Genomic DNA, 227,938 nt, shown 5'->3' with positions numbered 1-227,938 from the left:
TGGCCGCGACGACCTGACCTGCGGCGTTGAAGAGCGGCACTGCAATTGAGCACAGGCCCAATTCGAGTTCCTGGTCGATGACGGCAAAGCCTTGCGCGGCCACTACGGCCAACTCGGTGGTTATGGTTGCCTTGTCGGCCTTGGTGCGCGCGGTATAGGCCACAATCTCTGAGCGATCGAGAATCGCCTGGGCCTCATCCGGCGGCAGGGCGGCGAGCAGGGTACGGCCCATCGAGGTGCAATAGGCAGGCAGGCGCGCGCCGGCGCCCAGATTGATCGACATGACCCTACGGGTCGAGGCCCGGGCGACGTAAAGAATGTCGGTGCCTTCGAGCACCGCCGCCGAGGTGCTTTCGCCGGTGGCGCGCGAGAGGTCTTCCAGGAAGGGTTGGATCAATCGCGGCAGGGGCGTGGCTGCGAGGTAGGAATGTCCCAGATTGAGCACGCGTGGCGTTAACTGAAAAAACTTGCCGTCATAGGTGGCGTAGCCCAGATGCACGAGCGTCAGCAGGCATCGGCGCGCGGTGGCGCGTTCGAGGCCGGTGCGTTGCGACACGTCGGTGATCGACATACGGTCGTGGTCTTCATCGAAACATTCGATGACCGAGAGGCCGCGAATGAGACCGTGTATGATGTCGCCGTCCCGCATGGGCGCTTTCCGGATATTGTTCGGTTGGCGCACAAGCTACTCAAATCCACCTGGCCGGGGAAGTGGGCGGATCACGCCGCGACGCCGTTTCCCGGCCCGGTATAAACAGGGTTTGACAGTGGCCACGACCCTGATATGACGCGGCAGGGGGCCTATAGCTCAATGGTTAGAGCCGACCGCTCATAACGGTCTGGTTCCAGGTTCGAGTCCTGGTGGGCCCACCATTCTCCGCTTTTCTTGCCTGGTGCAGATATTGCCGATCTTGTCGGCGGTTGCGTGTGCGCCTGAAGGCCTGCGCGGGAGGCGGGGCTAAAGGGTGCGGGGCAGGGAGCCGCGCATGATCGTTGGCATTTCCAGCAGGTGTGGCTGTGTTGTCTCGGCGGCGCCGAGCAGCAATTCCACCGCGCGGCGTCCCATTTGCTCATGCGGGAGGCCGATGGTGGTCAGGCCCGGGCGCAGATAGGAGGCGATCTCGTCATTGTCGAAAGACACAAGCGCGACATCTTCAGGAATTCTGAGGCCAGCTTCGGCCAAGGCCTGATAGGCACCGAAGGCCAAGCGATCGTTCAGGCACAAAAGCGCGCGGGGGCGCTGCGATTTGATCTGTTTTCGCGTTAGTTCATAGCCGAAATTCGGCTCCCAGTTCCAGCAGCTCAGTTCGGCCAGGAAAGCCAGTCCGGCATCGGCCATGGCATCCCTGATGCCCTCGAAGCGGCGGGATATGGTTTCCGAGCGGAACAGGCCTTCCTCCTGTTTGGCATTGTGGCCAAGCAGGACAATGCCCTCGGCAATGTCCGCGTCTTGCAGCAATTGCACCGCCATGCGGCCGCCTTGATATTCGTCCGGCAGCACCGATACGGGGAACCGGGCGCTGGTCCCGTTGAGCATGACGACGGGAACGGTGATGGAAATGTCCGGCACGAACACCTCGCGGGCGCGCATTGCGGCAAAGATCAGGCCATCGACCTGCCGGTCAATGGCGGCCTCCACGGCCTGGATTTCCCGCGCCGGCTCGCCCCCCGTCTCAAGCAGGAGCATGACGTGCTTGGCATCCTCGGCGGCGGCGAGGGCGCCTCTGATCAGGCCGCTGGCAAAGCGGGTGGTGGCCACATAATCGGAGATGAAGGCGATGGAACGCGATTTGTCCGTACGCAGCGCCCTGGCTGCCACATTGGGCCTGTAGCCCAGGCTGGCAGCGGCATCGTGAACCTTCTTGTGAGCTTCGGGGGAGAGGCGTGTATCGGGTCTACCGGTCAGGATCATTGACGCCGCCGTCGTCGACAAGCCTGCCAGGCGGGCGACATCGGCCAATGTTACGCGCTTCTTTCCCAAGGGCCTCAAGTCCTCCCACGACCGCCGGGTCGTTGATGGACTGGATATCCATGCGACTCCCGCTTGACAAGATTGGTCGATCATAGCATGTGCTAAATGGTTTTAGCAAAGCAGCAATTGCTGCGCGTTTCATGAAGACCTCGGAAAGGGGCTTGAGGAGTGGCATTCCATCTGCCGGATCATTGGGTGTGGGACTTCTGGTTCGCCGACGATGGCGAACAGCACCACATGTTCTATCTTCACGCGCCCAAATCGCTTGGCGACCCCAATCTGCGTCACCGCAATGCGCGTATTGGCCATGCCACTTCGCGCGATATGCGGAATTGGACCGACCATGGCCAGATTTTCGATGCCGGTACACCGGGGAGCTTTGATGGTTCCGCGACCTGGACCGGCAGTGTGGTGCACGGCCCGGATGGGCTTTGGCGCATGTTCTATACCGGCTCGCGCTTTCTCTCCCCCGACAGTTTCGCAAATATTGAAACCGTCGGCATGGCTACCTCAGAGGATCTGTTCACCTGGAAAAAGCATCCCGTGCCGGTCTGCGTGGCCGATGGGGACCTTTATGAAACGCTGGGGACGTCGTCCTGGCCGGAAGAGGCCTGGCGCGATCCATGGGTATTCTGGCGCCAGGCGGACCAACTCTGGCATATGTTGATTACGGCGCGCGCCAAGGACGGCGCTGAGCCGGATCGTGGCGTGATGGCTCATGCCACTTCGCCTGATCTTGCGAATTGGACCGTGCAGCCTGCCCTCAGCGCGCCGGGATGCGGTTTTGCCCATCTCGAAGTGTTCCAGATCGTGCAGGTCGAGGGGCAGAACCACATAGTTTTCTGCTGCGACGGGGCAAAGCTTTGTGGCGATCGGGCAGGGGGCATTGGCGGGGTTTGGAGCCAGCCAATTGGCGATATGCCTAGCATCGTCGATTTCCGCGCGGCGCGCCTGCTGGTTGATGAGAAACTCTATGCCGGGCGCATTGCCATGGATCGCCAAGGCAAGCCTTGGCTTCTGGCGTTCAACAATGTCAGCGCTGACGGCGATTTTATCGGTGGCATCTGCGATCCGCTGGCCATTTCGACCAGTTCTGATGGCTATTTGCAGGTGGATCCGTCATGACCATCCATGTGCACGGCTCGGTTGAGCCAGCGTTTGAATCGGTGGCCGGAGCCTTTGCCAAGGCCTTCGATGGGCGGCCGACCATGGGCGGCGCCCTACATGTGATGATAGGCGGGCAAAGCGTCGTCGATCTCTGGGCGGGTATTGCCGATGAGAGAACGGGACGGACCTGGACGCAGGATACGCCGTCTGTCATTTTTTCCTGCACCAAGGGTTTGATGTCGATCCTGGTCGCCCGTCTGGTTGAGCAGGGGCGGCTGGATTACGCGGCGCCCGTGGCACGTTACTGGCCCGAATTTGCCGTTGCAGGTAAAGGTGATGTCACGGTCGGTCAGACCCTTGCGCATCAGGCTGGACTTTCGGCTCCGCGTGAGACGCTGACGGAAAGCGATATCGTCGATTGGGGCCGCGTCGTCGCCATTCTGGCCGCGCAGGAACCGCTTTGGCCGCCCGGTAAGGGCTATGCCTATCACGCATTGACCCATGGCTGGCTTACCGGGGAACTGGTGCGCAGGGTTACCGGCATGTCCGCCGGCACCTATTTCCGCGAGGTCATAACAGAGCCGCTCAAGGCCGATGCATGGATCGGACTGCCCGATGAACTTGCCGACCGGCCGGCGCATTTGCAGGTCAGCGCACCTTTGAGCGCCTTGTGGGCCGACGAAGCCAGCAAGCCGGCGCCGAACTGGCCCTGTCGGGCCATGACGCTGGGCGATGCTCTGCCAGCCGATCTGGTCACGGATGATGGTGGTTTTAACCGACAGCGTATCCGCGCCGCAGAAATTCCGGGGGCTGGTGGCATTGCTACGGCCAAGGCCCTTGCCACCATCTGGTCGGCCACGGTGGTCGAGACCAATGGTGTGCGCCTTGTCGACGATGCGGTAATCGCCCAGGCCACCCAAACGCAGAGCGAGGGTGTGTCGGTGTTTGGCGGCGACCCACCCTATTCCCGCTGGGGCTACGGTTTCCAGCTTGACTCCGAAGCGCGGCGCTATCTTGGCGAGAGTTGTTTCGGACATGATGGCGCCGGGGGGCAGGTTGGCTTTGCCGACCCCCAGCGCCAGATCGGTTTCGGCTTTGTCACCAATTGGATGATGGGGCCGGAAGACCAGCGCGCGACCGGGATCATCTCGGCCTTGCGTGAGGTCGTTTCTTCGCCGCGCTGAGCATAAAGGGCATATTGACACCGCTTTGTGCACATGCGCTAAATCCATTTAGCAGACGGAAACATCCACTGCAGACTTTACCCTGGAGGAGGTAGTCGTGAGAAATTCATCCCGCCACGCACTTCGTATCGCCGCCCTGAGCCTGAGCGTTGCCGCGACGGCCGGCGTGGCTGTGGCCGCACCGAGCTGCGGCACTGACCCTGTCGTCCTCAATTCCTATTTCGAGACTGGCTTTCCGCTGCCGTCTCGTCTGGCGGAAGAGTTCACCAAGCAGTTCCCCAATGTCACGTTTGACATCAAGGAAGACCAGTTCGCCAATATGATGGAGAACTCGCCGCGCATACTGTCCGAGGCCAATGCGCCTGACCTGATCCGCCTGCCTTCATTGACTGACCTCGTCGCAAATGAGTTGCTGCTGAACCTCGACGGCTATTTTGCCGATTTCGGCTGGGATGCTTTCCCGGCCGGCCAATTGGTGCAGTTGCGTGTGGAAGAGGGTGGTCGCCCGCGCGGCACCGGCTCTCTCTACGCCATGGGCCTCAATTATTCGATGACCGGCGTGTTCTATAATAAGGAACTGGCTGCCCAGCTTGGCATGACCGAGCCGCCCAAGACCCTGGCAGAACTCGACACATTGATGGCGGCTGCAAAGGAAGCTGGTATCCAGCCGATTATGCAGTGGAACAAGGGTACGGCTGGTCTCGCCTTCCCGCTGCAGAACCTGATGGGTGCCTATGGCGCACCCGAGCCGATCAATGACTGGATCTTCCAGAAGGACGGCGCCACCATCAATACGCCGGACAATCTCGAAGCTGCGCAGCATCTCGATGCCTGGATCAAGGCCGGATACTTCCCGTCCGATGCTAACGCGATCGAATATTTCCAGATGATGAGCCGGTTCATTGGTGGCGAAGGCCTGTTCATGTTCAATGGCGATTGGGAGTCGGGCAATCTCGATGCCAATGCCGCCGGCAAATTCGGCTTCTTCATCATGCCCAGCGCTGAAGAGGGCGGGCGACATGCCACCATGTCGGCGCCGCTGACCTTTGGTATTGCCGCCAATGCAGAGCATCCCGACTGCGCCGCCTTCTTCCTTGACTGGGTTGCCACCAATGAAGAGGCACGCAAGATCAACGTTGCTGTTGGCGGCTCGAACCCGGGTGGTCCGACTGATCTGCCCATGCCGGCCGTCGAGCCTGGTTCGGTGACCGAGCAGTCGCTTGCTGCCGGCCAAACCCTGGCTGAGGACAATGGCGCCATGGACTTTATCGCCAATGCGACCGGCGCTATTTTTGCCGCTGGCTGGACGCCCGAGCTGCAGAAAATGGTTGGTGGTCAGCAGACGCCAGAAGGCCTTCTCGAGGCCGTCCAAGAGGAATACGAGACCCAGCTGTCCCGTTAAGAAGCTTCTTGAACGCCCCATGCGAACCGGAATGAATCATGACTGAAGAAACGACGTCCGTTCCGGACGCCACTGGGTCAATTAAGCGGCTCCCTCCATCCAGAGGGAGCCGCAAAACACGGCGTGCGGCCTGGCTTTTCGTGGCGCCCGCCTTTGTCGCTTATGCCGCCTTCGTGCTCGTGCCGCTGGGCATGAGCATCTATTATTCGTTGCTGCGCTGGGACGGCATCGGCAAGGCACGCTTTCATGGCCTGACCAATTATCTGACGGTGCTGACGGACAATGATCTCTTGCAGATCATCGGCAATGCCTTCCAGCTCGTTCTCTATTTCACGCTGATCCCGGTATTGCTTGGACTGGCTGTCGCGGCGGCCATTCGCAGCCATATGGATGGGCGTTTCGGCACCATCACGCGCACCGTCCTGTTTCTCCCCCAGGTCATTCCCTTGGTCGCTGCCGGTATCGCCTGGAGCTGGATGTTTGCCTCGACCGGGCTGGTCAATCAGACCCTCAAGGCCATTGGCCTGTCGGACTGGGCGCGTGGCTGGCTGGGCGACTTCGTCTGGGCGCTGCCCGCCGTCGGCATTATCGGCGCCTGGGTCTTGCTGGGTCTGTGCACCATGCTGCTGGTCACCGGCATCACCAAGATCGACCCGAGCCTTTACGAGGCCGCACGTCTCGATGGTGCGCGGCCCTGGCACGAGTTCCGCTACATCACGCTGCCTGGTCTGCGGCAGGAAATCGGTGTGTGCATTACTGTCACTGTGATCGCGGCGCTTGCCAGTTTCGACATTGTCTACATCTCCACCCAGGGAGGGCCGGGCATCACCACGACCGTGCCGGGCCTTGAGATCTATCGCCTGGCATTCGCTCACCGCCAGGTTGGTCTGGCCTCGGCGCTGGCCATCGTGCTCATGGTGCTGGTTCTGATCACCATCGCTCCCGTTCAATGGTTCACGCGGGACAAGAAATGAAGACCACCGCACCAAACACGCTGCTCGCCCGTGGGCTGATCATCGTCCTGATGATCGTGACGCTGCTACCATTCCTGTCAATGCTTTCGGCTGCATTGGCACCGCAAGGCAGCTATCCCAACGGTTTGCAATGGCCGACCGATCCGCAATGGGGCAATTTCGTCCGCGCCTTTGAAGTGGCCAGGATGGATCAATTGCTGCTTTCGAGCACGCTGATCGTTCTGGGCGTGGTGCCGGTCTCGGTGTTGATTGCAACCATGGCCGGTTATGGTCTCGCCAAGCTCACAAGCAACAAATACAAATGGTTGTACCTCATCTTTGTGTTCGGTCTGACCCTGCCATTCGAGGCTGTGATTACCCCGCTTTACTATGAAGTGCGGGCGCTGGGTCTGCTCAATACGCGCTTTGCAATTATCCTGCCGCTGATCGGGCTCTATATGCCCTTTTCGGTCTATTGGATGCGCGCGCATTTCCTCAATGTGCCGCACGACCTGACCGAGGCCGCCCAGCTAGACGGTGCAACCCGCTGGAAGGAATTCTGGCTCGTTCAGGTGCCGCTGGCCCGTCCGGCGATCATGTCGCTGACCATCCTGCTCTTCCTCTGGACCTGGAACCAGTTCCTGTTGCCAGTGGTCTTGGTGCAGGACCCGATGCAGCGGACCATGGCCGGTGCTCTCGGCGCCTTCCAGGGACAGTGGGGCACCGATATTCCCCTGCTTTGTGCCGGCTCGCTTCTCATTCTCGCGCCGACCGTGGCGTTGTTCCTCGTCTTCCAGCGCCAATTTGTGGCCGCCCTGATGCAGGGCGCGGTCAAAGGCTAAAAGGAGTTTCGCAAATGGCAGGGCTCACCCTCCGTTCCGTCCACAAGGCCTATGGCGATGTGCCCGTCATCAAGGGTGTGGATCTCGACATCGAGCACGGCCAATTCGTGGTCTTTGTCGGCCCTTCGGGCTGTGGCAAGTCGACATTGCTGCGCATGATTGCTGGTCTTGAAGACATTACCGGCGGCGAAATCCGCATCGGCGACCGAGTGGTCAACGATGTTGAACCGCGTGACCGTGGCGTTGCCATGGTGTTCCAGTCCTACGCGCTCTATCCGCACATGTCTGTCTACGACAATGTTGGCTTTGGCCTCAAACTGGCCGGCACCCCCAAGGACGTTCGCGACGCGAAAATTTGGGCCGCGGCCAGGGTTCTGCAGATGGAACATTTGCTCGATCGCCGTCCGGCTCAGCTTTCGGGTGGTCAACGCCAGCGTGTGGCGATTGGCCGGGCCATTGTGCGGGAGCCGGATGTGTTCCTGTTCGACGAACCTTTGTCCAATCTCGACGCGGCCTTGCGTGGCGACATGCGCATGGAGCTGGCGCGGCTGCATACCGATCTTGGCGCCACGATGATCTATGTGACGCATGATCAGGTCGAGGCCATGACGCTGGCCGACAAGATCGTCGTGCTCGATGGCGGCGTCGTGCAGCAGGTCGGCTCGCCGCTGGAACTCTATAACAGTCCAGCCAATCTGTTTGTCGCCGGTTTCATCGGGTCGCCGAAGATGAATATTGTCGAGGCGACGGTGGCAGCCAGGACCGGCGGCGGCCTAGCTCTGCGATCAGAGCTGGCCGACACTCCGCTCGATTTTCCGTCGATGCCGGGTCTGGAAGCGGGCATGAAGCTTCGGGTTGGCCTGCGGCCCCACGCACTGGTCCTCGACCCGAACGGACCAATTGGCGGTGAGGTGCAACTGGTCGAGCGGCTCGGCAATGAAACCCTGGTCAGGGTTGGCCTGCCATCGGGGCAGGAACTGACCGCCGCGCTGGCCGGGCAGGAGCAAATCGAACCCAGACAGACGATCTCGCTGGGCTTCGATCCGCGACACCTGCTGCTCTTCGGGGAAGACGGGCATCGGCTTGGCGCCTGAGAGGGCCGGTCCGGCGGAGCGGCCGGAACCCCGTAAGCGGCGAAGGAGCCGCTGAATTGCCGGTATGCTAGGCGGGTAGCCAATGGCCGGAGGCGGTTCTGGCCAGGCGTGGAGAGGCAAGGGGCGCAACGATCCTGTCACCCCAATGGTCCAGCTTGTCCTGCCAGAACGTGCCTTGAAGCATGGCCGCAGCTACGGCTACCGGTGCCACCCCGATCCGGTCCAGCAGGGCCATAACGGCGGCCATAGATGTGCCGGAACTGATGACGTCATCGATCACGGCTACCCGTTTGCCTTCGAGCAATGGCAGCAAGCGGGGATCGAGAAAGATCGTTTTCACCTGTTCGGGGCTGGTGATCGAGGACATAGGGGTCGACAGGTCATCGCGGTACCAGAATTTCCGCGACGTACCGAGCGCTACCATGCGGCTATGGTCCAGCCTGCGCGCTACATTATTGGCCAGCGGCAGGCCAAGGGTCGGCACGCCAATGATGATGTCCGGTTCGAACGGTCCGAGCAGGCCTGCCATGGCGGCGGCAATGGCGTCCTCTACGACGAAACTGGCCTGATTTATGATCAGCGAGGCCACCGCGCTCTTGCCGTCGCCGGGTAGAATGCGGATGGGGAGCAGGATTTGCCTGCCGTCGGGCAGGGTGGCCGGATAGCTGTCGAGCCAACCCTGGATATTGCTGACATGGGTGCCCGGGGCATCCACGCTTTGCCAGAACTGGTGAGGTTCGAGTGGCATTGACCGGCTTTCCTTGCTTGGCAGTCCCAAATGGTGGATGCTGCAGCTTTGTTGAATATCAAGAGCTTAGCAAGCGATGAACCGCGGAGACAATGATCCGTTCGAACTTGAGGCGATGGTCGCGTTGCGCCGCGATCTGCATGCCCATCCAGAACTTGGCTTTGAGGAAGTTCGCACGAGCGGCATTGTGGCCAAATGGCTCGAGGACGCTGGCATCGAAGTGCATCGCGGCATTGGCAAGACCGGAGTCGTCGGCACCTTGCGGGCAGGCGAGGGAAAACGCTCAATCGCCCTGCGGGCCGATATGGATGCACTGGCCATGCCGGAGCTGGGTGCTGTTGCCTATAAATCGCAGATCGAGAACACCATGCATGCCTGTGGTCATGACGGCCACACGGTGATGCTGCTGGCGGCGGCGCGGCACCTGGCGCGGACTCGACGATTTTCGGGCACGGTCCATTTCGTTTTCCAACCGGCCGAGGAAGGTCGGGGCGGGGCAAAGGCCATGCTGGATGACGGGTTCCTTGAGCGCTTTCCGATCGATGCGGTTTATGGCCTGCACAATATGCCGGGCCTGGCGCCCGATGAGATGGCCGTGGTTCCTGGACCGCAACTGGCGTCATCCGACAGCTGGGAGGTGACTTTCACCGGCATCGGGACACATGGCGCCAAGCCGCATCTGGGGCGAGACGCGATGACCGCGGCGGCGCATTTCCTCACCATGGTTCACACCATCGTGGCGCGGAAGGTCGATCCGCTACAGCCCGCAGTGGTCAGTGCCTGCGCCATTACCGGCGGCGATTTTCGCGCGCTCAATGTCATCCCCGATGCCGTTCGCATCGGTGGCACGGCGCGAGCCTATTCGGCCCAGGTGCGCGACCAGCTTGAAGCGGCTATCGGCGAACTCGCGCGGGGCGTTGCGAACACGTTTGGTATCGCTTCCGATTATGCATTTCAGCGCCGCATCGCACCGGTCATCAATGACGACAGCGCCACCAGGGCCGCGCTGGCCGCTGCACAGCTCGCGTCGGGGCGGCCGGTGGTGACGACCTTCCCGCCCTCGACCGCCGGGGACGATTTTTCCGAGTTCGGCAGCCGCGTGCCTGGATGCTATGTGTGGCTGGGCAATGGCCCGGCGGTGGACGGCGCACTGCACCACAATTCCCGCTACGATTTCAACGATGATGCCATCGCCACCGGTGCCCGCTATTGGACGGCGCTGGTGGAGGGGGAATTGCGTTAGCGGAAACCGCCGGCGAGCAGGGCCAAGGCTGCCGGAACGTCGACAGTCATGGCGACCAATATCGGCGAACCGCTGTCGCGGCGTGTCAGGGCACCGGCGTCCCCGTCATCACCAAGATTGACCGACAGGTGAAAGAGCTCGATGCCGAAAAGCTCGGGCGCCAACGCGAGCAGCATGACACACGGGTCATGCAGTGGCCGGCTCTGCTCGCCGTCGACCAGATAGGCCGCCAGCAGGTCCGCTGCCGCGTCTCCCGCGGCGGTTCCGCGTAGAGCCTCACCATAGCTGCGGTTTGCCCGCACGCGCCGCGTGACATCGAGCGGCACAATGGTTGTCTTGATACCAGCCCGCAGCGCGACTGCGGTTGCCTCCGGGTCAGAGGCGAAATTGAACTCGGAGACCGGCCCGGCATTGCCCGGTTCCTCAATTGCCCCGCCCATGATGATGAGATGGCCGATGCGGCCCGCCGCCTGGGGATGGTCGTTAATGAGGCGGGCGATATTGGTGAGCGGACCGAGCGCCAGAACATCGATCGTACTGCTGGGGGCGGCCAGCAATGTCTGCGCCATCCAGCCGACGGCGTCGTCACCCGCTTGCACCAGCGGCGCTGGCAGCGCCACACCCCGTAGACCGTCGTCGCCATGGATGACAATGGCGTCGATATTGTCGCGCATAAGGGCGGTGGCGGCGCCGGCGATGACGGGAATATCGCTACGCCCCATCACCGCCAGCAGACCGCCGGCGTTCCTGGTGGTCCGGTCCAGGCCGATATTGCCGGCCACTGTGGTCAGGCCCAGAACCTCGAACTTGCCGGACGCCAGCGCGAAGAGGATGGCCATTGCGTCATCGAGCCCCGGATCGGTATCGATAATAACCCGTCTATTCATGGAGCGGAGCCAGCATCATTTGGGGGACCTTTACAAGCCCTTTTGCGGTCATGCCGGTCGGTTCGAACAGACAATCCAGGCCGCCTGAGGCTGGCTGGCGGCCCAAGGGGCGATTTGGAGAACTATCATGGCGCCTGGCTGTCTATTCGCGCCATCTCGGCCTTGAACTGGCGGGCGATCTGGTTGGCGTCGGCAACGGTCTTGCGGGCGTCGAGCGTGGTGACCTGACGGTCCCGCATCAGCCAGCGACCGGCCACCATGGAGTGGGTCACATCGCTGGGCATGGCTGCAAATACCAGCATGGAATAGGGATCATAGATCGGGTGGAGGCGGGGTGCGTCCAGGTTGATGCGGATGATGTCCGCCTGCTTGCCTACTTCGAGCGAACCGGTCACCAGATCGCGGTTCAGTACGCGCGCGCCCTCAATGGTGCCCATGCGGACGACCTCGGTGGCAGGCAGTGGCTTGCGTGAACCGGCCAGCAGTTTTGCAAACATCGAAACGGGGGCGAACTGGCTGAAAAGGTCCAGCGTATTGCCACTCATAGCGCCATCGCTGCCGATGCCGACAGGCAGGCCGGCATGGCGCAGTTTTTCGACCGGTGCGACGCCGCGACCGGCTTTGCCGTTGGAGCGTGGATTGGTCGCGACGCAGACCTGCGCCTCGGCCATCATGGCGATGTCTGCGTCGTCCAATTGCAGACAATGGGCGCAAATCAAGCCAGGTTTGAGCAGGCCGGCATCACGTGTCACGGCAATCGTGGATTTGCCGTAATTGTCTCGAGCCCAGGCCACTTCCAGGGCGCTCTCAGCCAGATGCATCTGTACCGGCACGTCGGGGTGGTCGGCCAACCAGTGCGCGACGCGCTCCATGGTCTTCAGGCCGGTCGAGTAGGGGGCGTGAGGCGCAATCGAGGGGGCAACCAGGGGATTGTCGCGAAAGGTATCGAACAGCTCTTCCACCAGGGCAAAACCCTCGTCGAAATCCCCGTGGTCGGGTGGATCGAAATCGGCGAGCGTCTGGCCGACAATGGCGCGCAGACCGGCCATGTCGCAGACGCGGGCTACTTCGGTTTCGAAATAGTACATGTCGGCAATTGTGGTAACGCCGCCCTGTATAAGCTCCAGTGCCGAGAGGGCGGAGCCGATCCGCACCATTTCGGGGGTGACGAATTTGCGTTCGAGCGGCAGGATATATCTATAGAGCCGGTCATCGATATCCTCGGCAAGGCCGCGGAACACCGACATGCCCATGTGGCAATGCGTATTGACCATGCCGGGCATGACGACGTCGCCACCACAATCGACCACCTCGGCGTCCGGCACGTCTGGGGGTGCGCCGGCACCCAGGGCGGTGATGGTTGTACCGTCTATCTGCACCCAACCGCGATTGTGCTCGGTCAGGGCGTCATCGATGGTCAGCACCCAGGCATTGGTGAGGAGAATCGTCATTCTGGCGCCAGGATGGTGCATTGTTCGGGCACGGGCACCAGTTTGGCCACTGCGCCGGCCTCGAGCGGGCGGGTCAGCGGACCATTGGCAATCAGCGTGCCCGCCGGAGTTTGGGCCTGATATTGATAGGCCCGGCCAAGATAGGTGCGCAGACCAAGCGTCGCTGGAATGCCGTCCGTCTGCGTATTTTCGGTGACGACGAGACCATCGGCCCGACAGGCCAGGATGAAGCTGTCGGGGATTTCGCCGAACTGTTCTATCGGCAGGGTGAGGCGCACGCCGCCAGCGGCTTCGGCCGTGACCTTGGCGCCGCTGCGGTCGACAACGGTCATGGCGATGAGATTTTCGAAGCCGACGAAGCGCGCCACGAATGCATTGGCGGGACGCTGATACAGACGCTCCGGGGTATCGAGCTGCATGATGCGGCCCTGATGCATGATGGCGACGCGATCGGAAATGGAAAAGGCTTCTTCCTGATCGTGCGTGACATAGACCGAGGTCGTGCCATTGGCACGCTGCAGTTGGCGGATTTCGACGCGCATATCGATGCGCAGCTTCGCGTCGAGATTGCTGAGCGGTTCATCAAACATCAGCAGCGGTGGCTCGATGACCAGGGCGCGCGCCAACGCGACGCGCTGCTTCTGCCCGCCGGACAGGGCCCCCGGCAAACGATTGGCAAGATGCACGAGGCCAACGCGTTCCAGCATGGCCTGCACGCGCTTTGCTCTGGCATCACCCGCAATGCCGCGCTGTTTGAGGCCGAAGCCGACATTGTCGGCCACCGACAGGTGCGGGAAAAGTGCATAGTTCTGGAAAACCAGGCCGATATCGCGCTGATGCGGCGGCAGGCGGGTCAGATCGCGGCCGCCAAGTGTGATCGTGCCCGCCGTGGGCTGCAGAAAACCGGCGACAAGGCGGAGCGTGGTGGTCTTGCCGCAGCCCGAGGCGCCGAGCAGCGAGACGAGCTCGCCTTCTGCAACGGCGAGCGACAGATTTTCCAGCACCTGAGTGGCGCCATAATGGGCGGAAACGGCATTGAGGGTGAGAGGCAGGGTCATGGGATCATTTGGCCAGGAAGGTCAGGCCGAGCGTACGCTCGACAATGGCCATAACGGCCACGGTAAGGATCATCAGCAGCACCGAAACCGAGGCGACGGTGGGGTCGAAGAATTGTTCCATATGGGCGAGCAACTGGATCGGCAGGGTGGATAGGCCCGGGCCGGTCAGGAAGATCGAGATGGAGACGTCATTGATCGAGGTGATGAAGGCGAGGATGAAGGCGGCGATGACGCCGGAACGCACATTGGGCAGGAGGATGGTGAAAAAGGTCTTGAGCGGCGGCGAGCCGAGACTGATCGCGGCTTCTTCGACGGAGAAATCAAACGACGCCAGCGAGGCGCCGATCACCCGGATCACATAGGGCAGTACCAGCAGCGCGTGGCCGAATAGCAGGGCGACATAGATCGGGCCATTGAGCTGTACGGCCAGATTCTTGAGCAGCGAGAAGCCCAGCACCAATTCGGGCACGAGCACCGGCAGCACGAAGAGCGTCGAGAGCCAGCCCGGCAATTGCACGCGATAGCGGTTGAGCGCGTAGGCGGCAGGTATGCCGATGATCAACGCCATGATTGTGGAAAGCAGCGCGACCTGCAGGCTGGTCAGGATGGTGTGGCGGAACGCTTCGATCTGGAAGATGTTTTCGAACCAGCGCAGCGACAGGCCCTGCGGCGGGAAGGTCAGATAGGTGGTGTCACTGAGCGCGGCGCCGAGCACGATGATCAGCGGCCCGACAAGGAAGATGAAGACCAGCGCCGTGCCGGCAATGAGCAGGGGATGGATATTGCGGGTCATCACACGGTCATCGGGTTGAGGCGGCGCGCCATGGCATTCATCAGCGCCACGATGGCAATGGTGATCACGACCATGACGGCGGCAATGGTGGAAGCGGCGACCCAGTCGAAGGTCACCATGGCCTGCTGGTACATCAGCGTGCCCATCATCATGACCTGTTCGCCGCCGAGCAGTTGCGGGGTGGCATAGGAGGTAAAGCTGCCGGTAAAGACCAGCACCGCACCGACGATGAGGCCGGGCACCGCCAGGGGCAGGGTGACCTGCATGAATGTCGCCCTGGGCGTGGCGCCCAGCGACGAGGATGCCTGGATCAGGTCGTCGGGGATCGATTCGAGAACGCCGACCAGCGTCAGGATCATCAGCGGCACGAAGAGATAGACCATGGCGACGATGACCGCACCCTGGGTGTAGAGCATGCTGAGCGGCTCGCCGATCAAGCCCAGATTGAGCAGCGTCGTGTTGAGAATACCGTTCTTGCCCAGAATGATCAGCCAGGCAAAGGAACGCACCACGACACCGGTGAGCAGGGGGAAGACGGCGGCGATGATCAAGGTGGATTTGAGCCAGCCGGGGGCCCGAGAAATCACATAGGCGGTGAGAAAACCGATGACCAACGCGATGGCGGTGGTGACCAGCGACACCTGAATGGTGCGGAGTAATACCGTCCGGCGGAAGCTGCTGCCGAAGAAGGACAGATAGGTGGCGAAGGGGCCAGATGGCGTGGTGAAGGTGGTCCAGATCGTCGCCAGGACCGGCAGCACCAGAAAGACGACGACCAATAGTGTCGCAGGAGCAGCCAGAGGCCAGCCGGCAAAGCGTTTCATGTGTCAGGCTTTCATTGCACGAGCCTGCCCTACCGCTGCGGATATGGCATCAATCGCGAGGACGCCATGGACCCTGGGGCAGAGACACGCCTGGTCAAGGCAAGGCGCCGGGGTTGGACCCGGCGCCCAGCATATTACATACCGAAGATTTCGTTCCAGCGGTCGACCCAGCCACCCTTGGCGGCATTCATCTTGGCGTAGTCGATGCGCTGCAGGCCGGCGATCAGATCGGCACCATAGGTCCAGAGCGCAGCCTGTTCCGGCGTGAGGTCCACTGCCGTATTGACCGGGGCATCGACACCCTGTTCGGCCAGTTGCTGCTGGATGTCCTTGGACAGAATGAAGTTGATGAACTCATAGGCCAGGTCCGGCTCGGCGGCGCCGGTCGGGATATTGACCGTGTTGAGCGTGGCGATCGAGCCTTCGGCGAGATCAGCCCATTTGACGGAGGGAACGGCTGCCTGTATCTGACCAAGGGTGAAGTCCTGCGCCACGGCGACCGAGACTTCGCCGGTGGAGAACAGATTGATCATTTCCGAGCCGGTATTGTAGTTCTTGACCACGTTCGGCTTCAATTCGCCAATGGCGGCGAAAGCCGCATCTTCATCGGCGAAGGCGTCGACGCCCGCATGGTCGCCGGCCTTCATGACCACCATCGGACCGGCCGTTGTGGTGATGCCCGGCAGCGACAGCGATGCGGCCAGGTCTTCGCGCCAAAGGTCGTTCCAGGAGGTGATCGGGGGCGTTACCTTGGTCTCGTCATAGACGATGCCGACGCGGCCAATTGTGTAGGCCGGGCCATAACCGCCTTGGGGGTCCTTGGCCAGATCGTAGATGCCGTCAAGGTTCGGGATTCGGGCCGGATCGATCTTCTGGAACAGGCCTGCTTCAATGCCCTGCTGGCTGAAGCTGTCGGAGAAATAGGCGACATCGACGCCGGCGCCGTTGCGAATCTGGAGCTTGTTGAGGCGCTCTCCGTTATTGCCGGTTTCAAAAACAATCTCGCAGCCGCATTGTTCGCGGAATGGCGCGAGCACAATGGATTCGAGCTTTTCACCGTTGAAGCCCCACCACGAAATGGTGAGAGTCTTGCCCTGTGCCGTGGCAGGGGCGGCAGACATCAGGGCGGTGGCCGAAATCGCCAGCGTGGTGACCAGAATCTTGTTCATTGACGGGGGTTTCCTTGTTGCGTCGCGAGGGGGCGCCGACGACCAATTTGCATGGCGTGTGCCATTGGAGCCTATTTTTGTGGCGTGGTGTCCGCAAGCCCATTCTTTAGGCTCGTGGGTGTCGTGCAATGGTTTATCAACCACCTGCGGTCGGCGGGCGGGAAACCGGGTAAGCCGCAACCTTGTGCAAGGGTCGGGATGGAGGTTCCAGCCCTCGTCAGGTCTGCTGGTCGGCATTGCCTCGGCGATAAGGGCGCTGTATCTAGATCGCACGGTCTGCAGTTTACCGAGGCGTCGCCGTCCCGACCAGGGAAGCTAAACCTGCACTGACAATTCTCTTGGACTCGCACTTTCTCTCGTGCCCGTCGCAAGCCGGCGACCAGTGACACCGCTTTTTTGCGGCGTGGGGCACGCTCGAGGAAGAGCTATGTCAAAATCCATTCAATCCCTGGTCATTCCTGATCTCTCCGCTTTTGCCAAAGCGCTGCGCCTGCAGATCGCCAAGGCCGACGCCAATCCCAGTCATGTCGAGATGCTCAACATGCTGGCGCGGTCGGCGGGTTTTCGCAATTACCAGCATTTCAAGTCGGTGAGCGATGATGCCCCGCCCGTCGAACCGGTGGATATGACCCTGGTGGAGAGGGTCAGCCGCCATTTCGACGCCGATGGCATTTTGCTGCGCTGGCCATCTAAGAACAGCCTGCAACCGCTCTGCCTTTGGGCGCTCTGGGCGCGCATGGAACCGGGGCGCGACTATACCGACCGCGACAACACCGAACTGCTCAATGGCTGGGCCAGTTTTGGCGATCACGCGCTCTTGCGACGAGCCCTGGTGGATATGGGCTATGTGGCCCGCACGCCCGATGGCCGAACCTATCGGCGGATCGAGCAGAAGCCGCCCGCCGAGCTATCGGCGCTGCTCAAGCGCATCACACGCCAGCCGGCCTGAACGCAACGTCGCGGAGAATGGCCAATGACACTGTCGATTGCGACGGCGCGCGGCCTGTGCGGAAGCCGGCAATACCATCCGAGGGTGCTCAGACCTTTTTGAAAATCCGCTGCATGGCGACCTTAGAGATCAGGTTGCCCAATTCGGTCGCATTGTTCCGCTGGATGCTGGCAAAGCTACCGGCAAATGCAGCCTGTTTGGCGCCCATCGCGGCCGCTTCCGCTCGGCGGCTGCGCTGGTGCTGGATGCGGTCGTAAGGCGATAGCTGATACATGTTGAAGCGGGTAATCTTGCCGCCAATAGCCATGACACTACTCTGGATGATGCCCAGGGCAGGCTAGGCCAAGGAGAGCTTACGCCAGGTTAAGGGCCACGCTCGGCTTGTCTGAGAATTTTGGCTCAGGCGGTCTTGGAAATCCGCTGCATCGCGATCTTGGAGAAGAGATTGCCCATCTCGACCGCGTTGGTGGCCTGAATATTGGCGAAGCTATTGGCGGTACTGGCTTGTTTCTGGGCGATTTCCGCGGCCTGGGCACGGCGCTCGCGTTGATACTGCATCCGCTCGTAGGCCGAGAGCTGATGCATGTTGTATCGGGTGATCTTGGTGCTGCCATAGGCCATGCGGGAAGCTTGGCCGATTATGGTTAATCAGGCGTTAAAGGTTAGCGGCGGGTTAATGCCGACTAGTGCTGCATGACGACCAGGCCGGCGGCTCCGGCCATCATCGCTCCGGCCGTCTTGTTGAGGCGGCCGAGAGCCTTTTCGCTGCGGAACATATCGCGGGCGGCGGATGCCAGCCAGGCATAACCGCAGCCGATGAGCAGCAAGACGACGATCACAATGGCAGTCAGCTCGATAAAGGCGACCGGGTTCATTTCGCCCAGCGGCACGACCGTTGGCAGGATGGCGAGATAGAAAACGATGGTCTTGGGGTTGCCCATGGTCAGCGAGAAGCCAGCGAGGAAAGTCTTCCAGCGCCCCTCATTCTTGGGCTTCATCTGCTCCGAGCCGGGACGGGCCGTCCAGAATCTATAGGCGATATAGAGCAGGTAAGCGGCGCCGGCCCAGCGAATGATCGTGAAGATCGGTCCGAACCAGGTGGCGATGGCCGCCAGCCCGAAAACGGCAAAGAAAAAATAGACCAGATCGCCGGCGAGAATGCCCAACACCATGGGGAAAGCGCCTCTGAAGCCGCCGCCCAGGGCGCGCGCGACAACAGCCGCCACGCCGGGCCCCGGCACCAGGACCGCAATGGCGTAGGCGAGGGTGAAGGCGAGGAGCGTGAAGAGGTCCATGGAGCGATATCCGGCAATCGAGCGCGCGGACACTACGCCTGCTGACGCCAATTTGCCAGCCTGCACTTGACCGGCGCGGCTGCGGCATTATTTTGCTCTTATCGCAACCCGACCGGACGGTTCCCATGGATCGCATCCTCACAGCAATGCCGACCTGCCTTGCCCCTGAGGATTTTTCGATTCATGCCTTCCGTGACGCTTTCGCATCTAACTTATGCCGGCCCTGACGGCCGGACGCTTTTTTCCAATCTCGATCTGAGTTTCGGCACAGGCCGCACTGGGCTTGTGGGCCGCAATGGCGTTGGCAAGACCACGCTTTTGCGACTGATCACCGGTGAGCTGCTGCCATCTTCGGGCAGCGTGACCGTCGCTGGTCGCATCGGTGTGCTGCGCCAATCGGTGCAGCCGGGGCCGGACGAGACCATAGCGGACCTGTTCGGCGCGCGGGCTGGTCTGGACCTGCTCGAGCGCGCCATGGCCGGCGAGGCCGACAATGACGAGCTGGCAAATGCCGATTGGACATTGGACAACAGGCTCAACGAGGCGTTGGCGACGCTGGCGCTCGATATCGGTCCGGCAACGCTCTTATCGACTCTTTCGGGCGGGCAGCGGACGCGGGCGGCCTTGGCAGCGCTGGTGTTTGACGCGCCCGACCTGATCCTGCTCGATGAGCCGACAAATAATCTCGACACAGATGGGCGCGCAGCGGTGACGCTGATGCTGAGACAATGGCGCGGCGCGGCCATTGTGATCAGTCATGATCGGGATTTGCTCGACAGCATGGATGTCATTGTTGAGCTGACGGGCCTGGGGGCCAGCAGCTATGGTGGCAATTGGACCCATTACCGGGAACGCAAGGCGCTGGAGCTGGTCAATGCCCAGCGCGATCTTGCCGTGGCCGACCGGCAGGTGCGCGACGCGGCACGCGCGGCACAGGAGGCCCGCGAGAAGCAAGACCGGCGCGATGCCGACGGGCGACGGAAGGCGGCCAAGGGCGACACGCCCAAAATCATGCTGGGCGGGATGAAGCGGCGCGCCGAGGCGACAGCGGGCGGATTGGACCGCCTGGCCGAAAAGCAGGCCGACGCCGCCCAATTGCAGGCGGCCGAAGCGCGCTCGAAGATCGAGGTGCTGACGCCCTTTGCGGTGAAACTGGCACCAAGCGGACTACCGGCGGGCAAGGTGGTCCTCCGGGCCAGCGGCCTGACCGGCGGTTATGACGCCGAGCGTCCGATCATCCGGGATGCGCATCTGGAGATTATCGGGCCCGAGCGCGTCGCCATTTCAGGGCCGAATGGTGCGGGCAAGACGACTCTGCTCAAGCTGCTGACCGGGTCGCTGACGCCGATGAATGGCCAGGTGCAGATGGGTGGTCCAATCGCCCTTCTCGACCAGCAGGTGGCACTGCTCGACCGGCATGAAAGCATTCTGGACAATTTCCGTCGCCTCAACCCGGGCGGTTCGATCAATGATTGCCGCTCGATTCTGGCGGCGTTCAAATTTCGCAATGATGCGGCGCTGCAGGTGGTCGGAACGCTCAGCGGCGGGGAAATGCTGCGGGCAGCGCTGGCCTGCGTGCTGGGCGGCAAGACGCCACCCATGCTGGTGGTGCTGGACGAGCCGACCAATCATCTCGACATCGAGGCGATCGAAGTCGTCGAGGCTGGGCTCCGTGCCTATGATGGCGCCCTGCTGGTCATCAGCCACGACCGGGCCTTTCTGGACAATATCGAGGTCACCCGGGAGGTGCGGCTGGGCGGTTGATCCCCTTCTTCCTGATGGAGTGAGGAACGGGCGCTGCCGGAGCTTTTATGGCAGGCGCGCCAGCCGCTCATTGAGAAGAGTGTAAAATCCTTCGGCATTGCCGGTGCGCAACCAGGTGGCGTTGTAGCTGCGGCCGGTGACGTGCCAGTAATCCACCACGGTCATGCCCATGGTCAGTTCGCTGGCGGTCTCGATGGTGACATTGCAGTGGCGGCCCTCGAACAGGTCGGGCTGGAGCAGATAGGCGATGACTGTGGGGTCGTGCAGCGGTGCACCGTCCCAACCGTATTTTTCCAGGTCGAAGGTCTCGGAAAAGCTCAGCATGGCATGCACGGCTTCCCCTGTTCGGTTGCCCAGCGCCTTTATCGCGTCGAGCCGCGCCGGCGTCGACTGGATCATGTGGGTCACATCGAGCGACAGGATCGTGATCGGGGCGCCGCAGCGCATCACCACATCGGCCGCTTCGGGATCGACATAGATATTGAATTCGGCCGCCGGGGTGATGTTGCCCACCTCGAAATAGGCCCCGCCCATCATGACGATTTCCTGGATGCGCTCGGCGATGGCCGGCTGCTTGACCAGGGCCATGGCGATATTGGTCAGGGGGCCGAGCGTGCACAGGGTGATGGTCTTGGGCTCGGCATTCATCAGGGTTTCGATGATGAAGTCGACGCCATGCTGATCCTGCAGGGCAATGGTCGGTTCGGGCAGGTCGGGACCGTTGAGGCCGGTATCGCCATGCACATGTTCAGCCGTCACCAGATGCCGGCGCATGGGGCGCGCGCAGCCGGCATAGACAGGCACGTCGGTGCGGCCGGACAGCTCGACCACCTTGCGGGCATTGCTGGCATTGTGGTGCAGGCCGACATTGCCGGCCACCGCAACGATCCCCAGAACCTCGAAATCTTCAGGGGAGGCCAGGGCCATCAGAATGGCGACGGCATCGTCCTGGCCGGGGTCGGTATCGATGATGATCTTGCGGGACATGGCAAATCCAAGAGACTCAAAATTGTGTTGCGGCCGAACCTTATCCAAGCCCCCTGGCGCGGTCGATGGATTAGCGGCAGCAGGCGGAACGAAAGTTGTGGCCTGCGCGTTTTTCTCAGCCCCACCACGGAAATCCAAATGCGTCACCCCTTGTCCGGTCACACCGCCCAGCTAGACGAAAGCCAGTTCGAGCGTGTGCTGAACAATGCGGCTCGTCTCGCGATGGTCGGGGTGGGCCTTGCAGTGCTGCTCGCCTTGTTGCAGGTCGGCCAGGTGTTTCTGGCGCCGGTCACGCTGGCCATCGTGGTCGGGCTGATGTTCGGGCCGGTGGCGGACCGGGTCGAAAGCGCGGGCGTGCCGCCTGCCCTGTCGGCTGCCGTGGTCGTACTGCTGCTGCTCGCCGTCATTTTCGGCTTCGCCATGCTGTTTGCGGTTCCGCTGAGCGAATGGGTGGCCCGGGCGCCATTGATCTGGGAGAAGCTGCAGGCGCAATTGGCGAGCCTGAAAGAACCGCTCCAGTCCATCGGCGATTTTCAGGAGCAAATCGGTACGGCACTGGGCTCGGGCGGTGCCATGTCCGTGCAGGTGGAAGACGGTAGCGCGGTCACCGGTGTGGCCATGCTGGCCCCAGCCATTCTGGCGCAGATCGCCATTTTCCTGGCCAGCCTCTACTTCTTCGTTGCCACGCGCGACCATATCCGTACCTCGGTTCTCTCCATGTGCGTTACCCGGCGCATGCGCTGGCGCACGGCGCATGTGTTTCGCGATGTGGAATATAAGGTCAGCCGGTTCCTGCTGTCGGTGACCGTGATCAATCTGTGCGTAGGGACGGCGGTGTCCCTGGCCATGTGGGCCATTGGCATGCCCTCGCCGCTCCTGTGGGGGGCGATGGCCGCCGTCCTGAACTACATTCCCTATGTGGGGCAGGCGATCATGGTGACCGTGCTGCTCGCGGTGGGACTGGGTACGCAGACCGAATTATTCCAGATCCTGCTGCCGGTGGCCTGCTATGCGGGCATCAATTTCGTCGAAGGTCAGATTTTCACGCCGCATTTCATCGGGCGCACGCTGACGATCAATCCCTTCATCATCTTTCTTTCCATCACGTTCTGGATCTGGACCTGGGGCCCGGTGGGCGGTTTGGTGGCTGTTCCCACCTTGTTGATTGCCCAGTCGGTAATTGCCCATATCCTGCCGAGCAGGCCGGTTGCACCGCGCCGCCCGGTGCGCAGAACGGCGCATATGACGGCTCGGGAGGAACTGCTGGCAAATGCTGCCCAGGCCATCCGCGAGAAGCGGCGGGATGAAGAAGGGGAGGCGCGCAAACAGGGGCGCGAGGAACCACCGCAGGGCACCGGGCCAACCGGGGTGGAACCGACTGCCGGTTGAGGCCGCACCGTTCCGAACAGCTTGACGGGGAGGCGCGGCCCCATCAGTCTTTAGGCCGATTGGTTCGGAGACTGTGCGATGGCTGGTGACGTTGTAACACATGCAGCCGAGGCCGCGCAGCACGGACTGGATCTGGTGCCGGTCGTTGCCTTGCTGGCGGCGGGGACCGTTGCGGTTCCACTCTTCAAGCGCATCGGCCTGGGATCCGTTCTAGGCTATCTGGCTGCCGGGCTGCTGCTCGGTCCCTCAGGCATCGGGCTGATCTCGGACCCGGCTTCGGTGCTGCACGCGGCCGAACTAGGCGTGGTGCTGTTCTTGTTCATCATCGGGCTGGAGATGGAGCCGAACCGGCTCTGGTCGCTGCGCAAGCAGATTTTCGGCCTGGGGGTCATTCAGGTTGCCGTCAGCGGCGCCCTGTTGACGGGCGCTGGCATAGTGCTGGGCTTTGCGCCGGTGGTCGCCTTTGTTTTCGGCATGGGCTTCGTGCTGACCTCGACGGCCATTGTCATGCAGATCCTGGGTGAGCGGGGCGAGTTGGCGACGCCGGGCGGCCAGAAGATGGTGTCCGTGCTGTTGCTCGAAGACCTGGCCATTGTGCCGCTGCTGGCCGTCGTGGCCCTCCTGGCCCCCTCCGCCGACGATGTAAGCATGCTGGCGCGGGTGATTTCCTTCGGGGTGGCGGTAGGCGCCATCTTGCTGCTGATCTTCCTGGGGCAGCGGATCATGAACCCGTTCTTTGCACTTTTGGCCCAGGCCAAGGTGCGCGAGGTGATGACTGCCGCGGCCCTGCTCGTGGTACTGGGAGCTGCGCTATTGTTCCAGGTGAGCGGCCTGTCCATGGCGATGGGGGCGTTCCTGGCCGGCGTGCTGCTCTCCACCTCCACTTTCAAGCACCAGCTCGAGGCGGATGTGGAGCCATTCAGGGGGCTGTTGCTGGGATTATTCTTCCTGGCGGTGGGCATGTCGCTCGATCTGGGCGTAGTGGCCGAGAATCTGGGGATCATCGCGGTCAGCGTCGTGGCCTATATGCTGATCAAGGCCGTTGCCATCTACGTCATTGCGCGGCTCATGCGGTCAGATCACGGCGAGGCGCTGGAGCGTGCCGTGTTGATGGGGCAGGGCGGCGAATTTGCCTTCGTGCTCTATACGACGGCGGCCAGCAGCGGGCTGATCGACGCGCCCACCAATGCCATCTTTACCGCCACCGTCATCATCTCCATGGTCATCACGCCTTTTGCCATTATCGGCATGCGCTACCTGATGCCCAAGGTCGCCCAATCCATGGATGGCGTCGAGGAGGCGGATGGGCTGAGCGGCAAGGTGTTGATCATCGGCTTTGGCCGTTTCGGCCAGATCGTCAGCCAGCCGCTCCTGGCGCTCCGGCACACGGTTTCAATCATCGATAATGATACCGACATGATCCGGGCCGCCGCGCAGATCGGCTTCAAGGTCTATTATGGCGACGGGACGCGGCTGGACATTCTGCGCGCTGCCGGTGCCGCCACCGCGGACCTGATCCTTGTGTGTACCGACCAGAAGGAGCAGACGACGCGGATTGCCGAACTGCTGCGCGACGAGTTCCCACTGGCGCGGGTAATGGCGCGGGCCTTCGACCGGCCGCATGGTATCGCGCTGGTGCGGGCCGGCGTGGAATATCAGATCCGCGAGACTTTCGAGTCGGCGATCACCTTTGGCGGCGAAGCCGTGCGGATGCTGGGCGCGACCGACGAAGAAGCCGATGAGGTGGTGGAGGGCGTGCGCAGCCGCGACCGGCAGCGGTTTGAACTGCAACTGGGGGGTGAAGACTGGCGTAACCTGACCCAGCTTTTGATCAGCAATGCCCGCGATCAAGCGCGTGAGGGTGGCGTGTCCGTGGCCGAAGACGAGGCGGAGGCTGCCGCCAACAAGTCCTCGCAGCAAATTCAGGGCAGTCCGTAGCATGCGAACGCGGGGGCTTTCCCCTGCACAAAATTAGTGCAAGACTGCATCTATTCTGAGGGGAACATCGTCATGAACTCTGGATTGCGAGATGCCGCAAAAGCCGATCGTTTACGATGCGCCCACGCCCGAACCCCGCGCAATTACGGTTGAGGCCCTTCAGGCCGAAATCCTTGAAAAGCTGATCTATTCCGTCGGCAAGGACCCCATTGTCGCCCGGCCGCATGATTGGCTGCGTGCCACCATCCTGGCCGTGCGTGACCGGATCATGGACCGGTGGATGGAGAGCTCGCGCGAGACCTGGCGAACCTCCAATAAGCGCGTCTACTATCTCAGCCTGGAATTCCTGATCGGCCGGCTCATGCGTGACGCGATGAGCAATGTGGGGCTGATGGAGCCCGTTGCCGAGGCGCTGAAAAACCTCGATGTCGACCTGGGCGACCTGATCAATCTCGAGCCCGATGCGGCGCTGGGCAATGGCGGTTTGGGCCGTCTGGCGGCGTGCTTTCTCGAATCCATGTCCTCGGTGAAAATCCCGGCCTATGGCTATGGCATCCGCTACGTGCATGGGCTTTTCCGGCAGGAAATGAGCGAGGGATGGCAGGTCGAATTGCCCGAGGAATGGCTTGCCCATGGCAATCCCTGGGAATTCGAGCGTCGCGAAAGCGCCTATGAGGTCGGCTTTGGTGGTCATGTCGAGCCGGTCACCGATCCCGACGGGACCGAGCGGCAGGAATGGCGGCCCAATGAGCATCTGCTGGCGGTGGCGTATGACACCCCGATCGTTGGCTGGCGCGGGGCGCGGGTGAACACGCTTCGGCTTTGGAGCGCGCAGCCGATCGACCCCATCCTTCTCGACAAGTTCAATTCGGGCGATCATATCGGCGCGCTGGAGGAGAGTGCCAGGGCCGAGGCGATCACGCGGGTGCTCTATCCCGCAGACTCCACTGCGGCCGGGCAGGAATTGCGGCTGCGGCAGGAATTTTTCTTCTCTTCGGCGTCGCTGCAGGACATCGTCCGGCGCCATTTGCAGCAATATGGCGATCTGGGCTCGCTGGCCGACAAGGTGGCCATCCAGCTCAACGATACCCATCCTGCCATTTCCGTGGCCGAGCTCATGCGCATCCTGGTCGATGAGAACGGGATCAAATGGGCCAAGGCCTGGCAGATTGCCAAGGGCACGTTCGGTTACACCAACCATACGCTGCTGCCCGAGGCGCTGGAAAGCTGGCCGGTGGCGCTGCTGGAGCGGCTGCTGCCGCGGCATATGCAGATCGTCTATCAGATCAACGCCGATATTCTGACCGAGGCCCGGGCCAAGAAGGGGTTCAGCGACCAGCAGATCGCGGCTGTGTCGCTGATCGATGAACATGGCGGGCGGCGCGTGCGAATGGGCCAATTGGCCTTTGTCGGTTCCCATTCGATCAATGGTGTTTCGGCGCTGCATACCGAATTGATGAAGCAGACCGTGTTTGCCGATCTGCACAAGCTCTATCCCGAGCGCATCAACAACAAGACCAATGGCATCACCCCGCGCCGATGGCTGATGCAGTGCAATCCGGGGCTGACAAAACTGGTGTCGGAACGCATCGGTCCCGACTTTCTCGACGATGTGGAAAAGCTGCACGGCCTCTTGCCGCATGCCGAGGATCCCGGCTTCCAGAAGCAGTTCACCGAGGTCAAGCTCAAGAACAAGAAGAAGCTGGCCAAGCTGATCAAGGACCGACTGAACATTACCGTCTCGCCAGACGCAATGTTCGATGTGCAGATCAAGCGCATTCATGAATATAAGCGGCAATTGCTCAATATTATTCATGCCGTAGCGCTCTATGACGAGATCCGGGCGCATCCCGAAAAGGAATGGGTTCCGCGCGTCAAGATTTTCGCCGGCAAGGCCGCGCCGAGCTACTGGAATGCCAAGCTGATCATCAAGCTGATCAATGATGTGGCGCGGGTCATCAACAATGATCCGGCGGTGCGGGGCCTGCTCAAGGTGGTCTTCCTGCCCAATTACAATGTCAGCCTGGCCGAGGTGATCGTGCCGGCGGCCGACCTCTCCGAGCAGATTTCGACGGCCGGCATGGAGGCATCGGGCACCGGCAATATGAAGTTCATGGCCAATGGCGCCATTACCATTGGCACTATGGATGGCGCCAATGTCGAGATGCACAAGGAAGTGGGTGCCGACAATATCGTCATCTTCGGTCTGACGGCCGAGCAGGTCGAGGACAAGCGGGCCCGTTCAGAAGTACCGCGCGCGGCCATCGACGCTTCGCCGCGGCTACGCGAGGCCCTCGATTCGATTGCCTCTGGCGTGTTTTCGCCGGACGATCCGCATCGCTATCGCGATCTGATCGGGGGCCTTTACGATCATGACTGGTTCATGGTGGCGCGGGACTTCGATGCCTATGTCGCCGCGCAGGGCAAGGTGGATGCCATCTGGCGCGACAAGAAGAAGTGGGCCGCCATGGCCATCCGCAACACGGCCAGCGTAGGCTTTTTCTCGTCGGACAGGACGATCCGGCAATATGCACAGGAGATATGGGACGTTCCGACCGCCTAGCGTGGTCAGGGATGAGGTTGACCGGCAGATGCCCAAGCGGCTTTGCTGGCCAGGTGGACGATATGGCGCAAAGAAGGTCCCGGCAGGCATGACCGGGCCGGGGCCGTAGAGGTTAGGCCAGCCGGCCTTTGACGGTTGGCGCGTGGGGGAGTGTGGTTTTGAGCGTGAGCAAGGAAAACTGGCAGGCAGATGCGTGGGAGGTAGAGGCCATCGTGGCCGGTCGCCACAGCAATGCCTTTGCCTTTCTGGGTCTGCATGAGGTCGCCGGACACTGGGTGCTCAGGGCCTTTGTGCCGCATGCCGAAACGCTCAATGCCTTTACGCTCGATGGAACGCCGCTGGGACACATGATCCCGCGCCATGCCGCCGGGTTTTTCGAAGCCAGGGTCGAGATCGCAGAGCGCCAGCCCATTCGCTATGAGGCCAAAAACGCTGGCGGCTCCTGGTCGGTATTCGACCCCTATTCCTTCGGGCCGGTGCTCGGTCCCATGGACGATTATTACATCGGCGAAGGCAGCCATTTGCGGCTGTTCGACAAGCTGGGCGCCCATGAAATGGAGTTCGAGGGCATTCACGGCACCCATTTCGCCGTCTGGGCCCCCAATGCGCAGCGCGTCTCGGTTGTTGGCCCCTGGAACGAATGGGATGGGCGCCGCCACCCCATGCGCAATCGCAACGGTATCTGGGAAGTGTTCATCCCGGTGCTGGGAACGGGCACGATCTACAAATACGAGATTGTGGGGCCGAACGGGCAGGTGCTGCCTTTAAAGGCCGATCCGTTTGCCCGCCAGGCCGAGTTGCGGCCGCGTACGGCTTCGGTCGTGCCCGATCCGACGCCCTTCGCCTGGACCGATCAGCAATATATGGAGGAACGCGCCAGCCGGGATTGGCGGCGCACGCCGATGTCGATCTACGAGGTGCATCTGGGATCATGGCGGCGCCGTCCCGATGGCAGCTTCATGAGCTATGATCAGCTCGCCGAACAGCTCGTGCCTTACGCCGCCGATATGGGCTATACCCATCTCGAATTCCTGCCGATTTCCGAGCATCCTTTCGATCCAAGCTGGGGGTATCAGCCCACCGGCCTGTACGCGCCGACCGCGCGCTTCGGCGACCCGGCCGGCTTTGCGCGGCTGGTCAATGCGGCGCATGAGGCCGGGCTTGGCGTGATCCTGGATTGGGTGCCAGCGCATTTCCCCACCGATGAGCATGGTCTTAGCCATTTCGACGGCACGGCGCTTTATGAGCATGAGGACCCGCGCCAGGGCTTCCATCCGGACTGGAACACGGCGATCTACAATTTCGGGCGCAAGGAGGTTTCGGCCTTCCTAACCAATAACGCCCTTTATTGGTTCGATCAGTTCCATATCGATGGGCTGCGGGTCGATGCCGTCGCTTCGATGCTCTATCTCGACTATTCGCGCCAGCCGGGCGAATGGGTGCCCAATCAGCATGGCGGTAACCAGAACCTGGAGGCCGTCGCCTTCCTGCAGCGGGTGAATGCCGAGGTCTATCGGCAGTTTCCCGGCGCTTTCATGATCGCCGAGGAATCGACCGCCTGGCCGGGCGTTAGCGCACCGACCTATGCCGGCGGGCTCGGGTTCGGCTTCAAGTGGAATATGGGCTTCATGAACGACACGCTGCGCTTCATGAGCCGGGCGCCGGTACATCGCCGTTTCCACCACAATGATATGACTTTCGGGCTCATGTACGCCTTTTCCGAGAATTTCGTTTTGCCGCTCAGCCATGATGAAGTGGTGCATGGCAAGGGGGCGCTGCTCGCGAAAATGCCGGGCGATGACTGGCAGCAATTTGCCAATCTCAGGGCCTATCTGGCCTTCATGTGGGGACATCCGGGCAAGAAACTGTTGTTCATGGGGCAGGAATTCGCGCAGCGCGAGGAGTGGAGCGAAAGCAAGTCGCTCGACTGGTGGCTGCTCGATTCCCCGCCCCATGAGGGGATGCGCCGGCTGGTGGCCGATCTCAACGCGGCCTATCGCAGCCTGCCGGCTCTCTATGAGCGGGACTGCGAGCCGGATGGCTTTGAATGGATAATCGGCAACGATCAGGCCAATTCGGTCCTGGCCTGGATCCGCAAGGCGCCCGGCGCCGATCCGGTTCTGGTCATCTCCAATTTTACCCCCGTGCCACGCAGCGGCTACAAGGTGCCGCTGCCGCATGCCGGGCGCTGGGTGGAACGGGTCAATACCGATGCCGGTTGGTATTCGGGTGGGAATACCGGCAATCAGGGGGGCGTCGTGGCCAAGGCTGTCGAGGGGCAGCATTGGCCGGCGGAGGCAGAGCTGTTCCTGCCGCCTTTGGCGACCCTGTTTCTGAAATACGAGCCGGCGTGACGCGGCTCGGGTGACAAAAGACCCGGCAGAAGCCGGGCATATGCGGAGGGACATTTAATGGCTGATTATCGAGTACCATCGCCACTGGCGCGCGAGGCCATGGCCTATGTGCTGGCGGGCGGACGCGGCACCCGGCTAATGGAGTTGACCGACCGGCGCGCCAAGCCGGCAGTCTATTTCGGCGGCAAGGCACGCATTATCGACTTTGCGCTGTCCAATGCCATCAACTCGGGCATTCGCCGCATTTCGGTGGCCACGCAGTATCAGGCGCATAGCCTTATCCGCCACTTGTCGCGTGGCTGGAACTTCCTCCGGCAGGAGCGTAACGAGAGTTTCGACGTGCTGCCCGCGTCCCAGCGCGTGGCCGAGGATATGTGGTATGCCGGCACGGCCGATGCGGTCTACCAGAACATGGACATCATCGAGGATTACGGCGCGCGCTATATCGTGATCCTGGCGGGCGACCACATCTACAAGATGGACTATGAAATCATGCTCCGTCAGCACGTCGACACGGGCGCGGACGTCACCATCGGATGTCTGGAAGTGCCGCGCATGGAAGCCACGGGCTTTGGTGTGATGCATGTGGACGGGCGCGACCGGGTGGTCGATTTTGTCGAAAAGCCCAAGGACCCGCCGGGCATTCCGGATAAGCCCGACATGGCGCTGGCCTCGATGGGCATTTACGTGTTCGAGACCAGGTTCCTGATGGAGCAGCTCAAGCGCGATGCGGCGACCGAGGGCTCCAATCGCGATTTCGGCAAGGACATCATTCCCTATATCGTCAAGAACGGCACCGCTTGGGCACATCGGTTCAACCGCTCCTGCGTGCGCTCGAGCAACGAGAAAGTGTCCTATTGGCGGGATGTGGGGACGGTCGATGCCTATTGGAAGGCCAATATCGACCTCACCGATATCAATCCCCAGCTCGATCTTTATGACCGGGACTGGCCGATCTGGACCTATGCCGAGATCACCCCGCCGGCCAAATTCGTGCATGATTTTGACGGGCGGCGCGGTTCGGCGGTTAATTCTCTGGTCTCGGGCGACTGCATCATTTCTGGCGGCCATCTGCAGCGGACGCTGCTCTCGACCGGTAGCCGGGTCCATTCCTATTCCATGCTCGATGAAGCGGTGGTCTTGCCCTATTGCGATATCGGGCGGAACGCGCGCCTCAAGAAAGTGGTGATCGACCGCGGCGTCAACATTCCCGAAGGCCTTGTGGTCGGCGAAGACCCCGAATTTGACGCCAAATGGTTCCGCCGCACCGACGAGGGTGTGACCCTGATCACCCAATCCATGGTCAACAAATATCTGGCGGACAGATGATCGAAGTTCTCTCGGTCACTTCCGAAATCTACCCGCTGATCAAGACGGGGGGACTGGCCGATGTGGCCGGTGCCCTGCCGGGGGCGCTGGGCGAGTCCGGCGTCACCATGCGCACTCTGGTGCCGGGCTATCCGGCAGTTATCGGCAAGATGAGCAGCGGTCGCGAGGTGGCGGTCTTGGACGATCTGTTCGGCACCACCGGCCGGTTGATTGCGGGCCGGGTCGAAGGGCTTGACCTTGTCGTGCTCGATGCACCCTTGCTCTATGACCGCCCGGGCAATCCCTATATGGGCCCCGAGGGCTGGGATTGGCCGGACAATTGGAAGCGCTATGCGGCGTTGAGCTGGGTGGCATCCGAACTGGGCCTGGGCCTGGTGGACGGTTATAGGCCGCAGGTGATCCATGCCCATGATTGGCAGGCGGGCCTGGTGCCGGCCTATGTCAAATATGGGCCCTCCTCGACCCTCAAGACGGTGATGACCGTCCACAACATGGCGTTCCAGGGCACGTTCGGCGCGGAAATCTTTCCGCAACTCCGCTTGCCGGCGCATGCCTTTTCGGTCGACGGCGTCGAATATTATGGTGGTGTGGGCTATCTCAAGGCGGGTGTGGAATGCGCTGATGTGGTGACCACCGTGTCTCCAACCTATGCCGCCGAAATCCGTACCCCGGCCTTTGGCATGGGGCTCGAAGGCCTGCTCAACAATCGCTCCGATACAGTTCATGGCATCCTCAACGGCATTGATATGGATGCCTGGAATCCGGCGACCGATCCGGCGCTGGTGCAGAACTACACTGCCAGCACGATGCAGGGGCGCCTGGTCAACAAGCGCGCTGTGCAGGAGGCGTTCGGGCTCGACGCGCTGGATGGGCCGCTCTTTGCCGTGGTCAGCCGACTGACCTGGCAGAAAGGTATAGATCTGCTGGCTGCCAATATTGGCCTGATCGTGGACTCCGGGGCGCAATTGGCCGTGCTCGGATCGGGCGATGCGGAGCTGGAGAATGCTGTGCGCAGCGCCTCCATGGCTCATCCGGGCAAGGTCGGGCTGGTCACGGGCTATAATGAAAAGCTCAGCCATCTGGTGCAGGGCGGGGCCGATGTGATGATGGTCCCCTCGCGCTTTGAGCCCTGTGGCCTGACCCAGCTCTATGCTTTGCGCTATGGCTGCGTGCCGCTGGTCAGCCGGGTCGGCGGGCTCAACGATACGGTTATTGACGCCAATGTGGCGGCCATCCAGGCGGAGGTGGCGACTGGCGTGCAGTTTGCGCCGCCCAGCGAAGCGGCGCTCGCCGATGCGATCCGGCGTCTGCTGGCGCTCTATGCCGATGAAAAATCATGGAAGAAGATGCAGAGGCGGGGGATGAAATCGGATGTGAGTTGGGAAACCAGCGCCGCCCGCTATGCCCAGCTCTATGCCTCGTTGATCGGATATTCGACAGATGACAGTCAAGACGATTGAAACCACGCCCTATGACGACCAGAAGCCCGGCACGTCCGGCCTGAGAAAACGGGTGCCGGTTTTCAGCCAGCCCAATTATGTCGAGAACTTCATCCAGTCGATCTTCGATAGCCTGGAAGGCTTTGCGGGCAAGACCCTGGTCATCGGGGGCGACGGGCGCTTTTACAATGACGTCGCCATCCAAAAGGCCATCCGCATCGCGGCGGCCAATGGTTTTGGCAAGGTGCTGGTGGGCAAGGGCGGTCTTTTGTCCACCCCGGCCGCCAGCAACATCATCCGTCATTACAGTGCCTTTGGCGGGTTGGTGTTGTCTGCCAGCCACAATCCCGGCGGGCCGGAAGGCGATTTCGGCATCAAATACAATGTGGGTAATGGCGGGCCGGCGCCGGAAAAAATCACCGATGCGGTCTTTGCCCGTACCAAGGTCATTAATAGCTATAAGACGCTCGACACGCCCGATATTGATCTCAATACGCTGGGCACCCAGCAGGTGGGCGGCATGGTGGTCGAGGTCATCGATCCGGTGGCCGATTATGCGGCGCTGATGCAGACGCTGTTCGATTTTGATGCCATTCGCGCCCTGTTCCTGGGCGGTTTCCGCATGACGTTCGATGCCATGCATGCCGTCACCGGGCCTTATGCCCACGCCATTCTTGAAGGCATGCTGGGGGCGCCCAAGGGCACTGTGGTCAATGGCACGCCGTCTCCCTCGTTCAACAACGGGCATCCCGATCCGAACCTTGTCTACTGCAAGGACATGCATGATCTGCTGATGACGCCTGATGGCCCGGATTTCGGCGCCGCCTCGGATGGCGATGGCGACCGCAATCTCATTATTGGCAAGAATCGGTTCGTCACACCCTCGGACTCGCTGGCGCTGCTGGCGGCCAATGCGCATCTGGCGCCGGGCTACAAGGCCGGCATTGCGGGCATTGCCCGCTCCATGCCAACCAGCGCGGCGGCCGATCGGGTAGCGGAAAAGCTGGGTATCGAAATGCATGAGACGCCGACCGGCTGGAAGTTCTTCGGCAATCTGCTCGATGCGGGTCGCGTCACCATTTGCGGCGAGGAAAGTGCAGGTACGGGTTCGAACCATGTGCGCGAAAAGGACGGGCTCTGGGCCGTGCTGCTCTGGCTCAATATTCTGGCCGTGCGCAAGCAGGGTGTAGACGAGATTGTGCGCGAGCATTGGCGGACCTATGGCCGCAACTATTATACCCGACACGACTACGAAGAGGTCGATGCGGGCATCGCCAACAAGCTGGTCGAGGACTTGCGGGCGCAATTGCCAAGCCTCGTCGGCAAGGTCTTCGCCGACGACCTGCAAGTCGCCTATGCTGATGACTTCACCTATCACGACCCCGTGGATGGTTCGACCAGCGCCAAGCAGGGCATTCGGATCGGTTTTACCGATGGCTCGCGAATTGTTCTCAGGCTCTCCGGAACCGGCACGGTGGGCGCCACGTTGCGGCTCTACCTTGAACGGTTTGAGGCCGCCGATGGACGCCATGATCTCGATACCCAGCTCGCCCTCGAGCCCCTTATCGGGATCGCCGACGCCTTGGCCGGCATCAAATCCAGAACCGGGCGAGACGCGCCCAGCGTCATTACCTAGGGTCGCCTTGTCCACTCAACCGCAATTGGTGCCCCATGCCGGGCGCACGGATCATCTTGGCGCCACCATCACGGCGGATGGCGTCAATTTTGCCGTCTATTCGGAGAGCGCCTCGGCGATCTGGGTCTGTCTGTTCGATGAACAGGATAGGCAGATCGAGCGGTTCGAACTCGATGTGCATGAGAATAGTATCCATGCGGGCCTCATCGCCAATATCGGAGCAGGGGCCCGCTACGGGCTCAGGGCCGACGGACCCTATGATCCCGACCAGGGCTATTTCTTCGATCCGCACAAACTACTCGTTGATCCCTATGCGCGGCATCTCGACCGGGTGTTCGTGCGCTCGCCGCGCCTGCGGTTGGCGCGAGAGGATGCGGTGGATACCGCAGAGCTCGTGCCCAAAGCCATTGTACATGGCAGCGAGAATGATGCGGCGCAGCCGCGCAAGAAGGCGCCTGGCCTCTACTACGAACTTAATGTGCGTGGCTTCACCATGCGCCATCCCGGCGTTCAGGGTCCGCTGCGCGGCACTGTGGCGGCGCTAACGACACGACGGGTGATCGACTATTTCAGGCATCTGGGCGTCGATACCGTCCAGCTCATGCCGACGGCGGCCTGGATCGACGAGGGGCATTTGCCGGCTTTGGGCCTGACCAATGCCTGGGGCTATAATCCGGTCGCCTATTTCGCCGTCGATCCGCGTCTGGCCCCACGCGGTCCGCAGGAATTGCGGGTGATGACAGACGCCTATCGCAAGGCCGGCATCTCGGTGATCCTGGACGTGGTCTATAATCACACTGGAGAAGGCGACAGCCAGGGACCGATCCTCTCGATGATGGGACTCGATCCGCAGACCTATTATCGCTGGGTTGAGGTGGATGGCAAAAAGCATCTCGTCAACGATACCGGCACGGGCAATACGCTGCGCTGCGATCATCCGGCCGTGCAGCGGCTGGTGATCGAGAGCTTGCGCTATTACGTGGAAGAGCTGGGCGTCTCCGGCTTTCGCTTCGATCTGGCCACCGTGTTGGGCCGCGACCCCGGGTTCAATCCCCAGGCAGAAATGCTCAACAAGATCAAGGCCGATCCGGTGCTGAGCAAATGCATTTTGGTTGCCGAACCCTGGGATCCCGGTCCGGGCGGTTATGGTCTGGGCAAATTCGGCAAGGAATTTGCCGAGCATAACGACACCTATCGCGACGAGGTGCGGGCCTTCTGGAAAGGCGAGAACGGCAAGATCGGCGCCCTGGCCGGCAAGATTTCCGGTTCAGCCGAGATCTTCGATATCGAGGGCCGCAAGCCCAGCGCCGGCGTCAATATGCTGGCGGTGCATGACGGGTTCACCCTCCGGGATCTCGTCAGCTATTACGACAAGCACAACGAGGCGAATGGCGAGGACAATCGCGACGGGCACAACCACAATTCCTCCTGGAACTGCGGCGTTGAAGGGGAAACCGACGACGAAACTATCAATGCGGTGCGCAAACGCGATGTGCGGGCTTTGCTGGCCACCTTGTTCATGTCGCGCGGCATTCCGCTGATCCAGCAGGGCGACGAGACGTATCGCACCCAGCAGGGCAACAATAACGCCTATGCCCAGGACAATGAGATCACCTGGGTCGACTGGGAGGCCGCAGACGGTTCGCTGGTCGATTTCGTGGCCGCCGCGAGCGCGTTCCGCAAGGCCCATCCTGCGGTCAGCCACGATCACTGGTTGACGGGTCTGGAGCGTAATGGCGTGCGTGACGTGGTCTGGCGCCATCCGGAAGGCCGCGAGATGACCGAGGGCGACTGGAACGCGGGCGGCGCCTCCGTGCTGGGCATGCAGCTTCGGCACAAGGACGACGAGGTGCTGGTCTGGTTCAATCGGCGAATAGAGCCGGTCGTGGCGCGACTGCCAGAGGGCGAGTGGGCGGTTGGCCTGCAATCGGACGATAGTGCCGAAGTGCAATTCACCGAGGGAACGGCGACCCTGCCGCCGCGGTCGGTGGTGGCATTGGTGCGGCCCAAGGTAGGCTAGGAGCCTCCAAATTCCTGACGCAATTCGGCGATGGCAAGGTCGAGATAGTCGACGATCGGCTTTGTACCGCCTTCGCTGCGCCAGGCGTCGAGGGATAGACGCGTAAGGCCGATGGCCATTTGTGCGGCGAGCCGCAGGGACATGTCGCTTTCTTCGGGCCAGCGCTGGCGCAGGGCCTCGAGCAGCAGATGTTCGTCGCGGATATAGTTGGCCTGTTTGCGCGCCTGCACGGCTTCGATCGACATCATTAGCTTGTCTATCGTTATCAGTTCTTCCAGCGGATAGGACGCCGCGATCCGCCGCATGGCCGCTTGCAGGGTTTCGGTCGGCGTGCCGCATGTAGGCTCCGCTGCGAGGGCCTCTATCAATTGCTCGCCGAGGCCGGCCTGCTGGGACAGCAGGATATCGTCCTTGGACTTGAAATAGTGAAAAAAGGTCCGCCGAGAAATGCCGGCGGCCGCCGCAATGGCGTCGAGTGTCGTCGCCTCGTAACCCTGCTTGGCAAACAGGCTCATTGCGCTCTGGGTGATGCGCTTGAGGGTCTGTCGCCGATTTTCTTCCCGAGTTCCCATTTTTCTCCCGAGTGTGCTGGCGCTGTCGTACCGCGGAAATCACCTCCTTGCAATTATGCACTGAGTGCAATATATAATTCTGCACTCAGTGCATAATTATAGGGATGCGACAGATGAAAAGGTGGACGGCAGCGGACATTCCTCCGCAGAATGGGCGTGTGGCAGTGGTCACAGGGACAGGTGGTCTGGGGCTGGAGGATGCGTTGGCCCTGGGGCGGGCCGGAGCGGATGTGATCATTGCAGGTCGCAACCCCCGCAAGGGCGCGGAGGCCGTGGCGAAAGTCCGCAGCGAGGTACCTGGCGTAAAAGTGCAATTCGGCGAAATCGACCTAGCGAACCTCAAATCGGTCGCGAATTTTGTCGAGCGGCTCAAGCAGCAGCGGAGCCATATCGACCTTCTGATCAACAATGCCGGGGTGATGGTGCCGCCGCAGCGCAAGCAAACCGTAGATGGTTTCGAGTTGCAGTTGGGGACCAACTATCTTGGGCACTTCGCTCTGACGATGGGGTTGATGCCGCTTCTGCGCGAGGGCAGGGAGTCGCGCGTGGTGACCCTCTCCAGTGTTGCGGTTCGCAACGGTCATATCAATTTTGCCGACCTGCAATACATGTCCAAATATGTGCCGATGGACGCCTATAGCCAGTCCAAACTGGCCTGTCTGATGTTTGCGTTTGAGTTGCAGCGCAGGAGCTTGGCGGGCAATTGGGGAGTCACCAGCATTGCCGCCCACCCCGGCATTTCCCGCACGGATTTGCTTCACAACGCCCCCGGGCGAATGAGCCTGCAGGGGTTGGTTCGTACCTATCTGTGGTTCCTGTTCCAGCCGGCGGCACAGGGCGCCCTGCCGACGCTTTATGCGGCGACGGCACCGGGTGCCGAAGGCGGCGGATACTACGGCCCCAATGGGCTGTCTGAAACCCGAGGCTATCCCAAACCAGCATCCATTCCTCCCCAGGCGCTCGATGCCGCGGCATCGGCACGGCTGTGGGCGCTGTCGGAGGAAATGACCAGTCTGCGCGTGGCTGAGGATGCCTGACGGCGAAGTTTACTCCGCCGCCTCGGCCACGAATCCCCCGTGCCTCTCGATAAAACCGATGATCTGGTCCAGACTTTCGCGGCGCAGCAGGTCGGTGAAGACATAGGGTCGGCCTTCGCGCACCTTTTGCGTGTCGCTCTCCATCACCTCCAGGCTGGCCCCGACATGGGGTGCTAGATCGGTGTGGGTAATGACCAGCAAGTCCGAGCGGGAAATGGCAGGTCCGCCCTTGCGCGGCACTTTCTCGCCCTGGGCGACCGAGATCACATAAATGGTCAGGTCCGCCAGGTCGGGCGAGAAGGTCGCCGCCAGGTTGTCGCCGCCGCTTTCGATCAGGACGATGTCGAGATCGGGAAATTTGCGGTTGAGATCGTCTATGGCCGCCAGGTTGAGCGAAGCGTCCTCGCGAATGGCGGTGTGCGGGCAGCCGCCGGTTTCGACACCCACAATGCGGTCTTCGGAGATCGCCTGAGCGCGAGCGAGGATCAGCGCATCCTCCTGGGTATAGATGTCATTGGTGACCACGGCCATGGAATAGCGCTCGCGCATGGCCTTGAGCAGCATTTCGCACAGGGTCGTCTTGCCCGAGCCGACGGGTCCGCCAATGCCAATGCGCAGGGGTCCATTAAGGCTCTTGGACATGAACATACTCCTTGGTGTCAGGTGAGGCGCAGATAGATCAGGATCAGAAAGCCGATGCCCAGAAACAGGCAAAGCGGCGAATAGACCCGGCGGTCATTGAGCCGGAAATTGGGCTCGGGGGTCAAGGCCGCCCACCAGGGTGTGTAGCCGATAATGCCCCGGGCCAGGAAAACGGCGGCAAACAACAAACCGGCAAGGTTGAGCTGCCAGCCGCCACTATCGTGATCGGCCAGCGCCAAGGCGAAGCAGCCGGCGGTGAACGTTGCCACGGCCACCGCCAGGGATGCCAGCCTGGGCGGCATGCGTTCGATATCCTTGAAGCCGACAACGGTCTGAGCCAGCAGTTTTTCGTCCCGAATGGGCCAGGTGCGGCCAAAAGCCCACATCAGATGGGCAATGGAGACGGCAAACAGGCCAATGAACATGAAGGAGGCAAAGAGCATGTTCATGAGCGGAAAATCCTCGTTATCTGGGTTTCGTGCCGCATCTGGGCAATATCTGCGCCATAGGCCAGGCTGCCAATGTCGTCCAGTGCGGCATGAAGGCACAGATCGGCTTGTTGCGCGATGGCCGGTTCGAGCGCCGCCATAACGGCCAGGCCATCACTCTGGCCGATGGGCACCAGCCGCACGGCAACCGACACCTGATTATGAACCGCCGAGGTGAGGAAGGCGACGAGCGTATCACGCCGCTCTATGCCATGGGCGCCCGCGATCGCACCCACGGCAATGGGGTAGGGGCAGGGATCGGGCAACGAAAGCAGTCCCTCTGTCGGCCAGGCGGCGCTGGCCAGCGCAAAGGCATTGCCGGTTATCGTGGTCTCGGCATGCCGCTCGGGCGCCGCGCTCAGTGCCAGGCAGAGGTCGGCCAGATCGGACAGAGCTGCCGCTTCTGCGTGCCTCGCATGGGCATGGGCGAGCAGAATGGCATCGGTCTTTAGGCCGCCATGGTGCAGTAGGCCGGAGATCCAATCCTGCGCTGTTGCGCGGTCGGTGACCTTGCCCTGGTCAATGGCGGTTTCCAGGCCCGCAGACCAGGCAAACGCCCCGACCGGAAAGGCCGGCGACATCCAGGTCAGCAGTCTTTGCAGGTCCGTGCTCACTTGCGATTCAAGAGCGCATGGGTGCCATCGCCATGGGAATGGCTGTGATAGGCGCCATGCTCGGCAAAGAAGGGTTCGGTAATATTGCTGACCGTCGCGCCCAGGCCCTCCAGCATGGTTTTGAGAACATGGTCGCGCTTGATCAGGATGCGCCCCTGCTCGAGCTGGGCCGGGGTATGGCGATTGCCGATATGCCAGGCGAGGCGCAGCAAGTGTCCGGTGTCTTTGGCGCGAATTTCGTAGAGCGGTTCCTGTGCGGCAGTCACGCCGATCAGTTCGCCATTGTCCAGTTCCAGTGCGCCATTGTGGTCCAGCGTCACGGTGCTGGGAAAATCGACCATGACCTCGGTGCCGGCCGCACCAACCAGGAGCTTGCGGCGCAGGCGTCGCTCGTCATGGGCGAGGGTGACTGTGTCGATTATGGGGGACTTGCCGTGATTGGCAGGCAAATGAGCAATGGCGCGACGCATGGGCAATTAGCTGACCGTGTTGAAGTAGCGGATGATGATAAAGACCTGATAGGCGATGTGAATGCCGACAATGCCCAAATGCAGCCGGCGGTCGGCGCTGCGCCAGGCCAGAACGCAGAGAAGAAGACCGATCGGCACTTGGCCGAAATAGCTCCAGTCGAACTGGCTCCAGTGGTTCTGCCCCTTGATCAGCGTATCGATCGTATCGAGCAGAAACGTTGCGGCAAGCAGGCCGAAGAACCAGTGGCGCCGCTTGATGAAGAAATCCTCAAAGCCGGTATATTCCGAAATGCTGTCGGGCGAGAGCATAGCGGCCATCAGGAACAGCGTTATGGCATAGCCGATGATGAAGACGACCAGGCCAAAATGCCAGACTTCGATCTGATGCAGGGCGAATTCCCACCACCAGAACAGCACCAGTTCGAGCAGCATCGAGCCCATCCAGAGCAGGTGCAGCAGGGAGCGCCTACCGCGCTGTGGATGCTGGATTATGCCGGCCACGGTCATCAGAATACGCGTGATAGCCAGGCCGATAACCGTGCCCATGACGATGCGCACATGCGGAAACAGCTCGGCAACGGGCGAAGGGTCCATGGCAATCAGGGCGTATTGCTGACTTCGGTGCAGGTGGCGAGCGGTTCGGCATCCTCGTCCTGCATCAGGTCGCGCAGCGTCGCCTCGCCTTGGTGGCTCCACCATTCATAGGGGCCTGAAACATAGCGAGCGCCGGAAGCCGAGAGGGTTGTGGCAAAGACCAGATTTTGCCCCTCGACGGGCACGATGGCGAGAAAGTTTGGCGCGGCGTTGATATACTGCACGCTCAGCGCCCGATCGTTGTCGCAGAGGTAGTTGACGACGGTGCGCTCGATATTGCCTTGGCTTTCCAGCGTCAGGGTGAGGGATGCCGATGTCTGCGGCGTCGTCGGAACCGTTGCAACGGTGGCGACATCGTCCTGGGCCAAGCCCGGGGCGACCAGGATGGAGGTCAGAAAGGCAGCGAGCGGCAATCGCGCAGTCATGGCATAGTCTCCGGCGGAATGGTTTGGGTTAGTCTGCCCACACCACCCCAGCTTCGTGTCGATTGCGCGACCGCGCAAGGTGCTCAGAACAGGAAATATCTCTGCGCCATGGGCAGTACGGTGGCTGGCTCGCAGGTGAGCAATTCCCCGTCGGCCCGCACCTCATAGGTTTCGGGGTGCACGTCGATCTGTGGCGTGGCTGTGTTGAGCTTCATGGCTGCCTTGCCGATGCCGCCACGGGTGTTCGAGACGGGCAGAAGCTGCTTGTCGACGTCCAGGCGGTTGCGGAGGCCGGCGTCATGGGCCGCCTGGGAAATGAAGACCACCGATGAACGGCTCACCAGCTTGCCATAGCCGGCGAACATGGGTCGGTAATGCATGGGCTGGGGTGTCGGGATTGACGCGTTGGGGTCGCCCATGGGCGCCGCCGCGATGGAGCCGCCAAGCAGCACCATTTCCGGCTTCACGCCGAAAAAGGCGGGATTCCACAGCACGAGATCGGCGCGCTTACCCACTTCCACCGAGCCGATATGCTGGCTCATGCCATGGGCGATGGCGGGATTGATCGTGTATTTGGCGACATAGCGGCGGACACGGAAATTGTCGTTGTCGCCGGTTTCTTCGGCCAACCGACCACGCTGGCGCTTCATCTTGTCGGCTGTCTGCCAGGTTCGGATCAGCACTTCGCCGACGCGGCCCATGGCCTGGCTGTCAGATGAAATCACCGAAAGCGCGCCCATATCGTGCAGGATATCCTCCGCGGCGATGGTTTCCTTGCGGATACGGCTCTCGGCGAAGGCTACGTCCTCGGGAATAGACTGGTCGAGATGGTGGCAGACCATGAGCATGTCGAGATGCTCGGCAATGGTATTGACCGTATAGGGCCGAGTCGGATTGGTCGAAGACGGGATGACATTGGGCAGACCCGCCACCTTTAAAATATCCGGGGCGTGACCACCGCCGGCGCCTTCGGTGTGGAAGGCGTGGATGGTGCGGCCCTTGAAGGCCCCCACCGTGTCCTCGACAAAGCCGCTCTCATTGAGCGTGTCGGTGTGGATCATCACCTGCACGTCATAGTCGTCCGCGACCGAGAGGCAATTGTCGATGGCGGCCGGCGTGGTGCCCCAGTCCTCATGCAATTTGAGGGCGGATGCGCCAGCCAGGATCATTTCTTCGAGTGGAGCGGCCAGGGCCGCATTGCCTTTGCCGGCGAGGGCCAGGTTCATGGGAAAAGCGTCGAAGCTTTCGATCATGCGCTCGATATGCCAGGCGCCGGTGCAGGTGGTCGCCAAAGTGCCATGAGCGGGACCGGTGCCGCCGCCGAGCATGGTGGTGACGCCGCTCATCAACGCCTCTTCGATCTGCTGGGGGCAGATGAAATGGATATGTGCATCCATACCGCCGGCGGTGAGGATCTTGCCCTCGCCGGCAATGGCTTCGGTCGAGGGCCCGATAATGATGTCGATGCCCGGCTGGGTGTCAGGATTGCCGGCCTTGCCGATGCCCGCGATCAGACCGTTCTTGAGGCCGATATCGGCTTTATAGATGCCGGTATGATCGACGATCAGTGCATTGGTGATGACGGTGTCGACCGCGCCTTCGGCCCGGCTGCGCTGGGACTGCCCCATGCCGTCGCGAATGACCTTTCCACCACCGAATTTGACCTCTTCGCCATAGATGGTGAAATCCTTCTCCACCTCGATGAAGAGTTCGGTATCGGCGAGGCGGACGCGGTCACCCGTGGTCGGGCCGTACATATCGGCGTAGGTGGCGCGTGAAATCCGTGCTGGCATGTCGTGTCCCGTTCAAAAGGCCCGGAACAAAGGTTTCCCGGGCGTGACTTTGGCCTGTCGCAGCCGGGCTTGCAAGAGGCCCGGCGCGCATTGGTTTTGCCATTGCGCGCCGGTCAGGATCAGTGCCTGGGGCGGTTCTGGCGGTAGATGGTCGCGGCCCGGTCGATCAACTGGTCGAGCAGTTCTTCGCCTGCCGCGATGTCGGCGTCGTTGCGCTGGGTGAAGGCGACCAGCGAAACACTCAAAAGCTGGATGGCGTAAGCAAGCTTGGTTCGTCCATCCTTGTGATATTCGTTGCCGCGCTTTTGGAAAGACTGCAGCAATTCATCGTAGATAGCGGGTGTGAGGCCCTGCTTGAGAGCCATCCAGCTCGGTCGTTTCAGCGCATCGGCGAGGTCCGCAGCCAAACCTCCGACAAGCGCCATGGCCTCGGGGTCGTTGATGCCATCCTGGCGCAAATCGGCAACGACGGAGATGAAACGCTGCTTGAACTGGGCTTGCCTGCTGGGCTCGGTGGTCATGGCACGGTCCTGAACTGGAGGTCGTGCCCTTTAACCAGCTTTCACCTGCAAGCGCCATGGCCGGGCCGCACAAAATGACACCCGATCCTGATCCTCAGAGATCCCCCATGATCTGTTGCCGGAAACCGAAAATGCGCCGTGCTCCCGATATCGGCACCAGCCGCACCTCGCGCGACTGCCCCGGCTCGAAGCGCACGGCTGTCCCCGCGGCAATGTCGAGCCGCATGCCGCGCGCCTTGTCACGATCGAAGCGCAGACCGGCATTGGTTTCAAAGAAATGATAGTGCGAGCCGACCTGGATCGGGCGGTCGCCGGTATTGGCGACCTCCAGCGTGATCTGTTCGGCACCGGCATTGAGTTCGATATCGCCCTTGGCGGGGATGACTTCTCCGGGGATCATGCCTGCCTCCTCAGCCGCCAATAGCGAGCCACAGACCGCCGAGCGCAGTAGCGCCGCCGGCTATGCGGGAAAGGGTCTTGCCGCCGGTGCGGGCCAGCAGCAGGCCAATGGCGATGCCCAGAGCGTGGAGCGTTGCAGTGGAGAGAATGAAGCCGATGGCAAATTCCCAGGCGCCGGCGCCGCCCAGTTCGCCGCCATGGGCGTGCCCATGGAAGAAGGCAAAAAAGCCGACCATGGCCGCGACCGCCGTAGTGGGAACCGGCAGGGCCAGCGCAATGGCTATGCCGATAAAGATGACAGAGGCCAGGATCACCGGCTCAACAAAGGGCAGGGGCATGCCGGTTATCGCGGCGGCAAAGCCCAGCGCCATGGTGCCGACAAAGGCGGCGGGGACCAGCCAGAGTGCGCGGCCGCCCTGCATCGCGGCCCAGAGACCGACTGCCACCATGGCCAGGATATGATCGAGCCCGAACAGAGGGTGGCTGAAGCCGGCCGCGATTGAGCCATGCGCTCCCGGATCGAGATGGGCAAAGGCGGGGAGCGTCGCGGCAAGCGAAATGGCCAGGGTGGCGAGACTGCGTTTGAGCATGGATTGCCTCATTATCGGATCGGCTGATGGACGGTGACGAGCTTGGTGCCGTCGGGGAAGGTGGCCTCGACCTGCACGTCGTGGATCATCTCGGCCACGCCTTGCATGACCTGGTCGCGGGAAATGACATGGGCCCCGGCCTCCATGAGGTCGGAGACGGCGCGGCCATCGCGCGCGCCTTCGACGACGAAATCGGTGATCAGGGCGATGGCCTCGGGGTGGTTGAGCCTGACCCCGCGCTCGAGGCGCCGGCGCGCAACAATGGCGGCCATCGAAATCAGCAGTTTGTCTTTTTCGCGGGGCGTGAGATTCATCGTCCGATCCTAGAGATGCCAAAGGCGGGGCAGGCTGCCCGCGCCGGTGAGTTCGAGCAAGACTGGTACGATCATGCGCCGCAAGGCAAGGCCCGTCGGCGCCATGGCACGTATGACCAGGCGGGATTGGTTGGCGCTGGCGGCAATGGCCTGACCAACGGGCAGCTGGGCACGAATGCGCCCGCAAATGGCCTCGGCCCGGTCAGGCGTCGCCGCAACATGCAGAATTGTAGCAAAGGCCCGGTTGCCGGCCAGAAGCGAGAGGCTCCGCCGTTCCTCGGTTGTCGCAAGGAGCTGCGTCGCCTCGGCGTGTATGAGCTTGCCCTCGCGCCTGATGCGCCAATTGTCGCGCAACAGGGCGTCGGCGGCATCCTCGCCCATGGCGTCGCGACCCAGAAGCACTGCCTCGACGGCGGTCAGCGTGGCGCCCTCTGCGAGATCAACCTCGAGGCGGCGGTCGAGCTTGCTGGCCGCAAATAAGATGGTTTCCTGCGGCAGCCAATCCAGATGCGCGCCAGCGCCTACGCGAAGCGCGGTTTCAACCCTGCCAAAATCGCCAGTGGACCGATAGCTGCGCTCGCAGGCCTGGGTGGTCAGCACCATATGCCCGCCTGGCGCCAGTTCAGCACCCCATTGCAGGTGGTCGCCGCCGGTAATGCCGCCCGCTGTATTGATGAGCACAGCTTCCAAGCTCGTCGAATGGGTATTGGGCAGGCGGATTTTGCCGCAGCCCTCCTGGAACAGGTTGGCGAGGCGGGTGCGCTCGCCGTCCTGTTTGGTGGCCAGGCGCCCAATGCCGCGCGCGCGCTGGAGCGGAGGCAAGATCACATTTTCAGCTTTGGCCAAATTCACTGCAACGATCCCGCCATCGTCTCGTTGTGGGGGTGTACGAACACCCTTTCAGAGATAATTTTCAAGAGGTTATACCAAATGACCATTAAATCCACGCTTTCCGTTATCGCCCTGGCCGCTGGTCTGGTTGCCGGTCCGGCTTTGGCCCAGGGCATGATGATCGGTACGCAGACTGTGGCGGAGACCGATGTGGCGGCCGTGAAGGCCCGCTGCGCTGACCTCAAGCTTGCCGATGAGACGGCGTCGCTTTCGAGCAGTCCCGACAACGACACCGATGACGAAACCACTGCCGATGATTCGGTTGCGGGCGATGCGGACATGGAGGAGGTGCCAGCCACCGATTCCGAGACCGCCACGTCGGTGGATCTGGGCATCATTACCCTTGCTGAATGCGAGGCCGATGGCTGGTTCGACATGTAACGGATCACATCCTTATCCAAGACGCCCGGCCCAGGACGGGCGTTTTTTTAGACCATGAGGTGCCGCTTGACCTCGGGGAGGTCGAGGTCGCTGGCGGGGCCTGCATGCATGATCTCGCCGCGGTCCATGACATAGATGTCGTCGGCAATTTCGCGACAGAAATCGAGAAACTGTTCGACCAGCAAAATGGTCATGTCCTTTTCGTCGCGCAGGAATTGCAGCGCCCGGCCGATATCCTTGATGATCGAGGGCTGAATGCCTTCGGTCGGCTCGTCGAGTACCAGCACTTTGGGCCGGGTGACCAGGGCGCGGCCGATGGCCAATTGCTGCTGCTGGCCTCCCGAGAGGTCGCCCCCCCGGCGCCCCAGCATGGATTTTAGCACCGGGAACAGCTCGAAAATGTAGTCGGGGATATTGCGCTCCGAGCGTGCCAGCCCGGCATAGCCGGTTTCCAGGTTCTCCTTGACCGTCAGCAGCGGAAAGATTTCGCGGCCCTGCGGCACATAGCCAATGCCCATGCGAGCCCGCTTATAGGGCGGGGTGCGCTTCAACACCTCGTCACCAAAGGTAATGTCGCCCGCCGAGATATGATTGATGCCCGTGATCGCCCGAAGGGTCGAGGATTTGCCCACGCCATTGCGGCCGAGAACAGCGGTGATGCGGCCAGGCTGGCAGGTGATGGAAACGCCCTTGAGCGCCTGGGCGGCGCCATAGTGCAGGTCGATGGTATTGATCGAAAGAGCGGTGGTCATCTCTATCTCCCCAGATAACGTTCGATCACCACCGGATTGGCGCTGACCTGGTCGAGCGAGCCTTCTGCCAGCACCGAGCCTTCCGCCAGGCAAACGACGCGGGAGCCCAGATCGCGGACAAAGCTCATATCGTGCTCGACGACGACCACCGAGCGGGTCTGAGAAATCTCGCGCAGCAGTTTGGCTGTTTCCTCGGTCTCGCTGTCGGTCATGCCCGCCACCGGCTCATCGACCAGCAGGAGCTTGGGGTCTTGCGCCAAGAGCATGCCGATTTCGAGCCATTGTTTCTGGCCATGGCTGAGATTGGCGGCCAATTCGTCCTTGCGGGCAATCAGGCGCACGGTTTCAAGGATTTCGGTGATCCGGTCCCGGTCGCTGTCGCTGGCTGTATAAAAAAGCGTCGAAAAAATGCCGCGTGGCTTTTTCAGCGCCATTTCGAGATTGTCCCAAACGGTGTGGCTCTCGAATACCGTCGGCTTCTGGAACTTGCGGCCGATCCCGAGATTGGCGATGGCAGCCTCGTCGAGCTTGGTGAGGTCGGTGCGCCCATCGAACAGAACCTGACCTGCATCGGGCCTCGTCTTGCCGGTGATGATATCCATCATCGTGGTCTTGCCCGCGCCATTGGGGCCGATAATGGCCAGCATTTCGGCGGGCCTGACGATGATGGCGAGATTGTTGATGGCCTTGAAGCCGTCGAAGGCAACCGAGACGCCGTCGAGATAGAGCATGGTGTCGGTATGAGCGCTCATGGCTTTACTCCGCGGGCTTCGGTTGAGCTTCGTGGCCGAAGCTAGCGGGGTCCTCGCCGCGCTCGATATCGGCCGATTGCTCGGGCGTCGGGGCTTCAGGCTGCTCGCCTGCCGAGGCCTTGCGCCGTGCTCCGAAGATCTGGTGCCACAGCCCGACTATGCCCTTGGGCAGGAAGAGCGTGGTGAAGACGAAGAGCGCGCCCAGCGCGAAGAGCCAGAGCTCGGGCAGGGTGGTGGTGAACCAGGACTTACCCAGATTGACCACGATGGCGCCGATGATCGGCCCGATCAGCGTGCCGCGCCCACCCACGGCAGTCCAGATGACCACCTCGATGGAGTTGCCCGGCTCGAATTCGGACGGGTTGATGATGCCGACCTGCGGCACATAGAGCGCCCCGGCAATACCGGCCATGATTGCCGATACGGTGAAGGCAAAGAGCTTCACATATTCAACGCGATAGCCGAGGAACCTGGTGCGGCTTTCCGCGTCGCGGACGGCCACCATGACCTTGCCGAGCTTGGAATTGACGATCATCGAACAAACCAGCACCGAGAGTGCCAGGGCAATGGCGGTCGCCGCAAAGAGGGTGGCGCGCGTCGATTGGGCCTGCACGGGAGCGCCCAGAATGTCTTTGAAGTCGGTCAGGCCGTTATTGCCGCCAAAACCCATATCGTTACGGAAGAAAGCCAGCAGCAGGGCAAAGGTCATCGCCTGGGTGATGATAGAGAGATAGACCCCGGTCACGCGGCTCCTGAAGGCGAAGAAGCCGAAGATGAAGGCCAATAGGCCCGGCACGAAGATCACCATGGCCATGGCGAACCAGAAATTGTCAAAGCCAAGCCAGTACCAAGGCAATTCCTTCCAATTGAGGAAAACCATGAAGTCGGGCAGGACCGGATTGCCATAGACACCACGGGTGCCGATCTGGCGCATCAGATACATGCCCATGGCATAGCCGCCGAGCGCGAAGAATGCCCCATGGCCGAGCGAGAGAATGCCGCAATAACCCCAGACCAGGTCGAGCGCCAAAGCAAGGATCGCATAGGCCAGATATTTGCCCATCAGCGAGACCAGATAGGTCGGCACGTGGCCGAACTGGCCCGGCGGGATCAGCAGATTGGCCATGGGCACGGCGATAGCCACGGCCAGGAAGACGCCGATGACCCAGATGGCCTTTTTGTCGAGTGCGCGGAACAGGGCTTGGGTCAGCATGGGCAAGCACTCCGGTGGTGCGTGTTCCCTTCTCCCCTGAGGGGAGAAGATGGCGCGAAGCGCCGGATGAGGGGGTCACTTGTGCGACCCCACGATGGGCCTTCACCCCTCACCCTGCCCCCCGTCCCTGAGGGGCGAGGGGACGACGGGGCCGCTGCCTTCGCGTTCAAGTCCGTCTTCATTGTTCCACCGCCCTTCCCTTGAGGGCGAAGAGCCCACGTGGACGGCGCTGGATGAAGAGAATAATCAGAACAAGGATCAGGATTTTGCCCAGCACCGCGCCGGCATAGGGCTCAAGGAATTTGTTGGCGACGCCCAGAGTCAATGCCCCGACCAGCGTGCCCCAGAGATTGCCCACGCCGCCGAAGACCACGACCATGAAGCTGTCGATGATGTAGTTCTGCCCCAGGTTCGGGGAGATATTGTCGATCTGAGTGAGAGCCACGCCGGCGAGCCCCGCAATGCCCGAGCCAAGGCCGAAGGTCATGGCATCCACAAAGGGGGTGCGGATGCCCATTGCCGAGGCCATACGGCGGTTTTGCGTTACGGCCCGCATCTGCAGGCCCAGTGGCGTGCGATTGAGGATCAGCAGCAGCATGAAGAAGACGATCAGCGCGAAGATGACGATCCAGAAGCGGCCATAGGTGATTGAAAGCCCGAAGAATTCGGTCGAGCCGGACATCCAGGTTGGCGCAATCACCATCTGATTGGTTGGGCCGAATATGGACCGCACGGTTTGCTGCAGGATGAGCGACAGGCCCCAGGTGGCGAGCAGGGTTTCAAGCGGCCGACCATAGAGCCAGCGGATAATGCCGCGTTCAATGCCTACCCCTATGGCGCCAGTGACAAAGAATGCGCAGGGCAGGGCGATGAGCAGAGAATAATCGAGCAGGAAAGGGAAGTTCTGCCGGATCACGAGCTGCACCAGAAAGGTGGTGTAGGCGCCCAGCATGACCATTTCGCCATGCGCCATATTAATCACGCCCATGACGCCGAAGGTGATGGCCAGGCCAATGGCGGCCAGCAGCAGCACTGAGCCCAGCGAAAGGCCGAACCAGACATTTTGCAGGGCGCCCCAAATGGCGCGCTCCTGTTCGAGACCCGCGATAGCCGACTGGATCGTCGGCGCCAATTCCTCGGGTGCGCCATCCAGCGCGGAGTTGAGGATGGTTAGGGCGTTGCGACCGGCGCCCGAGGCGACCAGTGGCACGGCGGCCTGGCGATTTTCGACGCTTTGTTCGTCGTCGCCCAGAATGGTTACGGCGCGCGCCGCTTGCATGACCTTGAGAACATTGGCATCGGTTTCGGCGGCAATGGCTTCGTCGAGCAGCGGGATATTGGCCGGATCGGGATTAGCCAGAAAGCCCTGCGCGGCCGTGAGGCGACGAGCGGGGTTGTCGCTCATCAGCGTCATTCCAGCGAGGGCAGCGGCAATGTCGCGCCGCAGGCCGTTATTGACGCGAATTTTCGAGAGATCGGCATCGGCGCCCAGTTCCACCGGCTCGCCCGAAACCGGGTGGATATAGCTCGAGCCACGCTCGATCAGGACGGCGCCAGTGGTTTCTTCGAGATAGAGATTGCCGGCACCAAGCGCGGTCAGGACCGGCACGACACTATCGCTGCCGGTCGAGGCGAGGTCGGCAACGATCTGTTGGAGTTCCTTGAGGCTCGCCTCGCCCATGGCTTCGATACTGGCGGGAATATCAACGGGTGTGTCCTGGGCCTGGGTCGCGCTTGTGGACAGCAGCAGGAACGGCAGGGCCAAAAGCACCAGGCGGAGAGCGCGGAGGGTCAGCATCGCAGGGCAAGTCCTTGTCGTTCGGGAAAGTCGCGCTGGCAGGGGCGGTGTCGCCCCTGCCCGGGGCGGGCAAACTGCCTTACATTGCCGAGCCGCAGCTCATGGTCTCGGTATTGTAGTTGCCGCAGTTGATCGGGGCGGTCCAATCGGCCTCGAGCATCTTGCTCTCGGGCAGGTAGTCGGACCATGCATCGCCGGGAACCAAATCTTCAGTTTCCCAGACCACGAAGAACTGGCCGTCGTCCTGGATTTCACCAATCAGCACCGGCTTGGTGATGTGGTGGTTGGGGAGCATCTTGGCGACGCCACCGGTCAGGTTCGGGGTTTCCAGGCCAACAATGGCGTCGATGACGGCGTCGGCATCGGTGGTGCCAGCGGCCTCGACGGCCTTCACCCAGAGGTTGAAGCCGATCATGTGGGCTTCCATCGGGTCATTGGTGACGCGGTCTTCCGAACCGATGAAGGCCTGCCAATCAGCGATGAAGGCTTCGTTCTCAGGGGTGTCGACCGACATGAAGTAGTTCCAGGCGGCCAGGTGCCCGACCAGCGGGGTGGTGTCGAAGCCGGAGAGTTCTTCTTCACCCACCGAGAAGGCCACGACAGGAATATCCTCGGCCATCACGCCCTGGTTGCCCAGTTCGCGGTAGAAGGGAACGTTGGCGTCGCCATTGATGGTCGAAACCACGGCGGTCTTCTTGCCGGCCGAGCCGAAGGCCTTGATGTCGGAAACGATGGTCTGCCAATCGGAGTGACCGAAGGGCGTGTAATTGATCATGATGTCTTCGGCGGCCACACCCTTGTCGAGCAGATATTGCTCGAGGATCTTGTTGGTGGTCTGGGGATAGACATAGTCGGTGCCGGCCAGCACCCAGCGCTCAACGCCTTCCTCATTCATGAGGTAATCGACGGCCGGAATGGCCTGCTGGTTGGGGGAGGCGCCGGTATAGAACACATTGCGCTGGGATTCTTCACCCTCGTACTGGACGGGGTAGAAGAGCAGCGAGTTCAGCTCCTCAAAGACCGGCAGAACCGACTTGCGGCAGACCGAGGTCCAGCAACCGAAGACGGCGTCGACTTCATCGACTTCAATCAGCTGACGGGCCAGTTCGGCGGCCAGCGGCCAGTCCGAGGCGATATCGACCACGACGGGTTCGAGCATCTTGCCCATCACCCCGCCCTTGGCGTTCTGCTGCTCGATCAGGAACAGCATGGTGTCCTTGAGCGTGGTTTCGGAAATCGCCATCGTGCCCGAAAGCGAATGGAGGATACCCACCTTGATGGTGTCGTCCTGTGCCATGGCCGGCGCGGCGGTCAGCGAAACGCTGCCAGCGAGAGCGGCGGCGAGCAAAGCGCTCTTGGCGCTGAAGTTCTTCATGTTTGTCCCTCTAGACCTGTTTGAGTCCCTCAAGACACCGGGAGGCGTCCTATGGGCACACTGGGACAGCTTTTAACGTTCGCCCTATACGTCGATTGACGTAACCGCTTGCCGCAATGATTCCGAAGCCAGACGGAAGGCCCTGAAAAACCGCGTGATTTTTGCCCATTCCATGCTATTGAAGGCTTGGCGATTTTTTGGGCAGCGCGGCGAATTGGTTAAGGCTTGAGCGGCATGGCACGGCAGCGGATCATTCCCGTCAGGCGCGAATATAATCGCTGGGTGGCCAACCAGACGCTGGAAGACTACGCGCTTCGCTTCACCGCCAAATCGGCCAGGCGCTTCTCCAACGACCGCATTTCGCAGACGGCGATCGGTGCCATTTCCTTCCTGGCGCTTGAGGCCATAGGCGGGGCGATTACGCTGAGCTATGGCACCTCCAATGCGCTGATCGCCATTCTGGTGGCCTCCATTGCCATTCTGCTCGTTGGCGTGCCGATCTCGCGCTATGCCACCCGGCATGGCGTCGATGTCGACCTCCTCACCCGCGGCGCCAGTTTTGGTTATATCGGCTCGACGATCACCTCGCTGATCTATGCCAGCTTCACTTTCATCCTCTTCGCCATCGAAGCCTCGATCATGTCGAGTGCGCTTGAGCTGGCCTTCGGCATTCCACTCTGGATTGGGCACATCATTTCGGCGCTGGTGGTCATTCCGCTGGTGACCCACGGCATTCGCATGATTTCCTCGTTCCAGATGTTGACCCAGCCGATCTGGATCGTGCTCAACATTCTGCCCTTCTTCTTCATCGCCTTTATGGATTGGGAGAAGTTCGATCTCTGGCGCGCCTTCGCCGGGCTCGGGCAGCCCGAAGGTGCGGCAGGTTCCATCGCGCCGTTTGAAATCGCTAAATTCGGCGCGGCATCAGCCGTTATCCTGGCGTTGATGACCCAGATCGGCGAGCAAGTCGACTTCCTGCGCTTTTTGCCTGCCGAAGGCGCGTCCAAATGGCGGCACAAGCTGGGCATTTTCCTGGCTGGAGCTGGCTGGGTCGTGGTGGGGGCGCCCAAGCTGATCGCGGGGTCGTTCCTGGCCTTTCTTGCCCTTTCGGCCGGCGTATCGCCCGAGCATGCGTCCGAGCCCGGCTATATGTATGCCGTCGCCTTTGGCTATATGATCCCCAATGAATTCGTGGCGCTGATGCTCATGGCCGTCTTCGTGGTGGTCAGTCAGCTCAAGATCAATGTCATGAATGCCTATGCCGGGTCGCTCGCTTGGTCGAACTTCTTCTCCCGCCTGACCCATAGCCATCCCGGCCGTGTCGTCTGGCTGCTGTTCAATGTGGGCATTGCGCTTTTGCTCATGGAATTGGGCATCTATCGGCTGCTGGAAGAGACCCTGGGCATTTTCTCAATCATTGCCATGGCCTGGCTTTGCTCGATTTCGGCCGATCTGTTCATCAACAAACCCCTGGGCCTGGCCCCCCCGGGCATCGAGTTCAAGCGCGCGCATCTTTACGATATCAATCCGGTCGGGGTCGGCTCGATGCTGCTCTCAGTGGTCATCGCCCTGACCGCCCATTTCGGTGCCTTTGGCGAAATGGCCTCGGCGCTGTCGCCCTATATCGCGCTGGTCGTCTGCCTCATTGCCTCTCCTGCCATCGCCTGGGCGACCAAGGGCAAATATTACCTGGCGCGGAAGCCTCGCAAACAGTGGCAGGAGAAGGAGACGCTGACCTGCTCGATCTGCGAGCATCCCTTCGAGCCCGAAGACATGGCCTGGTGCCCGGCCTACGCGGCGCCGATCTGTTCACTGTGCTGTTCGCTCGACGCGCGCTGCCACGACATGTGCAAGCCGCATGCGCATTTCCGGGCGCAGACCCATGCGGTGGCGGCCAGCGTTCTGCCCGAATGGGCCATCGAAAAACTGCAGTCGCGCCTTGGGCGTTTCGGGCTCTCCATGGCCTCGGCGCTGGCCATATTGGGTGGCATGCTCGGTCTCATCTACTATTTCGCCAGCCGCTCGGCGCCACATACCGCCGACGTGGTGGGCGGCACCCTGCTTGTCGTTTTCTTCGTGCTGGCGGTGGCCGCCGGGGTCATGACCTGGTTCCTGGTCCTGGCTCATGACAGCCGGCTCGTCGCAGAAGAGGAAAGCTCGCGGCAGAACACCCTGCTTCTAAAGGAAATCGACGCCCACTCGAAAACCGACGCCGAATTGCAGCGCGCCAAGGAGAAAGCCGAGGCAGCCAACCAGGCCAAGAGCCGTTATGTCGTCGGCCTCAGCCATGAATTGCGCACGCCGCTCAATGCGGTGATGGGCTATGCTCAAATCCTCGAACGCGATGCGCAATTGCCGGAGACCCGGCGCGGATCGGCCCAGGTCATCCGGCGCAGTGCTGAGCATCTGTCCGGGCTGATCGATGGGCTTCTCGATATTTCCAAGATCGAGGCGGGGCGGCTGCAGGTCTATTCGAGCGAGGTCAACATCCAGGATTTCCTCGACCAGATCGTGGATATGTTCCGCCTGCAGGCCGAAGCCAAGGGGCTCGAATTCCGCCACCATCGTTCCGGTGCCCTGCCGGTCTATGTGCGCACCGACGAAAAGCGGCTGCGGCAAATTCTGGTCAATCTGCTATCCAATGCCATCAAGTTCACCAGTGCCGGCCATGTCAGCTTCGCTGTCAGCTATCGCATGCAGGTGGCGAGCTTTACCGTCGAGGATAGCGGCAGCGGCATTGCTCCGGTCGATCTCGATCACGTCTTCGAGCCCTTCGTGCGTGGCGAGGCGGAGCGCAACCGTTTTACCCCCGGACTGGGTCTGGGGCTGACCATAACCAAACTACTGACCGAAACGCTGGGCGGGGAAATTACCGTGTCCAGCGAGGTCGGCGTTGGTACGCGTTTTCAGGCGCGGCTCATGCTGACCAAGGTCGAGCGCCCGAGCCGGCGTCTGGCTCCTGTGCAGGATATTGTCGGCTATCAGGGGCCGCGCCGCACCATCATGGTGGTCGATGACAATGCGGATCACCGGCAAATGATGCGCGAAATGCTCGAGCCGCTCGGTTTTGACATAGTGGCGGCGGTCGATGGGCCGTCCTGTCTCCAGGCCGTCGAGGCGACCATACCCGACCTCTTCTTCATCGATATTCGCATGCCCGGGATGAGCGGCTGGGATCTGGTGGAGCGGTTGCGCGCTGGCGGCATTGGGGCGCCCATCGTCATGCTGTCCGCCAATATCGGGGATGGCGCCAATCCGACCAGCGCCGATGCCGGGCATAGCGATACATTGGCCAAGCCGTTCGACCTCAACCAGCTTGTCGACAAATTGGGGCGACATCTGGGGCTGGAATGGGTGCATCCGGCCCCGAATGTGCCTAGTGGGGCGCCGAAAAAGATACAGTCGCCGGGTGCCGAGCACTTGCGCGATCTGGCCGCGCTCGGGCAAATCGGTCATGTCAGGGGGATCGATGCCAAGCTGAGCGAGTTGGCCGCCAATCCGGACAACCTGCCCCTCGTGGAAACCCTCAGGCGCCATATGCAGGATTTCGACTTCGACGGCTTTGCCGAAACGCTGGAGCGGGTGGGTCATGAGCCGGATTGAACAGGAACAGGATATCGTCCTTCTGGTCGACGACTCGCCGGAATCGCTCGGCTTTTTGACCACGGCGCTGGAGCAGGCGGGCGTTACCGTGCTGGTGGCGCGCAGCGGCGAGGCGGCGCTCAAGATCGTCGAACGCGTCACGCCCGATGTGGTGCTGATGGACGCGGTCATGCCGGGCCTGGATGGTTTTGAGACCTGCCAGCGCATGAAGGCGCTGCCGCCGCTGGTGCATGTGCCGATCATCTTCATGACCGGTCTTACCGAGACCGAACACGTGGTCCATGCGCTGGAAAGCGGCGGGGTCGATTATCTCAGCAAGCCGATCAATGTGGACGAGTTGCGCGCCCGCATCCGCGTGCATCTGGCCAATGCGCGCCGCGCCCAGAGCGCCCGCATCGCCCTTGATGCTGCCGGCCGGCATCTGGTGGCCTTTGGCGCCGATGGCGCGGTGCTCTGGTCTACGCCGCAGGCGAACCGGCTGCTGGAGCGCTCGGGTATTGGCGCGGCGACGCAGTCGGTCATGTCGCAGAACTTCATGCAATGGCGCGTCGCGGAGGGCGAGCAATTGGCCCCTGGCGGTGGTTTTGAGCTGCAGACAGGCGCCGCCTCCGGCTTGCAGTTTGCCTATCTCGGCGTGGTGGGCGGCGATGAGTATCTGTTCCGTATCGCTCGGGCGCAGGAGGAGGGGCAGGAAGATGCGTTGCGCCAGCAATTCGGCCTTACCCAAAGAGAGAGCGAAGTGCTGCTTTGGATCGGGCGAGGCAAGTCGAACAAGGATATCGGCGATATTCTGGGCCTCAGCCCACGCACGGTGAACAAGCATCTCGAGCAGGTCTATACCAAACTCGGGGTCGAGAACCGCGCTTCGGCAGCAATCAAGGCCATTCAGGCGCTGCAGGCGTCGTTCGACCTCTAAATCGTTTCCCGCTGGACCAGCGCGGTTCTTCGGCCTCTCGAAATTGGCCAGGACGCCGCGAACCCGGCTCGTGGTAACCTGCCCTGGCCGTCATTGCACCCGCAGGCGATCACAATTCCGCCCCGTCCAAAAATGGCGGGAACTCCCCGCCAATTGCATCGTTGAGTGGGCGAACCGGACGTGTCGAGTGTCTGGAATGCCTATGGCGGTGTGCCAACAGAGCCTCCGCTGTTTGATCGGCGGCCGGCCGCAAAGGTTGACGCTCCTTTGCAGGTCGCCCCGAAGGGGCGCGAAGCTTCGGCTTCGCGCCCTGTTTTGTGCGCAAAAAGAGACGCTGGGCGATCATCCTACATATAGGGCCCCGGCAGATTCTTTGCGGTGCGAAAAAGCAGCCGTGATCCTACAGTATTTGTTTACTAAGTCCGCACCGTTTCGTGCGTGCGAGTGGGGATAACGCGCGCGGTGCTTGTCATTTTGTCCCGCTGGATCACATGTTCGGCCCGTCGCTGATCCAGCATGGAGGCCGCACGTGCCGCAATTGCCAGACTCCACCGACCGGAAGTTGCTGCGCGAGTTGCAGCGCGATTCCCACCGTAGCGTGCAGGTGCTGGGAGATACTGTGGGCCTGTCCCCATCGGCCTGCCACCGGCGTATCAAGGCGCTCGAGGAAGCGGGCTATGTTCGCGGTTACCATGCAGATCTCGATGCGGCGAGCCTCGGCTTTACGATGCAGTTTTTCATCGAGGTTGGGCTGACCAGCCAGAGCGAGGCGGCGCTCGATGCCTTCGAGGCCGCCGTGCAGGACATTCCAGAAGTTCTCGAATGCCATCTGATGGCCGGGCAGTCTGATTACATCCTGCGAGTGGTCTGCCGGGACCATGAAGATTTCGAGCACCTGCATCGCCGCCTTAGCGCCCGACTGCCGGGCGTGGCCCGCATCCACTCCAATATGAGCATCAGGCTCGTCAAGGCGCGTTCCGGTTTGCCCATTTGACGGGATATAGAGATAGCGACCTGCCTTATTTTTGTGCAGGTGCGAGAACTGATGCCTTAATGATCGAAAATTGCTTGCATGCCCGAAAAAGCTGCGCTTGATTTCTCCCGATAACAAATTGGGACGTCAAAATCATGCTTTCTCGCCGCCATTTCACCGCCGCGCTGGCCCTGGCAACGGGCATGTCGGTCGCTGGACTTGCACTGCCGGCCCTGGCCCAGACCGATGTCAAACTGACACTGGACTGGCGTTTCGAGGGCCCCGCGGCCGGTTTCCTTCTAGCGCAGGACAAGGGCTATTTTGCCGAGGAGGGGCTCAATGTCACCATCGATACCGGCAATGGTTCGGTCGAGGCGATCCCGCGCGTGGCCACCGGTGCTTACCAGCTTGGCTTTGGCGACATCAATTCGTTGATCAAGTTCCTCGACGAAGACCCGGCCCAGCCGGTCAAGGCCATCATGATGGTTTATGACAAGCCGGTTTTCTCAGTCATCGGCCGCAAGTCGCTCGGCATTACCGACGACCCCAAATCGCTCGAGGGCAAGAAGCTCGGTGCGCCGCCGCCGGACGGGGCCTTTGCGCAATGGGCGGCCTTCAAGGAAGTTGCGGGGATCGACGATAGCGCCATTACCCTTGAATCCATTGGCTTTCCGGTGCGCGAACCCATGCTGGCTTCGGGCGATGTCGATGGCGTGTTCGGTTTCGCCTTTTCGGTAATACTCAACCTCAAGGCCAATGGCGTGCCCGACGACGACATCGTGCCGATCCTGTTCGCCGATCACGGTCTTAATCTTTATGGCAATGCGGTTCTGGTCAACGAGGCCTTTGCCGAAGAAAATCCCGAGGCCGTCAAGGGTTTCCTGCGTGCGCTGGCCAAGGGCTTTGCCGACGCGGTGGCCGATCCTGCTGCCGGGGCTGCGGCTGTGCTCGCCCGCAATGAAACGCTCAATATCGACACTGAGACGGAGCGTCTGACCATGGCCAATGAGATGAACATCAAGACCCCCTATGTGATCGAGAACGGCTTTGGCGGCATCGATGAGGCGCGGCTGGCTGCGTCCATAGAGACGCTCAAGATTTCCATGGGCCTCAAGGGCAATGTGACCGCCCCCGACGTGTTCGATGCGCAATACCTGCCGCCGGCAGAAGAGCGCATGCTGCCCTGACACGGGCAGCGTTTCTTCCTGGGCGATAAGGGACGCCCGGGTTCATCCGCCCCGAGCCATTCTTCCGAGGGAACGGGAATGGTTTCGGGGCGGGTCCTTTTCGGCGCTGACGGGAGCGGTCCATGGCCTCGCCTCTGGTATCCATCGAAAATGTCGACATGCGCTATGGCGGGCCCGATGGCACGCTGGCGGTGAGCGGTCTTAATCTCAAGATCGACCGCGGGGAATTCGTCGCGGTGGTGGGTCCGTCAGGCTGTGGCAAGTCCACGTTGATGAAGCTGACCACCGGGCTGCATATTCCGCAATCGGGCACCGTTATCGTTGCCAATAGCCAGGTGACCAAGCCGGTCTCTATCGTAGGCATGGCCTTCCAGAACCCGACCATGCTGCCTTGGCGGACGACGCTGGACAATATTCTCCTGCCGCTCGAAATCGTCGAGAAGCACCGCCATCGTCTGCGGGCCCATAAGGCCGAATATGTGGCCAAGGCGGAAAAACTGCTTGAGACCGTGGGCCTCAAAGGGTTTGGCGAGAAATTTCCCTGGCAATTGTCGGGCGGCATGCAGCAGCGCGCCAATCTCTGCCGCGCGCTCATCCACGAGCCCGAATTACTGATGCTGGACGAACCCTTCGGCGCGCTCGACGCCTTTACCCGCGAGGAGCTCTGGTGCGTCATTCGCGACCTGCATGCGAGCCAGGACGTCACCATCGTGCTGGTCACCCATGACCTCAGAGAAAGCGTGTTCCTGGCAGACAAGGTCGTGGTGATGAGTGCCCGGCCGGGCCGGGTCATTTCGGAACATGTCGTGCCCTTTGCCCGCCCTCGCCAGCTCGACCTGCTCTATGAGCCGGACTTCAACGACATGGTGCAGAAGCTGCACGGGGAAATTGCCACTGCGAGGGCCGCCGCATGAGTGCGAGTGAAACGGCAGCCCCTGTCGCTGCGCCCCCCAAAGCCAAGATGAAGGTGAATTGGGTCAGGCTTTCGCCAGTGCTCTACACCGTCGGACTCTTCGTTTTGTGGGAGCTGGGCGCTCGCATTTCCGGGCTGCCCCACACGATTTTGCCCACACCCACGCGCGTGTTCGAGGCGATATTCCAATATTGGTCGCCCATCTGGAAGAACTCGCTGCAAACGCTCTACACCACCGTGCTTGGCTTCATCATCGCCATCGTCGCGGGGCTCGGCATTGGTCTGTTCATCGGCTGGTCCAAGACCATCTATGCCGGGCTCTATCCGATCATGGTGGGGTTCAACGCCATTCCCAAGGTGGCGCTGGTGCCTATCCTCGTCATCTGGTTCGGCATCGGCACGGTGCCGGCGGTGCTGACGGCCTTCCTGATCTCGTTCTTTCCCATCGTGGTCAATGTGGCCACGGGCCTTGCCACCATTGAGCCGGAAACTGAGGACGTGCTGCGCGCGCTTGGCGCCAAGAAGCTCGACATCATGCTCAAGGTCGGCATTCCGCGCTCCATGCCCTATTTCTTCGGGTCGCTGAAAGTGGCGATTACCCTCGCCTTTGTTGGCTCCGTGGTCAGCGAGACCGTGGCTTCCAATTCAGGGCTCGGAAACATGATGGCTTCGGCACAATCGAACTTTAACGTGCCGCTGGTTTTTGCCGGCCTGCTCATGCTCGCGGTGGAAGGCATCGCCATGTACGCGCTCATGGCCTGGGTGGAAAAACGCATGACCGGCTGGGCGCATCGCTCGACCATGGCAAACTAGCCTGTCAATTCTCCTTGCTCCCGGAGCCGATAGCGGCAATCTAGGCCTGAGGAGATTTGCTTTGACCGACATCAGCCAGATTGTGGGCGGCGGCCCCAAAAAGGTCCTTTACACTCTTGCCACCATCAATCGCATCGGCGTGGGCAAGGCCGCCAAGGCATTGACCGGCAAGAACACCTGCAAGGCCTGCGCCTATGGCATGGGCGGTCAGCAGGGCGGCATGACCAATGAGCTGGGTGAATTTCCCTCGGTCTGCAACAAAAGCGTACAGGCGCAATCCACCGATATTCAGCCGGCCATTCCCCATGCGGTCTTCGAGCATACGATCGACGATCTGGCTGAACTGACCGGCAAGGAAATGGAGTCGCTGGGGCGCCTGGGCACGCCGCTGTTCCGCCCCGCCGGCGGCGCCCGGTTCGAACCTTTATCCTGGGACGATGCGCTCGATCACGCGGCGCGACGGCTGGCCGCAGCCAATCCGCAGCGCAGTTTCTTTTATTCCTCAGGCCGCTCGTCCAACGAGGCTGGCTTCCTGTTTCAGCTCCTGGCGCGCGCCTATGGCACCAACAATGTCAACAATTGCTCCTATTATTGCCATCAGGCCACCAGCGAAGGGCTGGCCACGACCATCGGCAAGGGCACCGCGACCATTGAACTGGAGGATCTGACCGGGGCCGACCTGATCTTCGTCATCGGCGCCAACCCCTCGTCCAACCATCCCCGTTTCATTCATATGCTGAAGAATTGCCGGGAGCGGGGCGGACAGGTGATCGTCATCAATCCGGCGCGGGAACCGGGATTGGTCAAGTTCGCAGTGCCGAAATCGCCCAGCTCAATGCTCAAGGGCGGCAGCGAGATCGCTTCGGATTATCTGCAGCCGCGTATTGGTTCCGATATCGCCCTCTTCAAAGGGCTCTGCAAGGCGGTGCTCGAGCAGGGCGCCGCCGACATGGCTTTCATCGAGCGCCACGGGGCCGGCTTCGACGCCTTCCGAGCGGATATTGATGCTCTGACCTGGGAGGAGATCACAACCACCTGCGGCCTCACCCGCGCGGAGATCGATCGCGTCGCGGCGGCCTATGGCCGCTCGGAAAATGTCGTCTTCGCCTGGGGCATGGGCATGACGCACCATGTCCACGGCGTTGCCAATGTCGAGGCCATTGCCAATCTGGCGCTGTTGCGGGGCATGATCGGCAAGCGCTTTGCCGGCCTCTTGCCGCTGCGCGGTCATTCCAATGTGCAGGGCATCGGCACGATCGGGGTCAAGCCGGTGCTGGCGCGGGACGTGCTTGAGCGCATGGAAGAGGCTTTCGGGGTGACGTTCCCGGAAGAAAAGGGGCTCGATACCATGGCCTGCATGCAGCACGCGGCGGAAGGGGAGATCGACGCGGCCGTGATCATGGGCGGTAATCTCTGGGCGGCGACGCCCGATACCGCCTTTTCTTCCCGCGCCATGGCGCAAATCGGCTTCAAGCTCTTTCTGACTACTACGCTCAATCAGGGCCATGTGCGGGGATTGGGCGACGGCGAAATGCTGATTTTACCGGTGACGGCACGCGATGAGGAATGGGAGCCGACCACGCAGGAATCCATGTTCAATTTCGTGCGCCTGTCCGATGGCGGCATTCGCCGTATCGAGACAGTTCGCCCCGAAAGCTGGATATTGGGCGAACTGGGTAAGCGGATATTGCCCCATTCACCCATCGACTTTGCCGCCTTTTCCGGTCATGCGCGGCTGCGTGATGCCATCGCGGCCATTGTCCCTGGTATGGAGGAGTTGGCCGATATCGATGTGGCCAAACGCGAATTTCACATTCGCAACCGGGTATTGCACGCACCCCAATTCGGCACGGTGGATGGGAAGGCCCATTTCGCAGTGACACCGATCCCCGCCGCGCCGGACAGGCTCATGCTGGCCACGGTCCGCAGCGAGGGGCAGTTCAATTCCATCATCTATGAGGAGACCGACAGCTATCGTGGCGGGGCCGGGCGTCGGGCAATATTCCTCAATCCCCAGGACATGGCCGAGCGCGGCCTGACCGAAGGCCAGAAGGTAATGGTGACCTCGCAGAGCGGGCACATGGAAGGATTGGCCACCGGGTTCGACCTGCCGCGCGGCTCCGTTTTGGCCTATTATCCGGAGGCCAATGTGCTTACCGGCCAGGCGGTCGACCCGCGCAGCAAGACCCCGGCCTTTAAATCCGTGCCCGTGGAGGTTGCGGCCCGATGAGCGATACGTTCGATCATTTCCCCGAACTGACGCTGCATTTTCTGGCTGGCATAACCCAGAACAATGAAAAGGCCTGGTTTGACGCCAATCGCGATCTCTACGAGGCCGGTTATGTCGAAGCGGGCAAGGCCTTCGTCGCGCAGATGGCGCCAAGGCTGGCTGCCATTTCGCCAGAGGTCCACGCTGAGCCCCGCGTCAACGGTTCAATCATGCGGGTCAATCGCGATGTGCGCTTCTCCAAGGACAAGCGGCCCTACAAGACGCATCTCGATTTCTGGTTCTGGCATGGCGACAAGAAGGGTTGGAATACGCCCGGCTTCTATCTCCGCATCACGCCCGATCAGGTCTTTTTGGGTACCGGCATGCATGGTTTCGACAAGGAGACGCTGGATAGTTTCCGCCATGCGGTAGTGTTGCCGCGCTCCGGCAAGGCCCTGCAGGCCGCCATTGCGTCCGTGCAGGCCGCGGGTGATTACGCCATAGGGGAAAAGACCCGCAAAAAGCCGCCACGCGGCTTCGAGGTCGGTCCCGACCGTGCTGAATTCCTGCTTTTCGAGGGCCTGACCGCAACGATCACTCTGCCGGGCACCGCGGCCTATACCCCCGGCTTTGTCGATCTCTGCGCCAGGCATTTCGCGGCCACCTGGCCGGTTGGACAATGGCTGCTCACTGAACTTTAGCGCCGCTCGCCATTGCAGCGCAGCCAGCAATAGCCATGGGGGGAAAGCGATATCTCGCTATCGCCCCTGAGCGGGCCCGACGGGGATTCCGTCAACATCGGCATGAGCTCGTCTATCCCTTCCTCTGCCAGGTGGAAGACCTTGGGTTTGCTGGAGAAATTGTGGGCGGTAATAATCCTGGCGCCGCGCCAGCTGCTGGAGAGAACCAGCACTTCGTCATCGCCGATATCGATGATGTGTACACCGCCCCAGCCGATTTCCGGCGCCGAGCGGCGGGCCGAGACCATGTCGGCAATGGCATGGAAGAAGGAATTGCGGTGTTGCGTTTCCATGGCCGCATTGACCTTGTGATATCCGAATTCGCCGCTATCGACCACCGGGCGCACCAGGTGCTTTTTGGGCGCGGTGGAAAAACCGCCATTGGGATGGGGTGACCATTGCATGGGCGTGCGCACCGCCTCGCGTTCATGCAGGGACAGGTCTTCGCCCATGCCGATTTCGTCGCCGTACCAGATGACCGGCGTTCCCGGCAGGGCCAGCAGCAGCGAGAACGCCATTTTCAGCCGCGCCGGATCGCCATCCAGCATGGGCGCCAGGCGGCGGCGCAGCCCGCGCTCATAGATCTGCATGTCCGGCTCCGGACCGAAGCGCGCAAAACATTCTTGGCGCTCCTGCTCGGTCAGGCCACCCAGATTGAGCTCGTCGTGATTGCGCAGGAACACGGCCCACTGGCCCATGCCGCCCGGTTCCGGCCTTACCGCGAGAGCGTGCCGCAAAGGCGCGGCCGTTTCGCGCGCCAGCGAGAGGAACAATTGTTCATTGCCGGAGAAGTCGAAGACCATGGTCATGCGGTCGCCGGCGGCAAAATAGCTCGGCGCCTCCTCGTAGTTGATATTGGCCTCCGCGAGCAGGATCGCCTCGGCCTTGCGCCAGGAGAGGAAGTCGTGAATTTCGGTCAGCAGCGCGTGCGGGTCGGCCACCGGCTTGTCGGTCAGCACCCCACGTGGCTCGATGAGGAACGGCACCGCATCGACCCGGAAACCCGAGACGCCCAGGGCCAGCCAGAACCCCATGATCTTGAGGATTTCCTGCCGTACGGCCGGGTTGGTCGTATTGAGATCGGGCTGGAATTTGTAGAAGCGGTGCATATACCAGGCCTTGGCGGTCTGGTCATAGGTCCATGTTGCCTTCTGGACACCGGGAAAGACGATGCCGTCGGTGATGCTGTCGGGCTTTTCGTCCCGCCAGACATACCAGTCGCGATAGGGCGAGGCCCGATCCGCCCGCGCCGATTGAAACCAGTGGTGCTGGTCCGATGTGTGGTTGACCACCAGATCCACGATCACCCGCATGCCCCGGTCTTCGGCTGCCTGGATGAACTCCACAAAATCGCCCAGCGTGCCGAGCGCCGGATCGATGCCGTAATAGTCGGAAATATCATAGCCATTGTCGCGGCGCGGCGAGGGATAGAAGGGGTTGAGCCAGATGCAGGTGACGCCCAGGCGCTCGAGATGGTCGAGCCGGTCGGCCAGGCCGATGAAATCGCCCGTGCCATCGCCATTGGAGTCCATGAAGCTTTTGACATCAACGCAATAGACGATTGCGTTCTTGTACCAGAGATTGGCCATGGGATTGTCCTGACGCTTTGTCAGCAAAACCGTCCGGGCGGAGAAACGTTCCCTGGGGCGCGTCCCCGCGGTGATTGCGTCGTCCCCATGCATGCCCTACATAGGCGCCAATCTTCGAACACTCCCTATGAGGTCCCGACGCATGGCGCGCCAGTTCATCTATCACATGCACGGAATGAGTAAGGCCTATGCCGGCGGCAAGAAGGTGCTGGATAATATCCATCTCTCCTTCTACCCCGATGCCAAGATCGGCATTCTCGGGCCCAATGGCTCGGGCAAGTCGACGCTGCTCAAGATCATGGCCGGCATTGATACCGAATTTACCGGCGAGGCCTGGGCCGCCGAGGGCGCCCGGATCGGCTATCTGGCCCAGGAGCCGCAGCTTGATCCGGCGCTCAATGTGCTGGGCAATGTCATGATGGGCGTCAAGGAAAAGAAGGACATCGTCGACCGCTATAACGAGTTGATGATGAACTATTCCGACGAGACCGCCGATGAGGCGACCAAGCTCCAGGACATTATCGACGCGCAGAACCTGTGGGACCTGGAATCGCAGGTCGAGGTGGCCATGGAAGCCCTTGGCTGCCCGCCGGGCGATGCCGATGTCACCAACCTCTCGGGTGGTGAAAAGCGCCGTGTGGCGCTTTGCGCGCTGCTGCTTTCCAAACCTGACCTCTTGCTGCTCGACGAACCGACCAACCATCTCGATGCCGAGACCACGGCCTGGCTCGAACGGCACCTGCGCGAATTTGAAGGCGCGGTGCTGATCATCACCCACGACCGCTACTTCCTCGACAATGTCACGGGCTGGATTCTCGAACTCGATCGCGGCCGCGGCGTGCCCTATGAGGGCAATTATTCCGCTTACCTCGATGCCAAGGCCAAGCGCTTCGCCCAGGAAAAGAGCGAAGACGCGGCCCGCGCTAAAGTGTTGGAGCGTGAAAAAGAATGGATGGGCCAGTCCCCGCAGGCGCGGCAGGCCAAGTCCAAGGCGCGTATCAAGGCCTATGACGAGCTGGTCAAGCTCAACGAGGCCCGCACCCAGTCCCATACCGCCCAGATCATCATTCCGCCCGGCGAACGCCTGGGTCAGAATGTCATTACCGTCGAAAACCTCTCGAAATCCTTCGGCGACCGACTTCTCATTGACGATCTCAGCTTCAAGCTGCCGCCGGGCGGCATTGTCGGCATTATCGGCCCCAATGGCGCGGGCAAGACCACCCTGTTCAAGATGCTGACCGGCCAGGAAAAGCCCGATAGCGGCTCCATCACCGTCGCCGAAAATGTGCATCTGGGCTATGTCGACCAGAGTCGCGACGCCCTCAATCCCAATAAGACCGTCTGGGAGGAAATCTCCGAGGGCGACGACGTGCTGATGCTGGGCAAGCGGGAGATGAACTCGCGCGCCTACACCTCGGCCTTCAACTTCAAGGGCGGCGACCAGCAGCAGAAAGTGGGCAATCTCTCGGGCGGGCAGCGCAACCGCGTGCACCTGGCCAAAATGCTCAAATCCGGCGCCAATGTCCTGCTCCTCGACGAACCGACCAACGATCTGGACACCGAAACCCTGGCCGCCCTCGAAGAAGCGCTGGAGGAATTCGCCGGCTGCGCCGTGATCATCAGCCACGACCGCATGTTCCTCGACCGCCTGGCCACGCACATGCTGGCCTTCGAGGGCGATAGCCATGTCGAATGGTTCGAAGGCAATTTCCAGGACTATGAGGCGGACAAAGTCCGCAGGCTTGGTGCCGACGCGGTCAATCCGAAGCGGGCAACGTATAAGCCGCTGACGCGGTAGACCGGCGCCGAGGCCGCTGGAAGAACCGGACTGGGCGCGCCGAGCCAAGCGAGAGCGGCTCTGCGCGCATCAGTGTTCTTTGGCCCCGACGGCATGCGGCCCAGGGTCCGTAGGCCTCGGATCGCCTCCCGGTACAACTCGCATAAGCTTGCGCTCCGGCTTTTACCAAACCTCCACCGACTTGCGAAAAGCATTGGGTTTGTTGGGCTTTCTGCAATAGACTGCGGTGGACGGAGCCTTGCTCCGAAAAGTTCGGTTCTTGGGGGACTGTATGAAGAAACTCGCGACGGGGGCGGCGCTGCTGGCTGGCCTTGCCCTCGCCCTTCCGGCCATGGCTGCGCCGGGGCAATGTTCGATCACGGGTCTGGACCCGTTTGACTGCGACGTGACTGTCGATGGTGGTGGTATCACCTTTGTCCTGCCGAGCGGAGAAACCTTCGTGTTTGCGCATGAGGCCGATGGCGAAGGTCTGGCCTATCTCATTCCGGCTGACGCACAGCCGGGCCGCTATCCCGAGGAACTGGGCCATTTCGCCCCAGTCGAGGGCGAGGCCGGCTGCTGGCTGGGTGAAAAGGACGGCACTAAGTTCTGCGCGGCGCTGGTGCAATGAGCGCGGACCCCTTCACCTTTGAGATTGGCGGCGCGACGCTGAGCGGTCTCGAACAGGGGGAGGGGCTGCCCGTTATTTTCCTGCATGCCGGTGTCTGCGACAAACGCATGTGGGGCGCGCAGATGTCCGCCGTCGCCGATGCGGGCTGGCATGCCATCGCCTATGACCGGCGTGGCTATGGCGAAACCACGAGCCCGGACGAGCCGTTCAGCCATCTCGACGACCTCGAGGCTCTGCTCGACGAGATGGAGATTCACGCCGCCATATTTGTCGGTTGTTCCATGGGTGGCGGCCTGGCTGTCGATTTTGCGCTCACCCATCCTGGAAGGGTGATGGGTCTGGTGCTGATCGGCACTTCGATCACCGGCGCGCCCTGGAGCGCTACGGCGGAAGAACGGGCCATTGAAATGGCCGAGGAAGACGCCTGGGAGCGCGGCGAGATCGAACTGCTCAATCGCGTGCAGGCGCATGAATGGCTCGATGGTCCGCGCGGCCGGAGCGGGCGTGTCGGCGGGGCGACGCGCGAATTGTTTTTCGATATGAATGCCCTGGCGCTCAACAAGCCGGCCCTGACGCAGGAAGAGGCTCTGCCCGATGCCTGGACCCGGGTCGAAGATGTGGCGGCGCCAACCCTGCTGATCGTGGGGGATGAGGATTTTACCGCCCTGATCGACCGCCATGACACGCTTTCCGAGACCATGCCCAATGCTTTTGCGGTGGTGCTGGAGGGCGCGGCCCATATTCCCAGCATCGAGAAGCCTGAGCTCGTCAATTCGTTGCTCCTGCAGTTTCTCGACGCTTTTGCGGGCGCGGAAAGCGACGAAGATTCAGACCAATAGCGGCGCGATGTGAGGCGTCGCGCCGCTCGGTTCAGTTCTGGATTCAACAGGTTCAGACTTTGATTCCGGCTCTTCGCAGATTGATTCAACCGGCTTTGGGATTGAGTCTGGGTTCTGTCATAAGCCTTTGAAATTGAACGGGTTCTGATTTCGCGTCAGGTCAGACGGCGATAATCCCGTCCAGATGCCGGTCCAGTTGCGAGGTGGGGACATTGGTGAGGTCCTTGTCGAGCTCTGCCACCACCGTTTTCTTCACGTGGTCGGACAGCACCTTGCGTAGATTGCCCAGGGCAATCGGAGCGGCGGCGATGACCAGGCGGTCATAGACGCCGGACTTGGCCTTGCCCTCCATCACACTGGCGACCGAGCGGACGAATTCGGCCTCCCGGTGCTGGGCGGGGTCGGTCTTGGGCTCCATGGCGCTGCGGCCATGCCCTACCGAAGAATGGCTGCGGCCGGGACGGTCGGCATTGATGTCCTGGGTCTGGAGCGGCGGAATGGACCAGTCGAGGCCTTTGACTGTGGTGAGACCCTTGCCGGGACCAGCATGTTCCACCACGCGGGCCTGGGTGCCGTCGACGATCAGAATCCAGGTCACTGTCTTTTTCATATGCGACTCCTCGTATTTGGACGGGTCCGAAGCGCATGAGCAGGGCCGGCGCTTCTCAAGGCCAAACGTCCCACACCGATAAAGGTTGGGACGAAGCCATCACCTTTGCAAGGGTTGACGATCACAAACTCTGATTGGCGCGGCGGTAATCGGGCTGGTACATGGATACGCACCCGCGTCCTGGTGCGGAGCCCCCAGCATGACCCTTCCCGAACAAGCCCCCGAACTGGCCGCCGAGAGCGTGACGACGCGCGGGGCCGATGCTGGCGAGACGCGAAAAGGCGTCGTCGCGGCGCTGTCCGCCTATCTGTTCTGGGGCTTCCTGCCGATCCTGTTCCATCTGCTCGATCAGGCCGGTTCGGTGCTGATCGTGGCCGAGCGCACGCTCTGGTCGCTGGTTCTGCTGACCCTGTTCATCGCCTTCACCGGCGGTTTTAGCGAAATCCGGTCGGTGCTGGCCGATTTCCGCCGCATGCGGGTGATCGCCATGTCAGCCCTGCTGCTGGTGTGCAATTGGCTGCTCTATGTCTGGGCGGTGGAAACGGGCCAGGTGCTTGAGGCCAGTTTCGGCTATTTCATCAATCCGCTGGTCAATGTGGCCATCGGCATGGTGCTTCTAGGCGAACGGCAGAACCGCATGCAGTCCGTGGCGATTGCCATTGCGGCGGTGGCCATTCTCATCCAGGCGGCCGGCATTGGCCGCGTGCCGCTCATCGCGCTGGGCCTGGCCTTTTCTTTCGGGTTTTACGGCTTCATTCGCAAAACCGCGCAGACAGGCCCGGCTACCGGCCTGTTTGCCGAAACGCTGGTGGCCGCGCCACTGGCCATGGGCTATGTCATCTTCGACATTGTGCACAATGGCGTGGGCGTTCATGCCGATCCCACCCTTATGCTCCTGCTGATCGCCACCGGACCGGCGACGGCTGTGCCGCTCCTGCTCTTTGCCTACGGTGTTCGGCGGCTACGCCTGACCACGATCGGCATGTTCCAATATCTCGCGCCGTCCATTCAGTTCCTCCTGGCCATTATGCTGTTTGGCGAAGAACTCAATCCGATGCGCTTGTTGAGCTTTGCGCTGATCTGGTTGTCGCTGGCGGTATTTTCCTGGGACAGTTTCAGCCAACGGCGCCGCATGGCCGTTTAACCAGCCGAGGCCGGCCGCGTTTTGCGTATAACCTCGGCGATCTGTGTGAACGTGTCGGCAAAGGGGGTCGCCTCGCGCCAGACCAGCCGCAATTGCCGTCCGGCCGCCGGATCGTCGAGTGGGTGCACGGCAATGCGGGGGTCGCTCGCCTCCTTGCGCAGCGCGATTTGTGGGAGCAGCGTCACGCCCTGCCCATTGGCGACAAATTCGACAATGGTGGACAGGGATGTGGCCGCAAAGGTCTTGGTTCCTCGCTCCGTATCGAGCCGGCAGGCCGATATGGTCTGGTCGCGGAAGCAATGCCCTTCGTCCAGCAGCAGAATGCGGTCCTGGGGCAGGGCCGCAAGCGAGACCGGCTCGCTTGTTCTTTCGCCGCTGGGCGTTGCCAGCACGAAATTGTCGTCGAAAAGCGACATGTCCACCAGGCGCGGGCCGGGGCCATCCGGTTCGGTCGCGATCAGGGCGATGTCGAGGCTGCCCTCGCGCAGTCCGTCGAGCAGGGCGTCGGTCCGGCTTTCGCTGACGGCGAATTTAAGGTCGGGCAGCTCGCGGGTCAGTGCGGGGAAAATCTCGGGCAGAAGATAGGGTGCGACGGTCGGTATCAGGCCAAAGCGCAGGGCGCGTGCGGGCTTGCCTGCCCGGCCAGTGGCGAAGGCGTCCAGCGCCTCGGCGCTTTTGATCGTATCACGGGCCATGGTGACGAATTCGCGCCCGAAAGGGGTGAGCCGCACTCCGGCTTTGAGCCGGTCAAAAAGAGGCGTGCCGCATAGGCTCTCCAGGCTCAGGATTTGCTGGGAAAGAGCTGGTTGGGTGACCGACGATGCTTCTGCGGCGCGGCCGAAATGCCCGGTTTCCGCCACGGCAACGGCATAGCGCATCTGTTTCAGGGTGATCGTCACAATTAGTTTTTCCTATCGAATTAGGAAGAATTATCGATTGGTCTAATCGATGTCACCCCCCTATAACGCGGGCATATCTATTCAGGAGGCCCCACCATGACCGACCCCAATCCCAAGTCCGAAGCCGGCAAATGCCCATTCCCGCATGGGGGCGCGGGCCGTGGCCCGAAGAATCGCGACTGGTGGCCAGAGGCGCTGGATGTGCAGGTGCTGCACGCCAATTCGAACCTGTCGGACCCAATGGGTCCTGATTTCGACTATGCCGAGGCCTTCAAGGCGCTCGATCTGGACGCGGTCAAGGCGGACCTCCGCGCCCTGATGACGGATAGCCAGGACTGGTGGCCGGCCGATTTCGGTCACTATGGCGGCCTTTTCATCCGTATGGCCTGGCACAGCGCCGGCACCTATCGCATCACCGATGGCCGCGGTGGCGCCGGCATGGGGCAGCAGCGTTTCGCCCCGCTCAATTCCTGGCCGGACAATGCCAATCTGGACAAGGCCCGGCGTCTACTCTGGCCGATCAAGCAGAAATACGGCAATGCCATTTCCTGGGCGGATCTGATGATCCTGACCGGCAATGTGGCCCTTGAATCTATGGGTTTTAAAACCTTCGGCTTTGCCGGTGGCCGCGCCGATGTGTGGGAGCCTGAAGAGCTCTATTGGGGCCCCGAAGGCACCTGGCTTGGCGACTCGCGCTATTCGGGCGAACGCCAGCTCGAAGAGCCACTGGCCGCCGTGCAGATGGGTCTCATTTACGTCAATCCCGAAGGCCCGAACGGCAATCCCGATCCGGTTCTGGCAGCCCGCGATATCCGCGAGACCTTTGCCCGCATGGCCATGAATGACGAGGAGACCGTGGCGCTGATCGCGGGTGGCCACACCTTCGGCAAGACCCATGGCGCCGGCGACCCGTCCCTTATCGGCCCCGATCCTGAAGGTGGCGCGGTCGAAGACCAGGGCCTGGGCTGGAAGAGCACGTTCCAAAGCGGCTTGGGAAAGGATTCCATCACCTCGGGCCTTGAGGTCACATGGACGCAGACCCCGGTACGCTGGAGCAATTTCTTCTTTGAGAACCTGTTCAAATATGAATGGGAGCTGACCACCAGCCCCGCCGGCGCCAAGCAGTGGGTGGCCAAGACGGACGACGAGGTCATTCCCGATGCCTTCGACCCCTCGAAAAAGCATCGTCCGACCATGCTCACCACCGATTTGTCGCTGCGGTTCGATCCCGTCTACGAAAAGATTTCGCGCCGGTTCCTTGAAAATCCGGACCAGTTCGCCGATGCCTTTGCCCGCGCCTGGTTCAAGCTGACCCACCGCGATATGGGCCCCAAGGTCCGTTATCTCGGCAAGGAAGTTCCCGCCGAAGACCTGATCTGGCAGGACGTCATTCCGGCTGTCGATCACGAGTTGGTCGATGCCGCCGACATTGCCGCCCTCAAGGCCAAGGTGCTGGCGTCCGGCCTCTCGGTCTCCGAGCTGGTCTCAACCGCCTGGGCTTCCGCCTCGACCTTCCGCAAGTCGGACAAGCGTGGCGGCGCCAATGGCGCGCGCATCCGCTTTGCCCCGCAGAAGGATTGGGAAGTCAACCAGCCGGCCCAGTTGGCCAATGTGTTGTCGAAGCTGGAGACCATCCGCGACGAATTCAATGCCTCGGCCGAGCGTGGCAAGAAGATATCGCTGGCCGACCTCATCGTGCTGGCCGGTTCGGCGGCGCTCGAAAGGGCCGCCCATGCGGGTGGTCACGCCATCACTGTGCCCTTCACGCCGGGCCGCATGGACGCTTCCGAAGCGCAGACCGATGCGGCTTCCTTCGCGGCTTTGGAACCGCGCGCCGATGCGTTCCGCAACTATTATAGCGCGCGCACCTTCATGCAGCCCGAAGAAGCCATGGTGGATCGTGCTCAATTGCTGGGCCTGACCGGGCCGGAACTGACTGTTCTGCTCGGTGGTCTGCGCGTGCTCAGGGCCGGGGTCAACGACCACGGGGTGTTCACCGACCGGCCCGAAACGCTCAGCAACGACTTCTTCCTCAACCTGCTGACCATGGACACCGTCTGGGCGCCCAAGGCCGACGAAGAGGGCGTTTATGAAGGACGCGACCGCAAGAGTGGTGCCCTCAAATGGACCGGCACCCGCGTCGACCTGATCTTCGGTTCGCATTCGCAGCTGCGGGCTTTTGCCGAGGTCTATGGCCAGTCGGACTCGGCGGCCAAGTTCGCCCGGGACTTTGTGGCCGCCTGGACCAAGGTGATGAACGCGGATCGCTTCGATTTGCTCTGATCGCACCGCCGATACGACAATGAAAAGGGCACCCATGGGGTGCCCTTTTCATTGTCCATTGCCTCCCTCCACTCAAGGGGAGGGGGACAAAACCGCATTAAACTCAACGTGAACGAACTAGGGGCAGCGGTCATAGACCACCGGGTCGATGCCCATGCCATAGCCCTCAGCGTTATAGAGCAATTGGTCGGTTTCCGATGCATATTCGAAATTGTCGACATTGCCCTCTTCGGCCCAGTGAATGGCGCCGTTGCCGGCCGGGCTATCGGCTTCGAAATAGTCGATAGCCATGGCCTCGCCCGCGCCCATGGCCAGGCTATCGGCGGTGATGTGGATGACGTTGTCCTCCTGGTCACATTGACCCTCGACAGCCCAGGTGCCCACCAGCTCTTCGGGCATGTCGTTTGCCAGGGCGGGGGTGATTGCGAGGGTGGAAATGGCCAGAACAGTTACAAATGCGCGCATGTGAAAATCCTCCGAACAATTGGGTGATGATCCTACTGCGGGCCAATATTGACAAGACCGGTCCCGCCGATGGGCTCCAGGACTCCGCCGGAGCTGCCATGGATAAAATTTGAATCAAATCCCGCCATGAGCCTTCAGTCCACGCAAGCATGTGGAAGGCCAGTCTGGCCTGAACTGAGCGGCAGAAGCCGGGAGAAAACGACCATGTCAGAACTCGATGAAGGCCATAGGGCGTTCGCGAATTTCCGCGTGCTGAACGGTGAGGATAACCAGGCAGAACGCGAGCAGTTGTTCCGCACCACGGCGCAGCTCTTCAGCTATGTGTCCGATCGCTGTGACGACGATCAGGTCGCCCAATATGATGAAGTTCTGTGCCAACTCGCCGAACTGGTCGAGGTCGAGGCGCGCGTGCATGTCGCCAAACTGCTCGCGCCGCTCGAGCGGGCGCCCGGAACCGTGGTTGTCAAACTGGCCAATGACGTTATCGAGGTTGCCCGTCCGCTCCTCGAATTCTCCAATGTGCTCAGCGACGACGATCTGATCGACATCATTACCCGCCAGACCGAGGACCATCGCGTCGCCATTGCCAGCCGGGCAAATGTGACCGAGCGGGTTGGCGATGCCCTGGTCGATCATGGCCAGACTGCATCGGTGGTGCGCCTGGTACGCAATCCCAAGGCGGACTTCGATCGCGCGACTTTGGAAAAGCTGGTGCACCGCGCGACGCAGGATGCCGAGATCGCCGCAGATCTGCGCGGCCGCACCGATATCGACTGGAAATCGCTGCGCGGTGAAATCGACCAGGTCGCGGGCAAGGTTCTGCAGACCCTGGGGAATCTGGATCGCCAGGTCGACCCCGTGGCCGCCGGCAAGATCAATACCGTGGTCTATAACCGCATCCGCAACCGCGCCGGGTTTAACGCGCAGGAGTGGAAGGTTGCCTATAATCAGGTCAAGGGCCTTGCCGACCGCAAGCAGCTCGATGACCGGGCGCTGGCCCGATTTGCCCGCTTCGGCTATGGCCACCACGCCGCCGCCGCCATGGCGGTGATGCTGCATGTTGCGCCCGAAATCGTGGTGAAATGGCTGGCCGGCCAGGATTATGTCGCCGTTATCGTGGCGCTGCGCGCGTCGGGCATGGCGCCGGACCTGTTCGAAGCCATTGTGGCGACGCTGCCCTGGCGCGACCTGCCGACCGAAGCGGACAAGAAGATGGTCCTCTCCCGCTTCGAGGCGCTGGAGGGCGAAGATGCCAAGCACATTTTCGAGCTGTGGCGGGCCCATTCCTTCCGCAAGCGCGCCATGAGCGAAGATCGCCAGACGGCTTAGGCGGCCAGCAGGCTTCAGCTTGCGTGCAATTCGCGTTTCAATGGAGCCGCTACATTGCGCTCCCTTGACAAGCGCGTGGGCTCACGGCCACTAGCAAGCCATGACGTCCACCCGCTCCATGCTTGTTCTTGACAATGTGTCGCGCCGTTTCGGCTCTGTTGCCGCCCTTGATGGGGTGTCGCTCGAGATCGGTGCCGGGCAGATCGCGTGTCTCGTGGGCCATTCGGGTTGCGGCAAGTCTACCCTGTTGCGCACTGTGGCGGGGATCGAGACCATCGATGGCGGGAAGATCCTGATCGATGGCATTACCGTTTCGGGCGACGATGCCTTTGTCGAGCCCGAGCATCGCCGCGTCGGCTTCATGTTTCAGGATTATGCGCTGTTTCCGCATCTGAGTGTGCGCCAGAACATCGCTTTCGGCTTGTCGAAACTGCCCCGATCCGACCGCGCCCGGCGCGTTGCCGATATTATCGAGCGCATTGGCATCGGCGCCCTGGCCGACCGCTTTCCGCATATGCTCTCGGGCGGCGAGCAGCAGCGCGTGGCGCTGGCCCGTGCCCTGGCGCCGCAACCGCGCCTATTGCTCATGGACGAACCCTTTTCCAATCTGGATCGCGGTTTGCGTGACAAGGTGCGCCACGAAACGCTGGCCATTGTGCGCGATCTGGCTATGACGGCGGTCGTGGTGACCCACGATCCCGAAGAGGCCTTGGCGATTGGCGATATGGTCGCCCTAATGCAGTCGGGGCGGCTGGTCGAGGCGGGAACCGGCGAGCGCATCTATGATGCGCCATGGACGGCCTATGCCGCCTCCTTCTTCTCGCAGGTCAATGTGATCCCGGCGCGCTTCTCGCCCGATGGGTTGGAAACGCCATTGGGACGTTTCCCTTCGCCCGATTTCCGCGGCGGCGCGCCGCGCGTCCTGGTGCGGCCGCAATCCATTTCCATTGCCGGGCAAGGGATTGCAGCAGAGGTATTGGACCGGGCGATTCTGGGTGAGATTGAGCAGATCGAGCTCAAGGTGAGCGGTCTTTCCGCGCCGCTCATCATGCGGGGCACGGCCCGCCATGATGTCGCACCCGGCCAAAGCGTCCATCTCAGCATAAATGCCTCTCAGGTCATGATATTCCCCGAAAAGGGCGAATAGGCGCGCTGCTTTCTCGAATTATCGCGCTCGGCCAACAGTTTAGAACGAATCCAAGCTTTGCCGATTTAAATTGACTTGCGTTGTCCACTATGGCTTTTGCGCCGGTGTCGGGCGCGGCCCGGCCTCCCGCGCCCCGCGACCAAATCTGCAAGGAAAAGTTCATGCGAAGCACGTTCAAGACAATTTGCCTCACTAGCCTTCTCGCCTTGGGCGCAGCCATGCCGGCGCTGGCCAATGAGGTCAATATCTACACCACCCGGGAGCCGGGCCTCATCCAGCCCATTCTGGACGCCTTCACCAGCGAGACCGGCATTGCGGTCAATACCGTGTTTCTCGAAAGCGGGCTGATCGAACGCGTCAAGGCCGAGGGCGATAGCTCCCCGGCCGATATTCTGATGACCGTGGATTTCGGCGCGCTGGTGGACCTGGTCGATGCCGGCGTGACCCAGCCGGTTCAGTCGGACGTGCTCGAAGCGGCCGTGCCCGAGGCGCTGCGCGACGCTGATGGCAACTGGTTTGCGCTGTCGGGCCGCGCCCGCGTGGTCTATGCCGCCAAGGAGCTCGATCTCGACAGCATCACCTATGAGCAGCTCGACGATGAAGAATGGCGCGGCAAGCTCTGCATCCGCTCGGGGCAGCACCCCTATAACACCGCCATGTTCGCCGCCTATATGGCCAAATATGGCGAGGACGCCACCAAGTCCTGGCTCGAAGGCATCAAGGCCAACCAGGCCCGCGCTGCTGCCGGTGGTGACCGTGATGGCGCCCGCGATATCGCGGCCGGCGTCTGCGACATTGCCGTGGCCAATTCCTATTATTACGGCCTGATGGCCAGCGGCGCCGGTGGCGATGAACAGAAGGCCTGGTCCGATGCCGTCAAGGTGATCCTGCCGACCTTTGAAGGTGGCGGCACTCTGGTCAATGTCAGCGGCGCAGCCGTTGCGGCGCATGCGCCCAATCGCGACGAAGCGGTGCAACTGCTCGAATATCTGGTCTCCGATGAAGCCCAGAAGCTCTATGCCGATGCCAATTTCGAGTATCCGGTGTCGCCCACCGCCGAGGTCAATCCGATCATTGCCGAGTTCGGCAAGCTGAACCCGGACAGCCTTTCGCTCTCGGACATTCTGCCCTTCCGGGCGCGTGCCAGCGAGCTGGTGGACGAGGTCAATTTCGACACTTTCGGTAATTGATGACCAGGTCGAACCCATGCGGTCCGCGTTCTGAACCATGACAGAACGCGCCGCAGAGCGCCCCCGGTGGCGCGCGACTCATGCGTTGAGCCCTTGGGCCGTCGTGACTTTGGTCACGGCGGCTCTGGCGCTTGTGCCCATTGCGGCCATTGCGACCACAGCCATGGCCGATACCGGATCGCTGTGGAACCATGTGGTGCGCTACGTCCTGCCGCAATCGACGTGGAACACGCTTGTCCTCCTGGCCGGCAGTGGCCTCATCGCCACCATGGTGGGAACGGGTGCGGCCTGGATTGTCTCGGCCTATGATTTCCGCGGGCGCGGCGTTCTGGAATGGGCGCTGCTGCTGCCTTTGGCCGTGCCGACCTACATCATGGCCTATGCCTATCTCGATATTCTCAACCCGCTGGGGCCGGTGCAGGGGGCGCTGCGCTGGGTTCTGGGCTATTCGAGCCCGCGACAGTTCCGCTTGCCTGATATGCGCACGATGTGGGGCGCCATCGTGGTCTTTGGCTTTGTGCTTTATCCTTACGTCTATCTCTCGACCCGGGCCATGTTCCTGACCCAGGCGGCCAATGTCACCGAAGCGGCGCGCACGCTTGGCGTGTCGCGCTCGGGCATCTTCTGGCGCGTCGCCCTGCCGCTGGCGCGCCCGGCCATTGCCGTGGGCGTTTCCCTGGCGCTGATGGAAGTGCTCAACGATGTCGGCGCCTCCCAGTTTTTGGGGGTCCGGACGCTGACCGCATCGGTCTATACCACCTGGATTGTTCGCACCGACCTACCCGGCGCCACCCAGATTGCCCTGGGCATGCTGGCCATCGTCCTTGCCCTGCTGGTGCTGGAGCGTTGGGCCCGCCGCCGCCAGCGCTTTGCCTCAACGGCGCAGAATGCGCGGCAGATGCAGCGCGAAAAACTCCGCGGCCTGCCAGCCTTGATCGCATTCTTGCTTGGCGCCGCACCGGTGCTGATCGGGTTTGCGGGGCCTGCCCTTTATCTCATGGTGGCGGCGATCCGGCGCTTCGAATTTGCCGGGCTTTCGCAGGCTCTGATCCGGGCCACGCTGAACACGGTCAGCGTTTCGGCGCTGGCGACGCTGGTCGTGCTCTCGCTCGGCTTTGCCGTGGCCTATGCGGCGCGCCTGCATGCCGGCCAATGGTCCGCCAGTGCCATGCGGGTCGCTTCTCTGGGCTATGCGGTGCCGGGCACGGTCCTCGCCATCGGCATTCTCATTCCCGTCGCGGCGCTCGATCGCACCCTGGGCGGTCTCTGGCATGCCTGGACGGGTCTGTCCGCCGGGCTGTTGCTGCTCGGCTCCGGCGCGGCGCTCATCTATGCCTACGCCGCGCGCTTCATCGCCATTTCCGCCGGCGGCATCGATGCCGGCCTCAGCCGCATCCCGCCGGCCTATGACAACGCGGCGCGCACATTGGGGCAGGGCGCCAGCGGCACCTTCTGGCGCGTCCACCTGCCGCTCTCACGTCCCGCGCTCACGGCGGCCGGCCTGCTGGTCTTTGTCGATTGCATGAAGGAATTGCCGGCAACCCTCCTCCTGCGCCCCCTCAATTTCGAGAGCCTGGCGACCCTGCTCTATGGCGAAGCCGCCCGCGGCACCTATGAAGACGCAGCGCTGGCAGCCCTGCTCATCGTGGCCATTGGCATTTTGCCGGTTATCCTGCTGGCGCGAACGGCCCGGGCTATCCGGTAGGGGGCGGAGCTGGGTGGGCCGATGCGGTGGTAGGGATGGGGTGGGAGCGGGCGGCTATTGGCAGATTTGCGCGTTAAGCAGACAATGCCTTGTCAATCTTTGGGGGACGCCGGCCTGTGACACTGGTAATTCTGGCGCTTCTGACTATTCCCATCCAGATGTTCGGGTATGCCACCACTTGTACGCAAGGCGATAGCGGCAGTGCTTTGGCGAGTTCCGTCATCTCGGGCCTGCTCTTGTTCGCTATGGCAGCTCTTTTGCTAAGCAAAGGGGCGTCAAATGAACGGGCCGCCATTTCGCTAATAGTCACAGCTATTTTGCTGATCGGAACCCTTGCATTCACCTATGCTATCTGGCTCGGGACGATAGTATACGGCACACCGTGTGGTGCGAACTTCGAGTTCTATGCACTCGAAGCGCCAAACCGGGCCCTTGTCCTTTTGAGCTATCTGATGCTTCCTATATTAAACGTTGCACTCTGCTTGCGGCTGACCGGCAAGCAGCTCTTCGTTCAGAAACCGTCCACCTGACGGCCGGTTTTGGCAATCGCAACACGCTCGCTCGTTGGCCGATTTGGGGTCTAACCCGCCGTCCCGATTTGCCTCTTTGTCGGCATCCCCCACCGGCCGTCACCCTCGGCCTTGAGCCGAGGGCTCTGTACTTTGGGATTTCGGCAGGGGCCCCATATTGCGACACACCCTGAATGGCACGATCCCGGGGACGATATCGTCGAGTGAAGAACCCTCGGCTCAAGGCCGAGGGTGACGCGCGGTGGATGGGGAGATAGCAGGTTTTGGTCATCTCATTGTATCGCCTCAGCGGCAAAATTGGGGATCGATAGCTGCCATCTGGGTCTACGGACAGCACCCCCACCCTTGGTCCCTCCCCACAAGGGGGACGGGAGACGATGAGTACAAGCGCTGCGGCCCTGCGCTTCCCTCCCCTTGTGGGCTTCGAACCGGCCGGAGGCAATTTCGCTCCGGTGGAGCGAAATTAGGTGACTTCGCAGACGGTCCGCAAAGCGGATGTGCGGCTCCAGTGGAGCCGCATAAGTCAAGAAGGCTAAGAGAGCCAGGCTCGAATGGCTGGAGGCGAGATAGGACTTAGCATCAGCTAAGTCCGTTAAATCGAGCAGGGTGGGGGTGTCGGACTATCAACGCATTGAGACGACAGAATATTCACAAGTAATCCCCGCCCCCAAAAACCTGCCCCATACTCCCCTCATTCCTCTCGCGACAGGGCGGCCTGCAGCGACCAGCTTCGTGCTGTGCCGCAGGCAAAATCTCCCCGGTGGGGAGATTTTAAGCAAGAAGGCCATGAGCGCTGCGCGCGAATGGCAAGCGTTCCCGAGACGGCTTTCGTTTCAGTTTTTTTGTTTCAGGGACGGCAGCCGTCTCGGGACTCCGCTCTTTTCCTATAACCGCGAAGCCAAATGGCCGGGCGGCGCATCACCATGGCCGAAAATTGATGCTGGACCTCGTCGTCGAACTAGATATAAAGATATCTTTATATCTTGAGGACGCGATGAGCGGATTGGGCAAACTGGTCGGGGTATTAAAGGCGGCGGGCGAAAGCACACGGTTGCGCCTGCTCGCGCTTCTGGCCGATGGCGATCATTCGGTCAAGGATCTCACCGAAATTCTCGACCAGAGCCAGCCGCGCGTGTCCCGGCATCTCAAATTGCTGGCCGATGCAGGCCTGGTGCAGCGCCATGCCGAAGGGGCCTGGGCCTATTACCGGCTGGCGCCCGAAGGGCAGGGTGCAGAGCTTGCCCGCTGGCTGACTGCGCGCGTCGATCCCAATGCGCCTGAGCGTAAGCGCGATAAGGCACGGCAGGCCGAGGCGCGGGCCGAACAACAGGCCGTGGCCGCCGATTATTTCGCCAAGGTCGCGGAAAGCTGGGACCTGCTTAAGACCCTCCATGTTCCCGAAGCGGCGGTCGAGGCCGCGGTACTGGCCGAGCTGGGCGGACGCAAGGTCGATCTCCTGGTCGATCTGGGCACGGGCACGGGCCGCATGCTCGAAGTTCTGGCGCCGGCCTATAAGCAGGGCATTGGCCTTGATTCCAGCCGGGAAATGCTGGCCGTGGCCCGCTCGCGCCTGGTCGCCTCGGGCCTCAGCCATGCGCAGGTTCGCTTGGGCGATATCGGCGCGCTCGATCCATCCATCGGCCCGGCCGATGTGGTCGTCATTCATCAGGTGCTGCACTATTTCGACGATCCGGGCCGAATGCTGGCGCAGGCCAGGCGCCTGCTCAAACCGGGCGGGGAAATCCTCATCGTGGATTTCGCCCCGCATGACCTCGAATTCCTGCGCACCGATCATGCCCATAGGCGACTGGGTCTGTCGCGGGAGCAGATGAATGACTGGGCGGCGCTTGCCGGGCTCGACGTGCTTGCGGCGCGTGAATTTCCCAGTGACAGTAAGGATCGCGGGCTGACTGTGTGCCTTTGGCACCTCGGCGACCGCAGCAAAGTGGACTAGAAAGATGATTGACGACAATCTGCGCGCCAGCCGCAAGACGGCAGCCCAGCGCCCGGACCTGCAGCTCTCCTTCGAATTCTTCCCGCCCAAGACCGATGCGATGGAAGAGCGCTTCTGGGACAGCATTACCAAGCTGGCCCCTCTCAGCCCGCGCTTCGTCTCCGTCACCTATGGTGCTGGCGGTTCGACGCGCGAGCGCACCTTGCGCATGGTGCGCCGCATCACCGGCGATAAAGGTGTGCCGGCGGCGGCGCATCTGACCTGTGTCGGGGCGACGCGAGACGAGGTGGACGAGGTGGTGCGCGGCTATGCCGAGGCCGGTGTCTCCAAGATCGTGGCCTTGCGCGGCGATCCGCCGGAAGGGGTGGGGCAACCCTTCACCCCGCACCCTGAAGGTTATCAGAATGCCGCCGATCTCGTCGCCGGCATTCGCCGCATTGGCGACTTCGATATTTCGGTCGCGGCCTATCCCGAAAAGCATCCGCAAAGCGTGGATTGGGATGCCGATATCGACAATCTCAAGCGCAAGATCGATGCCGGTGCCGACCGCGCCATCACCCAGATGTTCTTCTCCAATGCCGATTATCTGCGCTATCTCGAACGCGCGCGAAAGGCCGGCATTACCGCGCCGATCGTGCCCGGCATTCAGCCGATCCATTCGTTCAAGCAGATTTCCGGCTTTGCCGCGCGCTGTGGCGCCTCGATCCCCGATTGGCTGGCTGAGCGGTTCGATGGGCTGGACGAGGATCCGGAAACCCATGCGCTGATGGCGGCCGCGGTGGCCGCAGAACAGGTGACCGAATTGCTCGACGAAGGAGTGACAGAGTTCCACTTCTATACGCTCAACCGGTCCAATCTGGTCCTGGCGCTGGCGCGGCTGCTTGGGCGCCGGCCCTAGGTCCCGACCCGTTCAGCTTGCGTTCAGGCGACTCGGTTCAAATTCGCGGCAAAGTGGCCTTCATATTGTGGCCATGAAAAGCGGGCATGTCCGCGCGCTCGGGCGGAGCATATTGGAAGTCTTTTTCTATGCAGATTGATCGCCGCATTACCAATGGCCTGGCCTGGGCCGGCGCCCTGTTGGTCGTCGCCATTCCGGCTGCCGATGGAACCTTGCGTCAGTTCAGCGGGCCGCGCGCGCCGACGATTGCCGTTCTCGATGAGCAGGCATTGCCGGCGGCAAGCATGCCAACACCGGCGACCGAGCGTCCGCAGTCGGTCGCGATTGCCGAAGCCGATGCGCGGCCGGCAGAAGCCGCCGTCGCCCCGATCGCCGAGGCGAAACCAGCGCTCGCGCCGGCACCCGATCCGGTGACCACGGCAGCGGTTAACGCGCGGGTTTTGGGAAACGATGCCGTCGATAGTTTCCTGCAATCGGGCCGGGAGCTACCCAGCTATATCAGCGATCGCGGTTCGACCGAACCTGCCGAAATCGCGAGCCCTGAACAGACCGAACCCGTGGCGGCGTCCGCGCCTGAACCAGCGGCGGACAGTGTTGCGACCGTATCGCGGACACGCTTCGTCACCTTCCCGACACCGGTGTCGGAGCGGCCTGTTTCGGTGCCGCGCAGCGTTGTAGCCGCATCCGCACCACTGATTGTCGAAACGCCCGATATCGTTGTTACCGCCCAGGACCTGGAAGACTGGGAGAGCGGGCCGCTCTCCGAATTCCTGGCCCGCCGGCAGTCGGGCGGGGCACCGGCGGATATGGGGGATTACGATCCGGATGGTTTCTTTCTCGACCAAGGCCCAAATTCTCGGGCACGGGTCACGCGCTTTCCGCGTACTTACGGCTATGACGCCTATTCGTTTGAGTGAGCGGCAAGGCGGCCATGCCCTGAGGGACATGGACCCGGGCGGCGATAGGCGGTAAGCGTGTTGGCCCAACGGGAAGGGAAGCCCGGAAAAATGCTCTGTTGCGTGCGCAAGGCCGAAGACAATCGTGATGTGTGGCAGAAATTTTCTGCCTTTCTGGGCTCGTTCACCCAAAGAACCGGCATTGCCGGGCATGTCGCCAATATTCTCGATCCGGATACTTGGCTGCCCGGCGGGCGCGACGCGGCCTTCACGCTGGCCTTGATTGCCCTGTCAGCCAAAATGGCTGTGGCCGATGGCGCAGTGACGGCCTCCGAGGTGCGTGCCTTCAACGCGACGGTGGAGATCGCCAAGGGCAGTGAGCCGCAGGTAGAGCGGTTGTTCAATCTCGCCAAGCAGGACGTGGCGGGTTACGACACCTATGCCCGCAAGGTCGCCCGCTTTTTCGCGGACGCGCCTGATACGCTCGAGCATGTGCTCGATAGTCTGTTTTTTATCGCTACGGCTGATGGGCTCGTCCATGAGGCTGAGCTGGATTACCTCCGCGATGTCAGCACGATATTCGGGTTCGACGAGGCGCGTTTCGAGCAGATCGCGTCCCAGCATGTGATGCTGGAGGAGGGCGTCGATCCCTATAGAGTGCTGGGCCTGACCAGCGAGGCGCCGCCGGAGGAGGTCAGGCGCGTCTATCGGCTGTTGGTGGCCGAACATCATCCCGACCGACTGATCGCCAAGGGCGTGCCCGAAGAGCTGATCGATGTGGCTACGGCGCGCATGTCGGCAATCAATCTGGCCTATCAGGCTATAACCCGGCCCAGGCCGCAGCCGTTGCTGACTTGACGGCGTCGCGCCAAAACCGCACATAGGCCCCGCCAGTTGACCGGGTGACCGCTGGCGGACGGGTAACTGTCCGCTGGAGGAAAGTCCGGGCTCCATCGAAACACGGTGACGGCTAAAAGCCGCCGGGGGCGACCCCAGGGAAAGTGCCACAGAAAGCAAACCGCCCCGGCGTGCCGGGGTAAGGATGAAAGGGTGCGGTAAGAGCGCACCGGGCGTCTGGCGACAGAGGCCGCACGGTAAACCCCACCGGGAGCAAGACCAAATAGGGATGACGCGGGGCAACCCAGCCTGTTTCGAGGCCATGTCGTCCGGGTTGGTTGCACGAGCGCGCTGGCAACAGCGGCCTCAGATGAATGGTCACCACGTCGCGGCAACGCGGCCTTACAGAACCCGGCTTACAGGTCAACTGGCATTGCTTCTCAGGTCGGCTTTCTGTTTGATGACAGTAGTTTAATGCACCGGAAAGCAATGGTTATCCGCCGGCAATGCTGCCGCAATGTGGGCAATGGCAGGTTCCTTGGTGTCTTCAAACACAAGGAGCCCCAACATGAAAAATATCCTCTCTGCCATCCTCGCGCTGACCATTGTTGCCGGAGCCGCGGCCCCTGCTCTCGCCTGGACGGGCGACACTTGCCCCTTCAAAGACAAGTCGCTGTGCGTCACCGAGTCGCTGTCGTCGGTGAACTATGGCGATGACGATTGAGCGGCAACTGATCCGCGACGGATCGCCAGCGCGACCCTGCCCCGGAGCCTGGCTTCGGGGCAGGGTCGTTTTGTACCCTTGATCATGACGGTTCGGGTCGCTACATCGTGCGGCTTTCCTCCGCCGTTCTTGAACTGGCGGGCACACGCCTATGGAGAGTTGAAGTAAGCGCGATGCCCATCGATACCCCTTACTACCTGATCGACGAGACCGCGCTTGACCGGAACCTGGCCAAGGTGGACCGCCTGCGGGCGTTGTCGGGGGCCAAATGCGTGATGGCGCTCAAGGCCTTCGCCACCTGGTCCACCTTCGAGCAGATTGCACCGCATATGGACGGATCGACATCTTCGTCGCTCAATGAGGTGCGGCTGGGCCGCGAGAAGTTCGGCGGGGAAACGCATGCCTATTCGGTTGCCTGGGCCGATCATGAGATCGATGAGGCCATTACCCATGCGGACAAGGTGATCTTCAATTCGCTCAACCAGCTCGACCGCTTCGGCGACAAGGCGCGGCATTTGCCGGTTGGGTTGCGGGTCAATCCGGGTGTCAGCCACTCACATTTCGACATTGCCGATCCGGCGCGCAAATTCAGCCGGTTGGGCGAGTGGAATCTCGAGCGGGTCGAGCAGGCGATGGATCGCGTCAGCGGCTTCATGATCCACTGCAATTGCGAAAACGATTCCTTCGACTCCTTTGCAGCGCTGCTCGATGCCTTCGAAGCCAAGCTCGGGAGTTTTTTTGAGCGGATCGACTGGGTCAGCTTTGGCGGCGGCATTCACTTTACCGGCGAGAATTATGCCCTCGATGCGCTGGCGGCGCGGTTGAAGGCCTTTGCCGAAAAGTACAGCCTGCAGGTCTATCTCGAGCCCGGCGACGCCATCGTGACCGGTACCACCACGCTCGAGGTTTCGGTGCTCGACATTGTCGAAAACGAAATGTCCGTAGCGATCGTGGATAGCGCGGTTGAGGCGCATATGCTGGACCTGCTGGTCTATCGCGAAAGTGCATCGGTGGCGCCCAACGAGGGGCCATATCATTACCAGATCGCCGGCAAGTCCTGCCTTGCGGGCGATGTTTTCGGCACCTTCGATTTCCCCTGGAAGCTGGCTGTGGGCGACCGGATTTCCCTTCTGAATGCAGGGGGATACACCATGGTGAAGAAAAACTGGTTCAACGGCGTGGCAATGCCCGCTATAGCCATCCGCAGAAAAAACGGCGCAGTCGACCTTGTGAAAAGTTTCGATTATGCCGACTATGTCGCCAGCCTGTCATAATGACGGGCTGATCCGTTACCCCTCGAAAAAGGTGTTTCGTGCCAATTGAAAAAGAACCTGTTGATCATCGGCGCCGGAGGTGTCGCGCAAGTCGCTGCCTATAAGGCAGCAATGCACAATGATGTGCTCGGAGACATCCACATTGCCTCCCGCACGGTTTCGAAATGCGAGGCGCTGGTCGCCGGCATTCTCGAGAGAAAGGCGCTCAAGCGCCCGGGTATTCTGGCCGCCCACCAGCTCGACGCCATGGATGTCGAAGCTACAAAGGCCCTGATCCGGCAGACCAAGAGCCAGATCGTTCTCAATGCAGGATCGGCTTTCCTCAATATGAGCGTGCTCAGCGCCTGTATCGACATGGGCGTGGCCTATATCGACACGGCCATTCACGAGGACCCGAAAAAGATCTGCGAGACGCCGCCCTGGTACGGCAATTACGAGTGGAAGCGCCGCGAGGAATGCGAGCGCAAGGGCGTGACCGCCATTCTGGGCGCCGGGTTCGACCCCGGTGTGGTCAATGCCTATGCCGCGCTGGCCGCCAATGCCTATTTCGACCGGATCGACAGCATCGACATTATCGACGTCAATGCCGGCAGCCATGGGCGCTATTTCGCCACCAATTTCGATCCCGAGATCAATTTCCGCGAATTTACCGGCACGGTCTGGAGCTGGCAGCAAAGCCAGTGGACAGCCAACAAGATGTTCGAGGTCAAGCGCACGGACGATCTGCCGGTGGTGGGCGAACACACGACCTATCTCACCGGCCACGATGAAATCCATTCGCTCTCGGCCAATCTCGGCGTGCCCGATATCCGCTTCTGGATGGGCTTTGGCGAGCATTACATCAATGTCTTTACGGTGCTGAACAAGCTGGGGCTTCTGTCCGAGCAGCCGGTGACGACAGCCGAAGGGCTTGAAGTGGTGCCGCTTAAAGTGGTCAAGGCGGTTTTGCCCGATCCGATGTCGCTGGCGCCGGATTATTCGGGCAAGACCTTTATCGGCGACCTGATCAAGGGCGAGCGCAACGGGGTCGAGACCGAATTGCTGGTCTATAATATTTCGGACCATGAAGAGGCCTTTGCCGAGACCAATAGCCAGGCGATTTCCTATACGGCCGGCGTGCCCGCCATTGCCGCGGCCATGCTGATCGCCAAGGGCGATTGGGATTGCCACCGTATGGCCAATATCGAGGAATTGCCGCCCGTGCCGTTCCTGGACCTTTTGGGCAAGATTGGCTTGCCGACCCGCGTGCGGGACGAAAGGGGCGACAGGGCATTCGACGCCGCTGAATTCGGGGAAACCCGACAGGCGCGGCCCAAGGCCCGCGAGGCGTAAGATTGAGGCGGCCGGGTTTTCCCGGCCGTTTTGTTTTCTGCATGAGTTCAAAGAGCGTTCCGCGATGCTGAGCGCATGCCGAAGGTCCGAACGACGCTGGCGTCTCCGGGTTTGCACGGTGAAAAGCGGCTTTCGCCTCGGTTAAATTAAAGAAGAGGCGAAAGCCGCTTCCCACGAACAGGATTTCGGACGCATGCATCGAGCGGCCCCCTTGCGGGTTGCTCATCCCATCCACGACCGGCGCAGACCTTTGGCCCGGATGCCGAAACATCCATCGCCGCCTGTCGCCGCTCGCTTCAGTTGAGCGACCGGTGGTCAGCATACACGCCTCCGCCCGATCGACACCGTGCGGCCTGCCTCCTCACCCGGCACTTCGTCGGTACCGCGTGTTGTCGGTGAGGACGGGGGGATTATGGCGGAGGACGGAGGGGCGGGGATTACTTTGTGAATTGCCTGTCGTCTCAAAGCGTTGAGAGGCCGACACCCCCACCCTGCTCGATTCAACGGACTTAGCTGAAGCTAAGTCCTATCTCGCCTCCCTCCCCCTTGTGGGGGGGGGGACCAAGGGGGGGGGGGTGGGGCGGCAGGAGCCGACCCCATGGGGGACATTCTGGCCATCGGAGGAGTTTGCTGGAACTTGCCGCTGCAACAGGTCTCTCCCCACCCACCGCGCGTCACGCTCGGCCTTGAGCCGAGGGTTCTTCACTTGACGATGTCGCCCGGGACCAAGTCTTTGGGGATTGTGTCGTTCCATAACGGCCCGGTAACAATCCCAAAGTACAGAGCCCTCGGCTCAAGGCCGAGGGTGACGGTCGGTGGGGCATGCCGACAAAGAGGCAAATCGGGACGGCAGGTTTCGACCCCATTTCTGCCGTTCACAGGATAATTTTCGCCCGCAAAGCAGCCGCTCTTCGCCATATGGCCGCACTCGTTCTCATCCTTTCGTTGATCTGGTTTTACCAAGGGCAACTTCTCTGCGGGCAACCTTGAGCGAGGAAGCAAACCCCGCATCCGCATCGTGCAACAGCCGCTGCGTTGCTGCCGCGTGGAGCCGAACTGCCTCGTCGTCACGCCCCTTGGCGGCCGTCAGCATCGGCTCGATGATGTCACATCCCAAGCCAACAAGGGCGCGACTCAAACTGAGCTGAGTGTCTCGGTCTCCGCGTCCGAGGCTCAACGCCAGTTTCTCCGCCAGCCAGTGGCGCTGGTCCTCAGGAACAATCGCAACGGCTGCATACCATGCGGTGCGAACGACTCCCTGATCCTCGTCATCAAGCCGCGCAGCAACTGCCTTCCATGCCGAGGCATCCCGAAACTTGGACAGCGTGTGCAGGGCCTGACTGCGAGCCTGCGCCTCTTCGCGCGAAAGCTCGCCAATCAGTCTAGGCACGACCGCAGCTGCAGGCAGGCGGATCAGGGCCCAGGTCAGCATTTCACGCACCTGAAAGTCAGGCTCGACAGCGCAGCGGTTCAGCAGGGCGTCGAGATCGAGTAGCGAGGGCTTTATGCCTGCCAGAAGGACAGCATTGAGCCGGGCCGAAGGATCCGGATGGGCAAAGGCTTGGTCGAGTGTGCTCATATCACCATGGTCGGGGAATGAAGGGGGCAATGCAGATCCAGCGGTGCGTTCGACCGCTTGGCTCGACCGCATTTGACGTCGATCTAGGCCAGCAGGAATGCGTCCACCGCGGCAGTTTGCTCAGGCATGAAGTGCAGGCCCTCCGGCAGGTAACGCATGGTGAGGTTCCGCACGTTTCGTTCGAGGCGCATTCGGGTTTCGGCCGCATCTATGAAGACGTCCTTGCCGCCCAGCAACGCCATGACCGGCATAGGCAGCGCCTGCAATTCCGCGTCACTTGGCGTTGGTAGCCTTTCGGTGCGGGGATTGAAGTGCGCGAAGATGGTGTCGCTCATCACCCCAAGCGGGCTGGTGGCGAAGGCGGGATCGAGGAGTGCCTTGCCGCCGATGCGCGCCTGCATCTTGCGCCGACCCCATGCGCCGAGGAGAAGCAGCGGGAGCGCCCAGAGCAGAATATTCCGATTACGTCCAATGCCGCCGGGGCTGATCAGGACAAGCTTGCCGACACGATCAGGTCGCCGGATTGCGTAGTCCATGGCGACCCATCCACCAAGGGACAGTCCGATCACCGCCGCCTGTTGCAGGCCCAAGCCATCCAGAACATCATCAAGCCATTCTTGATAAGCGCCGGACCCGAGGGGCGGCCGGGAAGGGGCGCTCAGGCCAGGTTCTCCGATCAAATCGATCGCGTGCACGCGGAAGTGCTGGCTCCAGGTCCCGATGTCACCAACCCAGCTAGCCGAGTTCGTCGCCGAGCCGTGCAGCAGGATCAGCGGCGGCCCTTTGTCGGGCCCGCTCGTCAGAATGAATGTTTCGCCTTGGCGCGTTGATATGGATGTCTCGCGGCTTTGAACCGGCCAGGCATCAAGAACTGCCCGATAGTGTCGCAGGACAAAAGCCCGGCCCTCATCGGTCTTGTAGATCATGTCAGCCCTCCAGACATGCGCTGACAAGCTTAAGCAGCGTTGCCGCGTCGTCCGGCGAGCCGACTATGATGACCTTGGCGCTGTCCCGCGCGGCATCATGCGCGATATCGACGGACAGCGAGGTGGTTGCCGTATCCTTGCCGTGTGCTGCACCGAGCAGAACCGCAGTCAGCCGCTGCAGCGTCAAGCTATCCACGTTCTGGACGTCAACGATGCTCGTGACCCTGGCCTGGCCGTCACCTGGCGCGCTGGCGCCGGCAAACGCATTCAGGTCGGACCGAAGGAGACGGTACTGCTTTCCCAGCTTGGTGGCCCGAAGTCGCCCCTCGCGGATGTAGCGCAGTACCGTCTTGGGATGCATTTGCAGGATGGCGGCGGCGGCCTCAACCGTCAAAAAGTCGCTCGACACAAACGTCCTCTTTTATTCCCCATAAGTCCCTATAGATCATATTTTGGGAATTATAGGGAGTCAATCCGATTCTCTCTGCAAAAAAAAGTGCCGCCGTCCAGCGAAGGCGAAGAACTTTGGAGAGGTACCAAAAGAGTCTGTATTTCGCAGGCACTTTCCGAAAGCCGGCCGTCTCCTTCCCACCCCAAAAACGCCAATGAAACACGAGGCCCTCAGGGCGCACCCCCCGGGGGGCGACGCGGCGGGCCATGGCAGTTGGAAGCCTATCCGAGCACGGATGCCAGAACTGGCGGCAGCAGTGTGATGGTCGCGGTCAGCGGGTCGGGAAAACCGAGGAGGAATAGAGACGCCACGCATAAAACGGCCCAGGCGAGCCAAAACGGACGGCCACGCCCTGTCATGTAGCCGGCGAGGGAGATCGCGAGGTTTATGGCAAGGCAGATATATGCGGTGACAAGGTTGTGTGCCCCAAAAGCGGACAGAAAATTCGGTGCGGCGACCGCGAGAATGAGCGCCGTGATCAGCACGGAGCGATCCAAAGCTTTGATTTTCCGAACTGCCCCGGCCATTCAATTACCAAACTAGAAATTCTGTACTCAGAGCCAGTTTGCAGCCCTTGATCGGTCAAGGTCAATGCAATGCTGGTTCCTGATCAGAACGTCATACGCCTCTTCGGTGTCCCTTATGCTCGACACTATGTAAGAAATAATTGACATTATGTCTTGTTTCGCATACCTTATGTCCAGATAACGAGACACGGAACGAGAAATGACGTCGAAGGAAATGATGGCCTGGGTGCAATTGCTGGGCGTGGTGGTGATTGGTGGCTGGCTGGGCTGGGACGCGGTGAATGGGGGTGCGGCGGGCACGATTGCCGAGATTGCGCAGAAGCTGCTTTGGGCCGTTGGGGCGATGATCGGGTTCAATATTATTGGCGCAATCCTCGGGACCATTCTGGTGTCGATTGCCCAGCGCGAGGAACTCAAGGATGAACCGGCCGATGAGCGGGACCATGCGGTGGCCGCCAGGAGCCTGCGCAATAGCGGGATTGCCACCTCGATTGTGGCGGCGCTGGCGCTGATCCCGCTGGCTTTTGGGGCCGATGCCAATTGGGCCGTTTATGCGCTGTTCGTGGCGCCGGTGATCGGCGGGACAATCAATGCGGCGTCCGAACTCTATTATTACCGGACGATGTGACCGCCATGGGCAAGGGACAGGCCAATGTCAGCAATTCTATCCGCACCTTGCGCTTTCATGCCGGGGAAATGACCCAGGCGGCGCTGGCCGAGCAGGTCGGGGTGACCCGGCAGACGATCGTGGCCATTGAGCAGGGGCGCTATTCGCCCTCGCTGGAAGTGGCGTTCCGGATTGCCCATGTGTTCCGCGTGCCGCTGGACCAGGTGTTCCAATGGGCGCCGCCGGAACCGGACGCCTGATCTGAACTGAACTGAACGACGCTTTTGAAACGCGCGACGCGCGGGCCGTGGCCCAGCGTGATCGATGAAACATGGAGAATGGAAAGATGAAAGTTGCTGCGCAAAATCGCTATGGCGGGCCCGAGGTGATTGAAATCGTCGAGCGGGCAAAGCCGGTCCCGGGGCCGGGGGAGGTGCTGGTGGAAGTGCATGCGAGCACCGTGACGCTGGCCGATTGTGCCTTCCGCAAGGCCGACCCATTTATCGTGCGGCTGTTCGGCGGATTGTTCCGGCCCAAGCTCGACGTGCTGGGTGATGATATTGCCGGCGTCGTGGTGGCGGTGGGGCCGGGCGTAACCCGCTTTGCGGTGGGCGACCGGGTGCATGGTTGCACGGGCGCGAGCCTGGGTGCCATGGCCGAATATGTTTGCCTCAAGGAAACTGCTCCCCTGGTCAAGGTGCCCGATGGGGTCGCGCTTATTCCACTGGGCGGGCTGAGCTATGCCTATCTCACGGCCATGCCGTTTATCCGCGACGAGGGGCAGGTGAAGCCGGGCGACCATGTGCTGATCAATGGCGCGGCCAGCAGCGTTGGTGCCATGGCGGTGCAATTGGCCAAGCATTTCGGGGCCGAGGTAACGGCGGTGGCGTCGGGGCGGCATCGCGCGCTTATGGAAAAGCTGGGCGCGGACCATTTCATCGACCGGCAGGCGAACGATTTTACCGATGCGCGGGAGGCCTATGACGTGGTGTTCGACGCCGTGGGCAAATCCAGTTTCGCGGCCAGTGCGCCGGCGTTGAAGCCGGGTGGGATTTATCTGACGACGGTGCCGAGCTGGGGTATTTTCGGGCTGATGCTGACGGGCGGTAAGCGCGGTGGAAAGCGCGGCAAGCTGGCAACGACCGGTCTGCGGGGCGAGGCCGACAAGCTCAAGGACTTGCATATTCTGAACACGCTGCTGGAGCAGGGTGTGGTGCGGGCGGTGACGGACCGGATTTTTCCGCTCAATCAGATTGTGGAGGCGCATCGCTATGTGGAGCGCGAAACCAAGGCCGGGGATGTGGTGGTGACCATGCCGGTGGCGCAGGCGCCATTGATGCTGAGCGCGCGCGAATGGGAAACAGAATCTTAAGCGTCACTATGCAAGATCGGCGCTCAGTTTAAGTAACCGGTTCCAGCCGGCCGGAGTGGAGTGTTAGCGGATATGGGCAAGTCTTTGCTGCCCGAAACCGATGAGCCGGGCGGTCCGCATGTGCCCGTGCTGCTTGCCGAAGTGCTGGCGGCCCTGGAACCGGTGGCGGGCCGTCGCATTGTCGATGGCACGTTCGGCGCCGGCGGCTATTCGCGTGCGCTGCTGGAGGCGGGGGCCGAGGTGATCGGCATTGACCGCGATCCATCGGTTGCGCCTCATGTCGCCGCGCTCGAGGCGGATTTTCCGGACCGTTTTCGCTTTGTGGCGGGCACATTTTCCGAGCTCGACATGCTGGCGGCCGATTTCGGGCGCGTGGATGCGGTGGTGCTCGATATCGGCGTTTCCTCCATGCAGCTCGACCAGGCCGAGCGCGGCTTTTCGTTCATGCGTGAGGGGCCGCTCGATATGCGCATGAGCCGGGAGGGGACGAGCGCGGCAGATCTGGTCAATGAGCTGGATGCCGAACCGCTGGCCAATCTGCTCTATGCCTTTGGCGAGGAGCGGAAATCGCGCCGGATTGCGCAGTTTATCGTGGCGGCTCGGCAGGAGGCGCCGATTACCACGACGCTGGAGCTGGCGCGGATCATTGAAAAGGCCATCGGGCGCAAGCCGGGGGACACGCATCCGGCAACGCGGTCTTTCCAGGCGCTGCGCATTGCGGTTAATGGCGAATTCGACCAATTGGTCGAGGGACTGTTTGCCGCCGAAAGGCTGCTGCCCGCGGGCGGGCAGCTGGCGGTTGTGAGCTTCCATTCGCTGGAAGACCGGATCGTTAAACGCTTCTTCGATCCGGACAAGGGTGGGCCGGCCACATCGCGGCATCTGCCGCAGGTGGAATTGGCGCCGCGGCGCTGGCATCCGGTTTCCAAGGCGGTCAAATCGGGCAAGGCGGAACTGGCCCGCAATCCGCGCGCGCGCTCGGCTGTGCTGCGCAGCGGTGTGCGGACGGCTGAGCCGGCGCGGGCGGTCGATCTTTCCGGCCTCAGCGTGCCGCAGATCCGGGGGGCGGCATGATCCGGAACCTCAATATTTTCCTGATCTTTGTGTCGGTGGCGATGCTGGCCGGCGTCTATGCGCTGAAATTCTCCATCGAGGGCACGGCGTCGGAGCGGACGGCGCTGGCGGCGCGGATCGAGGATCAGGAGGGGCAATTGTCTCTGCTCAAGGCCGATTGGGCGGTGCTGAACCAGCCGGGCCATATAGATCCTATCGTCAAGCGGCATCAGGCCGAACTGGCTATCGGGCCGGTGCAGCAGGAGCAGTTCGGCTCGTTCACGGCGCTGCCGATGCGCCCGGCCAAACCCGATACGGCGGCCATGGACGCGCTGTTTGCCGCGATTTCCGAGGGGATCGACCCTATCGATGCCATTCTGGAAATGGAGGGCATTGAATAATGGCCGTCGTGACCGAAGACTTCGCTCCGACCATTGCCCTTGAGGGCGCGCGCAAGCAGCGCGGGAACCTGACGCAGGCCCGTATCCGCTGGATGGTGCTGGCCGTGGTGCTCGGGTTGGGCCTGGTCGGCGGGCGGCTTGTGCAATTGGGCATGACCGAGACCGATCAGACCATTGAGGGGCAGACGCGCGACGCCATCACCGCGACGCGCCCACCGATCCTGGATCGCAATGGGCTGGAAATGGCCGTCGATATCCGCGTGCCTTCGCTCTATGCGGAGCCGCGCCGGATCATCGATGTTGAAGAGGCCGTGCGCAAGCTGCGTACAGTGCTGCCCGATATTGAAGAGGACTGGCTGCGCAACCGGCTGACCGGCGATCAGGGCTTTGTCTGGGTTAAGCGCGAATTGACCCCGGCCATTGAGGAAGCGGTGATGCGGCTGGGCATTCCGGGCATCGACTTCATCACCGAATCCAAGCGCTTCTATCCGGCGATGAACGAAGCCGCGCATATCCTTGGGTCCACCAATGTGGACAATCAGGGCATTGCCGGGATCGAGCGGCATATGGACAGCGAGTCCGTTGCCCTATTGCAGGAGCTGGGATTGGCGCGCGGCAATGCGCTGACGCCGGTTGAGCTCAGCGTCGATATGCGGGTGCAGCATGTGCTGCACGAGCAATTGATGGATGCCATGACGCGCTATCAGGCCGTCGCGGCGGCCGGCGTGATGATGGATATTTACACCGGCGAGATCGTTGCGCTGGCCTCGGTGCCGGATTTCAATCCCAATGAGCCGGCCACGGCGCTGGTCAAGGACACGTTCAACCGCATCACATCGGGTATTTTCGAGCCGGGCTCGATTTTCAAGACGGTGACCATGGCCGGTGCGCTCGACAGCGGCGCGGTGCGGATTACCGACCAGTTCGACGCGCGCTATGGCATTCGCTTCGGCCGCTATACGATCGACGATTTCCATGGCAAGCACCGCATTCTGGCGCTGCCCGAAGTGTATAAGTACTCGTCCAATATCGGCACGATCCGGATCATGCAGGCCATGGGCAAGGAGAATTACCGTGCCTTTTTGAGCCGCATGAAGTTCGACAAGCGCGTCGAGTTCGAATTGCCCGAAATGCGCGTGCCCACCGTGCCGGACAGTTTTTCGGAGGTGGCCGCGGCGACGGCCTCGTTCGGCCACGGGCTGTCGGTGTCGCCATTGCATATGGTCACGGCCTATGCGGCCTTCGTGAATGGCGGCAATTATATCGCCCCCACGCTCTACAAGCGCGACATTGCCGACGCCGAGCCGCTTTATGAGCGCGTGTTGCAGCCCCAGACCAGCGCCTATATCCGCTATCTTATGCGCCTCAATGCCATTTCGACCGGCGGGTCGGGCTCGCAGATGAACAAGGCGGCGCAGGGCTATCGGGTGGGCGGCAAGACCGGCACGGCCGAAAAGGTGGTCGATGGCCGGTACTCGTCCAACAAGGTCACGAACTTTTTTGCTTCGGCCTTTCCGCTCGATAATCCGCGCTATGCCATGGTGGTCATGGTGGACGAGCCCAAGGCGGAAAACGCCCAATCGGGCACGACGGCGGGCTGGAATGCCGGCACGCTGACAGGCCGTGTCATTCAACGGGTGGCTCCCATGCTCGGAATCGCCCCCGACTTCAGCGAAATGGTCGACCAGCAGATTGTGCCCGCGGAAGTCAGACAACTCTATCCAGAAGGATTCTGATCGGTGTCTCTTAGCGTAACCCAGTTGCTCGAAGGTTCCGGCGCCCGTCCCAAGAAGGGGTTGGGAGCTGTTTTCGGGTTGAATTCGGACAGCCGCCGGATCGAGCCGGGCGATATTTTCTTCGCGCTACCCGGGGCCAAAGTGCATGGCAATCAATTCGTGGCCGATGCGGTCGGGCGCGGCGCCCTGGCGGTTGTGACCGATACCGCGCCGCCGGGCGATCCGGGTGTGCCTGTGATCATCGTCAAGGATGTGCGCGCCGCCTATGCCCGCGCGGCAAGCCGCGTGTTCGAGCCGCAGCCGGAAATCCTGGTGGCGGTGACGGGCACCAATGGCAAGACCTCGGTCGCCTCGTTTGTGCGCCAGATCTGGGACCATGCCGGTGTGCCCGGGGCCAGCATCGGCACACTAGGCATCGAGACATCCAAGCGCCGTATCGAAGGCGCGCTGACGACGCCGGATTCGCGCACGCTGCACCAGGCCATGCGGGCGCTCAAGGCGCAGGGCATCGATCACGTAGCGCTGGAAGCCTCTAGCCATGGGCTGGACCAGCACCGGCTCGACGGCATCCATTTCGAGGCGGTGGCCTTCACCAATCTCAGCCGTGATCACCTCGACTATCACAAGGATATGGACGAATACCGCAATGCCAAATTGCGGCTGTTCACGGACCTCCTGGTCGATGGCGGCGCGGCCATTGTCAATGTCGACGATCCCGAGCATGAGCAGTTCATGTTCGCGGCCCTGTCGGCCAGCGCCACGCTGCTGACGGTCGGACGCGAAGGCGCCTATATCGAAATCCTCTCGATCAAGCCGGAAGGCTATGGGCAGCGCGTGGAAGTGCGCCATATCGGGGAGAAGGTCAGCTTTCATCTCAAGATCCCGGGCGAGTTCCAGGTGTCCAATGCGCTGATCGCAGCGGCCCTGGCCATGTCGGCCGGTGTGGACAAGGCGGACGCCTTTGCGGCGCTGCCCGAACTGGTAGGCGCACGCGGGCGGCTCGAACTGGTGGCCGAACACAATGGCGCGGCCATCTTTGTTGATTATTCGCACAAGCCGGAAGCCCTGCGCGTGGCGCTTCAAACCCTCAGGCCCTATGCCAAGAACAAGCTATCGGTGGTGTTCGGCTGCGGTGGCGACCGGGACAAGGGCAAGCGCCCTCAAATGGGCGAAATTGCCAGCGAGCTTGCCGATGTGGTGATTGTCACCGACGACAATCCACGCACCGAGGACCCGGCCGCGATCCGCGCCGAGGTGCTCGCGGGTGCCAAGGGGGCAACCGAAATTGCTGACCGCAAGGACGCTATCGAGAAGGCCGTTAAGTCGCTCAAGCCGGGCGACGTGCTGCTGGTGGCGGGCAAGGGGCATGAGACCTATCAGATCATCGGCACCACCAAGACGCATTTTTCGGACCATGAAGTGGTCGAGGCTGCGGTCAAAGGGTAGAGCTCTGGCGAGCGTTGGGATGTCAATGGATTGCGCCCCCTCCCCCCTGAGGGGAGGGTCGGGGAGGGGGTGGTTTTGTGGTCCACCGATGGACCCCCACCCTCGTTCCCTCCCCTCAAGGGGGAGGGAGGTGCTGGAACCGATACTTCCTGGATCGACTGAAAACTCTGACCGAAGGCTGTCTTGATGAGCCCGCCTCTCTTCACCCTCCACGCCATCCTCGCGGCCACCGGTGGTCATGCGTCGGGCGTCTCAGCCACCGAGATCAATTCAATTTCCATCGACAGCCGCGAGCTGGGGCCGGAGGCGCTGTTCGTCGCCATTAAGGGCGACCGGTTCGATGGGCATGATTTCGTCGATACGGCGCTGGCCAATGGGGCCGTAGCTGCGCTGGTGAGCCGAGGGGAAGGCGATGGGCGCATCGTCGTGCCCAACGCCCTGGGCGGATTGCGCGACCTGGCGCGCGCCGCGCGGGAGCGGAGCCGGGGTTTTATCGTCGGCGTTACCGGCAGCGTGGGCAAGACCACGACCAAGGAAGCCCTGCGCGTGGTCTTCGAGGCGGCAGGGGAGACCCATGCCTCGATCAAGAGCTTCAACAACCATTGGGGCGTGCCGCTGATGCTGGCGCGAATGCCCGAAACGGCGCAGTTCGGCGTTTTCGAGATGGGCATGAATGCCCCCGACGAAATCCGGCCGTTGAGCCAATTGGTGCGCCCGCATGTGGCGGTGATCACGAGCATTGCTGCCGCGCATCTGGAAAGGCTGGGGAGCCTGGACAATATCGCGCGGGCCAAGGCCGAAATTTTCGAGGGGTTGGAGCCGGGCGGTACGGCGGTGCTCAATGCCGATCATCCGCAGATCAATCTCCTGCTCGAACTGGCAGCGGCGGCCGGGGTCGGCAGGGTCGTAACCTATGGCTTTGCGCGCGGCGTCGACTGGCAGATCACCGAAGAGGAAACCGCCGCGGAGCGAAGCGCGGCTGTGATCGTGCGGGGCGAGGAGCGCTATGCGCTGGCCCTGGACGTGCCGGGGCGGCACATGCTGTCCAATGCCACGGCGGCGCTGGTGGTCGCGCATCTGGCGGGTATCGAGCCGGAGACCGCGCTTAGAGCGCTTCGTGGCTTCGGCGCCCAGCCGGGCCGGGGCGAGCGCGTCATTCTCGGCCCGGATGACAGGCCGCTGCTGCTGATCGATGAAAGCTATAATGCCAATACCGCCTCTATGGGGGCAGCGCTGGATGTATTGGCGTCGATTGTGGCACCCGGGGGACGCAAGGTGATCGTTCTGGGCGATATGCTGGAACTGGGCGAGGCTGCCCAGACCATGCATGCCGGGCTGGCCGACGCGGTCAGAAACAGCGGCGCCGAACGGGTGCATCTGGTCGGCAGGGCCATGGCGGCACTTGCCGCGACATTGCCGCCAGACTTGCTGACCAGCCACCATAACGCCATTGGAGAAGCGCTCGAGGTGATCGTGGGCGATCTTGCTTATGGCGATGCAGTTATGATCAAAGGGTCCAATGGCGTGGGCCTGTCGCGCCTCGTCTCCGAAATCAAAGCGCGTTTTGCGCAGAGCTGACACACCCGAAAGCGTAGCAGACAAGAATGCTCTATTTCCTTGGCCAATTGGGTGAGCAGCTCGCCGCCTTCAATGTGTTCCGGTACATCACGTTTCGCACCGCCGGCGCGGTGGTGACGGCGCTATTCTTCGTGTTCCTGTTCGGGCCGGGCATGATCGCGCTGTTGCGCGTCAAGCAGGGCCGGGGGCAGCCGATCCGCGAGGACGGGCCGGCCGGGCACCTGCTGACCAAGAAGGGCACGCCCACCATGGGCGGGTTGATGATCCTTTCGGGTGCGGTGATCTCGACGCTGCTCTGGTCGAACCTGACCAATGGCTATGTCTGGGTGGTGCTGTTCGTCACGGTCGGCTTTGGCGCCATTGGCTTTTACGACGACTATCTCAAGGTCAAGCGCATGAGCCATGCCGGTTTCGGCTCGAAACAAAGGTTGATCCTGGAAGCGCTGATCGGCGGCATTGCGGCCTTCTTCATCTCGCAACTGGCCTCGGGCTCCTATGGCACCTCGCTGCTATTCCCCTTCGTCAAGGATCTGGCGGTCAATCTGGGCTATTTCTACATTCTGTTCGGCGGCTTTGTAGTCGTGGCGGCGGGCAATTCGGTGAACCTGACCGACGGGCTCGATGGTCTGGCTATCGTGCCGGTGATGGTAGCGGCGGCCTGTTTCGGGCTGATCGCTTATCTCGTGGGTTCGCAGAACTATGCCGACTATCTGCTGCTCAATGCCGTCCCCGGTACGGCGGAACTCTCCGTGGTCTGTGGGGCGCTGATCGGGGCCGGGCTTGGCTTTTTGTGGTTCAACGCGCCGCCGGCGCAGATTTTCATGGGCGATACCGGCTCGTTGGCCCTGGGCGGCGCCCTGGGCACCATTGCCGTGGCGACCAAGCATGAAATCGTGCTGGCCATTATCGGCGGGCTCTTTGTGCTCGAGACCGTGTCGGTGATCGTGCAGGTGACCTCGTTCCGGCTGACGGGTAAGCGGGTCTTCCGCATGGCGCCGATCCACCACCATTTCGAGCATCTGGGCTGGACCGAAAGCCAGGTGGTGATCCGGTTCTGGATCATTTCCTTCGTTTTGGCGCTGATCGGTCTGTCGAGCCTGAAATTGCGTTAGGGCATTTCACCGTTTCGTTGAAACGTCGAAATTGCTCTAAGCGCTTGTTTGTTGCGTTTCCGAACCGCAAAACCGTGACCACTTTTGCTGGAAACGCTTTGTGGCAAGGGTGGCCGTGCCGGGAGTGAGTTGCTAGGCTGATGGCACCACCATAATGCCAGCCGCGCCGGGGACGTTATCGCCTGCCCATGATCGCCCTTTTTCGCTCCATTGTGCTGCTTGCCTTGTTGGCGCTCTACGGCCCCATTGCGGCGCAGGAGCTGGAGGCGGGGCCGGACGGGGACGAGCGGCTGGCGGTCGGGCTCTATCTCAGCCCGCCTTTCGTCATGGAACAGGATGGCGCCTATACCGGCATGGCCATCGATCTGTGGACGCTTTTGGCCGACGAGCTTGGCCTTGCCTATAATTACGAGGTTTTCCCGACGCTGTCGGCGCTGGTGACCGCCACCGAGACGTCCGCCGTCGATGTCGCAGTCACTAATCTCACGATCACCCGGGACCGGGCCGAGCGGATCGAGTTTACCCATCCCTGGTTCGATGCGGGGCTGCGGGTGATGGTGCATGACGATGCCGGCGCAAGCTTCTGGAGCATCGTGCAGGGCCTGGCCACATCAGGCCATTTGCGCGCCTATGCCTGGATTGGCGGGGTGATCCTTTTGGCGACGCTGCTGCTGACCCTGTTCGACCGGCGCTTCGACAAGAATTTCCCCAAGGGCTGGCGCGATGGGGTGGCGGAGAGTTTTTATACGGTGATGTCGGTGGCGACCTCGGGGCGCTCACCGTCGCGCAAGAACCTGTTCGGCTGGCTGGGACGCATCTGGCAGGCGCTGTGGCTTGTCTGCGGCGTGGCTGTGCTGGCCTATGTGACCTCCTCGGTGACGAGCGTGATGACGACGCTGGCACTGACCACCGAGATCGATGGTGTTTCGGACCTGCCGGGCAAGGCCGTGGGCGCGTTCGAGGGGAGCGTAGCCGAGACCTATTTGCAGAATGCGGGAATGCGGCCGCGCCGCTACGCCGATGTCGAAGGCGCCGTTGCTGCGCTGACCGCGGGGCGGATCGACGCCATCGTTGCCGATGCACCGGTGCTGGAATATTACGCCCATAGCCATCCCGAACAGGCCATCAGCGTGGTCGGCGCCATTTTCGAGCCGGATAAATATGGCTTCGGCCTGCCCAGCGGCAGCCCATTGGCGCGTCCGCTCACCATTGCCCTGATCGGCGCCCACGAGGCCGGCCGGATCGACGAGATTTATGGGCGCTATTTTGCCGAGTAGCTGTTTGCGGGCGGGATTCGCAAAACGCAAAGGCTTTGGCAAATCGGTAACCAAGTGATTGATACACTCGATACAGTTTGTATCGCGTATCCGGTCCTTCCCCATGATGTTTTCCCGCGCCGAAAAAACGCCTCTTGCCGAGTGGTGGTGGTCGATTGACCGCGAATTGCTGGGGGCGCTCATCATGCTGCTGGTCTGCGGCGTGGTGCTCAGTTTCGGCGCCAGTCCGGCCGTGGCCGAGCGCATCGGGCTCGATGAATGGCATTTCGTGATCCGCCACGCCATGTTCAGCGTGGTGGCGGTGCCGGTGATGCTGGCGACCTCGCTTCTGAGCCATCGCCAGGCGCGTTTTGTGGCCCTGGGCACGCTGATCGTGATGACGCTGCTGCTCTGGGCGACGCTGCATTTCGGCACCGAGGTCAAGGGCGCGCGGCGCTGGATTTCGCTGGGCGGGCAGACCATCCAGCCGACCGAATTCGTCAAGCCGGCCTTTGCCGTGATCGGCGCCTGGCTGTTCTCCGAATTCATGATCCATCGCAATGTGCCGGGCCGGGCCATTGCCACGCTGATCATGCTCAGCCTGGTTGGGGCGCTCTTGCTGCAGCCGGATCTGGGGCAGACGGCGCTGGTCATGGCGACCTGGGCGGTGCTGTTGTTTTTCTCAGGCATTTCCTGGTGGATCATTATCGGGATGGGCGGTGCGGCCGGCGGTCTCCTGATCGGCGCCTATGCGTTCTTTCCGCACTTTGCCCGGCGTATCGACAGTTTCGTCAATCCCGAGGATGGCAATACCTATCAGGTCGACAGGGCGCTGCAGTCCCTGATGGAGGGTGGTTGGTTCGGGCGGGGGCCGGGCGAGTCCCTGGCCAATAGGCTGATCCCGGATGCGCATGCCGACTTTGTCTTTTCGGCTGCCGCCGGTGAATTCGGCATTGTGTTCTGCATGGGGCTGGTGGCGCTGATCGGGTTCATTGCCATTCGCGCCATGCTGGCCGCGCAGCGTCAAACGAGCCTCTTCGCCCGGCTGGGCGCATCGACGCTGGCGGCGCAGTTCGCCATGCAGTCGGGTATCAATCTGGCGGTGAATCTCAATCTCATCCCGGCAAAGGGCATGACGCTGCCTTTCGTGTCCTATGGCGGCACCTCGATGATCGCGGTGGCGTTCGGCATGGGACTGATGCTGGCCCTGACGCGCACTAAGCCTGAGGAGCGCATGGTCACCGGCCTTCCCAGCTACCGCAGCGCCGTGGTAGCCCCCGCCGAATGAAAACCTTTGTTCTGATTGCGGGCGGTACAGGCGGACACCTGTTTCCGGCCATGGCCCTGGCGCAGGAATTGATCCGGCGCGGGTATAATGTCGAGTTGATGACCGATCATCGGGTGGAAAGCTACGGCGCCGATTTTCCGGCCCGGCAGATCCATATTGTTCCGGCGGCGACCCCGTCCGGGGCCAATCCGATCAAGCTGTTCGGCGCGGGTCTGACCATCATCCGGGGTATTGGCACGGCCTGGAATGCCTTGCGCAAAGTGCGGCCCGATGCGGTGATCGGGTTTGGCGGCTATCCGACCTTTCCGCCGTTCATCGCGGCGAACCTTCTGGGCATTCCGGGCGTCCTGCATGAACAGAACGCCGTGATGGGCCGGGCCAATCGGGCGTTGGCGCGCTTTGCCGATGTGCTGGCCATGAGCTTTCCGGTGACGCGCTTTGCGGACCAGCAAAAGCTCGAAAAGATTGTGACCGGCAATCCGGTGCGTGACAGGGTGCGGCCACTGGTAGGCAAGCCCTATCCCGCCTTGACCAAGAATGGCAGCATTCGTCTTGTTGTCACCGGCGGTAGTCAGGGCGCACGGGCGCTGTCCGACATTGTGCCGGCTGCCATTGCTCTACTGCCGGACGCCTTGCGGCATCGGCTGCAGATTTTGCAGCAGGCACGGGCCGAAGACATTGAGCGCGTGGCCGAGAGCTATCGGCAGTCGCGCACCAGCGTGGAGTTGGCCAGTTTTATTTCGGACCTGCCCGAGCGGATCGCCGATGCGCATCTGGTGATCGGGCGGGCAGGGGCCTCGACGGTCACCGAGCTCTGCGTTATCGGCCGTCCGGCCATTCTTATTCCGCTGCCGGGTTCGCTGGACTCGGACCAGAAGTACAATGCGCTTTTCATGGAAGAGGGTGGCGGTGGCTGGGTGGCCGAGCAGGCCACGCTTTCACCGCAATCGCTTGCCACTCGGCTTGAGGAATTACTGACCGATCCCGACAGGCTCAGCCGCGCCGCCGCAGCGGCCGCCGCATTGGGCCAGCCGCGTGCGGTCGAAAAGCTGGCTGATATCGCCGAAAGGCTGGCCGGCAAACACATTCAGGTCGAAGGGAGACCCACATCATGAAGATGCCCCGTAATATCGGGCCGGTCCATTTCATCGGCATTGGCGGCATCGGCATGAGCGGCATTGCCGAAATCCTGCATAATCAGGGCTATGTGGTGCAGGGTTCCGATGCGGCGCTCAATCCCAATGTGCAGCGCTTGCGCGACATGGGCATTAAAGTCGAGATCGGCCAAAGCGGCGACAATCTGGGCAAGGCTGAAGTTGTCGTGGTGTCCTCGGCGATCAAAAAGGACAATCCGGAGCTGATGGCGGCACGCGCCCGCGCGCTGCCGGTGGTGCGCCGGGCCGAAATGCTGGCCGAAATCATGCGCTTCAAGACCGCCATTGCCATTGGCGGCACGCATGGCAAGACCACGACGACAACATTGGTGGCCACACTGCTCGATGCGGGCAATCTTGATCCGACGGTGATCAATGGCGGCATCATCAATGCCTATGGCACCAATGCGCGGCTGGGCGGCGGCGAATGGATGGTGGTCGAGGCCGACGAAAGCGACGGCACTTTCGTCAAGCTGCCGGCCGATGTGGCCGTGGTGACCAATATCGATGCCGAGCATCTGGATCACTATGGCAGCTTCGAGGGTGTGAAAAAGGCCTTCCATCAATTTGTGGAGAATGTGCCCTTTTACGGCTTTGCCGTGATGTGCCTGGATCATCCCGAAGTGCAGGCGCTGGTGGGTGAAATCCGCGACCGGCGGGTTATCACCTATGGCCGCAATCCGCAGGCCGATGTGCGACTGATCGATCTCGAAAACCGCGACGGGGTGCAGCATTTCTCGGTCGAAATCCGGGATCGCATCCGCCAGACGCAATTGCGCATTGACGGGCTGGAACTGCCCATGCCGGGTATTCACAATGCGCTCAACGCCACGGCGGCCATCGCCGTTGCCGATCAATTGCATGTCCCAGCGGAAGCGATCCGCAAGGGCCTGCGCGAGTTTACCGGGGTCAAGCGCCGTTTCACCAAGACGGGTGAAGTGGGCGGGGTGACGGTGATCGACGATTACGGCCACCACCCTGTCGAGATTTCCGCGGTGCTCAAGGCGGCGCGGCAATCGGCGCGGCGCGACGTGGTCGCGGTGGTGCAGCCGCATCGCTATTCGCGCGTCCATGATCTGTTCGACGATTTCGCGGCCTGCTTCAACGATGCCGACACGGTCATCGTGGCGCCGATCTATGCGGCCGGCGAGCAACCGCTGCCGGGCGTGACGCATGAAGAGCTGGTCAATCGCATCCGGGCGCGCGGCCATCGCGATGCGCGGGTGATCGATCGGCCCGAAGCGCTGGCGCCGCTTTTGGCCTCGCGGGTCGAGGAGGGCGACTATGTCGTCTGTCTTGGCGCGGGCAATATTACGCAATGGGCCGCGGCTCTTCCGGGTGAACTGGAAGCGCTGATCGGGACGGACAGCAAATGAGCAAACACGTCGCCGTGCTGATGGGGGGCTGGTCCAATGAGCGTCCCGTTTCGCTGAGCTCGGGCAAGGAGTGCGCCGCAGCGCTAAGGCGCGCGGGCTACATGGTCACCGAAGTCGATGTCGGAAGGGACCTGGCTGATGTGCTCAAGGCGCTCAAGCCCGATGTGGCCTTCAATGCCCTGCATGGCCCGGCGGGCGAAAGCGGGATGATCCAGGGGCTGCTGGAGCTGCTGCAAATTCCCTATACGCATTCGGGTATTCTTGCTTCCGCACTGGCCATGGACAAGCACCAGGCCAAGATCATGCTCAAGGCCGCCGGTATTCCGGTGACCGATCACCTGATCGTGTCTCGCGGCGAGGCGGGGCGAGACCATGTGATGGCGCCGCCCTATGTGATCAAGCCGATATCCGACGGATCGAGCTTTGGCGTCTTTATTGTCAAGGCGGACCAGAGCCATCCGCCACAGGAAATCCTCCGCGAGGACTGGAATTCGGGCGAGGAGGTCATGGTGGAGCGCTATATTCCCGGGCGCGAACTGACCTGCGCGGTGATGGGGGACGTGGCGCTGGGCGTGACCGAGATCGTGACCGATCTCGCCTTCTACAATTATGAAGCCAAATATGCCGAAGGCGGGTCGCGCCACATCATTCCGGCGCAGGTGAAACCTAAAATTTACGACAAAGTGCAAGAACTGAGCCTTAAGGCCCATGCGGCATTCGGCTGTCGCGGCGTGACACGGACCGATTTCCGGTACAACGACGCGGCGGGCGAAGATGGCGAGCTTGTCTGTCTGGAAATCAACACCCAGCCTGGCATGACGCCGACGTCGCTGGCGCCTGAACAGGCTGCCTATGCCGGGCATTCCTTTGAAGAACTGGTCTCCTGGATGGTGGAGGACGCGAGTTGCAACAGGTAAAGAGCGAGGCCTTTCTCGCCGGGGCGCGGCTGGTGGACCCCCGCGCGCTGCCTGTTCCGATCCGCTCGCCGCGCCGTAAGCTTGCCAACCGTCTTAATCGTGCTCTGGTGCTGCATGGCGGCCTGATCCGTCGCTGCGCCATGATCGCGCTTGTCGCCGCTGCGGGTTTTGCGGTCTACCAGGTGCGCGAGCCCATCGGGCAAATGGCCAATATGCTGGGCGGCGTTGCGCAGGGCAATTTCGCCCAGGCGGGCCTCGCCATTGGTGAAATCTCCATTACCGGACAGACCCTGACCAGCGAGCAGGCCATTTTCGATGCACTGGGTATCCAGCCGCATACCTCGACCCTGGGCTTTGACGTGGAGGCTGCGCGGCTGCGCGTGGCCGATTTGCCGGCTGTAGAGGCGGTGACTGTGCGCAAGACCTATCCGGGCGATGTGGATGTGGTCATTACCGAAAAGGTGCCGGTGGCGCGCTGGGCGGTCGACGGCATCACCTTCCTGATCGATGGCAAGGGCGAGCAGATTGCCGAAACGACCGGGGCCTATGCCGAATTGCCGCTGGTGATTGGCGACGGTGCGGCCGATGACGCGCTGGTGATGATCCGGGCACTCAACAGCTTTCCCATGCTGCAGGACGGATTGGTTGCGCTGTCGCGCATTGCCGACCGGCGCTGGGATTTGATTTTCGACACCGGGCTCAGGGTGCAATTGCCCGAGCAGGGCGTGGCGCAGGCCTTGGCGCGCCTGGTGTCCTATCAGAACGACTATCAGCTTCTCGACCGCGATGTTTCCGTGATCGACCTCAGGGTCGATAGCGTTGTCGCCGTGCGCCCCAACAAGACCGACGAAGACACCGACAAATCATGATGAGCGATGCGATGACCTCCCGGCTGCGGCCGGTTCAGCCGGGCAAGGCGACATTGGTGGCGGTGCTGGATATCGGCTCGACCAAGATCTGTTGCGTCATCGCCCGGTTGGTGCCGCGCGCCGAGGGCAGGGCGCTCAAGGGCCGCACGCACCAGGCCGAGGTCATCGGCTTCGGCTATGGTCCGGCGGCGGGGGTCAAGAGCGGCGTCGTTACCGATATCGACAAGGCTGAACAGGCTATCCGCAATGTGGTGGGCATGGCCGAACGCGCCGCGGGCCTGACGCTGGAAAGCGTGCTGGTCAATGTCACGGCTGGACGTCTGGGCTCCGAGACCTTTTCGGCCGCCGTTTCGCTCGATGGCCAGGAAGTCGAGAAGGCCGACATTTTCCGCGTGCTCAAGGCGGTCAATTCGCGCTCGGTACGGCCGGAGCGCTCGATCATTCATGCGTTACCGATCGGTTACGCATTGGACGGGCAGAAGGGCATTCGCGATCCCAAGGGCATGGTTGGCGAAAAGCTGGGTGTAGACGTTGCGGTGGTGAGCGCGGAGACGCTGGCCATGCGCAATCTCGAACTGGTGCTACATCGCTGTCACTTGCAGATCGAGGCGCTGGTGGCGACACCCTATGCGTCCGGCCTTGCCACGCTGGTGGATGACGAGGCGCAACTGGGCGTGGCCTGCGTGGATTTCGGCGGCGCGACGACAACGGTCTCGGTCTTTAATGACGGGCATATGGTTTATGCCGATGCCATTGCCATTGGCGGGCACCATTTGACCCTGGATATTGCCCGGCAGCTTTCGGTGAGCGTGGCCGATGCCGAACGGCTCAAGACCCTGCATGGCTCGGTGTTGCCGGGGCAGGCGGATGAGCGCGAGATGATCGCCATCCAGCCGGTCGGTGCATCGCATGACGAAGCGCCGGGGCAGATTCCGCGCGCCGTTTTGACCCGCATCATGCGGCCACGCATTGAGGAAATCCTGACCGCCATTCGTGACCGCATGCAGGCCACCGGCATGATGGACGTCTGCGGACGCCGTTTCGTGCTGACCGGCGGCGCCAGCGAAATGACCGGCCTGCCAGAAGTGGCGCGACGCATTCTGGCGCGCAATGTGCGCAATGGCCGGCCCATGGGTATTTCGGGCCTGCCCGAAATCGCCAAGGGCGCGGCTTTTGCGACCATGGCCGGCATGCTGGTCTATCCGCAGGTTTGTGCGCAGGAATATGTGGAGCCGCGCGGATCGCGGAAGCTCACCGGCACCGACGGCTATATCGCCCGCGTCGGGAACTGGCTGCGAAGCAGTTTTTAGGCGCGATGCGCCCTTTACACCAGCTCGCCCTCGGATCAGGTCCGGGGGCGTCGTCGTGGATGGGGGCGCGGCTTAGCCGGCATAAGCCTTCTCGATGGCTGCAATATCGATCTTCTTCATCTGCAGCATGGCCTGCATGGCGCGATTGGCCCCTTCGCGGTCCGGGCCGGTCAAGGCCTTGGTCAGTTGGCGGGGCACGACCTGCCAGGAGAGGCCGAAGCGGTCCTTGCACCAGGCGCACATGCTTTCCTCGCCGCCATTGCTGGTCAGGCGATCCCAGAAATAGTCGGTCTCTTCCTGGCCGTCCGTCTCTATGACGAAGCTGACCGATTCATTGAAGGTGAAGCGGGGGCCGCCGTTGAGCAGCAGGAATTTCTGGCTTTCCAGTTCGAGAACGGCGGTGAAGGCCGGCTTGTCCGGGGCGTGGCGCACGAGGTCATGGACCTTGGCGCTTTTAAAGGTCGATGTGTAAAATTCGATAGCCTGGTCGATCCGGTCGTCGAACCAGAGGCAGGGCATGATGCTGGTCATTGGTGTCTCCATCACTTTAAAATAACCAAAAAGCTATATGCGTGAATGGTTATGCAAAGGCGTGCGGCTTGTCAATGCCCGATCTGCGGCGGTCTGGCGTGGTTAATCGGACGTGAACGCGTAACCGGGGCGTGTCGCAATTTGCGCAAAAGTTAACCGGACCGACTCACTTGTTAGGGCGGAGTTAACGAATGGGTGGGTAAATCTTAACGAACCACGCCACTATGGGGCCACTTATGACCATCAATCTGACTATCCCGGACATTCAGGAACTCAAGCCCCGCATCACCGTATTCGGTGCGGGCGGCGCCGGCGGCAATGCCGTGAACAATATGATCGAATCCGGTCTGGATGGTGTCGACTTTGTCGTTGCCAATACCGATGCGCAGGCGCTGGCCCTCAGCAAGGCGCAAAGGATCATCCAGCTTGGCGTCGGCGTGACCGAAGGGCTGGGTGCCGGTTCGCATCCGGAAGTGGGTCGTGCGGCGGCCGAAGAGAGCTGGGATGAGATCAATGATCACCTTTCCGGTTCGCATATGGTGTTCATCACGGCCGGCATGGGTGGCGGCACGGGAACCGGCGCGGCGCCGGTGATTGCCCGCGCAGCTCGCGAGCAGGGCATTCTGACGGTTGGCGTGGTCACCAAGCCGTTCAATTTCGAAGGCAATCGACGTGCTCGTCTGGCGGAAGACGGCATTGATGAGCTGCATCGCCATGTCGATACGCTCATTGTCATTCCGAACCAGAACCTGTTCCGGGTGGCCAATGAAAAGACCACCTTTGCCGACGCGTTTGCGATGGCCGACCAGGTGCTGTTCTCTGGCGTGGCCTGTATTACCGACCTGATGGTCAAGGAAGGCCTGATCAATCTCGACTTCGCCGACGTGCGCGCCGTGATGCGCGGCATGGGCAAGGCGATGATGGGTACGGGCGAGGCCTCGGGCGAAGATCGTGCTCGCCATGCAGCCGAAGCCGCCATTGCCAATCCGCTGCTGGACGATGTGTCCATGCAGGGCGCGCGTGGCCTCCTGATCTCCATCACCGGTGGTCCGGACCTGACCCTTTATGAAGTCGACGAAGCGGCCAGCCGCATCCGTGAAGAAGTGGATACCGACGCCAATATCATTCTTGGCGCGACTTACGATCCGAACCTGAACGGCACGATCCGTGTGTCGGTGGTTGCCACCGGCACCGATGCGACCATGGTCCAGGCCATGGAGCCGGCCAAGCCGCATGCTTCGCGCACGCCGCTTTCGGTCAAGCGCCATGTGCCGGCAGAGCGTTCGGTCGTGCCGCAGGCCATCGAACCGGCGGCTGAGGCTGAGGCCGAGGAAATCGGCCATCAGGTGGAGGCGGCCGTTGCCGAGGCCTTTGCCGCGCACCAGCCCCAGAGCACCTACGCGGAAGAAGACGACGGCATCGTGGTTGAGCCCTATGTGCCCGAAGCGGAGTCCGTGGCTGAAGCCGAAGAGGCGCCGGTCATGCAGGAACAGCCCATCCCGAGCGTCTATGTGCCGTCCCATGCCGCACGCCCGGAAGGGCAGCGTCGCATGCCGCGCACCGAAGAGCTTCCCGCTGTTGCACGCCGGTCACAGGACATGCAGGATCGTCATGATGCCGAGCCGCGCAATGCACGAGCTCTGTTCAAGCGTCTTGCATCCAATGTTGGTCTGAATCTGGGTCAGCAGCCCGCCGAAGTTCACGCCGAACCGCAGGCCTCGATAGCCGACGACGCGGCAGCCCGCAGCGCTATTGAGGCTGGCGTCGCAAGGACTTCCCGCGTGGCCCCGGCAAGCGAAGGCGCCCGTGGCCAGCTCGACAATCAAGGGCGTCCAGCGGCCGCTCCGGCAGCCAAGGATCACCTGGAAATTCCGGCCTTCCTGCGCAAACACGGTTGATCCTTCGGTGATCTTTGCCCAAAAGCATTCTCGGTGCGGCTTCCGCACCGAGTTTTTTTTGTCTAACAGTCTCATTTGAGCGTGAACGTCCCGGCGGGAGCAATTTCAGGCATGAACAAACTTTCCCAGCGCCAGCGCACGCTTGCCGGCGAAATCAGCTTTGCCGGATATGGTGTGCATGGTGCGCAGCCGGTGACGCTGACCATGGGGCCGGGCGCCCCCGATACGGGCTATATGATCCGGCGCGATCTCGGGAATGACAGCTTTACCAAGCCCGTTCCGGTGCATCATTCGCGCGTCACGCGCACCACGCTTTGCACCACGCTCGACCTGGGCGACAGCATTAGCGTCGCCACGGTGGAACATGTGGTTTCGGCGTTGAGCGGTATGGGCGTGGACAATGCGCTGATTACGCTCGACGGCCCGGAATGCCCGATTATGGACGGCTCTGCGCATCCCTTTGCCGAGGCCATTCTTCAGGTAGGGCTGGAAGTCCAGCCGGCGCAGAAGAAATTCCTCAAGATCGTGCGCGCCGTGACCGTGCGCAATAATGACGCCTTTGCCGCGCTCGAACCCTATAATGGCCGGGCGCTGGACCTTGAGATCGACTTTGATTCCAAGGTCATCGGGCGGCAGCGCATGATTTTCGACTGGACGCCGCGCCGCTATTTCGAAGACGTTTCGCAGGCGCGTACATTCGGCTTTGTGCGCGATGCCAAGATTCTGCGCCAGGCCGGTTATGCGCTGGGGTCGAGCCTGGATAATTCCATCACCGTGCATGAGGACCGCATCCTCAATCCGGGCGGGCTGCGCTACGAAGACGAGTTCGTGCGCCACAAGCTGCTCGATGCCATTGGCGACCTGTCGCTGGGCGGCCTGGCCATCTGGGGCAAGTTCCGCTCCTATAAGGGCGGGCATGCGCTCAATGCCCATGTTCTGGCCTCGCTCTTTTCCAGCGAGGCCAATTATGAAATAGTCAATGCCGAAGACCTGCCGCTGGAATTCGAAAGTTTCGAAGACCAGCCTGAGGGTCTCGAGGTTCATCATTACTTGCGGTCCGTACGCTGACAGGGGCCTTTGGTTCCACAGCCGCGCCACAGTTTTGATCCAATTGCCAACTAGGCCCGCAGACCTTCTGCGGTATGATTTTTGAACGGGGCCGTTCGTGAAGCGTGACGTTGTGAGCCAGTATTCCCGCCGGGCTATCCGGCTTGCTGCCATGGGCCTGGTGGCCGCCGTGCTGGCCGGTTGCAGCATGTTCGGGCCTCCCAAGGTCAAGGAAGAGCCGATTGTGCCGGCCGCGTCCCTGTATCAGGGCGCGCTGGACGATATGGACCGCCAGTATTACCAGACCGCCATCACCAAGCTTGAAAAGCTCGAGCGTCAGCATCCGCGCGATCCGCTGACGGAAAAGGGCAAGCTGATGCAGGTCTATGCCAATTACCGCATCGGCCAGTTCGACGAGGCCATTCTGGCCGCCGACCGCTATCTGGCGCTTTATCCTTCGAGCACGGAAGTGCCCTATGTGCTCTGGCTCAAGGGTACCGCCTATTTCGCGCAGATCAAGGACATCACCCGCGATCAGCAGCTCTCGCGCGACGCCATCGACACCTATAACCTGTTGATCAACAATTACCCCAAATCCGAGCACGCTATCGATGCGCGCGAGAAGCTGCTGGTGGCCTATGACCAGCTGGCTGGCAAGGAAATGTCGGTGGGGCGCTATTATCAGGGCAATGGCCAATATGCGGCCGCCATCAACCGCTTCCGCGAGGTGGTGGAGCGCTGGCAGACCTCGACCCATATCGAGGAAGCTCTTTACCGCCTGACCGAGACCTATCTGCTGCTTGGCCTGACATCGGAAGCCATGTCTGCTGCGGCGGTGCTGGGCCACAATTACCCGGCCAGCGACTGGTACAAGCGCGCCTTTGAATTGCTCGGCAAGCAGGGCCTGGCGCCCCAGCTCAATTCCGGCAGCTGGCTGGCGGCGCACCAGGCCTAGTTCCCGCTTAGAATCGATGTTGCTATTTTGTTCCGGGACGCTATCATGCGTCCCGGTTTGTTTTTGGGCCGACTTTGCTGTGGATGGGCGCCGGGAGGACGCATGTTCGGGGCGCGGCGGTGATAAAAGCGGATCATGGGTGGTGTAGCCACGGGAAGACACGCGCATGCTCAACGCGCTCTCAGTCCGAAATATTGTCCTTATCGATCAACTCGATCTGGCCCTGGATGCCGGGATGACGGTGCTGACCGGTGAAACCGGCGCGGGCAAGTCGATCCTGCTCGACGCATTGACGCTTGCCCTTGGGGGCAGGGGCGACGCGTCGCTGGTGCGCCAGGGGCAGGAAAGCGGCCAGGTGGTGGCCGTGGTGGAACTTGCTGCCGATCACCCCGCACGGGCGCTGCTGCGCGACAATGCCATTCCCGACGATGAAGATGTCATTCTGCGGCGCGTGCAATTTGCCGATGGGCGGACGCGGGCCTTCATCAATGATCAGCCGGTGTCGGCGTCGCTCTTGCAGAAGGTCGGCAGCCAGGTGGTTGAAATCCACGGGCAGCACGATGATCGGGCGCTGGTGGATGTGGCCACCCATCGGGCGGCGCTCGACGCCTTCGGCGAATTGGGTGCTGAGGTCAATGCGGTGCGCGATTGCTGGGCGGCTTTGGTCGAGGCGCAGCAGGCCGTGGCGGAGCAGCGGGCGCTGGTGGCCGAGGCGCTGGCGGCTGAGGATTATGCGCGCCACACGGTGGAGGAGCTGAGCAAGCTCAAGCCCGTGGCTGGTGAAGAGGGTGAACTGGCCGAGCGGCGCCAGCAATTGCAGCAGGCCGAAAAGGCCGCGTCGGACGTGGTCGAGATCGACGAGATTCTCAACGGACCCAATGCGCCGACCCCGGCGCTGGCGTCGCTCATGCGGCGGTTGATGCGCAAGGTAGACGGCGGCGCCACGCTGTTCCAGCCCATTGTGGATGCGCTCGACGCGTCTCTGGTCACACTCGACCGCACCGGTGATGCGCTTGAGGAGCTCAAGCGCGAGATGGCCTTTGACCCCGGTGAATTGGAAGATGTCGAGGAGCGGCTTTTTGCCTTGCGGGCGGCGGCGCGCAAGCACCAGACCGATTGCGACGGGCTCGCCGCGGTCCTCGCCAAATATGAGGGCGATCTCGAAACGCTCCAGAGCGGAGAAAGCCGGCTCAAACTGCTGGAGGCGGAGGAAGCCACGGCGCGGGCGCGCTATCGTGAAGCAGCCGATATTCTGAGCGCGGGGCGGAAAAAGGCGGCGCAGGCGTTGAGCGCGGCTGTCGAGGCCGAACTGCCCGATCTCAAGCTTGGCGCCGCCAAATTCATCGTCGACCACCAGGCCGACAGGGAACGCGTGGCGGCCACTGGCTATGACCAGATCGCCTTTCATGTGCAGACCAATCCAGGCACAGCGGCCGGGCCTTTGCTCAAGGTCGCGTCGGGCGGTGAATTGAGCCGTTTCCTGCTTGCGCTCAAGGTGGTGCTGGCCGATCGTGGATCGGCGCCGGTGCTGATTTTCGACGAAATCGACACCGGTGTGGGTGGCGCGGTGGCCGATGCTATCGGCCGGCGGCTGGCGCGCTTGGCCAGGACCGTGCAGGTGCTGACGGTCACGCATGCCCCGCAGGTCGCGGCCGGGGCCAACCGGCATTTGCTGATTGAAAAGCAGATGGTGGATGAGGGCGCCTTTGTGCGCACCCATGTCCGGCCGCTCGACAAGGATGCGCGGCAGGAGGAGGTGGCGCGCATGCTGGCCGGCGCGGAAATCACCAAGGAAGCGCGCGCTGCTGCCAAGAAATTGCTAGGGGCCGTGGGATAACAACCTTCACTGCAACCGGCCTCTGTGGCAGGTTTCCCTTCTCCCCTTGTGGGAGAAGGTGGCGCGCAGCGCCGGATGAAGGGTGGGCTCCGCGCTAACCCCCGGTCCGGCAAAACCCCTCACCCGCCCTTCGGGCACCCTCTCCCATAAGGGGAGAGGGGTGATCCGGTGGATTTAAGAATCGTCGAGTATTCCATGTCCGATCTTTCTCTCAAAGATGTCGCCGATCTGAGTGAAGACGAGGCCCGCGCGGAGCTCGAGCGGCTTGCCGCTGCCATTGCCGCTGCCGACATCGCCTATCATCAGCAGGACAGGCCCGAAATATCGGACGCCGACTATGACGCGCTGAAGCGCCGCAATGACGCCATCGAACTGGCCTTTCCAGAACTGGTGCGGGTCGATAGCCCGTCGGGGCGGGTCGGTGCGGCGCCGGCGGAGGGTTTTGCCAAGGTGCGCCATGGCGTGCCTATGTTGAGCCTCGCCAATGCCTTTTCCGAAGAGGATGTCAGCGAGTTCGTGGCGCGGGCCAGGAAGTTCTTCATGGCTGACATCCTGCGCGATCCCGATTTTGAACTGGCCTTTACCGCCGAGCCGAAGATTGACGGGCTCTCTGCATCGCTCCGCTATGAGAACGGCGTTTTCGTGCGGGGCGCCACGCGCGGCGATGGCACCGAGGGCGAGGACATTACGGAAAACCTCAAGACCATCGGGGACATTCCGCACAAGCTCGCCGGCTCGGGCTGGCCGGCGGTGATCGAAATCCGCGGTGAGGTCTATATGAGCCATGCGGAGTTCAAGCGGCTCAAGGAGCATTCGGCCAAGTTCGGCGGCCAGGACTATGTCAATCCGCGCAATACGGCGGCAGGGTCCTTGCGGCAGAAAGATCCCAAGATCACTGCCAGCCGCAACCTCAATTTCTTCGCCTATGCCTGGGGCATTGCCGAGGACGCGCAGGGCAATGCCCAGCCGCCGGCGGAGACACAGACCGCGGTGGTGCAGAAGTTCAAGGAATGGGGCTTTGTCACCAATCCGCTGATGATCAAGACGACATCGGCGGAGGTGTTGATCGAACAATATCGCAAGATCGAAGAGCAGCGCGCGACGCTGGGCTACGATATCGATGGCGTCGTCTATAAACTAGACCGGCTGGATTTGCAGCAGCGCTGGGGCTTTGTCGCCAGGGCGCCGCGCTGGGCCATCGCCCATAAGTTCCCCGCAGAGCAGGCGACGACCATACTGACCGGCATCGACATTCAGGTGGGGCGTACCGGGGCATTGACGCCGGTGGCGCGGCTGCAGCCGGTGACCGTGGGCGGCGTGGTGGTGGAGAATGCCACGCTGCATAATGAGGACTATATCAAGGGTATCGGCAATAGTGGCGAGCCGATCCGCAATGGCATCGACCTGCGGGTGGGCGATACGGTGATCGTGCAGCGGGCCGGCGACGTTATTCCGCAGATCGTGGATGTGCTGCTCGACAAGCGGCCTGCCGATGCCGAGCCCTTCGTGTTTCCCCATATCTGCCCGGCCTGCGGCTCGGAGGCAGTGCGGGAGCTCAATGAAAAGACCGGCAAGCTGGATTCGGTGCGGCGCTGTACGGGCGAGATGATCTGCCCGGCCCAGGCCGTTGAGAACCTCAAGCATTTCGTATCGCGCGATGCGCTCGATATCGATGGCTTGGGCGACAAGCAGGTGGCGCAATTCTATGCCGAGGGGCGCATTGCCCGACCGGCCGACATCTTTACGCTCAAGGCGCGGGACGAGCGCGCCATGAAGAAGCTCAAGGATGCGGATGGCTTTGGGCCGGTCTCGGTCAAGAAACTGTTCGATGCCATCGATGCGCGGCGCGAACCGGAGCTGGACAGGTTCATCTTCGCGCTTGGCATCCGCCATGTTGGGGAAACCACGGCGGCCTTGTTGGCCAAGGAATTCGGCACGATAGAAAAGTTCCGGGAAAAGGCGGTCGAGGCCGCCCATCACGAGGACGGCCATTCCGTGTTTCCCGAGATCGGCGGTATTGGCGAGACTGTACAGGCCTCGATCATGGCGTTTTTCGCCAATGAGCGGAACGTGCAGGCGTTGGACGACCTGTTGGCCGAGGTCAGGCCACAGCCCTATGTGGTGACGATTTCGGCCGACAGCGTAGTGGCGGGAAAGACGGTGGTGTTCACCGGGTCCTTGGAAAAGATGACCCGTTCGGAAGCCAAGGCCATGGCCGAACGGCTGGGGGCCAAGGTGGCCGGCTCTGTTTCGGGTGCTACCGATATTGTGGTTGCCGGCCCCGGCGCGGGTTCGAAGCTGAAAAAAGCCGAGGAACTGGGCGTCGAGGTGATCAGCGAAGACGAGTGGTTCGAGCGCGTCGGCAAATAGGCGGAAAAGGGAGGCTCTATTGCGTAGACTGGTTGCAGCGGCATTGGCCGCGACGATGGTGCCGGGCGCAGGTCTGGCCAGTCCGGCCGGTTCGCGGCTGCCCGATCTGCTCTATACGGGCGAGGCCGTCGAAAGCCGCTCCTATTACGACGAGCAATGCGCCATGTTTCATATGGATGCCTGCTTCGGTTTGGGACTGATCGATCTGGTGGGGGCCGTTGAAGAGCTCTCGCAGGCGCTTTATCGCCATGGTGCGGTTGCGCCGCGTGTGCCGGCGGCGGCCATGCTGCTGGGCATCGAGAGCGGCATCAGCGCAGGACCGGCCAATCCCGATCCGGAGCCGCTGAACTATCAGCAATTGCGCGATATTCTCGATAGCTTCGTGACGAAAATGGATGCGGCGCACGCCAATTTCGAAACGGCTGCCATGGGGGGTGACTTCGTCATCGCCATCGATCCTCTGCGGGTGCGCATGGATATTGACGGGGATGGCCAAGCGGCGGTCGGGGAGACCTTGGGCGCGCTGTTGGGCGCCAGCCTGCCCATGCCCGAAGGCAAGGCCAAGGGCGGCAAAACGGCCCCCGTGGACAGCACGATCGGCTTTGATCCGGCCGATGCCTATTGGCTGGCCGGCTATAGCCAGGTGGCCGCCGCGCCGGTCGATCTCCTGCTGGCACATGATTTTTCCGAGCTTTTCGCTGCGATCGGCCATCGTCTATTTCCCAAGGCGGGCCTGCCGATGCAGGATTTTGCGCGCGGCGGCACGCTGATGATGGACCCGGAAACCGACACGTTCATCGCCGACCTGATCGCGGCTGTCCACACATCGGATTTTCCCGTTATCGACCGCGACCGGTTCAAGGGGGTGCTGGAGCGCCTGCAGGCGGTCACCGCGCTGTCGCGCCGCAATTGGGAGGCGATCCTGGCGGAAACGGACGACAATCGCGAATTGGTGCCTTCGCCCCGGCAGACATCGCTGGTGCCCGGCCAGACAGTGACCGAGGAGGTCGTCGCCGCCTGGATGGAGACGCTCGACACGGTCGACGACATCCTTGCCGGCGACCTCTTGATCCCGCATTGGCGGTTCCGGCAGGGTTTTAGTCTCAAGCTGTTCTTCGAAACCGCCACGGAAACAGACCTGGTCATGCTGCTGGCCGGGCAGAGGGCGCTGCCCTTCCTGGCAGATGGTCCGGTAGCCGATGCCGAGAGCTTTGCCGCCGGCAATCGCGTGTTCGGGGACAATTGGCCGAATTTCGCGCTTTGGTTCAATTGAGCGGGCCTATGGACTCGCCTTAGATGGCGGCGGTTGCCCCTTTGAGCCAGTCCTTGATCGGGCCGGTAACGAGCGGTCCGATCTCGTTCCAGATGCGGGCATGGTAGGCATTGAGCCAGTTGCGCTCGGCCTCGGTCATCAGATCAAGCGCGATCAGGCGCGTGTCGATGGGCGCAAGGGTGAGCGTTTCGAATTCGAGAAAGCCGGGATAGCCGGTCGCTTCGCGCACTGTCACCAGGTTTTCGATGCGGACGCCATACTCGCCGGCCTTGTAGAATCCTGGCTCGTTGGAAATGACATTGCCGACCTCGAGCGGCGTGGTGTAGCGCGAGGAAATGCCGACCGGCCCTTCATGCACGCCTAGAAAAGCACCAACGCCGTGGCCGGTGCCGTGATTATAGGTGACGCCGTCCTGCCAGAGGAACTGGCGGGCGAGGACGTCGATCTGGGCGCCGCTGGTGCCTAAAGGAAAACGCGCCATGGAAATGGCGATCATGCCCTTGAGGACGCGCGTATAGCGGTCCTTTTGTTCGGCAGTGGCAGGGCCGGTTGCGAGGGTTCGGGTGATGTCCGTGGTGCCCGAGAGATATTGCGCGCCGCTATCGACCAGCATGATCTCGCCGGCATTGAGACGGCGATCGGTTTTGGTGGTCACACGATAATGGACAATCGCGCCATTGGGTCCGGCGCCGGAAATGGTGTCGAAACTGGCATCGACACAGGTCTCTTCTTCGCGGCGGAAGCTTTCCAGCGCGGTGACAATGCCGATTTCGGTGAGCTGGCCCCGCGGCGCCTCGCTATCGAACCAGGCGAGGAATTTTGCCAGCGCGATCGCGTCGAGCCTGTGGGCCTCGCGCATTCCGGCCAGTTCGGCATCGTTCTTGCGCGATTTCGGACCCAGCACCGGATCCCGCTTTTCGATCAGCGTCGCACCGGCATTTTTGAGCGTGTCGGCAATGGCGGCAGGCGCGGTCTGCGGGTCGATAATCACCGCCTTGCCGTCACTACCCAGGCCGGCAAGCGCCTGGTCGAATGCGGTGGCCTCGGCCACATCTGCAATGCCTTTAAGCGCCGATTTCAGATCGGGCGTGATCTTGGCCCTATCGAGATAAAGCGTGGGCCGGCCGGACAGGGGTACAATGGCAAAGCCGAGCACGAAAGGCGTATTGGGCACGTCGCGGCCGCGCATATTGAACAGCCAGCAGATGGATTCGGGCAGGGTGAGGGCCACGGCATCGGCTTTTTCCGCCTCCAGAACCTCATGCAGATAGGCAAGCTTGTCGGCAGCGGTCTTGCCGGCGCGATTGTGGCCCAGAAATTCGATCGGGCTGACAGGCGGGGCCGGGCGGTCGGCCCAGATGGCGTCTACCAGATTGGCGTGGGGCACGACCCGGGCGTGACCCGTCAGTTTCTCGGCGATGTCGCGCACCTCGCCTGGCGTATGCAGCCAGGGATCATAGGCAAGCGTGCCGCCCTTGGGCACGTAAAGCCGGATATCGGCGCTGACGCCGCCCTGGTTGACCTCGTGCACCCTCACCAGATCGGTATCGGTCTGAGCTGGGGCCTGCAGGGTGTAACGGCTATCGACAAAGAGCCCGGCCTTATCCGTACCGATAACCGCAATGCCGGCCGAGCCGGTAAAACCGGTAATATAGGCCAGTCGCGCCTCGCTGGCCGGCACCGACTCGCCGCGATGCGCGTCGGCACGCGGAATGAGGAAGGCATCGATGCCCGATTTTTGCATGGCTGATCGGAGAGCAGCGACGCGTGGTGCGACCTGGGATGGGTCGGATTTTTCCTCAAAGCTTTGAAAAATAGCGGTTTTAAACGTTCTATCGGTCATTTTCGTCCTGGCGGCAGATCGGCATGCAATGCATTTTTGGCATGGCTGTTCTGTTGTCTTGTCTCTGGTTTTGCGCCGGGCAAAGCCTATCTTGGGGCCAAGAGAACAGGAGCACTTGAAATGAGCAAGCAGAACAATCTCTTCCAGCGTGCCTTCAATGCCATTGTCGAGGGCCGCAGCCGCCAGGCGGCGCGCTTCGTCGCCCGCTATGAGCGTGAACACGATCTGGGCCGCAAGCTTAACGACCGTTAAGCCTGGCCTGCAAAAACGGCATGGCTGATTTGCCGGCAAGGCCCTTACCGGACCGAAGCGAACAGCCTAAATGGGCGATGTCGGGTGGCAATAGACCGCCCGTCGCATGGAGTTAGAGAAATGACTGAGAGCAAGAACGGTTTCCGCAGCGCTTTGGGTGGCCTGATCGATGCCCGTGGCCGCGAAGCCTCCCGCCAGGTCAGCTATCGCATGCAGCACCAGTTGATCGGCGCGGTGACCAAGCGCCCGTAAGGCTGCTGTATCCAAAAAGCTGACGATCAATGCCGATCCCCGAAGCCTGCTTCGGGGATTTTGCGTTTGGGGAGCACACCTGGTACCGCCGCCATTCCTCTCCCCATCGGGGAGAGGTGGTTCGGCGGAGCCGAGCCAGTGAGGGGGATGTGCGGGCGGAGCGCGAGGCGCCATTCGAGCATAGTTCTCATGGCCTTTTCGCCTAAGAACGCTTCACTGAAGCGTTCTTTCCCCGGCTCAAAGCCCCTCATCCGGCGCTACGCGCCGCCTTCTCCCCAATGGTGAGAAGAATCAGTTCTTTTCCAGCACCAGTGTGGTCCAGTCTTTCCGCTTCAGGTGATCCTCAAGCGCAAAGCCGGCGGCTTGATAGGCGGCAATCACGCCATCGGCCTGGGTGTTGAGGATGCCCGAAAGAATGGCGGTGCCGCCGGGCTGGGTGATCTGGCCGATGCCGGGCGCCAATTCGGTCAATGGGCCGGCCAGAATATTGGCAACCACCAGATCATAGGGTGCGCGGGCCATGATTTCGGGGTGATCGAGCCCTGTGGCTTCGATGGCATCGATCTGGTCGCCGACGCCATTTTCGACGGCATTGTCGATGGTGGTCGTGACGGCGATGGGATCGATATCGGTCGCCAGAATGACCGCTTCAAGGCGTTTGGCAAGCGCGATGGCCAGGACGCCGGTGCCGGTGCCGATATCGATCATGCGGGCCGGCGTGCGGCTGGTGAGCAGGGCTTCGATGGCTTCCAAGCAGCCGGTGGTCGTCTCGTGGTGCCCGGTGCCGAAGGCCTGGGCGGCGTCGATCTTCATCGGCGTCAGGCCTGGGGGAATGTCGCCGGTTTCGTGGCTGCCATAGACATAGAAGCCGCCGGCGACGACGGGGGCCAGGCCTTCGAGCGATTTGGCGACCCAGTTGATCTCGGGATCGATAGGCGCGACCGAGAAGGCCACGTCACCGCCCAACACCTGGCGGGCCAGCTCGGCAAAAGCCTCCACATCGGGCGGGCTGTCACAGGTGGCCTCGAAAACCCATTCGCCGGTCTCTTCATTTTCATGGGCGGAGGCGGTCAGGGCCAGGTCGTCGCGCTCGGAAACGGCATCGACAAGCGCATAGGCCTGTTCCTTGGTCAGGGACACGGAAAGCTGGTCGACGGACATGGCGGGCCTTGAACTGATGGGGTGGCTCTCCTTGCGTCAGAGGTGGGGGCGAAGTCAAGGACGGGGCTTGACGATACGGTCGTGTGTGTTCATCATTTGTTCTGAATGAGAGGAAGACGAATGTATGGATTGATTGGCCGTATGCTGGCAGTGGAAGGCAAGCGCGAGGCGCTGCTATCCGTCATGCTGGACGGAAACGCGCCCATGCCGGGCTGCCGCTCCTATGTCATCGCTCGCGATCCGGGCAGCGATAATGGCATCTGGATCACCGAAGTGTGGGACAGCCGCGAGCAACACATGGCCTCGCTGCAATTGCCGCATGTGCAGGCGACCATTGCCAAGGCGCGGCCGCTGATTGCCGGTTTTGCCGAGCGCTTTGAAACCGAGCCCATGGGCGGGATCGGGGTCTAGTGACGTCGCCTTGCAATTGACCGGTTCTTGCGGTGGTTACCCTTCTCCCCTGAGGGGAGAAGGTGGCGCGTAGCGCCGGATGAGGGGGGCAGCGCCGTGTCTTGGCCGACAGGCCTTCACCCCTCACCCCAACCCTCTCCCCTGAGGGGCGAGGGGGCGAAGGACCCGTAGGTTCCAAGCTTGGCTCGCGCGGTGTTCCGGGCGCGTTCCTGGGGTCCAGCGAACTGTCAGAGGCGCACCGCCGTTCCCGATACCGAGACCATCAGCATCGAGCCACCCTGGCCCACCACCTCATAATCGATATCGACGCCGACTACGGCATCGGCGCCCATGCGGCGGGCCTCTTCTTCCAGTTCGCGGAAGGCTTCGTGCCGCGCGTCGCGCAGGGCGCCCTCATAGGCGCCGGAGCGGCCGCCAACAATGTCGCGAATTCCGGCGAACAGGTCCTTGAAGATATTGGCGCCCACGATCACCTCGCCGGTGGCGATGCCGAGATAGTCGCGGATCGGCCGGCCTTCGAGATTGGGGGTGGTCGAGATGATCATGGGTGTGGCTCCTTGTTGATATGGCTCAATATGGGTGCTGAGCGCCGGCCAATGAAGATGCGTTTGACGTTTGGGGCCGAATGATCGTGGGTTCGCATTGCGCTTGACTTGGAGCGCGCTCAAAGTTGTAGCCAGACCGGGTCGAGACGCGAAGGCATGTGATGAAGATTGGTGAACTGGCCGCCCGCTCGGGTCTTCCTGCCCATACGATACGCTATTATGAGCGCATCGGCCTGATGCCGCCCGCCCAACGGGACGGGTCGCGGCATCGCTCCTATGATGAACGCACCCTGATCTGGATCGAATTTCTGGGACACCTCCGGACCACAGGCATGCCCATTCGCGACATGCTGGCCTATGCCCGTCTGCGCGCCGCGGGCGAGGGGACGGAAGCGGCCCGGAAGGACTTGCTGGTTGCCCATCGGCAGGTGGTGCGGCAGCGTGTGCGGGACCTAACAGATTGCCTCGACGTGCTCGACGCCAAGATCGCCGGCTATGGCGATTAATGCAGACGAGGTTTCAGCATGACAAATGACGACAGATTTGAACGGGGCCAGCGCGCGCTAGCCGCCATTGATGGCGAGGCGGGGCAGGCCGTGATCGATTCACTGGCCGATATTGCGCCGGATTTTGCCCGTTACGTCATCGAATTTCCCTTTGGCGATATCTATTCGCGGCCGGGACTGGACGTGAAGTCGCGGGAAGTGGCGACAATTGCGGCGCTGACCGCGCTGGGCAATGCAAGGCCACAACTCAAGGTCCATATCCATGCCGGGCTCAATGTCGGCCTGAGCCAGGACGAAGTCGTCGAAACCATCATGCAAATGGCGGTCTATGCAGGTTTTCCGGCGGCGCTGAACGGGTTGATGGCCGCCAAGGAGGTGTTTGGCGAACGGGAGTGAACCGAGTGCCTATGATTGCCAACAGTCTGCGTCAACACGGCAGCGCGTGTCAGGGCGATATTCTGGCTCCAGCGCCTCCCTCCCCCTTGTGGGGAGGGAATGAGGGTGGGGGTGTTGGTGACGCGAACCGAACGCTCGGGACTGAACACCTAGCTACCAAACCCCCACCCAAGCTCTGCTAGGCTCCTTCGGGTCCAGCGGCGCTCCGCCGTCGAGCTTAGCTCTCCAGCCTTCTCCATTCGGATTGCTCCACAGGAGCAATCCGGCCCATGGCACATTTCGAAGCCCACAAGGGGGAGGGAGGCAATAGAACCGAGAATCAAGCTGGCGGCTAAATAACGTGTTGCCCAGCACACGGCGCCGTCCTCGGACTTGATCCGAGGACCATTCGCAACGCGTGCCGGATTGATATGGCCCTCGGGTCAGGCCCGAGGGCGGCGCGGTGTTTTGGACGTACTTCTGTGGCTTTGAAGATTTGTCAAAGCCGCACCGCCGTGCCGGAGACCATCGCCGAGGCGCACGGTGCGATGATCGAGGGTTAGCTACCCTTCTTCACAAAACTCTCCAGCACCTTCTTCGTCCCGGCCTTGTCGAAGTCGATGGTGAGCTTGTTGCCCTCGATTCCGATGACTTCGCCATAGCCGAATTTGAGGTGGAAGACGCGGTCGCCCAGGGTGTAGCCGCTGGATTGACCGCCCAGGTCAACCGAGCGGGCGACGAGTTCGCCGTCTATGGTCAGGGGTCCGCCGCCTTTGCGGCTGGCCTGGTTGGCGCGGGCGCGTTGCCAGCCGGGGGTTTCATAGACGCTTTCGAAGGGGTCGGCCTTGTTGAAGCGGCTGGAGGCGCCGCCGCCATAACCATAGCCGCCATAGGCCGAGCCGCGATCGGTGACTTCCACCGCGTCAGGCGGTAATTCATCGATGAAGCGCGAGGGGATGGCCGATTGCCAGAGGCCGTGGATGCGCCGGTTCTGGGCGGCGGAGATGCGCACGCGTTTGCGGCCGCGCGTGATCCCGACATAGCCCAGGCGCCGCTCTTCTTCGAGCCCGGCGCGGCCGCTTTCGTCCATGGAGCGCTGGCTGGGAAAGGTGCCGTCTTCCCAGCCGGGCAGGAAGACGGTGTCGAATTCCAGCCCCTTGGCCGAATGCAGGGTCATGATGGTGACGGCATCGCTGGAATCGGCGCTATCGCGATCCATCACCAGCGAGATGTGCTCGAGAAAGCCGCCGAGGGACTCGAACTCCTCCATGGAGCGGCTGAGTTCCTTGAGGTTTTCCTTGCGGCCCTGGCTCTCGACCGATTTATCGGCGCTCAGCATGTCCATATAGCCGCTTTCCTCGAGGATCTGCTCTACAAGCTGATAGGGCGGCAGGCTTTCGGCGCGATAGGCCCAGTTATCGAACTGGCCGATGAGGGATCGCAGCGTCGTGCGCTGCTTGGGCTTTAAATCTTCGGTTTCCACCATCATGCGCACCGCCTGCAGCAATGGCACCTGCTGGTGGCGCGCGGTGGCGGTCAGCATGTTGACAGTGGTGTCGCCCAGCCCGCGCTTGGGCACATTGATGATGCGCTCAAAAGCCAGGTCGTCCGATGGTTGGGCCACAAGGCGCAGATAGGCGAGGGCGTCGCGGATTTCCTTGCGCTCGTAAAAGCGCGGGCCGCCGACGACGCGATAATTGAGCCCGAGGGTAATGAAACGCTCTTCAAATTCGCGCATCTGGAAGGAGGCGCGCACGAGAATGGCCATGGAATTGAGCGCTTCGCCCTGGCGCTGATATTGCTCGATTTCCTCGCCGATGGTGCGCGCTTCCTCCTCGCTGTCATAAACTTGCGTGAAGGAAATGGGCTCGCCGCCCTCGGCAATGTCGGTGAAGAGCGTTTTGCCCAGGCGCCCTTCATTATAGGCGATCAGGGTCGAGGCGGCCTTGAGGATATTGGCGGTGGAGCGGTAATTGCGCTCGAGCTTGATGACCTTGGCGCCGGGAAAGTCAGTCTCGAAACGCAGGATATTGTCCACCTCGGCGCCACGCCAGCCATAGATGGATTGGTCGTCATCACCCACCACGCAGATATTGGCCTCGCTGGCCGGTTTGCCCTGGGCGAGCAGGCGCAGCCAGAGATATTGAGCGGTGTTGCTGTCCTGATATTCGTCCACCAGCATATATTTGAACTTGGCGTGGTACTCGGCCAGAACTTCCGGGTTTTCGCGGAAGAGGCGGATGCATTCGAGCAGCAGGTCACCGAAATCGGCGGCGTTCAGCGTTTTCAACCGCGCCTGATAATCGTGATAGAGCTTGCCGCCCTTGCCATTGGCGAAATAGCCGCTATCGGCGGCGGGCACATCCTTGGGCAGGAGGCCGCGATTTTTCCATGCGTCGAGCATGCCGGCGAACTGGCGGGCGGGCCAGCGCTTCTCATCGATATTTTCCGCTTCGAGAAGCTGCTTGATCAGCCGGATCTGGTCGTCGGTGTCGAGAATGGTAAAGCTGGGTTTCAAATCCACCAGTTCGGCATGCTTGCGCAGGATGCGGGCGGAAATCGAGTGGAAGGTGCCCAGCCAGGGCATGCCCTCCACCGACGCGCCGGCCAGACTGGCAATGCGATCCTTCATTTCCCGGGCGGCCTTATTGGTGAAGGTCACCGACAAAATCTCAGAGGGCCAGGCCAGGCGCTGGCTGAGAATATGGGCGATGCGCGTGGTCAGTACGCGCGTCTTGCCGGTTCCGGCCCCAGCCAGGACCAGAAGCGGACCTTCGGTCGACAACACGGCGTCGCGCTGCTCGGGATTCAGCCCGGCCAGATAGTCCGGCTCGCGCCGGTTCAGCTGGCTGGTGATCGGCCCGGCTTTCGGGCGGGGCAGGGGTGCGGTATCGGCCATGCGTACTCTGTTCCATGGTCCGCGACACCGGGGCGGGCATGCGGCCAAGTCTTGACGAATCTCATTTTGTTCTGCTGGCCAATATAGGGATGACGGCGCGGCCTGTATAGAAGCCCGGGCTGTCACAGCAACGTCACGCCAGTGTCACGCAACTGTTTCTGCGCAGTCCTAATCCGGGCCCCGCAACATTCCGGGGGACCCAAACATGATTGCTCAAAAGCGTCTGGCTCTGTTGAGCGCAGCCCTGCTCCTGTCCACGGCCGGCGTCGAGGCCGCCCAATATTTCAACCGTATTGCCAGCTTTCCAGTGGCGCTGAACACGCCCGACGCCGAGGAAACCTCGTCCGAAATCATCACCGTCTCCGAAGATGGGATGACGCTGATCTATTCCGACAGCCCGGCGGGCGGCGTCGGCTTTGTCGATATCACCGATCCCAAAATGCCCAAACCGGCCGGTTTCGTGGCGCTGGATGGCGAACCGACGACGGTCGTGGTCGATGGCGGCAAGGTCTTTGTGGGCGTCAATACCTCCCAGAGCTATACCGAGCCTTCCGGCACTCTCTCGACCATTGATCTGGCCAGCCAGAGCGTCGAAGCCTCATGCGATCTGGGCGGCCAGCCTGACTCCGTTGCGCGCAATGCCGATGGCTCGCTGATCGCCGTGGCCATCGAGAACGAGCGCGACGAAGATTTCAACGATGGCGAGCTCCCGCAAATGCCGGCCGGTGCGCTGGCGCTGGTCAATGTCGTCGACGGCGCCGTGGATTGCTCCACCCTCAAAATCGTCGACCTGACTGGCCTGGCCGAGATCGCCGGCGATGATCCGGAACCGGAATATGTGTCGATTAACAGCCTCAATGAGGTCGTCGTTTCGCTGCAGGAAAACAATCACTTCGTGATCGTCGATGGCAATTCGGGTGAAGTGACCGCGCATTTCTCCGCCGGTTCGGTCAACCTTGAGAATATCGACGCGCTCGACAATGGTTCGCTCGACTTCACCGACAGCCAGCCCGGCCGCCTGCGCGAACCTGATGCCGTCAAGTGGATCGACGACGAGCGTTTCGTCGTCGCCAATGAAGGCGACTATAATGGCGGCTCGCGCAGCTTCTCGATTTTCAACAAGGCAGGCGAAGTTCTCTTCGACAGTGGCGCCTCGCTCGATCATCTCGCTGCCCGGCTCGGCCACTATCCGGACAAGCGTTCGGATGCCAAGGGCGTGGAACCTGAAGGTGTCGACGTCGCCAGGTTCGGTGACGACACCTATCTTCTTATTGGCCTTGAACGCGCCTCACTGGTTGCCGTTTACAAGGATACCGGGGCGGAACCCGAATTCGTCCAGGCACTGCCCTCCGGTATAGGTCCGGAAGGTGCGGTGGCGATCCCGGCACGCAGCCTGCTGATTACCGCCAATGAGACCGATCTCGGCGCCGATGGTGCGGCCCGTTCGCATGTTTCGATTTTTGAGATGGGCGAAGCCGACGCGCCCGTTTATCCGCATATCGTGTCGGATGTCGATGCCGATGGTCGTCCGCTGGGCTGGGTGGCTCTGTCGGGCCTGGTTGCCGATGCCGACAAGCCCGGCATGCTCTATGGCGTGTCGGACAGTTTCCTGGGTGCGCAGCCTTCGATCTACACCATTGACGCAACCGCCACGCCGGCGCGCATTACCGCCAAGACCGTGGTGTCCCGCAACGGCCACCCGGCCCAGAAGCTCGACCTTGAAGGCATTACGCTCGACGGCAAGGGCGGTTTCTGGCTGGCGTCGGAAGGCCGCACCGATCGGCTGATCCCGCATGCGCTCTACCGCGTCGATGCCGAGGGCAAGATCGTCAAGGAAGTGGCGTTCCCGCCCGAACTCCTTGCCGAGGAAATCCGCTTCGGTGCCGAAGGCGTCACCATGATCGGTGAGGGCGACGACGCTACGCTCTGGATCGCCATTCAGCGCGAGTGGAAGAACGACGCCAAGGGCATGGTCAAGCTCGTGTCGTACAATATCGCCAGCGGCGAATGGGGCGCGGTCAATTACCCGCTCGACGCTCCGGCCGAAGGTGCCTGGACGGGTCTCTCGGAAATCACCGCCCATGGCGATCTGGTCTATATCGTCGAACGCGATAACCAGATCGGGGAAAAGGCTCAGCTCAAGGCGCTCTACAGCGTGCCGGTTGCCGAACTGGTCCCGGGTCAGCTCGGCGGCGAATTGCCGACAGTCACCAAGACGCTGGTGCGCGACTTCATCCCCGATCTGACCTCGACCGGCGGCTATGTGCTGGACAAGGTGGAAGGTTTTGCCATCGACGCCAGCGGCGAAGGCTTTGTGGTCACCGACAATGACGGGGTCGACGACTCTTCGGGCGAGACCATGTTCTGGTCCATCGGTTCTCTTTAAGGTCGCCTCCCTTGACCTTGCAGACGGCCGGGCATCTGCCCGGCCGTTTTTCTTTGCACCGCCAGAGCCCCCAGCCTTGATCCCTCCCCATAAGTGGGAGGGAGACGATGAACACAAGCGTTGCGGCCTTGCGCCTCCCTCCCCTTGATGGGGAGGGACCGAGGGTGGGGTGGCGCGCGCGAGGGACAGGGGGAATGGCTCGCGCGGCCATATCCTCTTCCTCGCTCAAAAGGCGTGGAGGCGGGCTTGCGCATGCCCCGCAACTGCCTACACTCACGCCAGTTTCAGCCGGGGCAGATCAGGCACAGTGCTCAATCGCATCTATATCGTGGTCGGCATCTTAGCCATTGTGGTGCTGGCCGGCGCTTTCATCGCGCCGCGCTTTATCCAATGGGGCGATTATCGCGACCGCATGGAGGTGCTGGCGAGCGGCGTGCTCGGCGCCGAGGTCTCGATCCGCGGCGATATTTCATTTTCCTTGCTGCCCAGCCCGCGACTGGCCTTTTCCGATGTGATCGTGGGCGATGCCGAGGCGCCGGCGGCGACTGTAGGCGCGGTGGAAGCCGAATTCGTGCTGATGGATTTCTTGCGCGATATCTACAATGTCACCGCGCTCAGCCTCGACCATCCCGTGGTGCATCTGACGGTGGACGAGAATGGCCTGGTCGGCAGCGGTGTGGACCTTAGCGGGGCTGGCAATGGCGTGGCGCTGGGCCATGCGCGGATCACCAATGGCAGCATAAGGCTGGAGGATTTGCGTTCGGCCGAGACATTCGTCGCCAGCCGTGTCGACGGCGACTTGCGGCTTTCCAGCTTTTCGGGCCCCTTCCAGTTCCAGGGACGGGCGGATTACGACGCGGCGCGCTATGAAGTGCGATTCAATTCCGGTGCCGCCGATGCGAATGGCAATGCCCGCATATCGAGCTTCGTGCATGAGCCGCTGGGCGGATTTTCGGTGACGCTGGACGGCGTGTTTTCGGCCGGCGCCGCGCCGCGTTTCGAGGGCAATCTGGCCTATCGGCAGGCGCCGCCGGAAGCCGAACGCGCCGACGATATTCGCGGCGACTTGCTGCTGGAAAGCGCCCTGACCGTCTCGACCGATCGTGTGGTGATGTCCGGCTATACGCTGCACCCGGATGAAAACCGCGCCGGGATGCGGTTGACGGGGGCTGCGAGCATACAATTGGGTAGTCGGCGCAGCTTCGATGCTGTGGTGTCCGGGGGCGTGTTCTCGCTGCCGCCGCGCGACGCCACGGAAGTGCCTGGCGAATTGCCCTATGAATTTGTCCGCATGCTTTCCGAACTGCCGGCGCCACCCATTCCACCCATGCCGGGCCGGCTGGGGGTCGATCTTGCCGAGGTGGGGCTGCGGGGTTTTGCGGTGCGCGAATTGCGGGTCGATGCGACCAGCGACGGCAGGACCTGGACCCTTGAACAGGCGGTGGGCCGTCTGCCGGGCGAAACCGAATTGCGCCTGTCCGGCGACGTCACCAACGCTGATGGGGTCATCGGTTTTAGGGGCGATATCAGCGTGGCCGCGGCGCGACTCGAAGCGCTTTCCCAATTGTGGAAACGGCCCAGCGAGGATAGCCCGCTGTTCAACACACCCGGGCGTCTCGAGGGCCGGCTGATGCTGGCCGGCGACGCTTTCGGGCTGAGCCGCGGCACCCTCACCCTTGATGGACAGCGCCATGCAATCGAAATGCGGCTCGGTTTCGGGGCCGAGCCGCGGATGGATGCTGTACTGGGTCTGGCAAGCCTGGATGCCGGCGAAACGGCGCGCCTCCTCGCCCTGTTTCCGGACCCGGCCGGTGATACCAGTTTCGCCATCAGCTTCCCCCAGGGCAGCCTTTCGCTCACCGCGGACAATGTCGATATTCTGGGGCTGCCGGCCAGCGATCTGATGGCCGAGGTGCAATGGTCGCCCCAGGCTATCGACTTTTCGCACCTTTCGGCCTCGGATTGGGGCGGGCTGGCGTTGAGCGCCAATCTGCGTTTTACCGGTGGTCTCAGCACTCAGCATATCACCGGGTCCGGACAGTTGGGCGTAGCAGCGGCGGATGCCCCGGGCCTGGCTGCGATTTATGAAATGGCCGGCGTTCCGTTCGGTTGGCAGGAAGCGTTGACAGGCGCCTGGCCGGCCGATTTGCAATTCCTGCTCTCGGGTGCAGAGCAGGGCGGCGGACAGGTGCTGACTTTGGGGGGAACGGCCGGGGGCGCGAAACTGGATATGCGGGCCGAAATGGCCGGTGGCCTGGCTGCATTGGCGCGGGACGATCTGCGCCTGGTGGCCTCGCTGGAGGCGGAAGACGGTGCCGCCGCGCTGGACCAGCTCGGACTGTCGGACCTGTCCCTGTTCGATGGCAGTGACGCCCTGATTGCGAGCCTGTTTTTCGAAGGCAATGGACCTGATGGGTTCGGGGGCCGCATGGCGCTGAGCCAGGGCGGGCAGTCCATCGGCTATTTCGGCGGGCTGCAGGTGGCACAGAGCGGCGAGATCAGCGGGGAAGGCACGCTCAATGTGCTGCTCGACAGGAGCGGGGGCCTCGCCACGCTGATCGGTGCAAAAGGCGCCAGCCTGCCGGGGGTCGAGGCCAGCGCGGCACTATCCTTTGAAGGGATGCGGCGCGTGACCCTGGACAATATCTCCGGCACTGCCGGCGGCGTCGGTTTTGGCGGCCACTTGCAAATGCAACGCCTGGGCCTCTTGCCCAGCTTCACCGGACAGGTGAATGCGGACAGTATGGAATTGGGCGGATTGGCGGCGGCCCTGTTTGGAGCGGATGCCCTGATCGGTGCCGATGCTGGCATCTGGCCGGAGGGGCCATTGGCCGTCAATGCGGCGCCGAGACCCTCGCGTGGCGATATTGCCGTTTCGAGCGGCAGTGTGACCCATCAGGGTCGCCCGATGCTCGGCCAAACCAGCTTCAATTATTCATGGAGCCCGGAGGCGGTCGGCATTGCGCGGCTGGTCGGGTCGGTCGGTGGCGGTGCGCTCAGGCTATCGGTCGAGCAATGCTGCGCCGGTTCGCTGGCGGCGCGCACCATTTCGGGGCAGGTCACGCTGGACGGCGTGGCGCTCGACAGCATCGCACCCGAAGCCGTCGCCAGGGGGCTTTCGGGCAATATCTTTGCCGGTCTGCAGTTCGAGGGTACCGGCGAGAGCCTGGGCGAGGCGATGCGCAGCATGACGGGCGAGGGCAATTTCGCCATCGGCGACTTTGTGGCGCAGGGCCTGGCGCCATCGGTGTTTCCAGCCATTGCCGGCTTCGAGGACGTGCTCAATACCGAGGCTGATGCGCTTGAAACGCTGATCGGGCTGGCATTGTCGCAGGGCGAATTTACCGCCGATGAGGCGCGCGGCGCCTTTACCATTGCCGGCGGCACTGTCCGCATCGCCAATCTGATCGTGGAAGGCGTTGGCGGGCGGCTGGCCGGAAGCCTCAATCTGGTGCTCGACACATTGGGTCTGGATGGCAGCTATGTGCTGACCCCATGGGATTTCAGCGATCCGAATGGATTGGTCGAGGCCGATAGCGCCCGCATTATCGCCCGGGTGGCGGGGACCCTACTGGCGCCTGAGGTGAACGTCGATCTCAGCGAAATGGTCGCGGCAATTCAGGTGCGCGCCAATGAATTGGAGGTTGAGCGGCTCGAAACCCTGCGGCTGGAGGACGAAGCGCGGCAACGCGCCGCCGCGGAAGAACGCAACCGGCTGATCGAGGAGCAGCGTCGGCGCGCGGCCGAGGAGGCGGCCCGCCGGGCGGCGGAGGAAGAAGCGCAACGACTGGAAGAGGAACGGCTTTTGCTCGAACAGGGCGGCACAGTTGTGCCGGAGGGCGAGGACACGGAAGCGCCGGTGACCGGCCCGCTCAATCTGGGCTTTCAGCCCGGGGTGAACCAGCCCATCGACAATAGCATAAACCAGCCGATCCAGCTTATTCCGGGGCAGTAGCACCGCCATCCCTGTACCAGGCCAGGACGGCCAGCCGCACGGCGGAGGAGAGGTTGGTGGTGTCCCGGCTTTCGTCGATTTCGCGCACCAGGCCCGCAAGGCTCAGGTCACGGCTTGAGGCCATGGCCTCAAGCCCGCGCCAGAAATCGGGCTCCAAGGCGATCGATGTGCGGTGTCCGGCTATGGAGAAGGAACGCTTTTCCATGCCCCGGTCGAAGCGTCAGGGCTTCTTGCGGAAGGCGTCGAGGCTGACGACCTTTTCGCCGCTGGTTTCGCTCGAGGCATTGTCGCCCGAGGCGGCTTCGGTGGCCGCGTCAGCGCTGGCTTCATCGGCTTCGCGTTCGTCAGGCGCCGTGGCCGGATCAAATTGCAGGGCGAATTGCACGGAAGGATCGAAGAAGCTCTTGATGGCCGCAAAGGGGATGTGCAGCATTTCTGGCTGGCCATTGAAGCTCAGGCCGACCTCGAAGGCGCTTTCGGTGACCTTGAGGTCCCAATACTGGTTCTGCAGCACGATGGTCATTTCCTTGTCGTACTGCTTGAGCAGTTCTTCACTGATCCGCGTGCCGGGCGCGCGGGTCGCAAAGGAAATGAAGAAGTGGTGGTCACCTGGCAGTCCGGTCCGGGAGACTTCCGCCAATACCTTGCGCACGACGCCGCGCAGGGCTTCCTGAGCGAGAATGTCGTATCGCATGTGGTCTTCGGCCATAGTGCCCTGATCTCCTCATCTGTCCGGATCGAATCCCGAACGGCCCATATCAGCCCTACGTTCCCATGAATTTCAAGAACAAAGGGGGCTGGAACTTCAGGCAAAATGAAATTGAGTGCAGGCTTCTGTTGCCAGGTGCCTGCGAACCCCGCCTGCCGCCCGGCTAGGAGCGGAGGACTTCAATTCCCAGTGCTAGCACCGCTTAAGCGGCGAGAGCGACCGGAGCCTTATGGTTGTCATTGGCAACTATAAGTTTTAGCCCGATAACGGCGGTACAATGCCGAGCGAAAGCACACTCTTTACGCCCTCGTCGATCCTGTTTCGTCCCCATTGGCTCCCCCCGCTGGGAGGGGAGATGGTGGAGACGCCGGGTACTGCCCCCGGGTCCGATGGGTTTATTACAATGACTGTTTATCGCCATAGCCCGTAAGGGCACCTCCTATATAGGCGAGCCCCCCTGCAGATGCAAACTCGGATGGGGTCGATTCAGCGCCATTTAACAAGTCGTGATCATGGTGTCGGCCAAAGGGGACCGGCATATGGGCGTGATACGGCAGAGCTATGGGCGTGGCGGCACAAGACGGCGGACCGTCAGGAGACGGCGCAATCGCGTGCTGGAGATGGGGCAGCTTCTCGCCGTTGCCCTTGCGGCAATCGCGCTGGGCGGCGCCGTGACCCGCATGGTCGACGAGGGCCGGCTGACCGATTGGTTGCTGGGTGCAGCACCGGCCGCGGCGTCCGTCGCCCCCGAGGTCTATTCGCGCCACTTTGCCATCTGCTCGAGTGCCAAACGCGACACGTGCATTGTCGATGGCGACACGTTCTGGCTCGATGGCACCAAGATCCGTATCGCCGATATCAACACGCCCGAGATTTCTTCGCCGCAATGCGCGCGGGAGGCGCAATTGGGCCGGCAGGCTACCAGCCGCCTGGCGCAATTGCTCAATGCCGGGCCGTTCAGTCTTGCGCCGGCCGATCGCGACGAGGACCGGTATGGGCGCAAACTCAGAATCGTCGAGCGGGACGGACGCTCGGTGGGCGCGCAATTGGTGGCCGAGGGCCTGGCACATGAATGGCAAGGCGCCCGGCGCGGCTGGTGCTGATCCCATCCTGGCCGGGCGCTGGACAATCGCGGGGCAATGCGCTCTTGCTGACAAGCAGGGAGAAATGGAAATGGCGCTCAAACCGCTGAGCGGTCGGGAATGCGATGGCTGCACAGCCTGCTGCTCTTTTCCGCCCATTCACACCGCGGGACTGCAGAAACCGGCGAATACGCCGTGCCCGCATTGCGCCGAGGGGCAGGGCTGCACGGTCTATGAAGCGCGGCCCGCCATATGCCGGGGCTTTTTCTGCGGCTGGTTCTTTCTTGAAGACCTCGGCCCGGAGTGGCATCCGAGCCGCAGCGGCGTCGTCATCCGGTCGGAGAGCTTCGACAATGACACGGTCACGCTGCTCATCCTTGAACTGAGTGCGTTCCTGGTTTCCGAGGACTTTGCCGGGACGGTCGGCGCCTGGGTGGAGCAGGATATCGGCGTCGAATTCGAGCGGCTCGGTCCGCCGGGGCATTTGCCGGCCAAGATGCGCATGAATGAGCTATTGGCCGATGCCGTGGTCGCCAGGGACCTGCGCGAAATGCAGAAAATTTTTGCCTGGTCGCTGGCGCATATCGACCGGACCCATGTCTGGGAGAGAGATGGCACAGTGATGCTGAGCACACTCAACCAAGGCTAGCCGTTCCATTTCATGCGCATATAGACGCCGCCCGCTTCCAACTCCTCGAGCATCTGGCTGAGCCGCTTGCGCTTGGTATCCTCGCGCTTGGCCTTGTTGATCCACATCAGATAGTCGTTGCGCTGATAGTCCGGCCGCGCATCATATCTTTCGCGCAGCTCCCGCTCGTCCAGCGCGGCGCGGACGAAGTCCGGCATGGGCTGGAGTGGACGGACCAGCTTGCTCGGGATGGGCGAGCCCAGAATATTGTGGTCGAGATCGGTCTTGGGTCTGCCCATGGACGTCCTTTCTGGTGAACCGGGCCATTCTAGCAGCTCGAACGCGCAAAGCTGTCAGTTGAATTCATGACCGGTGCAGCGCGAGCGAATCGCGGTAGATTTGATCCATGCAATCCTATCTCAAGCTCCTGTCCGACATTCTCGAAACCGGAACCGACAAGTCCGACCGCACCGGCACCGGTACGCGCTCGCTGTTCGGCTATCAGATGCGCTTCGATCTCTCGAAGGGCTTCCCTCTGGTCACCACCAAGAAGCTGCACCTGAAGTCGATTATTTACGAACTGCTCTGGTTCATTCGCGGCGAGACCAATGTGCGCTGGTTGCAGGAGCGGGGCGTCAGCATCTGGGATGAATGGGCCGACGAAAACGGCGATCTGGGGCCGGTCTATGGTTCGCAATGGCGGAGCTGGCCGGCGCCGGACGGCCGCAAGATCGACCAGTTGCAGAATGTCATCGAGCAGATCAGGACCAAGCCCGATAGCCGCCGGCATATCGTCTCGGCCTGGAACCCGGCGGAAGTGGACAATATGGCCCTGCCGCCCTGCCACGCCCTGTTCCAGTTCTATGTCGCCAATGGCCGGTTGAGCTGCCAGCTTTACCAGCGATCCGCCGATGCATTTCTCGGCGTGCCGTTCAATATCGCCTCTTATGCGCTCCTGACCCATATGGTGGCGCAGGTCTGCGACCTCGATGTGGGCGATTTCGTCCACACGCTGGGCGATGCGCATCTTTACAACAATCACTTCGAGCAGGCCCGGCTTCAGCTGTCCCGCGAACCGAAGCCGCTGCCGAAACTGGTGATGAATCCCGAGCGCAAGCGGCTGGAAGATTTCGTCTTCGAGGACTTTGCCTTTGAAGGCTATGATCCCCATCCGCGCATTGCCGCGCCCATTGCCGTATGAGCCGCTCGCTAGCCGAACTGACGGAACTGGTGTCGGAGGTGTCCGACACCTACGCGTCGCGCAATGACATTGCCCGCGATGACGACTGGTATCTGCTCAAGGTTCAGGAAGAGCTTGGGGAACTGGCGGCCGAATATCTCAAGGCAACGGGGCGCGGCCGCTTGAAGGGCGCCGATGCGCCGACCGTCCGGCAGGCATTGGAGGACGAGACGGCCGACCTTGTGGCCATGGTGCTGCTTTTTGCACGCAACAATGGCATCGACCTCGATGCGGCGCTGGAGCGCAAATGGTTCAAATATCTCGGACGTTCACCGACGGTTTGAACCTGTCCGATCACGCGGCGCGTGTTAGTACTCCTCAGGGCAGTTGCCGGGAGGGCATGATGAGGACATTCGTTTCGACACTAATGGTGCTGGCGGCCGCGCCGGCCCTGGCCAATGACACCGCCGCGGTGTTGACCACGGGCGGGCTGGAATTTGTCTCGCATGGCGAAATCGCCATGGAGAGCGAGGACCTGTTCATTTCGAAGGACGAGATCCGCGTGGTCTATACCTTCCGCAATGACAGCGACCAGGACCACGATCTCCTGGTGGCCTTTCCCATGCCCGATATCGTGCCGGACCATTTTTCGCCAGTGGCCTTCCCGATGGGGCCGGCAGACAATCTGTTCGAGTTCGAAACCACGTTCAATGGCGCACCGATAGCGGCAGAGCTGCATGAATATGCCTATGCGGCCGGCGTGGACCGCACCAAGCTTCTGGAAAAGCTCGATATTCCCATCGTGCCCATCAGTCAGGCGGCCATCGATGCGGTCGATGCGCTGGACGAAGAGACCATTGGCCAATTGCTGCATCTGGGCATGGCGGTGCCGGACCAGTTCGATGCCGGAGAGGGCTGGGAAACGCATCATTGGCCCAACTGGACCTATCGGGCGACCTATACCTGGGAAGCGACATTCCCGGCCAATGAGACGGTTGTGGTGGAGCATCGCTACAAGCCCAGTGTCGGCGGCACAACGGGCGTGGCTTTGCTCTCGGGCCCCTACGAGGACGGCTATGATCCGGCGGCCGAATACCGGCAGAAATATTGTACCGATGAGAGCTTTGTGGCGGCCGTGCGCAAGACATTGACCGATCCGGACGAGCCCTGGAGCGCCCCGTTCACCGAGAGCTGGATTTCCTACATCCTGACCACGGGCGGCAATTGGGCCGGCGGCGGCATCGAGACATTCCGCCTGGTGGTGGACAAGGGCAGCACCGATAATCTGGTCTCGTTCTGCGGGGAAGGGGTCCGCAAGATCGGGCCGACGACCTTCGAGATGGTCAAGGAGAACTTCTGGCCGCAGGAGGAATTGAATATTCTCATCCTGGAGCGGCAGGACTGGCAGTAGGGGCATCCCCAAGCCTCCGCCCTCGGGCTTGCCCCGTCACCCCACCCTCAATCCTTCTCACCTCAAAACTCTCCGCAGGAGAGTTTTGCCCTGCGGGACGGATCGAAGCCCATCAAGGGGAGGGAGGCGCAGGGGCCGTGTCACCAGTGTTCATCGTCTCCCTCCCCCTTGTGGGGAGGGATCAAGGGTGGGGGTAACCCTGCCCATCGCTTCTCTCAGAACTTCGGATCTATGGCCGCAATTTACCCATCCCTCGCCATCCGCCCGGCCACACAAGCTGACGCTTCCCTTATCGTCGATTTCATTCGCAGGCTTGCTGCCTATGAAAAGCTGGAGCATGAGGCCAAGGCGAGTGAGGCCGATATCGTCCGCGACCTGTTCGGACCCGAACCCAAAGTGTTCTGCGAAATCGCCGAATGGGAGGGCGAGGCGGTGGGCTTTGCGCTCTGGTTTTATACCTATTCGACCTTTCAGGGCCGGCACGGCATCTGGCTCGAAGACCTCTTTGTCGATCCGGCCGTGCGCGGCAAAGGCATCGGCAAGGCCCTGCTGGTCCATCTGGCGCAACGCTGCGTCAAGGAAGGGCTGGGCCGGTTTGAATGGTGGGTGCTCGACTGGAACGAACCGAGCATCGACTTCTACAAAAGCCAGGGCGGCGTCATGCAGGACGAATGGACCAAGGTGCGGGTCGATGGCGAGGCGTTGGTGAGACTGGGTGGCGAAGGCTAGAGCGAAGGGTAGGGCGCCGGCCACCGTTCATCCCGACGCCGTCCTCGGGCGCGATCCGAGGGCCACCATCAGCAGTGGCGATTTTGAGTTTGACCCTCGATTGCTGTCGGGCCCCTACGATGTGACGACCGATTTCTGCCACCTCCCCACCCACCGCGCGTCATCCTCGGGCTTGACCCGAGGGTTCTTCACTTGACGAAGTCATCCCAGAGATCATGCCGCGGCGGCCCTGGCGGAATCATAAAGTACAGTGCCCTCGGCTCAAGGCCGAGGGTGGCGGCCGGTGGGGGATGCCAACAAAGAGGCAAGTATGGATGGCTGGTCCCGTCGTGGTCGATCGGATCAACTCAATAGTCTCCCAAACCTGCCGTTTGCTAGGGAGCATGAACCGCTGCACGCCGTTGCTACAATGCGTTTGCAGCGCGAAACAGGACGTTGTCAAACACGTACGGCTGCCCATCAAGGTTCAACGCGGTCAGTGCGCCTCCATGTCGGGCAATCATTTCGCCGTAGTTATTAAGTACAGTTCTAATAATCCGAAGGCCAGGGTTTTGAAGAATTGTCTTTTGCGCAAGAAAATCTTGAATGTCAGGAGCCAATTTTCGCGCCGCAAACGCCAGCCTTCCCATCAAGACGGCATCAAGTTCTGAGCTTCTCTGAAGCAGGGCAACATAGCACTGGCATATTAGTGCCAGTGTTACCATCGAGTGAAACCTGACGGTTGCAGCAGTTCCTCCATGGTCGTCAGCTTCGGCTCCGCTGGTTGAAACAAACTCGGCGTCAATCTCAACGAAGAGACTGCCATCTGGACTCAGTTCATGTAGCAGCGAATGACCTGTCTGGTGGACGATCTCCTCTATAAGGTGAAATTTATCATGGCTTCGGTCGAGATTGATGAATATTGTGCGAGGATAACTTGGGTGAAAGAAAGAGTTATTTCTCTCACTCTGAAAGATCACGATGTTGGAAATCGCTGCAGCAACTGCATCTGCCATCCCGACATCAGCTAGGCACGAGATCGCGGCCTCTATGCTAGGGATCGCATTGGAATGATCCGTACTTTTCCAGTCTAGAGGAGCGCCGGCTTCAAACAGTTGCGAAAAGGAGAGATAAACCCTCATGCCACGAACGACAATAGAGGGCGGTGTGGCAAAATTTGAAGCTCGGCGGCCGATCGCTACACCGGCCGCCTGCTGCATGAGCGCTTCCAACAACATAAGTAATGTCGACTATTTGTCGTATGGGGGAAGCCCCAGAAGAGCGTCAAGATCCTTAAAGGGCTGTTCTAGCTCCGGAATCCAAATGCCAGTCTGGGCCTGAATTGCTCGATGGCAAGCATCGTAACCCTTGCCGTTTAGCAGGTCGTCTCTCAGCAAATCCTGAACTTCTTTTGGTAGCTTATAACCAGCAAGCTCAGTAATGTGGATTTCAGTTTGCGTTGGCGTCATTCTTCAGTTCCTCTGTTGAGTCAACTAGAATTAACGACGTTACCTTATCCTATATTTGAAGGGACTGGTATAGCTTAAATCGCGGCTGCTTACGCCCCTTCCACCTGCATATCACGGATACACTCCGGCACGTGAAAGACATCGGTCCTCGCGGCAAGGAATCCCGAGTTCCCGTCGAAGTCGTGCAGAAAAATGTCTGCCTGTTTTCCTGCGCTGTCCCCACAAACCCGCCGGTCCCCACCCCACTTCTCCCACCACCCTTACCCTCTGCCCCCAAACCCGCTAATCATGTTCGCATGATCATCACCTCCCTCATTGCCGCCGTTGCCCGCAACAATGTCATTGGTGCGGACCAGTCCATTCCCTGGCGCATTCCGTCTGACTTTGCCTGGTTCAAACAGACTACTATGGGCAAGCCCATGGTGATGGGACGCAAGCAGTTCGAGACGTTTCCTAAGCCGCTGCCGGGGCGCCCCCATATTGTGGTGACGCGCCGGCATGACTATCAGCCCGAGGGTGTGCTGGTGCGCCATAGCCTGCCCGAAGCGCTGGCGGCAGCGCGGCGGCTGGCCGAAGCCAGCGAACAGAACGAAATCATGGTCATCGGGGGTGGCGACATTTACGCGCAGGCCATGCCCCTGGCAGACCGGCTCTATATCAGCCATGTCGACCTCACGCCGGAGGGCGATGTGCATTTTCCGGCCATTGATCCGGGCATTTGGCGGGTTGTCGATGAGCCGGATGTGCCTCGCTCAGACAAGGACCCGGCTGCTTATGCGATAAGGGTTTACGAACGCATTCACGGGACCGCGCATTGATCGGCTGGCCACCTTGCCTATATATGGCAACAAAGAATTCTCGAAGACACCGAAAGGAATGCGATGCCTTGGGAGAACAATGGTGGCGGAGGCGGCCGCAATAATGGCGGTCCCTGGGGCCAGGCGCCGGGTGGAGGCGGCGGCGGTCCACGCCGTCCGGGCGGTAACACTCCCAACCTCGAAGATATCCTGAACCGCGGGCGCGCCCAATTCGGCGGCGGTCTGCCGGGCGGCCGTTGGCTGCTGGTTGGTGCCTTTCTGGCCGTTGCGGCGTTCTGGGGCGTAAATTCGATCTATCAGATCAATCCTCAGGAAGTAGGTGTTGAGCTGCGTTTCGGCAAGCCCAAGCCCGACCTGTCGGGACAGGGCCTGCATTTCATGCTGTGGCCGATCGATACGGTCGAGCGCGTGGTCACAACTGTCAACCAGACCCAGATCGGCGTGGGCAGCGGCTCCCGGGCCAGTGTCAGCGATGGGTTGATGCTTTCGGGCGACCAGAACATCGTCAATGTGCAGTTCTCGGTCTTCTGGTATATCAGCGAGCCGATCGACTATCTGTTCAATGTGCGCGATCAGGAATCCATGATCCGCTATGCGGCCGAAAGCGCTATGCGCGAAGTGGTTGGCCGCCGTCCGGCGCAGGAAGTCTATTCGGACGATCGCGCCGGCATTCAGGAAAACGTGCTGCGCATTACCCAGAATACGCTGCAGAATTACGGCCTGGGCGTCACGGTCAGCCAGGTGTTGATCGAAAATGCCAGCCCGCCGTCCGAGGTGATTGACGCCTTCAACGAAGTGCAGCGTGCCCGCCAGGACGAGACCCGCCTGCAGGAAGACGCGCGTTCCTATGCCAACACCCTTCTGGGTGATGCCCGTGGTCGTGCGGCGGCCCTTCGTGAAGAGGCTGCCGGTTACACCAATCGCGTGGTTCAGGAAGCGACCGGTGAGGCGGAGCGTTTCAACTCGATCTACGCCGAATACGTCAATGCGCCGGATGTGACACGCACGCGCCTCTTCCTTGAAACCATGGAGGAAGTGCTGGGCGGGTCTGAGAAGGTGATCATAGAGAACGGAACGCAGGGATCGGGCGTCGTGCCCTATCTACCGCTGCCTGAACTGCGCTCGCGCGCCTCTGGCTCGACGGGGAACTGACCATGACCAATCGTCTTTTCATCATTGGTGCGGTCGTCGTGGCTGCTCTCTATGTCCTGTTCTCCTCGATCTACATCGTCAACGAGCGCGAGCAGGCCATCGTCACCCGCTTTGGCCAGATTACCGACATTCGCAGCGAACCCGGTCTCTACTTCAAGATTCCGACCGATTTCGTGGACAGTGTGCAGATCATCGAAGATCGGCTGCTGCGCTATGACATCGCCAATATGCGCGTTCAGGTCTCAGGCAACGCCTTCTATCAGGTCGATGCTTTCCTGACCTATCGCATCTCCAATGCCCGGCTGTTCCGTGAGCGTGCAACCGGCCAATTGTCGGTAGCTGAGGCCCGTATTGGCGCAAGCCTGGATGCCGCCCTGCGGCAGGTCTACGGTCTGCGTGAATTCAGCGACGCCCTGTCCGATCAGCGCGCCCAGATGATGCAGGAGACCCGCGAACTCATCCGGTCCGATCTGGCCGAACTTGGGCTCGATATTGTGGATGTCCGCATTCTGCGGACTGACCTCGATTCAGAAGTCTCTGCCACGACCTTCGAGCGTATGCGTGCCGAGCGTCTGGCCGAGGCTGCGCTGCTGCGTGCCCGCGGTCAGGAACAGGCGCAAAGTCTGCGCGCTATCGCTGATCGTCAGGCCATCGAAATCGTGGCGGCGGCGACCCGCGACGCGGAAATCATCCGTGGTCAGGGCGACGCCGAACGGAACCGCATCTTTGCCGCTGCGTTCGGTCAGGATCCCGAGTTCTTCGAGTTCTACCGGTCGATGCAGTCCTATCGTGCGGCCTTGGGCGATACCGGCACCACCATGGTGTTGTCGCCGGAGAGTGCGTTCTTCCGCTATTTCGGTTCGAACGGCGAAATTCCTGCCGCTAGCACAACCTTTGGAACGCCGCTGCCGCCTCAGTCCTTGCCCCAGAGCGTAACGGACCGAAACGAGCAGGCGCTGGACGGCAAGGGCATCGAGGAGACCGCGGCGCCGACCATGCAGTTGGAAGACGGATCGCAACTGGAGCCGACCATAGGCACCGAGCTTCCGCCTCCGGCCGAAGAAACCGCGCCGGCGACCGCCCAATAGGCGGACAGTCAGCAGTCAACAAAAAAGGCCGGCGCGGGGAATCGCGCCGGCCTTTTTGCTTTGACGCGATGAGCTATCGGACGAACTCGTCATCAGCATAGCCCTGCAGGTAGAGCAGGGCGGTCAGGTCGCCGTGATCGATGCGGATGCCAGCGGCCTGGGCGACGGCAGGCTTGGCATGCAGGGCCACGCCGAAACCGGCGACGCCGAGCATGTCGAGATCGTTGGCGCCGTCGCCCACCGCCATAGTTTGGCTGGCATTCAGGTTCCGTTCATGAACGAGCTCCAGGAGCCGCTCACGCTTGGTATTCTTGTCAACAATGGGCTTGCTCACCGTGCCGGTCAGGCGCTCGCCATCGAACTCCAGGACATTGGCAATGGCCTCGTCAAAGCCGATGCGCTTGGCGAAGTAGTCGGCAAAAAAGGTAAATCCACCAGACACTAAGGACGTGTAGGCGCCATAGGCCTTCATGGTTTGCACCAGCGCCCGCCCCCCCGGCGCAAGCGTGATCGCCTCGCGGCGCACTTCTTCGATCACCTTGCGCTCCAACCCCTTGAGCAGCGCCACCCTGGTATCCAGCGCCTGCGCAAAATCCAGTTCGCCGCGCATGGCTTTCTCAGTAATTTCAGCCACTTGCGGCTTGAGGTTGAGGGCTGCGGCAAGCTCGTCGATGCATTCCTGCTCGATCATGGTGGAGTCCATATCGGCCACCAGCAGCAGCTTGCGCCGGCCTTGGCTGGGCACCACATTGGCGTCAACGGCCGTGGTCCCGATGATGTCCCGCGCCACTTCGAGGGCGTCAGGCGCGGTCGGTTCGAGAATGTCGCAGGCCACGCCGTGGTTTAGCCAGTTGAGTTCTCCGCCGGTTTGGGCCACCACAGCCTGCGCCAGAGACGCGCTCAGTTCAGGATCGGCAGGATTGGCGATGAGAGAAAGAACCGGCATGGCAGGTACAACTTTCGGGAGAGAGGCATAATGGGCCAAAGGCGCGCTGTGCTGATAGCGGGTCCGACTGCCAGCGGCAAGTCGGCGCTGGCGCTCAAGCGTGCGCGGGCCAGCGGCGGCGTTATAGTCAATGCCGATGCCATGCAGGTCTATGACACATTGCGTGTCGTCACTGCGCGCCCCGACGGCGACGACGACGCGTTGGCGGAACACCGCCTTTATGGCACGGTTCCAGCTTCGGAGCGGTTTTCGACCGGCCAATGGGTGCGTGCCGCCGGTCAAGTCATTGGCGCGACCGACCCTGAGCGCGAGTTGATTTTTGTTGGTGGCACGGGGCTTTACTTTGAAGCGCTGACAAATGGATTCGCCGATGTACCAGAGGTTCCGCCGGAACTGACACTTCAAGTTCAGCAAGAGATTCAAGTGCTCGAAGAGCGCGCACGTATGGCTTTGCTGGCGGCGGAGGATCCCGAAACCGCCCGGCGGCTGAAGGTGGCTGATCCGCAACGGGTGACGCGGGCCATCGCGGTCAAACGGGCGACTGGACGGGCCCTGTCGAGTTTTCAGGACGATCAGCAGCCGGGCCTTCTGGAAGGCTGGGCAATCGAGCGCATGGTTCTCTCGCCGGACCGCGAGGTGCTGCGCGAGCGGATCGCCCGGCGCTTCGAAACCATGTTTGCCAGTGGGGCGGTGGAGGAGGTCGAGGCGCTTCGGGCGCTGGACCTCGATCCGTCGCTGCCGGTGATGAAGGCCATTGGCGTGCGCGAAATATCGGACTGGATGGACGGGATGCATAGCCGCGAGGAAGCGATTGCGCTGGCGACCATCGCGACGCATCAATATGCCAAGCGCCAGCGCACCTGGTTCCGCAACCGCATGGGAGATTGGCCTCGGCTCGGGCTCGAGGGTCAGTCGCTCTAGGCTATTTGCCGAAGAAGCCCCAGCCGCTCCCTGAGCGCGAAACGGCCGACCAGAAGCATCGCGACAAAGGCGAGGCCGGCGGCCAGACCCAGCCAGATGCCGACGCCGCGCATGTTCAGGGCAAAGCCGAATAGCCAGGCGATGGGCAGACCGACGAACCAGTAGCCGAAAATGGCCATGAGCATGGGGACTTTGGTGTCGCTGAGGCCGCGCAGGGCATGTGCTGCGACGACCTGAGCACCGTCGACGAGCTGGAAGAGACCTGCAATGGCCAGATAGGTGGCGGCAAAGACCAGGGCGTTCTGGTTCTCGGGCAGTTTGGGGTCGAGAAAGACCGAGACGATGGCTGGCCCGAAAAGAATGAAGGATAGCGCCGAGACAGCCATGAAGCCCGTGCCGAGCATAAAGCTGGTCCACCCCGCCTTGCGGATGCCTTCAATATTCTTGCGTCCATAGGCAATGCCGACGCGGACAGTGGCTGCGATGCCGAGGCCAAGCGGCACCATGAAGGCGAGGGACGCGCATTGCAGCGCCACGGCGTGGGCGGCCAATTCATCGGTGCCCAGCCGGCCCATCAGAATGGCTGCGGCCGCAAACAGACCCACTTCGGCAAGAACGGTCAGGCCAATGGGTGTGCCGATACGAAAGATTTCCCGGAAGCGCGGCCAATCCGGCTTCCAGAAGCGGATGAGGATATTGAACCGTTTGAAACGGCGATGGCGCAGCACGTAAGCCAGCATGACCGCGAGCATAAACAGGTTGGTCAACACTGTGGCGATGGCAGCGCCGCGCAATTCCAGCCGCGGCAGGCCGAAATTTCCGAACATCAGCAGGTAATTGGCAATGGCGTTGACGACAACGCCACCCAGCGTGATGACAAGAATTGTTCGGGTAGCGTCGAATGTGGACAAGAGCGAGCGCAGCACGATGACGCCCATGGCAGGGGCCAGCATGAGAATGGCGATCTGGATATATTCCTCAGCGCGCGCGGCGAGCACGGGGTCCTGGCCAAGCCAGCCATAAACGGTCCTGATCTGCAGCATGATCGGCGCGAGCAGGAGAGCGAGCAGAATGGCAGCCCAGAAACCCTGACGGACGACGCGTCGAATGGCCTTTATGTCGCGACGCCCGCGCGCCTGGGCGGTCAGTGGCGCTACGGCGCCGGTTACACCCACACCGAAGAGAAAAAGCGGCATGATGAAACTGTTGGCAAGCGTTCCAGCGGCGAGGGCCTCTGGTCCCAGCCATCCCATCATGATGACGTCGGTAGCCTGAAGTGCGTTTTGGGCAATCTGGGCTATGACCAGCGGCCATGCCAAGGCAAAGGTGGCGCGGAATTCAGCGCCCCAGCCGTTGACGGAACGGGACCTTGGCGGCGCCGCATTGGCCGCCGCGACGTTGTCGCTCATTGTTTTTTCTCTCACTCGCGTCTCATGCTGTAGTCCAATCCGTGGCTTGACGGAAGCCAGCGCGGGCGCAGGAGCCTTCGATGTCGAAATTGTTTGGGCGAGTGTTGCTGGTTTCTGCCGGCCTGATGGGGGCGGCAGGTGTGGCGGCGGCCGCATCGGCCTCGCATGGCGAAAGTCGGAACCTGTCAGCGGTGGCGACCATGTTTCTGGCCCATGCGCCGGTTTTGCTTATCCTCGGGCTTTGGGCGCAGGGACGTGCCTTTATGGGGGCAGGGGCCGTGCTTGGCGCGGGCACGGCGCTCTTCGGGGCGGACCTGGCCATGCGGGAATATGCCGGGCACGCCTTGTTTCCAGGGGCCGCGCCTGTCGGCGGTGGTTTGATGATCCTGGGCTGGCTGGCGCTGACTCTGGCCGGGGGGCTGATGGCGCCCCGGATTTGAATCAACAAAGATTAAATCCGGCCCGGAACCATTCACGCAGACGTGCGTTTGTTCGTGCGAGCTTTTCGTTGGAGGACTTCATGCACAAAATCCTGATCATCGCCGCAACGGCCCTTTCGCTGGCGGCCTGCACCACCACCCAGCAGGGTGCAACGGTGGGCGCCATTGGTGGCGGTATCATCGGCGCGACTGCGACCGGCGGCAATGTCGTGGGAACGGCAGTGGGCGCCGGTATTGGCGCCGTGGCCGGTGCGGCCGCAGGCGAACTCCTCGGCTATTACGGGACCAGCCGCGATCGCTGCGTTTATGAGCGCCGCGACGGCACCCGCTATATCGATACCTGTCCGCGCGGATAATTTGCGCGCAGCCAAGCCGCAGCGCCCCCTGCGGCGTAGCGCCCCCAGGCGCCAGACACCCGGTCGGCCCCCCGGCCGGGTGTTCTTATGAGCAGGAGCAGATATTCTATTGAACCAGCACAACGGCCTTGAAAAAGTCATTGCAGACAGAGATAATTAGACCATACGTGCCACTTGTCTTGCGCTATCTGAACGACCGGCCTTGCCGGAAACTTGGCTACCTCCTGATCTCGTGAACCGTAAGTCCGGGAAAAGCACGTCCCGGATAAACCCTTCCGTCGCCCCGGCGACATAACAGACCAAGAGGACCATTCAGATGGCCGCTATCACCGGTACCGTGAAATTCTTCAACACCACCAAGGGCTATGGATTTATCTCGCCCGACAATGGTGAAAAGGACGCATTCGTCCATATCTCCGCCGTTCAGCGTTCGGGCCTGCAGGGCCTGTATGAAGGCGACAAGGTCAGCTTCGAGCTGCAGACCGGCCGCGATGGCAAGGTCTCCGCGACCGAACTGACCCTGCTGAGCTAAGCTTTTTAGCGATTGGCAGGGTTCGACGCCGTTTCTCCAGGAAACGGTGAAGAACCCGGTGCGAGGGGCCCTTTAGGGCCCCTTTTGCTTGCAATCATATGCGATATCTGACGGGCTAGAATTCTCTGCCCAACTCGAAATGTAGTGCCGACCGACATGCGCGATTTTCTGAAACACTGGAGCCCTCGGGTCGAAACCGCCGAGACGCTGAGACAGTCCGGCGCCTTGCCTTATTCGATCATTGAAGGGCGCGTGGCTTTTCTCCTGATTACATCGCGTCGTGGTGGCAAATGGATATTTCCCAAGGGCGCGATCGAGCCAAACATGACGGCCTGGGACAGCGCTGCGCTTGAGGCGCAGGAAGAGGCCGGCGTGATTGGCGAAATTTCACATGAGAGGATCGGTTCGTATCGAACGGGCGCTGGGGGAGACAATGTGGGGCTGGTGGACGTCGATCTCTACCCGTTGCGGGTGACCCAGCAGCTCGACGAATACAAGGAACAAGGCGAGCGGATGCGGCATTGGGCGACGCTATCGGAAGCACGCCGCCTGCTGGCTGACCAGACGATGGGGCGGCTGGCACTGACGCTGCATAATAGTCTACTGGCCGGCTAGAGTCCCGCTGGCGCGGCTGGCCGTTTGCCGAGTTGATCAGTTGATGAGCAGGTTCAGGCCCAAATAGAGAATGGCCGAAACCAGTGCGGCGGCGGGCACGGTAATGACCCAGGCCGCCGCTATCGAATAGACGTGCTGACGCCGCACCAGCATGCGGGTCTCGGCCCGGCGGGCATTGGCGAGAGCTTCTTCCGGTGTCGCGTTGAGCTGGCTGGGATCGATGAAGCGGGCATTGATCGGCACGGCGGAGCCTTCCATATCGCGCCGCGAGATATATTCGCGCAGGAACCCGACACCGAAGACGGCGCCGACGGCGATATGGGTGGAGGATACGGGCATGCCCAGAGCCGAGGCAATCAGCACGGTGACGGCGGCCGAAAGAGCGGCGCAGAAGGCGCGAATTTCGTTGAGCTTGGTAATCTGTTCGCCCACGGTGCGGATCAGCCGGGGGCCGAACAGCGCAAGACCCAACGAAATGCCAATGGCACCGATGGCCAGGACCCAGAAGGGCAGGGCGATGCCCGCGACCTCGCCATGGCCGGTCTGGATGGTCGTGACGATGGCGGCGAAGGGACCGATGGCGTTGGCAACGTCATTGGCGCCATGGGCGAAGGACAATAGGGCCGCCGAAACAATCAAAGGCAGGCGGAAAAGCGCGGCCACGTGTTTTTTGCGGTTTTCCATATGCCGGGATTGATGCCGTACCCAGGGCATGGCCGCGACCCAGCCGAGCAGCGTAAAGCAGATGCCAAGCAGGATGGTGACGCCCCAACCCGGTTTCCATATGCGGCTCAGGCCCTTGGTCGCCAGATACATGGTAAAAATGCCTATCATGGCGGCAACAAAGATGGGCACCCAGACGCGGGCTGACGTGATCTTGTCAAGGCGCGTGGTGATGGTCACGCGGATGACTGCCAGGAATACGGCCGCAATTATGCCCCCCATAACAGGAGAAATGACCCAACTGGCGGCAACCGCGCCCATGGTCGGCCAATTGACGATGGCGAGACCGGATGAGGCAATGCCGGAGCCGATGACACCGCCGACGACGGCATGCGTGGTGGAGACTGGCGCGCCGACATAAGTAGCCAGGTTCACCCACAGGGCCGAGGCGAGCAGGGCGGCCATCATCACCATGATGAAGGTGCGGCTTTCCATTTCCGGAGAGATCAACAGATCGCGCGCGACGGTGTTGACGACGTCGCCGCCGGCCAGCAAGGCGCCGGAGGCCTCGAAAACGGCGGCAATGGCCAGGGCACCGACCATGGTGAGTGCGCGCGACCCGACGGCGGGACCCATATTATTGGCCACGTCATTGGCGCCGACATTGAGCGCCATATATCCGGCGATGAGCGCGCCGATAACCACGACATAGGTTCCCGGTCCCTGGCCGACGGCGAAGCTGGCCCAGACACCCGCCAGCAGCAGGAAGACCAGGGCGACACCAGGGGCGGCCAGGGAGCGGCTGAGGTTATGGGTGGCTGTTTCCAGGCCCGAAACTCGCTGCAGGTCCTTGTCGAGAGCGCTTTTACTCATGTCACCAAACTGTCATGAATGATCTTGCGTCCCGCCTTATCATCTCGCAGGACGACTGCCAGCCCCAATTTGGCCGGGAAACGTGCTCGTGCACGAGAATCCGGCACCGGCGCGGGCGATAAATGCATGCCGACTTGACTTGAGCGTGACACTGCTTTTATCAATGCGCCGTCTAGAATTTTTGGAGCAGTCCCGTGCGGGCACTCATTCTCGTAGTAGGCAGGCGCATCGGCAACGTGGGGTAAAGCCCCGCGCGAATGCTGGTGCGCCGAAAACAGGTCCCAAACGGGGCCTTTTTTATTGCCTTTTTTCCGCCGGGCGGGAGAACGGCGGGTTAAGAAGAGCCCTGACGGGCTGAAGACTTAGGAAGGGCTGACAAATGGCCGAGAAAATGACCGGCGCGGAGATGGTGATCCAGGCGCTGACAGACCAGGGCGTCGAACACATCTTCGGATATCCCGGTGGGGCGGCCCTGCCGATCTATGACGCCATGTTCCAGCAGGATTTCGTCAAGCACATCCTGGTGCGCCACGAGCAGGGTGCGACCCATATGGCCGAGGGCTATGCGCGCTCGACCGGCAAGCCGGGTGTGGTTCTTGTGACGTCGGGCCCCGGCGCGACCAATGCGGTGACCGGCCTCACCGATGCATTGATGGATTCCATCCCGCTGGTCTGCATCACCGCCCAGGTGCCGACCACGCTGATCGGCACGGACGGCTTCCAGGAATGCGACACGGTCGGCATTACCCGCTCCTGCACGAAGCACAATTACCTCGTGAAGAACGTGGCCGACCTGCCGCGGATCATGCACGAGGCCTTCCACATCGCGACGACGGGCCGTCCGGGCCCGGTTGTCGTCGATATTCCCAAGGATATTCAGTTCGCTGTCGGCGAATATTTCAAGCCCGAGATCGAGACGTTGCGGCACAAGTCCTATCGGCCGCAGATGGATGGAGATGCCGCGGCCATCGAGGCGGCGGTGGACCTTATGCTCAAGGCCGAGCGTCCGATCTTTTACACGGGCGGCGGTGTGATCAATGCGGGCCCGGAAGCTTCGGACAATCTGCGCGAACTGGCCGAACTGACCGGGTTTCCTGTGACCTCGACCCTGATGGGCCTTGGCGCCTTCCCAGCCTCCAATCCGCAATGGATGGGTATGCTGGGCATGCACGGCAGCTACGAAGCCAATATGGCGATGCATGATTGCGACGTGATGATCAATATCGGCGCGCGGTTCGATGACCGCATTACCGGGCGCATCGATGCTTTCTCGCCCAATAGCCGCAAGATCCATGTCGATATCGATCCGTCTTCGATCAACAAGATCATCCATGTGGATGTGCCGATCGTGGGCGACTGCAATCGCGTGCTCGAAGAAATGATCCGGGTCTGGCGGTCCAAGACCAATCAGCCGCGCACCGAGGCTATTGCGCCCTGGTGGAAGCAGATCGAGAAATGGCGTGCCGTCGGCTCGTTCAATTTCAAGAATTCGGACACCACCATCAAGCCGCAATGGGCCATCCAGCGGCTTTATGAGGCGACGAAGAAGCAGTCCAAGGAGGTGTTCATCACCACCGAGGTGGGACAGCACCAGATGTGGGCGGCCCAGCATTTCCATTTCGACAAGCCCAACCACTGGATGACATCGGGTGGGCTGGGCACGATGGGCTATGGCCTGCCGGCCGCCGTCGGCGTGCAGGTGGCGCATCCCGATGCGCTGGTGATCGACATTGCCGGTGAAGCGTCGGTGCAGATGACCATGCAGGAGCTGTCGACGGCGGTGCAATATCGCCTGCCGGTCAAGATTTTCATTCTCAACAATGAGCGCATGGGCATGGTGCGCCAGTGGCAAGATCTGCTGCATGGCTCACGCTATGCGCATTCCTATTCGGAATCGCTGCCTGATTTCGTGAAGCTCGCCGAGGCCTATGGGGCCAAGGGCATCAAGTGCGACACGCCCGCCGAACTCGACGCCGCCATTGCCGACATGCTCGACCATGACGGTCCGGTGCTGTTCGACGTGCTGGTCGAAAAAGACGAGAACTGCCTGCCGATGATCCCATCGGGCAAGCCGCATAATGAAATCATCCTGCCCGATACGGCCAATATCGGCGACATCATCGACGAGAAGGGACGGGCGCTGGTTTAAGCGCTGGAGGACACGAGACATGAACGCACATTTGCAGCCGACTGGTTCGGCCTATTTCCTGACCCAGGAAACCCAGCAGACCGAGCGCCACACCCTTTCCGTGCTGGTCGATAATGAGCCGGGCATTCTCGCGCGCGTGGTCGGGCTGTTTTCGGCCCGCGGCTATAATATCGAGAGCCTGACCGTCAGCGAGACCGAACACGACAAGCGACTTAGTCGCATCACTGTTGTGGTGATCGCCACGCCCAAGGTGTTGGTGCAGATCAAGACGCAGCTGGAACGGCTGGTTCCGGTGCATCGTGTGCACGATCTGACGGCGGAAGGCGCTTATCTCGAGCGCGAGCTGGCATTGATCAAGGTCAATGGCTCCGGCGATCATCGCGCCGAGACCTTGCGGCTGGCCGATGCCTTCCGGGCACAGATCGTGGACGCCACCGTCGAGAGTTTTGTGTTCGAGGTGACCGGCAAGCCATCCAAGATCGACAGCTTCATCGCCCTGATGCAGCCGCTGGGTCTTGTGGAAGTGGTGCGCACAGGCCTGGCCGCGATCAATCGCGGTCCGGAGGGCATGTAGCAGTTCGGCCGCTGATCGCTCTCATCACAAGGTTCGATTGGGCGTGGCGCCCAGTCTGGTATATGGCAGGGACACCGTAGTTTGGGTCCCTGCCATGACTTTGCTTTCTGTCAATCTAAATGCCGTCGCGCAATTGCGCAATCGCCGTGACCTGCCCTGGCCGAGCGTGACCGGCATTGCACGCGTCGTGCTCGATGCGGGGGCGAGCGGCGTCACGGTTCATCCGCGCCCCGATGAACGGCATATCAGGCGGACCGACGTGTTCGAGTTGTCCGCGCTGCTTCGGGCAGAATATCCGGATGCCGAATTCAATATTGAAGGATATCCCAGCGAGGACTTTCTGGAACTGATCGAGAGGGTCAATCCGCAGCAGGTTACCCTGGTGCCGGACGATCCGACCCAGGCCACGTCGGACCATGGCTGGGACTTTACCGGTAAGGGGAATTTTCTGACATCGGTTGTGCAGCGGCTGAAGCGACCGGATCGGCGCATTTCGCTGTTTTGCGACCCGGACGCCGGGGCGGCAGGCGTCGCTGCGGCAAAGGCGACCGGCGCGGACCGGATTGAATTGTTCACTGGCCCATATGGTGCATGCTTTGATGATCCTGATCGGGCAAAGGTGAAGCTGGCCGCTCTGGCCGAGACTTGCCACTTTGCGCTCGACGCCGGGCTGGGCGTGAATGCCGGGCATGACCTGACACTGGCCAACCTGCCAGCCTTTCAGGCCGCCGTGCCGGGTGTAGCGGAAGCGTCGATCGGGCATGGAATCACGGCCGATGCCCTGCTGGTGGGTTTTGCCGAGGCAACACGACGCTATATAGACGCCCTACGCTGAGGTCGTTGTTCGATCCTGGATAACAGTTCGTGCGCGGATCCTGCCAAGTCCAGGCAGAGCAGAGACCGATTCCTGCACCAATGCGCCAGAAAACCTGCAATTTCTTATACTTACATGAATGTGACCTGGGCACGGAAGTGTCGCTGGACGACATCAACGTGCCCTCTTGAGCGAAATCGTCACAGGCACATATATCGCCTCAGTTACGATTTGTTACTAAGGAGGGCAGTCTATGTCCAAGCTCAAGATCGGTATTGTTATCTCGTCGACCCGTCCCACCCGCTTCGGCGATGTGCCGGCACAGTGGATCCTCGAAAAGGCCAATGAACGTCCCGAGATCGACGCAGAGATCGTTGATCTGCGCGACTTCGACCTGCCGTTTTTCGATGAAATGGCATCCAATCTGTGGATGCCGTCGAGCAATGACAAAGCCGTTGCCTGGCAGCAGAAGGTCGGCGGGTATGATGGCTTCATCTTCGTGGTGGCCGAATATAACCGCTCGATCACCGGCGCGCTGAAAAACGCGCTGGATCAGGCCTATAACGAGTGGAACAAGAAGCCGTTCGGCGTCATCGGCTATGGCACCGTTGGTGCTGCGCGCGCCACCGAGCATCTGCGCGGTATCGGTGTCGAGCTGCAGATGGTTTCGACCCGTGCGGCCGTTCACATCGGCGGCGCCGACTTCTTCGCAGTTCACCCACTGGGCCAGCAGAACAAGCCGATGTCCGAGATTGAAGGGTCGATCGGTGGTTCTGCGGCCGAAATGCTCAATCAGCTCATCTGGTGGGGCGAAGCCACCAAGGCGGCGCGCGCCGATGATAATGCGGTTGCAGAAGCTGCCGAATAAGGCCTGAAAACTGTCGGTTTGCACCGGGCGAAGGGGCTGTCCTATGCGGGCGGCCCCTTTTCGCATGCGAAACATTCGGTTCAACGGGTGTTGTTTGTGAAGGGGTACGGGTGTATAGCGGCGCCCGCCTTGAAACAGCGAGAGCCCCAAAGCTCATGACGCATACGGAAACTGCCGGCGCCCAAGCCGGTGACGTAGCGACCGAACAGGCCAGCCACGCAAAGACCGCCCTGCCGATTCTCGTCCTCGGTGCCCTGGGCGTCGTCTTTGGCGATATCGGGACCAGCCCGCTCTATGCGTTTCGTGAGGCGCTGCACGCCACCACGCATGGCGGCCAGGTCAGCGCCGGTTATGATGAGGTGCTGGGCCTTCTCTCGCTGATCGTCTGGGCGCTGACGCTGATCGTCACGGTCAAATATGTGGGCTTTGTGCTTCGGGCCGACAATAATGGCGAGGGCGGCACACTGTCGCTGATGTCGCTGGCGCGGAAAGCGGTCAAGTCCAACAAGGGCGTGGTATTGGCGCTGGGTCTGGTGGGCGCGGCGCTGTTCTTTGGCGATGCGATTATCACACCGGCCATTTCGGTGCTCTCGGCGGTCGAAGGCCTGCAGGTTGTCGAGCCGCAATTGGCGCGCTGGGTGGTGCCGATCACCCTTCTCATCATCATCGCGCTATTCACGGTGCAGCGGTTCGGTACTGGCAAGGTGGCCGCCGTTTTCGGGCCGATCACGGCGATCTGGTTCGTGTCGCTGGGTGTGTCGGGCGCCGTTCACATCAGTGAGGCCCCCCAGGTCTTGTTTGCCATCAATCCGATCTATGGGCTGGCTTTCGTGTTCAACCATACCGGCATTGCGCTGGTGGTTCTGGGCGCGGTGTTCCTGGCCGTTACGGGCGCGGAGGCGCTCTATGTCGATCTGGGCCACTTTGGCCGCAGGCCCATTGTGCTGGGCTGGTTGCTCATCGTCTTTCCCTGTCTGCTGCTCAATTATTTCGGGCAGGGCGCCTATGTGCTGGCCCATCCGGCCGCGGCGGAAAACCCGTTCTTCCTGATGCAGCCTGAATGGGCCCGCATACCGATGGTGATCCTGGCAACCATGGCGACGGTCATCGCCAGCCAGGCTGTGATTTCCGGCGCCTATTCGCTGGCGCGCCAGGCCACCAACCTCAACCTCTTGCCGCGCCTGAATGTGCTGCACACTTCCGAGACGCAAAGCGGGCAAATCTACATGCCGCAAATCAACACTATGCTGTTCGTTGCAGTGATGGTGCTGGTCATCGGCTTCCAGAGCTCGAGCGCGTTGTCGGCGGCCTATGGTATTGCGGTGACGGGCGAGATGCTGGTGACGGCGGTGCTGCTCTTCGTGGTGATGCGCGGCATCTGGGGGTGGCGGGTCCATACAGCGCTGGCGGTGGTTATCCCCCTGGGCCTGATCGACCTCGGGTTCTTCGTTGCCAACCTGGCCAAGTTCACCCAGGGCGGTTGGGTTCCGGCGGTGGTCGCAGGCTTCCTCGTTATCATTATGGTGAGCTGGATGGCCGGGCGGCGACGGCTGGCTGAAAAGACCCGACGCGATGAAGTGCCACTCGAATTCCTCGTCGAGAACCTGGCCAAGAAAAAGCCGACCGTGGTTCCGGGCACAGCCATTTTCCTGACCAGCGACGTGGAAGGCGCGCCCACGGCGCTGCTGCACAGCCTCAAGCACTACAAGGTTCTGCACGAGCAGAATGTCATCCTGACGGTGCGGACTTCGACCTCACCGCGTGTGCCGGACGATGAAAAGGTCACTATCGACGCTTATAACGAGCTGTTCTTCCGGGTGATCGTGACATTCGGCTTCATGGAGACGCCGAACATTCCCAAGGCACTGGCCTTGGCCCGGAAGCTGGGCTGGAAGTTCGACATCATGTCGACCTCGTTCTTCCTGTCGCGCCGTTCGTTGAAGCTGGGTCAGAAGACCGGGCCGCTCCGGTTCTGGCAGGACCGGCTGTTTATTCGCCTGGCGCGCAATGCCAGCGATGCGACCGAATATTTCCACATCCCCACCGGGCGCGTGGTGGAAATCGGAACGCAGCTCATTCTTTAGGCTGGGGAACGAGGCCGAACCGGTCTCATTTCTCCATGTCGGGGCAGAGATAGGGGACGTTGGCAGGCGCAAAGCGCTGCTCTTCGACGCCGCCGACCAGCTTCAGGTTGAGCACCAATTCCTCGCTCGTCAGCGAGGCAATGTCGGCATTAATCGTCATGCCGTCTTCTTCCCAGGAAATCTCGGTATCCGAGATCTGCTGCCAGTTCGAGAGGCGGTAGGTTTCCCAGCATGAATCCGACACCATGGTCCCGTCGGCGAGGAAGATATGCATGACGCCGGGCAGACTATCGCCTTCGCCCTGCTTGACCCAGACGCGATTGAGCAAGGGATGGTCGTCCGCTGCGTCGTCCTCGGCCACCATGGGTTCGGCGTCCTGCGCCGAGGCGGGAAGGCTGAGGCAGGTGCCGACTCCCCATACTGTCATCAGCGCAATTATTGCGGCCTTGGTATCCATGTTCTTCTCCCGTGCGCCCGCCTCACTTGGTCATCGATGAAGCGGGCTGCAAGAGTGAGCGGGTGAACAGGGCAAAATTTGGTTCGCCTTGTGACGGTATGAGGGTGTTATTCGGCCCGGGCCCAGCGGCTAATTGCGCAAGCCTAGGACCTGATCGCGTCCCGCCACCCGACGGGCCTGCACGGGCCAGAGGTCATAGGCGCCATCGAGGACGCGAGCGGCGTGAACAGCCCAATTGGGATCGTCGAGGGCGCCACGGGCCAGGGCGATAAAATCGGCATCGCCATTCTGGAGAATGGTTTCGGCCGCTTCGATATCGCCCAGCAGCCCCACTGCCATGGTGGGGATATTGGCACCTTGCTTGACCGCTTTGGCTAAGGGCACCTGGTAGGAAGCGGTCGAGGTGATGTGGCCCTGGGCCAGGCCGCCGCTGGAGCAGTCGATAGCATCAACGCCACGGGCTTTGAGTTCAATGGCCAGTGCGACGCTGTCTTCCGGCGTCCAACCGCCGGGCGCGTTGTCGCTCACCGAGAGGCGCGCCAATAGCGGCTTGTCTTCGGGCCAAACAGCGCGAACCGCTTCGGCGACCTGGAGGACGAGCCGCATGCGGTTTTCGCGGCTGCCGCCATATTCGTCGGTGCGATGATTGGACAGTGGCGAAAGGAACTGGTTGAGCAGATAGCCATGGGCGGCATGGATTTCGACCGTGTCGAAGCCGGCTTTCTCGGCGCGCAAGGCCGCAGCCGCAAAGCCATCGATGATGCGCGCAATGCCAGCCTTGTCGAGTGCGGTGGGAACCTGGAAATCCGGATTGGCGGGATCGTGCGATTCCGCACTTGGGGCCACGGGTTGCCAGTGCTCATAGCCGACGGCCTTGCGCTGTTCCTCGGTCGCCAATTCTTCGGCGCCGTTCCAGGCCACGGGCGTGGAGGCCTTGCGTCCGGCATGAGCCAATTGAACGCCGGCGGCCGCCCCATGATCGTGCAGGAAATCGACAATGCGGGCGAGGGGGGCGATCTGCTCGTCCTTCCACAGACCAAGGTCGCCATAGGAGATGCGCCCCTCCGGAACAACGCCAGTCGCCTCGACAACCACCAGCCCAAAGCCCCCGAGGGCAAAGCGACCCAGATGCACAAAATGCCAATCATTGGCAAAGCCATCGACGGCGGAATACTGGCACATGGGCGCAACGACGGTGCGGTTGCGCAGAGTAAGGCCGCGCAAGGTGACGGGCGAGAGAAGCTTGGACATGGGCAAATACCTAGGCCGGAAATGAATTGTGTTGAGGATCCAGTACATGGCCTCTTTCTCTTTCATCGGCAAGTACCGATGAAAGAATGCTGTGTTGCGGCTGGCGCATTTCCATGGATAGATTCGGCCTTGGCCTTGCGAACCGGAGTCGCCAAATGCCTGTTACCGCTTCCCGTTTTCGCGAAATTTTGGGCTTTGAGGATCGCGGTGTCACCCGCCTCGGCCAAGCGGTCGAGGATAAGGGCGACTATGCCATCGAATATTTGCGGTTGCGCATCGGCGAGACAGAGGTGCGTGGACTCCTCACGCGGCCAACCGCTCCTTCCGGTCCCTGTCCGGCCATTCTCTATGCGCATTCCCATGGTGGCGGCTACGGTATCGGCGCCAGGGAATTGATTGACGGACGGGAATATCTGGTCAGCCCATTGGGGTCGGTCTTTGCCCGGGCGGGCTATGTGACCTTGTGTATCGACATGCCGGTCTTTGGCGAGCGGGCCAATGTCAGCGAAAGCGCAGCGGCCAAGGCGTTGCTGTGGTACGGCAAGTCGCTGTTCGGGGAGATGTTATCCGATCATGCGGCAGCGCTGAGCTATCTTGTGGGGCGCGAGGATGTGGACCCCGATCGGATCGGTGCCTTTGGCATGTCCATGGGCTGTGTGCTCAGCTATTGGCTGGCGGCCCTGGACCGCCGAATTGCCGCTGTTGCGCATCTATGCTGCTTTGCCGATTTTCGCACCATGGTGGCCCTGGGCGCGCATGACGGACATGGAATCTACCTGACTGTTCCGGGCCTGTTGAACGAAGCGGATAGTGGCTCGATTGCAGCGCTGATCGCGCCGAGGCCGCAACTTATTTGTGTGGGTGAGGCTGACCATCTCAGTCCGCCCGCAGCGGTGGCGCGGGCGATGGACGAGTTGCGCCCGGCCTATGCGGATATGCCGGATATGCTTGAATTCGTCAGCGAGCCCGGGATTGGGCATGAGGAGACGCCGACCATGCGGGCGGCGGTGCTGGATTTCCTCGCGCGCCATCTGCGGCCGCAGACGGAGGCTGGCGGTGAACAGGCCGGAATATACGGTTGAGGATCGCCAGGTCTTAGCTGAGGCCAGCCACTTCCATGGCGTTGCGCAGCAAATCAGGGTTGGTCCAGACCATATAGGCGCCGAAGGCCAGAGCGGCGACAAGGGCGAGGCCAAACAGCTTTTTCATGAGGGAGAAGACCAGCCAGAGCAGGATGGCGGCGCCGACGCCGAGTATGATGAGCGAAGTATTGTCCAAGGGTATGGTCCGGCCGGTTCGATAGAATAGGGCAGCCTTAAGCGGGATCCGCGCCGAGATTGTGGCATGCGTTGGACGATGGCAGCCGGGCCGGGCCCGACACTCTGGCGGATGCCTGCGCTTTCCATGGCGGTCTCCTCGGCGTGCCCTCAATTTTCCCCTTGCTTCGAACCGTACCGTACGGTACGCCTTCCGCAACGAAAGGTGCCGGGCGTTTCGGCATGAGAATTTCGCGAAGAGGACGGTCCAGTGGCCCTGGCCATCAAGGTCAACGAAGAGACATTCACGCCCCGGCAGCAGGCTGTGCTGACGGCGGCGCTGGATCTGCTCGTCGAAAATGGCGACGGGCTGACAATGACCGCGGTGGCGCGCCGGGCCTCGTGCTCCAAGGAAACGCTCTACAAATGGTTTGGTGATCGTGACGGGCTGCTGACGGCCACGGTGCAATGGCAGGCGGCCAAGGTGCGCATGCCCTTTGTCGATCGCAGCCATCTCAGCGTGAAGGCCCTGCGCACCAGCCTGGAACAGTTTGCGCGCGATCTGCTGACTACAATTATCGGGGAAGTTTCGGTCACCCTCAACCGCACGGCCATTACCCACGCCGCGCAGGAGAAGGACGATCTGGGCAATATCGTGCTGGAAAACGGCCCCATGGCCATTCGCCGGCGGTTGAAGCCCATTCTTGAGGCCGCGCGTGACGCACGGCTCTTGCGCTTTCCCAATAGCGAAGAAGCCTATCGCACCTTTTTCGGCCTTGTCGTGCGCGACGTGCAAATCCGCCTGCTGCTTGGCGACAAGGCGCTGACCCAATCCAATGTCGAGGCGAACATCGAGGCCGATGTCAAGACCGCGGCGGACCAGTTCCTGACCCTTTATGGGGTCAAGGCAAATAGCTGAAACAATTCGCAGATTTTCAAGGGAGAACCCCGATGCGCGTCTACTATGATCGTGATGCCGATCTCAACATCATCAAATCCAAGAAGGTGGCCATTATCGGCTATGGCTCCCAGGGTCATGCCCATGTGCTGAACCTGCGCGACTCGGGTGTCACCAATGTTGCCGTCGGTCTGCGTCCAGGTTCCGCTTCGGCCAAGAAGGCCGAGGGCGAAGGCCTCAAGGTGATGAGCGTTGGTGAAGCCGCGGCCTGGGCCGATGTCATCATGCTGCTGACCCCCGATGAGCTGCAGGCTGACATCTATAAGGAACATATCGAGCCCAATATCCGTGACGGCGCAGCGCTCGCTTTCGCCCATGGCCTCAATGTCCATTTCAACCTGATCGAACCCAAGTCGACCGTTGACGTGATCATGATCGCACCCAAGGGCCCCGGCCACACCGTGCGCGGCGAATATCAGAAGGGCGGCGGTGTGCCGTGCCTGATCGCAGTGCACCAGGATGCTTCGGGCAACGCCCATGATATCGCTCTGGCCTATGCTTCGGGCGTTGGCGGCGGCCGTTCGGGTGTCATCGAAACCAATTTCCGCGAGGAATGCGAAACCGACCTCTTCGGCGAGCAGGTCGTGCTCTGCGGCGGCCTGGTCGAACTGATCCGCGCTGGCTTCGAGACGCTGGTGGAAGCCGGCTATGCTCCTGAAATGGCCTATTTCGAGTGCCTGCACGAAGTGAAGCTGATCGTCGACCTGATCTATCAGGGCGGCATTGCCAATATGAACTACTCGATCTCGAACACGGCGGAGTGGGGCGAATATGTCACCGGCCCGCGCATCATCACCTCGGAAACCAAGGCCGAGATGAAGCGCGTTCTGCACGATATCCAGTCGGGCAAGTTCACCTCCGAGTGGATGCAGGAAATCAAGTCGGGCGGCGGCGCCCGCTTCAAGGCGACCCGTCGCCTGGCTGATGAGCATCCGATCGAGGAAGTCGGCGCCAAGCTGCGCGACATGATGCCCTGGATCAAGGCCGGCGCCCTGGTCGACAAGGCGAAGAACTAATCTGGTTTAGACCAGGACAGAAAAGGCGGGTCTTCGGACCCGCCTTTTTTCATTGCATGCCGCGCAAGCGTCGCATGCTGGGGAGGGCTTTCGTCACAGTTTCATTCTGCTAGGGTATCGTGGAGCGTCGTCAGTCTTCGGCCTTCCCACAAGGGAGACTATCGTGACTTTGACCAAGCGGTTCCGGCTCTATCTGATCAAACCGTCTCACTACGATGACGACGGCTATGTCATTCAGTGGAAACTTTCGCCGATCCCCTCCAATTCGCTAGCTTCGGTGCATGGTCTCGTGCGCGATGTTATCGACCGTCAGGCGCTGGGCGATGAATGGCGCGTCGATGTCGAGACGATTGACGAGACCAATACCGAGATCGACGTCCAGGCGATCGCTATTGACTGCCAGGCGGCCGATGCATCGCTGGTCATGCTGATTGGGGTGCAGTCCAATCAGTTCCCGCGGGCGCTCGATATTGCGCAGCCCCTGCGGGCGGCCGATGTGCAGGTGGCCATTGGTGGCTTCCATGTCTCGGGTGTCATTTCCATGCTCGATGGCGCAGATGCCGATTTCCGCCGGGCGCAGGAGATGGGCATTTCGCTCTTTGCCGGGGAGATGGAGGGGCGCACCGACGAAGTGCTGGCTGATGCCATCGCGGGCCAGCTCAAGCCACTCTATAATTTCATGAACGATCTGCCGGGCATCGAGGATACGCCGGTGCCCTTCATGCCGGCCGAACACGTCTCGCGCACCGCTTACAATCTGACCAGTTTCGATGCGGGCAGGGGCTGTCCCTATCAGTGCTCTTTCTGCACCATCATCAATGTGCAGGGCCGCAAGTCGCGGCGCCGTTCGCCGGACGATATCGAAAAGATCATCCGGCTCAATATGAGCCAGGGCGTGCATCGCTATTTCATCACCGACGACAATTTTGCGCGGAACAAAGATTGGGAAGCGATCCTCGATCGCCTGATCCATATGCGCGAGGTTGAGGGGCTCAATTTCAATTTCATCATCCAGGTCGATACGCTCTGCCATCGCATTCCCAATTTCATCGAGAAATGCTCGCGCGCCGGGGTTACGCGGGTGTTCATCGGGCTCGAAAACGTCAATCCGGCCAACCTCAAGGATGCCAAGAAGCGGCAGAACAAGATCACCGAATACCGCGCAATGCTGCAGGCCTGGAAAAAATGGAAGGTCATAACCTATGCCGGCTATATCCTGGGCTTTCCCACCGATACGCCGGAGCGGATTATGCACGATATCGATGTGGTCAAGCGCGAGCTGCCGGTCGATATTCTTGAATTCTTCTTTCTGACACCCCTGCCTGGTTCGGAAGACCACCAGAAGCTGCATCGCGCCGGGGTGGCGATGGACGCGGATCTCAACAAATATGATCTCAATCACTACACCACTGCCCATCCGGCTATGAGCAAGACGCAGTTCGAGAAGGTCTATGCCGACGCCTGGAGCCGCTACTATTCGCTCGATCATGTCGAGACGATCATGCGACGGGCGGCGGCCTCGGGGATTTCGACCTCGCAGGTTCTCCTATTGTGCACATGGTTCATGGGGGCGCTGAAGATCGAGGGTGTGCATCCTCTTGAAGTGGGCTGGATAAGGCGGAAATCGCGGCGCAACCGGCGCAGCGGCCTGCCCATCGAGCCGGCTCTGCTGTTCTATCCGAAATACTATGCCGAGCTGGGCCGGAAGCTTGCGCGCTGGGCCTGGCTCTATTTCCGTTTCGGGCTGAAGCAATTGAAGGTTGAGCGCGACCCGAACCGCCAGGCCTATACCGATCTGGCCATGGCACCGGTCACCGATCACGACGCGGACGAGCTCGAATTGTTCAAGACGAGCGATGCGGTGGCCTGGCTCGATCAGCAAAAGCGGATCAATGACGCGCAGCACGGCATCAAGGCTCCGGCGGCGGAATAAAGGCGAGCCGCCTTTCTCTCATGGCCTCCTCGGCTTGAAAGGCCCTACCGGAGCCTTTCACCTGCTTCGCAGACCGCCTTCGGAGCTTCAAATCATTGCGCATCTGGCCTAGAAGGTTTCCCGCATATAGAGGAGGCCAGTGATGGCGTTGCCTGAATTTCCGGTCGAGGGTGGCTGTTCGTGTGGCGCGGTCCGCTACCAGCTCAATGCGTCGCCGCTGAGCGTCTATAATTGCCACTGCAAGGACTGCCAGCGCTATTCCGGGGCCGGCTGGTCGATGTCGATGATCGTCAAGGACGACGATTTCGAGGTGCTCGGCGGCGAGACAGAGGTCTATGAGCGCAAGGCCGATAGCGGCAATGTCATTGCGATGCATTTTTGCGCGTCGTGCCATACATGGCTGTGGAATGTTCCGCCCGCTGGCGGCATCAAGGTGGTGCGTGCCGGATCGCTGGACAATATGGATTGGGCGGCGCCGGTGGGTAATATCTGGACGGACAGCAAGGCGGCATGGGCCAATATCGATAGCGCTCTGCCCCATTTCGCCAAAGGGGCGACCGATCGCACACCACTTTTCGACGCCTGGACCCGGGCCCACGAGGACTAGGCCATGGCGAGCGCAGACGATATTGAGCGCGTGAAGCGCCAGGAAAGCGAGTTGGTGCTTTCCAGTTTTGACGAGGCCGTTGCCTTTGCCGTTGGTTCGGCCATCCGCGAGCGCGCGCTGACCGATGGTCTTTCGCTGGTGGTGGACTTGAGAACGTGGGACCGGCAGATGTTTTTTGCGGCGACGCCCGGCACCAGCGCCGATAACGCCGAATGGGTGCGGCGCAAGGTCAATTCGGTACGGCGCTTCCAGCGTGCCAGCTATCGGCTGGTGCTGGAGCGGGGCGAAGCGCCATTTCCGCCGCAGGCGGGGGCCGATCCTGCAGATTATGTGATTGCCGGCGGCGGTTTTCCGCTGTGTGTCCATAGTGCGGGCATTATCGGCTCACTGACAATTTCGGGCCTGCCAGGGCGCAAGGATCACGGTGTGGCGGTAGACGCCCTTTGTGATTATCTGGGCAAGGCGCGTAGCGAGTATGCCCTGCCGGAGATTGCCAGTTGAAGCTGCCCTACCTGATCCTGGACGTCTTTACACGCACCCCGCTCAAGGGCAATGCATTGGCCGTCGTACCCAAGGCCGATGGGCTGATGGACAATGAAATGCAAGCGATTGCGCGAGAATTCAACCTCAGCGAAACCGTGTTTATCTGCAAACCCCAGAACGAGCGCAACAGTGCCGCCTTGCGCATTTTCACGCCCTATCAGGAATTGCCGTTTGCCGGGCATCCGACCGTTGGCGCGGCGGTGACGTTGGGCCTGAGCAGTCGCGCTTCCGCTATTCGCATGGAAGAGAAGGTGGGGCTGGTAACGGCCTTGTTCGAACGGTTGGACCGGCGGAGCGGCGAAGCCCGCTTCACCCTGCCGCGCCTGCCGCAACGCATTGTCGACCTGCCGGATCGTTTAGGGCTGGCGCAGGCATTGGGGATCGAGGTGGAGGATATCGGGTGCGACGTATATAGGCCGGCCGTGTTTTCGGCCGGGGTAACCTTCCATCTGGTGCCGGTGCGCGATGCGTCGGTGCTGGGGCGCATCAAGATCAACCATACCGCCTGGGAAAACGTGTTCCACCACGAGCACCATTCCGCCTATGTCTTCACCCTCACCCCCGAGGAGAAGGACTATGACATTGCCGCGCGCATGTTCGGCATGGATGTGGGCGAGGACCCCGGCACCGGTTCGGCCGCCGCGGCGCTGATCGGCATGCTGGCCGAGCAGGCGCTGGGCACGGGGCAGTCGGATTATGTCTTGCGCCAAGGCCATGAAATGGGTCGGCCGTGTCGCATTACGCTGCAATTGCGCAAGGACGATGATGTCCTGGTGCATGGCGCAATCGGTGGTGAGGCGGTGGTGGCGGGCGAGGGCGTTCTGGACCTGGCGGACTGATGACGGCTTGGGCTGGCTTCGTCCGATTTCTCCCGATATGGGCCCTTCCGCGTCGCGCCCGACCGGGCTAATGTCCGCGCCGGGGACATATTCGTGGAGGGCAGACGATGGAGATCGTCGTCAATCTTTTGATCTGGATGCATATTATCGCGTTCATCGCCGGTGGATCCAATTCGGTTGTTGGGCCGGTCATCGGCGGACGCATGGCCGGGGCGACGCCCGATCAATTGGCGGGCTATTACGGTATCATGAACACGCTCTCCCAGGTCGGCAAAGTGGCCATGGCGGCATTGCTCATCACCGGGCCGCTGATCATGTTCTTGAAATATGGCGGCCTGGGCGGCGCATCGATCTGGTTCTGGGTCAAGATGGTGCTGGTGGCCGTGATGCTGGCAACGATCATCTATGGCGGCATCCAGTTCAAGAAGTCGCAGGCCGGCGATGTTGAGGCCGGCAAGGTTGCTGAGACCGTTCACAGGGTGACTGGCCTCACCTTTCTCGGTGTGCTGCTTTCGGCGGTTCTTGCGTTCGGCTGAAACGCTCGGGACATTGGGGTGCGGCGCCTATCGCCACCGTTCCGCAAATCGCGCGGTCAGCGCGATTTGCCTTCCGGGTCGTCCCGGACAGCAAAAAAGTAACATAATTCGACGTGCCGCTCTTGCACGGCGCAGCGGCTTGGCGCATTGTTCGTGCAACGACAAGCGTACCAGAGCGTACTCATGCAGCGCCGCCGCGCCAAAGCCATTGCGATTGCACAAGCCCAGGCCCTTCAGGCCCGTTTGTTGCTGGCCGCGGGCCTGCTGCTGCTCCCTGCGCTTCTTCTCCTTCTTATCAGCCCCTGATCACCGGCAGCTCGGACTAGCGAGCGGGTCGTCAGGGGATTGCGCAACAACCGAACATCAAAATATGTCCGGTCCAGCGAGCCATTGCCTCGGGGCCGATAGGAAATACAGAGAAGCACATGTCCGTCGACAGTAACAAAGAACGCGTCTTCATCTTCGATACCACCCTGCGCGACGGCGAGCAGTCGCCCGGCGCGACCATGACGCTGGAAGAGAAGCTCCAGGTGGCCGAGACGCTGGATGAAATGGGCGTCGACATCATCGAGGCCGGCTTTCCCATCGCTTCCAATGGCGATTTCGAGGCGGTCGTTGCCGTTGCCAAGCAAGTGAAAAATGCGACCGTGGCCGGGCTGGCCCGCGCCATCAGCGCCGATATCGACCGGGCTGGCGAGGCTGTACGCCATGCGCGCAGGGGCCGCATCCACACATTCGTCTCCACCTCGCCGATCCATCTGGCGCATCAGATGAAAAAGACCGAGGACGAGGTGATCGAGATCATCGCCCGCACGGTCGCTCAGGCCCGCAACCTGGTCGGCGACGTGGAATGGTCGGCCATGGACGCGACCCGCACGCCGATGGAGTTTCTCAAGCGCTGCGTGGATACGGCAATCAAGGCCGGCGCGACCACGATCAACCTGCCCGACACTGTGGGTTATGCGGTGCCCGAAGAGCATTTCCGCATGTTCAAGGAGATCATCGAAAGCGTGCCAGGGGCCGACAAGGCGATTTTCTCGGTGCATTGCCATGATGATCTGGGCATGGCTGTCGCCAATTCTCTGGCCGGCGTGGCCGGGGGTGCACGACAGATCGAGTGCACCATCAATGGGCTGGGCGAGCGCGCTGGCAATGCGGCGTTGGAAGAGGTGGTCATGGCACTGCGCACCCGCGGCGACGCCATGCCTTATTATACCGAGATCGACAGCACCCAGCTCAGCCGCGCGAGCCGCATCGTCTCGGCTGCCTCGAATTTCCCGGTGCAGTACAACAAGGCCATTGTGGGCAAGAACGCCTTCGCCCATGAGAGCGGCATCCATCAGGACGGCATGCTCAAAAATGCCGAGACCTACGAAATCATGACCCCAGCCAGCGTCGGTATCAAAGAAACCACGCTGGTCATGGGTAAGCATTCCGGCCGGGCCGCCTTCAAGGACAAGCTCAAGGAACTGGGCTACGAGCTGGGCGACAATGCATTCCAGGAGGCATTCCAGCGCTTCAAGGATTTGGCCGACCGCAAGAAGCATGTCTATGACGCCGATATCGTCGCGCTGGTGGACGACGAGGTGGGGTCGGTCGGCGACCGCATTCGCCTTGTCGATATGGAAGTGGTTTCCAAGACTGGCGGGGTACATCGCTGCGATCTGACGATTACCATCGATGGGGAACAGGCCAAGGTCAGCGTGGAAGGCACCGGGTCGGTCGATGCGATCTTCAATGCGATCAAAGCTGCATCTGGCCAGAACCCGCATCTGGTGCTCTATGCGGTCGACGGTGTGACGGGCGGAACCGACGCGCAGGCCTCGGCCCATGTGCGTCTCGAAATGAACGGGCGAATCGCATCGGGCAATGCTGCCGAACCCGACACGCTGGTGGCTTCGGCCCGCGCCTATCTCAACGCACTCAATCGTGTGATGCTCGAGCGCGGGGCCTCGGCCCAGGGGGCGTTGGCAGGATAGGCCATTATCCCGTGTCGCATTTTCGAACGCCCCGGCGCTCTAGCCGGGGCGTTGTTGTCTGTGGAATAGCAGTCCTGCGCGCTGGGACTTGTGTGTTTGGGCGGAAACTGCTCTAGCCTCATGCTGTCCGGACCAGCAATTGGGGGCAGAGCGGCATGATCAATCTTTCTGAGCTCCGCGGCGGGCTGCTCGTGCTGGCGGGGTTGGTTGTCTTTATCCTGCTGCTGGCGACGGTGACACCGGGCCTACCCGGCGAATTGCTGCTTCAAAGCTTGCGCTTTCATGTTATCGCCGAGGGCCTGGCCCTTTTGATCGTCATGATCATTGCGGGGCTGCGCTGGCGGGCGCTGTTGTTTTTTCTGATCCTGGCTGCAGCGGCGGCGCATGGGGCGGGCATGCTGGCAGAGCTGCATGGCAGGCGGGAGCCCATAACGAACGACAGGCCGGTAACGGTCCTGGATGTGCTCAGCTACAATGTTCTGACCGGCAATCTGGAGGCAGAGGCGGCGGCGCGCTTCATAATTGATGCGGCACCCGATGTTGCCGTGATCATGGAGACGCCGGGCATTGCCGACTATCTTGACCAAATCTCGGAGGTCCTGCCCTATCGTGTCGGGTGTCAGGGTGAGGGTGCCGGATGCGATTTGTCCATCCTGTCGCGCTATCCCATTACTGAAGGCCAGGTGCATCGCATGTGGCCCTTCCGCTATCAGCGGCTCCTTACGGCGCGGATCGAGAAAGACGGCGTGCCGGTAACGGTGGTCGGTGTGCATTTTTCCAAACCCTATTTCGACCAGGCTTCCTGGGCGGAGGCAGAGCAGCTCGAAAGGCTCATCGCGGATCTGGACGGCGACCTGATTGTTGCGGGCGATTTCAATGCCGCACCATGGTCCGATCCCGTTCTGGAGCTGGCACGCAGGACCAATCTGGCGCCAGGGCCAGGGCACCCGGCTACCTGGCCCGTTATTGCCGGACCTCTGGGCGTGCCCATAGACAATATGTTCACGCGCGGCCACGCGCGCATTGACGAGATCGTGGCGGGCGAGGACTCCTACGGATCAAACCACCGCTATCTGCGGGCAAGTGTGGGCCTTTACACGGCGCCTTGAATGCTTCTCAGCGCAAATGGCAGGCCTTCGGCCAAGATGTCGAGTTCGGCGTCCGGTGCGGCGCTGATGCGAATATGCTGATCGAGCCCCGGTGCGGCTGGTTTGCGGATGAAAATGCCAAGCCGGCCAAGTGCTTCCAATAGATTGGTTGCATAGGCGGCGTCGCGTCCGCAGTCGATGGTTACGAAATTGGTAGCAGAGGGTAGGGGGGCAAGACCATTGTCCCGGGCTATCTGGCTAATGCGGGTGCGCGCCGTGGCGATGGCGGATATGGCCCATTGCAGGTGGGCCTGGTCGGCCAGCGCTGCCAGGGCCGCGACCTGGGCCAGCTTACTGACGCCGAAATGATTGCGGATGCGGTTGAATGCGCCGGTCAGCCGTCTATTGCCGATGGCATAGCCACAACGCATTCCGGCCAGGCCATAGGCCTTGGAAAAGGTGCGGAGCCGCAACAGATTGGGACGGCTGGTATCGATCGCCATCGCATCGGGCGGGGCGGTTTCGAGGTAGGCCTCGTCGAGCACGATCAGGCAAGTCTGGGGCACCGCGTCTGCGAAGCGCTCAATGTCGGCGGCAGGCCAGAACGAACCCATAGGATTATCTGGATTGGCCAGGTAGACCATGCGGGCATGGGTCTGGCGGGCCATATCGGCCAATGCCTGGGGGTCCTCGTGGATATTCCAATAGGGCACCAGGCGGAGATCGCCGCCCATGCCGGCGACGTGGTAGTTGAAGGTTGGATAGGCTCCGAGCGAGGTGACCACTACGTCCCCCGGCGCAATGAAGAGACGCACCAGCAGCCCCATTAGTCCATCGATGCCCTCGCCGACGGCAATTTCATCACTTTCGATGCCGAGATGTGCCGCCAAGGCCGCGCGCAGATCATGATTTTCCGGATCGGGATAGGTCCAGACATGCGGCGCCGCGTCTCGCAATGCGGCGACGACGTTCGGGCTCGGGCCAAAGCCGGATTCGTTGGCACCTATACGGGCGCGCGTGGCGATCCCGGTTCGGCGCTCAATGGCTTCGGGACCGACAAATGGCACCGTTTCGGGCAGGTTCTCGATGATGGGGGTAAATGGCGGGTGACGCATGGCGGGGTCTTTGGTGTCGATTTGGGTGATCCTAGCGCAGCGCCCAGGGCATGGCAGCTATACCGAAGCGCCGCGGGTGGCCAGCCGCAATGTTTTGCACAGCGGAAAAGTCATTCACAATCAGTGAGAGACCCGTCTGCTGGCGGTTTCGCGCGGGAAGTGAAATCGCCGCTATTTGTTTCAAATGCCACCCATCGCGGCAAGATATCGAAAACTACGGCGGCCCAGTTTGGAGAGGCGCCCAATCAGGCGATTCTGCGAAAACTTTCACCTTAAGGAGACTGCGCGTGCCCCCCACCTACGTGCTTGCGCGTGACCACCTCCAGCGTGCCGCCACCATTCTGCAGGGAACGGATCAGCGCTCGCGCCAGTTGCGTCACATCATTGAACGTACCATAGGGCTCATGGACGAAGCTCGCCCTGAGCCGCCGCCTTCAATGCCGGGCAACGTCGTTGAGCTTAACGACTATCGGCATCAACGCTGAAGATCGACCAACCCGGCCCGTCAGGGCCGGGTTGTCGCCATGGACGTAGCCGGCGCCAGCCGACCGCCGCCCGAACGATCCATATAACAGGTTTTACACACAAACTGACTTTGAGTGCTGGACAGGCCGAAATCGCTTTGATAGAGAGGCGCCACTTTGGTGCCGGTGTGCTTCAAAAGCCCCCGGGTGCATAGCTCAGATGGTAGAGCAGCTGACTCTTAATCAGCGGGTCCAAGGTTCGAGTCCTTGTGCACCCACCAAAGCCTTTCAATGACATGTTGATCAAGATGCGCAGACGCTCAGGCGTGCGCATGAACGTCTGTCTGCATCCGTCGCCAGATTGACAAAGTTTCATCTGTTGGACGTCGGGAGGACAGGTGCGGTGTCCTACACGTTGCCCATCCCGCCGAGGCGTTTGCCGAATGTGTCTCGCTCCGGATGGCACGGTCAGAAAGGAACTCCAATGTCGCATAGTCATCATGGTCGCCACGCACATGATTTAGGTTTCGCCCACGATTTGCCGCGTATGATCGGTCGCCGGCGCCTGTTGGCGCTGATGGGCGGCATTGGTGCCATCGGGCTGTCCAGCGGTCCCGCCGCGGCGCTGGAATGCGTGGCACTTCCATGGGAGACAGCCGGGCCCTATCCCGCCGATGGCAGCAATGCGAAGGGTGGTCAGGTCGTCAATGCCCTGACTCAGGACGGCGTCATCCGCACCGATTTGCGCCAGTCGTTCGGAGCTCTGACTCCGACTGCAGAAGGACTGCAGCTCGACCTTGAGCTCACCCTGGTCAATGCCGACGGCTGCACGCCGCTTGAGGGGTATGCCATCTATCTCTGGCATTGCGACGCGACCGGCAATTATTCGCTTTATGACATTACCGACGCCAACTATCTGCGCGGTGTGGCCGTCGCCGATGCCGAGGGCAAGGTGCGGTTCACGACCAATTTCCCCGGCTGTTATGACGGGCGCTGGCCGCATATGCATTTTGAGATATTCGAGAGCGTCGAAGCGGCGATCAGCGGCGATGCATCCGTGCTCACGGCCCAGATTGCCCTGTCCGAGGCCGCTTGTGCCGATGTTTATGCTGCCGATGGTCGCTACACCAACGGAGCGCGGAACTTGAGGCGCACTACTTTGGCAAGCGACAATGTCTTCAGTGACAATAGCGCCGACGAACTCGCCCAGCAGACGCTGGCGCTGACGGGAGATCCGCAGACGGGTTATGTCGGGACGCTGGTGATACCGGTCGATTTGACGGCCGAACGTAGCGCGGGTGGCACGATGGTTCCGCCAGACGGCATGGGGGCTGGTGGTCCGCCGGCCATGTCGCCGAACAGCTAGACGAAATTGGAGTGGCCAGCGCCACTCCTTTGTCCTGCGCGAACCGGCAGTCTGTCGTCAGCCTGTCGGCAGCGGCCTAAAACCCCAAGAAAACTGGAACTTTCGTCGAGGTTGGCGGCTTGACCCCTTGATGTGGGGCGCTGGCGGCGGTAGCAGCGTGACACGTTTTCCTGCCCGGCTCGCAAGGACATCCCATGTTCGGCATCGACCCCAGTTTCTTTTCCTCCCTGCTGCAGGTCATTCTGATTGATCTGGTTCTGGCGGGCGACAACGCTGTGGTCATCGGCTTGGCGGCTGCCGGGCTGGCCGCCGATTTGCGCAAACGCGCCATTCTGATCGGCATCCTCGCTGCGACCCTGCTGCGCATCTGTTTTGCCTTGATCACTACCCAACTGCTTTCGCTTGGGGGCGGTCTGCTGATTGCCGGTGGCATTCTTCTGTTGTGGGTTTGCTGGAAGATGTATCGCGAACTCACGGTCTCGGATGCGGAGGAGGAGGAGGCCACGGAGGCGCTGGCCGGTGCCGACCTCAATGCGGATGGCTCCGTTGCCGGCAAAGCGCCGCGGAAGACCCTGCGTCAGGCGGTGACGCAGATCATCATCGCGGACGTTTCCATGTCGCTCGACAATGTGCTGGCCGTTGCGGGCGCAGCGCAGCACCATTTCGAAGCGCTGATTTTCGGCCTTGCTCTTTCCGTCGTCCTTATGGGTGTTGCCGCGACCTTTATTGCGCGGCTGCTGCATCGCTATCGATGGATCGCCTGGATTGGTCTCATCATCATCCTCCTGGTTGCGGTGCGGATGGCCCTCGAAGGGCTGGGCGCTTTCGTCGCTCTTCCCGAAATCCCCTTCCTTTACACGCCACATGTTGCGGCTCCGGTCCATTGACGTTCTGCCGCGATAGTCTTTGGTAACCACGGCCAAAGGTTTGCGGCATTTGTTCCGACGGGATAGGGATTTGCACACTTCGCGGGTCTAGCGTCCGGTTGATCGCGCATCTGCCGGAACTAGAACCATGTCCGTGTCTGCCCAAATCGCTCAAGACCGAGTGTCTCCCGACGCCATGACGGCCAGTCGTGCCGCCGCCGGCCCTTTGATCGCCTCGCGCGCGATCGAGGGACGGGACTGGGACGCGGCTATTTCCGGCTTCGACGGCATCTGCCAGGAACAGCTTTTTGCCTTTGCGACGATCCGCTGGCCCGGCGTTGCGCCAGAGCCGCGGCTGTTCGAGCATCAGGGCCGCATCGTGGGCGGTGCGCTGGTAATGGTGCAGCGGCTGCCGTTAGGGTTGGGTCGGATCGCGGTTATCAAATGGGGTCCGATGCTGGCCGATGCGAGAGCGAGCGATAGCGAAGCACTTTATCAGGGCATGGTTGAGGCATTGGTGGCCGAATATGCCGACAAGCGCGGCATGATGCTTTCAGTGCTGCCGCATGCCGGTACGGGCCAGACCAATTTTGAATATCGCGCCTTGCGGGATCGCGGCTTCAAGCGGGGAGCGACGCTGCGGTTTCCCAACCGCTATCTGGTCAATCTGCGGCTGTCCGACGAGGCGCAGCGCAAGAGCTTCGACCAGACCTGGCGGCGCCAGCTCAACAAGTCGGAAAAGTCCGGGCTCAGCTTCGAACATGCCGAGGCCGACTGTGTGGGTGATTTCAAAGTTCTTTATGCGGCGATGAGCGACCGGAAGCAATTTCCCGACCATTCCGCGTTTGAAACGCTCGATGTCCTTATGGCGATGGACGAGCCGCTGCGGCCCGAATTGTTCTTTGTGCGGCACCAGGGCGAACTGGTTGCCGGCGCCCTGATCTTCAAGGCGGGGGATCGGGCGGTCTATCTCTATGGTGCTACCAATGAAAAGGCACTGCCGCTGCGTGCCGGCTATTTCATGCATTGGCACATTGTCCGCTGGTTGCGCGATCACACACGCGCGCGCTGGTATGATCTTGGCGGTACGGATGGTTTCCGAGGGTTGCACCAGTTCAAGAAGGGCATGGTGGGCGATGCCGGATTGATCCGCCCGGTGCCGCCGGTGACTAATTTCGCGGCCCGCCCCCTGGCCTATGCACTGGGAGCGGGGGCATTTGCCGCCCGTGAGGTCGTTAACCAGTTGCGGTGGTATGTCGAGGCGGTGCGGCCTGGGCTCGCCAAACCGGATCAGGTGCCTGCGCCGCTGGCAGAAGAGTTCCTATGAGTCTGGCGCGCCGGTTGGCATCGCAGTCTACGATCATCTTCGGCGGTCGCCTATTCGGGGCCGGCCTCGTCTTCCTCGTGCAGGCGTTCATCGCACAGGTCTGGGGGGCGGCGATACTGGGTGACTATCTGATCATCATCGCCGCGGTCAACCTGATTGCTGTTGCCATGCCGCTAGGTTTTCAGACCATTGGCACCTATTTCGCGGCCGAATATCGGGCGCATAATGACCGGCGGCAACTGGTCGCCTTCCTGTTTCGCGCCTATGGGCATGTCGGGCTGGCCTTCCTGGCGGTGGCGCTGCTTGGTCCTGCCGCGCTCGATTGGTTCGATCTGGGCACGCACGTGGTGGCGGTCCATTTCATCCCCGTGGCTATGCTGGCGCTGGCGACTGCGCTCGTCTACGTCAATGGGGCGGTGCTGGTCGGCCTGAAGCGGCCTTTTGCCGGGTTTTTCGCCGATGGCATTTTCCGGCCCATGCTGGTTCTGGGGGCCGTGCTTGGCTGCGCCGCGGTGCTGCAACCGCCCGAAGAGGCCTTTGGCGTCATGCTCTGGATCATCGCCCTGGGCTATGTGCTGATTGCGCTGGTACATATGGGCTTTGTTATCGCCACGCTGCCGCAAGTGGGAGACCTAGCCGAGACGCGCGGCGCCGACGTGCCGCGTTGGTGGCGCTTCGCTGCGCCCTGGGCCTTGATTACGCTGGCCACGGACTTCTTCTTCGATATCGATCTGTTGCTGCTTGCCAATCTGCTCGGGCGCGAGGAACTGGCGATTTTTGGCGTCTGTACGCGCGTGTTCGCGCTGGTGTCGTTCGGCGTTGCCGCTGTCTATGCGGTCATTCTGCCGGACATGTTTGAAAGCGAGGCCAAATCGGATCGGGCAGCGTTCCACCGCAAGCTGGGCGAGGCTAACCTGGCGGCGAGCATCGTTTCGCTGGTGCTGTTCGGCCTTGTGCTTGTTGGCGCGCCGTTCGCCCTGCTGCTGTTCGGGCCGGACTTCACCGCCGGTGCCCTGCCGCTGGCGATTCTATGCCTTGGGCTTGTCGTCCGCTCCGTCATGGGTCCGGCGTCCATGGTACTGTCCATTCACGACCGGCCCTGGGCCAGTTTGCCGGCAGTGTTGCTCGGCGTGGGCACGCTTGTGGCCGGGAATTTCGTCCTCGTGCCTGTCTTCCATCTTGTCGGCGCGGCGCTGGCGGCAATCATCGCCATTTCGGTCTGGTCGGTGGCGCTGTGGCTTATCGCTCTGCGGACTGCCCAGATCGACGTATCGATCCGGCAATGGGTGAGGACGCGCCTGATCGTCGCCGCAGAGTAGAAATCAGCCGCCCACCAGCGTTTTGAGTCGCTTTTTCAGCTGCCCCAGCCGTCCCACATAGCCGCTGTCGTATGGCGCATCGGTGCGCGTGTAGAACTTTTCGATCAGCAGATAATCCTGGCCGAAAATGTGCTGCTTGAGCAGCACCGTCTCGGTATAGCCATACCGCTTGAGCAGCATGCGGGCGACGTCGTTTTCCGGCCGGACGAAGGTATAGGCCTTGTGGAAGCGGGTGTTGTCCCAATGCGCATCAAATTCGCGCATGCCAAACAGCGCCAGCTTGGATTGGCGATGGGACGGGAAGACCCAGCTCCAATATCGAAAGATGGCGCCCAGTTCAGGGCCTGACACCATAGCGCCCCCGGGTACGCCATCGGCACACATCAGCATGATGTGCCAGGGATCGATCGACATGAGGCCCTTGAGAAAGGTCTTGTTGAGGCGACCCGCCTCATATTGCTTGAAATGATCGCTATAGTGCGGCGAGCTGTGGATTACGTCCGTAAGCTCCCGATGCACGAGGTCGAGGTCCGCGAGAGTTGCGGCCCGAATGGTCATTTCTGCCATAAGCTGTTCCCTCCGGCGGCCGGCACATGGCGCCCTTGCCGTAAGCTAGTGCAAAGCGGTTAACGTCCAGTGCCCTGCCATTTCGGCATATCCCCATGCCGTAAATACCTAATAAGTCGCAGGTACTGGGCCTTGCCGCCTTGCTGGCGGAACATTAGAACGGATGCCGGGAGAGATAAGGGAGGAAGACGATGAGCGACCAGCTCTTATTCCAGCCAAGCGCGGCCGCGATCGCGCGCACCCATACAACGGCCGAGCAATATGATGCGCTTTACCAGCGCTCCATCCAGGATCCGGACGGGTTCTGGGCCGAGCAGGCCAAGCGCTTGGATTGGGTGACTTTCCCCACCAAGATCAAGAACACCACGTTCGAATATCCCAATGTGTCGATCAAATGGTTCGAGGATGGGGTGCTCAATGTTGCAGCCAATTGCATCGACAGGCACCTGGCCGAGCATGGCGACGATATCGCCATCATCTGGGAACCCGATAATCCCAATGATCAGGCTGAGTACATCTCCTATCGCACGCTGCACGAAAAGGTCTGCCGCTGCGCCAATGTGCTCAAGTCGTTGGGTGTGAAGAAGGGCGACCGCGTTACCATCTACTTGCCCATGATCCCGCAGGCGGCCTATGCCATGCTGGCCTGTGCGCGTATCGGCGCGGTGCATTCGGTGGTGTTCGGCGGCTTTTCGCCCGATTCGCTGGCTGGCCGCATCAATGACTGCGACTCAGCTGTGGTTATCACCGCAGACGAAGGCCGTCGCGGCGGCAAGACTGTGCCGCTCAAGGCCAATGTCGATAAGGCGCTGGAGGATTGTCCCGGCGTCTCCAAGGTTCTGGTGGTGCACAATACCGGCGCCGACGTGCCGATGAAGGGCAGCCGCGATGTGTGGTGGCACGAGGCCGCTGCCGGCGTCGAACCGTTCCACGATCCTGAGCCGATGAATGCGGAAGATCCTCTGTTCATCCTTTATACCTCTGGTTCCACCGGCAAGCCCAAAGGCGTCCTGCACACCCAGGGCGGCTATCTCACCTACGCGTCCCTTACACACGAGCTCAGCTTCGATTATCGCAAAGGCGACGTTTTCTGGTGTACGGCCGATGTGGGCTGGATCACGGGCCACAGCTATATCGTCTATGGTCCGCTGGCCAATGGTGCGACCACGGTGATGTTCGAGGGCATCCCCTCCTGGCCCGATGCCAGCCGCTTTTGGCAGGTGGTGGAGCGTCACAAGGTCAACATTTTCCACACCGCGCCGACGGCCATCCGCGCGCTGATGGGGGCGGGGGCCGAATATGTCGAAAAGCACGACATGCCCTCGCTGCGCCTGCTTGGCACGGTGGGCGAGCCAATCAATCCCGAAGCCTGGCTCTGGTACTATAACAAGGTGGGCAAGGGCCGCTGCGAGATTGTCGACGCCTGGTGGCAGACCGAAACCGGCGGGCACATGATTGCCCCGTTCCCGGGTGCGATCGCAACCAAGCCGGGCTCGGCGACGAAACCCTTCTTCGGCATTCAGCCGGAAGTGCTCTCCCCAGAGGGCAAGGTGCAGGAGCAGACCAAGGCCGAGGCCGAGGGTGTGCTAGTCATCAAGGATAGCTGGCCCAGCCAAGCCCGCACGATCTGGGGTGACCATGGCCGCTTCGTCTCGACCTATTTCGAGACCTATAAGGGCAATTATTTCACCGGCGATGGCTGCCGGCGCGACGAAGACGGCTATTACTGGATTACCGGCCGCGTCGATGACGTACTCAATGTCTCCGGGCACCGGCTGGGAACGGCCGAGGTCGAAAGCGCGCTGGTGGCGCATCCGAAAGTCTCCGAGGCCGCCGTTGTGGGCTTTCCGCACGACATCAAGGGACAGGGCATCTATTGCTATGTGACGCTGATGGCGGGCGAGACCAGCAGCGACGAACTGCGCGTCGAGCTGCGCAACTGGGTCCGCAAGGAGATAGGGCCGATTGCGTCGCCGGACTTCATTCAATGGGCGCCGGGTCTGCCCAAGACCCGTTCGGGCAAGATCATGCGCCGCATTCTGCGCAAGGTGGCCGAGAACGAATTCGGCTCTCTGGGTGACACATCGACCTTGGCCGACCCTTCGGTGGTGGATGATCTGATCGCCAACCGCCAGAACAAGCCCGCCTAGCACCAAGTGGGCGGTGGGCAATGGTCCACCGCCCACTTGTCGGACGGCGACGCCGAAGAGAGCCGCACGTCGGGCCCTTTGTCCGTCGGACCGGACAGCGACGCGATCGGGCGCGGGGCAACCGCGTCTTGGTCGGCAAAGGTTCATTGTCTTGCCGCCATTTGCTCGGCAATCTGCGAGCCCGATTCCCTGGCAGGTGAGTGTCCGTGCTGCGTTTTATCATTGTCCTATGCACCTTGCCCTGGCTGACAGTGCCCGCGTCTGCAACGACGCTGGCAGAAATGGCCGGACAGATGATCATCGTGGGCTTTGAGGGCGACGGGCCGAAAGACGCCGGTGTTCGCGCCGTGGCCAGCGATCTGGCGGCGGGACGACTGGGTGGCGTCATGTATCTTAAAAAGAACGTGACCAGCCTCGAGACCGTGCGGGAAATGAATACCCTGTTCCGGGAGGCGGCACCGGACCTGGCGCCCTTCATCACGCTGGACCAGGAAGGCGGGGCGGTGGAGCGGCTGACACGGGATGTCGGATTTGCCGAGATCCCGAATGCGGCCACGGTGGCCGCCCGCAATACGCCGGAACAGGCAGAGACGCTCTATTTGCGCATGGCCTGGGGCGTTGCCGAACAAGGGTTTTCGGTGAATTTCGGCCCTGTTGCCGATCTCAATTCCAATCCGGAGAACCAGATCATCGCCCGGTTCGGGCGTGCGTTTTCTGACGATGCTGAACTGGTGACGGCATACGATGCGGCCTTCATCCGAGCCCATCATGCGGCGGGCCTGGTGACGGCGCTCAAGCATTTCCCCGGTCATGGTTCCTCGACGGCTGATAGCCATGAGGGTTTTGTCGATATCACGCGAAGCTGGGATCCGGCGGAGCTGGAGCCTTATCGTGCCTTGATCGACCAAGGCCTCGTAGACATGGTCATGGTGGGACATCTTTATCACGCGGATTATGCCGAGGGTGATGCGCAGACGCCGTCCTCGCTTTCCAGGCGCTGGATCGATGGTGTGCTGCGCGGCGAACTGGGCTTTGACGGCGTGGTCATCAGCGACGACCTGGAGATGGGCGCCATTCGCGACCATTTCTCGTTGCAAGATACGGTTGTCATGGCGGTGCGGGCGGGCATGGATATTCTGCTTTTTTCCAACACGGCAGATTACCGGCCGGGCCTGGCGCAGGAGGTGTTGAACATCCTGCTGGCCGAGGCGGCGTCCGATCCGACCTTTGCGGCACGGATTGCCCAGAGCTATGACCGTATCGTCGCACTCAAAGCCCGCATGCATTGAGCACACTTTCCCCGGTTTTCTCCGACCTTGTGTTTTCAGCGTCGTGCACAGCCGGTAAGATGACTTTCCGTGATGAGGAGACCCCAAACTGATGTCGGAAGGTCGCGAGATCAGGCACGTTCGGGCGCTTTTCCTGTCCGATGTGCATCTTGGCATGAAGCCGATCCGCAGCGCGCAACTGGCCGAATTTCTGCGCGCGCATGATGCCGAGACCATCTATCTGGTCGGCGATATTCTCGATGGCTGGCGGCTGGCCAAGCAGTGGCACTGGCCGGCGCAGTATAACGAACTGGTCCAGCTCTTGCTCGACAAGGCGACGGCGGGTACGCGGATCGTCTATCTGCCGGGCAATCATGACGAGTTCCTGCGCGAATATCTGGGCACCTATTTCGGCGAGATCGAGCTGGTGGACAGGACGATCCACACTTCGGCGACCGGCAAGACTTATCTGGTCATCCATGGCGATCAGTTTGACGTGGTGGTGATGAACGCCAAGTGGCTCGCCCATGTCGGGGACTGGGCCTATAACGCGGCGCTGCGGGTCAATATCGCCATCAATTGGGTGCGCCGGCGGCTGGGGCTGCAATATTGGTCGCTCAGTGCCTGGGCCAAGCAGAAGGTCAAGAATGCCGTTTCGGTCATTGGCCGCTTCGAGGAGGCCCTGGTGCATGAAGCCAAGGAAAGCGGCGTGGATGGTGTGATCTGCGGCCATATTCACTTCGCAGACATCCATGACCGGCTGGGCATCCAATACATTAATACCGGCGACTGGGTGGAAAGCTGTACGGCCATTGTCGAGAATCACGATGGCCAGTTTGAGCTGATCAAGTGGACGGAGATGGTGACCGGCGAGGGTCGCAAGCAGAAATTGCGTCACGTTTCCGGGCAGTAACGCCGTCAATTGACCGTCACCTTCTCGTCACGGGCGCGACGCGCAAGTCGTGCACCATCATGGCATTGCGAGCAATCGTGGTGCTGCCATGTATATCGACCCCGGACTGACCAGTCGTCGTATCCTGATCGTCACCGATGCGTGGCGACCGCAGATCAATGGTGTTGTCCGCACATTGGAGAGTCTGGCCGGACAGTTGCGGCAATGGGGGCATGAGGTCAGCTTTCTGACGCCGGAGCCATTCTGGACCGTTCCGGTGCCGACTTATCCTGAAATCAGGCTGTCGCTGGCGTCGCGACGGGCTGTCTTTCTGACTATGGCCCGTTCCAGGGCGCATCATATCCATATCGCCACGGAGGGACCGCTGGGGCTTTTGGCGCGACGCTATTGCCTGGAACGGGGCAAGGCCTTCACCACCAGCTTTCACACGCGCTTTCCCGAATATGCTGCCGCGCGGCTGCCAGTGCCCGAAGAGTGGAGCTATGGCTATCTGCGCTGGTTCCACGATCCGGCGATCAGGACGATGGTGCCAACACCCTCGCTACGTGAGGAATTGCGCGGCCATGGCTTTTCCCATCTGAGCCTTTGGGGCAGGGGCGTGGATGGGGTGCGTTTCCATCCGGGCGAAAAAACCATGTTCACCGATCTGCCTGGTCCGCATCTGCTCTATGTCGGGCGTATCTCGGCGGAAAAGAATGTGGCGGCCTTTCTGGCCCTTGACGTGCCGGGCACCAAGATCGTTGTCGGCGATGGGCCGGACAGGGTGCATCTGGAGCGGCTGCATCCGCGGGTGCATTTCATCGGCTATCTGCATGGCGAGGCATTGGCTGCTGCCTATCGCAGCGCCGATGTGTTCGTCTTTCCCAGCCGCACCGATACATTTGGCAATGTGCTGACCGAAGCCCTGGCCTCGGGCACACCGGTGGCGGCCTATCCGGTGACCGGGCCGCGCGACGTGGTGACCGATCCGCGGGCAGGGTCGCTGAGTGAAGACCTCGGTGCTGCGGTGCGCCGGTCGCTGATGCTGGAGCGGTCCCATGCCAGGGCGCTGGGTGAGCAATTCACCTGGGCGGCCAGCGCGAAACAATTCATCTCCGGCCTGACGCCGGCGACAGTGCGGCAGCATTCTCTCGCGCAGGTCGGGTAGGCCGGGTGAAGGGATAGAAATGTCAGACAAGTGCGAATTGGCCTTGCCTCGGACGCGCTTCCGAGGCAGTTGAGGGCACGCGGCGCCGTTTTGCGCCGGGAGTTCTTTTCATGTCGTCGGTTCTTTCGCGCTTGGATTCCCCCGAGCTGCGCGCATCCATTTATCAGTTTACCGTTTATCTGCCGGGCGGTGTGGCCTCGGTCTTTCTGGGCATCTGGCTCAGCGAGCACGGCATTCCGGCCGACCAGATCGGCGTTATCAACGCCTTGCCGACCCTGTTGCTCTTGCTGCTCAACATGATTGTGGGCCGTGTTGCCGACAAGGCCGATGACTGGCGCACGGCGCTGATCGGCATTTCCATCGTTTCGGCGCTGACGGCATTGCCGATGTATTTCGTGTCCGAATTCTGGGGCATCCTGCTGATCTGGGGGCTTTGCGCTTCGAGCAATGGGCTGGTTGCGCCGGTGATCGATGCGGCCACGGTGCGGATGACGCGCCGAAATGGCACCGATTTCGGCGTCATCCGCGCCTGGGCCACGGTGGGCTATGTGGTTGGCGCCGGGGGACTGGGGCTGTTCCTCAACGCCCTGGGTTCGGGGGCATTTGTCACGCTCTATGTGGTGATGGTGGTGGCGCGAGCGGGCCTGGCTTTCCTGCTGCCCCGGTTCCGGGCGCCAAAGCCACAGGTGACGCTGGCCGATGCCGCGCCCGGCGCGGTCGCTCAGCCGAGCCGGCTCAAGGATGCGCTCCAACCCTGGTTCGTGCTGCCGCTCCTGGCCTTTGCGCTGGTCAATTCCTCCAATGCTGTGATTGGCGGGTTCGGCGCGCTGCTCTGGCATGAAAACGGCATTCCGAGCTATTTTCTCGGGCCGCTGCTGGGCTTTGCCGCAGTGGGCGAGGCGGTGTTGATGTTTGTCTGGCGGCGGTTCGGCGGGCGCGTGACGGCGCGTAACATGATCCTGGTGGGCGCTATTGCCGGTTTGATCCGCTTCACCATCATGGCCTTTAACCCGCCGGTGGAAGTGCTGTTCCTCACCCAATCGCTGCATGCTTTCAGCTTTGGCATGGGCTATTTCGGCGTCGTGCACTTCATCGCCAACTGGACCAATGAGGCCAATGCCGCCGAAGCGCAGGGCTTTGCCAATATGCTCAATATGGCCATGGCCATGGCGGCGCTGACCGTGTTCGGCGTGCTGGTCGAGCATTTCGGCGCCTACGCATTTTTCTATTCGACCCTGACCTCGCTGCTGGCTATTGGCTGCGTATTGTGGTCGCTCAAGATGCGTCCACCCAAATCGTTGGCGGGCTAGGGCACTTCTGGTCGGTTCCGTGCATTTGAGTGGCCGTGATTGCGCGCCGCCCGGCCCTGAGGCGTCGCGGTTGCACGGTGAAAAGCGGCTTTCGCCTCGGTTAAATTAAAGAAGAGGCGAAAGCCGCTTCCCACGAACAGGATTTCGGACGCATGCATCGAGCGGCCCCCTTGCGGGTTGCTCATCCCATCCACGAGCGGCGCAGACTTTTGGCCCGGATGCCGAAACATCCATCGCCGCCTGTTGCCGTTCGCTTCAGTTGAGCGACCGGTGGTCAGCATACACGCCTCCGCCCGATCGACACCGTGCGGCCTGCCTCCTCACCCGGCACTTCGTCGGTACCGCGTGTTGTCGGTGAGAACGGGGACAGTATGTGGGAGGTTTTGGGGGCGGGGATTAGTTGGATAAGTGCAGACCCCAATCGCGGGAATGTCGCGCTCGGGCTTGACCCGAGGGGGGCACTTTGGGTTCACCGTCGGACTATGACACGGCAAGTGTAGTGCCCTCGGGTCGCGCCCGAGGGCGACGCGGTGGGGTGTTGGGAGGGAATAAACGGGCATTCCATCGAGTTCCGACCCCGCGGACTGCTCGACACCCACCTTGCTCGGTGCCGAATTCTATCTCGGCCAAGCCGTTCGAGCGCAGCCCTCACCGTCGTCCTGGCTGATGCGGTTCCATATGCGGCGCCTAGACCCTAGCCTGCAATCCTTCGCATTAACTCCTCAATCGGTCCGCGTATGAACCATCGATTCCAGATCATGGCATAGGCCGTGGCCAGCAAACAGAAAATGGCGGACGCGGCGACGGCCTGCTCAATAGTTTGTTCGCCGAGCATGCCAAGCGCCTGGAGTGCGCCCATGCCGAGAACAATATGTGCGATATAGAGCGTTAGGCTCTGCCGTCCGGCCGGTGTGACAAGGCGAAGAATGCCGATCGAGCCGAGCCAGTCAGAAATCAACAAACAGCCGCCTGTGACCATGGATGCGGCGCCAATTCCTGCCAGCGTATAGAGCGGCATCGGAGGGACCGGCTTTGTCGTCGCCAGCGCCGCAAGTTCAGGAGCCAGTTGAGCAAGCTGAGGGGTCAGCCAGGCGCTACACAATTCGGCAATCGCGAGCGCGAGCCCGCCTCCGATCAACAACCTCAACTGGATTGTGCGTTGCGAGAGCTGAAGCCGGCTCAGGACGATGCCGAAGAGCATGAAGCCAAGCCACGGAACCACGGGGTGCCAGCCGTTGAAGAACAGATTGCGGACGAAGCCAATGGGCGTCCAGAACCCTTCATAGGTGTAATTGGTCCAGTTCCATCCAGCGTCGTAGTTCAGGATGAAAATCAGGATGACGAACAAGGCGTTCAGTACAACGATGACACCAAGTAGCATCCACGAGCCGACCCGCAACAGGAGCGCCCCAAACAGGAAGTACAAGGCGTAATAGTGCAGAATGTCCGCTTCGAATATCGTTGCATTGAGCAGACCGAGAGCCAGGAGGAACAGCGCGCGCTTGATCGTGACGGACACTGTTTGGTCAAGGCGCTTTTGGCCAGCCAGTCCAAGTCCGATCCCGGCCAGCACGACAAAGGTCGCCGCTGCGCGGCCTTCCAAGGCACTCGTCAGCATCTTGAGCAATTCGGCGCCCTGGTTAGCGCCCATCGCCAGGCTGAAATTGACGGTCACCATTCCCACAAAGGCGATGTAGCGAGCAAGATCGAGGCCCTCAAGCCGACTGCCTGACTGGATCGACAAAGCATTCTCCTTCATTGCGCTTCCCGCTCTTGATCGTCCGTTCTATGGTCTGCACTCGCCAATGACCTCCCCAGCGCAGACCACCAGTACCCGGTGATCGGTCTCCAGAGCGGTCGGCACAATCGAGCCATGACGCCCATTGCGAAGGTTCGCAAATCCGGGAGGCCGGACAGATGAGGAGCAAAGCCTTTTGAATTGTTGTGATTCTGCCGATATACGGGATATCAAATCAACATGAACGAACGATCGTTCAGTTTCTATTTGCCGGAACTCGGAGTGTCAAGCCTTGGCTGAACGCGGCAAAGCCCACCATCCTCGAAAGCTGGAAATCGTCCATGCAGCCGTGGCCTGCTTTCTTGAGCGCGGCTATCACCAGACGGGCGTGCGGGACATCGCGACGCGAGCGGGTATCAGTCTGGGCAATCTCTATAACCACTTCGCCGGCAAGGACGCGGTTCTGGTCTTCATCGCGGAGATGGAGGGGGAGGAGCTGTCCGGCTTCATCGATCTGCTCTCGGAGCCAGACAGTCCGAAGGACGCTTTAGAGAGGTTCATTGAACGCTATGCCGTCTGGTCTGCGACACCTGAAAACGCGCTGCTGGGCATCGAGATTTTGACAGAGGCCCTACGTAATCCGCCTATAGCCGAGGTCTTTGAAAAGAACCGCAATCGCTTGATTGACGCAATCGTCGCCTGCCTGGGCAGGGGCGTTCAATCGGGGGTGTTCTCCGCGGAGAACGACCCGCGCGAAGCAGCTTTGTTGATTTTGGATGGTCTGGAGGGGTATGGGCTGCGGGCGGTATCCGGCGGTGCACCAAGCCAGAAGAGCGCCGGGAGCATAAAGAATCTTATTTTCAACGGGCTGGCGGCAGGCTGAGACGCCAGGCGTGCAGGCTGCTGCTGGACGTTTTGCCATGCCAATTGCCGAACCTTCCGACACCCGCTGAAACGACAAAGGCCCCGGATTGCTCTGGGGCCTTTTCATGTCTGGTTGCGGAAAACCTTAGCCGAGGCGGCCGCTGGCGTGGGCGAGGGTGGTGTAGACCTTGCCCTTGTCCGAGAGCAGGTATTCGCGGGTTTCGGCGGCCGGGTTGGGACCGGCGGCGGCGCGTTTGAGGAGTTGCTCGAACTCGCTCATATAGGCTTGGGCCGTGCGGGCAAAGTCGGCGTCGCGCTGGATGCGCTTGCGCACTTCGTCATAGGTGCCCTGACCGGTAAGCGTGTAGATGCGGCGGGTGAAGACATTGCTTTCGCCGGCCTGGTAGCGGGCCCAGGCTTCGCCCAGGGCCGCATCGTCGATGGAGCGAGCGATCTCCTCGCTGAGTCCGGAGAGGGCTTGCGGGGCCGCGCCGCCAGCCTGCTTGGCCGACGCATTGCGCAGCACATCGCGGAGCCAGCCGCCACCTTCGGCTTCGGCGGGTTGACGCGGGGCGGCGGCAGCAGGGGCGGGGGCCGCCTGTTGCGGTGCCGGGGCAGGAGCCGGTACCGGCTGCTCGACGACAGTGGCCGAGCGGATCGGGTCGACCAGCGTCTGGCGCGGGGCCTCGGCGCGATAGGTATCGCGCGGCGGTTCGGCCTGGCGCGGCGGCGGCTGATAGGCCGGGGGTTCGGGCGAACGCTGGGCGCGCTGGGGAGCGCGGCGGTCGGTCAGGTCGTGGCTGGCCGGCTGCGAACGGACAATGGCGTTGAGTTCGCTGAGGGCCTCGATCTGCTCGGCCACAACGCGACGCATGGCGGCGGCGCTGGCGCGGGTTTCCTCGGGCAGCTCGTTGACGCCGCGCGCCAGTTCGGCACGGGTGGATTCGAGTTCGCTGCCCACTTCGCGGGCCGTTTCGCGCATGGCGTGCGCCGTATCGGCAAAGCGCCGCGTGGCGTCCTCAATGGCACGTTGCATCTCGGCAACCATGCGCTGCTGGGCCTCTTGCAGGGCCTGGTTGGCGCGGCGGCCTTCGGTATCGGCAACCTCGTGGAACTCGCCCAGCTTGCCGGTGACTTCGCCGGTGGTCTCGTCCAGTGCGCGGCGCAGTTGGCCGGTATTGGAGGCGATGGCATTGCGCACGGAACTGGTGGAGTCCGAAATGGTGTCGGCGAGCGAACTGGTGGTTGAGGTGAGCACATCGGTGACGCTGCCCGCGGTCGAGGCGAGAACGTCGCTGACCCGGTTCGCATTGTCTTCGAGGGCCGTATTGACCTGATTGGACTGCTCGGAAAGGGCCATGCGGACCGACTGCGAAGTCTGGTTGAGCGCTGCGGCGGCGGCCTCGGCGGCACGCTGCACGGCGCTATCCATTTGCGAGACATTGCCCTGAAGCGCGGTGGAGAAGCGCTCATTATTGGCATAGAGCGCGTTGGTGACGCTATTGGCGTTCTGCTCGAGCGCTTCGGTGACGGTTGCCGTGGTCTGGTTCAGGGCGTCGGTGACCGAATGGGAGGTGGCGTTGAGCGCTTCGTCCATGGCACGGCGGGCGCCGATCAGGCGGCGTTCGGTGTCGTTGACTGTGTCGGCAATCGATTGAGCGAAGAGACGCATGCGGCCATCGATATCGTCGGCGCGGGCGGCAAAGCTCTGGGCCAGGGCGTCCATGGCGCCACGGCGATCCTCGAGATTTTCCAGCGCATTGGAGCTGGAGGCATCGAGCGTCTGGGCGGCCTGGGTGAGGCCGGCGGCTTCGGCATCGAGGCGGCCGAGCATGGAGGAGAATTGTTCGACCATGCCGGCAATGGTTGCCTGCAGGGCGCCCACATGCTGGGTGACCATGGTGCCGGCCTGTTCGGTCTGGCCCATGGCTTCGCGCATGGTGTTGGAATAGTTCGCGGTCTGCTGGGCAACGCTGGTTTCCAGGCTGGCTAGATTGGCGGTCGAGGCATCGAGCACGCGCTGCAGCAGCAGGTTGGAATCGTTGAGCTTGTTCAGCGCATTGGTGACATCGCTGAGGATGCGCGAGGTGGAGACCGACATGATCTCCTCGGCCTCGCGGGCGTTTTCGCCCAGAGCATCGCGCAACAGATTGCCGTGGCTGGCCAAGGCAGTCTGCAACTGGGCCGATTTCTCGTTGACCAGATTGGCGAACTGGCTGGTCTGCTCCTCGACCGACTGATTGATGGTCGAAAGGCGCTCTTCGATGGCTTCGGCGGCGCCGACCGCCTTTACCGAAACGAGCTGATCGATATTGCTGGCCGCCATACGAATCTGTTCGAGCGCATTGCGAACGGCCGAATCCATGCGATTGGCCGTGCTTTCCACGTCCGAGGAAATGGCGCTGGTGGCCGCGGTGATGCGGGTGGCGATGGTTTCCTCGATACGATCGGCGCCGGCCTCGAGATCGGCCATGGACTGGGTGATCGAGGTGCTGATCGAGGCGTTGAGGGCCGCGAGGCGCTCGGCGGTGATATCGGCGCGGGCAGTGATGGCCTCGGGCAGGGTGCCCAAGCGCTGATCGACCATGTCGGCAATGGCCTTGCGGGCCGAGGTGACGCCGGTCTCGATGAGTTCGGCGGCCTGGCGGGCGCTTTCGCCCACAGTGGCGCTGGCGCTTTCGATGCGCGCGGCAACACCGGCTTCGGCATCGGAAATGCGGGCAATGGCACTATCCAGGCCGACGCCCAGGGTCTCGTTGACCTCGCCGACCTTGCCCGAAACGCGATTGGACAGGTCGTCGAGCCGGGTTTCCATGGTAGCGGTCACCTGGCGCAGTGAACCTTCGATGCTGTCGCGGGCCTTGGCGCCCTGCTGTTCGAGCGTTTCGGCCAGTTCGCTGGTATGCAGGCCGATGGTTTCGCCAATCGAGGCCGTATGGGTGGCCAGGGTGTCGGACAGGGCCTGAGTGCGCGCGCCCAGGGCGTCGGAAAGCTGCTGGGTGCGGGTGTTGACGGCGCTGGCCAGTTCCTGGGTGCGTTCATCCAGCTTGCCGACAAGCAGGCCGGTGCGTTCGTCGATTTGACCGGCAAAGTCGGCCGTGCGTGTCTCCAGTTCCAGCGAGAGTGCATTGGTGCGCTCGGAAATGGTGTCGCCAAGCGTCTGTGTGGTCTGGCTCAGCGTTTCCTGGAAATGCTGGGTCTGGCTGGACAGGGTATCGGCCATGCGCTGAGTGCGGCCGGCAATGGCCTGGTCGAATGTCTGCGTGCCGGCGGCCAGCGTATCGCCAAGCTCCTGGGACCGCAGGCGGATGGCTTCGCTGATCTGGGCACCGCGGGAGGCCAGGGTTTCCTCCATCTCGCCGGTGCGGGCAGTAAAGGCCTCGCTGACCTCAATGGCGCGGGTGGACAGAACTTCGTCGAGCTTGCCGGCGTGGCCATCCAGACTGTCGGAAATCTCCTGGGTGCGATTGGTCAGCGTCTCGGTGATCGCCTTGGTCTTGGCGCCGATGACGTCGCTCATCTCGCGGGTGCGTTCGGCGACGATATCGTTGAAGCGGCCCGATTCCTCGTTGAGCGCCATTTCCAGCACATTGGCGCGGGCGGCAAAGCTCACGCCCTGCTGGTCGAGGCGCTGCACCAGGCTTTCGCCCTTGTCGCCGATGACATTGTCCAGCGCATGCAGCTTTTCATCGAGCAGACCGGTGATCTCGGTCAGGCGCGTATCGAAGAGGCTGAGCGAATCCTGACCGGCGGTGGACAGGGTGGCGCGGGCGCGTTCGGAGGTGTCGTCCAGCGCACCATTGATCTCGATGATCGCCGATTGCAGGCGGCTGTCGAGCGCGTTGAGCTGGATCGAAACGGATTCGTCGAGCTGGCGGGTGAGGGTGGCCAGCAGCAATTCGGCTTCGGTGGCGCGGCCGCTGATATCGCCGGAAACCCGGGCGCCGATGGAAGCCAGCGCCTCGCTGACTTCCTCGCCGCGTGCGCGCAACTGATCCAATAGCGAAGTGCCGCCGTCCGTCAGGAGGTTGGAGAGCGCCGCAGTGCGTTCGTCCAGCGCGGTGGACAGAGCGCCGGTACGCGATTCGATCAGGCCGGCAATGGAGCGGGTGCGGTCCTCAAAGGAGCCGGTCAGTGCCTCGGTGCGCTCGGCAAGCTGCTGGGTGCGCGAATCCATGGCCAGGGCAATGCTGTCGGCATGCTGATCGAGCGCCTGGCTGAGCTTGCCGATGCGGCTTTCAATACCGGCGTTGATTTCGGCGGCGCGGTCATCAAGGGACTTGCCGATGGCAGCGGCGTTATCCTCAAAGCTCATCGACAGGCGGCCGGTGCTGTCATCCAGAGCTCCGAGGAAGTCAGAGGTGCGATTGTCGACCAGGGCGACGAAGCCGTCAGCGCGCTCGGAGAAGCCGGTGGTAAGCGTATTGCCAGCGGTTTCCAGCGCACGGGTGAGGTTGCCGCCGCTTTCCACGATGGTGCCGGCGATGCGCTGGCTGATCATGTCGAGGTCGAAGACGAGGCCGGTATGGCTCTCGGTGATAGCCTCGCGCACGCGCTCGGTATTGGTCAGCACGCTTTCGCGCTGGCTGGCCAGCTCGGCGATCAGCGCGCGCATGCGCGATTCATTGTCCGAATAGGTGCGTTCGAGCGCAGTGACCTCGTTATGGATCATCACCTCGAGTTCGCCGGCGCGGCTGAGGGCGCGTTCCAGTCCATCGCCAAGGGCATTGACCTCGCGGCGGACGGCCTGGCCCACCGAGGCAACCTTGTCGGCGGCGGTGACCTCGGGTTCGGCCAGGCGAATGGCGGCCTGGGTGATCGAAGAGGCAGCGTTGCGCAGATCGGCGGCGCGGCGGAAGAGGGTGGCTACGGCAAAAAAGCCGAGCACCGGCACAACCATGATGGCGAGCGTGGCGACGAATTCGATGGAGCCGGCAAAGGTGCTGAAATTGGCCATCTGGGTGCCGAAGCGCATCCAGGCGACCGTGCCCACTGCCACGATCCAAACCAGCGAGAGCAGGGTTGCAAGCCAGGTCGGCGTAGCCGAGGAGCGGCTTTGCAGGCTGTAGAGAAGCTTGGAGGCCGAAATGCGATCGTCATTGGCCACGGTGCCGGCCTGCTGGGCGATGCGGTCGGCGGCGCGCAGACGTTCGGACCGGGCCGGGTCAGGCTTTTTGTCCTGCTTCTTTTCGGCGGCGGGCTGCGCCGGCGGATCCAGATTGAACACAGAGTCCTTGAGGGCATCCTCGACAGCCGAGAAGGCCAGCGCGGCCGGATCATTCTGGGGGGTCGGTTTGTTCGCCATACTCTTTACAACTCTCGCGTCGGCACTGCAGCTACACGGCGGTCTTTACGAGCAGTCATGACAGAACGGCCCTTTCCGGGCCGGTCGCCAAACCGGAACAATTCGATGCAAATGCTTCGCATTGTCCCCCCAACCCCCGCCGCCGCGCGCTGGTTCAAAGCTCATTCATACATTCAATTTTATGCAAACCGAACGGTTTCTTACCCAAAGGTTAATTTTTGGGTGGGAAACGTTAAGGAATGGACGGCCAAACAAAGGCAAAGATGTGGCTTAAGGCCCTGTTCACGTCCTCGGCCTTACCCTTGTGCACAGGGTCGCTACGGCGCCTTCCGGTGTAGTCAGGAGTAGCCAGAGTGGCGCAGAGAGCAATCGTCGAGGACGCGCGGTCCCAATCACAGCAAAAACCCGTGCGGCCCGTGGACCTGGTGCATCTGACCAAGCAATGCCTGGGGGATGAACATCTCGAGCTGGAAGTGCTGCGCCTTTTCGATACGACGCTTTCGACCTATTTCGGCCGTCTCAAGCTGGCCACGGCATTTGACGACCTGGCGATCAACCTCCATTCCATCAAGGGGGCGGCAGCCGGCGTGGGCGCCTGGGGTGTATCCGACCTGGCGGCCGGGCTCGAAAAGGATCTTCGGGCGGGACGCCCGCTGACGCCAGAGCGGATTGCCGATCTCAGTATTGCGGTGGAGGAAGTGCGTGACTTCATTGCGCGCATGCTCGTCACCCAAGAGGCCTGAGCGCGGGAATTGACCGCATACCGGGCACCCGCTAGTTTGCGCTCCATGATCAAGCTGATGACCATGAACACCATGTCCATTACCACCGCCGAGGCGGGGGCGTGGTGTCGTGTGACCTGATCATCGGATCATTTCAGGACGATACCAACCCGCCGGAAACGAGCGGGTTTTTTGTTGCCCGCCGGGTCCGCAGAACAGGACGCAAGCATCGTGGACCGCCCTCAACCCGACCTCCTGCCCAATCTTGCCATGGCCATAGCGGCCCTGGCGCTTGAAACCCGCTTTCCCGGCGCTGTCTGCGCCTTTGTGGCGGGCTCGATCATGCGCGGCCAGGGCACTGTCCGGTCCGATCTCGACCTTGTGGTGCTCTATCCGCGGCTGGATCAGGCCTGGCGCGAATCGTTCGAGAGCAATGACATGCCGGTCGAGGCCTTTGTGCAGGACCCGTCCACACTGGCGCATTACCTGGAGCAGGATGCGCAGAGCGGGCGGCCGATAATGGTCAGCATGGTGGCGGAGGGGCGCATTGTCGGTTCCGACATTGGCCTGGCTCGTCAGTTTCAGAGCCGGGCGCGGGCATTGCTGGCGACGGGCCCGCGACAGGCGGTCGATCCATGGCTGCTCTATCAGGTGTCCGACCTCGCCGACGATCTGCGTGGCCTTCGTCCCGCGAGTGAAGTCCGTGCGATAGCGGTGCAGCTCTATCCCAAGCTCGCGGACCTGATGCTGCTGGGGCGGGGGCAGTGGAGCGGCAATGGCAAATGGGTGCCGCGGCGACTGAGCATGCTCGGGCAGGAGGCGCGGGACGGGTTTGAAGCGGCCATGACCGCAGCATTTGAAGGCGATGGCGCGGCGCTTCTGGCTTTGTGCGATGCCGAGTTGGCGCGCTATGGCGGTCCGCTGTTTGACGGCTACAAGGCGCTGGGGGTGAAGTCCACACAGAGGTGAGAGTTTCGGTGCGCGGTGTTGATCGGCGCGCTGGGGTGCCTATTTGACCATGCATCGGCCATTCTCTATAGAGCCAAGCCAATGTGATGTGCGCGCCGAATGTCGGGCGCCCCATGCCGAAAAGTTCCCATGTCGACCATGTCTTTAGTTGTCGAGGCCGCGTCTCGCGCCAATCTCGAACCGTTCCAGACCCGCCGCACCTTTGCGATCATTTCGCACCCGGACGCGGGCAAGACGACGCTGACCGAACGCCTGCTAGCCGCTGCCGGTGCCATTCAGCAGGCCGGTGCGGTGCGCGGCAAATCCGGGGCGCGCTCGACGCGATCGGACTGGATGGAGATGGAGCAGCAGCGCGGCATTTCCATCACCTCGTCGGTGATGACCTTCGACTATGACGGGCTGACGCTCAATCTGCTCGACACGCCCGGCCACTCGGACTTTTCCGAGGATACTTATCGGACGCTGACCGCGGTGGATGCTGCGATCATGGTGATCGATGCGGCCAAGGGCATCGAAAGCCAGACGCTGAAACTTTTCGAGGTGTGCCGCCTGCGCGACATTCCGATCATCACCTTTATCAATAAGGTGGACCGTGAGGGCCTGAGCCCGCTGGATTTGATCGATGAAATCCAGGGTAAGCTGGCGCTGGATCTGACCCCCGTGCTCTGGCCGATCGGGCAGGGCGTCGATTTCGGCGGTTATATCGACCTTGTTGAAAAGCGCGTGCTGAACCCCCAAGGCAAGACGATTGCCGAGTTCGAGGCGCTCGAAGACCTGCTCGAGGTCGAAGAACTGGTCGACAATCCGGTGTTCATGAATGCGCTCGAGACCCTGGAAATGGCGCAGGCCATGCTGCCGGGCTTCGATCTCAAGACCTTCCATGAAGGGCATTTGAGCCCGGTGCTGTTCGGGTCGGCGCTCAAGGGCGTGTCGGTGGCCGAATTGCTGCGCACGCTGGGTGATTGGGGGCCGGAGCCGCGGCCGCAGCCTGCCGTGCCGGCGCCCATTCCACCTTCGGACAAGAAGGTGAGCGGCTTCGTGTTCAAGGTGCAGGCGAACATGGATGCGAACCATCGCGACCGTATCGCCTTTGTGCGGCTGTGCTCGGGCAAGTTCGAGCGCGGGATGCGTCTCAAGAATGTACGTTCGGGCAAGGACATGGCTGTGTCCAATCCGATGTTCTTTTTCGGCAATAATCGCGAATTGGCCGAGGAAGCGGTGGCGGGCGACATTGTCGGCATTCCCAATCATGGCACACTGTCGGTGGGCGATACGCTGACGGAAGGCGCCAATATCAATGTGACGGGCATCCCCAATTTCGCGCCGGAAATCATCCGCCGCGTGCGGCTGAGCGATGCAATGAAGACCAAGCAGATGGCCAAGGCGCTGAGCGATCTGGCTGAAGAGGGCGTGACCCAGGTGTTCCGCCGCATGGTCGGCGCGGACTGGATCGTGGGTGTGGTCGGTCAGCTTCAGCTTGAAGTGTTGTCGGCCCGCGTCGCCAAGGAATATGGCGTGCCGATCACCTTTGAAAGCATGGGCTTTGAGGTGGCGCGCTGGGTAGAATGCGACGATGCCGACGAGCTCAAGCGGTTCATTGCCGCCCAGAAGATGAATATGGCCGAGGACCGCTCGGATGCGCCGGTTTTTCTGGCGCAGAACGCCTGGTGGGCGGACCGGGCCAAGCAGGACTGGCCGAAAATCGAATTCCTCACCACCAAGGAACGGCATTGAGCGCGCCTGATCGCATTGCCGAATTTGTCGCCGCGACCCGCGAAGCATTTGTCGACGGCTCCCTGACCCGGCTGAAGCTGGGTGGTTATCATGGCGATGAGGCGGAGCTGAAATCGGCCGAGGGGCGCAAGGTCACGATCAAGGCCGGCGAGCGCCTGAGTCTTGTTTTCCGCTATAAGACCCGGGACGTGACCAAGAACCTGTCGGTGGATGAGGTTGCCGCTTTGCTGGACCATGGTCTAGCAAATCAATGGCGGTCGGCCCGGCTGGAAACGACCGGCTTCGATCTGCAGTTTGAGCGGCAGGGCGACAAGCAGCGGCTCAAGCGTGTGGATGTCGCTGGGCGGGCCAAGCCCAAGGCGGGGCATGACCGGGCCAAGAACCGGCCCATCACCGACATGTCGGCCGTCTGGCTGCATGCGCTGGGCATTACCGGCAAGGACGGCGTAGTCCGCAATGATGCACAGGACAAGTTCCGCCAGATCAACAAGATGGTGGAAATTTTTGCGCCGCTGATTCAGGGACTTAAGGCAGAGAGTCCGGTGATCGTGGATATGGGGGCGGGCAAGGGTTACCTCGACTTTGCGCTCTATGACTACCTGTCCAATGCGGTGGAGCGGCCAGCTCGGATCATCGGTGTGGAACTGCGCCCGGCGCTGGTCGAAGCGGGCAATGCGCTGGCTCGGAAGAGTGGATTTGGCGGGTTGCGATTTGAGGCCGGCAATATTCTGGCCTATGACGCCTCGGGCGCCGACGCGGTGATTGCGCTCCATGCCTGCGACACGGCCACGGACGACGCGATCTATCAGGGCATCAAGGCCGGGGCGGGGCTGATCGCTGTTGCGCCGTGCTGCCACAAGCAGATAAGGCGCGAGATGAGCACGGGTGCGGCCGATGACCGGCTCGACTTCTTGCTACGCCACGGCACCTTCATGGAAAAGCAGGCCGAGATGGTGACCGATGGATTGCGGGCGCTGCTGCTCGAAGCGAACGGCTATCGCACCAAGGTATTCGAGTTTGTCTCCGATGCGCATACGCCCAAGAATAATCTGATCGTAGCGCAAAAGGGCAATGCCGGTTCCCGGCAGGCGGCGCTTGACCGCATTGCGGCGGTCAAGGCCATGTTCGGCGTGGAAAAGCACTATCTGGAAGGCCTGCTCGGCGCTTAGCGCGAAACCTTCCCGGCAAAGCAGCCTAGCGTATAGGGATAGTCCTGGGTGAAATGGTAGTGGTACATTTCCACCACCTCGCCGTCCCATTCGACTGGCCCGGTATGGCCGTGGCAGGCATCGAGATCGCTGGTAGTGAGTATGTCGCCACCCGCGTCATAAAGTCCAAAAATGCCGAACCCGTCGAGGGCGTAGCCGATCAGATCGCTATGCCTATTTGGCCCGCTGGCCGTGTCCACGAAACAGTCCGAATAGTTGTGGTAGTGATATTCGCCCTGCCGCTCGGGGTGACCATTGCAGCCGTCCTGGATTTCGTGGGCGGGCGCATCGTCGCCCTTGGCATCCAGGGCGTTGTAGATGGCTGCGCCTGAAAGCGCGAAGCCGATCATGCCCATGGAGACGCAACTGGGAGAACTGGCCAGGCTCGGCGTGACATCAAGGCGCAGGAGAACGCTCTGGGCGGCGATGGCGTTGGGATTGCGGTCATATTGATAGGCATCGTCCGTGCGGCTGACCGGAAATGTCCCGGTGGTGTGATCGGGCAGGCCATTGGCGCGGACAACGCGCTTGTTGCCTTCGATCGTCAGGCTGATCTCGCTGGGCCATTTCACCGTGCCGTCGACGATGGGCTTGAGATCGGGGTCCCAGGTTCCACTCGCCTCGTCCAACCAGGCGCCGCTGGCATGCGCGCCGACGCCATTGGCGGGGAAGCGGCTCTGGCAGGAATAGACATAGCCCTGTTTGGGACTGCTTGAGATTTTGCCGTCGCCAAGCGGCAAATCGTGAGCCATTGCGCCCGATGCCGACAGCGTCAGCACGCTGGCGACCCGGGCAAACCGCGCTGCTTGCAAACGAAAGTGTTCCTCCAGCATTTCTGTCCTCCAAGGTTTTTGCTTGCAGACAGGCTGTCACGATGTGCGGCGGCGAACGACTTAAAGTCCGGCAATCTGCATGACAAGTTGGAAAGGCGCGTCCTTGCAGGGGGTACAGCCTGTCGCTATATCGGGGCTTGAGCGCAGAAGGACAGATGATGACCAAAATCACCTACATCACCAATGATGGCGAACGCATTGAAACCGAAGGTGAAAATGGTTCGACAGTGATGGAGACCGCAATCATGAACGCGGTGCCCGGCATTGTAGCCGAGTGTGGTGGCGCCTGCACTTGCGCGACCTGCCACGTTTATGTGGACGAAGCCTGGCGCGAGGTGGTTGGCGGTCCATCGGTGATGGAAGAAGACATGCTCGATTTCGCCTTTGACGTGCGCGAAAACAGCCGGCTTTCCTGCCAGATCAAGGTGCGGGACGAGCTGGACGGGCTGGTGGTACAGGTGCCCAGCCGCCAGGGCTGACCCAGGCTAGTCGCAGCGGTCATAGATATAGGGCTGGCTCCAGTCCGGTTCGCCCTCGGCGACGGCGTCATAAAGAAAGAAGCTGTCGGGATTGACCCAGATGGCGAAAAAGGCTGGACCGCCGGCTATGGGTTGCCAGCGGGTGCCGTCCCCCGAAACGACTAGTTCGATAGCGGCATCGGCCTCCTGCTCGCGGGGGCCAAGATAGAAAATGTGTGTGTCATTGGCCTTTTCGATCCGGACGGGCAGGGCGCAGACGGCCAAGGCCGTATTGGGCTCGGTCGGCTCGCGGGTGGGCAGGGTCACGGACCAGGCGCCGATATAGGGCTCGGCCCTGCCGGGGAGAATATCGGCGGCGGGCTCTGGCCGGATCATGGGCGCAAGGGCCTGCGCGCCGGCGCCGAACAGGCCCAGCAGGACGAAAGTCGGAACGACGAGGTGCCGAGGAAGAGCCGGCATGACGAGACCCCCAGAGATAAAGGCATAGGCTGAGCATATAGGCTGACAGGCAAATTATTCTATCGGTGTGGCTGCGAAAGATTCATTTGGCCGTTCCCAGTGCCATTGACCGCGTTGATTTCCACGGGCGGCGCTGGAAGAGAAATATAAAAGCTATTGATTTTCAAGGTCTTGTTGGGCGAGTGCGATTTGGATTATTTTCGCCCATCTCACGAACAGGACGACAATGGGACTTCTCAACACATTTCCGTTGAGCTTCAAGGTCAAGGGCAAGCGCATTATCATCGTCGGCGGCACCGACGAGGCCCTGAACAAGGTCCGATTGGTTTCTAAGACGACTGCTTCTGTAGAGATTTATTCCCGTCACATCGAAGCCGACTTTTCCGCCTTTCCCGTTGCGGTGTTCGAACGCGTCGTTCGGGCCGAGGATATTGCCGGGGCGGCGCTGGTGTTTGTGGCCGAAGAGGGCACCGATGCCGAATTGGCCAAGGCCGAGGCTCGGCGCCTTGGCATTCCGCTCAACGTGGTGGACGTGCCGGGGGAATGCGATTTCTACACGCCGTCCATTGTGGATCGCGCGCCGCTGACGGTGGCGATTTCCACCGAGGGTGATGCGCCGGTGCTGGCGCGGCTGGTTCGGGCGCAGATCGAAGCGCTGCTGGCGCCTGGGATCGGGAAAATTGCGAGTCTGGCCGGTGGGTTGCGGCACAAGGTTGAAAATCTGATTCATGATGGAGCCGCTCGCCGCCGCTTCTATGAGGATCTCGTTGCGCGCCAGATGGTTGGTAATGAAGAGGCCGAGGCTCTGCTCGCCGATCATGCTGCCAAGGGCACGGGGCAGGGTGTGGTCTGGCTGATCGGCGCGGGGCCTGGCTCGGAAGACCTGCTTACGCTGCGCGCCCAGCGCCTGCTGCAACAGGCCGATGTGATCGTGCATGACCAGCTTGTGCCGGCAGCGGTGGTCGAGATGGGCCGTCGCGATGCCGAGCAGATCTGCGTGGGCAAGGCGCGCGGCCATCATTCGTTTTCGCAGGCGCAGATCAATACGCTGATCGTTCGGCTTGCCGGTGAAGGCAAGAAGGTTGCGCGGCTCAAGTCGGGTGATCCGATGGTTTTCGGACGCGCGGGCGAGGAAATCGCCGCCCTTCGCAAGGCCGGGCTGACCTATGAAATCGTGCCGGGCGTGAGTGCCGCATTGGCCGCTGCGGCAGACAGCGCGACACCAGTGACCCTGCGCAAGGTGTCGAGTGGCTTCGTGATGGCGACCGCGCATGGTGCCGAAGACAGCGACCTCATGCATTGGGCGGCCTTGTCACAGGCTGGTCTTACGCTGGCGCTCTATATGGGCAAGGCCATTGCCGCCGATGTGGCGGGACGGCTGGTGGCTTTCGGTGCTGCGCCGGATCTGCCGGTGGGCATCGTGGTCAATGCCGGGCGGGCCAACAGGACGCTCTATTCGGCAACACTGGGTCAACTGGCCCAGGGCGCGGTGGATTTTGTCGATGGACCGGCGGTCATTCTGGTCGGCCGGGCCGTGGCTGAAGGCGATTGGGCGGATGCCGCCGATGCGGCTGCAAGCAGTTTCAAGGTAGCATGACTATGGAAATCCTGACGGGCAATGAACTGACTTCGGGTGCCACCGTCTATCTGGACGGGCAGGGCAACTGGATCGAGGACTTGCAGGCAGCACGCCTGTTCTCCAAGGAAGACAAGGCCGAACTCGACAGCGCGATCGTGGCCACCAAGGGCACGGGCCGGGTCATTAGCCTGGAAGCTGAAGAAGTTGAGCAGGTGGAGGGGCGGATCGTGCCCAAGCGCCTGCGCGAACGCATTAGGGCGGCGGGCCCCACCGCTCCCCTGACTCTCAATGGGCAGGCGTATGATCGCCAGCACTTAGGTGAAGACGGGCATGTATCGATATGACGAATTCGACGCCGCTTTCGTAGCGGGTCGCACAGCACAATTTGCAGACCAGGTGAAGCGTCGCCTGTCGGGCGAGCTTTCCGAGGACCAGTTCCGCCCGCTGCGGCTGATGAACGGGCTCTATCTGCAGCTTCACGCCTATATGCTGCGTATTGCCGTGCCCTATGGCACGCTCTCCTCGCGGCAGATGCGCAAGCTTGCTCATATCGCGCGGACCTATGACCGCGGCTATGGGCACTTCACCACGCGGCAGAACATCCAGTTCAACTGGCCCAAGCTCAAGGATATTCCGGTGATCCTGGAAGAGCTGGCGAGCGTGGAAATGCACGCCATCCAGACCTCGGGCAATTGCATTCGCAATGTGACCACCGACCAGTTTGCCGGCGCTGCTGCCGACGAGATCATCGATCCGCGTCCGGTGGCCGAGATCATCCGCCAGTGGTCGAGCCTGCATCCGGAATTCAGCTACCTGCCGCGCAAGTTCAAGATCGCGATGACTGGCTCGCCCAATGACCGAGCGGCCATCCGCTTCCACGATATCGGGCTGCAGGCGGCGGTGAACGGCGCCGGTGAGATCGGTTGGGAAGTCTGGGTTGGCGGGGGCCTGGGGCGCACGCCCATGATCGCCAAGCTGATCAACAGCTTCGTGCCCAACGAGCATCTGCTGGCCTATCTCGAAAGTATCATGCGCGTTTACAACCGCTATGGCCGCCGGGACAACAAGTACAAGGCCCGCATCAAGATCCTCGTGCATGAAGAGGGCCTTGAAAGCATCAAGGGCCAGGTGGAGGCCGAATTCGCCGAAGTGCGTGGTGGCGTACTGACCCTGCCGCAGGAAGAGCTGGACCGGATCACCGCCTATTTCGCGCCGCCGGACTTTACCGACCGGTCAGGCGACAAGGTGGACGTGGCCTATGAGTCGATCCTCGACCCGGCCTATGGCCGCTGGCTCGACAATAATCTGCATCCGCACAAGCAGCCCGGCTATGCCTCGGTCACCGTGTCGCTCAAGCCCGTCGGTGGGGCGCCGGGCGATGCTACCGACGCGCAGATCGAAGTGGTCGCGGACCTGGCCGAAAAATGTTCCTATGACGAGCTGCGCGTGACCCATGAGCAGAACCTGGTTCTGCCCCATGTGGCCATTGCCGATCTGCGCGCGGTCTATGATGTGCTGGTGGCCAATGGGCTGGCTGAAGGCAATAACAATCTGATCACGGACATGATCTGCTGCCCGGGCCTGGACTTCTGTGCCCTGGCCAATGCCCGTTCGATCCCGATTGCGCAGGAAATCTCCAAGACCTTTGCAGCGCCGGAGCGGCAGAAGGAAATCGGCGATCTCAAGATCAAGATTTCCGGCTGCATCAATGCCTGCGGGCATCACCATGTGGGCCATATCGGCATTCTGGGCGTCGAGAAGAAGGGCGGTGAGCTCTATCAGATCACGCTGGGCGGCGATGCCACGGAAGGTGCGTCGGTCGGCAAGATCATCGGGCCGGGTTTCGAGGCCGAGCAGGTACCAGGCGCCATTGAGAAGCTCGTCGATTTCTACATCGCCAACCGCACCAGCGTGGATGAACCTTTCCTCGACGCCTATCGGCGTCTGGGCGAGGCTCCCTTCAAGGAGGCGCTTTATGGGAGTGTCTAGGATGGCCGCCGAAGCTTCTATTCCTCTCCCCCTCGGGGAGAGGTGGCTCGGCGCAGCCGAGTCGGTGAGGGGGATTTCTCCGCTCTCGCTGAAGCACCCCCCTCATCCGGCGCTGCGCGCCACCTTCTCCCCGAGGGGGAGAAGAATAAGAGGAGCGCTTTATGGCACTGCTTAGCAACAGGTTTGATGCCACCTTCACCTCTCCCCTGAGGGGAGAGGTCGGTGCGCATGCGCCGGGTGAGGGGTTCAGCGTTTCCGTTTGCGCTGTGCTTCACCCTGCCGCTGGACCCCTCACCCCAACCCTCTCCCCTCAGGGGAGAGGGGGCGAAGGTGCCGCGCCGCCGCTTGTGCAGGAGGGCTTCCATGCCAAAGTCTAATCTCGCCCCGGCTCCGGCCGCGCATGAAAAGCTCAAGGCGCTGGGGATTCTGGCGCTCAATGGCATGTTCGACGAGATGGATGCCATCAGCGTGCTGCGCTATGCCATCAATGATGTGCTGCCCGGCGATCTGGCCATTGTTTCGTCCTTTGGGGCGGACTCGGCAGTTTTGCTGCATATGGTTGCGCAGGTCGATCCGTCGCTGCCGGTTTATTTCCTGGAGACGGGCAAGCATTTCCCTGAGACTCTGGCTTATGTCGAGACGCTGAAGAAGCAGCTCGGCCTGATCAACGTTCACGCCATTCATCCCAATCCGGACGATGTGAAGCGCTTCGATCCCAATGGCGATTTGTGGGAGAACGATCCGGATTCGTGCTGCCATATCCGCAAGACCGAGCCGCTGGAGCCAATCACCGAGCAATATGGTGGCTGGGTTACGGGGCGGAAGCGTTATCAGACCACTGAACGCGGGGTCCTGCCGCATTTTGAGTTGACCAGCGACGATCGCATCAAGGTCAATCCGCTGGCCTATTTCTCCGATGCCGATGTCATTGAATATCGGCAGGCGCATAACTTGCCCGAGCACCCGCTCTATGCCAAAGGCTACAAGTCCATTGGTTGTGCGCCCTGCACCTCGGCGGTTGCTGATGGGGAGGACCCGCGCGCCGGACGGTGGCGCGGCCTCAACAAGAAGGAATGCGGCATCCACTACGATTTCAACGGAGCCATTGCCTCCCCGATGACGGCCGCTGCACGACATACGCTCTGGAAAGATGGGGCCTTTATTGCCGATCCGTTCAAGGCATGGACCGAGGGCACCGATCCGTCCGAGGCGCGCTATGTTCACGTGCCGCTGACCGAATTCCTGGCCAATCGCGATGCGTTCCTCGCCAACCCCCATCCATTGGGGCTGCTGGTGTCGCCGGGCGAGAATATCGAGGATGCGGCGGACGATCTGGGCCGGTTTGCCTCGGTGGCGATCAGCTTCCCCGCTTTTTCGGACGGGCGCGGCTATTCGACGGCCCGCCTTCTGGTGGAGCGGCTGAAATATGCCGGGGAAATCAGGGCGGTAGGCGATGTTCTGCAGGATCAGATTCCGCATATGCGCCGCTGCGGCTTCAATGCGCTGGTAGTGACGCATGAGCCGACTCGCGCCGCGCTGATTGAAAACCGCTTGCCGGAAATGGCGCTGTTCTATCAGCCGGTTGGCCTGACCGAGGTGCCCATGGGCACTCGGCCCTTCCTTCGCCGTGTCTCCTGAGATAAGTGGAGCATACTAGTCGCCTTTGCGGCGTGAGCCGGGGCCGCTGGTGACAGCGGCGGTTCCCATGAGATAGATGCGGGGCAGGGCGCCCCGATGGGACCCAAAATCCGAGGCTGCGGACAGCATCGGTTTCGAATGGACTTGAGATATGAGCACTGAAATCACCACCGATGTCGTTGTCATTGGCGCGGGCCCCTGTGGGCTGTTCGCGGCCTTCGAACTCGGGCTGCTCGATATCAAATGTCATTTCATTGACATTCTGGACCGGCCCGGCGGGCAGTGCGCCGAGCTTTATCCGGAAAAGCCGATCTATGATATTCCGGCCTTTCCGGTGGTGACGGGGCAGGAACTGACCGACAATCTGATGACCCAGATTGCGCCCTTCTCGCCCGAATTCCACTTCTCGCGCATGGTCAATTCCATCGAGAAGCTGGAGGATGGTTCGTTCAAGCTGGTGACCGATGCCGACGAGACCTTTTTTGCCAAGGTCGTGGTGATCGCGGCGGGCGGCGGTTCGTTCCAGCCCAAGCGTCCGCCGGTGGAAGGCATCGAGCAATATGAGAACAAGTCGGTGTTCTATGCCGTGCGCCGGATCGAGGATTTCCGCGACCAGGACGTGGTGATCGTCGGTGGCGGCGACTCGGCGCTGGACTGGACGCTGAACCTGGCGCCCATCGTGCGCACACTGACCCTTGTGCACCGCCGCGACGCCTTCAAGGCGGCACCGGCTTCGGTCAACAAGATGAAGGAGCTGGTGGCCGAGGGTAAGGTCAATTTCCAGCTCGGGCAGATCGCCAAGCTCGACGGCGAAGACGGGCAGATCAACCACGTGCATCTGACCACGGCGGCGGGCGACCTTTCCATTCCCGCGACGCGCCTCCTGCCCTTCTTTGGCCTGACCATGAAGCTTGGTCCGGTGGCGGACTGGGGGCTGGAGCTCAACGACAATACGATCGTTGTCGACACCGAAAAGTTCGAGACCTCGGTGCCGGGCATTTTCGCCATTGGCGACATCAACCACTATCCCGGCAAGCTCAAGCTGATCCTCAGCGGTTTCCATGAGGCCGCGCTGATGGCGCAGGCCGCCAAGTCGATCGTTTCGCCCGGTGAGCGTGTGGTGTTCCAATATACGACCAGCTCGACCAAGCTGCAGAAGAAGCTCGGCGTCGCCTGAGACTGTCTTCCGTCGCGTTTCCGAACCGCAAACCCGTTGCCACTTTTGCTGGAAACGCTCTAAGCCGAATTGCCAAGCGGCCCCGCTCTTGCGGCGGGGCCTTTTGAGGGGTATGGACGCCCCGCTGTTGAGGAGCGCCCCATGAAGATCAATGTTACCGACCAGGCAGGCGAAGTGCACGAGCTCGAAGGGCTCGAAGGCTGGCGCGTCATGGAAGTCATTCGTGACTGGGGCCTCAATATCAAGGCCGAATGCGGCGGCGCGCTGAGCTGCGCCACCTGCCATTGCTATGTCGATTCGGACTGGCTGGACGCCGTCGGCGCCCCCAGCGAAGAAGAAGAGGACATGCTGGACAGTGTCGGCGACGTGAAGCCCAATTCGCGACTGTCCTGCCAGATCCTGTGCTCGGATGACCTGGATGGGCTCAAACTGACCCTGGCGCCGAGTGCGGCGAAGGATTCCTGATCCCGTTCGAATTCAATCTCGCAGGCAAATCCGTGGTGTTGCATCGAGCTAAGCGGTCTTTCCTGCATCACTCGCTACCTTCACGAGTTCGGGTATGAAATCTCGCACGGTCGGTTGCGCCAGCACTTCGAAGGGCAGGGGGCGGACGACGCGCATGGCGGCGATGCCGACGCGGACTGTCATCAGGCCGTTGACGACACCCTCGCCCAGACGCGCGGAGAGCTTGGCTGCAAGGCCCTGACCAACCAATTGTTCGACAATGCCGTCGGTCAGCACTAGGCCACCGGTGACGGCGAGATGCGCCAGCACCGAGCCGGCTAGCCGCCAGAAACCGAACAGGCCCGGACGTGCGCCATAGAGCGCGGCAATGGCGCCAGCGAGACGGATGCTTTCGTAGATGACGAAGGCGATGTCGACCAAGGCGCGGGGAGATACGGCGGTGACCAGCGCCACGCGCCGGGCTGATGCGGCAACCAGGGTGCGCGAGCGGGCATCGAGCGGCGTCATCAGGCTGCGTTCCGCCAGGGCGATGACGTCCGTTCCGTCGAACAGGTCTTTAAGATGCGCCTCGAGATTCTCGCGGCCGCGCGCCAGATCAGGCCGGCCGGCATAGACCTGGTTGAGGTGATCAACCACGGCACCGGCCCGCTTGCGATCATTATCGGCATGGGCGCGGGCGGCGTCGGCGCGGAGCGCGTCGAGGACCGAGAGGCGCCGCAAGGCGAGCATTTCCCGGATGATGAGGGCGATGACGGCGACGATGAAGGCGCCGAGTACGCCCAAGCCCACCCAACCCAGCCATTGATTGGTGGCAAAAAGGTCGCGGATCAGCCGGTCCGCGGCCAGGCCCAATCCGGCGGAGAGCAGGATGCCGCCAGAGGTCCAGGCGAACTTGCCCAGCCAGCCCATGCGGCGCGGTGGCGGCGATACGAGGTCGGGCTCGACCGCCGGCTCGAAGGCGACTTCGACGATTTCCGCGCGGTCGGGCGTGAATGCCCGCGGGGCACGCGTGGCGGCCTCTGCGCTAGCGGGCTTTTCAGTGGGGCGGGCGACGGGGCGCTTCATGCCATCCGGTCTCCGATGAGATAGTCCAATGCGCGATCAAGCCGGATATGGGGCAGGACAGCATCGCCGACGGCATTGCGCTTGAGATGCCGTGGGGGCGTGAAGCGCAGGAAATTGAGGGCGACGGGGCTGCCGTCTTCAAAAAGAGAGTCCGGCCGTTCCGGCAAGTCGCCGGGAAACAGGGCGATTTCGGTTTTGCCATCATAGGTCGTGCCGTCCAGGACTTCGCCCTTGAGCGGCGTGCCGACCAGGGTGGGCAGGGTTTCACCATTCTCGCGGATCGTGCCTTCGTTGGTGGCGCGAATGCCGGCCATGGCGATGGAGCGGGTATCCGCCCCGGCAAAGCGGGCGCGCTTACTGGCATTGGCGACGAGGCGATTGAGAATGGCCTCCAACCGGTCGTGGCTGGTGTGATGAACGTGGTCGGCCTTGGTAGCGGCAAAGAGAATGCGGTCGATGCGGCGCGAAAAGGGGCGCAGCAGCGGATTGGCCTCGCCCTGGCGGAAACAGGCCAGAACCGCGGTGAGCGCGGTTTCGAGGTCGTTGACGGCGGCGGGGCCGGTATTGAGCGCGCGCAGGGTATCGACCAGGACGACCTGCCGGTCGAGCCGGGCAAAGTGGTCGCGGAAGAAGGGGCGCACCACCTGGGCCTTATAGGCCTCGTAGCGGGTTTCAAGCATGGCATAGAGGGTGCCGCGCTGCTTCGGCCCAGCAGGCTCGGGCAGGGGGGCGAAAGTTAGGGCGGGAGAGCCCTCCAGATCGCCGGGCAGAAGGAACCGGCCCGGCGGAAGGGTAGACAGGGCGCCATGCTCGCGGCTGCGCCGTAGATAGGTGGTGAAGGCCGTGGCCAGACGCTCGGCATCGGGATCGTTCGCGTCCTTGGCAATATCGGTGCTGTCCAGCGCCTGGAGAAATTCGGTGGCTTCATCGGTATGGCCAGGTTGGCGGGCGCGCGCCAGCGCCTCCCGGCTCCATTCGGCAAAGCTGAGGCCGAGCAGGGGCAGGTCCAATAGCCATTCGCCGGGATAATCGACGATGTCGAGATTGAGCGTGGCCGGCCCGGTCATGCCGGCCCACCACTTGGCTGACTGATATTTGAGCACGATGCGAAGCTGGGAAATGCGGCGCGTGCTTTCCGGCCAGACCGGCGGATTGCTGCTCAACGCCGCCAGGTGCTGCTCATAGGCAAAGCGGGGGATGGTGGCGTCGGGGTATTCGGCCAGACGCGCGCCAATGAAGCGGCCATCGGCGAGCGGCGCAAAGCCCGGCAGGCGCCCTTGCGTCAGCAGGTTATGCGCCAGGGCCGTGATGAAAATGGTCTTGCCGGCCCGGCTCAGGCCGGTGACGCCCAAGCGCAAGGTGGGCGTGAGGACGCCGGAGGCGCTGTCGGCCAGGTTGGAGAGGGCAATGCCCAGTTCGTCGGTAATGGTGGTCGGCGGCTGCGGCAAAGAAGAAGTCCCCGTGTTCTGGCAAGGTAGGGTTTGGGCAGGGGTTTGCAAGAGGCAGTCTGGGGCAACTTCGTCATGGCGCTGTCATGAAGCAGGGCTAGATGTGCTGTTCTAACATTACAGGTAGACCTATGAACCGCGCACTTTCCATTGCCCTGATTCTGTCCGTTATGGCCGCCCCGATGGGGTTCGCGGAGGATCATGACCATGGGGAACATCATGTGTTCCAAACCGATGGCATCGAGATTGTGCACCCTTGGGCGCGCGCAGCGGCGGCAGGTGCTGAGACGCTCGTCTTTTTTGAAGTGCACAATGAGGGCGAGGCCGATCGCCTGCTTGGCGCCACCACGGACATTGCCGGAGAGGTCCACATTGTCGGCCTGACTATGAATGCAGAGGGAGCTAGCGTTCAGGAGGTCGGTGCGATTGACATTGGTCCCGGCGAATTTGCCTTCGATCCCGGTGGACTGGCGCTTGAACTGCATGGCCTGACCGGCGCGCTGGAACAGGGAAGCCATTTCGATCTGATGCTGGAATTTGCCAATGCCGGTCCGGTCGAAATTGAGGTGGCGGTTGAGGCAGCCAATGCCAATCAGCACAGTCATGCGGGGCATAGCCACTAGGACCGGGCGCTGACTGGCTCCGCGTTATCGGTTCGGGATTGTCATGGTAACGTCGCAAATGTGTCACCCGGCTGAAATGGCCGGGCCCTAACTCCATGCCTGCCGTGCGCAGGGGCGCCGCGGCTCGCATATTTTGCGCATGGAGGTTTTCCGCAATGAATCGCGTTGCACGCATTCTGCTGGCCGGCGTGTCCGCCGTCAGCATGACCCTTCCGGTTGTTTCCCAGGAACTTCCGCAGGCCCAGAGCGCCTGGTACACCGATGCCGATGCCAAGCTGCAAGCCATGATCGACATGCAGCCCAATATCGGCAAGGCCAAGAACGTCATCCTGTTCGTTGCCGATGGCCAGGGCGTTGGCACGAACTATGCCGTGCGCCTGTTTGCCGGTCAGCTTGAAGGCAAGCTGGGCGAAGAGCATGTCCTGCCTTACGAAGAATATCCCTATACCGCGCTGATCAAGACCTACAATATCAACGCCCAGACCCCGGATTCCGCGCCGACCGCCGGCGCAATGAACTCGGGCATCAAGCAGGTGTTCAACACGATCAACCTCAACGAGAACGGCCGCCACGACAATTGCGCCAGCGAAGAGGGTAACAAGGTCACCCTATTCTCCGAGATCGCCTCGGAAATGGGCAAGTCGGTTGGCGTTGTTTCGACCGCTCGCGCGACGCACGCCACTCCGGCTGCTGTCTACGCCAAGACCGCGAACCGCAACTGGGAAGCCGCAGCTCCTGAAGGCTGCACCGATATTGCCGTTCAGGCCATCGACGCCATGGAAGCCGGCACCGTTGACGTGCTGCTCGCTGGCGGCGCCCGCAGCTTCTATCCGGCTGGTACGCAGACTGTGCATGGCGGAGACTCCAGCCGCAAGGATGAGCTGAATCTGGTTGCTCGCGCTGAAGAAGCCGGCGCCCAGTTTGTCAGCGACCTGGCGGGCCTGGAAGCCGCTACCGCCGGTTCGCCGCTGCTTGGTCTCTTCACCAATTCGGATATGAGCTACGAAACCGAGCGTCCGGAAACCGAACCTTCGGTCGCCGACATGACCGTCGCCGCCATCAAGGCCATGGAAGGCAATGAAGACGGCTTCTACCTGATGGTGGAAGGTGGCCGCGTCGATCATGCAAACCATGCCGGCAATGCCAACCGCGCCTTTATGGATGGCGTGGCTTTCGCCAAGGCCGTCGCCATGGCCGACGAAATGACCAATGACGAAGACACCCTGATCATCGTCACCGCCGACCACGAGCACGCCATTGCCTTTAACGGCTATTGCGGTCGCGGCACGCCGATCACCGGCCTGTGCATGGGTATCAACGCCGATGGCGTCGAGCATACCGGCGAGCCCGAACTGGCCGATGATGGCAAGCCTTATTCGGTCGTTGGCTACCTCAACGGTGCCGGCTCGGTTCTGACCGAACAGGCCGACGGTTCCTATTTCGGCACCCGGCCGAACGTGACCCAGGAAGAAGCGCTGGACGTGGACTATCTGCAGCAGGCCTTGATCCCGATGGGTTCGGAAACCCATTCGGGTGAAGACGTCGCGGCCTGGGCCAAGGGTCCTTGGGCTCACCTGCTCACCGGTACCCAGGAGCAGAACTACATCTTCCACGTGATGAACCACGCCGTTTCGGCTGAGTAATTCACGCTCGAAAGTCTTGCGGGGGGCGCGTCTTTGGCGGGCCCCTCGTGTCCTTATTCCGCGCAGATGGATTATCCGGTTCTGCGCACAAGGAGGCCCGCCATGCATCGCCGCAAGTTCATCGCTCTATCCGCTGCCATTCCGGCCAGTCTGGCGCTGGGTGCTTCTCGGGCGGGGGCTGAAGAGCCTGTCCGCATGCGTGAGCTCTATAATGCCGATGGATCGTTTTCGGATTTTGCGCTGGAAAAGGCCGACAAGCATGTGCTGCTCGAAGGGTTCATGGCGCCACCGCTCAAGGCGGAATCGCGCTTTTTCGTCCTGACCAAAATCCCGATGTCGGTTTGCCCCTTCTGCGACAGCGAGGCCGATTGGCCGCGCGACATCGTTTCGATCTATGCCCGCGACATCATTACGGTGACCCCGTTCAATGTGCCCATCGCGGTGGAGGGTACGCTCAAGATCGGCACCTATACCGACGAAGAAATGGGCTTTGTGTCGCGCGTCCGCGTCATCGACGCTGCGCATTGGAGAGCGTGAATGTTGCGGCTGCGCGGCGTTGAACATCGCTTTGCTGGACGGTCCGATACCGCGCCTCCAGCGCTTGATATCCCGGAACTTTCAGTTGAGGCCGGGCAGTTGACGGTCATTCGCGGTCCGTCCGGCTCGGGCAAAACCACCTTGCTCTATGTCCTGAGTGGATTGATCAAGCCGAGCGCGGGGCAGGTGCAGTGGGATGCGGTCGATATCGCGACGCTGGGTGAGGGCGCGCGCGACCAGTGGCGCCGGCGCACTGCCGGTTTTGTGTTTCAGAATTTCAATCTCATCGAAGAGATGAGCCCGTTGGGCAATGTGACCCTTGCGGCCTATTTTGCAGCTTTTACGGATGCAGCGGTGCGTGAGCGCGGCAAGGCCTTGCTGGCACAATTTGGTGTCGCTGACGAGGCACGGAAGGTGTCCAGCTATTCGCGTGGCGAGCAGCAGCGGGTTGCACTGGCGCGGGCATTGGTCTTTGACCCGCCAATTCTGTTTGCTGACGAGCCGACGGCCAGCCTGGATGAAGGCAATTCGGCCGGGCTGTGCCAGTCGTTCAAACGACTGGCGGCTGAGGGGCGGACGGTGGTGGCTGTCTCGCACGACCCGTTGCTGATTGAGGCCGCCGACAGTGTGGTCATGCTGGGCCACGGCCGGGTGGTGGAACGGGAGTTGGTGGCATGAATCCGTTTCCAGTGGTTTTCTCCTTGCTCAACCGCAACCGGGTGACGCTGATCTTCTTTGTGGTGTTGATCACCTTTGCCGTGGGGCTGGGGATCGCCATTACCACGCAGGAGCGCGCCGTGCGCCAGGGCAGCGCGCGCGCCGCCGACAAGTTTGATCTTGTGATCGGTTCGCCCGGCAGTCCGTTCGATCTGGTTCTGGCTTCGGTTTATGCCCGTCCGGCCGCCATGGGGCTGGTCGATGGCGATATGCTGGCCCAGATCATGGCCGAGGACACGATTGATTTTGCCGCGCCGATTGCTTTTGGTGACAGTGCCAGCGGCTATCCGATCATGGGAACGACAGCGCAATTTGTTGAGCACTTGTCGGGCGGACTGGCCGAGGGGCGCGTCTTCAGTTCGACTCAAGAGGCGGTGCTGGGCGCCAATGTGCGTTTCAGAATGGGCGAGCTGCTGCATGCGGCCCATGACGGGTTCGACAGTGAAGAGATGCTGCATGAAGGCAGTATCGAAGTGGTGGGGCGCATGGCGCGCACCAATTCGGCCTGGGACAATGTGGTGGTCGTGCCGGTCGAGCAGGTCTGGCTGACCCATGGGCTGGCCTCTGGCCACGCGCCAGGCGACGAGCGCATCGGGCCGCCCTTCATTGCTGACCAGCTTCCGGGCGTGCCGGCAATTGTGGTCAAGCCATCGACCGTTCCCGCGGCCTATGGCTTGCGGAATACCTACCGCACCGACAGCACGCAGGCGATTTTCCCCGCTGAAATCCTTGTGCAGCTTTATGCCCTTTTGGGCGATGCGCGGGCGATCATGAGTTTCCTGGCGCTGGCGACGCAGGCTCTGGTCGTGGCCGCGATCCTGTCGGGTGTGATGATCATCCTGCAGCTTTACCGCACGCGCTTTGCAGTGTTGCGGGCGCTGGGGGCGACAGCGGGCTATGTCTTCCTGGTCGCCTGGAGCTATGTGGCGCTGCTTATCCTGGCCGGGGCCGTTTTCGGACTGGTTTTGGGCGCGGGAGTATCCTGGGCCGTCAGTGGCTATCTTGAGGCGCAGAGTGGTATTGCCATTCCCGTCTCCATTTCCTGGCAGGAGGTGCAATTGGTGCTCATGCTGGTTGGGGCGGGGGCGCTGCTGTCGGTCTTGCCGGCGATTGCGATCTATCGCCAGCCAGTGGTGGACGGTCTGCGCTGAAGAAAACGGGGCCGCGAGGCCCCGTTCCATTCATTCGCCAATCTTGTCCAAGTCGAACGGCGTGGTCTGGTAAATCTCGTTGATCCAGTTCTGGAACAGGAGATGGGCGTGGCTGCGCCAGCGGTTCTCTGGCACCGCGGTAGTGTCGCCATTGGGGAAGAGATTTTCCGGCGGCGGCGTGTCGAGTCCAGCGGCCTTGTCCCGCTCATATTCGTCGGCCAGCGAACGGTTGTCGTATTCCAGGTGGTTGAGGAAATAGACGGCGCGTTCACTGCGATCCCCGAGCATGCAGAGGCCGATATCGGGCTGGTCGATCAGCACTTCGAGCCCATCGCCCAGGCTGGCGCGGTCGATATCGTTGTAGCGCGAGACCGGGATCATCGGGCTGTCGGACATGCCGCGCAGGAACGGCGAGCGGGTGCCCACCACCTTGTGGCGGAAGACGCCGAAAGCCTTCTTATCCATGCGGTAGCGCCGGACGCCGTGGAAATGATGCAGCGCGGCCTGGGCGCCCCAGCAGATGAACATGGTGTGGTGCACATTGGTGCGCGTCCATCTCATGATCTCGAGCATTTCGGGCCAGTAGCGCACCTCTTCGAAGGGCAGTTGGGCAACGGGGGCGCCGGTGACGATGAAGCCATCGAACTTGCGCTCCTTCACCTCCTCCCAGGTCTGGTAGAAGGTGTTGAGGTAATCCTCTGAGGTATTTTTCGACTGGTGATCGGTAACTCGAACCAGGCTGAGATTGATCTGCAGCGGGGTGGCGCCGATCAGGCGGGCGAATTGGGTTTCGGTCCGCTCCTTATTTGGCATCAGATTGAGCAGGCCGAATTCGAGTGGGCGGATGTCCTGACGCGCGGCGCGGCTGGAATCCATGACATTGACGCCCTCGAGTTCGAGCGTCTTTCGGGCAGGCAGGTTGTCGGGAATTCTGATAGGCATGTCAGCCTCTTAACAAGGTACAATGAGAAAGCGATTCAGGCTGGCGCGCGTAGCCGCATGGGCAACACGCGCTATCGCATTCGCTTCTCGATGGCCGCTGCTATCAGGTCGACAAACTCGTCACCGTCCCGGGCCGTGGCCAGGTCGGACGCTTCTATCACATAGCCGAAATTGTCAGCCAGCGCCTGGTAGCGCGGCAGCCTGTCATGCAGCAGCGCCTCAAAGCCCCAGGCGCCAAAGCCGGCCGGGTCAACATCGGCATCGTCCAGAATGCCGTTGATCAACTTGTATTCGGCCCATTTCTCCAGGAGAAATTCGGGGCGGTAATACATGGGCTTGGGCGACGCCTTGAAGCGCTTGACCAGTTCGGTGGCATCCTTGTCGGTGCCGCGAATATAGACCAGCGTGGTGTGCTCCGCCAAAGTCCTGACCACGGGGTCTTCCGGATCGGCCGGGTCGATCACCTCGATCAGCGAGCCACCGGTATCGGCGATGAAATCATCATAGCCATAGAGTTCTTTGGCCCGCGCAATGAAGTAGGGCACGTCGCAGAGCGCGGCGATTTCGGCAACCCGGTGCTGTTCCTGGCGGCGCTGATATTCGGCCAGGGGCAGGCCGCCCCGGTCAACATCGCCCGGCGTTCCCAGATAGGTCGAGAGCGGGTCGAGATTGTTGAAGGTGATGTTGGACGAAATATAGATCGAGTCCGTGCGCAAAAGCTGGGCCAGGAAGGGCACCTTCATGGCCTCGCGCTTGAAATTGTCGACGATGTACTCGCCCATATAGCGGGTGCCGATCCGATAGTCGGCGGAATAGTGAAACCAGTGATTGGCCCGCAGCAGATTGCTGAGGCGCGTCTTGCCAACGCCGGCCATGCCGAAAACGGTCACCGCGCGCCGGGGGGCCTTCACAAACTCGTCGACGCTGGAAAACAGCATAGTCAGGCGCTCCGATGGCCGGAAGCGGCCAACCTCTGTGGCTTGCGTTTAACCCATGCCCGCCCCGATCTCAAGCGACCGGCAATTTCTGCCGCCGGCTCGGACTCATTTGCCGCCTTGTCGCCGCATTTGGGTGTGGTCTTTCTAAAAAATGCAATGAAATCAAAGACTCTGTGACTTGGCATCGGCTTTGCATTGATCCTGGTGAACGCGCTTTGCGGCGCATCGGGGATTACGGAGTTACAGATGGGTATCTATGGGGCTCTTTCCAGTGCGGTGACCGGCCTGCGGGCACAGTCGCATGCGCTGGAGAATATTTCGGGCAACATCGCCAATTCACAGACCACCGGCTACAAGCGGATGGAAACCAGCTTCATGGATCTGATCCCTGATGCGCCGCTGAAGTCGCAGGTGCCGGGGGCGGTGCTGGCGCAATCGCGGGCCACCAATAATATCCAGGGCGATATCCAGACAAGCTCGAACGAGACCTATATCGCGCTCAATTCGTCGGGCTTTTTTGTGGTTGAGCCCAAGGTGGGGCAGTCGGACGGCAATTCGGTTTTCGCCGGTTCGAACTATTTCACGCGGCGCGGCGATTTTGAAATCGATAAGGACGGTCTCCTGGTCAACGGCGCGGGCTATTATCTCAAGGGTCTGCCGATCGACCCGGCCACGGGCAATATTTCGGGCTCGGTGCCCGAGGTGATCCAGCTGTCCAACGCCTTTTTGCCGGCCAATGTGACGACGACGATCAACTACCAGTCCAACCTGCCGCAGCTTCCCAAGACGGCGAACTACAATTCGACCGTCTATAACAGCGAGCTGCTGGGGTCGGAGAATTTTGGGGCGTCGGCGACCACTGCTGCGGCCAACGGCACGGTTGACCTGGGTGCTGGTGCCGGTGCCAATCTGGCGACAACCGTCTTTGCTGACGGGCAGGAGATGACGGTGACCGTCAACGGGGCACCCGTGACCTTCCGGTTCTATGCCGCACCGACAACGGCGCCGACCACTGGGGTGGCGATCAACCTTGACGCGCCCAGGACCGTTCAGGACGTGCTGAACGACATGCAGGCCGGCCTGCGCGATTTTGGCGGTGGGGCGGCCGCTTCGGCCACGGTCGGTCTTAACGGCAGCAATCAGCTCGCGATCAGCCTGGGCAGCGACTATCACTCATCCTTCTCTATCAGCGGTACGACACCAGCCCTGGCGGCCACGCTCGGACTAACCGAACCGCAGGCGTCGTCGGCGCCGACACTCGGGACGGTCAATACCGTTTCGGCGGATGATGCAGACGACTTTATCGCCAAGTCCATCTCCGGCGGTGCGATCACCGTCTATGCCAGCAATGGCGCGCCGGTGAACGTGCAATTGCGCTGGGCCAAGGTGGACAGCGCCGCAGCCGGCGGCACCGACAAGTGGAACCTGTTCTACCTTTCGGACAGTGCGGCGGTCGGTGGCGGCACGGCCTGGACGAATATTGGTCAGGATTACACCTTTAACAGCAATGGTTCGTTGGCCACCAGCGTGCCTCAGGCGACCATCAGCAATCTGCGCGTCAATGGCGTGCTGATCGGCGATGTGGTGCTGCAGCACGAGACCAATGGCGTGTCCCAGTTCGCTGACGTCAACGGTACGGTGACGGTCTCAACCCTTAATCAGAACGGTTATGGCGCCGGTGAATTCCTGTCCGTGGCCATTACAGACTCGGGCCGCGTGGTCGCCACCTATTCCAATGGCGAGCGGATCGAAATGGCGCAGGTGGTGACGGCCCAGTTCAATGGCGTCAATTCGCTCAAGCGCCTGGATGGCGGTGTCTACGAAGCGACCTCGGAATCGGGCGAGCCGATTTTCGATCTCAGCGGTTCGGGCATTATCGGTGGCGCGCTGGAAGCGTCCAATACCGATATCTCGGACGAGTTCACCAAGCTGATCATTACCCAGCAGGCCTATTCGGCGGGTACCCGTATCGTCTCGACTGCCGACGAGATGCTGCAGGAAGCCCTCAATATGATCCGCTAGGGCGAGAATTGAGTAAGGGTCCGGGGCAGGGTGTCCCGGACCTCAGTCCAGTGTGAGGGCCGCTTTCATGGGTCTGGTTTCGTCTCTTTCCAATGCTGTGTCGGGTCTGCGGACCAGCCAGGATTCGATTACGGTCCTGAGCCGGAACATCGCCAATTCGGGCACGCCCGGTTATCATCGGCAATCGCTGAACATTATCGACTATTCGTCGATCAACAGCACCTATGCGCGCTCGGCCGGCGTCAACCGCGCCTTCAACCAGAGCCTGCAGACCTATTACAACCGGCAGGTTTCGGACACGTCCATGTCCAATGTCATGGGCGATTACCTCAACAAGTTGCAGGGCTATCTCGGCAAGCCGGGTGATCCGGGTTCGCTCGATACGATGTTCGGGTCATTCAAGAACTCGCTGCAGGCATTGGCGACCAGCCCGGACGACTACCCCACGCGGGCCAATGTGGTGGCCGAAGCGCAGGCTATGGCCCGCCAGCTCAATGCCCTTTCGGGCTCCATCCAGCAATTGCGGCAGGAGACAGAGACGCGCATCTCCAACGATGTGTCCGAAGTCAATGCCATGCTCGTCTCGCTCAACGAGGTGAACAACCGCATGCTGGACCTGGGCATGACCGATACGGCGCGCGCTCAGCTTTACGACCAACGCGACCGCCTGGTTGCTTCGGTGGCCGAAGTGATCGACGTGCAGGCCGAATACCGTCCCGATGGCACGGTGGCGCTGATGACGCGCTCCGGCGTTGGCCTCCTCGACAATGGCTTTTCCACGTTCAAGTTCACGACGGCCGGCGCCCTCTCGGCGACGTCGCAGACCAATATCGACACCGATCAGAGCCGGGTGGGTAAGCTCACGCTGACGACGCCTTCGGGGCTGACGATCGACCTGGTGCAGCAAGGCGTGCTGCAGGGCGGCGAGCTGGCGGGCCTGGTGCAGCTACGCGACAAAATCCTGGTGGAGGCCCAGAACCAGCTCGATGAGATTGCCGCCGGGATCGCCTCGGTCTTTTCGACCATCACCACGCCCGGCACCGCCGCCGACGACGGTTTGGGCGCGACGGGGCTGTCCGCCGATATCTCGCATCTCAAGCCCGGCAACGACATCTTGCTGACCCATACGGTCAATGGTGTCGAGCAGAGGGTGCGGGTGATCAACAGCACCAATGGCGAGGACTTCGTCGATGCAAGCGGCCAGCGCGTCATCTCAATCGATTTTGGCGATCCGCCCGACGCCACGGCGGTGGCCGCTTCGCTGCAGACCAAATTGCCGGGTCTGGCCATTACCAGCCCCAGCGCGGGGATTTTGCGGGTTCTCGATGACGGCGCGGGCGGGACACGCGATGTTACGGGCCTGACGACGCGCGGGACCGCGACCGGCACGCAGCAGGGCGAATTGGCGGTGGCGCTGTTTGTCGACCAGGGCAATTCGGCCTTTACCGACAATCTCGACACCAATCCGCCGCAGATCGTGGGTTTTGCCTCGCGCATTTCGGTCAATCCGGCGGTGATTTCGGACAATCGCCTGCTCGTGCAATTCGATATCGACGGATCGCTGGGAGACGCGGCGCGGCCGGAATATATTCTGGATCAACTGGCCTCGATGAACTTCGTTTCGGGCAGCACGCCGGCGGCCAATGCCGGGCGCCATCAGCTCAACGGCACGGTCGAGCAATTGATCGAGCAGGTGCTGAACTATCAGGGCACGACCATCGGTTCGGCCCTGACGGCACAAAGCAACCGGCAACTGACGCTCGACACCATCACCACCCAGATGGAGAGCGAATATGGCGTCAATCTCGACGAAGAGATGGCGCGCCTGACCGAATTGCAGAGCGCCTATGCCGCCAATGCCCGTGTGGTGTCGGTGGTCAAGGAATTGCTCGACACCCTGTTTGCGTCGACCTGAGGGAGTAGCCTGACATGATCGTCAACAAGTCGATGTATCCCCTGACAACTGGCTTTTCCGTCATCTCCAAGATGCAGGACAAGTTCGCGCAATTGCAGATGCAATTGGGCACGGGCGTCAAGGCGCAAACGCTGTCCGAAATGGGCCGGGACCTGCCCGTATCGCTGTCGGTGCGATCGCGCCTGACCACGATTGCCGGCTACAATGCCAGCATCGAGCAGGTCGATTTGCGGATGAGCTTTTACGACAATGCCCTGTCGCGGTTTGACGCGCTTGAAGGGGAGGCGCGCAATTCGGCCGTGCAGGGGCAGTACGGCTCGACCAATATCAATATGGCCACCATTCCTGGCCTGTCGCGGGCGCGGCTGGACGAGATGGTGACCCTGCTCAATTCCGATATTGCCGGCCGCTATCTGTTTGGCGGCGCCAAAACCGACAAGGCGCCTTTGCCTACCACGACCGAACTGCTCGAGGGCGTGGGCGGGCGCGCGGGATATAAGACCGTGGTGACCGAGCGGCAGATGGCCGATCTGGGCACTTTGGGCCAGGGGCGGCTGCAGAGTACCCTGACATCGCTGACCGTGACCGATCCGGCCACCGTCACCTTGGCGGAAGATGGCGATCATCCCTTTGGGTTCAAGCTGTCGACGGTTTCGGCCATTGGCGCCAATATCGGCATTGTCTCGGATTTCGCGGCGTCGCCAGCCGATATCGAATTCACCTTCCCCGCACCGCCGGGAGCGGTCGCTGAAGGCGACAGTATTACCATGGGTTTCACCCTGCCTGATGGTACGGAGACGCAAATCACGCTCAAGGCGGTCGATGCCGCCAATGCGACTGGCGCGGTCAACGAATTTGTCATTGGCGCCGACGCAATCGCGACAGCCACCAATTTCCAGACGGCGCTGGACAATACCCTCAAGGAAACGGCCGAAAGCGAGCTCAAGGCCGCATCGACCTTTGCGGCATCGCAGAACTTCTTCAACGCCGCGGGCGAGCCGGCGCTGCGGGTCAGCGGCGCCGATCCCTATACGGCCACAAGCCTGCGGGTAGCCACCTCGACCGACACGGTCATGTGGTATAGCGGCGAAACGGCAGCGGTCTCGGCGGTTGGCATGGGGCGGCTGACGGCGGCGCGCTCGGCCGAAACGGTCAATTTGACCGAGAACATTCCGGTCTCATCGGCCCATGGCTTCCAGATTTCCGGGGTGACATCCAGCGTCGCCAATGCCGGCGCATTGACGGCAACCCATGCGCCGGGCGATCCGGCATCCATGTCCGTGGTTTTCGACGATACGTTTGCCCTGACCGCTGGCGACAGCGTGACGGTGACGCTGACGGAGCCGAATGGGACGACGCGCCAGGTGACCCTAACTGCCGTTACCGGACGCGCCGGGCCGGGGCAGTTCACCATCGGTGCCGATGAACAGGCGTCGGCGGCAAACTTTGAAAAGGCCATGGTCCGCTCGGTCACCGCGGCGGCAACGGCCGCAGAGGGTAATCCGCGCCAGTCGGTTACGGCGGCGGTCGAGGATTCCGGACGCGTCGCCTATGGCATGCAGGCCAATGAAAGCGGCTATCTGCGGCTGATGCGTGCCGTGGCGGCCATGTCGGTGGAGACCTATCCCGAAATCACCAATGCCGCCGATCCGAACTCGGTAGATCTCGACCCGGCAAAGGCCCGTTTCGACGCCATGGCGCGGCGGCAGCAGCTGGAACTGTCCGAATCCCGCAATTCGGAGCGCGGCTCGATCGAGCTGATCACCATGGAGCTCGGCGTGGCCCGCGCGGGCCTAAAAGCCGCTGGCGACCGGCACACCAATTACAAGGCGCAGTTGGATAATCTGCTCAGCGATGTCGAGACGGTCAGCAAGGAAGACGTGGCCATGGAGATCCTGGCGCTGCAAACTCGTCTGACGGCCAGCTATCAGGTGACCTCGATGGTGAGCCAATTGAGCCTGGTGAAGTTCCTCTAGCTGGGGGTATCGGCACAGGCGCCATGCATCACACAGCCGCCTTCGGGCCTGACCCGAGGGCCACATCGTGGGGTGGCTAATGAAGGGTGCCCCAGCGGGGTTCCCCAGGCGCAGACCTCAACCGCCCAAACGAAAAGCCCCGCACCTTGGTGCGGGGCTTTTCTATCGTAAACGGTCCCGCGGCTCACATGCCACGCAGGCCCGCCGCAATCTGTCGGTTGAGCTGCACGAGTACGGTCAGCTGTTCGGCCTGAGGAACGCCCTCGTAAAGAATTTCGCGGGTCTGATTCATGACGAACATGCCCAGATTGGCAATGTTCTGGCGGATTTCCTGGGGCAGGGGATTGTCGTCCTGGGTGACGGCCGACATGAAGATGGTCCAGAGCTTGCGATTGAAAGTCAGGGCCGCGCGGAGTTCCTCAGCGGTCGAGATATCCCATTCGTCTTTGACTTTTTGCAGGCCGGCTGCGGCCTTCATGAGCAGAGCTGATTCGCGCTGGCGGGGATTTTCAACGACTTTCGCCGTCTGCTGATACGCCTGAGCGCCGTGCTGATGCATGATTGAGCAGGTCCTGTTCGTATTCGATAAGTTTCTGGGACGCTTTCAGAGCCTTATATAGGGACCCGGTTAATATCTCGTTATTGATTTGGTCGACAATGGGTAGAGAACTGGGCACTGCGGCCACAAAGTCTCTGGACATCTCGTTGTAGGTGGCCGTCGCCCGCTCGGAATCCTCCTCGATATACATGAGCTGCACCGCCAGATAGATGCGCTTGGCGGGCGTATTGGCGGTCTCTGAGGTCAGAATGTCCTTTTCGCGCAGAATGGGCGCATGACCATCGATGAACAGGCGCGTGCGCTGATCGGAATTGGTGATGATGCAGTTGCCGATCAGCAATTTCTCGCCGGGCTTGAGTTCGACCTTGAGCGCCATGTTCTGAGTGTCCGCAACAGAGGAAGTGACTCAGTCTGTCTAGACTGAGATTGCGGCAAAAACAACGAAGGCGGGCCAGGGCCCGCCTTCTAAAGTGCGCGTGGTAAGCGATTTACTGCAGGAGCTGCAGGATTGACTGATCAGCCTGGCTGGCCAGCGAGAGCGAGTTCTGCGAGAGCTGCTGGCGGGTCTGGAGGGCCAGCAGGTTTGCTGCCTCCGTGTTCATATCGGCCAGGGTCAGGTTGCCGGCACCGGTTTCGAGCGTGTTGATCATGGCCTCGGTGAAGGACTTGCGGTTCTGCACGATCGAAAGGTTTGAACCGAAGGTCGAAGCCTGCGAACGGACCTCATCGAGAGCGGCCTTCACATCGGTCAGCAGGCCATCGATGGTCACGTCGCTGTCGAGCTGCTCTTCCTCGAGCTGGGTGGGCACGCCAAGGTTGAGGGCGTTGATGGTTTCGCCGTCCTTGGTCTGGATATCGATGGCGGACGTGCCGGTCTCGTTGAAGGTGATCTTCAACTTGTCGCCGCGCAGCAGGTTGATACCGTTGAACGAGGCGTCGTCGGAGAGCTTGTCGAGCTGGTCGCGCAGTTCGTTGAATTGGCCGGTGAGACCGGCGCGGACCGAGTTGCCCAGGATGGTGGCAGCACCCGAAGAGGTACCGTCGATGGCACCGGTGGAGGACACGCCATCCACGGTCAGGACCTGGGTCGACTGGTTCTCGATGCGCAGCTTGCCATTGTCGTTGGAGGCGCGGATCTTGCCGGTGAGGCTGGTATTGTTGTTGATCTCGGTGACCAGTTGATCAAGCGTCTTGGCGGTCAGGGTATCGGTACCCGAGCCGTCGGTGATGCCCGAGCCGGTTGCACCATTGGCGGCGGCAAAGCCGGAAATGGTGACATCGGCAACGCTTTCATCAGCCGAAGTGCTGGTGAAGTCGATCTGACCGCTGCCGTTAACGGTGGCGCTGACGTTGGTGACGTTGGCGGCCGTCAGGTCGGCATTGATCATGGCGGCCAGTTCTTCGGCGGTCACGGCAGACGCATCGGCGGCACCGGCATTGGCCTGGGCATAATCGATGGTCACTGCGGTGGCGGTGCCACCATTGGCTGCGACGTTGAAGGTGATCGAGCCGTCATTGGCGCCGCTATTGGTGAAGTCGATCGCCGTGAAAGCACCGCCTGCTTTGGTGGAGGTGGCGCTGGCCAGGTCGATATCGACAGCAGTGGAGCCCACTGCGCCGCCCGAGAACGAAATCTGATCGCCGGAGACGACGTTGGTGTCCATGGTATAGGACGAGGTCTGGAAGGACTTGTCCTGACGAGCCTGGCGCAGGGTCGACTGCATGGATTCCAGGGTCTTGGTCATGGCCGAAAGGCCATTGTCAGCAGCTTCCAGCGTCTGGATGCCGTTGGCCATGGCGTCAATCAATGCACCCAGGTCGCTGGCGCGATTGGTGAGGCCCTTGGCGGTGAACCAGCTGGAAGGATTGTCCAGAGCCGAATTGACCTTATTGCCGGTGGCGAGACGATTCTGCGTCGTCGCCATCATGTCGGCAGTGCCCTTGAGGGAGAGAAGGTTGGCCCGAACGGCCTTCGAAAGTGAGATATCCGCCATTGAATGCAATCCTTGCCTCAGGCCGTTCCGGCCCCTTGCCAAAATAGTTAACCGCCTTTTCTTAAAGGGTCGTTAACCATGCGGATTGACCTCTCATAAACCATAAATTTCCGGCGATTTTGCGCCTGGAAATGCAGAAGGGGCGGGTCTCGCGACCCGCCCCTTTGCCATTTTGATGCTCGAACCCGGTCCGATTAACGGATGAGCTGGAGAATCGACTGGTCGGCCTGGCTCGCCAGCGAGAGCGAGTTCTGCGACAGGGACTGACGGGTCTGCAGAGCCAAGAGGTTCGCAGCTTCCGTGTTCATATCGGCCAGGGTCAGGTTGCCGGCACCATCTTCGAGGGTGTTGATCATGGCCTCGGTGAAGGTCTGGCGATTCTGCACGATCGAGAGGTTCGAACCGAAGGTCGAAGCCTGCGAACGAACATCGTTCAGAGCGGTCTTGAGCTTGGCCAGTTCAGCGTCGATGGCATCGTCGCTGTCCAGATCGGATTCCTCGAGCGTGGTGGACACGCCCAGATTGGCCGAGTTGATGGTGTCACCGTTCTCAGTCTGGATGTCGATGGACGAGGTACCAGTTTCGTTGAAGGTGATGGCCAGCTTATCGCCGCGCAGCAGGTTGATACCGTTGAACGAAGCGTCGTCGGCAAGCTTGTCGAGCTGGTCGCGCAGTTCGTTGAACTGATCGGCCAGGCCGGCGCGGACCGAGTTGCCCAGGATGGTGGCAGCACCCGAAGAGGTACCGTCGATGGCACCGGTGGAGGACACGCCATCCACGGTCAGAGCCTGGGTCGACTGGTTCTCGATGCGCAGCTTGCCATTGTCGTTGGAGGCGCGGATCTTGCCGGTCAGGTCGGTGTTCGAGTTGATCTCGCTCACCAACTGGTCGAGCGTCTTGGCGGTCAGGGTATCGGTACCCGAACCGTCGGTGATGCCCGAGCCGGTTGCACCATTGGCGGCGGCAAAGCCGGAAATGGTGACATCGGCAACGCTTTCATCAGCCGAAGTGCTGGTGAAGTCGATCTGACCGCTGCCGTTAACGGTGGCGCTGACGTTGGTGACGTTGGCGGCCGTCAGGTCGGCATTGATCATGGCGGCCAGTTCTTCGGCGGTCACGGCAGACGCATCGGCGGCACCGGCATTGGCCTGGGCATAATCGATGGTCACTGCGGTGGCGGTGCCACCATTGGCTGCGACGTTGAAGGTGATCGAGCCGTCATTGGCGCCGCTATTGGTGAAGTCGATCGCCGTGAAAGCACCGCCTGCTTTGGTGGAGGTGGCGCTGGCCAGGTCGATATCGACAGCAGTGGAGCCCACTGCGCCGCCCGAGAACGAAATCTGATCGCCGGAGACGACGTTGGTGTCCATGGTATAGGACGAGGTCTGGAAGGACTTGTCCTGACGAGCCTGACGCAGGGTCGACTGCATGGATTCCAGGGTCTTGGTCATGGCCGAAAGGCCATTGTCAGCAGCTTCCAGCGTCTTGACGCCATTGGCCATGGAGTCGAGCAGGGCACCCAGGTCGCTGGCGCGATTGGTGAGGCCCTTGGCGGTGAACCAGCTGGAAGGATTGTCCAGAGCCGAATTGACCTTGTTACCAGTGGCAAGGCGGTTCTGGGTGGCAGCCATCATGTCGGCAGTGCCCTTGAGGGACAGCAGGTTCGAGCGGACGGCTTTGGAGAGAGAAATATCGGCCATTTTGGCTAGGTCCTTTTCTAGGATTACGCATACTAAGGCGCCTCTCCTGAGGCAGGCCGATCCTCAACCGGCAGACGATAAAGAAGGGTTAAGTGAATGCCGAAAGTTTGGGCAAATACTTGATTGGACTTTATCGGCTAAAACGAGAAAAGCCCCGAAATTCGGGGCTTTTCTCATCGACGTCCAGGGAGGAGCCTAGGAAATCGTTAACTAGGCCATGAGGTCTCGAAGACGGGCCTGGGATTCCTGGGGAATTTCGGCCGTGCCGATCCGCCGGATCAATTCTTCCATGGATTGGGGTGTGGGGGGCAGAGCGCCCGCTATGACCGCCGCGGCAAAATCGGCCGTGCGATCGCGCTCGGGTTCGGCGGGGCGTTCTTCAGGCTGCGTCCGGCGCTCGAAAGGCAATTGATTGTCGCGATCGCCCGTCTTCGCGCTGGGCGGCGATTTCTGTGTGCTGTCCTGCAGCATGGTCCGTTCGCCCATGGCTGGACGATAGCGATATTCGCTCATATTTGCGGAGCCCGGAGCGACGGGCTCGATGGTGAGGCTTGCAACCATAACCTTTCCCCCGAATGCACCTATTCGCGGAAACACTAAGCTGCGGCCCTTATTCTCGCGTAACCAGCATGTTGCGCATTTAATTCAAATGCATAGCGCAAAAGAGCGACGGGTGCGCCCCGTCGCTCCGGTTATCCTTGGTCAAGGCAGTTGCTGGACGGCGCCTAGAGCGCGCGGTTTATGGCGATGCCCTTGGCTGATGCATTGGGGTCGGTGGCAACGGTGCCGGCCGCGCCATAGGTCTTGGCCCGGCTCTGCTGGCCGACCATGCGCGCAACATCGGTCAGCACGTCCTCGGTGACCGTCTTGGCGGTGGCCAGCACCCGCAGGTTCTCCGCCATCTGCGTCGCCAGGCTTTCATGTCCGGCGCGCAGGCGCTCCATGGCTTTGGGCGCTTCGGCATTGAGGCGTTCGGCCTGTCGCTGGATCGCCCGGGCAAAGGTGACATAATCCTGCGCCATGCGGGTCTTGTCGGGCGTCAATTGTCCGGCTTCGCGCAAATGGCCGGCCCGGAGCAGGGTGGTTTCCTGGTTCATCACGTCAACCAGGGCGGCCAGGGCCTGCTCGGCATGATTGCACAAATCTTCGGCCGGCAAGGCGTCGAGGGCTGCAAGACGGGCGGCTGCGGTCATTTTCCGTATACTCCGGCACTGGGATATGAATGGGAATTGAGCGTGGCGCGGCCGGCGTTGGCCGCTTCCTGAAGCGCAATCATCTGGCTCATCAGGTCATCGGCGATGCCGACCCCGCCGCTTTGGGCGATGGAATTGGCGAGCTGTTCGGCCTGCATGGACCGCCAGGTTTCCTCGCCAAAGCCGCCGCCACCGAAATTCTCGTCGCCCTTGACCGAGGCGAACATTTCCTTGGTCAGGATGTTGAGGAACACGCCTTCGAGTTCTTCGGCCTGGCTGCGGATGCGCTGCATCTGGCCGGGGGTGAGGGTGGAGCCGGTCTCGCTGATCGGGTTCATCACAGCACCTCGATCTCGGCCTGCAGGGCCCCGGTGGCCTTGATGGCCTGCAGAATGGCAATGAGGTCGCGCGGCGAGATGCCCAGTGCATTCAGGCCATCGACCAGTTGCTGCAGGGTTACCGATTCCTCGACCACCTGCAGGGCGGTGTCGGACTGGTTGACATTAAGATTGGTATTGGGCTCGACCGCCGTCTGCCCCAGGCTCAACGGATTGGGCTGCACCACGGTCGGGTCTTCGGCGATGGTGACAGTGAGATTGGATTGAGCCACGGCCACGCTCGAGACGCGCACATCCTTGCCCATGACGATGATGCCGGAATTCTCGTCAATGACGATCTTGGCCGGTTGGTCGGTCTGGACGATCAATTGCTCGATATCGGTGAGGAGGTCGACAATATTGCCGTTGAAATTGCGCGGCAGGGTCAGGCGCACGGTGGCCGGGTCTTCCGGTACGGCAGTGGGGGCGCCGATGAAGTCGTTGACTGCCAGAGCAATGCGGCGCGCCGTCGTCAGGTCGGGATTGCGTAGGGCCAGGCGCAGCGAGTGCTGTGAGCCGAGGTGGAAATCGATCTCGCGTTCAATCAGCGCGCCGGAGGAAATTCGGCCGGTAGTGGGCACGCCCGAAATCACGCTGGCGGCGTCGCCCTGGGCGCTGAAGCCATTGATGAGCACCGGGCCCTGGGCAATGGCATAGACTTCGCCATCGGCGCCGAGGAGCGGGGTCACCAGCAGCGTGCCGCCCTGCAGGCTGTCGGCGTCGCCCAGCGCGGCCACGGACACATCCATGCGCGAGCCCTGGGTGGCGAAGGGTGGCAGATTGGCGGTGACCATGACGGCGGCAACATTTGCTGTGCGGACGTTTTCGCCCTGGGTGTTGACACCCAGCCGTTCGAGCATGGATTGCAGCGACTGTTTGGTGAAGGGCGAATTATTGAGACTGTCGCCAGTGCCGTTGAGGCCAACCACAAGGCCATAGCCGACCAATTGGTTTTCGCGGATGCCTTCCATATCCACGATATCCTTGATGCGCGCGGGCGCAGCAAAGCTGGCCATGGGCGACAATGTCAGTGCCAGGCTTAATGTGGCGGCGGCTATGGTGCGGATCAGGCGCATAGGCAATTCATCCCCGATTGATGCCGCTCCACCCCCATGGTGCGGCCTTCGCAAACGAGAAATGCCAGAACCGTGCCAGATTGTGATTGGCACCTTAATGGCTTGATTTCAAAATGATTTTCTATTGTTGCTGCTGTGGTGGGATATGCCGGTGAGCAATTCTTGCCGGGTATGTTAAGGTCTTGTTAACTCCGGTGGGCAGAATTTGCCGGGAACTCTAGTCCCAAGTGAGTCAGGCCTCTTGCGTATCGACGCAACCAATCGCAGCAGCAATGTGTCCGGCCGGGCATCGACCGGCAAGGCTGGCGGCGGGCCTGCCTTCGTGCCTGCCGGCGAGCAGGGACCACAGCGTGTCAGTGCCACTGCGCCGTTGGCGCCAACGGCGGGGCTGGATGCCATTCTGGCCCTCCAGGCGGCCGGCGATCATTCGGAAGGCCGCCGCAAAGCTGTCAAAAGGGGCACAAAGCTTCTCGACCTGCTTGAGGAGATGAAGGCCGACCTGTTGATCGGCACGGTGTCCCCGGGGCGTCTGGATATGATGGTGACGCAATTGCGCAATCTACGCGAGCGGGTCGAGCCTGAACTCGATGCGGTGATCGACGATATCGAGCTGCGGGTTCTGGTGGAACTGGCCAAGCTGGGCAGATATCCCCAGTTTTAAGCCGGTCACGATTGGCTTTATCGTCATCAAGATGTTGCGGATTTGGGATTATGCGCCTGCCATGTCGCGTTTTCTTGCGTTAACGAGGCGTAACTTGTGTGCTTGCCGGGGACGGGCGAGACGCATATATAGGCCGCCAAGGGCGCATTGGAGTTGAGTCTGCTGATGTCTTCGGTTGAACTTACGGACTATCGACCCAGCGAGGACGAGCCGTTTATGAACCCGCGCCAGCGGGAATATTTCAGGAACAAGCTGCACGCCTGGAAGGACGAGATTTTGCGCGAAAGCCGCGTAACGCTCGAAAACCTCCAGGAAGAAAGCCAGAACCATCCCGATATGGCCGACCGGGCCAGTTCGGAGAGCGATCGTTCGCTGGAACTCAGGACAAGGGATCGCCAGCGCAAGCTGATTTCCAAGATCGACGCGGCGCTCAAGCGCATCGACGACGGGACTTACGGCTATTGCGAGGAAACCGGTGACCCGATCGGTTTGGCGCGACTGGATGCGCGCCCCACCGCCACGCTGAGCCTGGAAGCCCAGGAACTGCATGAGCGGCGCGAGAAGGTCTATCGCGACGAATAGGACCGACGAGAATTCAAAAAAGCCCGCAGCGATGCGGGCTTTTTTGTTTGCGCGGAATAGCCTGGGGTCAACTTGGAACCCGCTTGGCATTGCCTTCGTGAATAGCCTGGACTTCCGGCGTCATTTCGCTGGCGAAATCTTCCAGGCCGAAGACCGGGCGGATATCGATATCGCTTTCGGTGAACATCGGGTTGGGGCAACGCTTGACCCATTCGACCGCCTCATCCATGTCGCGGACTTCCCAGATCCAGTAGCCGGCGACGATTTCCTTGGTCTCGGCAAAGGGACCATCGATCACTGAGCGATCCGAACCGCTGAAATGCACACGCTTGGCATGGCGCGTGGCCTTGAGGCCCTCGCCGCCCAGCATGATGCCGGCATTGATCAGTTCCTCATTGTATTTGCCCATGGCCTCGAGCAATTCGGTGGTGGGCAGGACATCATTTTCACTGTCTGCGGTGGCTTTGACGAAAACGACAACACGCATTTCTCTCTCCTACTGATCCGAAGGCGAAATTGCCTTCCTGCCAAGCCGACGAGTAGTGGCAGAAAGCTTCGACATTTTTCTCGCACATTTTTCGACACACCGAAAAACAAAAGGCGGGACTGGTGGGTCCCGCCTTTTCGAAGAGGTGGTGATTTGGCCTTTTTAAAAGCCGATCACTGTGGTGATGCCGCTCTGATTGTCGCCATTCTGCAGGCATTGCGCATCGGTGGCCTCGCCGAATTGGAACAGGCCGCAGCTATTGTTGTTGCCGTTCTGGCTGATGGTGCCATTGTGGCCATCGCCCTCCTGCCAGATCAGTCCGTGATTGCCCGAGCCGTTCTGGTTGAAGCCGGCCGAATTGCCATTGCCGTTCTGATAGCCATTGGCGCCGCTAGCCGAGAGGCCCTGCATCAGCGAAAACATCTGCAGGCCCATGCCCAGGGCCTGCGCCTGGTCCGGATCGGTAGGGGAAAAGCCGATGGCGATCTGGCCGCCGGCCATGGCGGGGGAAGCCGTCAGGCCGAGCAGGGCGGCGGT

Annotated in this window: 210 protein-coding genes, 2 tRNA genes and 2 other RNA genes (2 of these 214 only partly in view); 137 read left to right on the top strand and 77 right to left on the bottom strand. The window is 61.6% G+C overall.

The window, feature by feature from the left end:
- A protein-coding gene (locus V8Z65_RS11580) for an IclR family transcriptional regulator (protein ID WP_338720150.1) crosses the window boundary here: on the bottom strand, positions 1-649 show its 5' portion. It extends 107 nt beyond the left edge of the window; only the first 649 of its 756 coding nucleotides appear in the window; it begins with the start codon at positions 647-649; its stop codon lies beyond the left edge, outside the window.
- 148 nt (positions 650-797) lie between these two features.
- On the opposite strand from V8Z65_RS11580, the gene V8Z65_RS11575 reads away from it, so the two are divergent.
- A tRNA-Ile gene (locus tag V8Z65_RS11575) sits at positions 798-873 on the top strand.
- 85 nt (positions 874-958) lie between these two features.
- Here the strand turns inward: V8Z65_RS11575 and V8Z65_RS11570 are convergent.
- On the bottom strand, positions 959-1,981 hold the full coding sequence (locus V8Z65_RS11570) for a LacI family DNA-binding transcriptional regulator (protein ID WP_338720148.1): 1,023 nt from the start codon (positions 1,979-1,981) through the stop codon (positions 959-961).
- Between the two features lie 159 nt (positions 1,982-2,140).
- Here V8Z65_RS11570 and V8Z65_RS11565 point away from each other — a divergent pair, with 159 nt between their 5' ends.
- From V8Z65_RS11565 to ugpC, 6 genes are all read left to right on the top strand, one after another.
- The gene (locus V8Z65_RS11565) at positions 2,141-3,097 is read left to right on the top strand and encodes a hypothetical protein (protein ID WP_338720146.1); all 957 of its coding nucleotides are present in this window, start codon (positions 2,141-2,143) and stop codon (positions 3,095-3,097) included.
- Entirely contained in the window at positions 3,094-4,263 is a 1,170-nt protein-coding gene (locus V8Z65_RS11560) for a serine hydrolase domain-containing protein (RefSeq protein ID WP_338720144.1), read from the top strand. Before V8Z65_RS11565 ends, V8Z65_RS11560 begins: the two co-directional genes overlap by 4 nt.
- Before the next feature lie 97 nt (positions 4,264-4,360).
- A complete protein-coding gene (locus V8Z65_RS11555) occupies positions 4,361-5,665 on the top strand; it encodes an extracellular solute-binding protein (RefSeq protein WP_338720142.1) in 1,305 nt (434 codons plus the stop codon).
- Positions 5,666-5,805: 140 nt separating this feature from the next.
- The gene (locus V8Z65_RS11550) at positions 5,806-6,639 is read left to right on the top strand and encodes a sugar ABC transporter permease (protein WP_338720140.1); all 834 of its coding nucleotides are present in this window, start codon (positions 5,806-5,808) and stop codon (positions 6,637-6,639) included.
- The gene (locus tag V8Z65_RS11545; RefSeq protein ID WP_338720138.1) at positions 6,636-7,460 is read left to right on the top strand and encodes a carbohydrate ABC transporter permease; all 825 of its coding nucleotides are present in this window, start codon (positions 6,636-6,638) and stop codon (positions 7,458-7,460) included. The genes V8Z65_RS11550 and V8Z65_RS11545 overlap by 4 nt, the downstream gene beginning before the upstream one ends.
- A 14-nt stretch (positions 7,461-7,474) precedes the next feature.
- The gene (gene ugpC / locus V8Z65_RS11540) at positions 7,475-8,554 is read left to right on the top strand and encodes a sn-glycerol-3-phosphate ABC transporter ATP-binding protein UgpC (RefSeq protein ID WP_338720136.1); all 1,080 of its coding nucleotides are present in this window, start codon (positions 7,475-7,477) and stop codon (positions 8,552-8,554) included.
- A gap of 67 nt (positions 8,555-8,621) precedes the next feature.
- On the opposite strand, the gene V8Z65_RS11535 is transcribed toward ugpC, so the two are convergent.
- Positions 8,622-9,302: a phosphoribosyltransferase gene (locus V8Z65_RS11535; RefSeq protein ID WP_338720134.1), complete on the bottom strand. Its 681-nt coding sequence runs from the start codon at positions 9,300-9,302 to the stop codon at positions 8,622-8,624.
- Between the two features lie 76 nt (positions 9,303-9,378).
- Here V8Z65_RS11535 and V8Z65_RS11530 point away from each other — a divergent pair, with 76 nt between their 5' ends.
- Complete coding sequence (locus tag V8Z65_RS11530) at positions 9,379-10,545, top strand: M20 aminoacylase family protein (RefSeq protein ID WP_338720132.1); 1,167 nt, start codon at positions 9,379-9,381, stop codon at positions 10,543-10,545.
- On the opposite strand, the gene V8Z65_RS11525 is transcribed toward V8Z65_RS11530, so the two are convergent.
- The 6 genes from V8Z65_RS11525 to V8Z65_RS11500 form a co-directional block, all read right to left on the bottom strand.
- Complete coding sequence (locus V8Z65_RS11525; RefSeq protein ID WP_338720130.1) at positions 10,542-11,432, bottom strand: nucleoside hydrolase; 891 nt, start codon at positions 11,430-11,432, stop codon at positions 10,542-10,544. The genes V8Z65_RS11530 and V8Z65_RS11525 overlap by 4 nt on opposite strands.
- Positions 11,433-11,557: 125 nt before the next feature.
- Positions 11,558-12,883 (bottom strand): amidohydrolase, encoded by a 1,326-nt coding sequence (locus V8Z65_RS11520; protein WP_338720128.1) that lies wholly within the window; start codon positions 12,881-12,883, stop codon positions 11,558-11,560.
- The gene (locus V8Z65_RS11515; RefSeq protein WP_338720126.1) at positions 12,880-13,941 is read right to left on the bottom strand and encodes an ABC transporter ATP-binding protein; all 1,062 of its coding nucleotides are present in this window, start codon (positions 13,939-13,941) and stop codon (positions 12,880-12,882) included. Before V8Z65_RS11515 ends, V8Z65_RS11520 begins: the two co-directional genes overlap by 4 nt.
- A 4-nt stretch (positions 13,942-13,945) precedes the next feature.
- On the bottom strand, positions 13,946-14,737 hold the full coding sequence (locus V8Z65_RS11510) for an ABC transporter permease (RefSeq protein ID WP_338720125.1): 792 nt from the start codon (positions 14,735-14,737) through the stop codon (positions 13,946-13,948).
- The gene (locus V8Z65_RS11505) at positions 14,734-15,558 is read right to left on the bottom strand and encodes an ABC transporter permease (RefSeq protein ID WP_338720123.1); all 825 of its coding nucleotides are present in this window, start codon (positions 15,556-15,558) and stop codon (positions 14,734-14,736) included. Before V8Z65_RS11505 ends, V8Z65_RS11510 begins: the two co-directional genes overlap by 4 nt.
- Positions 15,559-15,692: 134 nt before the next feature.
- The gene (locus tag V8Z65_RS11500; RefSeq protein WP_338720121.1) at positions 15,693-16,727 is read right to left on the bottom strand and encodes a polyamine ABC transporter substrate-binding protein; all 1,035 of its coding nucleotides are present in this window, start codon (positions 16,725-16,727) and stop codon (positions 15,693-15,695) included.
- 427 nt (positions 16,728-17,154) lie between these two features.
- On the opposite strand from V8Z65_RS11500, the gene V8Z65_RS11495 reads away from it, so the two are divergent.
- Positions 17,155-17,676: a DUF2087 domain-containing protein gene (locus V8Z65_RS11495; protein ID WP_338720120.1), complete on the top strand. Its 522-nt coding sequence runs from the start codon at positions 17,155-17,157 to the stop codon at positions 17,674-17,676.
- An 88-nt stretch (positions 17,677-17,764) separates the two neighbouring features.
- Here V8Z65_RS11495 and V8Z65_RS11490 read toward each other — a convergent pair whose 3' ends face one another.
- The 3 genes from V8Z65_RS11490 to V8Z65_RS11480 all read right to left on the bottom strand — a co-directional run bounded on the left by V8Z65_RS11490 (position 17,765) and on the right by V8Z65_RS11480 (position 18,971).
- Complete coding sequence (locus V8Z65_RS11490) at positions 17,765-17,983, bottom strand: hypothetical protein (RefSeq protein WP_338720118.1); 219 nt, start codon at positions 17,981-17,983, stop codon at positions 17,765-17,767.
- A 92-nt stretch (positions 17,984-18,075) separates the two neighbouring features.
- On the bottom strand, positions 18,076-18,297 hold the full coding sequence (locus tag V8Z65_RS11485; protein ID WP_338720116.1) for a hypothetical protein: 222 nt from the start codon (positions 18,295-18,297) through the stop codon (positions 18,076-18,078).
- Positions 18,298-18,359: 62 nt separating this feature from the next.
- On the bottom strand, positions 18,360-18,971 hold the full coding sequence (locus V8Z65_RS11480) for a LysE family translocator (protein WP_338720114.1): 612 nt from the start codon (positions 18,969-18,971) through the stop codon (positions 18,360-18,362).
- A 183-nt stretch (positions 18,972-19,154) separates the two neighbouring features.
- On the opposite strand from V8Z65_RS11480, the gene V8Z65_RS11475 reads away from it, so the two are divergent.
- Positions 19,155-20,735, top strand: a complete 1,581-nt coding sequence (locus V8Z65_RS11475; RefSeq protein WP_338720112.1) for an ABC-F family ATP-binding cassette domain-containing protein — start codon at positions 19,155-19,157, stop codon at positions 20,733-20,735.
- 45 nt (positions 20,736-20,780) lie between these two features.
- On the opposite strand, the gene V8Z65_RS11470 is transcribed toward V8Z65_RS11475, so the two are convergent.
- Positions 20,781-21,722, bottom strand: coding sequence for a nucleoside hydrolase (locus tag V8Z65_RS11470; protein WP_338720110.1), 942 nt, complete (start codon positions 21,720-21,722; stop codon positions 20,781-20,783).
- 138 nt (positions 21,723-21,860) lie between these two features.
- Here V8Z65_RS11470 and V8Z65_RS11465 point away from each other — a divergent pair, with 138 nt between their 5' ends.
- The 8 genes from V8Z65_RS11465 to glgX all read left to right on the top strand — a co-directional run bounded on the left by V8Z65_RS11465 (position 21,861) and on the right by glgX (position 36,390).
- Complete coding sequence (locus tag V8Z65_RS11465; RefSeq protein ID WP_338720108.1) at positions 21,861-23,111, top strand: AI-2E family transporter; 1,251 nt, start codon at positions 21,861-21,863, stop codon at positions 23,109-23,111.
- A gap of 78 nt (positions 23,112-23,189) precedes the next feature.
- A complete protein-coding gene (locus V8Z65_RS11460; protein WP_338720106.1) occupies positions 23,190-25,049 on the top strand; it encodes a monovalent cation:proton antiporter-2 (CPA2) family protein in 1,860 nt (619 codons plus the stop codon).
- 91 nt (positions 25,050-25,140) lie between these two features.
- Entirely contained in the window at positions 25,141-27,612 is a 2,472-nt protein-coding gene (locus tag V8Z65_RS11455) for a glycogen/starch/alpha-glucan phosphorylase (RefSeq protein ID WP_338720104.1), read from the top strand.
- A 158-nt stretch (positions 27,613-27,770) separates the two neighbouring features.
- Positions 27,771-29,966, top strand: coding sequence for a 1,4-alpha-glucan branching protein GlgB (glgB, locus tag V8Z65_RS11450; RefSeq protein ID WP_338720102.1), 2,196 nt, complete (start codon positions 27,771-27,773; stop codon positions 29,964-29,966).
- 57 nt (positions 29,967-30,023) lie between these two features.
- Positions 30,024-31,295, top strand: coding sequence for a glucose-1-phosphate adenylyltransferase (gene glgC, locus V8Z65_RS11445; protein ID WP_338720100.1), 1,272 nt, complete (start codon positions 30,024-30,026; stop codon positions 31,293-31,295).
- Positions 31,295-32,755 carry a glycogen synthase GlgA gene (glgA, locus tag V8Z65_RS11440; RefSeq protein ID WP_338724015.1) on the top strand — a complete coding sequence of 487 codons (1,461 nt, stop codon included), beginning with the start codon at positions 31,295-31,297 and terminating at the stop codon, positions 32,753-32,755. The genes glgC and glgA overlap by 1 nt, the downstream gene beginning before the upstream one ends.
- On the top strand, positions 32,736-34,370 hold the full coding sequence (locus V8Z65_RS11435) for an alpha-D-glucose phosphate-specific phosphoglucomutase (RefSeq protein WP_338720098.1): 1,635 nt from the start codon (positions 32,736-32,738) through the stop codon (positions 34,368-34,370). The genes glgA and V8Z65_RS11435 overlap by 20 nt, the downstream gene beginning before the upstream one ends.
- A 7-nt stretch (positions 34,371-34,377) precedes the next feature.
- Positions 34,378-36,390: a glycogen debranching protein GlgX gene (glgX, locus tag V8Z65_RS11430; protein ID WP_338720096.1), complete on the top strand. Its 2,013-nt coding sequence runs from the start codon at positions 34,378-34,380 to the stop codon at positions 36,388-36,390.
- Here glgX and V8Z65_RS11425 read toward each other — a convergent pair.
- Positions 36,387-36,962, bottom strand: a complete 576-nt coding sequence (locus V8Z65_RS11425) for a helix-turn-helix domain-containing protein (RefSeq protein ID WP_338720094.1) — start codon at positions 36,960-36,962, stop codon at positions 36,387-36,389. The genes glgX and V8Z65_RS11425 overlap by 4 nt on opposite strands.
- 113 nt (positions 36,963-37,075) lie before the next feature.
- Between V8Z65_RS11425 and V8Z65_RS11420 the strand changes: the two genes are divergently transcribed.
- Complete coding sequence (locus V8Z65_RS11420; protein WP_338720092.1) at positions 37,076-37,999, top strand: oxidoreductase; 924 nt, start codon at positions 37,076-37,078, stop codon at positions 37,997-37,999.
- Positions 38,000-38,008: 9 nt separating this feature from the next.
- On the opposite strand, the gene ureG is transcribed toward V8Z65_RS11420, so the two are convergent.
- From ureG to V8Z65_RS11360, 12 genes are all read right to left on the bottom strand, one after another.
- Complete coding sequence (gene ureG / locus V8Z65_RS11415; protein ID WP_338720090.1) at positions 38,009-38,641, bottom strand: urease accessory protein UreG; 633 nt, start codon at positions 38,639-38,641, stop codon at positions 38,009-38,011.
- Between the two features lie 17 nt (positions 38,642-38,658).
- Entirely contained in the window at positions 38,659-39,090 is a 432-nt protein-coding gene (locus V8Z65_RS11410; RefSeq protein WP_338720088.1) for a DUF3995 domain-containing protein, read from the bottom strand.
- On the bottom strand, positions 39,087-39,743 hold the full coding sequence (locus V8Z65_RS11405) for an urease accessory protein UreF (protein ID WP_338720086.1): 657 nt from the start codon (positions 39,741-39,743) through the stop codon (positions 39,087-39,089). The genes V8Z65_RS11410 and V8Z65_RS11405 overlap by 4 nt, the downstream gene beginning before the upstream one ends.
- On the bottom strand, positions 39,740-40,213 hold the full coding sequence (locus tag V8Z65_RS11400; protein WP_338720084.1) for an urease accessory protein UreE: 474 nt from the start codon (positions 40,211-40,213) through the stop codon (positions 39,740-39,742). The genes V8Z65_RS11405 and V8Z65_RS11400 overlap by 4 nt, the downstream gene beginning before the upstream one ends.
- A 6-nt stretch (positions 40,214-40,219) precedes the next feature.
- On the bottom strand, positions 40,220-40,807 hold the full coding sequence (locus V8Z65_RS11395; protein WP_338720082.1) for a hypothetical protein: 588 nt from the start codon (positions 40,805-40,807) through the stop codon (positions 40,220-40,222).
- A gap of 5 nt (positions 40,808-40,812) precedes the next feature.
- Positions 40,813-41,232, bottom strand: a complete 420-nt coding sequence (locus V8Z65_RS11390) for an MliC family protein (RefSeq protein WP_338720080.1) — start codon at positions 41,230-41,232, stop codon at positions 40,813-40,815.
- A gap of 83 nt (positions 41,233-41,315) precedes the next feature.
- Positions 41,316-43,025 (bottom strand): urease subunit alpha, encoded by a 1,710-nt coding sequence (ureC, locus tag V8Z65_RS11385; protein ID WP_338720078.1) that lies wholly within the window; start codon positions 43,023-43,025, stop codon positions 41,316-41,318.
- Between the two features lie 119 nt (positions 43,026-43,144).
- Positions 43,145-43,546, bottom strand: coding sequence for a hypothetical protein (locus tag V8Z65_RS11380; RefSeq protein ID WP_338720076.1), 402 nt, complete (start codon positions 43,544-43,546; stop codon positions 43,145-43,147).
- Between the two features lie 94 nt (positions 43,547-43,640).
- Complete coding sequence (locus V8Z65_RS11375; RefSeq protein ID WP_338720074.1) at positions 43,641-43,946, bottom strand: urease subunit beta; 306 nt, start codon at positions 43,944-43,946, stop codon at positions 43,641-43,643.
- Between the two features lie 10 nt (positions 43,947-43,956).
- Complete coding sequence (locus tag V8Z65_RS11370; RefSeq protein WP_338720072.1) at positions 43,957-44,535, bottom strand: HupE/UreJ family protein; 579 nt, start codon at positions 44,533-44,535, stop codon at positions 43,957-43,959.
- 11 nt (positions 44,536-44,546) lie between these two features.
- Positions 44,547-44,849, bottom strand: a complete 303-nt coding sequence (locus tag V8Z65_RS11365; RefSeq protein ID WP_338720070.1) for an urease subunit gamma — start codon at positions 44,847-44,849, stop codon at positions 44,547-44,549.
- A gap of 9 nt (positions 44,850-44,858) precedes the next feature.
- Positions 44,859-45,677: an urease accessory protein UreD gene (locus V8Z65_RS11360; RefSeq protein ID WP_338724013.1), complete on the bottom strand. Its 819-nt coding sequence runs from the start codon at positions 45,675-45,677 to the stop codon at positions 44,859-44,861.
- Positions 45,678-45,779: 102 nt separating this feature from the next.
- Here V8Z65_RS11360 and V8Z65_RS11355 point away from each other — a divergent pair, with 102 nt between their 5' ends.
- A complete protein-coding gene (locus V8Z65_RS11355; RefSeq protein ID WP_338720068.1) occupies positions 45,780-46,121 on the top strand; it encodes a hypothetical protein in 342 nt (113 codons plus the stop codon).
- Between the two features lie 47 nt (positions 46,122-46,168).
- On the opposite strand, the gene urtE is transcribed toward V8Z65_RS11355, so the two are convergent.
- The 5 genes from urtE to urtA form a co-directional block, all read right to left on the bottom strand.
- Positions 46,169-46,873 (bottom strand): urea ABC transporter ATP-binding subunit UrtE, encoded by a 705-nt coding sequence (urtE, locus tag V8Z65_RS11350; RefSeq protein WP_338720066.1) that lies wholly within the window; start codon positions 46,871-46,873, stop codon positions 46,169-46,171.
- Between the two features lie 2 nt (positions 46,874-46,875).
- Entirely contained in the window at positions 46,876-47,625 is a 750-nt protein-coding gene (gene urtD, locus V8Z65_RS11345; protein WP_338720063.1) for an urea ABC transporter ATP-binding protein UrtD, read from the bottom strand.
- A 4-nt stretch (positions 47,626-47,629) separates the two neighbouring features.
- A complete protein-coding gene (gene urtC, locus V8Z65_RS11340) occupies positions 47,630-48,838 on the bottom strand; it encodes an urea ABC transporter permease subunit UrtC (protein ID WP_338720061.1) in 1,209 nt (402 codons plus the stop codon).
- A 178-nt stretch (positions 48,839-49,016) separates the two neighbouring features.
- Entirely contained in the window at positions 49,017-50,636 is a 1,620-nt protein-coding gene (gene urtB, locus V8Z65_RS11335) for an urea ABC transporter permease subunit UrtB (RefSeq protein WP_338720059.1), read from the bottom strand.
- A 79-nt stretch (positions 50,637-50,715) separates the two neighbouring features.
- On the bottom strand, positions 50,716-52,011 hold the full coding sequence (urtA, locus tag V8Z65_RS11330) for an urea ABC transporter substrate-binding protein (protein ID WP_338720057.1): 1,296 nt from the start codon (positions 52,009-52,011) through the stop codon (positions 50,716-50,718).
- A gap of 234 nt (positions 52,012-52,245) precedes the next feature.
- Between urtA and V8Z65_RS11325 the strand changes: the two genes are divergently transcribed.
- The 8 genes from V8Z65_RS11325 (at position 52,246) to V8Z65_RS11290 (ending at position 63,326) form a co-directional block, all read left to right on the top strand.
- Entirely contained in the window at positions 52,246-55,614 is a 3,369-nt protein-coding gene (locus tag V8Z65_RS11325; protein WP_338724012.1) for an ATP-binding protein, read from the top strand.
- Positions 55,601-56,530 carry a DNA-binding response regulator gene (locus V8Z65_RS11320; RefSeq protein ID WP_338720056.1) on the top strand — a complete coding sequence of 310 codons (930 nt, stop codon included), beginning with the start codon at positions 55,601-55,603 and terminating at the stop codon, positions 56,528-56,530. The genes V8Z65_RS11325 and V8Z65_RS11320 overlap by 14 nt, the downstream gene beginning before the upstream one ends.
- Positions 56,531-57,059: 529 nt before the next feature.
- On the top strand, positions 57,060-57,524 hold the full coding sequence (locus tag V8Z65_RS11315; protein ID WP_338720055.1) for an Lrp/AsnC family transcriptional regulator: 465 nt from the start codon (positions 57,060-57,062) through the stop codon (positions 57,522-57,524).
- Positions 57,525-57,658: 134 nt separating this feature from the next.
- Entirely contained in the window at positions 57,659-58,690 is a 1,032-nt protein-coding gene (locus V8Z65_RS11310) for an ABC transporter substrate-binding protein (protein WP_338720054.1), read from the top strand.
- A gap of 122 nt (positions 58,691-58,812) precedes the next feature.
- Complete coding sequence (locus V8Z65_RS11305) at positions 58,813-59,604, top strand: ABC transporter ATP-binding protein (protein ID WP_338720053.1); 792 nt, start codon at positions 58,813-58,815, stop codon at positions 59,602-59,604.
- The gene (locus V8Z65_RS11300) at positions 59,601-60,416 is read left to right on the top strand and encodes an ABC transporter permease (protein ID WP_338720052.1); all 816 of its coding nucleotides are present in this window, start codon (positions 59,601-59,603) and stop codon (positions 60,414-60,416) included. The genes V8Z65_RS11305 and V8Z65_RS11300 overlap by 4 nt, the downstream gene beginning before the upstream one ends.
- Positions 60,417-60,477: 61 nt before the next feature.
- Positions 60,478-62,646 (top strand): FdhF/YdeP family oxidoreductase, encoded by a 2,169-nt coding sequence (locus V8Z65_RS11295; RefSeq protein WP_338720050.1) that lies wholly within the window; start codon positions 60,478-60,480, stop codon positions 62,644-62,646.
- A complete protein-coding gene (locus V8Z65_RS11290; RefSeq protein WP_338720048.1) occupies positions 62,643-63,326 on the top strand; it encodes a DUF2461 domain-containing protein in 684 nt (227 codons plus the stop codon). The genes V8Z65_RS11295 and V8Z65_RS11290 overlap by 4 nt, the downstream gene beginning before the upstream one ends.
- Here the strand turns inward: V8Z65_RS11290 and V8Z65_RS11285 are convergent.
- Positions 63,323-64,954: an alpha-amylase family protein gene (locus V8Z65_RS11285; protein ID WP_338720046.1), complete on the bottom strand. Its 1,632-nt coding sequence runs from the start codon at positions 64,952-64,954 to the stop codon at positions 63,323-63,325. The genes V8Z65_RS11290 and V8Z65_RS11285 overlap by 4 nt on opposite strands.
- Before the next feature lie 142 nt (positions 64,955-65,096).
- On the opposite strand from V8Z65_RS11285, the gene ettA reads away from it, so the two are divergent.
- The 3 genes from ettA to V8Z65_RS11270 all read left to right on the top strand — a co-directional run bounded on the left by ettA (position 65,097) and on the right by V8Z65_RS11270 (position 68,201).
- The gene (gene ettA, locus V8Z65_RS11280; protein ID WP_338724011.1) at positions 65,097-66,752 is read left to right on the top strand and encodes an energy-dependent translational throttle protein EttA; all 1,656 of its coding nucleotides are present in this window, start codon (positions 65,097-65,099) and stop codon (positions 66,750-66,752) included.
- A gap of 271 nt (positions 66,753-67,023) precedes the next feature.
- On the top strand, positions 67,024-67,362 hold the full coding sequence (locus V8Z65_RS11275) for a hypothetical protein (RefSeq protein WP_338720044.1): 339 nt from the start codon (positions 67,024-67,026) through the stop codon (positions 67,360-67,362).
- Positions 67,359-68,201 carry an alpha/beta hydrolase gene (locus tag V8Z65_RS11270; protein ID WP_338720042.1) on the top strand — a complete coding sequence of 281 codons (843 nt, stop codon included), beginning with the start codon at positions 67,359-67,361 and terminating at the stop codon, positions 68,199-68,201. The genes V8Z65_RS11275 and V8Z65_RS11270 overlap by 4 nt, the downstream gene beginning before the upstream one ends.
- Before the next feature lie 160 nt (positions 68,202-68,361).
- Here the strand turns inward: V8Z65_RS11270 and V8Z65_RS11265 are convergent, their stop codons facing one another.
- Complete coding sequence (locus V8Z65_RS11265) at positions 68,362-68,811, bottom strand: host attachment protein (protein WP_338720040.1); 450 nt, start codon at positions 68,809-68,811, stop codon at positions 68,362-68,364.
- A gap of 199 nt (positions 68,812-69,010) precedes the next feature.
- On the opposite strand from V8Z65_RS11265, the gene rarD reads away from it, so the two are divergent.
- A complete protein-coding gene (gene rarD / locus V8Z65_RS11260) occupies positions 69,011-69,955 on the top strand; it encodes an EamA family transporter RarD (RefSeq protein ID WP_338720039.1) in 945 nt (314 codons plus the stop codon).
- On the opposite strand, the gene V8Z65_RS11255 is transcribed toward rarD, so the two are convergent.
- Complete coding sequence (locus V8Z65_RS11255; protein ID WP_338720037.1) at positions 69,952-70,854, bottom strand: LysR substrate-binding domain-containing protein; 903 nt, start codon at positions 70,852-70,854, stop codon at positions 69,952-69,954. The genes rarD and V8Z65_RS11255 overlap by 4 nt on opposite strands.
- A 96-nt stretch (positions 70,855-70,950) precedes the next feature.
- On the opposite strand from V8Z65_RS11255, the gene katG reads away from it, so the two are divergent.
- Positions 70,951-73,137, top strand: a complete 2,187-nt coding sequence (gene katG / locus V8Z65_RS11250) for a catalase/peroxidase HPI (protein ID WP_338720035.1) — start codon at positions 70,951-70,953, stop codon at positions 73,135-73,137.
- A 117-nt stretch (positions 73,138-73,254) separates the two neighbouring features.
- Here katG and V8Z65_RS11245 read toward each other — a convergent pair whose 3' ends face one another.
- The gene (locus V8Z65_RS11245; RefSeq protein ID WP_338720033.1) at positions 73,255-73,602 is read right to left on the bottom strand and encodes a hypothetical protein; all 348 of its coding nucleotides are present in this window, start codon (positions 73,600-73,602) and stop codon (positions 73,255-73,257) included.
- Between the two features lie 204 nt (positions 73,603-73,806).
- Between V8Z65_RS11245 and V8Z65_RS11240 the strand changes: the two genes are divergently transcribed.
- From V8Z65_RS11240 to V8Z65_RS11180, 13 genes are all read left to right on the top strand, one after another.
- On the top strand, positions 73,807-74,931 hold the full coding sequence (locus V8Z65_RS11240; RefSeq protein ID WP_338720031.1) for a DUF2336 domain-containing protein: 1,125 nt from the start codon (positions 73,807-73,809) through the stop codon (positions 74,929-74,931).
- Between the two features lie 100 nt (positions 74,932-75,031).
- The gene (locus V8Z65_RS11235) at positions 75,032-76,078 is read left to right on the top strand and encodes an ABC transporter ATP-binding protein (RefSeq protein ID WP_338720028.1); all 1,047 of its coding nucleotides are present in this window, start codon (positions 75,032-75,034) and stop codon (positions 76,076-76,078) included.
- Positions 76,079-76,296: 218 nt separating this feature from the next.
- Positions 76,297-77,268 carry an extracellular solute-binding protein gene (locus tag V8Z65_RS11230; RefSeq protein WP_338724010.1) on the top strand — a complete coding sequence of 324 codons (972 nt, stop codon included), beginning with the start codon at positions 76,297-76,299 and terminating at the stop codon, positions 77,266-77,268.
- A gap of 163 nt (positions 77,269-77,431) precedes the next feature.
- Positions 77,432-78,973, top strand: coding sequence for an iron ABC transporter permease (locus V8Z65_RS11225; protein WP_338724008.1), 1,542 nt, complete (start codon positions 77,432-77,434; stop codon positions 78,971-78,973).
- Positions 78,974-79,089: 116 nt separating this feature from the next.
- Complete coding sequence (locus V8Z65_RS11220) at positions 79,090-79,503, top strand: hypothetical protein (protein ID WP_338720025.1); 414 nt, start codon at positions 79,090-79,092, stop codon at positions 79,501-79,503.
- Positions 79,504-80,497: 994 nt separating this feature from the next.
- Positions 80,498-81,457 (top strand): metalloregulator ArsR/SmtB family transcription factor, encoded by a 960-nt coding sequence (locus tag V8Z65_RS11215; protein ID WP_338720023.1) that lies wholly within the window; start codon positions 80,498-80,500, stop codon positions 81,455-81,457.
- A gap of 4 nt (positions 81,458-81,461) precedes the next feature.
- On the top strand, positions 81,462-82,355 hold the full coding sequence (gene metF / locus V8Z65_RS11210) for a methylenetetrahydrofolate reductase [NAD(P)H] (protein ID WP_338720021.1): 894 nt from the start codon (positions 81,462-81,464) through the stop codon (positions 82,353-82,355).
- 128 nt (positions 82,356-82,483) lie between these two features.
- Entirely contained in the window at positions 82,484-83,272 is a 789-nt protein-coding gene (locus V8Z65_RS11205) for a hypothetical protein (RefSeq protein WP_338720019.1), read from the top strand.
- A 102-nt stretch (positions 83,273-83,374) separates the two neighbouring features.
- Positions 83,375-84,109 carry a DnaJ family molecular chaperone gene (locus V8Z65_RS11200; RefSeq protein WP_338720017.1) on the top strand — a complete coding sequence of 245 codons (735 nt, stop codon included), beginning with the start codon at positions 83,375-83,377 and terminating at the stop codon, positions 84,107-84,109.
- A gap of 32 nt (positions 84,110-84,141) precedes the next feature.
- Positions 84,142-84,523, top strand: an RNA gene (gene rnpB / locus V8Z65_RS11195) — RNase P RNA component class A.
- Between the two features lie 133 nt (positions 84,524-84,656).
- Positions 84,657-84,812, top strand: a complete 156-nt coding sequence (locus tag V8Z65_RS11190; protein WP_338720015.1) for a hypothetical protein — start codon at positions 84,657-84,659, stop codon at positions 84,810-84,812.
- 173 nt (positions 84,813-84,985) lie between these two features.
- The gene (locus V8Z65_RS11185) at positions 84,986-86,086 is read left to right on the top strand and encodes a carboxynorspermidine decarboxylase (protein ID WP_338720013.1); all 1,101 of its coding nucleotides are present in this window, start codon (positions 84,986-84,988) and stop codon (positions 86,084-86,086) included.
- A 45-nt stretch (positions 86,087-86,131) separates the two neighbouring features.
- Positions 86,132-87,418, top strand: a complete 1,287-nt coding sequence (locus V8Z65_RS11180) for a saccharopine dehydrogenase family protein (RefSeq protein ID WP_338720011.1) — start codon at positions 86,132-86,134, stop codon at positions 87,416-87,418.
- A gap of 934 nt (positions 87,419-88,352) precedes the next feature.
- On the opposite strand, the gene V8Z65_RS11175 is transcribed toward V8Z65_RS11180, so the two are convergent.
- From V8Z65_RS11175 to V8Z65_RS11160, 4 genes are all read right to left on the bottom strand, one after another.
- Positions 88,353-88,997: a HEAT repeat domain-containing protein gene (locus V8Z65_RS11175; protein WP_338720009.1), complete on the bottom strand. Its 645-nt coding sequence runs from the start codon at positions 88,995-88,997 to the stop codon at positions 88,353-88,355.
- A gap of 83 nt (positions 88,998-89,080) precedes the next feature.
- Entirely contained in the window at positions 89,081-89,923 is an 843-nt protein-coding gene (locus tag V8Z65_RS11170) for an alpha/beta hydrolase (RefSeq protein ID WP_338720007.1), read from the bottom strand.
- Between the two features lies 1 nt (position 89,924).
- Positions 89,925-90,332 (bottom strand): helix-turn-helix domain-containing protein, encoded by a 408-nt coding sequence (locus V8Z65_RS11165; protein ID WP_338720005.1) that lies wholly within the window; start codon positions 90,330-90,332, stop codon positions 89,925-89,927.
- A gap of 263 nt (positions 90,333-90,595) precedes the next feature.
- The gene (locus V8Z65_RS11160; RefSeq protein WP_338720003.1) at positions 90,596-90,901 is read right to left on the bottom strand and encodes a hypothetical protein; all 306 of its coding nucleotides are present in this window, start codon (positions 90,899-90,901) and stop codon (positions 90,596-90,598) included.
- Positions 90,902-91,100: 199 nt separating this feature from the next.
- On the opposite strand from V8Z65_RS11160, the gene V8Z65_RS11155 reads away from it, so the two are divergent.
- From V8Z65_RS11155 to ftsA, 16 genes are all read left to right on the top strand, one after another.
- Positions 91,101-91,529 (top strand): hypothetical protein, encoded by a 429-nt coding sequence (locus V8Z65_RS11155; protein WP_338720002.1) that lies wholly within the window; start codon positions 91,101-91,103, stop codon positions 91,527-91,529.
- A 5-nt stretch (positions 91,530-91,534) separates the two neighbouring features.
- Positions 91,535-91,768 (top strand): helix-turn-helix transcriptional regulator, encoded by a 234-nt coding sequence (locus V8Z65_RS11150; RefSeq protein WP_338720001.1) that lies wholly within the window; start codon positions 91,535-91,537, stop codon positions 91,766-91,768.
- Between the two features lie 86 nt (positions 91,769-91,854).
- Positions 91,855-92,880 (top strand): NAD(P)-dependent alcohol dehydrogenase, encoded by a 1,026-nt coding sequence (locus tag V8Z65_RS11145; protein ID WP_338720000.1) that lies wholly within the window; start codon positions 91,855-91,857, stop codon positions 92,878-92,880.
- Positions 92,881-92,952: 72 nt separating this feature from the next.
- Positions 92,953-93,954 carry a 16S rRNA (cytosine(1402)-N(4))-methyltransferase RsmH gene (rsmH, locus tag V8Z65_RS11140; RefSeq protein WP_338719999.1) on the top strand — a complete coding sequence of 334 codons (1,002 nt, stop codon included), beginning with the start codon at positions 92,953-92,955 and terminating at the stop codon, positions 93,952-93,954.
- Positions 93,951-94,334 carry a hypothetical protein gene (locus tag V8Z65_RS11135; protein ID WP_338719998.1) on the top strand — a complete coding sequence of 128 codons (384 nt, stop codon included), beginning with the start codon at positions 93,951-93,953 and terminating at the stop codon, positions 94,332-94,334. The genes rsmH and V8Z65_RS11135 overlap by 4 nt, the downstream gene beginning before the upstream one ends.
- Positions 94,334-96,070 (top strand): penicillin-binding protein 2, encoded by a 1,737-nt coding sequence (locus tag V8Z65_RS11130; protein ID WP_338719996.1) that lies wholly within the window; start codon positions 94,334-94,336, stop codon positions 96,068-96,070. Before V8Z65_RS11135 ends, V8Z65_RS11130 begins: the two co-directional genes overlap by 1 nt.
- 3 nt (positions 96,071-96,073) lie before the next feature.
- Positions 96,074-97,516 carry a UDP-N-acetylmuramoyl-L-alanyl-D-glutamate--2,6-diaminopimelate ligase gene (locus V8Z65_RS11125; protein WP_338719994.1) on the top strand — a complete coding sequence of 481 codons (1,443 nt, stop codon included), beginning with the start codon at positions 96,074-96,076 and terminating at the stop codon, positions 97,514-97,516.
- A 186-nt stretch (positions 97,517-97,702) separates the two neighbouring features.
- Positions 97,703-99,094: a UDP-N-acetylmuramoyl-tripeptide--D-alanyl-D-alanine ligase gene (gene murF, locus V8Z65_RS11120; protein WP_338719992.1), complete on the top strand. Its 1,392-nt coding sequence runs from the start codon at positions 97,703-97,705 to the stop codon at positions 99,092-99,094.
- 26 nt (positions 99,095-99,120) lie between these two features.
- Complete coding sequence (mraY, locus tag V8Z65_RS11115) at positions 99,121-100,206, top strand: phospho-N-acetylmuramoyl-pentapeptide-transferase (RefSeq protein WP_338719989.1); 1,086 nt, start codon at positions 99,121-99,123, stop codon at positions 100,204-100,206.
- Between the two features lie 188 nt (positions 100,207-100,394).
- Positions 100,395-101,483, top strand: a complete 1,089-nt coding sequence (locus V8Z65_RS11110; RefSeq protein WP_338719987.1) for a transporter substrate-binding domain-containing protein — start codon at positions 100,395-100,397, stop codon at positions 101,481-101,483.
- A gap of 106 nt (positions 101,484-101,589) precedes the next feature.
- Positions 101,590-102,750 (top strand): putative peptidoglycan glycosyltransferase FtsW, encoded by a 1,161-nt coding sequence (locus V8Z65_RS11105; RefSeq protein WP_338724007.1) that lies wholly within the window; start codon positions 101,590-101,592, stop codon positions 102,748-102,750.
- On the top strand, positions 102,747-103,865 hold the full coding sequence (murG, locus tag V8Z65_RS11100; protein WP_338719985.1) for an undecaprenyldiphospho-muramoylpentapeptide beta-N-acetylglucosaminyltransferase: 1,119 nt from the start codon (positions 102,747-102,749) through the stop codon (positions 103,863-103,865). The genes V8Z65_RS11105 and murG overlap by 4 nt, the downstream gene beginning before the upstream one ends.
- On the top strand, positions 103,862-105,280 hold the full coding sequence (murC, locus tag V8Z65_RS11095; protein ID WP_338719983.1) for a UDP-N-acetylmuramate--L-alanine ligase: 1,419 nt from the start codon (positions 103,862-103,864) through the stop codon (positions 105,278-105,280). The genes murG and murC overlap by 4 nt, the downstream gene beginning before the upstream one ends.
- Entirely contained in the window at positions 105,277-106,197 is a 921-nt protein-coding gene (locus V8Z65_RS11090; protein WP_338719981.1) for a D-alanine--D-alanine ligase, read from the top strand. Before murC ends, V8Z65_RS11090 begins: the two co-directional genes overlap by 4 nt.
- Positions 106,185-107,066: a cell division protein FtsQ/DivIB gene (locus V8Z65_RS11085; RefSeq protein ID WP_338719979.1), complete on the top strand. Its 882-nt coding sequence runs from the start codon at positions 106,185-106,187 to the stop codon at positions 107,064-107,066. Before V8Z65_RS11090 ends, V8Z65_RS11085 begins: the two co-directional genes overlap by 13 nt.
- Positions 107,063-108,376 (top strand): cell division protein FtsA, encoded by a 1,314-nt coding sequence (gene ftsA, locus V8Z65_RS11080; RefSeq protein WP_338719977.1) that lies wholly within the window; start codon positions 107,063-107,065, stop codon positions 108,374-108,376. The genes V8Z65_RS11085 and ftsA overlap by 4 nt, the downstream gene beginning before the upstream one ends.
- 72 nt (positions 108,377-108,448) lie before the next feature.
- On the opposite strand, the gene V8Z65_RS11075 is transcribed toward ftsA, so the two are convergent.
- Positions 108,449-108,907, bottom strand: a complete 459-nt coding sequence (locus V8Z65_RS11075) for a VOC family protein (RefSeq protein ID WP_338719975.1) — start codon at positions 108,905-108,907, stop codon at positions 108,449-108,451.
- Between the two features lie 236 nt (positions 108,908-109,143).
- Here V8Z65_RS11075 and ftsZ point away from each other — a divergent pair, with 236 nt between their 5' ends.
- The 6 genes from ftsZ (at position 109,144) to V8Z65_RS11045 (ending at position 118,287) form a co-directional block, all read left to right on the top strand.
- Positions 109,144-110,805: a cell division protein FtsZ gene (ftsZ, locus tag V8Z65_RS11070; RefSeq protein ID WP_338719973.1), complete on the top strand. Its 1,662-nt coding sequence runs from the start codon at positions 109,144-109,146 to the stop codon at positions 110,803-110,805.
- Positions 110,806-110,916: 111 nt separating this feature from the next.
- Positions 110,917-111,873, top strand: coding sequence for a UDP-3-O-acyl-N-acetylglucosamine deacetylase (lpxC, locus tag V8Z65_RS11065; RefSeq protein WP_338719971.1), 957 nt, complete (start codon positions 110,917-110,919; stop codon positions 111,871-111,873).
- 97 nt (positions 111,874-111,970) lie between these two features.
- Positions 111,971-112,807 carry an outer membrane protein assembly factor BamD gene (locus V8Z65_RS11060; RefSeq protein ID WP_338719969.1) on the top strand — a complete coding sequence of 279 codons (837 nt, stop codon included), beginning with the start codon at positions 111,971-111,973 and terminating at the stop codon, positions 112,805-112,807.
- 166 nt (positions 112,808-112,973) lie between these two features.
- Positions 112,974-114,644 (top strand): DNA repair protein RecN, encoded by a 1,671-nt coding sequence (gene recN, locus V8Z65_RS11055; protein WP_338719967.1) that lies wholly within the window; start codon positions 112,974-112,976, stop codon positions 114,642-114,644.
- 195 nt (positions 114,645-114,839) lie between these two features.
- Positions 114,840-117,014, top strand: a complete 2,175-nt coding sequence (ligA, locus tag V8Z65_RS11050) for an NAD-dependent DNA ligase LigA (protein ID WP_338719965.1) — start codon at positions 114,840-114,842, stop codon at positions 117,012-117,014.
- Positions 117,015-117,033: 19 nt separating this feature from the next.
- Positions 117,034-118,287, top strand: coding sequence for a hypothetical protein (locus V8Z65_RS11045; protein WP_338719963.1), 1,254 nt, complete (start codon positions 117,034-117,036; stop codon positions 118,285-118,287).
- Positions 118,288-118,306: 19 nt separating this feature from the next.
- On the opposite strand, the gene V8Z65_RS11040 is transcribed toward V8Z65_RS11045, so the two are convergent.
- Positions 118,307-120,130 (bottom strand): aminopeptidase P family protein, encoded by a 1,824-nt coding sequence (locus tag V8Z65_RS11040; RefSeq protein WP_338719961.1) that lies wholly within the window; start codon positions 120,128-120,130, stop codon positions 118,307-118,309.
- 120 nt (positions 120,131-120,250) lie between these two features.
- Between V8Z65_RS11040 and V8Z65_RS11035 the strand changes: the two genes are divergently transcribed.
- A complete protein-coding gene (locus V8Z65_RS11035) occupies positions 120,251-120,382 on the top strand; it encodes a hypothetical protein (protein ID WP_338719959.1) in 132 nt (43 codons plus the stop codon).
- Positions 120,383-120,502: 120 nt separating this feature from the next.
- Positions 120,503-120,634, top strand: a complete 132-nt coding sequence (locus tag V8Z65_RS11030) for a hypothetical protein (RefSeq protein ID WP_268905699.1) — start codon at positions 120,503-120,505, stop codon at positions 120,632-120,634.
- A gap of 291 nt (positions 120,635-120,925) precedes the next feature.
- Here V8Z65_RS11030 and V8Z65_RS11025 read toward each other — a convergent pair whose 3' ends face one another.
- Positions 120,926-121,795: a 50S ribosomal protein L11 methyltransferase gene (locus V8Z65_RS11025; RefSeq protein WP_338719952.1), complete on the bottom strand. Its 870-nt coding sequence runs from the start codon at positions 121,793-121,795 to the stop codon at positions 120,926-120,928.
- Positions 121,796-121,915: 120 nt separating this feature from the next.
- Between V8Z65_RS11025 and V8Z65_RS11020 the strand changes: the two genes are divergently transcribed.
- Positions 121,916-122,206 carry a putative quinol monooxygenase gene (locus V8Z65_RS11020; RefSeq protein ID WP_338719950.1) on the top strand — a complete coding sequence of 97 codons (291 nt, stop codon included), beginning with the start codon at positions 121,916-121,918 and terminating at the stop codon, positions 122,204-122,206.
- A gap of 227 nt (positions 122,207-122,433) precedes the next feature.
- On the opposite strand, the gene V8Z65_RS11015 is transcribed toward V8Z65_RS11020, so the two are convergent.
- The gene (locus V8Z65_RS11015) at positions 122,434-122,751 is read right to left on the bottom strand and encodes a heavy metal-binding domain-containing protein (RefSeq protein ID WP_338719948.1); all 318 of its coding nucleotides are present in this window, start codon (positions 122,749-122,751) and stop codon (positions 122,434-122,436) included.
- Between the two features lie 161 nt (positions 122,752-122,912).
- Between V8Z65_RS11015 and V8Z65_RS11010 the strand changes: the two genes are divergently transcribed.
- The gene (locus V8Z65_RS11010) at positions 122,913-123,257 is read left to right on the top strand and encodes a MerR family transcriptional regulator (protein WP_338719945.1); all 345 of its coding nucleotides are present in this window, start codon (positions 122,913-122,915) and stop codon (positions 123,255-123,257) included.
- A gap of 18 nt (positions 123,258-123,275) precedes the next feature.
- On the top strand, positions 123,276-123,653 hold the full coding sequence (locus tag V8Z65_RS11005; protein ID WP_338719943.1) for a carboxymuconolactone decarboxylase family protein: 378 nt from the start codon (positions 123,276-123,278) through the stop codon (positions 123,651-123,653).
- Between the two features lie 538 nt (positions 123,654-124,191).
- On the opposite strand, the gene V8Z65_RS11000 is transcribed toward V8Z65_RS11005, so the two are convergent.
- Entirely contained in the window at positions 124,192-126,531 is a 2,340-nt protein-coding gene (locus V8Z65_RS11000; RefSeq protein ID WP_338719941.1) for a UvrD-helicase domain-containing protein, read from the bottom strand.
- A gap of 205 nt (positions 126,532-126,736) precedes the next feature.
- Here V8Z65_RS11000 and V8Z65_RS10995 point away from each other — a divergent pair, with 205 nt between their 5' ends.
- On the top strand, positions 126,737-128,917 hold the full coding sequence (locus tag V8Z65_RS10995; RefSeq protein ID WP_338719939.1) for an esterase-like activity of phytase family protein: 2,181 nt from the start codon (positions 126,737-126,739) through the stop codon (positions 128,915-128,917).
- Positions 128,918-129,224: 307 nt separating this feature from the next.
- Positions 129,225-132,872 carry an AsmA family protein gene (locus V8Z65_RS10990; protein WP_338719937.1) on the top strand — a complete coding sequence of 1,216 codons (3,648 nt, stop codon included), beginning with the start codon at positions 129,225-129,227 and terminating at the stop codon, positions 132,870-132,872.
- Here V8Z65_RS10990 and V8Z65_RS10985 read toward each other — a convergent pair.
- From V8Z65_RS10985 to ssrA, 3 genes are all read right to left on the bottom strand, one after another.
- Positions 132,856-133,077, bottom strand: a complete 222-nt coding sequence (locus V8Z65_RS10985) for a ribbon-helix-helix domain-containing protein (protein WP_338719935.1) — start codon at positions 133,075-133,077, stop codon at positions 132,856-132,858. The two genes, V8Z65_RS10990 and V8Z65_RS10985, sit on opposite strands and share 17 nt — an antisense overlap.
- A gap of 15 nt (positions 133,078-133,092) precedes the next feature.
- Positions 133,093-133,581, bottom strand: a complete 489-nt coding sequence (locus V8Z65_RS10980) for an SspB family protein (RefSeq protein WP_338719933.1) — start codon at positions 133,579-133,581, stop codon at positions 133,093-133,095.
- 114 nt (positions 133,582-133,695) lie between these two features.
- Positions 133,696-134,054, bottom strand: a transfer-messenger RNA (tmRNA) gene (gene ssrA, locus V8Z65_RS10975).
- 39 nt (positions 134,055-134,093) lie between these two features.
- On the opposite strand from ssrA, the gene V8Z65_RS10970 reads away from it, so the two are divergent.
- Positions 134,094-134,684, top strand: a complete 591-nt coding sequence (locus V8Z65_RS10970) for a thermonuclease family protein (RefSeq protein ID WP_338719931.1) — start codon at positions 134,094-134,096, stop codon at positions 134,682-134,684.
- Positions 134,650-135,312, top strand: coding sequence for a hypothetical protein (locus tag V8Z65_RS10965; RefSeq protein ID WP_338719929.1), 663 nt, complete (start codon positions 134,650-134,652; stop codon positions 135,310-135,312). Before V8Z65_RS10970 ends, V8Z65_RS10965 begins: the two co-directional genes overlap by 35 nt.
- Here V8Z65_RS10965 and V8Z65_RS10960 read toward each other — a convergent pair.
- Positions 135,309-135,590: a YdeI/OmpD-associated family protein gene (locus tag V8Z65_RS10960; protein WP_338719927.1), complete on the bottom strand. Its 282-nt coding sequence runs from the start codon at positions 135,588-135,590 to the stop codon at positions 135,309-135,311. The genes V8Z65_RS10965 and V8Z65_RS10960 overlap by 4 nt on opposite strands.
- 107 nt (positions 135,591-135,697) lie before the next feature.
- On the opposite strand from V8Z65_RS10960, the gene V8Z65_RS10955 reads away from it, so the two are divergent.
- The 4 genes from V8Z65_RS10955 (at position 135,698) to V8Z65_RS10940 (ending at position 138,611) form a co-directional block, all read left to right on the top strand.
- The gene (locus V8Z65_RS10955) at positions 135,698-136,492 is read left to right on the top strand and encodes a thymidylate synthase (protein WP_338719925.1); all 795 of its coding nucleotides are present in this window, start codon (positions 135,698-135,700) and stop codon (positions 136,490-136,492) included.
- On the top strand, positions 136,489-136,815 hold the full coding sequence (locus V8Z65_RS10950) for a MazG nucleotide pyrophosphohydrolase domain-containing protein (protein ID WP_338719923.1): 327 nt from the start codon (positions 136,489-136,491) through the stop codon (positions 136,813-136,815). Before V8Z65_RS10955 ends, V8Z65_RS10950 begins: the two co-directional genes overlap by 4 nt.
- Positions 136,816-136,874: 59 nt before the next feature.
- On the top strand, positions 136,875-137,882 hold the full coding sequence (locus tag V8Z65_RS10945) for a DUF4424 domain-containing protein (protein ID WP_338719921.1): 1,008 nt from the start codon (positions 136,875-136,877) through the stop codon (positions 137,880-137,882).
- Positions 137,883-138,113: 231 nt separating this feature from the next.
- Positions 138,114-138,611 (top strand): GNAT family N-acetyltransferase, encoded by a 498-nt coding sequence (locus V8Z65_RS10940; RefSeq protein ID WP_338719919.1) that lies wholly within the window; start codon positions 138,114-138,116, stop codon positions 138,609-138,611.
- A gap of 404 nt (positions 138,612-139,015) precedes the next feature.
- On the opposite strand, the gene V8Z65_RS10935 is transcribed toward V8Z65_RS10940, so the two are convergent.
- Positions 139,016-139,810, bottom strand: coding sequence for a hypothetical protein (locus tag V8Z65_RS10935; RefSeq protein WP_338719918.1), 795 nt, complete (start codon positions 139,808-139,810; stop codon positions 139,016-139,018).
- Between the two features lie 30 nt (positions 139,811-139,840).
- Positions 139,841-140,059, bottom strand: coding sequence for a hypothetical protein (locus V8Z65_RS10930; protein ID WP_338719917.1), 219 nt, complete (start codon positions 140,057-140,059; stop codon positions 139,841-139,843).
- Between the two features lie 296 nt (positions 140,060-140,355).
- Between V8Z65_RS10930 and V8Z65_RS10925 the strand changes: the two genes are divergently transcribed.
- The 3 genes from V8Z65_RS10925 (at position 140,356) to V8Z65_RS10915 (ending at position 143,117) form a co-directional block, all read left to right on the top strand.
- The gene (locus tag V8Z65_RS10925) at positions 140,356-140,877 is read left to right on the top strand and encodes a dihydrofolate reductase (RefSeq protein ID WP_338719916.1); all 522 of its coding nucleotides are present in this window, start codon (positions 140,356-140,358) and stop codon (positions 140,875-140,877) included.
- Between the two features lie 63 nt (positions 140,878-140,940).
- On the top strand, positions 140,941-142,029 hold the full coding sequence (gene hflK / locus V8Z65_RS10920; protein ID WP_338719915.1) for an FtsH protease activity modulator HflK: 1,089 nt from the start codon (positions 140,941-140,943) through the stop codon (positions 142,027-142,029).
- A gap of 2 nt (positions 142,030-142,031) precedes the next feature.
- Positions 142,032-143,117, top strand: coding sequence for a protease modulator HflC (locus V8Z65_RS10915; protein WP_338719913.1), 1,086 nt, complete (start codon positions 142,032-142,034; stop codon positions 143,115-143,117).
- Positions 143,118-143,190: 73 nt separating this feature from the next.
- On the opposite strand, the gene serB is transcribed toward V8Z65_RS10915, so the two are convergent.
- Positions 143,191-144,063, bottom strand: a complete 873-nt coding sequence (serB, locus tag V8Z65_RS10910) for a phosphoserine phosphatase SerB (RefSeq protein ID WP_338719911.1) — start codon at positions 144,061-144,063, stop codon at positions 143,191-143,193.
- A 30-nt stretch (positions 144,064-144,093) separates the two neighbouring features.
- On the opposite strand from serB, the gene miaA reads away from it, so the two are divergent.
- Complete coding sequence (gene miaA / locus V8Z65_RS10905; RefSeq protein ID WP_338719909.1) at positions 144,094-144,984, top strand: tRNA (adenosine(37)-N6)-dimethylallyltransferase MiaA; 891 nt, start codon at positions 144,094-144,096, stop codon at positions 144,982-144,984.
- Here the strand turns inward: miaA and V8Z65_RS10900 are convergent.
- On the bottom strand, positions 144,981-146,393 hold the full coding sequence (locus V8Z65_RS10900) for an MATE family efflux transporter (protein ID WP_338719907.1): 1,413 nt from the start codon (positions 146,391-146,393) through the stop codon (positions 144,981-144,983). The two genes, miaA and V8Z65_RS10900, sit on opposite strands and share 4 nt — an antisense overlap.
- Before the next feature lie 80 nt (positions 146,394-146,473).
- On the opposite strand from V8Z65_RS10900, the gene V8Z65_RS10895 reads away from it, so the two are divergent.
- The 4 genes from V8Z65_RS10895 (at position 146,474) to V8Z65_RS10880 (ending at position 148,336) form a co-directional block, all read left to right on the top strand.
- Positions 146,474-146,833 carry a DUF423 domain-containing protein gene (locus tag V8Z65_RS10895; RefSeq protein ID WP_338719906.1) on the top strand — a complete coding sequence of 120 codons (360 nt, stop codon included), beginning with the start codon at positions 146,474-146,476 and terminating at the stop codon, positions 146,831-146,833.
- A gap of 80 nt (positions 146,834-146,913) precedes the next feature.
- The gene (locus V8Z65_RS10890; protein ID WP_338719905.1) at positions 146,914-147,189 is read left to right on the top strand and encodes a hypothetical protein; all 276 of its coding nucleotides are present in this window, start codon (positions 146,914-146,916) and stop codon (positions 147,187-147,189) included.
- A 316-nt stretch (positions 147,190-147,505) separates the two neighbouring features.
- Positions 147,506-147,721, top strand: coding sequence for a cold-shock protein (locus V8Z65_RS10885; RefSeq protein ID WP_035087182.1), 216 nt, complete (start codon positions 147,506-147,508; stop codon positions 147,719-147,721).
- Between the two features lie 156 nt (positions 147,722-147,877).
- On the top strand, positions 147,878-148,336 hold the full coding sequence (locus V8Z65_RS10880; RefSeq protein ID WP_338719896.1) for an NUDIX hydrolase: 459 nt from the start codon (positions 147,878-147,880) through the stop codon (positions 148,334-148,336).
- Between the two features lie 36 nt (positions 148,337-148,372).
- On the opposite strand, the gene V8Z65_RS10875 is transcribed toward V8Z65_RS10880, so the two are convergent.
- On the bottom strand, positions 148,373-149,872 hold the full coding sequence (locus V8Z65_RS10875; RefSeq protein ID WP_338719894.1) for an inorganic phosphate transporter: 1,500 nt from the start codon (positions 149,870-149,872) through the stop codon (positions 148,373-148,375).
- A gap of 379 nt (positions 149,873-150,251) precedes the next feature.
- On the opposite strand from V8Z65_RS10875, the gene V8Z65_RS10870 reads away from it, so the two are divergent.
- The 5 genes from V8Z65_RS10870 (at position 150,252) to V8Z65_RS10850 (ending at position 156,361) form a co-directional block, all read left to right on the top strand.
- Positions 150,252-152,021 (top strand): acetolactate synthase 3 large subunit, encoded by a 1,770-nt coding sequence (locus tag V8Z65_RS10870; protein ID WP_338719892.1) that lies wholly within the window; start codon positions 150,252-150,254, stop codon positions 152,019-152,021.
- A gap of 19 nt (positions 152,022-152,040) precedes the next feature.
- Positions 152,041-152,595, top strand: a complete 555-nt coding sequence (gene ilvN, locus V8Z65_RS10865; RefSeq protein ID WP_338719890.1) for an acetolactate synthase small subunit — start codon at positions 152,041-152,043, stop codon at positions 152,593-152,595.
- A gap of 94 nt (positions 152,596-152,689) precedes the next feature.
- Positions 152,690-153,430, top strand: coding sequence for a pyridoxine 5'-phosphate synthase (locus V8Z65_RS10860; protein ID WP_338719887.1), 741 nt, complete (start codon positions 152,690-152,692; stop codon positions 153,428-153,430).
- A 232-nt stretch (positions 153,431-153,662) separates the two neighbouring features.
- Positions 153,663-154,277 (top strand): NAD(P)H-dependent oxidoreductase, encoded by a 615-nt coding sequence (locus V8Z65_RS10855; RefSeq protein ID WP_338719884.1) that lies wholly within the window; start codon positions 153,663-153,665, stop codon positions 154,275-154,277.
- 155 nt (positions 154,278-154,432) lie between these two features.
- Positions 154,433-156,361: a potassium transporter Kup gene (locus tag V8Z65_RS10850; protein ID WP_338719881.1), complete on the top strand. Its 1,929-nt coding sequence runs from the start codon at positions 154,433-154,435 to the stop codon at positions 156,359-156,361.
- 25 nt (positions 156,362-156,386) lie between these two features.
- Here the strand turns inward: V8Z65_RS10850 and V8Z65_RS10845 are convergent, their stop codons facing one another.
- Both V8Z65_RS10845 and V8Z65_RS10840 read right to left on the bottom strand, forming a co-directional pair.
- Positions 156,387-156,818, bottom strand: a complete 432-nt coding sequence (locus tag V8Z65_RS10845) for a hypothetical protein (RefSeq protein ID WP_338719879.1) — start codon at positions 156,816-156,818, stop codon at positions 156,387-156,389.
- 129 nt (positions 156,819-156,947) lie between these two features.
- Positions 156,948-158,069, bottom strand: coding sequence for an NADH:flavin oxidoreductase/NADH oxidase (locus V8Z65_RS10840; protein WP_338719877.1), 1,122 nt, complete (start codon positions 158,067-158,069; stop codon positions 156,948-156,950).
- Between the two features lie 155 nt (positions 158,070-158,224).
- On the opposite strand from V8Z65_RS10840, the gene V8Z65_RS10835 reads away from it, so the two are divergent.
- Positions 158,225-159,151: a prolyl oligopeptidase family serine peptidase gene (locus V8Z65_RS10835; protein WP_338719876.1), complete on the top strand. Its 927-nt coding sequence runs from the start codon at positions 158,225-158,227 to the stop codon at positions 159,149-159,151.
- Positions 159,152-159,164: 13 nt separating this feature from the next.
- Here the strand turns inward: V8Z65_RS10835 and V8Z65_RS10830 are convergent, their stop codons facing one another.
- Positions 159,165-159,347, bottom strand: a complete 183-nt coding sequence (locus V8Z65_RS10830; RefSeq protein ID WP_338719875.1) for a hypothetical protein — start codon at positions 159,345-159,347, stop codon at positions 159,165-159,167.
- Between the two features lie 249 nt (positions 159,348-159,596).
- Between V8Z65_RS10830 and V8Z65_RS10825 the strand changes: the two genes are divergently transcribed.
- From V8Z65_RS10825 to V8Z65_RS10785, 9 genes are all read left to right on the top strand, one after another.
- Positions 159,597-160,244, top strand: a complete 648-nt coding sequence (locus V8Z65_RS10825) for a TetR/AcrR family transcriptional regulator (RefSeq protein WP_338719874.1) — start codon at positions 159,597-159,599, stop codon at positions 160,242-160,244.
- 32 nt (positions 160,245-160,276) lie between these two features.
- Positions 160,277-161,299 carry a ketol-acid reductoisomerase gene (ilvC, locus tag V8Z65_RS10820; protein WP_338719872.1) on the top strand — a complete coding sequence of 341 codons (1,023 nt, stop codon included), beginning with the start codon at positions 160,277-160,279 and terminating at the stop codon, positions 161,297-161,299.
- Positions 161,300-161,462: 163 nt separating this feature from the next.
- Entirely contained in the window at positions 161,463-163,232 is a 1,770-nt protein-coding gene (locus V8Z65_RS10815) for a radical SAM protein (protein ID WP_338719870.1), read from the top strand.
- 142 nt (positions 163,233-163,374) lie between these two features.
- Positions 163,375-163,839: a GFA family protein gene (locus tag V8Z65_RS10810; RefSeq protein WP_338719868.1), complete on the top strand. Its 465-nt coding sequence runs from the start codon at positions 163,375-163,377 to the stop codon at positions 163,837-163,839.
- Between the two features lie 3 nt (positions 163,840-163,842).
- The gene (locus tag V8Z65_RS10805) at positions 163,843-164,340 is read left to right on the top strand and encodes a heme-degrading domain-containing protein (protein ID WP_338719867.1); all 498 of its coding nucleotides are present in this window, start codon (positions 163,843-163,845) and stop codon (positions 164,338-164,340) included.
- The gene (locus V8Z65_RS10800) at positions 164,337-165,221 is read left to right on the top strand and encodes a PhzF family phenazine biosynthesis protein (RefSeq protein ID WP_338719866.1); all 885 of its coding nucleotides are present in this window, start codon (positions 164,337-164,339) and stop codon (positions 165,219-165,221) included. Before V8Z65_RS10805 ends, V8Z65_RS10800 begins: the two co-directional genes overlap by 4 nt.
- A gap of 107 nt (positions 165,222-165,328) precedes the next feature.
- Positions 165,329-165,757 carry a hypothetical protein gene (locus tag V8Z65_RS10795; protein WP_338719865.1) on the top strand — a complete coding sequence of 143 codons (429 nt, stop codon included), beginning with the start codon at positions 165,329-165,331 and terminating at the stop codon, positions 165,755-165,757.
- 425 nt (positions 165,758-166,182) lie between these two features.
- The gene (locus V8Z65_RS10790; RefSeq protein WP_338719864.1) at positions 166,183-167,736 is read left to right on the top strand and encodes a 2-isopropylmalate synthase; all 1,554 of its coding nucleotides are present in this window, start codon (positions 166,183-166,185) and stop codon (positions 167,734-167,736) included.
- 155 nt (positions 167,737-167,891) lie between these two features.
- Complete coding sequence (locus tag V8Z65_RS10785; protein ID WP_338719862.1) at positions 167,892-168,845, top strand: endonuclease/exonuclease/phosphatase family protein; 954 nt, start codon at positions 167,892-167,894, stop codon at positions 168,843-168,845.
- Here V8Z65_RS10785 and V8Z65_RS10780 read toward each other — a convergent pair.
- Positions 168,830-169,939 (bottom strand): pyridoxal phosphate-dependent aminotransferase, encoded by a 1,110-nt coding sequence (locus V8Z65_RS10780; RefSeq protein ID WP_338719860.1) that lies wholly within the window; start codon positions 169,937-169,939, stop codon positions 168,830-168,832. The genes V8Z65_RS10785 and V8Z65_RS10780 overlap by 16 nt on opposite strands.
- A 287-nt stretch (positions 169,940-170,226) precedes the next feature.
- Between V8Z65_RS10780 and V8Z65_RS10775 the strand changes: the two genes are divergently transcribed.
- From V8Z65_RS10775 to V8Z65_RS10750, 6 genes are all read left to right on the top strand, one after another.
- Positions 170,227-170,424, top strand: coding sequence for a hypothetical protein (locus V8Z65_RS10775; RefSeq protein WP_338719859.1), 198 nt, complete (start codon positions 170,227-170,229; stop codon positions 170,422-170,424).
- A gap of 184 nt (positions 170,425-170,608) precedes the next feature.
- Positions 170,609-170,684: transfer RNA gene (locus tag V8Z65_RS10770), tRNA-Lys, on the top strand.
- A gap of 266 nt (positions 170,685-170,950) precedes the next feature.
- Complete coding sequence (locus V8Z65_RS10765; protein WP_338719857.1) at positions 170,951-171,769, top strand: hypothetical protein; 819 nt, start codon at positions 170,951-170,953, stop codon at positions 171,767-171,769.
- Positions 171,770-171,963: 194 nt separating this feature from the next.
- On the top strand, positions 171,964-172,656 hold the full coding sequence (locus tag V8Z65_RS10760; protein ID WP_338719855.1) for a YjbE family putative metal transport protein: 693 nt from the start codon (positions 171,964-171,966) through the stop codon (positions 172,654-172,656).
- Positions 172,657-172,783: 127 nt separating this feature from the next.
- A complete protein-coding gene (locus tag V8Z65_RS10755) occupies positions 172,784-173,962 on the top strand; it encodes a GNAT family N-acetyltransferase (RefSeq protein ID WP_338719853.1) in 1,179 nt (392 codons plus the stop codon).
- Positions 173,959-175,281 carry a polysaccharide biosynthesis C-terminal domain-containing protein gene (locus tag V8Z65_RS10750; protein ID WP_338719851.1) on the top strand — a complete coding sequence of 441 codons (1,323 nt, stop codon included), beginning with the start codon at positions 173,959-173,961 and terminating at the stop codon, positions 175,279-175,281. The genes V8Z65_RS10755 and V8Z65_RS10750 overlap by 4 nt, the downstream gene beginning before the upstream one ends.
- Before the next feature lie 3 nt (positions 175,282-175,284).
- Here the strand turns inward: V8Z65_RS10750 and V8Z65_RS10745 are convergent, their stop codons facing one another.
- Entirely contained in the window at positions 175,285-175,848 is a 564-nt protein-coding gene (locus V8Z65_RS10745; RefSeq protein WP_338719849.1) for a hypothetical protein, read from the bottom strand.
- 191 nt (positions 175,849-176,039) lie between these two features.
- Here V8Z65_RS10745 and acs point away from each other — a divergent pair, with 191 nt between their 5' ends.
- From acs to V8Z65_RS10720, 5 genes are all read left to right on the top strand, one after another.
- On the top strand, positions 176,040-177,998 hold the full coding sequence (gene acs / locus V8Z65_RS10740) for an acetate--CoA ligase (protein ID WP_338719846.1): 1,959 nt from the start codon (positions 176,040-176,042) through the stop codon (positions 177,996-177,998).
- Between the two features lie 206 nt (positions 177,999-178,204).
- On the top strand, positions 178,205-179,287 hold the full coding sequence (locus V8Z65_RS10735) for a glycoside hydrolase family 3 N-terminal domain-containing protein (RefSeq protein ID WP_338719844.1): 1,083 nt from the start codon (positions 178,205-178,207) through the stop codon (positions 179,285-179,287).
- 91 nt (positions 179,288-179,378) lie between these two features.
- On the top strand, positions 179,379-180,179 hold the full coding sequence (locus V8Z65_RS10730; RefSeq protein ID WP_338719842.1) for a UDP-2,3-diacylglucosamine diphosphatase: 801 nt from the start codon (positions 179,379-179,381) through the stop codon (positions 180,177-180,179).
- Positions 180,180-180,267: 88 nt separating this feature from the next.
- Positions 180,268-181,326 (top strand): glycosyltransferase family 1 protein, encoded by a 1,059-nt coding sequence (locus tag V8Z65_RS10725; protein WP_338719841.1) that lies wholly within the window; start codon positions 180,268-180,270, stop codon positions 181,324-181,326.
- Between the two features lie 110 nt (positions 181,327-181,436).
- Positions 181,437-182,636 carry an MFS transporter gene (locus V8Z65_RS10720; protein WP_338719840.1) on the top strand — a complete coding sequence of 400 codons (1,200 nt, stop codon included), beginning with the start codon at positions 181,437-181,439 and terminating at the stop codon, positions 182,634-182,636.
- On the opposite strand, the gene V8Z65_RS10715 is transcribed toward V8Z65_RS10720, so the two are convergent.
- Positions 182,633-182,917 carry a hypothetical protein gene (locus V8Z65_RS10715; protein WP_338719839.1) on the bottom strand — a complete coding sequence of 95 codons (285 nt, stop codon included), beginning with the start codon at positions 182,915-182,917 and terminating at the stop codon, positions 182,633-182,635. The two genes, V8Z65_RS10720 and V8Z65_RS10715, sit on opposite strands and share 4 nt — an antisense overlap.
- 413 nt (positions 182,918-183,330) lie before the next feature.
- On the bottom strand, positions 183,331-184,395 hold the full coding sequence (locus tag V8Z65_RS10710; RefSeq protein WP_338719838.1) for a heparan-alpha-glucosaminide N-acetyltransferase domain-containing protein: 1,065 nt from the start codon (positions 184,393-184,395) through the stop codon (positions 183,331-183,333).
- A 271-nt stretch (positions 184,396-184,666) separates the two neighbouring features.
- Between V8Z65_RS10710 and V8Z65_RS10705 the strand changes: the two genes are divergently transcribed.
- Entirely contained in the window at positions 184,667-185,257 is a 591-nt protein-coding gene (locus V8Z65_RS10705; RefSeq protein ID WP_338719837.1) for a TetR/AcrR family transcriptional regulator, read from the top strand.
- A 126-nt stretch (positions 185,258-185,383) separates the two neighbouring features.
- On the opposite strand, the gene V8Z65_RS10700 is transcribed toward V8Z65_RS10705, so the two are convergent.
- Complete coding sequence (locus tag V8Z65_RS10700) at positions 185,384-190,543, bottom strand: hypothetical protein (protein WP_338719836.1); 5,160 nt, start codon at positions 190,541-190,543, stop codon at positions 185,384-185,386.
- A gap of 353 nt (positions 190,544-190,896) precedes the next feature.
- On the opposite strand from V8Z65_RS10700, the gene V8Z65_RS10695 reads away from it, so the two are divergent.
- From V8Z65_RS10695 to V8Z65_RS10680, 4 genes are all read left to right on the top strand, one after another.
- The gene (locus V8Z65_RS10695; RefSeq protein WP_338719835.1) at positions 190,897-191,286 is read left to right on the top strand and encodes an Hpt domain-containing protein; all 390 of its coding nucleotides are present in this window, start codon (positions 190,897-190,899) and stop codon (positions 191,284-191,286) included.
- Positions 191,287-191,496: 210 nt separating this feature from the next.
- Positions 191,497-192,234 carry a nucleotidyltransferase domain-containing protein gene (locus V8Z65_RS10690; RefSeq protein WP_338719834.1) on the top strand — a complete coding sequence of 246 codons (738 nt, stop codon included), beginning with the start codon at positions 191,497-191,499 and terminating at the stop codon, positions 192,232-192,234.
- 138 nt (positions 192,235-192,372) lie between these two features.
- Positions 192,373-193,968 carry a peptide chain release factor 3 gene (locus V8Z65_RS10685; protein ID WP_338719833.1) on the top strand — a complete coding sequence of 532 codons (1,596 nt, stop codon included), beginning with the start codon at positions 192,373-192,375 and terminating at the stop codon, positions 193,966-193,968.
- Entirely contained in the window at positions 193,965-195,137 is a 1,173-nt protein-coding gene (locus V8Z65_RS10680; protein WP_338719831.1) for an SAM-dependent methyltransferase, read from the top strand. Before V8Z65_RS10685 ends, V8Z65_RS10680 begins: the two co-directional genes overlap by 4 nt.
- On the opposite strand, the gene V8Z65_RS10675 is transcribed toward V8Z65_RS10680, so the two are convergent.
- Positions 195,134-196,009 (bottom strand): YHYH protein, encoded by an 876-nt coding sequence (locus tag V8Z65_RS10675; RefSeq protein ID WP_338719829.1) that lies wholly within the window; start codon positions 196,007-196,009, stop codon positions 195,134-195,136. The genes V8Z65_RS10680 and V8Z65_RS10675 overlap by 4 nt on opposite strands.
- Before the next feature lie 158 nt (positions 196,010-196,167).
- Between V8Z65_RS10675 and V8Z65_RS10670 the strand changes: the two genes are divergently transcribed.
- Complete coding sequence (locus tag V8Z65_RS10670; RefSeq protein ID WP_338719827.1) at positions 196,168-196,488, top strand: 2Fe-2S iron-sulfur cluster-binding protein; 321 nt, start codon at positions 196,168-196,170, stop codon at positions 196,486-196,488.
- A gap of 6 nt (positions 196,489-196,494) precedes the next feature.
- Here V8Z65_RS10670 and V8Z65_RS10665 read toward each other — a convergent pair whose 3' ends face one another.
- Positions 196,495-196,947 (bottom strand): hypothetical protein, encoded by a 453-nt coding sequence (locus tag V8Z65_RS10665; RefSeq protein ID WP_338719825.1) that lies wholly within the window; start codon positions 196,945-196,947, stop codon positions 196,495-196,497.
- A gap of 226 nt (positions 196,948-197,173) precedes the next feature.
- Between V8Z65_RS10665 and cysG the strand changes: the two genes are divergently transcribed.
- The 6 genes from cysG (at position 197,174) to V8Z65_RS10635 (ending at position 203,795) form a co-directional block, all read left to right on the top strand.
- Positions 197,174-198,544, top strand: coding sequence for a siroheme synthase CysG (gene cysG / locus V8Z65_RS10660; RefSeq protein ID WP_338719823.1), 1,371 nt, complete (start codon positions 197,174-197,176; stop codon positions 198,542-198,544).
- Positions 198,541-198,870: a DUF2849 domain-containing protein gene (locus V8Z65_RS10655; RefSeq protein WP_338719821.1), complete on the top strand. Its 330-nt coding sequence runs from the start codon at positions 198,541-198,543 to the stop codon at positions 198,868-198,870. The genes cysG and V8Z65_RS10655 overlap by 4 nt, the downstream gene beginning before the upstream one ends.
- Positions 198,857-200,515, top strand: coding sequence for a nitrite/sulfite reductase (locus V8Z65_RS10650; protein ID WP_338719819.1), 1,659 nt, complete (start codon positions 198,857-198,859; stop codon positions 200,513-200,515). The genes V8Z65_RS10655 and V8Z65_RS10650 overlap by 14 nt, the downstream gene beginning before the upstream one ends.
- A gap of 363 nt (positions 200,516-200,878) precedes the next feature.
- Positions 200,879-202,153: a phosphoadenylyl-sulfate reductase gene (locus V8Z65_RS10645; protein WP_338719817.1), complete on the top strand. Its 1,275-nt coding sequence runs from the start codon at positions 200,879-200,881 to the stop codon at positions 202,151-202,153.
- 151 nt (positions 202,154-202,304) lie between these two features.
- On the top strand, positions 202,305-203,330 hold the full coding sequence (locus V8Z65_RS10640; RefSeq protein WP_338719815.1) for an NAD(P)/FAD-dependent oxidoreductase: 1,026 nt from the start codon (positions 202,305-202,307) through the stop codon (positions 203,328-203,330).
- A gap of 141 nt (positions 203,331-203,471) precedes the next feature.
- Positions 203,472-203,795, top strand: a complete 324-nt coding sequence (locus V8Z65_RS10635) for a 2Fe-2S iron-sulfur cluster-binding protein (protein ID WP_338719813.1) — start codon at positions 203,472-203,474, stop codon at positions 203,793-203,795.
- 48 nt (positions 203,796-203,843) lie between these two features.
- Here V8Z65_RS10635 and V8Z65_RS10630 read toward each other — a convergent pair whose 3' ends face one another.
- Both V8Z65_RS10630 and V8Z65_RS10625 read right to left on the bottom strand, forming a co-directional pair.
- A complete protein-coding gene (locus V8Z65_RS10630; RefSeq protein ID WP_338719811.1) occupies positions 203,844-204,860 on the bottom strand; it encodes a TIGR01620 family protein in 1,017 nt (338 codons plus the stop codon).
- Entirely contained in the window at positions 204,857-206,308 is a 1,452-nt protein-coding gene (locus V8Z65_RS10625; protein ID WP_338719809.1) for a YcjX family protein, read from the bottom strand. The genes V8Z65_RS10630 and V8Z65_RS10625 overlap by 4 nt, the downstream gene beginning before the upstream one ends.
- A 131-nt stretch (positions 206,309-206,439) precedes the next feature.
- On the opposite strand from V8Z65_RS10625, the gene V8Z65_RS10620 reads away from it, so the two are divergent.
- From V8Z65_RS10620 to V8Z65_RS10600, 5 genes are all read left to right on the top strand, one after another.
- Positions 206,440-206,931, top strand: a complete 492-nt coding sequence (locus tag V8Z65_RS10620; RefSeq protein ID WP_338719807.1) for a copper chaperone PCu(A)C — start codon at positions 206,440-206,442, stop codon at positions 206,929-206,931.
- A 155-nt stretch (positions 206,932-207,086) separates the two neighbouring features.
- Positions 207,087-208,574 carry an alkaline phosphatase gene (locus tag V8Z65_RS10615; protein WP_338719805.1) on the top strand — a complete coding sequence of 496 codons (1,488 nt, stop codon included), beginning with the start codon at positions 207,087-207,089 and terminating at the stop codon, positions 208,572-208,574.
- 102 nt (positions 208,575-208,676) lie between these two features.
- Complete coding sequence (locus V8Z65_RS10610; protein ID WP_338719803.1) at positions 208,677-209,111, top strand: hypothetical protein; 435 nt, start codon at positions 208,677-208,679, stop codon at positions 209,109-209,111.
- Complete coding sequence (locus V8Z65_RS10605) at positions 209,112-209,789, top strand: ATP-binding cassette domain-containing protein (protein WP_338719801.1); 678 nt, start codon at positions 209,112-209,114, stop codon at positions 209,787-209,789.
- Positions 209,786-210,979 carry an FtsX-like permease family protein gene (locus tag V8Z65_RS10600; protein ID WP_338719800.1) on the top strand — a complete coding sequence of 398 codons (1,194 nt, stop codon included), beginning with the start codon at positions 209,786-209,788 and terminating at the stop codon, positions 210,977-210,979. Before V8Z65_RS10605 ends, V8Z65_RS10600 begins: the two co-directional genes overlap by 4 nt.
- A gap of 30 nt (positions 210,980-211,009) precedes the next feature.
- Here V8Z65_RS10600 and metA read toward each other — a convergent pair whose 3' ends face one another.
- Together metA and V8Z65_RS10590 are read right to left on the bottom strand one after the other, a co-directional pair.
- The gene (gene metA, locus V8Z65_RS10595; protein ID WP_338719798.1) at positions 211,010-211,921 is read right to left on the bottom strand and encodes a homoserine O-succinyltransferase; all 912 of its coding nucleotides are present in this window, start codon (positions 211,919-211,921) and stop codon (positions 211,010-211,012) included.
- Positions 211,922-211,992: 71 nt separating this feature from the next.
- Positions 211,993-212,859, bottom strand: a complete 867-nt coding sequence (locus V8Z65_RS10590; protein ID WP_338719797.1) for an ATPase — start codon at positions 212,857-212,859, stop codon at positions 211,993-211,995.
- Positions 212,860-213,105: 246 nt separating this feature from the next.
- On the opposite strand from V8Z65_RS10590, the gene V8Z65_RS10585 reads away from it, so the two are divergent.
- The 3 genes from V8Z65_RS10585 (at position 213,106) to V8Z65_RS10575 (ending at position 218,772) form a co-directional block, all read left to right on the top strand.
- A complete protein-coding gene (locus V8Z65_RS10585; protein ID WP_338719796.1) occupies positions 213,106-214,881 on the top strand; it encodes a flagellar hook-basal body complex protein in 1,776 nt (591 codons plus the stop codon).
- A 67-nt stretch (positions 214,882-214,948) separates the two neighbouring features.
- Positions 214,949-216,796 (top strand): flagellar hook-associated protein FlgK, encoded by a 1,848-nt coding sequence (gene flgK, locus V8Z65_RS10580; protein WP_338719795.1) that lies wholly within the window; start codon positions 214,949-214,951, stop codon positions 216,794-216,796.
- 14 nt (positions 216,797-216,810) lie between these two features.
- Positions 216,811-218,772 carry a hypothetical protein gene (locus V8Z65_RS10575; protein WP_338719794.1) on the top strand — a complete coding sequence of 654 codons (1,962 nt, stop codon included), beginning with the start codon at positions 216,811-216,813 and terminating at the stop codon, positions 218,770-218,772.
- Positions 218,773-218,956: 184 nt separating this feature from the next.
- Here the strand turns inward: V8Z65_RS10575 and flaF are convergent, their stop codons facing one another.
- From flaF to V8Z65_RS10535, 8 genes are all read right to left on the bottom strand, one after another.
- The gene (gene flaF, locus V8Z65_RS10570) at positions 218,957-219,331 is read right to left on the bottom strand and encodes a flagellar biosynthesis regulator FlaF (RefSeq protein ID WP_338719792.1); all 375 of its coding nucleotides are present in this window, start codon (positions 219,329-219,331) and stop codon (positions 218,957-218,959) included.
- Entirely contained in the window at positions 219,282-219,707 is a 426-nt protein-coding gene (gene flbT / locus V8Z65_RS10565; protein WP_338719790.1) for a flagellar biosynthesis repressor FlbT, read from the bottom strand. The genes flaF and flbT overlap by 50 nt, the downstream gene beginning before the upstream one ends.
- Positions 219,708-219,819: 112 nt before the next feature.
- A complete protein-coding gene (locus V8Z65_RS10560) occupies positions 219,820-221,325 on the bottom strand; it encodes a flagellin (RefSeq protein ID WP_338719788.1) in 1,506 nt (501 codons plus the stop codon).
- A gap of 194 nt (positions 221,326-221,519) precedes the next feature.
- A complete protein-coding gene (locus V8Z65_RS10555) occupies positions 221,520-223,025 on the bottom strand; it encodes a flagellin (protein ID WP_338719786.1) in 1,506 nt (501 codons plus the stop codon).
- A 210-nt stretch (positions 223,026-223,235) separates the two neighbouring features.
- A complete protein-coding gene (locus V8Z65_RS10550; protein ID WP_338719784.1) occupies positions 223,236-223,586 on the bottom strand; it encodes a hypothetical protein in 351 nt (116 codons plus the stop codon).
- 164 nt (positions 223,587-223,750) lie between these two features.
- Positions 223,751-224,218, bottom strand: coding sequence for a hypothetical protein (locus V8Z65_RS10545; protein ID WP_338719782.1), 468 nt, complete (start codon positions 224,216-224,218; stop codon positions 223,751-223,753).
- On the bottom strand, positions 224,215-224,556 hold the full coding sequence (locus V8Z65_RS10540; RefSeq protein WP_338719781.1) for a rod-binding protein: 342 nt from the start codon (positions 224,554-224,556) through the stop codon (positions 224,215-224,217). The genes V8Z65_RS10545 and V8Z65_RS10540 overlap by 4 nt, the downstream gene beginning before the upstream one ends.
- Positions 224,556-225,611 carry a flagellar basal body P-ring protein FlgI gene (locus tag V8Z65_RS10535; protein WP_338724006.1) on the bottom strand — a complete coding sequence of 352 codons (1,056 nt, stop codon included), beginning with the start codon at positions 225,609-225,611 and terminating at the stop codon, positions 224,556-224,558. Before V8Z65_RS10535 ends, V8Z65_RS10540 begins: the two co-directional genes overlap by 1 nt.
- Before the next feature lie 301 nt (positions 225,612-225,912).
- Here V8Z65_RS10535 and V8Z65_RS10530 point away from each other — a divergent pair, with 301 nt between their 5' ends.
- Both V8Z65_RS10530 and dksA read left to right on the top strand, forming a co-directional pair.
- Entirely contained in the window at positions 225,913-226,332 is a 420-nt protein-coding gene (locus V8Z65_RS10530) for a flagellar assembly protein FliX (RefSeq protein ID WP_338719779.1), read from the top strand.
- A gap of 165 nt (positions 226,333-226,497) precedes the next feature.
- On the top strand, positions 226,498-226,914 hold the full coding sequence (gene dksA / locus V8Z65_RS10525; RefSeq protein ID WP_338719777.1) for an RNA polymerase-binding protein DksA: 417 nt from the start codon (positions 226,498-226,500) through the stop codon (positions 226,912-226,914).
- A gap of 67 nt (positions 226,915-226,981) precedes the next feature.
- Here the strand turns inward: dksA and V8Z65_RS10520 are convergent, their stop codons facing one another.
- Positions 226,982-227,401 (bottom strand): YciI family protein, encoded by a 420-nt coding sequence (locus V8Z65_RS10520; RefSeq protein ID WP_338719775.1) that lies wholly within the window; start codon positions 227,399-227,401, stop codon positions 226,982-226,984.
- A 162-nt stretch (positions 227,402-227,563) separates the two neighbouring features.
- On the bottom strand, positions 227,564-227,938 hold the 3' portion of the coding sequence (locus V8Z65_RS10515; protein WP_338719773.1) for a curlin. Its footprint extends 39 nt past the window's final position; 375 of the gene's 414 nt are visible here — the last part of the coding sequence; the start codon falls outside the window, past its right edge; it ends in the stop codon at positions 227,564-227,566.

It is taken from the genome of Devosia sp. XK-2 (assembly GCF_037113415.1).
Taxonomy (GTDB): domain Bacteria; phylum Pseudomonadota; class Alphaproteobacteria; order Rhizobiales; family Devosiaceae; genus Devosia.
This window is presented reverse-complemented; position numbering and strand designations above follow the sequence as displayed.

What these genes read in the sequence shown, in the direction of transcription:
- V8Z65_RS11560 (WP_338720144.1), top strand. Translation starts at nt 3,094, where the DNA reads ATGACCATCCATGTGCACGGCTCGGTTGAGCCAGCGTTTGAATCGGTG.
- V8Z65_RS11545 (WP_338720138.1), top strand. Translation starts at nt 6,636, where the DNA reads ATGAAGACCACCGCACCAAACACGCTGCTCGCCCGTGGGCTGATCATC.
- ugpC (WP_338720136.1), top strand. Translation starts at nt 7,475, where the DNA reads ATGGCAGGGCTCACCCTCCGTTCCGTCCACAAGGCCTATGGCGATGTG.
- V8Z65_RS11535 (WP_338720134.1), bottom strand. Translation starts at nt 9,302, where the DNA reads ATGCCACTCGAACCTCACCAGTTCTGGCAAAGCGTGGATGCCCCGGGC.
- V8Z65_RS11530 (WP_338720132.1), top strand. Translation starts at nt 9,379, where the DNA reads ATGAACCGCGGAGACAATGATCCGTTCGAACTTGAGGCGATGGTCGCG.
- V8Z65_RS11525 (WP_338720130.1), bottom strand. Translation starts at nt 11,432, where the DNA reads ATGAATAGACGGGTTATTATCGATACCGATCCGGGGCTCGATGACGCA.
- V8Z65_RS11520 (WP_338720128.1), bottom strand. Translation starts at nt 12,883, where the DNA reads ATGACGATTCTCCTCACCAATGCCTGGGTGCTGACCATCGATGACGCC.
- V8Z65_RS11515 (WP_338720126.1), bottom strand. Translation starts at nt 13,941, where the DNA reads ATGACCCTGCCTCTCACCCTCAATGCCGTTTCCGCCCATTATGGCGCC.
- V8Z65_RS11505 (WP_338720123.1), bottom strand. Translation starts at nt 15,558, where the DNA reads ATGAAACGCTTTGCCGGCTGGCCTCTGGCTGCTCCTGCGACACTATTG.
- V8Z65_RS11500 (WP_338720121.1), bottom strand. Translation starts at nt 16,727, where the DNA reads ATGAACAAGATTCTGGTCACCACGCTGGCGATTTCGGCCACCGCCCTG.
- V8Z65_RS11495 (WP_338720120.1), top strand. Translation starts at nt 17,155, where the DNA reads ATGTCAAAATCCATTCAATCCCTGGTCATTCCTGATCTCTCCGCTTTT.
- V8Z65_RS11490 (WP_338720118.1), bottom strand. Translation starts at nt 17,983, where the DNA reads ATGGCTATTGGCGGCAAGATTACCCGCTTCAACATGTATCAGCTATCG.
- V8Z65_RS11485 (WP_338720116.1), bottom strand. Translation starts at nt 18,297, where the DNA reads ATGGCCTATGGCAGCACCAAGATCACCCGATACAACATGCATCAGCTC.
- V8Z65_RS11480 (WP_338720114.1), bottom strand. Translation starts at nt 18,971, where the DNA reads ATGGACCTCTTCACGCTCCTCGCCTTCACCCTCGCCTACGCCATTGCG.
- V8Z65_RS11475 (WP_338720112.1), top strand. Translation starts at nt 19,155, where the DNA reads ATGCCTTCCGTGACGCTTTCGCATCTAACTTATGCCGGCCCTGACGGC.
- V8Z65_RS11470 (WP_338720110.1), bottom strand. Translation starts at nt 21,722, where the DNA reads ATGTCCCGCAAGATCATCATCGATACCGACCCCGGCCAGGACGATGCC.
- V8Z65_RS11465 (WP_338720108.1), top strand. Translation starts at nt 21,861, where the DNA reads ATGCGTCACCCCTTGTCCGGTCACACCGCCCAGCTAGACGAAAGCCAG.
- V8Z65_RS11460 (WP_338720106.1), top strand. Translation starts at nt 23,190, where the DNA reads ATGGCTGGTGACGTTGTAACACATGCAGCCGAGGCCGCGCAGCACGGA.
- V8Z65_RS11455 (WP_338720104.1), top strand. Translation starts at nt 25,141, where the DNA reads ATGCCGCAAAAGCCGATCGTTTACGATGCGCCCACGCCCGAACCCCGC.
- glgC (WP_338720100.1), top strand. Translation starts at nt 30,024, where the DNA reads ATGGCTGATTATCGAGTACCATCGCCACTGGCGCGCGAGGCCATGGCC.
- V8Z65_RS11435 (WP_338720098.1), top strand. Translation starts at nt 32,736, where the DNA reads ATGACAGTCAAGACGATTGAAACCACGCCCTATGACGACCAGAAGCCC.
- V8Z65_RS11425 (WP_338720094.1), bottom strand. Translation starts at nt 36,962, where the DNA reads ATGGGAACTCGGGAAGAAAATCGGCGACAGACCCTCAAGCGCATCACC.
- V8Z65_RS11420 (WP_338720092.1), top strand. Translation starts at nt 37,076, where the DNA reads ATGAAAAGGTGGACGGCAGCGGACATTCCTCCGCAGAATGGGCGTGTG.
- ureG (WP_338720090.1), bottom strand. Translation starts at nt 38,641, where the DNA reads ATGTCCAAGAGCCTTAATGGACCCCTGCGCATTGGCATTGGCGGACCC.
- V8Z65_RS11410 (WP_338720088.1), bottom strand. Translation starts at nt 39,090, where the DNA reads ATGAACATGCTCTTTGCCTCCTTCATGTTCATTGGCCTGTTTGCCGTC.
- V8Z65_RS11400 (WP_338720084.1), bottom strand. Translation starts at nt 40,213, where the DNA reads ATGCGTCGCGCCATTGCTCATTTGCCTGCCAATCACGGCAAGTCCCCC.
- V8Z65_RS11395 (WP_338720082.1), bottom strand. Translation starts at nt 40,807, where the DNA reads ATGGACCCTTCGCCCGTTGCCGAGCTGTTTCCGCATGTGCGCATCGTC.
- V8Z65_RS11390 (WP_338720080.1), bottom strand. Translation starts at nt 41,232, where the DNA reads ATGACTGCGCGATTGCCGCTCGCTGCCTTTCTGACCTCCATCCTGGTC.
- ureC (WP_338720078.1), bottom strand. Translation starts at nt 43,025, where the DNA reads ATGCCAGCACGGATTTCACGCGCCACCTACGCCGATATGTACGGCCCG.
- V8Z65_RS11380 (WP_338720076.1), bottom strand. Translation starts at nt 43,546, where the DNA reads ATGACCACCGAGCCCAGCAGGCAAGCCCAGTTCAAGCAGCGTTTCATC.
- V8Z65_RS11375 (WP_338720074.1), bottom strand. Translation starts at nt 43,946, where the DNA reads ATGATCCCCGGAGAAGTCATCCCCGCCAAGGGCGATATCGAACTCAAT.
- V8Z65_RS11370 (WP_338720072.1), bottom strand. Translation starts at nt 44,535, where the DNA reads ATGCTCAAACGCAGTCTCGCCACCCTGGCCATTTCGCTTGCCGCGACG.
- V8Z65_RS11365 (WP_338720070.1), bottom strand. Translation starts at nt 44,849, where the DNA reads ATGAATCTCACGCCCCGCGAAAAAGACAAACTGCTGATTTCGATGGCC.
- V8Z65_RS11355 (WP_338720068.1), top strand. Translation starts at nt 45,780, where the DNA reads ATGACCATTAAATCCACGCTTTCCGTTATCGCCCTGGCCGCTGGTCTG.
- urtE (WP_338720066.1), bottom strand. Translation starts at nt 46,873, where the DNA reads ATGACCACCGCTCTTTCGATCAATACCATCGACCTGCACTATGGCGCC.
- urtD (WP_338720063.1), bottom strand. Translation starts at nt 47,625, where the DNA reads ATGAGCGCTCATACCGACACCATGCTCTATCTCGACGGCGTCTCGGTT.
- urtC (WP_338720061.1), bottom strand. Translation starts at nt 48,838, where the DNA reads ATGCTGACCCAAGCCCTGTTCCGCGCACTCGACAAAAAGGCCATCTGG.
- urtB (WP_338720059.1), bottom strand. Translation starts at nt 50,636, where the DNA reads ATGCTGACCCTCCGCGCTCTCCGCCTGGTGCTTTTGGCCCTGCCGTTC.
- urtA (WP_338720057.1), bottom strand. Translation starts at nt 52,011, where the DNA reads ATGAAGAACTTCAGCGCCAAGAGCGCTTTGCTCGCCGCCGCTCTCGCT.
- V8Z65_RS11325 (WP_338724012.1), top strand. Translation starts at nt 52,246, where the DNA reads ATGGCACGGCAGCGGATCATTCCCGTCAGGCGCGAATATAATCGCTGG.
- V8Z65_RS11320 (WP_338720056.1), top strand. Translation starts at nt 55,601, where the DNA reads ATGAGCCGGATTGAACAGGAACAGGATATCGTCCTTCTGGTCGACGAC.
- V8Z65_RS11310 (WP_338720054.1), top strand. Translation starts at nt 57,659, where the DNA reads ATGCTTTCTCGCCGCCATTTCACCGCCGCGCTGGCCCTGGCAACGGGC.
- V8Z65_RS11305 (WP_338720053.1), top strand. Translation starts at nt 58,813, where the DNA reads ATGGCCTCGCCTCTGGTATCCATCGAAAATGTCGACATGCGCTATGGC.
- V8Z65_RS11300 (WP_338720052.1), top strand. Translation starts at nt 59,601, where the DNA reads ATGAGTGCGAGTGAAACGGCAGCCCCTGTCGCTGCGCCCCCCAAAGCC.
- V8Z65_RS11290 (WP_338720048.1), top strand. Translation starts at nt 62,643, where the DNA reads ATGAGCGATACGTTCGATCATTTCCCCGAACTGACGCTGCATTTTCTG.
- V8Z65_RS11285 (WP_338720046.1), bottom strand. Translation starts at nt 64,954, where the DNA reads ATGGCCAATCTCTGGTACAAGAACGCAATCGTCTATTGCGTTGATGTC.
- ettA (WP_338724011.1), top strand. Translation starts at nt 65,097, where the DNA reads ATGGCGCGCCAGTTCATCTATCACATGCACGGAATGAGTAAGGCCTAT.
- V8Z65_RS11275 (WP_338720044.1), top strand. Translation starts at nt 67,024, where the DNA reads ATGAAGAAACTCGCGACGGGGGCGGCGCTGCTGGCTGGCCTTGCCCTC.
- V8Z65_RS11270 (WP_338720042.1), top strand. Translation starts at nt 67,359, where the DNA reads ATGAGCGCGGACCCCTTCACCTTTGAGATTGGCGGCGCGACGCTGAGC.
- V8Z65_RS11265 (WP_338720040.1), bottom strand. Translation starts at nt 68,811, where the DNA reads ATGAAAAAGACAGTGACCTGGATTCTGATCGTCGACGGCACCCAGGCC.
- rarD (WP_338720039.1), top strand. Translation starts at nt 69,011, where the DNA reads ATGACCCTTCCCGAACAAGCCCCCGAACTGGCCGCCGAGAGCGTGACG.
- katG (WP_338720035.1), top strand. Translation starts at nt 70,951, where the DNA reads ATGACCGACCCCAATCCCAAGTCCGAAGCCGGCAAATGCCCATTCCCG.
- V8Z65_RS11245 (WP_338720033.1), bottom strand. Translation starts at nt 73,602, where the DNA reads ATGCGCGCATTTGTAACTGTTCTGGCCATTTCCACCCTCGCAATCACC.
- V8Z65_RS11240 (WP_338720031.1), top strand. Translation starts at nt 73,807, where the DNA reads ATGTCAGAACTCGATGAAGGCCATAGGGCGTTCGCGAATTTCCGCGTG.
- V8Z65_RS11235 (WP_338720028.1), top strand. Translation starts at nt 75,032, where the DNA reads ATGACGTCCACCCGCTCCATGCTTGTTCTTGACAATGTGTCGCGCCGT.
- V8Z65_RS11230 (WP_338724010.1), top strand. Translation starts at nt 76,297, where the DNA reads ATGCCGGCGCTGGCCAATGAGGTCAATATCTACACCACCCGGGAGCCG.
- V8Z65_RS11225 (WP_338724008.1), top strand. Translation starts at nt 77,432, where the DNA reads ATGGCCGATACCGGATCGCTGTGGAACCATGTGGTGCGCTACGTCCTG.
- V8Z65_RS11215 (WP_338720023.1), top strand. Translation starts at nt 80,498, where the DNA reads ATGAGCGGATTGGGCAAACTGGTCGGGGTATTAAAGGCGGCGGGCGAA.
- metF (WP_338720021.1), top strand. Translation starts at nt 81,462, where the DNA reads ATGATTGACGACAATCTGCGCGCCAGCCGCAAGACGGCAGCCCAGCGC.
- V8Z65_RS11205 (WP_338720019.1), top strand. Translation starts at nt 82,484, where the DNA reads ATGCAGATTGATCGCCGCATTACCAATGGCCTGGCCTGGGCCGGCGCC.
- V8Z65_RS11190 (WP_338720015.1), top strand. Translation starts at nt 84,657, where the DNA reads ATGAAAAATATCCTCTCTGCCATCCTCGCGCTGACCATTGTTGCCGGA.
- V8Z65_RS11185 (WP_338720013.1), top strand. Translation starts at nt 84,986, where the DNA reads ATGCCCATCGATACCCCTTACTACCTGATCGACGAGACCGCGCTTGAC.
- V8Z65_RS11175 (WP_338720009.1), bottom strand. Translation starts at nt 88,997, where the DNA reads ATGAGCACACTCGACCAAGCCTTTGCCCATCCGGATCCTTCGGCCCGG.
- V8Z65_RS11170 (WP_338720007.1), bottom strand. Translation starts at nt 89,923, where the DNA reads ATGATCTACAAGACCGATGAGGGCCGGGCTTTTGTCCTGCGACACTAT.
- V8Z65_RS11160 (WP_338720003.1), bottom strand. Translation starts at nt 90,901, where the DNA reads ATGGCCGGGGCAGTTCGGAAAATCAAAGCTTTGGATCGCTCCGTGCTG.
- V8Z65_RS11155 (WP_338720002.1), top strand. Translation starts at nt 91,101, where the DNA reads ATGACGTCGAAGGAAATGATGGCCTGGGTGCAATTGCTGGGCGTGGTG.
- V8Z65_RS11150 (WP_338720001.1), top strand. Translation starts at nt 91,535, where the DNA reads ATGGGCAAGGGACAGGCCAATGTCAGCAATTCTATCCGCACCTTGCGC.
- V8Z65_RS11145 (WP_338720000.1), top strand. Translation starts at nt 91,855, where the DNA reads ATGAAAGTTGCTGCGCAAAATCGCTATGGCGGGCCCGAGGTGATTGAA.
- rsmH (WP_338719999.1), top strand. Translation starts at nt 92,953, where the DNA reads ATGGGCAAGTCTTTGCTGCCCGAAACCGATGAGCCGGGCGGTCCGCAT.
- V8Z65_RS11135 (WP_338719998.1), top strand. Translation starts at nt 93,951, where the DNA reads ATGATCCGGAACCTCAATATTTTCCTGATCTTTGTGTCGGTGGCGATG.
- V8Z65_RS11130 (WP_338719996.1), top strand. Translation starts at nt 94,334, where the DNA reads ATGGCCGTCGTGACCGAAGACTTCGCTCCGACCATTGCCCTTGAGGGC.
- murF (WP_338719992.1), top strand. Translation starts at nt 97,703, where the DNA reads ATGAGCCCGCCTCTCTTCACCCTCCACGCCATCCTCGCGGCCACCGGT.
- mraY (WP_338719989.1), top strand. Translation starts at nt 99,121, where the DNA reads ATGCTCTATTTCCTTGGCCAATTGGGTGAGCAGCTCGCCGCCTTCAAT.
- V8Z65_RS11110 (WP_338719987.1), top strand. Translation starts at nt 100,395, where the DNA reads ATGATCGCCCTTTTTCGCTCCATTGTGCTGCTTGCCTTGTTGGCGCTC.
- V8Z65_RS11105 (WP_338724007.1), top strand. Translation starts at nt 101,590, where the DNA reads ATGTTTTCCCGCGCCGAAAAAACGCCTCTTGCCGAGTGGTGGTGGTCG.
- murG (WP_338719985.1), top strand. Translation starts at nt 102,747, where the DNA reads ATGAAAACCTTTGTTCTGATTGCGGGCGGTACAGGCGGACACCTGTTT.
- murC (WP_338719983.1), top strand. Translation starts at nt 103,862, where the DNA reads ATGAAGATGCCCCGTAATATCGGGCCGGTCCATTTCATCGGCATTGGC.
- V8Z65_RS11090 (WP_338719981.1), top strand. Translation starts at nt 105,277, where the DNA reads ATGAGCAAACACGTCGCCGTGCTGATGGGGGGCTGGTCCAATGAGCGT.
- ftsA (WP_338719977.1), top strand. Translation starts at nt 107,063, where the DNA reads ATGATGAGCGATGCGATGACCTCCCGGCTGCGGCCGGTTCAGCCGGGC.
- V8Z65_RS11075 (WP_338719975.1), bottom strand. Translation starts at nt 108,907, where the DNA reads ATGACCAGCATCATGCCCTGCCTCTGGTTCGACGACCGGATCGACCAG.
- ftsZ (WP_338719973.1), top strand. Translation starts at nt 109,144, where the DNA reads ATGACCATCAATCTGACTATCCCGGACATTCAGGAACTCAAGCCCCGC.
- lpxC (WP_338719971.1), top strand. Translation starts at nt 110,917, where the DNA reads ATGAACAAACTTTCCCAGCGCCAGCGCACGCTTGCCGGCGAAATCAGC.
- recN (WP_338719967.1), top strand. Translation starts at nt 112,974, where the DNA reads ATGCTCAACGCGCTCTCAGTCCGAAATATTGTCCTTATCGATCAACTC.
- ligA (WP_338719965.1), top strand. Translation starts at nt 114,840, where the DNA reads ATGTCCGATCTTTCTCTCAAAGATGTCGCCGATCTGAGTGAAGACGAG.
- V8Z65_RS11040 (WP_338719961.1), bottom strand. Translation starts at nt 120,130, where the DNA reads ATGACCGATAGAACGTTTAAAACCGCTATTTTTCAAAGCTTTGAGGAA.
- V8Z65_RS11035 (WP_338719959.1), top strand. Translation starts at nt 120,251, where the DNA reads ATGAGCAAGCAGAACAATCTCTTCCAGCGTGCCTTCAATGCCATTGTC.
- V8Z65_RS11030 (WP_268905699.1), top strand. Translation starts at nt 120,503, where the DNA reads ATGACTGAGAGCAAGAACGGTTTCCGCAGCGCTTTGGGTGGCCTGATC.
- V8Z65_RS11025 (WP_338719952.1), bottom strand. Translation starts at nt 121,795, where the DNA reads ATGTCCGTCGACCAGCTTTCCGTGTCCCTGACCAAGGAACAGGCCTAT.
- V8Z65_RS11020 (WP_338719950.1), top strand. Translation starts at nt 121,916, where the DNA reads ATGTATGGATTGATTGGCCGTATGCTGGCAGTGGAAGGCAAGCGCGAG.
- V8Z65_RS11015 (WP_338719948.1), bottom strand. Translation starts at nt 122,751, where the DNA reads ATGATCATCTCGACCACCCCCAATCTCGAAGGCCGGCCGATCCGCGAC.
- V8Z65_RS11010 (WP_338719945.1), top strand. Translation starts at nt 122,913, where the DNA reads ATGAAGATTGGTGAACTGGCCGCCCGCTCGGGTCTTCCTGCCCATACG.
- V8Z65_RS11005 (WP_338719943.1), top strand. Translation starts at nt 123,276, where the DNA reads ATGACAAATGACGACAGATTTGAACGGGGCCAGCGCGCGCTAGCCGCC.
- V8Z65_RS11000 (WP_338719941.1), bottom strand. Translation starts at nt 126,531, where the DNA reads ATGGCCGATACCGCACCCCTGCCCCGCCCGAAAGCCGGGCCGATCACC.
- V8Z65_RS10995 (WP_338719939.1), top strand. Translation starts at nt 126,737, where the DNA reads ATGATTGCTCAAAAGCGTCTGGCTCTGTTGAGCGCAGCCCTGCTCCTG.
- V8Z65_RS10985 (WP_338719935.1), bottom strand. Translation starts at nt 133,077, where the DNA reads ATGGAAAAGCGTTCCTTCTCCATAGCCGGACACCGCACATCGATCGCC.
- V8Z65_RS10980 (WP_338719933.1), bottom strand. Translation starts at nt 133,581, where the DNA reads ATGGCCGAAGACCACATGCGATACGACATTCTCGCTCAGGAAGCCCTG.
- V8Z65_RS10970 (WP_338719931.1), top strand. Translation starts at nt 134,094, where the DNA reads ATGGTGTCGGCCAAAGGGGACCGGCATATGGGCGTGATACGGCAGAGC.
- V8Z65_RS10965 (WP_338719929.1), top strand. Translation starts at nt 134,650, where the DNA reads ATGAATGGCAAGGCGCCCGGCGCGGCTGGTGCTGATCCCATCCTGGCC.
- V8Z65_RS10960 (WP_338719927.1), bottom strand. Translation starts at nt 135,590, where the DNA reads ATGGGCAGACCCAAGACCGATCTCGACCACAATATTCTGGGCTCGCCC.
- V8Z65_RS10955 (WP_338719925.1), top strand. Translation starts at nt 135,698, where the DNA reads ATGCAATCCTATCTCAAGCTCCTGTCCGACATTCTCGAAACCGGAACC.
- V8Z65_RS10950 (WP_338719923.1), top strand. Translation starts at nt 136,489, where the DNA reads ATGAGCCGCTCGCTAGCCGAACTGACGGAACTGGTGTCGGAGGTGTCC.
- V8Z65_RS10945 (WP_338719921.1), top strand. Translation starts at nt 136,875, where the DNA reads ATGAGGACATTCGTTTCGACACTAATGGTGCTGGCGGCCGCGCCGGCC.
- V8Z65_RS10940 (WP_338719919.1), top strand. Translation starts at nt 138,114, where the DNA reads ATGGCCGCAATTTACCCATCCCTCGCCATCCGCCCGGCCACACAAGCT.
- V8Z65_RS10935 (WP_338719918.1), bottom strand. Translation starts at nt 139,810, where the DNA reads ATGCAGCAGGCGGCCGGTGTAGCGATCGGCCGCCGAGCTTCAAATTTT.
- V8Z65_RS10930 (WP_338719917.1), bottom strand. Translation starts at nt 140,059, where the DNA reads ATGACGCCAACGCAAACTGAAATCCACATTACTGAGCTTGCTGGTTAT.
- V8Z65_RS10925 (WP_338719916.1), top strand. Translation starts at nt 140,356, where the DNA reads ATGATCATCACCTCCCTCATTGCCGCCGTTGCCCGCAACAATGTCATT.
- hflK (WP_338719915.1), top strand. Translation starts at nt 140,941, where the DNA reads ATGCCTTGGGAGAACAATGGTGGCGGAGGCGGCCGCAATAATGGCGGT.
- V8Z65_RS10915 (WP_338719913.1), top strand. Translation starts at nt 142,032, where the DNA reads ATGACCAATCGTCTTTTCATCATTGGTGCGGTCGTCGTGGCTGCTCTC.
- serB (WP_338719911.1), bottom strand. Translation starts at nt 144,063, where the DNA reads ATGCCGGTTCTTTCTCTCATCGCCAATCCTGCCGATCCTGAACTGAGC.
- miaA (WP_338719909.1), top strand. Translation starts at nt 144,094, where the DNA reads ATGGGCCAAAGGCGCGCTGTGCTGATAGCGGGTCCGACTGCCAGCGGC.
- V8Z65_RS10900 (WP_338719907.1), bottom strand. Translation starts at nt 146,393, where the DNA reads ATGAGCGACAACGTCGCGGCGGCCAATGCGGCGCCGCCAAGGTCCCGT.
- V8Z65_RS10895 (WP_338719906.1), top strand. Translation starts at nt 146,474, where the DNA reads ATGTCGAAATTGTTTGGGCGAGTGTTGCTGGTTTCTGCCGGCCTGATG.
- V8Z65_RS10890 (WP_338719905.1), top strand. Translation starts at nt 146,914, where the DNA reads ATGCACAAAATCCTGATCATCGCCGCAACGGCCCTTTCGCTGGCGGCC.
- V8Z65_RS10885 (WP_035087182.1), top strand. Translation starts at nt 147,506, where the DNA reads ATGGCCGCTATCACCGGTACCGTGAAATTCTTCAACACCACCAAGGGC.
- V8Z65_RS10880 (WP_338719896.1), top strand. Translation starts at nt 147,878, where the DNA reads ATGCGCGATTTTCTGAAACACTGGAGCCCTCGGGTCGAAACCGCCGAG.
- V8Z65_RS10875 (WP_338719894.1), bottom strand. Translation starts at nt 149,872, where the DNA reads ATGAGTAAAAGCGCTCTCGACAAGGACCTGCAGCGAGTTTCGGGCCTG.
- V8Z65_RS10870 (WP_338719892.1), top strand. Translation starts at nt 150,252, where the DNA reads ATGGCCGAGAAAATGACCGGCGCGGAGATGGTGATCCAGGCGCTGACA.
- ilvN (WP_338719890.1), top strand. Translation starts at nt 152,041, where the DNA reads ATGAACGCACATTTGCAGCCGACTGGTTCGGCCTATTTCCTGACCCAG.
- V8Z65_RS10860 (WP_338719887.1), top strand. Translation starts at nt 152,690, where the DNA reads ATGACTTTGCTTTCTGTCAATCTAAATGCCGTCGCGCAATTGCGCAAT.
- V8Z65_RS10855 (WP_338719884.1), top strand. Translation starts at nt 153,663, where the DNA reads ATGTCCAAGCTCAAGATCGGTATTGTTATCTCGTCGACCCGTCCCACC.
- V8Z65_RS10850 (WP_338719881.1), top strand. Translation starts at nt 154,433, where the DNA reads ATGACGCATACGGAAACTGCCGGCGCCCAAGCCGGTGACGTAGCGACC.
- V8Z65_RS10845 (WP_338719879.1), bottom strand. Translation starts at nt 156,818, where the DNA reads ATGGATACCAAGGCCGCAATAATTGCGCTGATGACAGTATGGGGAGTC.
- V8Z65_RS10840 (WP_338719877.1), bottom strand. Translation starts at nt 158,069, where the DNA reads ATGTCCAAGCTTCTCTCGCCCGTCACCTTGCGCGGCCTTACTCTGCGC.
- V8Z65_RS10835 (WP_338719876.1), top strand. Translation starts at nt 158,225, where the DNA reads ATGCCTGTTACCGCTTCCCGTTTTCGCGAAATTTTGGGCTTTGAGGAT.
- ilvC (WP_338719872.1), top strand. Translation starts at nt 160,277, where the DNA reads ATGCGCGTCTACTATGATCGTGATGCCGATCTCAACATCATCAAATCC.
- V8Z65_RS10810 (WP_338719868.1), top strand. Translation starts at nt 163,375, where the DNA reads ATGGCGTTGCCTGAATTTCCGGTCGAGGGTGGCTGTTCGTGTGGCGCG.
- V8Z65_RS10805 (WP_338719867.1), top strand. Translation starts at nt 163,843, where the DNA reads ATGGCGAGCGCAGACGATATTGAGCGCGTGAAGCGCCAGGAAAGCGAG.
- V8Z65_RS10795 (WP_338719865.1), top strand. Translation starts at nt 165,329, where the DNA reads ATGGAGATCGTCGTCAATCTTTTGATCTGGATGCATATTATCGCGTTC.
- V8Z65_RS10790 (WP_338719864.1), top strand. Translation starts at nt 166,183, where the DNA reads ATGTCCGTCGACAGTAACAAAGAACGCGTCTTCATCTTCGATACCACC.
- V8Z65_RS10785 (WP_338719862.1), top strand. Translation starts at nt 167,892, where the DNA reads ATGATCAATCTTTCTGAGCTCCGCGGCGGGCTGCTCGTGCTGGCGGGG.
- V8Z65_RS10780 (WP_338719860.1), bottom strand. Translation starts at nt 169,939, where the DNA reads ATGCGTCACCCGCCATTTACCCCCATCATCGAGAACCTGCCCGAAACG.
- V8Z65_RS10765 (WP_338719857.1), top strand. Translation starts at nt 170,951, where the DNA reads ATGATCGGTCGCCGGCGCCTGTTGGCGCTGATGGGCGGCATTGGTGCC.
- V8Z65_RS10760 (WP_338719855.1), top strand. Translation starts at nt 171,964, where the DNA reads ATGTTCGGCATCGACCCCAGTTTCTTTTCCTCCCTGCTGCAGGTCATT.
- V8Z65_RS10755 (WP_338719853.1), top strand. Translation starts at nt 172,784, where the DNA reads ATGTCCGTGTCTGCCCAAATCGCTCAAGACCGAGTGTCTCCCGACGCC.
- V8Z65_RS10750 (WP_338719851.1), top strand. Translation starts at nt 173,959, where the DNA reads ATGAGTCTGGCGCGCCGGTTGGCATCGCAGTCTACGATCATCTTCGGC.
- V8Z65_RS10745 (WP_338719849.1), bottom strand. Translation starts at nt 175,848, where the DNA reads ATGGCAGAAATGACCATTCGGGCCGCAACTCTCGCGGACCTCGACCTC.
- acs (WP_338719846.1), top strand. Translation starts at nt 176,040, where the DNA reads ATGAGCGACCAGCTCTTATTCCAGCCAAGCGCGGCCGCGATCGCGCGC.
- V8Z65_RS10730 (WP_338719842.1), top strand. Translation starts at nt 179,379, where the DNA reads ATGTCGGAAGGTCGCGAGATCAGGCACGTTCGGGCGCTTTTCCTGTCC.
- V8Z65_RS10725 (WP_338719841.1), top strand. Translation starts at nt 180,268, where the DNA reads ATGTATATCGACCCCGGACTGACCAGTCGTCGTATCCTGATCGTCACC.
- V8Z65_RS10720 (WP_338719840.1), top strand. Translation starts at nt 181,437, where the DNA reads ATGTCGTCGGTTCTTTCGCGCTTGGATTCCCCCGAGCTGCGCGCATCC.
- V8Z65_RS10715 (WP_338719839.1), bottom strand. Translation starts at nt 182,917, where the DNA reads ATGCTGACCACCGGTCGCTCAACTGAAGCGAACGGCAACAGGCGGCGA.
- V8Z65_RS10710 (WP_338719838.1), bottom strand. Translation starts at nt 184,395, where the DNA reads ATGAAGGAGAATGCTTTGTCGATCCAGTCAGGCAGTCGGCTTGAGGGC.
- V8Z65_RS10700 (WP_338719836.1), bottom strand. Translation starts at nt 190,543, where the DNA reads ATGGCGAACAAACCGACCCCCCAGAATGATCCGGCCGCGCTGGCCTTC.
- V8Z65_RS10685 (WP_338719833.1), top strand. Translation starts at nt 192,373, where the DNA reads ATGTCTTTAGTTGTCGAGGCCGCGTCTCGCGCCAATCTCGAACCGTTC.
- V8Z65_RS10675 (WP_338719829.1), bottom strand. Translation starts at nt 196,009, where the DNA reads ATGCTGGAGGAACACTTTCGTTTGCAAGCAGCGCGGTTTGCCCGGGTC.
- V8Z65_RS10670 (WP_338719827.1), top strand. Translation starts at nt 196,168, where the DNA reads ATGACCAAAATCACCTACATCACCAATGATGGCGAACGCATTGAAACC.
- V8Z65_RS10665 (WP_338719825.1), bottom strand. Translation starts at nt 196,947, where the DNA reads ATGCCGGCTCTTCCTCGGCACCTCGTCGTTCCGACTTTCGTCCTGCTG.
- cysG (WP_338719823.1), top strand. Translation starts at nt 197,174, where the DNA reads ATGGGACTTCTCAACACATTTCCGTTGAGCTTCAAGGTCAAGGGCAAG.
- V8Z65_RS10655 (WP_338719821.1), top strand. Translation starts at nt 198,541, where the DNA reads ATGACTATGGAAATCCTGACGGGCAATGAACTGACTTCGGGTGCCACC.
- V8Z65_RS10650 (WP_338719819.1), top strand. Translation starts at nt 198,857, where the DNA reads ATGTATCGATATGACGAATTCGACGCCGCTTTCGTAGCGGGTCGCACA.
- V8Z65_RS10645 (WP_338719817.1), top strand. Translation starts at nt 200,879, where the DNA reads ATGCCAAAGTCTAATCTCGCCCCGGCTCCGGCCGCGCATGAAAAGCTC.
- V8Z65_RS10640 (WP_338719815.1), top strand. Translation starts at nt 202,305, where the DNA reads ATGAGCACTGAAATCACCACCGATGTCGTTGTCATTGGCGCGGGCCCC.
- V8Z65_RS10635 (WP_338719813.1), top strand. Translation starts at nt 203,472, where the DNA reads ATGAAGATCAATGTTACCGACCAGGCAGGCGAAGTGCACGAGCTCGAA.
- V8Z65_RS10630 (WP_338719811.1), bottom strand. Translation starts at nt 204,860, where the DNA reads ATGAAGCGCCCCGTCGCCCGCCCCACTGAAAAGCCCGCTAGCGCAGAG.
- V8Z65_RS10620 (WP_338719807.1), top strand. Translation starts at nt 206,440, where the DNA reads ATGAACCGCGCACTTTCCATTGCCCTGATTCTGTCCGTTATGGCCGCC.
- V8Z65_RS10615 (WP_338719805.1), top strand. Translation starts at nt 207,087, where the DNA reads ATGAATCGCGTTGCACGCATTCTGCTGGCCGGCGTGTCCGCCGTCAGC.
- V8Z65_RS10610 (WP_338719803.1), top strand. Translation starts at nt 208,677, where the DNA reads ATGCATCGCCGCAAGTTCATCGCTCTATCCGCTGCCATTCCGGCCAGT.
- V8Z65_RS10605 (WP_338719801.1), top strand. Translation starts at nt 209,112, where the DNA reads ATGTTGCGGCTGCGCGGCGTTGAACATCGCTTTGCTGGACGGTCCGAT.
- V8Z65_RS10600 (WP_338719800.1), top strand. Translation starts at nt 209,786, where the DNA reads ATGAATCCGTTTCCAGTGGTTTTCTCCTTGCTCAACCGCAACCGGGTG.
- metA (WP_338719798.1), bottom strand. Translation starts at nt 211,921, where the DNA reads ATGCCTATCAGAATTCCCGACAACCTGCCTGCCCGAAAGACGCTCGAA.
- V8Z65_RS10590 (WP_338719797.1), bottom strand. Translation starts at nt 212,859, where the DNA reads ATGCTGTTTTCCAGCGTCGACGAGTTTGTGAAGGCCCCCCGGCGCGCG.
- V8Z65_RS10585 (WP_338719796.1), top strand. Translation starts at nt 213,106, where the DNA reads ATGGGTATCTATGGGGCTCTTTCCAGTGCGGTGACCGGCCTGCGGGCA.
- flgK (WP_338719795.1), top strand. Translation starts at nt 214,949, where the DNA reads ATGGGTCTGGTTTCGTCTCTTTCCAATGCTGTGTCGGGTCTGCGGACC.
- V8Z65_RS10575 (WP_338719794.1), top strand. Translation starts at nt 216,811, where the DNA reads ATGATCGTCAACAAGTCGATGTATCCCCTGACAACTGGCTTTTCCGTC.
- flaF (WP_338719792.1), bottom strand. Translation starts at nt 219,331, where the DNA reads ATGCATCAGCACGGCGCTCAGGCGTATCAGCAGACGGCGAAAGTCGTT.
- flbT (WP_338719790.1), bottom strand. Translation starts at nt 219,707, where the DNA reads ATGGCGCTCAAGGTCGAACTCAAGCCCGGCGAGAAATTGCTGATCGGC.
- V8Z65_RS10560 (WP_338719788.1), bottom strand. Translation starts at nt 221,325, where the DNA reads ATGGCGGATATCTCACTTTCGAAGGCCGTTCGGGCCAACCTTCTCTCC.
- V8Z65_RS10555 (WP_338719786.1), bottom strand. Translation starts at nt 223,025, where the DNA reads ATGGCCGATATTTCTCTCTCCAAAGCCGTCCGCTCGAACCTGCTGTCC.
- V8Z65_RS10550 (WP_338719784.1), bottom strand. Translation starts at nt 223,586, where the DNA reads ATGGTTGCAAGCCTCACCATCGAGCCCGTCGCTCCGGGCTCCGCAAAT.
- V8Z65_RS10545 (WP_338719782.1), bottom strand. Translation starts at nt 224,218, where the DNA reads ATGACCGCAGCCGCCCGTCTTGCAGCCCTCGACGCCTTGCCGGCCGAA.
- V8Z65_RS10540 (WP_338719781.1), bottom strand. Translation starts at nt 224,556, where the DNA reads ATGAACCCGATCAGCGAGACCGGCTCCACCCTCACCCCCGGCCAGATG.
- V8Z65_RS10535 (WP_338724006.1), bottom strand. Translation starts at nt 225,611, where the DNA reads ATGGCCAGCTTTGCTGCGCCCGCGCGCATCAAGGATATCGTGGATATG.
- dksA (WP_338719777.1), top strand. Translation starts at nt 226,498, where the DNA reads ATGTCTTCGGTTGAACTTACGGACTATCGACCCAGCGAGGACGAGCCG.
- V8Z65_RS10520 (WP_338719775.1), bottom strand. Translation starts at nt 227,401, where the DNA reads ATGCGTGTTGTCGTTTTCGTCAAAGCCACCGCAGACAGTGAAAATGAT.